The sequence below is a fragment of the Actinomadura craniellae genome (assembly GCF_003289645.1).
Lineage (GTDB): Bacteria > Actinomycetota > Actinomycetes > Streptosporangiales > Streptosporangiaceae > Actinomadura_D > Actinomadura_D craniellae.
This window is the reverse complement of record NZ_QLYX01000007.1, coordinates 1-228,623: the sequence shown is the minus strand read 5'-3', so window position 1 is coordinate 228,623 and position 228,623 is coordinate 1. Positions and strand designations below refer to the sequence as shown.

Below are 228,623 nucleotides of genomic sequence, written 5' to 3'. Positions count from 1 at the left end.
CACGCGCAGCCTGGTGGGCCTGCTCGACCGGCTGTCCCTGCCCCGGGTGTTCCTCCTCGGGCACTCGCATGGTGGTTTCGTGGCCCAGCACTTCGCGTTGCACCACCCGGACCGGCTCAGCGGTCTCGTCCTCTACGGGAGCGCCCCGGTGACGGGTCCGGAGCACGTGGCCGAGTCCGCCGCCAGGGTCGCGGAGTTCGCCCGCCGCAACGAGGCCCGGCCGGACCTTCCCAGGGTGCTCGCCGGGCTCCAGGCCTCCGGGACCGTCACCGGCGACGAGGAGATCACCGCGGCGCTGCGTGACCTCCTGCCGGCCTTCTTCGCGCGTTACTGGCAGCGCGAGGAGGAGTTCCGTGACCTGCGCGAGACGATGACCTGCACCTACATCTCGTCCGTCGACGAGGACCTGGCGCCCGACATCATCGACGACCGGGACGCTCTCCCGGCGCTCACCGTCCCCACCCTGGTCGTGGTCGGCCGCTACGACGTGCCCTGCGGGCCGCGCTGGGCGCGGGAACTCCACACCCTGATCCCCCGGTCCCGGCTGGTCGTGCTGGAGGACAGCGGGCACCTGGGGCACCTGGAAGAGCCCGAGGTGTTTTCCAGGGCCCTGCTCGACTTCGTCCGGTCCACATCCGCGTAACCCCTCCCCTGCCTGCCCGCACCCGGGGTGGGTGGGGTTGACGAAAGTCGGGGTGTGCGGGTGCCGTTCGCGCACCGCGCCGGTTCCGTTACGGCTCCTACGGTCAAGGCCACTGCGAAGGGAGCAACCTGATGATCGCCCTGCGGGGGTTGACGAAACGGTACGGGACGACGGTGGCGGTGGCGGATCTGTCACTGCGGGTGGAGCCCGGTCTGGTGACGGGTTTCCTGGGCCCCAACGGGGCGGGCAAGTCAACGACGATGCGGATGGTGGTGGGGCTGGACCGGCCCACGGCGGGCACCGCGCTGGTGGGCGGGCGCCCGTACGGGTCGCTGCGGCATCCGCTGCGGGAGGTGGGGGCGTTGCTGGACGCGAACGCGGTGCACCCGGGCCGGTCGGCTCGCCGGCATCTGCTGGCGATGGCGCGCAGCAACGGGATCGCGGCGTCCCGGGTGGAGGAGGTCCTGGCGGCGGTGGGGCTGGCGGAGGTGGCCGGCCGCCGGGCGGGGGCGTTCTCGCTGGGGATGGGGCAGCGGCTGGGTATCGCCGGGGCGCTGCTGGGTGACCCGGGGGTGCTGATGTTCGACGAGCCGGTGAACGGGCTGGACCCCGAGGGGGTGCGGTGGGTGCGTGAGCTGATGCGGTCGCTGGCCGCCGAGGGCCGCACGGTGTTCGTCTCCAGCCATCTGATGAGCGAGATGCAGCTGACCGCGGACCGGCTGGTGGTGATCGGGCGGGGCCGGTTGCTGGCCGACGCGCCGATCGAGGAGGTGCTCGGCGGCCCGCAGGAGCGGGTCCTGGTCCGGGGGCGGGACCTGCCGCGGATGCTGGCAACCCTCCCCCAAGGGGCGCGGGTGGTGGGCGAACCGCCCGGCGCGCTGGTGCTGTCAGGGGTCACCGCCCAGCAGGTGGGTGACGCGGCGCTGGCCGCGGGGGTGGCGGTGCATGAGCTGACACCGCAGCGGGCGTCACTGGAGCAGGCGTACATGGAACTGACGGCCGGTTCGGTCGAGTACACCTCCGGGAGGAAGTCATGACCGCCGTCACCGGGTCCGTCGCGGTGCGGGGCGGTGGGCTGCGCGGGGCGGCGGCTGCGGAGTGGACGAAGCTGTGGTCGGTGCGGTCGACGTGGTGGTGCCTGCTGGCCGGAGCCGTGCTGATGGCGGCGGCCGGCGCCCAGTTCGGGATCTACGCCGCCGACGTCAACACCGACCCGGCCGCCGACCCGGCTGACCGGACCGGTGTGGTGGGCGCGGGGGTGCTGGCGGCCCAGGCGGTCGAGGTGGGGCAGTTCGCGTTCGTGGCGCTGGCGATGCTGGTGGTGACCGCCGAGTACTCCTCGGGGATGATGCGGACGTCCCTGCTGTGGACGCCGCGGCGGTGGCGGTTGCTGGCGGCCAGGACCCTGGTGCTCGCCGGGGTGATCTTCGTCGCCGGGGTGGTGGCGGCGCTGGGGGCCGCTGCGGCGGCGTGGCCGCTGGCCGGGACGTGGGCGCGGGTTCGTCCCGGTGAGCTGGCCGGGGACGTGGCCGCGGTCGGGGTGTACCTGGCGCTGGTGGCGGTGATCACCATGGGGGTGGCGGTGGCGCTGCGCAGCGCGGCGGGCACCTTGACCCTGCTGTTCTCGGGGTTGACCGTGGTGCCGGCGATCCTGCGGGCCACCCGGGTGGGGCCGCTGGAGACGGTGTCGGAGTACCTGCCGGGTACCGCCGGCGCTGTCTTCATGCGGGGCCTGGAGGACCCCTACCCGCCGGTGGCCGGGCTGGTGATCCTTCTGGTGTGGGCGGCGGTGGTGTGGGCGGCCGGGCTGGCGGTCCTCAACCGCCGCGACGCCTGACCCTGCCGAAACAGTAAGCGGGGTGGCGGGAGGGAACCCCTCCCGCCACCCCGCTTGCGGTCGTCACGAGGTGCCGGTGAGGCCCGCCTCGTGGGCGACGATCGCGGCCTGGACCCGGTTACGGACCTGCAACCGGGTGAGGATGGCGCTGACATAGGCCTTCACGGTGCCCTCCACCACATGCAGCCGGGACGCGATCTCCGCGTTGGACAGGCCCTCCCCCACCAGCGCCAGCACCTGCCGCTCACGCGGGGACAGCGCGGCGGCCCGGTCCCGCGCCACCGCGGCGCGGGCCAACCGGTCACCGCTGAGCTGGGAGATCACCCGGTGCGCGACGCGCGGGGACAGGTAGGCGGCTCCGGCGGCGACCGCGTGCACCCCGGCCAGCAACTCCCGGGGATCACCGGCCTTGAGCAGGAACCCGGACGCGCCACCGGCCAACGCCCCGGCGATGTACTCGTCCTCGGAGAAGGTGGTAAGGACGATCACGGCGGTGTCGGGGGCGACCCTGCGGATCTCGGCGGTGGCGGCCAACCCGTCCAGGCGGGGCATGCGGATGTCGACCAGGGCGACGTCGGGCCGGTGCGCCAGAGCCAGTTCGATGGCCTGCCGGCCGTCGCCGGCCTCGGCGACGACCTCCAGGTCCGGATCGGCGGCAAGGATCGCACGGACCCCCGCGCGGATCATGGTCTCGTCGTCGGCGAGCAGAATCCGGATCACCGGTCAGTCCTCTCCGGACGTGGCCGAACGCGGCCACAGCGTGTCCTTGGCGACGAGCCGCCCGCCGGCGAAGCAAACCCGGTGGACGGCCCCCACCCCCAGCAGGTTGGCGTCGGAACGGTAGTAGCGGCAGGCCGCGCCGGTCGGGACGGGGGTGTCGTAGGTGGCCGGCCCACCCCACAGCTGGCGGGCCGGCAGCAGCCGCTCGGCCTCCGGCTGGGCCTGCCCCACCGTCAGCCGGGCGTAGTCGGCCGGGCTCAGCACCGAGGTGAGCGTGGCCTGGATGTAGTAGCCGACCATGACGGCGCCGAGCACCACCAGCAACACGGCCGGCGCGACGATCGCGGTGATCAGATCACGGCGCACCCGGCGGCGGGCACGCGCCAGCCGCACCGCGGACTCGGTTTCGGTGCCGGCCGGAGCGGGCCGCGGGGTGTGCGGCAGGCGGGCCCGGACGACGAAACCCCCACCGGGCTCGGGCCCGGCGGTCAAGGCACCGCCGGTGAGCCGGGCACGTTCCCGCAACCCGGCCAGACCGTGCCCGCCACCAGGCCCGCCGTCAGGCCCGCCCGCCGGCTCCCCACCCGGCCCGCCCGCCGTTCCTCCGGCAGGGGACGGGCGGGAAGCGGGCAGCGGGTTCGCGACCGCGACGACCGTCTCGCCCGGGCCATGGGTGATCTGCACGGTGACGAGGGTGCCGGGAGCGTGTTTGGTGGCGTTGGTCAACGCCTCCTGCACAATCCGGTACACCGCCCGCTCCACCACCGGCGGAACCCCGTCGCCGGCACCGGCGCAGTACGACTCCACCAGCATCCCCCACGCGCGGGCCCGGTCGATCAGGGCGGACACGCTCTCCCCTGCCGGCTCCAACGGGGCACCGGCGGTGTCCTCCCGCAGCACCCCGATGATCTGCTGGAGGCGTTCGGTGGCCGCGGTGGCCGCCGCCCGCACCTCCCCCGCCGCCGCCCGATGCCGCCCCGCCAGCTCCGAAGAGACCTCCAACGCCCCCGCCCGCAAAGCGATCAGGCTCAGCTCGTGCCCCAGCGAATCATGCATGTCCTGGGCGATGCGGGACCGCTCCCGCAGCCGCTCCCGCTCGGCCACGATCCGCTGCTCGCGCTCCAACCGCTCGGCCCGCTCCCACCCCGCCTGCGCCAGCTGCTGGTACTGCCGCCAGTACCGGCCCACCAGCCACGGCAGCACCCCCAGCAGCACCAGGTACACCGTGACGGGAAACCAGGTGGTGACATCGGTGCCGCGGGCGGTGTTGAGCACCGCCCCACCGGCGCACAACGCGATGAACCCCCACAGCACCGGGCGGGTGTCGTCGGTGCGGCGGCCGGTCAGGTACGCGGCGATCGGGATCCCGAACGCGAAGTTCCCACTCACCGCCGTCAACGCCGCCGTCAGCAGCAGGAACGGCAGCGGCCGGTCCCGGGCGGCGGCGATCGCCACCCCCACCGCCACCAGCCCCGCCAGCTGAGCCACCGCGGCCGCACCACCCGGCAGGCCCGCCAGCACCGGCAGTGCCAGTGCCGCCCACAGCAACGCGTCGAGCACCGCGGCCCGGCGGCCGTACCCCGCCCACCGGACCCCTCCGATCACCTTCACCCCGACGACGGTACAAGGCCGGCCAACAGCGCCAACACCAACGAAAGTCAGGCAAAACGAAAGTCAGGCAAAGGTCAGGGAAGGGGCTCAGGGAACACCCATCACCGCACCCAGTCGAACGTGCGCTCCACCGCCTGCCGCCACTGCGCGTACTCCCGCTCCCGCACGTCCGCGTCCATCCCCGGCGACCACCGGCCGCCCTCCAACCAGTGCTCCCGCAGATCCTCGGTCCCCGACCAGTACCCCACCGCCAGACCCGCCGCGTACGCCGCGCCCAGCGCCGTCGTCTCCGCCACCTGCGGCCGCACCACCTGCACCCCCAGCACGTCCGCCTGGATCTGCATCAGCAACTCGTTGGCGACCATCCCGCCGTCCACCTTCAGCTCCGACAGCGCCACCCCCGAATCGGCGTTCATCGCATCCACGATCTCCCGTGTCTGCCAGCACGTCGCCTCCAGCACCGCCCGCGCCAGATGCCCCCGGTGCACATACCGGGTCAACCCCACGATCACCCCGCGTGCGTCGCTGCGCCAGTACGGGGCGAACAACCCCGAAAACGCCGGCACGAAGTAACACCCGCCGTTATCGTCCACCGACGCCGCCAGCACCTCCACCTCACCGGCCGACTCGATCAACCCCAGGTTGTCGCGCAACCACTGCACCAGCGACCCCGTCACCGCAATCGACCCCTCCAGCGCGTACATCGCCGGAGCGTCACCGATGCGGTACCCCACCGTCGTCAACAACCCGTGCTCGGACGCCACCGGCTCCGCCCCGGTGTTGAGCAGCAGGAAACTTCCCGTCCCGTAGGTGTTCTTGGCGTCCCCCACCGCGAAACAGCACTGCCCGAACAGCGCCGCCTGCTGATCACCCAGCGCCGCCGCCACCGGAACGCCCTCCAACACCCCCCGCGCCGTCCCGTACACCTCCGCCGACGACCCGATCCGCGGCAGCATCGCCCGCGGCACCCCCATCGCCGCCAGCGTCTCCTCGTCCCACTCCAGGGAACGCACATCCATCAACATGGTGCGGCTGGCATTCGTCACATCCGTGACGTGCACCCCACCGTCCGGGCCGCCCGTCAGATTCCACACCAACCAGCTGTCGATCGTCCCGAACAGCACCTCCCCCGCCCGCGCGCGCTCCCGCAACCCCGGGATCTCATCCAGCAGCCACCGCGCCTTCGGCCCCGAAAAGTACGTCGCCAGCGGCAGCCCGCAACTGGCGCGGAACCGGTCCTGCCCGGCCTCCCCACCCAACTCCCGGCACAACGCGTCGGTCCGGGTGTCCTGCCACACGATCGCGTTGGCCACCGGCTCCCCGGTCGCCGCATCCCACAACACCGTCGTCTCACGCTGGTTGGTGATCCCCACCGCCACCAGATCCGACCGCTCCAACCCCCCCGACTCCAGCGCCCGCGCCACGACCGCCTGCACGCTCCGCCAGATCTCCAGCGCATCGTGCTCCACCCACCCCGGCCGCGGGAAGATCTGCCCGAACTCCTGCTGAGCGTCGGCCACCGGCCGCCCCGACCGATCGAAGATCATGCATCGGCTCGACGTGGTTCCCTGGTCGATCGCGGCGACGAACCTGCCCTGCTCGTTCACGGCGCTCCCTCTCAGATCCGGACGGACCCCCCGTGTATACGTGCCCAGGCACCTTCCCACCACCCCCGCACCGACACCGCCGCCACCGCGCCTGCGCGGCCGACCGCACCCCCAGCACCACACCCGACACCCGCATGATCATCACCGTGCTCAGGCCCGGCACCATCGCGATCAGGAACGCCGCTCCCACACAAGCGACCAGACTCTCCACCATCCGCTCATCCCGGGAACCCACCCCGCCGGACCGCGACCCGATGTCACAGCGGCCCGTCATCGGGCCCCGACGGGCCGCCAGGAGACCCCGAGGGAGAAGGCGACGGCGACCCCGACGGGGAAGGAGACGGCGACGAAGGCAACGGAGACGGCGACGGCGCGGGCGGCGGAGCCGACGGCGGCTGATACGTCTCCGAGGGGAACTCACTTGGCACCGGAACCGGCGCCGACACCTCCGGCTGACACGCGAACAACAGCAACAACAACAGCAGCAACACCCCCAGCATCGCCACCAACGTCACCACCGCCGCCACCAGACCCCGCTCCGGCCGCGCCACCGGTGCCACCACCGGAACCGGCGCCACCACCCCCACCGCAGGCTCCCGCGAGCCCAACCAATACGGCTGGAACCCCGGACCCCGCACCACCTCACGACCCATCCCCGGCGGCAACACCGCCTCCAAGAACCGCTCGGCCCCCACCCGATCCGGCTCGAACACCGTCGCCACCCACGGCGCCGGCCCCAACGGCTGCGCCGCCACCACCGGCGCCGGCCCACCAGGCACCGGCCGCTCCACCCCCGGCAACGCCCCCGACACCGCCGCCCGGAACCGATCACGCGCCGCGGCATCCTGCGCCGCCCCCCGCGTCAACACCGCCACACTCACCCGCCGGCCGGCCTCATCCACCCCCAGATACACGATCCCGGCGGGAGTCTCCGCCAACCGCGCAGACAACCGAAACGGTCCCAACTGCAACGGATCACCCGGCGGCAACGGCCTCGACATGCCCCCACCCTAGCCACCCTCACGATCACCCGTCCGAGCCCGTCGCCAACGGGTAGATCACATCGCATAGGGTCAGAAGCCAGAGGAACCAAAGGACAGCGAGGACGCACCCCATGACGGTGGCCGCCCAGGACGCCGAACAGGCGACAGAACTGCTCCAGCAGACTCTCACCGAAGTCAAAAAAGTCATCGTCGGCCAAGAACACATGGTCGAACGCATGATCGTCGCCCTGCTCGCCAAAGGTCACTGCCTCGTCGAAGGCGTCCCCGGCGTCGCCAAATCACTCGCCGTCGGCACCCTCGCCCAAGTCGTCGGCGGAACCTTCGCCCGCCTCCAATTCACCCCCGACCTCGTCCCCTCCGACATCGTCGGAACCCGCATCTACCACCCCTCCACCGAACAATTCGACGTCGAACTCGGCCCCGTCTTCGTCAACTTCATCCTCGCCGACGAAATCAACCGCGCCCCCGCCAAAGTCCAATCAGCCCTCCTGGAAGTCATGGCCGAACGCCAGGTCTCCCTCGCCGGCCGCACCTTCCCCCTCCCCCGACCCTTCGTCGTCATCGCCACCCAAAACCCCATCGAATCCGAAGGCGTCTACCCCCTCCCCGAAGCGCAACGCGACCGCTTCCTCATGAAAATCGACGTCCGCCACCCCGGCGCCCACGACGAACTCCGCATCCTCCAACGCATGAGCACCGACCCCCCCGAGGCCACCCAGATCCTCGACCCCGACGGCCTCACCACCCTCCAACACGCCGCCGCCAACGTCTCCGTCCACGAACTCGTCGCCGACTACATCGTCCGCCTCGTCATGGCCACCCGCGAACCCGACCAATACCGCCTCCCCGACCTGCGCAACGTCATCGACATCGGCGCCAGCCCCCGCGCCACCCTCGGCCTCGTCGCCGCCGCCCGCGCCCTCGCCCTCATCCACGGCCGCGACTTCGTCCTCCCCGACGACGTCCGCGCCGTCGCCCCCGACGTCATGGCCCACCGCCTCGTCCTCAGCTTCGACGCCCTCGCCGACGGCATCGACCCCACCGAAGTCATCACCCAAATCCTCACCGCCGTCCCACCACCCCGCGTCGTGTGGAACCACGGCCAGGCCACGCCCGTGTGAGGGCCCCATGAAACCCACACCAGCCGGGCCCCAACTCACCCAACTCGTCCCCGAACACAGCCTGCGCCGACTCGAACTCGCCATCACCCGCCGCCTCGACGGCCTCCTCAACGGCGAACACCTCGGCCTCCTGCCCGGACCCGGCACCGAACTCGCCGAAGCCCGCACCTACCAACCCGGCGAAGACGACGTCCGCCACATGGACTGGGCCGTCACCGCCCGCACCACCACCCCCCACGTCCGCGACCTCATCGCCGACCACGAACTCGAAACCTGGGCCCTGGTCGACCTCTCCCCCAGCATGGACTTCGGCACCACCACCCTGCGCAAACGCGACCTCGCCCTCGCCGCCCTCGCCGCCGTCGGCCACCTCACCATCAGACTCGGCGACCGCGTCGGCACCTACCTCCTCACCCCCCACGGCGTACGCCGCCGCCCCGCCCGCACCGGACGCGCCGCCATGCACGCCCACCTGCAAACCCTCCTCGACACCCCCACCACCGAACCCACCCCACAACCCATCACCCCCCTCGCCACCGCCCTCACCTCCCTCGCCCGCGGCCAGACCCGCCGCGGCCTCCGCGTCGTCATCTCCGACTTCCTCGACACCCCCACCACCGAACCCACCGACCGACCCGACTGGGAACGCCCCCTACGCCGCCTCACCGCCCGCCACCAAGTCCTCGCCATCGAAATCATCGACCCCCGCGAACTCGACCTCCCCGACATCGGCACCCTCGAAATGACCGACCCCGAAACCGGCGCCACCCACGAAATCCACCTCTCCCGCAAACTCCGCACCCGCTACGCCGCCGCCGCAACCGCCCAACGCGAACGCACCCGCGCAGCCCTCAACCGCACCGGCGCCCACCACCTCATCCTGCGCACCGACCGCGACTGGATCACCGACATCGCCCGCTTCGCCCTCAGCCGCCGCCGCGTCGCCGGCCGCTCCCGCACCACCACACCAGGAGCACGCCCATGACATTCCTGTCACCCGGCCGGCTCTGGCTGCTCCTGCTCATCCCCCTGGCCACCGCCGCCTACCTCCTCCTGCAACGCCGCCGCGGCAACTACACCGTCCGCTTCACCAACCTCGCCCTCCTCACCCAGGTCGCCCCCCGCCACCCCGGCTGGCGCCGCCACGTCGCCGCCGCGCTCTTCCTGGCCACCCTCACCGTCCTCGTCCTCGGCTTCGCCCAACCCGCCACCGCCGTCAAAACCCCCCGCGACCGCGCCACGATCATGCTCGCCATCGACGTCTCCCTGTCCATGCAAGCCACCGACGTCGCCCCCAATCGCTTCGAAGCCGCCAAAGCCGCCGCCAAGAAATTCATCCAGGACCTGCCCCGCCGCTTCAACGTCGGCGTCGTCGGATTCGCCGGCAACGCCAACGTCGTCGCCGCCCCCGGCACCGACCGCGCCACCGCCATCGCCGCCATCGACCAACTCGTCCTCGCCAAACGCACCGCCATCGGCGAAGCCGTCTTCACCTCACTCCAAGCCATCCGCTCCTTCGACGCCCAAGCCGGCCAAGACCCTCCACCCGCCCACATCGTGCTGCTCTCCGACGGAGACAACACCACCGGCCGATCCGTCACCGAAGCCATCGACGCCTCCCGCGCCGCCGACATCCCCGTCTCCACCATCGCCTTCGGCACCCCCTACGGCACCGTCGAAATCGACGGTGAAGTCACCCCCGTCGAAGTCAACAAACAAGCACTGCGCACCCTCGCCGAAAGCACCGACGGCCGCCCCTACGAAGCCGCCGACGAAGATCAGCTCTCCCAGGTCTACGCCAACATCGGCACCTCACTGGGCTGGTACATCGAACACCGCGACGTCTCCTACCGCTTCGTCGGCATCGCCCTCCTGCTCGCCCTCGCTGCCGGCAGCGCCTCCCTCGCCTGGTTCTCCCGCCTCCCCTGACACCCGCGGCTTGACCCTGACGCGACGTCAACGTGTCCAATGAAGCCATGCGCATCGGCGAACTCGCGGCACTGGCCGGGGTGACCACCCGGACCGTACGCCACTACCACCACCAGGGGCTCCTCCCCGAACCCCACCGCCTGGCCAACGGCTACCGCCACTACCAGCTCCGCGACGCCGTGACCCTCGCCCGCATCCGCCGACTCACCGAACTCGGCCTGGCCCTGGACGAAATCCGCGACGTCATCGCCGACGACCACGGCAGCGAACTACGCGAAGTCCTCCTCGAACTCGACGCCGACCTGGCCCGCCGGCAACAGGCCATCACCGCCCAACGCGACCAGCTCGCCACCCTCCTCGCCCGCACCCACCTCCACCTCGACTCCACCGCACCGCCCGACATCACCGAAATCCTCCACGCCCTCCCCACCACCGGCTCCACCTTCGCCGAAACCGACCGCGCACTACTCGCCATGCTCGGCAGCGCACCCGACCCCGCCCACAGAACCGCCCTCGCCGACCTGCTCCGCCCCCTCACCACCCCCGAAGCGCACGCCCGAGGCCACGCCCTCAACCTCCGGCTGGACGAACTCGCCGACGCCGACCCCACCGACCCCCGCATCCCCGCCCTCGCCCGTGACCTCGCCGACCACCTCCCCGACGACATGATCACCGTAATGATCACCAGCCTCGACGACCCCGACAACCACCACTGGCTCGACGAACTCACCCGAGAACTCCCCGCCGCCCAAGCCGAAACGTTCCGGCTCATGACCACACTGCTGAAGGAGCGGAAGTGACCCTGAGGGCCGAACACCACAGCGGAGCCGACCGCCGGGCCGCACTCCGGGCCACCTACCATCACCTGGTCCCCGAACCGGTACGACGCATCATGGGATTCGACGCCAAGGGAATGGTCAGCCTCGCCCTATGGGCAGCCCGACGCCGCCACGGCGTCCCCGCACAGGCCACGGCGATCCCCTACGCCAGCGCGCAGACCGCAACGATGCTGCTGTTCCTGTTCGCGATGATCATGGAACTGGTGGCCGTGGAAGTCCTCCTCCGGGCGTTCGGTGCCCCGACCGGCCTGCGCACCGCGATCCTGGTGATCGACGCCTACTCCATCTTGATCGTGCTCGCGGTCATCGCGGCCTGCATCACCCGCCCCCACGTGGTCTCCACCGAACAGGTGCGCATCCGCTACGGCGCGTTCTTCGACCTGCGCATCCCACGCGAGCAGATCAGCGACATCCGGCAGGCCCGCAACTTCAACGAGAACAACATGGTCAAGGTGGAAGACGACCGCCTGACCGTGGCCGTCGCCTCCCAGACCAACCTGACCCTCGAACTAACCGAACCGATCACCGCCGTACGCCCGCTCGGCCGCCGCGCCGAGGTCCGCACGATCCGCTTCTTCGCCGACGACCCCAAGGCCGTCTTCCACGCGCTGCGCTCCCACCAGGAACCCGCCCCCGGCTCCTGACCGCCCCGAACGCACCGGTCCGGGCGAAGATCCTGATACGGTCGGCCCCCGTGGGGGAGCACTACTTCGCGCCACGGCCCGACCTGCCCGGCCGACCGCGCACCGTCGACCTGGTCCTGCCCGACCTGCACCTGCGGCTGGAGACCGACCGGGGCATGTTCTCCCCCGAACGCATCGACCCCGGTACCCGCATCCTGCTGGAGACCGTCCCCGCCCCACCGCCGGCCGGGCATCTGCTCGACCTGGGCTGCGGGTACGGCCCGATCGCCCTGACCATGGCTGCGCGCTCGCCGCAGGCGAGTGTTCTCGGGGTGGATGTGAATGAGCGAGCGCTGGAGCGAGCCAGGGTCAATGCCATCACCGCAGGCCTTGACAATGTAAAGTTCAGTCTGCCGGGGGAGGTGGACCCCGGGCTGCGGTACGCGGCGATCTGGTCCAACCCGCCGATCCGCATCGGCAAGGCTCCCCTGCACGAGCTGCTGCGCACCTGGCTGGCCCGGCTCTCCCCCGGCGGCACCGCCCACCTCGTCGTGCAGCGCAACCTCGGCTCCGACTCGCTGCAGCGCTGGCTGATCGGTCAGGGGTGGCCCACCGAGCGCGTCGCCTCGCGCTCCGCCTACCGGGTGCTCGCCGTGACCGCCCGTCCCGAAGAAAGCGATTCCGCGTGACCTCCCAGAAAGCGACCGGCAACCCCGAGCGGCGGCAGCTGCGCCCCACCGACGTCAAGCGGCTCAACCGCGACTGGCGGCGGCGCACCCAGGGGCGGGTCGGGTTGCTCGTCGAGTCGGTCACCGCGCCGTTCAACATCGGCTCCATCCTGCGCAGCGCCGCCGTCTTCGGCGTCGAGCACCTGTGGCTGGCCGGCAACGCCACTCCCCCCTCCCACCCCGGCGTGCGCAAGACGGCCCTGGGCACCGAACGGCTGGTGCCCTGGGAGCACATCGGCACCCCCGCCGACGCCGTCGCCGCGGCCCGCCGGGACGGGTTCCGGATCATCGCGGTCGAGCTCACCGCCGACGCCGTACCGCTGCACGAGGCCCCGCTGGACGGGGATGTGTGCCTCGCCGTCGGCGGCGAGGACCACGGCTGCTCCCCCGCCCTGCTGGCCGCCGCCGACGCCGTCGCCTACATCCCGCAGATCGGCCGGGTGGGCTCGTTGAACGTCGCGGTGGCCACGGCGGTCGCTCTCGCGGAGGTCCGCCGCCGCGAGTGGGCTCAGGGGTGAACCCGCCCACCGCCTTTACGAAGTAAGGTTCATTCGGGGCATGGGCTCCGAGCGGGCATACTCGGCTTCGTGTCCCGCGCCTACACCTTCCTCGACCATCCCGGGCCCATCGCCTTCGCCCATCGCGGCGGCGCCCGCGACCGCCCCGAGAACTCCATGCCCGCCTTCCAGCACGCCGTCGACCTGGGCTACCGCTACCTGGAGACCGACGTGCATGCCACCGCGGACGGGGTCCTGGTGGCCTTCCACGACCGGACCCTGGACCGGGTGACCGACCGGCACGGCCCGATCTCCCGGCTCCCCTACGCCGAGGTGGCCGCCGCCCGCATCCACGGCATAGAACCCATCCCCCGGCTGGAGGACATCCTCGGCACCTGGCCGGACGTCCGGGTCAACATCGACATCAAGGACGCCCCCGCCATCGGCCCGCTGGCCGCCGCGCTGCACCGCACCCGCGCCTGGGGCCGGGTGTGCATCACCTCCTTCTCCACCCGCCGGCTGGCCCAGATGCGCGCCCGGCTGCCGCTGTTCACCGGCGAGGACGTGTGCACCGCGCTCGGCCCGCGCGGGGTGATGGCGCTGCGCGCCCGCTCCGCCGGCGGACCCGCCGGCGGACCCGCCGGCAAGCTCGTCCGGCTCGCCGCCACCGGGGTCGCCTGCGCCCAGGTCCCCTACGGGCTGGGGCGGGTGCCGTTCGTCACCCGCCCCTTCCTCGACCACGCCCACCGGCTCGGCCTGAAGGTGCACGCCTGGACCGTCAACGACCCCACCGAGATGGGACGCCTGCTGGACCTGGGCATCGACGGCATCATGACCGACGACCTGGAGGCCCTGCGCGACGTGATGGCCGCCCGCGGCCTGTGGCCCGACACCACCCGGCGTGACGAAACCCATCCCAATGGGGAGCGGGTTCCGTCACAGCGCCCTGGTCAGCGGTCCAGCCTCCGGTAGCGGCGCACCGACAGCGGCAAGAAGATCGCCACGATCACCACCGGCCAGGCGATCGCCAGTTCCACCGCGTGCTGCGCCGCCCACGACTCGCCGGGCCACCCGGGATTGCCGAACAGCTCGCGGCAGGCCCCCACCGTGGCCGACAGCGGGTTCCACTCGGCGAGCAGCCCCAGCCAGCCGGGCATCTGGGACGGCGACACGAACGTGTTGGCGATCATGGTGAGGGGGAACAGCGGCGCCCACGCGGCCGCGGCGGCCTCCGGTGTCACGATCAGCCCGAGGTAGATCCCCACCCAGATCAGGGCGAACCGCAGCAGCAACAGCAGCCCCATCGCGGCCAGCGCCTTGCCGAACCCGTGGTGCCAGCGCCACCCGACCGCCAGCCCGCAGCCGACCAGGATGACCAGTTCCAGCACGGAGTTGACCATGTCGGAGAAGCTGCGGCCGAGCACCACGCCCGACTGCGACATCGGCATGGAGCGGAACCGGTCGGTGACCCCCTGGGAAGCGTCGGTCGTCATGACCATCACCGTCGTGGCCAGGCCGAACATCACGGTCTGGCCGAACAGGCCCGGCATCAGGAACTCGCGGTAGTCGCCACCGCCGGCCACCACCATCGCGCTGCCGAACACGTAGCCGAACAGCATCACCATCATGATCGGCCACAGCAGTTGGTAGACGACCATCACCGGGTTGCGCACCCAGTGGATCAGGCCGCGCCGGGCGACGACCCAGCCGTCGGAGAGGGCCCAGCGCACCCGCTCCAACGGGGTCGTGGGCATCGCCGGGACCAGCAGTTCCGTCATGCCCGCACCTCCTGGCGACCCGCCGGGTCCGCCGGGTCGACAGCGGCGGCGTGGTGTCCGGTGAGATGCAGGAACACCTCGTCGAGGGTGGGGCGCCGCAGCGCCAGGTCCTCGACCTCGACCCCGGCCTCCGCCAGTTCCCGGGCGGCACCGGTGAGGGCGCCGATCCGGTCCCGTACCGGGGCGCTGATCCGGCGGGCGTCCGGATCTGTCTCGGGCTCGGCGCCGGTGACCTGGGCGATCACCCGCACGGCCTCGGCCAGCCCGGCGGCATCGCGCGTCACCACGTCGATCCGGTCCCCGCCGATCGCGGACTTGAGCTCCCCCGGGGTGCCCTCGGCGATCACCCGGCCGGAATCGATCACCGCGATCTGGTCGGCCAGCCGGTCGGCCTCCTCCAGGTACTGGGTGGTCAGCAGGACCGTGGTCCCGGCGGCGACCAGCGCCTGGACCGACTTCCAGACCTCGTTGCGGTTGCGCGGGTCCAGCCCGGTGGTGGGCTCGTCCAGGAACAGCACCTGGGGCGCCAGGATGAAACTCGCGGCCAGGTCGAGCCGGCGGCGCATCCCACCCGAGTAGTGCTTGGCCCGCTTGCCGGCCGCGTCGGACAGCCCGAACCGCTCCAGCAGCTCGTCCGCCCGGCGGCGGGCGGTCCGCGCGTCCAGGCGGTAGAGCCGCCCCCACATCTCCAGGTTCTCCCGGCCGGTGAGGATCTCGTCGACGGCCGGCTGCTGCCCGGCCAGGCCGATCCGGTAACGCACCTGGGCGGCCTGGCGCGCCACGTCGAATCCGGCGACCGTCGCCCGGCCCCCGTCCGCCCGCAGCAGCGTGCTGAAGATCCGGACCGCTGTGGTCTTCCCTGCTCCGTTGGGCCCCAGCAGCCCGCACACGGTCCCCGGGCGCACGGCCAGGTCGAACCCGTCGAGCGCGGTCGTGTCGCCATAGCGCTTGCACAGCCCCTCGGCCATGAGCGCATGCGTGGACGCTTCCAAGAAAACCCCCTCACTCTGTTTATGGAATAAACTTTGGCTAAGCTATACCCACGCCTAGGATGAGCGTCAAGCGGTATCCGTCGGCCGGTTACCAAAGAGCGGAGGACGATGGTGCCCACCGACTACGGCCGCGCGGGCCCCGAGCGCAGCGTGCGGCTGATGTGGGAGGACCGGGGGGGTGAGGGCTCCCCCACCCGGCGGCCCGGCCTCACCCTCGACCGGATCGTGCGGACCGCGATCGAGATCGCCGACGCCGACGGCCTGGCCGGGCTGTCGATGCGGGCGGTCGCCGAACGCCTCGGCTTCACCACGATGTCCCTGTACCGGCACGTGCCCGGCAAGGCCGAACTGCTGGACCTCATGCAGGAGGCGGTGCACGGCGAGATGATCCTGGCGGACGAGGAGGCCGGCGACGGCCGGTCCGCTCCCGACGGCTGGCGCGCGGCCCTGACCCGGTACGCCCACCGGGAGTGGGAGATGTACCAGCGGCACCCCTGGGCGCTGGAGATCGCGATCACCCGCCGGGTGCCCGGGCCGCACGCGATCACCCTGTTCGACTCCGCCCTGCGCGCGGTGTCGGAGACCGGCCTGACCCCCGGCCAGATGGTCGCCGTGGTGGAACTCGTCGGCGGCTATGTCGGCGGCGTGGCCCGGCGCGCGGCCCAGGCCCGGCTGATCGAGCGGCGCACCGGCGTCAGTGACGACCAGTGGTGGGCCGACCGCGCCTCGCTGTTCGAGCACTTCGGCGACGGGCGCTTCCCCACGCTCACGGCGATCTGGCAGGCCGGTGGCTTCGATGAGCCCGTGGCGGACCAGGACTGCGGCTCCGCGGGCTTCGAGTTCGGCCTCGATCGGGTGCTCGACGGGGTCGCGGCGCTCATCGAGACCCGCAGGCGTGATGAAAGTTGCGACATTTTCCCGCTGGCTGCCTACCTATGTGACGAAACATGGTCCGAGGGGGGCACCGCGGACGGGCCGGCCTGCACCGTCTGCGGCCGGCCCGTCGCCCGGGCGGGCACCGGCCGGCCCCGCGAGTACTGCTCCCGCGCCTGCCAGCAGCGCGCGTACCGCGCCCGGCGGGGCACCGAGGCGCCCACGGAGGAGCCCGACGCACCCGGCAAGGCGGTCGCGGGCACACCACCCAGATAGTTGATCATGGATGTTCGACGTTCGCCCTGGTGAAGCCGTTACAGCCGTGCCCTGCCGGACATCTCGGACAGAGAGGCCTCGCCACGGCCCGGCGGCCGCTCGCGGCGAAGCCGCGCGTCCGGTTCCCCCGGCCGGCACCGCCCCGACCAGGCGTCGAAAGGGGACACCATGAAGATCGAGAGCTCCGTGGCCGTGGTGACCGGCGGCAACCGCGGGCTCGGCCGCAACCTCGTCGTGCAACTGCTCGAGCGCGGCGCGAAGGTGTACGCCGCCGCCCGTGACCCCGGGACGATCGACGTGCCCGGCGCCGTGCCGCTGCAACTCGACGTCACCGACCCGGAATCGGTGGCGGGCGCCGCCCGGCTGGCGACCGACGCGACCCTGCTGATCAACAACGCGGGCGTCTCCACCCGCACACCGCTGATCGGCGGCGCGACCGACATGATCCGTCTGGAGATGGAGACCGGTTACTTCGGCACCCTCGACGTGACGCGCGCGTTCGCGCCGGTCATCGAGGCCAACGGCGGTGGCGCGATCCTCAACGTGCTGTCCGTGCTCTCGTGGCTGCACGTGCCCGAGTACGGGGCCTACTGCGCCACCAAGGCCGCGGCCTGGGCGATGACCGACGTGATCCGGCAGCAGTTGGGCGCCCGGGGCATCCGCGTGACCGCCCTGCACGTCGGCTACATGGACACCGACATGGCCTCCTACATCCCTCCGGAACGCAAAACCGACCCGGCGCTGGTCGCCGCGGCCGCGCTGGACGGCATCGCCGCCGGGCAGGCGGAGGTCCTCGCCGACGAGCTCAGCCGCATCGCCAAGCGGAACCTGTCCACGGCCTGAGGCGGGGCCGGGAAGGTCAGCGGCCGAACCCGGGCGGGCGGGGTGGGCCCGGCGGGCGGTGCTCGGCCGCGATGCGCAGCGGGCGCGGCTCGGTCTCCGCCGCGGGGACCGGCCGGCCGGCGCCGGCCTGGGTGAGGTCGATCCGCTCCGCCAGCAACCGTTCGAGCAGTTCCAGGTCCGCCGCGGAGACGATCGCGGCCATGGCCTTGCCGTGCCGGGTGAGCACCACGCGCTCCCCCTGGTAGGCGACCTGGTTCACCAGCTCCGCCAGATCCTTGCGGGCCTCGGTCACCGGAACGTTGCGCGTCACCCCATCATTGTAGCATTCTGTACATTATTCGAGTTTTGTACAGAATCGAGGTCGTATGTATTCCGCGATGTATCCCGGGACGCACCCCGAACACCTGCCGGCCCGCCCGGACGCCCGTCCCGCGCCTCCCGGCACCCACGCGCCCCGCCTCCGGGCCGAGGTCGACACCCTGCCCCGGCTCCAGCAGGACGCCCTCGACCAGCGGCTACTGGCCCAACGCATCGTCTTCCTCGGCGCGGAGATCGACGACGCCCTCGCCAACCGGATCTGCGGCCAACTCCTGCTGCTGTCGGCCCAGGACGGCCACCGCGACGTCACCCTCTACATCAACTCCCCCGGCGGGTCCGTCGACGCCGGAATGGCGATCTACGACGTCATGCAGTACCTGCCCAACGACGTCGCCACCGTCGCGCTCGGCCTGGCCGCCTCGATGGGCCAGTCGCTGCTGTGCGCCGGCACCCCCGGCAAGCGGTACGCGCTACGGCACGCCCGGGTGATGATGCACCAGCCCTCGGGCGGTATCGGCGGCACCGCCTCCGACATCAAGATCCAGATCGAGCAGGCGCTCTACCTCAAGCAGATCCTGGCCGAACGCACCGCCCAGCACACCGGGCAGCCGCTGGAACGGATCAAGGCAGACTCCGACCGCGACCGCTGGTTCACCGCCGAGGAGGCCCGCGACTACGGCCTCGTCGATCACGTCGTCGACAGCACCGACCGAGTCGGAGATACCTGACCCATCGTCGAAACTTCGGCCCCCCGCGTGGAAACGACAGGGTTGGATCCGTCCCCGGCCGGGAATCTTGTGACGGTATCCAGCGTTGGCGTTGACAAGACCGCAAGCCTGTGGGAGGCACGTGACGATGGCCGAGCGCGCACTTCGCGGCACCCGACTCGGAGCGACGAGCTACGAGAACGATCGCAATACTGATCTGGCTCCCCGACAGGAGATCGATTACACCTGTACGAAGGGCCACCGGTTCACCGTGACGCTCGCCGCCGAGGCCGAGGTGCCGATGACCTGGGAATGCCGCAACTGTGGCGTCACCGCCCTGCGGGTGGACGGCGAACTGCCCCAGCCCAAGAAGGGCAAGCCGCCGCGCACCCATTGGGACATGCTGATGGAGCGCCGCACGATCGAGGATCTGGAGGAGGTCCTGGCCGAGCGGCTGGCGATCCTACGCGCCCAGCGCCGCAAGACCGCATGACCCGCTGAACCCCGACCGACGAACTCCGGGGCCTGCACCGCACCCGCGGTGCGGGCCCCGCAACGTTCCTCAGAGGTTCCTCAGGGCCGGTCCTCCCGGATCACCTCGCCCCGGACCACCGGCCCCGGGGCATCGCCCGCCGCCGGCCCGACGTTCGGCCCGGCGTTCGGCCGCGGGCCGGGCCGGCTCACCGCGAGCCGCACCCGGCGCGCCGCGTACGCCACCAGCGCCCGGCGCACCAGCGGCCGGGTGAACGGCAGCACGAACAGGAACCCCAGGACGTCGGTGATGAACCCGGGGGTCAGCAGCAGGACCCCGCCGGTGAGCACCAGCGCGGCATCAGCGAGTTCCCGGTCGGGCATCTCACCCCGCCCGAAGGTGCGCTGCAACTCCCGCCAGGCACGGCGCCCCTCACGCCGCATGATCACCGCGCCCAGCAGGCTCTCGACCAGCAGCAGCCCCACGGTCGGCCAGGCCCCGATGACCGTACCGACCTGGATGATCACATAAATCTCGGCGACCGGCATCAGCAGGAACGCCAGGAACAGCACGAGCGGCAGCATGGCTCCATCTTCGTCCGCGGAAGGCGGTTTCCCACCGCCTCGCATGGCTCTCATCGGGCCAACGCGCCGGCCCCGCGGATCGTTTCCCTCCCCGGGCGATTCAGCGCTTGCGCAGGCGGTCGACCCGGCCCGCGACGCCCCACTGCGCGACCCGCAGGAACGCCTCGGCCATGACGTCGCGGCTCATCTTGCTCACGCCGTGGACCCGCTCCACGAAAGTGATCGGCACCTCCACCACCCGCAGCCCGTGCCGGACCGCGCGCAGCGCCAGGTCGATCTGGAAGCAGTACCCCCGCGAGTCGACCTCCTCCAGGCCGATCTTCTCCAGGGTGGTGGCACGGTAGGCGCGGTAGCCGGCGGTGGCGTCGTGCAGCGGGATGCCCAGCAGCACCCGGGCGTAGGTGTTGGCGCCACGCGAGAGCGCCTCGCGCGAGCGCGGCCAGTTGCGCACCTCGCCACCGGGTATCCAGCGGGCCCCGATCACCAGGTCGGCGTCGCGCAACGCCGTCAGCAGCCGGTGCAGCTCCTCCGGCTGGTGCGACCCGTCGGCGTCCATCTCGACCATGACGTCGTAGCCGCGGTCGAACGCCCACCGGAACCCGGCGATGTAGGCGGCGCCCAGGCCGTCCTTGGCGGTCCGGTGCAGCACGTCGACCTGGTCGTCGGCGGCGGCCAGCGCGTCGGCCAGGTCACCCGTGCCGTCGGGGCTGTTGTCGTCGACGACCAGGACGTCCACGGACGGCGCGGCAGCCCGTACCCGGCCGACGATCGCCTCGACGTTCTCCCGTTCGTTGTAGGTCGGAATGATCACAAGAACCCGGCCGATGTCGCCTGGGATCTCCATAGGGGTCAGGCCTCCTCGTCCTCTCGGCCGGTTCCACCGGCCCCTCGCCGCGCCGCCACCGCCACGGCCGCAAGGCCCAGCAGCGCCAGCACCCACTCTGGGAACGCGCCCACCCGGTCCGCAATCGTACGCGAGGTCCGCGCCTGCACGCGGGCCACCTGGATGTCCGGGACGAACTCACCGGACTTGTCGATCATCCGCCCGTCCGGGGCCACGATGGCGCTGATACCGCTGGTGGCCGCCACCAGGATCGTACGGCCGTGCTCGACCGCCCGCAGCCGGGACATCGCCAGCTGCTGCGCCGGCATCCCGGTGCGCCCGTAGGTGGCGTTGTTGGTCTGCACGACCAGCAGATCGGCCGAGGCGACGTCGCGCACGACGCCGTCGTAGGCCACCTCGAAGCAGATCACGTCGCCGGCCGTGACCGGGCCGAGCCGCAGCAGCCCGGGCCGGGCCCCCCGTGCGAAGTCACGCGGGATGCGCTCGAACCGGGTGATCAGCCTGGTCAGCGCATCGCGGAACGGCAGGTACTCACCGAACGGCACCGGATGCCGCTTGACGTAGTACTCGCCCGGGCCGGTGTGCGGGTCCCAGACGATCCCGCGGTTCTCCACGTGGTCGGGGTCGGCGGCGTCGACCACCGCGCCGACCAGGACCGGCACCCCGACGGCCCGGACGGCCCCGTCGATCAGCGCCCGGGCGGTCGGGTCGGTGTAGGGGTCCAGGTCGCTGGAGTTCTCCGGCCACACCACCAGTTCGGGCCGGGGGACGGCGCCGGCCCGGATCCGGGCGGCCAGCTCGTGGGTGCGGGCGACGTGGTTGTCCAGCACGGCCTGCCGCTGGCTGTTGAAGTCGAGCCCGAGCCGGGGCACGTTGCCCTGGATCACCGCCACGGTGACCGGCCGGCCGGCGGTGGGGACCGGGATCGCCAGCCCGGCCGCGGTGACGGCCGCCACCGCGGCGACCGCGAGACCGGCCGTCCGGGCCCCGCCGGGCGCGCGGGCACGCAGCACCGCCAGGGCGAGCAGCGCGCCGCACAGCGCGACCACGAAGGTCACCAGCGGGGCGCCGCCGAGCGCGGCGTAGGGGGTCAGCGGCGAGTCGGTCTGCGCGAACGCCAGCCGCGCCCAGGGGAACCCGCCGAACGGGACCCGGCCCCGGACCAGTTCCTGGGCCGTCCACAGCGCCGCGGTCCACACGGGCCAGGCCGGCAGCCGGGAGGCCAGCGCGATCCCGGCGCCCATCGGGGCGAAGTAGAGGGCCTGGACCAGGCTGAGCAGCACCCACGCGTCCGGGCCGATCTGCGCGATCCCGTGCAGGGACGGCAGGAAGAACGCCGCCCCGCACAGCAGGCCCAGCCAGGCCCCGGTCCGCGCGCGCGTCCCGTGCAGTGCGAGGGCGAGCAGCGCCACGCCCACGAGGGTCAGCGGCCACAGGTCCCAGGGCGGTAGCGCCGCGGACATCACCGGTCCCGCGGCGACCGCCGCGGCGGCGCGCGCCCGGCCGCCGCGCACCCACGCCGGGTACCGGGGCGTGGGGGGGTCGGGCCGTTCCCGGCCGGCCAGGGCCTGCTGCGTCACCGCCGCTCCCTCTCCATGGGCCATCGCGCGGCCCGGGGTGGCCGCCGCTGGCCGGAACGGTACCGTCCTCGCGCGGGCACGGCGACCCGGCGGTCGCGCGCCAGGGTGCCGGTGACGGTGGAGGGCCCGGACATCCGTCGGGCCGGAGTCGCCCCACAGGCGGTGGGGACGGGGCTCCGTTGTCTACTGGATGTCCGGGCCCTGCCCGGGTCCAACCCCCGACCGGCCAGGCCGCCGTCCGGGCGCACCGCCTCGAGGCGGGCCGTCCATAGTGATCGCGTGATCATCGTCGCCGCCGGGGGCTGCGGTGCCGCTCGCGCGCCCGGTGTCGCCGTCCGCGCCCCTGGCTTGAGGCGCGGCCGTGGGCGGTCTGCCGGAGAGTCCTCTGCTGGACTGGAGCAAACCTACCGAGTTCCGAAAGGTTGTCAACCCGCCTGAACCTTCCGGACATCTCCCCTATGACCGGTGTTCATGCAGCTCACCGCCATAATGGCCTCACCTTGCGTGGGGGCGTGCAGGTCAGGGCGAGGGCGTGGGTTCGCCGGAGGTTCGCTGGGGGACCACCACGGTCCCGGTGGCCGTGACGACCACCACCGGCTCCGCCAGCACCTCGGCGGCGGACGGGCCGAGATCCGGCCGGGCCCGGCACACCACCCGGGCCTCGAACGCCAGCGTCCGGCTGCGCCGCCCCACCTCGGCCACCGTCGCCGTCGCCTCCAGTACGTCGCCGGCGCGCACCGGGGCGTGGAACCGCACCTCCCGGTACCCGGCGAACAATCCCTCGTCGGCATCGGTGCGGACGCACACCTCGGTGGCGACGTCACCGAACAGCCCCAGCACGTAGGCGCCGTCCACCAGCGAGCCGCCGTAGTGGGCGTGGCCGTGCGGAACGTAGCGCCGGTGGGTGACGGCCAGCCCGACCCGCGGATCGGCGCTCACCGGCCGGCTCCGGGCAGCAGGGCGTGCACCAGGTAGGAGGCCACCTCGGCAGGGGTGGTGCCCCGGCCGAAGATCCGGTCCACCCCCAGATCGGCGGCGGTCACGGTGTCGAACCGCGGCCCGCCCACCACCAGCAGCGGGCGGCCCATCCCCGCCGCCACCGCGGTCGGGTACTCGGCGTGGAACGCCGCCGCCATCTGCTTGGCGTTGTGCAGGTGCGCGTTGCGCTGGGTCACCACCTGGGAGACCAGCACCGCGTCGGCGTTCTCGGCCTTGGCCCGCTCCACCAGCTCCGCCACCGCCACCTGGGCGCCCATGTTCACCACCCGCAGCTCCCGGTAGTACTCCAGGCCCTTCTCCCCCGCGAACCCCTTGACGTTGAGGATCGCGTCGATGCCGACGGTGTGCGCGTCGGTGCCGATGCAGGCGCCCACGACCACCAGCGGGCGGCCCAGCCCGGCGCGGATCACCTGGTTCGCCTCCGTCGCCGACAGCAGCGGGTACTCCCGCCCCTCGGGCGCCTCGATCGCGGCGTAGTCGATCAGGTGCCGGACCCGGCCGTAGACGATGAAGAAGGTGAAGTCGGGGCCCATCGGCTTGACGTGCACCACGCTGGCCGGGTCCAGGCCCATCTGCCCGGCCAGCGACAGCGCCGCGGCCTCGGCTCGGGCGCCGGCGGGCACCGGAAGGGTGAACGACACCTGCACCATGCCGTCCCCGGTGGTGTCCCCGTAGGGGCGGATCACCTGCCGGGTGTCGGCCTGCGCGGGAGGCGCGTACCGGGTGGGTTCGGCCGTGGTCATGCGGGCACCTCCGCCATGTCCCTGCTGCCGTGCGGGTCCTCGGTGTCGAGGATCTCGGTGGCGGGGTTGCAGTACCCGGGAGCCCGGGCGACCACCCCCGCCAGGCCCTTGCCGCCGTCCGGCGGGCGGCGGGTCACCCCGAAGGTGCCGTCGGCGATCGCCGGCAGCAGCCCGTCGGCCTCGACCCGCTCCAGCAACTCCACCGACTCGGCCAGCACCCGGCGGGCCCGCTCGGCGACGAACCCGCCGGGCCGGGGCACGAAGTCCTCGGCCAGCCGGCCGCATGCCGTGCGCACGTAGCGGACGTTCTCCAGGGCCAGGTCCCGGTCCGAGAGCCAGGGGGTGTGGATGCCCTCGGTCATCATCCCGATCAAGATGATCGACTGGTCGGTCATCACCCCGGCCAGGTGGAAGAAGGCGTCCAGCAGGTAGCCGGCGAAGATGTTGCCGGTCATGTGCTTGGTGGGCGGCATGTACTTCAGCGGCGCGGCCGGGAACAGCTCCCGCACCAGTTGGGCGTGTGCCAGCTCCAGCCGGAACGAGTCGGGCAGGGACGGGTCGATCTCGAAGGCGTGGCCCAGCCCGAGCTGGCCGTCGGCCAGGCCCGCCTCGTGGCCGAACCGCTCGTTGAGGAGCTGGCTGACGATCACGGTGTGCGCGGCGTCGACCGCGTCGGCCGTGGTCAGGTAGTTGTCCTCGCCGGTGTTGATCACGATCCCGGCGCGGGCGTGGATCTGCCGGGAGAACCGCTGGTCGATGAAGGTGCGCCGGGGGTTGATGTCGCGGAAGATGATCCCGTACATGCAGTCGTTGAGCATCATGTCGAGCCGTTCCAGCCCGGCCAGGACCGCGATCTCGGGCATGCACAGCCCGGAGGCGTAGTTGGTCAGCCGCACGTACCGGCCCAGCTCGCGGGAGGTGTCGTCCAGGGCGGCGCGCATCAGCCGGAAGTTCTCCTGGGTGGCGTACGTGCCGGCGTACCCCTCGCGGGTGGCGCCCTCGGGCACGTAGTCCAGCAGCGACTGCCCGGTCGAGCGGATCACCGCGATCACGTCGGCGCCCTCCCGGGCGGCGGCCTGCGCCTGCGGGATGTCCTCGTGGATGTCGCCGGTGGCGACGATGAGGTAGATCCACGGTTGCGGCGGGTCGCCGATCTCGCGCAGTAGCCGGTCGCGTTCGGCGCGGCGCCGGTCGATGCGGGCGATCCCGGCGCGGGCGGCCGCGCCGGCGGCGGCCCGGGCGGTGCCGGCGTCCGCCCCGGTGGGCAGCCGGAAGGAGACGCCGCCCCGGGCGACCTCCCGGGCCAGCGACTCCAGGTCACGGTGGCCGCCGGCGCGCAGCGCGTCCCACACCGGAAGCGCGACCCCGTGCTCCAGCCCGACCTGCGCGGCGACCGCGTCGGTGATCACGTTGGCCCACGGGGTGCCCCCGGCGTCCGCGCCGTGCAGGCCCGTCAGGCGCAGCAGCGCCCGCTCCACCGAGACGGTGGTGTGGGTGCGGGCCAGTTCGATGACCGGCTCGGCGGCGCGGGCGGCCAGTCTCCGGGCCCGGTCCACCAGCCGGGGGTCGAGCCCGAGCTTGTCCTCCCGCGCCGTGTCGCTCATGCCGAACCGGCCTCCAATCCGGGGATCTGGCCGTTGCGGAAGGCGTCCACGAACAGCCGGTGGTCGTCGCGGACGATCGCCGCGTAGTCCATGCCGAACCGCACCATCGCCTCGACGAACCCGCCCTCGTCGGGGCCGATCACCGCGGCGATCGCGTCCTCCACCTGGAAGGTCACCAGGCTGTGGTCGGAGTCGCTGTCGGACACGCAGTGGATCTTGGCGGTGGCGCGGCCGAGGTCGTCCAGCACGGGGAGCATCTCGGCGGGCTCGGACAGGCCCGACCAGTCGAGGTCCTCCTCGTAGGGGGACAGTTCCTGCACCACGTAGCCGACGCCGTCGATCTCGGTGTACCCCAGCCACGGGTCGGTGTTGGCCTGCAGGGCGCGCCGCGAGACCGCGGTGCGGTGGCCGTGGTGCAGGAAGTACTCGCGGATCCGGGGGTCGGGGACGACCCGGCTGGGGGCGGCCACGTTGCCCTGCTTGAGGGAGAGGATGACGTCGTTCTCCAGCGCCTGGCTGCGGCCCTCCACCAGGATGTTGTACGCCGCCAGCCCGGCCGAGCCGATGCCGAACCCGGAGGCGCCCACGATGTCCTTGACGGCGTAGGTGATGCTGCTGAAGCGCTTCTCCTGCGGGATCGTCGTCAGGTACTCCAGGTAGGCCGCCTCCACCCGGGCCCGCTCCTCGGGGCCGAGCCGGCGCACGCCCGGGCCGGACCTGAACCGCCGCTCGTGCTCCTCCACCAGGGTCTTGCCCGCCAGCAGGTCGATCCGGGTGGAGGCCAGCGCCTGGATGAGCACGTCGCGGGTGTGACCGTCGGTGGTGTCGAGGGTCAGCGCCCACTGCTGGTCGCCGGTGTTCTCGGCGAAGTAGCGCACCTGGTCGACGTAGGCGCGCACATACGTCTCGATCATGCGGCGGATGTCGGCGTCGGAGATCGCCTTGGTCCAGGCCAGCAACGCCACGCTGGCCACCAGACGCTTGATGTCCCAGGTGAAGTGGCCGACGTAGGCCTCGTCGAAGTCGTTGACGTCGAAGACGAACACGCCGTCGTCATTCATGTAGGTGCCGAAGTTCTGGGCGTGCAGGTCGCCCTGGATCCACACCCGGCCGGTGCGCTCGTCGGCCCAGGGGTCCTCGTCGTCGACGACGTCGGCGTAGAACAGGCAGGCGCTCCCCCGGTAGAACGCGAAGGGGTCGGAGGCCATCTTGCGGAACCGCCGCCGGAACTCGGCCGGGCTCGCCTTCATCAGTTCCTCGAAGGCGTCCACCAGGACCGCCACGATCTGGTCCTGACGGTCCTGTGGGTCGCGCTGGTGCAGCGACTCGATGATGCTGGACATCGGGGGCTCTCCTCGGTGATCGTCCGGTCGGCGGGGTCCGGGCTCATTGTCCCGGATCGCCTTCCAGCCGGGCGGCGAACAGATCACGAACTCCCGGCTCGGAACGCAGCAGGTCCAGCGCCATCTCCGCATGGCCGGGCACGTACCCGTTGCCGATCAGCATCGTGACGTCCGCGGCCAGCCCCTCGGCGCCCAGCGCGGCGGCCGGGAACGACGTCGCCATCGAGAAGAAGACCACCGTGCCGCCGGGCGCGGTGGCCAGGATCGCCCCGTGCTCGCACCCGGGGACGTCCACGCACACCACGGTCACGTCCGCCGGGCCGCCCGCGTCCGCCACGGCCGCGGAGACCGCGACCGGGTCGCGGGCGTCGGCCCGCACGACGGCGTCGGCCAGCCCGGAGCGCTCCAGCCGGGCGGCCTCGGCCGCGTCGGGCACCACGCCGAGCAGCCGGCGGGCGCCCGCCCGGCGGGCCGAGGCCAGGGCCAGGGACCCGCTCTTGCCGGCCGCGCCCAGCACCGCCACCACCGGGTCGCGGTACCCGCCGACGACCCGGCGGGTGAGGGCCGGGGCGCCGCACACGTCGAGCGCCGCCAGGGCCAGCGGCACCGGCAGGTCGGGCGGGAGCACCGCGGCCACCGAGCGGGCGAACAGGATGGCGTGGCCGTCGGCCGGGACCTGCTCGCCGCGGCCGTCCCAGCGGGCCAGGCCGTCGGTGATCTCCAGCGGGGTCAGGGTGAGGGAGACCAGGGTCGCGACCCGGTCGCCGGGCCGCAGCCCCAGCGGGGAGCGGGGACCCGCCGCCGCGACGGTCCCCACGAGCATGCCGCCCGAACCGGTGACCGGGTTGTGCATCTTCCCCCGGGTCCGGACGATCTCCAGCACCGCCGCGCGGATCGCCGCCGGATCGCCGCCGTGCTCGGTGTGCAACTGGCGGTAGGACGCCGCGTCCAGGTTGAGGCGCTCGATCCGGATCAGCACCTCGTCGGGCCACGGCCGGGGGTCGGTGTCGAGCCGGTCGGCCGCCTGTGGCAGCACGCCGGCAGGGGACAACACCCGGTGCAGCCCGACCGGCGAGCCCGTTCCGCCGGCGGCCCGCGCGCCGTCGCGGGGCTCGTCCACTCGTTTCCCACCCACGAGGTTGGCCATAAAATATCCTCAACGATCAAAGTTATAACGGAAGTCTTCCTGTTCACTTCGTTCTATGCAAGAGTCATTCTGTAGTCGATCGTGTGAGGGGTGGTCAGTGCCATGCTTCCTGAGGTTCCTGCGATCCCCGAAATGACCGGCGAGATGACCGGCCCGGCCCGGCAGCCCTATACCTACCGCCGGCGCCCGCTCGCCGAACCCGACTGGCAGCGGCTGCCCGGCTGGCGCGACGTCACCACCGCCGACTGGGAGTCCGCACAGTGGCAGCGCGCGCACTGCGTCAAGAACATCCGCCAGCTGCGCGCGGTGCTCGGCGACCTCGTCGACGAAACGTTCTACGCCGACCTGGAACGCGACCAGACCACCACAGCCACCATGTCCATGCTGGTCACCCCGCAGATGCTCAACACGATGGACACCTCCGGCGGCGAGGCGTTCCGCGCCGACCCGGTCCGCCGCTACATGATCCCGATCCACTCCGACCGGCGCACCGACTGGCCCTCACACCCGTACGCCGCCCGCGACTCCCTGCACGAAGCCGAGATGTGGGCCGTGGAGGGGCTGACCCACCGCTACCCGACCAAAGTCCTGGCCGAACTGCTGCCCACCTGCCCGCAGTACTGCGGGCACTGCACCCGCATGGACCTGGTCGGCACCTCCACGCCCGCGGTGGCCAAACACCGCTTCGGGCTGAAGCCGACCGATCGGCACGAGGCCATGCTCGACTACCTGCGCCGCACCCCCGGCGTCCGCGACGTCGTCGTCTCCGGCGGCGACGTCGCCAACCTGCCCTGGCCCCGGCTGGAGTCCTTCGTGGACCGCCTGCTCGACATCGACAGCGTCCGCGACATCCGGCTGGCCTCCAAGGCACTGATGGGCCTGCCCCAGCACTGGCTGCAGGACGAGGTGCGGGCGGGCATGGAACGCCTGGCCCGCAAGGCCCGCGCCCGCGGCGCACAGCTCGCCGTGCACACCCACGTCAACACCGCCCGGTCGGTGACGCCCCTGGTTGCCCGCGCCGCCACCGCGATGCTGGAGGCCGGTGTCCGCGACGTCCGCAACCAGGGCGTCCTGCTGCGCGGGGTCAACGACGACCCCGCCGACCTGCTCGACCTGTGCTTCGCCCTGCTCGACGAGGCCCAGATCATGCCCTACTACCTCTACCTGTGCGACATGATCCCCGCCAGCGAGCACTGGCGGCTGCCGCTGTGGGAGGCCCAGGACCTGCAGCACGCCATCATGGGCTACCTGCCCGGCTTCGCCACCCCGCGACTGGTGTGCGACGTCCCCTACGTCGGCAAGCGCTGGGTGCACCAGCCCGCCGACTACGACCGCGAGCGCGGGATCTCCTACTGGACCAAGAACTACCGCACCGGCCTGGAGACCGACGACGAGGACGCCCTCACCCGCCGGTACGCCTACTACGACCCGATCCACACCCTGCCCGCCGCGGGCCGCGACTGGTGGCGCGCCCGCGCCGCCGCCTGAGCGAGGGACGCGTAGCGACCGAGCGAGGTGGAAGCGGCGGCGAGCACCGCCCGACCGGACAAGCCGGGCTGACCTGGGGGGCATATGGGATTATGCCCGCATGTTCGTAGAGCGACAGGTCGAGCTGAGTTTCGGCCATGACAGCCGTGCCGCCGAGACGCATACCAACCTGTCGGCCGTACGCCGCGACGGAGACTGCCTCTGGGTGGCCGGCGACGAGACCGCCACGGTCGAACGGCTGACCGCCGCCACCGACGAGGAAGGCCGCGTCACCGGCTACGGCGACCAGCGCACCTTCGCGCTCGCCGACTACGTCGACCTGCCCGCCGGCCGCGACGAGGAGGCCGACATCGAGGGACTGGCCCGGCACGACGGCTGGCTGTGGGCGGTCGGCTCGCACAGCCTCAAGCGCCGCCGCATCAAGCCCGGCCACTCCAACGCCAAGGCGCGCCGGCGGCTGGCCACCGTGCTGCGCGAGGAGAACCGCTTCATCCTCGCCAGGCTGCCCCTGGCCGCCGGCTCCGACGGGCCGCCCGAGATCGTCGCCGCGGACGGCGAGCGCACCGCCGCGGTGCTGGGCGGGCGCGGCGACTCCCTCACCGACCTGCTCGCCGACGACCCCCACCTCGCCCCGTTCCTGGCGCTGCCCGGCAAGGACAACGGGGTGGACATCGAGGGCATCGCCGCGCACGGCGAGCGGCTCTACATCGGGCTGCGCGGCCCGGTGCTGCGCGGCTGGGCCGTCCTCATCGAGATCCACCCCGAGACCGACCCCGACGACCCGCACCGGCTGCGGCTGCGGCGCATCGACGGCGGGGAGCGCTACCGCACCCATTTCCTGGACCTGCGCGGCCTGGGCATCCGCGACCTGTGCCCGCACGGCGACGACCTGCTCGTCCTGGCCGGGCCGAGCATGTCGCTCAGCGGTCCCGTCCGCGTGCTGCGCTGGAAGGGCGCCTGCACGGTCGGCGCCGCCGACGTGGTGCACCGCGACGAGCTGCAGGTGCTCGGCGAACTGCCGCACGGCGACGGCGAGGACCACGCCGAGGGCATCGCGGTGCTCGACGAGGGCTCCGGCGCGGACCTGCGGGTGATGGTCGTCTACGACAGCCCCGCCGCTGATCGGTGCACTGCCGGGGGTGGGGTGCTGGCCGATGTGGTGTGCTGCACCGGCTGACGCCTTTACATTGTAGATCAAACACAACCTCGGGTAAGCGCTTGCTTTCGCCTTCTGCTTGGATGAGTCTCCGACCGAGCCGAAGGTGAGATGCCGATGATCGAGTGGTCCGACGAAGAGCTGATGATCCGGGACGCCGTCCGCGACTGGATCGACGCTGAGGTCCGCCCCCACCTCGACGCGCTCGACGCGGGCGAGATGCCCCCCTACGACCTGATCCGCAAGCTCTACTCCACCTTCGGCATGGACGAGATGGCCCGCTCGTCCTTCACCACCCGGCTCGCCAGAGAGCGGGCCGGCGAGAGCGACGCGGCGGCCGGTGAGCGGACCGGCGGCGGCAACCCCGCCATGACCATGCTGCCCATCATCGAGCTGTGCAAGGTCTCCCCCGGCCTGGTCACCGCGATGGGCGTCAGCCTCGGCCTGGCCGGCGGCACGATCATGAAGCGCGGCACCCCCGAGCAGAAGGAGCGCTGGGCGCTGGACCTGCTCACCCTGGAGAAGGTCGGCGCCTGGGCCATCACCGAACCGAACTCCGGCAGCGACGCCTTCGGCGGCATGCAGGCCACCGCCAAAAAGGTCGGGGACGACTACGTCATCAACGGCTCCAAGACCTTCATCACCAACGGCCCGTACGCGGACGTGATCGTGTTCTACTGCAAGCTCGACGACGGCCGGGACCCGCGCGACCGCGAGATCCTCACCTTCGTCCTCGACCGTGGCATGCCCGGCCTGGAGCAGAGCCGGCCGCTGCGCAAGATGGGCCTGCACTCCTCCCCCACCGGCGAGCTGTTCCTCAGCGACGTGCGGGCCGGCGCCGACCGGCTACTGGCCGGCGGCTCCGGCGGCGGCCGCGAGTCGGCCCGGCAGAACTTCGTCACCGAGCGGGCGGGCGTCGTCGCGATGGCGCTGGGCGTCATCGAGGAATGCCTGCGGCTGTCGGTCGACTACGCCAGGACCCGGGTGCTGTGGGACCGCCCGATCGGCGACTACCAGCTGATCCAGCTCAAGCTCGCCAAGATGGAGGTCGCCCGGCTGAACGTGCAGAACCTGGTCTTCCGGCACATCGAGATGCAGCGGGCCGGCCGCACCCCCACCCTCGCCGAGGCGTCCGCGATGAAGCTGTACGCCGCCCAGGCCGCCGCCGAGGTCGCCCAGGAGGCCGTGCAACTGTTCGGCGGCAACGGTTACATGTCCGAGTACCGGGTGGAGCAGCTGGCCCGCGACGCCAAGTCCTTCCAGATCTACGCCGGCACCGACGAGATCCAGGTCACCCACATCGCCCGCGATCTGCTGGCGCGCTGAACCCGAACTTTCCGGGAATGCCGGGCGTCTCACCCCCCGAGGGGCGCCCGGCTCCTCCACGCTGGACAGCGGCGAACGGGAACTGAATACTCACGACATGGACGGTCAGCCTTTTCCCCCGGTGAGAGCGTCCGACACCGAACGCGACAAAGTGCTCCGGGAGCTCAGCGATCGCGTCGCCGAGGGACGCATGTCCCACGAGACCTTCGAGCGCCGGGTCGACCAGGTGCTGCGCGCCCGCAGCAACGCCGAACTGGCCGACATCGTGCACGACCTGCCCTCGGGCAACCGGGTCGTCAACCGGCTCACCGGCCTGGTCACCTCGCTGTCGTCGATGACCGCCCGGCTGGAATCGGCGTGGCGGGCCCCCCGGCTGCCGCGGTTCGCGCTGCCACCGCCCGAACCGAAGAAGATCGTGGTCGGGCGGGCGCCCGGCTGCCACTTCATCCTCACCGACCCGACCGTCTCCCGGTTCCACGCCGAGATCTACCAGAGCGACGAGGGCGGCTGGATGGTCTCCGACCTGGGGTCCATGAACGGCACCCGGATCAACGGCTGGCGGCTGACCGGGCCCGCCCGGGTCCGCCCCGGCGACGAGATCGGCTTCGGCAACACCCGGTTCATCGCCGCCGCACCGGACCTGCGCGGCTGAGCCCACAGGCTCACAGCCGGGGCGGGCGCCCCTCGTAGGGAGTGCTGAGCACCACGGTGGTACGGGTCGCCACGTTGGCCGCGGCGCGGATCTTCTGCAGCAATTCCTCGAGCTCGCCCGGCGAGCTCACCCGCACCTTGAGGATGTAGCTCTCCTCCCCCGCCACCGAGTGACACGCCTCGATCTCCTCGAGATGGGCCAGCCGTTCGGGGGCGTCGTCGGGAGCGGCCGGGTCGATCGGTTTGATCGACACGAACGCGGTCAACGGCAGGCCGATCTCCTCGGCGTCCAGTTGGGCGGCGAACCCGCGCACCACACCACGCTTCTGCAGCCGCCGCACCCGCTGGTGCACCGCCGACACCGACAGCCCCGTTTCCTTCGCCAGGTCGGTGAAGCTCATCCGGCCGTCACGGGACAACAGCACGATGATCTGGCGATCCATCTCCTCCACGGAGCAAAACCTAGCGTGCTCGGGACGACCGTGGGGGCGCACCGGGCATACCGGTCGGTGGGGAACAGCTGCCCCGCACCACCAACTCCGCGGGCAGCACCACCGGCGGGGTCCGGCCCACCGTCGCGGGCCGCCGGCGCAGCACCTCGCACGCCCGGTAGCCCAGCTCCCGGGCGGGCCGGGACACCACGGTCAGCGGCGGGTCGCACAGCTCGGCCCAGGGCACGTCGTCGACCATCACGATCGACACGTCGGCCGGTACGCGCAGGTCGAACTCCCGGGCCACGAGCACCGCGGCCTCCCCCGGCACGTGCCCGGCCGCCAGCACCGCGGTGACGTCGGGGCGGCGCTGGAACAGGCCCGCCGCGGCGGCGTACGCGCTGTCGCGGCCCGACCGGGCCCGCACCACCAGGTCCTCGTCGAGCACCGCCCCCAACTCGGCCACGGTGTCGCGGAAGGCCCGTTCCCGCACCTCCACGGCGGTGCCCGGCGCGGGCCCGCCCAGGAAGGCCGGGCGCCGGTGACCCAGGCCGACCAGGTAGTCCACCGCGGCGCGCACCCCGGCCCGGTCGTCGCACAGCACCGCGGGCACCGCCGGCAGGTCGTCCAGGACCCGGCCGGCGAAGACCACCGGCAGCCCGACGGCGGAGGCGGCCCGCCAGCCGGCGGCGTCCCCGGACGGGACCGCAATGATCCCGTCGACGCGCTGCCCGGCGAACCGCTCCACGATCTCGGCCTCCCGGGCCGGGTCATCGTGGGAGACGTCCACGATCACGTGCTCGCCAAGCGTGCGGGCGCAGTCCAGCACGCCGGCGGTGAACTCCGCGCAGAACGGGTCGGTGACGTCGGGCAACACCAGCCCCAGGCTGCCGGTCCGCCGCAGTTTCAGGCCGCGGCCCAGCGCGCTGGGCCGGTAGTCGAGTTCCCGGGCGGCCGCCTGCACCCGTTCCCGGGTGGCCGGGCTGACCGAGCCCGTTCCCGACAGCACCCGCGACACCGTGGCAACCCCGACGCCCGCGGCGGCGGCGACGTCCTTGATGGTGGCCGCGCGGCGGTCCGGCGCCATCTCCACCCCCTCGTCCCCGGCCATCCTCCCACGCAGATCGCGATTGGAATCGTTTCCAAACCTACCGGACCACCCGCGTTTCCGGACTTGCTCCAACTCCGGGAACCCGCTTGAGCATGGCTTTTCCTTGGCCATCAATCTCCCTGGCCTTGACACCGCCCCTGCGGGTGGGAGACCTTGTTGGAAACGTATTCATCGGAGGGTGCAATGGCCGGAATCACGCTGCGGGACGTCGACAAGGTGTACACCGGCGGGGTCAAGGCCGTGGACGGGCTGAATCTGGAGATCCGGGAAGGCGAGTTCATGGTGCTGGTCGGCCCGTCCGGCTGCGGCAAGTCGACCGCGCTGCGGATGATCGCCGGCCTGGAGGAGATCAGCGCCGGCACCATCTCCATCGGCGACCGGGTGGTCAACGACCTGGCGCCCAAGGACCGCGACATCGCCATGGTCTTCCAGAACTACGCGCTCTACCCGCACATGACAGTCGAGCAGAACCTGTCCTTCGGCCTGCGGCTGCGCGGCACCGCCAAGGGCGAAATCCGGGAGCGGGTGCGCGAGGCGGCCCGGATGCTCGGCCTGGAACCGTACCTGCGGCGCAAGCCGGCCGCCCTGTCCGGCGGGCAGCGGCAGCGGGTGGCGATGGGCCGGGCGATCGTGCGCGAGCCGCAGGCGTTCCTGATGGACGAGCCGCTGTCCAACCTCGACGCCAAGCTGCGGGTGTCGATGCGCTCCTCGCTCAACCAGTTGCACGACCGGCTCCGCGTCACCACCGTGTACGTCACCCACGACCAGGTCGAGGCGATGACGCTGGGCGACCGGGTCTGCGTGCTGCGCGACGGCCGGTTGCAGCAGGTCGACACCCCGCAGCGGCTGTTCGACCACCCGGTGAACCTGTTCGTGGCCGGGTTCATCGGCTCGCCGTCGATGAACTTCGTCACCGCCGGGCTCGACCGCGGCGACGGCGGCGCGCGGGTGACCTTCGCCGGTTACGAGCTGCCGGTCCCCGACGCGCTGTTCACCGCCCGCCCCGGGCTCGAGGACCGGCTCGGCGGCGAGGTCGTCCTGGGGATCCGGCCGTCGGACTTCGAGGACGCCGCGCACGCCAAGCCCGACTGGCCGGTGCTCGGCGCCACCGCGAACGTCATCGAGGAGCTCGGCAGCGAGATCAATGTGATCTTCGGTATCGACGCCCCGCCGGTCGAGCACCACGACACCGCCGCCCTGGCCCAGGAGGCCGGGGACGAGGAGGACGTCGCCGCCCTACCGCTGTCCGACCACCGGACCCTGTGGACGGCCCGGGTCAACGCCCGCTCCGACGTCCGCCCCGGGCAGCCCATCGACCTGGCCGTCGACGCCCACGCCCTGCACTTCTTCGACCCCACCACCGGCCTGGCCATCGGCCACCCCGACGCCCCCGCCGCGGGTTCCACCGACCCGGCCCCGGCAACCAAGGTCCCCGCCTGAGCCGAGGGAGGGAGCCGAACGGTCCGCACGCGACCGAACGAGGCGAAGGCGGCACAAACACGGCCCGGGCGGTGGACACCGCCCGGGCCGCCGTTGTTCCGGGCCGTCACTTCACCGAGCCGGCGAGCACTCCCTGGACGAAGTGGCGCTGGAAGGCGAAGAACACCACGAGCGGAACGATCATCGACAGGAACGAACCCGGCGCGATGACGTCGATGTTGGAGCCGAACTGGCGGGTCTGCTGCTGGATCGCCATGGTGATCGGCTGCGACCCGCTGTCGGCGAAGATCAGCGCGATCAGCAGGTCGTTCCAGACCCACAGGAACTGGAAGATCGCCAGCGAGGCGATGGCCGGACCGCCCAGCGGGAAGATCACCCGCCGGAAGATCGTCCACTCGGTGCCGCCGTCCATCCGGGCCGCCTCCAGCAGGTCCCGGGGGATGCCCGCGAAGTAGTTGCGCAACAGGAAGATCGCGAACGGCAGCCCGTAGGCGACGTGGAACAGCACCACGCCCGGGATGGTGCCGTAGAGGCCGACCTTCCCGTACATGGTGGCGACCGGGATGAGCCCGACCTGGACGGGCACCACCAGCAGCCCCACCACCACCAGGAACAGCCAGTCGCGGCCGGGGAACTCCATCCAGGCGAAGGCGTAGGCCGCCAGCGCCGCGACGACCACGACCAGCACCGTGGCGGGCACCGTGATCAGTACCGTGTTGACGAACGAGTCGACCATGGTGGAGTCGCTCAGCATGTCGCCGTAGGCCTGCACGGTCAGTTCGGTCGGCTTGGTGAGCACCGTCCACCAGCCGCTGCCGGCGTTGTCGGCGCCGCTGCGCAGCGAGGCGAGGAACAGGCCGACGACGGGCACCAGCCAGAGCAGCGCGATCAGCACCAGCACGATCTGGACGGCGCCGCCGCCGGCCCGGTTGACGATCCGGGACGCCAGGCTCCGGCGCGGCGCGCCGGCCGCCCGCGGCCCGGCGGGTTCTGTGGCCGTGGCACTCATCGGATCACCCCTGCTCCCGCCGGAACCGGCGGATGTTGAACATCATCGCGGGCAGCACCAGCAGCAGCAGCACGACGGCGATCGCGCTACCCAGGCCCTGGTCGCCGCGCTCTCCGACGAAGGACCGCAGGTACATCTGGAGGGCGAGCACGTTGGCCTCCTCCTGGCTGGAGCCCGGTGCGATGATGTAGATGAGGTCGAAGATCTTCAGCACGTTGATGACCAGCGTCACCATCACCACCATCAGCACCGGGGCCAGCAGCGGCATGGTCACCCGCCGGAACACCTGCCACTCGGTGGCGCCGTCGACCCGGGCGGCCTCCAGGGCGTCGCGCGGGATCGCCGCCAGGCCGGCGCCGATCAGCACCATGGCGAACCCGGCCCACATCCACACGTAGGAGGCGATGATGGCGGGGGTGACCAGGCTGGGCCCCAGCCAGTTCACCCCGTTGTAGGGCTGGGCGAAGTTGCCGGCGGGCAACCGCACGGTGTAGGCGCCGTCCGCCAGCCCGGTGAAGGTGAAGGTGCCGTCGGCGGCCGTGGTGGCGGTGGCCGCGACCCGGCCGCCCGACACGGCCTCGACGGTGATCCCGCCGAGTCCCTTCTCGGTCGGGTCGATCTGGTTCGCCTTGGCCTGGGCTCCGGGGGTGAAGTCGGCCCAGACCGTGCCCGTCAGGGCGCCCGGGCGGGCCTGGGCGGACCGCGCCGGGGCCAGCTCACGCTGCCGCTGCGGGGTGATCGCCACGAGGGGCAGCGTCACCGTCTGGCCCGGCCGCGCCTGCTGCCGCGTCTCGTACGCCCCGGCCCGGGTGGCCAGCGGGCCGGTGTCGCGGGGTCGGGCGCCGGGGAACGGGGAGGGGTCCGCGAAGACGTCGTGGACGCCCACGACCACCGCGTTGAGCAGGCCGCGCTCGGGGGCCCGGTCGTACACCAGGGTGAAGATGACGCCGGCCGCGACCATCGAGATCGCCATCGGCATGAAGACGACCAGCCGGAAGGCGGTGGCCCAGCGGACCCGCTCGGTCAGCACCGCGAAGATCAACCCGAGCGAGGTGACCAGCGCGGGCGCCACCAGCACCCAGATCAGGTTGTTCTTGAGCGCGGTGAACGTCTGCGAGTCGGTGAACATCGCGACGTAGTTGTCCAGGCCGACGAAGGTGTCGCCGCCGGCGTCGAACAGGCTGCGCCAGATGGTGAAGAGGATCGGATAGGCCACCAACAGCCCCAGCAGCACCAGGGCCGGGGCCAGGAAACCCGACGGCAGCCAGCGCCCGGCCCCGGCCCGTCCGCGCTCGGCGGACGGGCCGGACCCGGTCTCGGCGGCGCCGGCGCCGGCGGGACCGGCCGTGCCGGTCTCCGTCAGCTCGGGACGCTCTGCCATGAAGATGCCCCTTCCGGCCTCGGTCGCCTAGTTCTTGAACGCCTTGGCGGCGTCCGCTTCCAGCGCGGCGGCCGCGGCGTCGACATCTCCGGGGTTCTTCAGGAAGTCCTGCAGGCGCTTCCACTCGCCGGACCCCTTGGTGCCGCCGAACGCGGCGGGCGCCAGGTCGGACATGTCGAACCGGAAGTCGTTGCCCGCGTCGATCACGGACTTGGCGATCTGCCGCTGGATGTCGTCGGGGTAGGAGGCCGGGTTGACGGCCTTGTTGGGCGAGGTGAACCCGCCGAGCTTGGCCCAGATGGTGGCGGCCTCGGCGGAGGCCAGGTACTTCACCAGTTCCTGCGCGCCCTTGTTCTCCTTGAGCACGACCGCGGCGTCACCGCCGCCGACCACCGGCGGCTTGGCGCCGACCGCGGGGAAGGGGAAGACCTTGGCGTCGGTGCCGACCTTGGCCTCGGTCTCACCGGTGATCACCCCGGCCACGAAGTCGCCCTCGTAGACCATGGCGGCCTTGGGGTCGGGGCCGAACACCGCGGTGACCGACTTGGGCATGTCCGCCTGCAGCGAGCCGTCGGCGCCGCCGGCGAGGTAGTTGGGCTTCCACAGCTCGGCGAGCCGGCGGAGCGCGTCCTTGACCGTCGGGTCGGTCCACTTGATCTCGTGCTTGGCGAGCTGGTTGTACTTCTCGCCGCCGGCCGAGGAGGCGTAGACGTTCTCGAACCAGTCGGTGAGGGTCCAGCCGTCACCGCCGGCGACCGACAGCGGGGTGGCGCCGGAGTCCGACAGGGTCCCGGCGGTCTTGACCAGGTCGGCCCAGGTGGTGGGCGGCTGCGTGATCCCGGCGTCCTCGAACGCCCGGGGCCGGTACCACATCAGCGACTTGTTGGCGGCCTTGAAGTAGACCCCGTACAGCTTGCCGTCGGAGGAGCCGAGGTCCTGCCAGATCTGGGCGTAGTTCTGCTGCATGAGCTGCTTGACGTCGTCGCCGAGCGGCTTGATCCAGCCCTTCTTGGCGAACTCCACCAGCACGCCCTGCTGGGGCAGCATCGCCACGTCCGGCGGGCCGCCGCCCTGGATCTTCGAGCCCAGGTAGGCCGCGACGTTGTCGCCGGTGGGGGTGTAGGTGACCGTGGCGCCGGTCTTCTTGGTGAACCCGGCGAGGACCTTCTTGAAGTTCTCCGCCTCGCCGCCGGTCCAGACCGCGGCCACCTCGAGCTTGACACCCTTGAGCGAGGTGCCGGTGGCGCCGTCGGAATCGCCGTCCTCGCCACCGCCGCAGGCGGTCAGGGCGAGGGCCAGGCCCGCCACCAGGGCGGTGCCCCGCAGGGGCAGACGTCTCATGCTGCGCATCGCTGTCCTTCCTCAGTGCCGGTCCGCCGACTCCCAGATCGACGCACCGGTCTCGGGGGCAAAGAAGTGCAGACGGCCGGTGTCGACGTGCACGGTCACCGGTTCGCCTTCCGTGACGCGGGTGCGCGGGCTGAACCGCGCGACCATGTTCGTCCGCTGTTGCTCCAGCGCGCCCAGGACGTCCGTGCCGGCGTCCCGGGCCAGTTCCTTGGTGTCGTCGGTGACGACCTGCGCCGCGTCCACCGCGAAGTGGACGAGCACGTCCGACCCCATCGCCTCGACGAGGTCGGCGGAGGAGCGCAGCAGCGCCGCGCCGTCGCTGCGGCCCTCCACCAGGTCGGCGTCCTCCATGTCCTCGGGCCGGACGCCGACGACGACGTCCCGGCCGAGGTAGGACCGCAGCGCGGGCCGCTCGTCGAGGATCCCGGCCGGCAGGTCCAGGGTCTGGCCGCCGACCTCCAGGCGCGGCGCGCCGGCGTCCGCCTCGCTCAGGGTGCCGTGCAGCAGGTTCATCGCGGGCGAGCCGATGAACCCGGCCACGAACAGGTTCGCGGGACGGTCGTAGAGCTCCTGGGGCGGCGCCACCTGCTGGAGCTCGCCCTTCTTCATCACCGCGACCCGGTCGCCCAGCGTCATCGCCTCGGTCTGGTCGTGGGTGACGTAGATCGTGGTGACGCCGAGGTCGCGCTGGATGCGCGCGATCTCGGCGCGCATCTGCACGCGCAGCTTGGCGTCGAGGTTGGACAGCGGCTCGTCCATCAGGAACGCCTGCGGCTCGCGCACGATCGCCCGGCCCATCGCCACCCGCTGCCGCTGCCCGCCGGACAGGTTGCGGGGCTTGCGGTCGAGGTGGTCGCTCAGCCCGAGGGTCTGTGCGGCGCGGTCGACCTTCTCCCTGATCTCCGGCTTGGGGATCTTGCGCAGGGAGAGCCCGAAACCGATGTTGTCGCGGACGGACAGATGCGGGTAAAGGGCATAGCTCTGGAAGACCATGGCGACGTCGCGGTCGCGGGAGGGCACCCGGTTGACCACCCGGTCGCCGATCCGGACCTCTCCCTCGGAGATGTCCTCGAGCCCGGCGACCATGCGCAGCGCGGTGGTCTTGCCGCAGCCGGACGGGCCGACCAGGACGAGGAACTCCCCGTGGGCGATATCAAGGTCGAGACCGCCCACGGCGCGGGTGCCGTCGGGGTAGACCTTCCCCACGTTGCTCAGGACGACCTGTGCCACGACGTCTCCTTCACGCTCTTCCGCAACCGCGGGGACATCCGAACGTAACTTCGGGGGAACACGCCTAACGGTCGTACCCCTCGTCACGGAATGACTGCAAGCGTCAGGTGATCAACCGATGCTTTGTGAAGAGATCGTTATTTCACGGTCAGGGCACCTTGTGAGCATCGACCGAAAAAGACCCGCGTCAGGGCGCACCCCCGTGACAACTCCGCGCATCGGGCTCCACATACGCGACAGGGGCCCCAAAACGGGACCCCTGTGGCGTTCGCGAGCGTTTCAGTCGATGACGACCAGCGCCCGGTCGACCGCGTTCATCGACTCGTGGCCGTCCTCGGTGCAGACGACGATGTCCTCGATCCGCGCCCCGTGCGCCCCCGGGTAGATGCCGGGCTCGACCGAGAAGGCCATGCCCGCGGCCAGCGGCTCGGTGTTGCCCGCGACAATGTAGGGCTCCTCGTGCGTTTCCAGGCCGATCCCGTGCCCGGTGCGGTGCACGAAGAACTCCCCGAAGCCCGCCGCAGCGATCAGGTCGCGGGCGGCGGCGTCCACGGACTCGGGCGTCACCCCGGGCCGCACCGCCGCGCAGGCCGCCCGCTGCGCCTCGCGCAGCACCTCGTAGTAGGCCAGGAAGTCCGCCGGCGGCGCGCCCACGCAGTAGGTGCGGGTCTCGTCGGAGCAGTAGCCGCTGGGCATGGCTCCGCCGATGTCGACCACCACCGGGTCACCCGGCTCGATCACCCGGTCGGACAGCTCGTGGTGCGGGCTGGCCGCGTTCGGCCCGGAGCCCACGATGACGAAGTCGACCGTGGCGTGCCCCTCGGCGAGGATGGCCTCGGCGATGTCCCGGCCGACCTCGCGTTCGGTCCGCCCCGGGCGCAGCAGCTCGGGCACCCGCCGGTGCACGCGGTCGATCGCGGCGCCGGCCTCACGCAGCGCGGCCACCTCGGCCGGGCTCTTGCGCATCCGCAACCCGCGCAGCACCTGACCGGCGGGCACCTGCTCGGCGCCCGGCAGGGCCGCGCGGAAGCGCAGCGCCATCACCGCCCACATCCGGTCGGCCACCGCCACCCGGTCCACCCCGGCGGGCAGCCGGGACGCGACCAGGGCGAACGGGTCGTCCGTCTCGTCCCAGGCGACCATCTCCATGTTCAGCCGCCCGGCCGGCGAGGCTTGCGCCGCGGCCAGCTCCAGCCGGGGCACCACCAGGAAGGGGTCACCGGCGGCGGGCACCACCAGGCAGGTCAGCCGCTCCAACTGGATGGCGTCGTAGCCGGTCACGTAACGCAGATCAGGCCCGGGCGTCAGGAGCAGCGCCCCCAGCCCCGCCGCCGCGGTGGCCTCCCGGACCCGGGCGACCCGCTCCGGGGGGTACAGCTCCGCCGTGCTTCCCGTCATACCTGCTGTCACATGCGCGTTCACGCCCGCCAATCTAGCCGCCGCCACCGACCGCGCGCACCTCGCCCGGAGCGGGTCGGAAGGTGGGACGATGGCCGCATGGGGTTGATGCTTCTGGACACGCCGTCGCTGTACTTCCGCGCCTTCTTCGGCGTGCCCGAGTCGGTCACCGCGCCTGACGGGACACCGGTGAACGCGGTGCGCGGGCTGATCGACATGATCGCCCGGCTGGTCACCGACCGGGGCCCGGACCGGCTGGTGTGCTGCATGGACGCCGACTGGCGGCCGCAGTTCCGGGTGGCTGCGCTGCCCTCCTACAAGGCGCACCGGGTCGCGGCGGACGGCGGCGACCAGGTCCCCGACACCCTCGGCCCGCAGTTGCCGCTCATCGACGCGGTCCTCGACGCCGCCGGCCTGGCCCGGCTGGGCGTGCCCGGCTACGAGGCCGACGACGTGATCGGGACGCTCACCGCCCGGGCCGGCGCCCCGGTCGACATCGTCACCGGCGACCGCGACCTGTTCCAGCTCGTCGACGACCGGGTGCCGGTGCATGTCCTCTACACCGCCCGTGGCGTGCGCAACCTGCAGGTGATGGGCGAGCAGGAGGTGGCCGCCAAGTACGGCATCCCCGGCCGCGGCTACGCCGACTACGCCACCCTGCGCGGCGACCCCAGCGACGGGCTGCCCGGGGTGCCGGGGGTGGGCGACAAGACCGCCGCCACGCTGATCACCCGGTTCGGCTCCGTCGAGGACGTCCTGGCGGCATTGGACGCGGGCCGCACGGACGGCTTCCCGCCGGGCAGCCGGGCCAAGCTGGCGGCGGCGCGCGAGTACCTGGCCGCTGCCGGAACCGTGGTGCGGGTCGTCACCGACATCACCGGACCGGCCCTCGACGACCTCGACGACCGGCTGCCGGCCACCCCGCGCGACCCCGCCGCGCTGTCGGCACTGGCCGAAAAGTGGGGCCTCGACGGCCCGGTGACCCGCCTGCGCTCCGCGCTGAGCCGAGGGAGCGAGCGGAGCGGTCCGTGAGGGACGAGCGGCCCGCGCAGCGAGTGAACGAGGCGAAGGCGGCGGTGAACACGCGCTGAGCCGAGGGAGCGAGCGGAGCGGTCCGTGAGGGACGAGCGGCTCATGCGGCGGGTGAGCATGATGGGCACCGACTGCGCGGCGCGACCTGACTCCTGATCGGACATCATGTGCCGTTGTGTGTGAGATGACATAGACAGCGCCCCGGTCACCGCCCAGCATGCGAGTAAGTGACGCACGTCGATCCGGATCGGCGTGGCACCGGCGCCGGTGCCCGGGGCACTGGGTTCACCGCCCTACTCCCCCCTTGCCGCGGGCGCCGGCTTCCCTCCGATCCGGACCGCCGCGCGAGGAGTCTCCCTCCGCACCGAGGGCTCAGGGGAAAGCGGATCATCCGTGACGGAAAGGAACCACCGGCCGCACGGCGGCTTCTGGCGCTCGCTCGGGCCCGCCGAACAGCAGGCCCTGCTCGGCATCTCCCGGCCCCGGACCTTCACGGCCCGGACGGCGCTGTGCCACCAGGGCGAGGCGTCCGACCACATCATCGTCATCCGGGACGGCTGGGCCAAGGTGACCGTCACCGGGGCGGACGGGTCCACCGTGGTGCTGGCCGTGCGGGGGCCCGGCGACCTGGTCGGTGAGATGGCGACGATCGGACATCGGCACCGCTCGGCCACCGTGACGGCGCTGAACACCATTCGTGCCCTGGTGGTGCCCTCCGCGCGGTTCAACGTGTTCCTTCGCGAGCACCCCGCCGCGCTGCAACTGGTCAGCAGCAATGTGGTGCGGCGGCTGGATGACGCCGACCGCCGGTTGCAGGAGCGGGCCTCCAGCAGCGGGGCGCAGCGGCTGGCGCGGCTGCTGTTCGACCTGTCGGAGCTGTCGGACTCCTATGCCCGGACGGGTGCGGGCGGCGGGATCGAGATCAGTCCTCCGCTGTCCCAGCAGGAGTTGGGCAGCTGGGTCGGCGCGTCCCGGGAGACCGTCGCCCGGGCGCTGCAGGACTGGCGGCGGCGCGGGCTGGTCCGGACCGGCTGGCGCCGGATCACCGTGCTCGACCGGCCCGGGTTGAGCGCTCTGGCCGACGGGCGGGTCGGCTCCTGACCACCGGCCCGCGCGGCCGGTGCGGGCGCGTCCGGGTCCGGTGCGGGGCCGGCCCGGACGCGCCGATCGCCGGTCGCGTCAGCGGCGGCGGCGCCAGTTCCGGCTGCCCGCGGTGGTGCCGGTGGCGGTGCCGAACCCGGCCAGGTGCAGGGCCAGGAACAGTAGCCCGAGCGTGACGAGCGTGGCGTAGTTGAACGCGTCCGACGAGATGTCGGCCAGGTCGAAGAGCAGCGCAAGGGCGAAGATGATCGCCGCTACGGTCGCGAGCATGGGAACCTCCGGAAAGGGTCAGGGGGTGGCTCCGGGGTCTCCCCCTAAGAGCGCATCCCCGGGATGTCCCTAAGATCGAAGGTCAAACGAAAAAGTACTCCGACCTGCGGCCTTTACATAGTAAATTGACGGTTGAACTGGATGAGGCCGCGGTCAGCTCACCGAGCTGTACGCCACCACACCGCGGCGCATCGCGTCCATCGCCTGGCGTGCGGTGCCCCTGATCCCGCTGCCGGCCGGGGCGGCGTCCGCCACCTGGCCAAGCAGGTCCAGCAGCTGCTTGACCGCCCGGACGAAGTCGCCCGCGGTCATGCCCGTCTCGCTGAGCACCGCGTCGAGCTGGTGCCCCCGGGCCCAGCGGAACGCCGACCACGCGAAGCCCAGATCCGGTTCGCGCAGGAACGACACCCGGTTGTCCTTCTCCACCGCGTCGAGCTCGCCCCACAGCCGGACCATCGCGGCCAGCGCCTGCTGCGCCTGGCCGCTGGGGGTCTTGGGCGGAGCGGCGTCATCGGGCTGCCGCGACTCGTACACCAACGCGGACACGCACGCCGCCAGCTCGGCCGGGTCGAGGTCCTCCCAGACGCCGGCGCGCAGGCTCTCCGCCGTCAGCAGGTCCAGCTCGTTGTAGATGCGGCCCAGCCGCCGCCCCTCGTCGGTGACGGTGTCGCCGGCCAGGTAGCCCAGCTGCTCCAGCACCCCGCAGACCCGGTCAAAGGTACGGGCGATCACCTGGGAGCGGCTCTCGACCCGGCGGCGCAGCCCCGCGGCCTCGCGCTCCAGCCGGAAGTACCGCTCGGCCCAGCGGGCGTGCTCCTCGCGATCGGCGCACCCGTGGCAGGGGTGCTCGCGCAGTTCCCGGCGCAGCCGGGCGATCTCGGCGTCCTCGGCCTGCGGCCCACCCCGGCCCCGGCCCGGCGGGCGGCCCTCCGGGTCGTCGCCGAGCTTGTTGCGGAGCGTGGCGGCCAGGTCGCGGCGGTGCTGCGGGGACCGGGAACTGAACGACTTGGGGATGCGGATCTTCTCGACGGGCTCCACGGGGGTCGGGAAGTCCAGCACCGACAGCCGCTTGACCTGCCGGTTGATCGTCAGTACCAGCGGTGCGGGCCCGTCGGAACGATGCGCCAGCCCGGGGTCGATCACCACGGCGGCGCCGGTGCGGCGCCCGCCCGGCACGACGATCACATCACCGGGGCGCAGCCGTTCCAGCGACCGGGCGGCCTCGGCCCGGCGCACCGAGGAGCGTTCCCGGGCCAGCTCGGCCTCCCGGTCCGACAGCCGCCGGCGCAACCCCGCGTACTCCATGAAGTCACCGAGATGGCAGGTGGCCGCCTCGGCATACCCCTCCAGCGCCTCCTCGCTCTTGCGGAGCTGGCGGGCCAGGCCGACCACCGCACGGTCGGCCTGGAACTGCGCGAACGACTCCTCCAGCAGGGTGCGGGCCCGTTCGGCGCCCACCGCACCCACCAGGTTGACCGCCATGTTGTAGGACGGCCGGAAGCTGGAGTTGAGCGGGTAGGTGCGGGTACCGGCCAGCCCGGCCACCGACCCCGGGTCCACGCCGGGCGCCCACAGCACCACGGCATGGCCCTCCACGTCGATGCCGCGCCGCCCGGCCCGCCCGGTCAGCTGGGTGTACTCCCCCGGGGTCAGGTCGGTGTGCGCCTCGCCGTTCCACTTGTCGAGCTTCTCGATCACCACGGTGCGCGCCGGCATGTTGATGCCGAGCGCCAGCGTCTCGGTGGCGAACACCGCTTTGATCAGCCCCCGGGTGAACAGCTCCTCCACCACCTCCTTGAAGGTGGGCAGCATCCCGGCGTGGTGGGCGGCGATGCCCCGCTCCAGCCCGGCCAGCCACTCGTCGTAGCCGAGCACGCGCAGGTCCTCGGCGGAGATGTCGGCGGTGCGCAGTTCGGCGTGCGCCCGGATCTCCTCGGCCTCCTCCCGGGAGGTCAGCCGCAGCCCCGCGTACAGGCACTGCATGACCGCCGCGTCACAGCCCGCCCGGCTGAAGATGAACGTGATGGCGGGCAGCAGCCCGGCCCGGTCGAGCCGCTCGATCACATCGGGGCGGGCGGGCGGCCGGAACCGGGCCGGCCGGGGGGCACGCCGCCGGCCGGTCCGCCGGCCCTGGTTGACCTTGGCGCGCCGCACCTCCTCCAGGGAGATCCGGCGCAGCTCGGGGTTGACCTTGGCGTGCTCGTCGTCGATGAACAGGTCGTACAGCCGGGTGCCGACCATCATGTGCTGCCACAGCGGCACCGGCCGGTGCTCGTCGACGATCACGGCGGTGTCGCCGCGGACCGCCTGCAGCCACTCACCGAACTCCTCGGCGTTGCTCACCGTCGCCGACAGCGCCACGATCTGGACCGAGTCCGGAACGTGGATGATCACCTCTTCCCAGACGGCGCCGCGGAACCGGTCGGCCAGGTAGTGGACCTCGTCCATCACCACGAACGCCAGACCCTCCAGGGTCGACGAACCGGCGTAGAGCATGTTGCGCAGCACCTCGGTCGTCATCACGACGATCGGGGCCTCCCCGTTGACGCTGTTGTCACCGGTGAGCAGCCCGACCTGGTCGGGCCCGTACCGGCGGACCAGGTCGGCGTACTTCTGGTTGGACAGCGCCTTGATCGGCGTGGTGTAGAAGCACTTGCTGCGGCCGGCCAGCGCCAGGTGGACGGCAAACTCCCCCACCACCGTCTTTCCGGACCCGGTCGGGGCGGCGACGAGGACGCCCTGGCCGTGCTCCAGCGCCTGGCATGCCTTGATCTGGAACGGGTCCAGGTCGAAGTCGTAGAGGCCCTTGAAGTCGATCAGGGCGGGCCCCTGGTCCCTGGTGCGCTGCCGGTGCGCGGCGTACCGCTCGGCGGGGGTGGTCATGGCACGAGCCTACGGTCGGCGGCGGGCGTTTCCGAATCAGTTCCGCCGCCTGTTCAGCGGGTACGGTCGCCCCGCTCCAGCTCGGCGTCGATCTGCTCCAGGTCCAGCGGGGCGGCCTCGTCGTCAGCCAGCTCGGCGTGCGGGTCGGGCCGGCGGGACCGGCGGCGGTCGTTGAAGATCGCCAGCAGCACCGAGGCCTCGAACAGCACCACGGTGGGCAGGGCCAGCGCCATCATGGTGAACGGGTCGGCGCTGGGGGTGGCCACCGCGGCGAACACGAAGATCCCGAAGATGCTCATCCGCTGGGACTTGCGGATCCGCTCGGAGGTGAGCACACCGGCCAGGTTGAGGATCACCACGAACAGCGGCAGTTCGAACGTCATCCCGAAGACCAGCAGCATGGCCAGCATGTAGCCGACGTAGTGGTCGACGGTGATCAGCGCCGCCACGTCATCGGGGGTGAACCCCAGGAACAGCGCCAGGCCCCGGTCGACGGTCACGTACGCCAGCGCGGCGCCGACCAGGAACAGCGGCACCGCCGCGCTCAGGAAGACATACGTCCAGCGCCGCTCCTTGCGGTACAGCCCCGGGGCGACGAACGCCCACAGCTGGTACAGCCAGACCGGCGAGGAGACGACCAGCCCGAGGATGAACGCGATCTTCAGCCGCAGGAAGAACGAGGAGAAGATCCCGTTCACCACCAGGCTGCACTGGCCCTTCTCCAGCGCCTGCGACTGGGGCAGGGCGCAGTAGGGCTCCTTGAGGAAGTCCCAGACGGGCTGGAAGACCAACCAGCCGATGATCGTGCCGATCAGCAGGCCGAGCATGGCCTTGATCAACCGGTTGCGCAGCTCACGGAGGTGCTCCATGAGCGGCATCCGGCCCTCGGAGTCGGTCTGCCGCTGTGTCCGCTTCATCGTCTGGGCTCGGACCTCGTGGGGGACTGGGGGTCAGGAGGAACGGCGGTTGGGGTCGGAGACCGGCACCCCCTGGATCGGCTCACCGGACGGCAGCTGACCCTGCTGGTAGGGCTGCGGCTGCTGCTGCGGAGCCTGCTGCTGCTGCGGGGCCTGGGCCTGGGCCTGGGAAGGCTGGGCCGGCTGGTCGTCATCGCTGTGCAGGCCCTTGGTCTCGGCCTTCAGGATGCGCGCCGACTTGCCCAGCGAGCGGGCCAGCTGCGGTAGCTTCGCCGAGCCGAACAGCAGCAGGACGACCAGCAGGACGATGAGCATCTCCGAGCCACCGATACTAGGCATGTCCACCCTCTTCAACAGGAATTATTCAGGTCGATCGTACGCCGCCCCGAGGACCTGTGTAGTCCTGGCCGTCCTGCAATGTCCGAAATTCACCCCGAAGGGCCCGTTGTTTCGGTTCCAGCCTCCGGCGGGTCCGCTCCAGTTCACGGCCCAGCCTCCCGACGGCGCGGAACAGCCTGACCGCGCAGAACGCCAGGACGGCAAGGCCGAGGAACCCCGCGGCCACCGCAACCTGAACCCACCACACACCCGCCACCGTAGCGAACGTCCCGCCCGTCCGGTAGCCGCCGTCCGGCGGTCAGCCGCCGTCCGGCGCCTCCTCGTACTGGGCGAGGGCGCGGGCGGCGTCCGCGCGGACGCGCTCGGCCAGCTCAGGCGGGCCGACCACCCGGCCCTGGTCGCCCAGCCGTAGCGCCAACCCCCGCACCCAACGGGTGTCGCGGGTGCGCAGCACCACCCGCAGCCGCCCCTCTCCCAGCTCCTCGATCTCGTCGCAGGGGTGGTAGTCGGGGACCCACCGCCCGGCGGGGGTGAGTTCCAGCGTCACCCGCACATCGCCCGGGCCGGGACGGAACAGGCCCGCGTCCACGTCGATCGGCTCGGCGTCCTCGGGCACCTCCGCGGGCAGGTCCAGGAGGGTCAACTGGATGATCCGGTCGACCCGGAACAGCCGCACCGCCTCGGCCCGGCGGCACCACCCCTCCAGGTAGGGCAGCCCGTCGACGAACAGCAGTCGCATCGGGTCGACGTCGCGTTCGGTGTTCTCGTCCCGGCCGGGCACGTAGTAGGTCAGGTGCACGCGCCGCCGTCGGGCCACCGCCTCCCGGACCCGGTTCACCGTGTCGCCGCGCGCGTCCAGGTGCACCGCCAGCTGGCTGCTCACCGCCACCGCCACCCCGCCGGCCGCGCTCTCCAGCTTGGCGATCACCCGGCTGAGCGCGTCGCGGTCCTCCAGGTCGGGAATGTCCGCCAGCATCCGCAGCGCCACCAGCAGCGCGCTGGCCTCGTCCACCTTCAGCCGCAGCGGGCGGGCGATCGACTCGGCCTCGGCGACGGTGATCTCGCCGCCCTCGTAGGACAGGTCGATCGGGCAGTACGGGTCGGGCGCCCGCAACTCCACGCACCACAGCAGGTTCAGGTCGTCGATGAGCTGCTTCTCGCTGATCCCGAAGTCCGCGGCCGCCTGGTCCAGCGCCACCGCGTCGCGGCTCACCACATACGGGACCAGGGCCAGCAGCCGGGCCAGCCGGTCGGTCGACGTCGTGCTCACGCCAGCACTCCCTTCAGCTGCCGGATCACGGCCTCGCGCAGGTCCGGCGGGTCCAGGACGACGACGTCGGCGGCGAACCTGGCCAGGTACGGGGCGAACCGGTCGACGTCACGGAACCGCAGGGTGCCCTCGTCCCAGCCGTCGCCGGCCGGCCGCACCCCGTGCGCCCACCGCCGCACCCCCTGGGCCGCGCCGGTGCGCAGCCGTACGGTCGCGGACCGTTCCTCGGCGGGCGGCTCGCCCCAGTCGAAGGCCAGCCCGCGCACGTCCACCCCGGGCGGCACCCGCACCTCGCCCGGCGGGCCCGCCGGCGTCACCTCGCCCTTGATCCGGCTGAGCCGGAACACCCGGGTCTCACCGCGGTCGCGGTCGTGGCCCACCACATACCACCGGCCACGCCGGCTGACCACGCCCCAGGGCTCCAGCCGGCGGCGCTGCGCGGCGGTCCGGCCGATCCCCTGGTAGTCGAAGGTCACCGCCCGGCCGTCGCGGACCGCCTGCCACAGCACCGGGAAGGCCGGCTCGTCGGTGTCGACCCGCGGTTCGATGCCCAGCCCCGCCGCGCCGTCGGTGTCGACGCCCGCCGCGCGCAGCTTCAGCAGCGCCCCCGACGCCGCCTCGGCCATGCTGGCCCGCTGCCACACCCGGGCGGCCAGGCCCAGTACCGCGGCCTCGTCCGGGGTCAGGTGCAGCTCGGGCAGCTCGTAAGCCTGCCGCGGAATCCGGTAGCCGACGTCCTCCTCGCCATCGGCGCCGACCTCCAAGGGAACGCCGAGCTCGCGCAACTCTTCCTTGTCGCGCTCGAACATCCGCTTGAACGCCTCGTCGCCGCCCGGGTACCCGGGGACGGCCTGGCGGATCTGCTCGGCCGTCAGGAAGCGCCGGGTGGCCAGCAGGCACACCACCAGATTCAGCAGGCGCTCGGTCTTGCGCCGCGACATCCCGACACCACCTCTCCTTCGAAGGGACGCTCCGACACCGATCACGACGCTACCGTTTCCGGTGTGATCCGATGGCGAAAAGGCACCGTGGCGGCCGTTCGACGCGAATGGCCCGGAGCGATCGAACTGGACACGGCCGTCGACGGCGAGGGCACCTGCCGGGCACTGGCCTACCCCGCCCTGGTCGGCCGCCCCGAACCCGGCGACACCGTTCTGCTGAACACCACCGCCCTGGCCATGGGTCTGGGCACCGGCGGCTACGCGATGGTCGTCGCGGTGCCCGACCGGCTGCCGCCCGACCCCACCGGCCCGGGCCACCTGGTCAAGGCCCGCTACACCCCGCTGCAGGCCACGGTACTCGGCGCGGACGAGCAGGACTCCCCGCACCACCCGGCCCTGGCGGACGCCGACTCGCTGACCGGCATGCCGGTCATCGTCGCCGACCTGCACTCGGCGCTGCCGCCGATCCTGGCCGGCCTGCTGGCGGCCCGGCCCGGCACCCGCGTGGTGTACGTGATGCCCGACGGCGGGGCGCTGCCGGCCTGGTTCTCCATGTCGATCGCCCAGTTGACGGCCGCGGGGGCGCTGGCCGCGACCGTGACCGTCGGGCAGGCGTTCGGCGGCGACCTGGAGACCGTCACGGTGCACACCGGCCTGCTGGCCGCCCGGCACGTCCTGGACGCCGAGGCAGTGATCCTCGCGCAAGGGCCGGGCAACCTGGGCACCGGCACCCGGTGGGGGTTCTCCGGCGTCGCGGCGGGCGAGGCGGTCAACGCGGCCGCGGTACTGTCGGGCCGCCCGGTGGCCTCGCTCCGGATCAGCGAGGGAGACCTGCGCGAACGGCACATCGGGGTGTCGCACCACAGCCTGACCGCCTACGGGCGGGTCGCACTGGCGCCCGCCGACGTGGTCGTACCCGAACTGACCGGGGAGTTCGGCGCCCGGGTGCGGGAGCAGGCGCGGCCGCTCGGCGAGCGGCACCGGCTGGTCTCCACGCCGGTGACGGGCCTGGCGGACACGTTGCAGACGGCCGAACGCGACTGGGGGGTGCGGCTGTCGACCATGGGCCGCCGGCTCGACCGGGACCTGGCCTACTTCCTGGCGGCGGCCGCCGCCGGCCGGCACGCCGCCGCGCTGCTGGGCTGACCCGGCGCCGGGTCAGTGCGCGCCCAGCACGTCCACCACGAAAACCAGCGTGTCGGTGCCCCGGATCCCCGCCTGGCCCAGCCCCTGGGCGCCGTACCCCCACCGGGGCGGCACCACGACCAGCGTCCGGCTGCCCACCCGCTGCCCCACCAGCGCCTGGTCCAGACCCCGGATCACCTGACCGGTGCCGATCACGCTCGCGTACGGCTGCCCGTTACGCCAGGAGGAGTCGAACACCGAACCGTCCCGCCACCGCACCCCGGTGTACTGGTACGCCAGCAGGCGCCCCTTCTCCACCGGCGCCCCGGCCCCCTGGACCAGGGTCCGCACCTGCAACGTCGCCGGGGGGCGGGCCCGCGGCACCGTCACCGACGGGGCCTGCCCGGGCGCGGCATCACCCACCCGGGGCAGCGCCGGATCGGCCAGCGGCTGGGCCCTGCCCTGCGCCGCCGCCGACCTGGGGTAGGTGGCCAGCACGTCCAGCACGTAGACCAGCGAATCGGTCGCGGTGATCTGCAGTTGTGCCGCGCCCTGCGCCCCATAGCCGTCCCGGGGCGGAATGACCGCCACCACCCGGCTGCCGACCTTCTTCCCGGCCAGCGCCTTCTCCAGGCCCGGCACCAGCTTCCCCGACGGGAACCCGCCCGGCTTCCCCCCGGCGTAACTGGAGGCGATCAGCTTGCTGGCGCCGCCGTCGTCCCACCGGTAGCCCGCGTAGTGGGCGATGACCAGGTCCCCCTTGCCCACCCGGGCGCCCTTGCCGCCGGACAGGGTCCGCACCGCCAGGTCGTCACCCGGCTTCTCACCCTTGGGGAACACCACGTCGGCGCGGGCACCGAACCCGCCCCGCACGGTGAGGTCCGGGTCGCCGCCACTGCAGGCGGCCAGCGAGAGCGGCAGGAGGAGGAGAACGGTGAGGCCGCGACGCATACGAGTCCTTCGGGGCGGAACGTGACCGGGCGCTCACCCTACCGCCCCGCCCGCCCCACGCGACCTACATCCCCGCGATCAACTTGTCGACGCGCTCGTCCACCGACCGGAACGGATCCTTGCACAGCACCGTCCGCTGCGCCTGGTCGTTCAGCTTCAGATGCACCCAGTCGACGGTGAAGTCGCGCCGCTTCTCCTGCGCCCGCCGGATGAACTCGCCCCGCAGCCTGGCCCGGGTCGTCTGCGGCGGCAGCGACTTCGCCTCGAAGATCGCCAGATCCCGGGTCACCCGCTCCACCGAACCGCGCTTCTCCAGCAGGTAGTACAGCCCCCGGTTGCGGTGGACATCGTGGTAGGCCAGGTCCAGCTGCGCCACCCGCGGCGACGACAGCGCCAGGTCGTACTTGCGCCGGTACCGCTCGATCAGCTGGTACTTCGTCACCCAGTCGATCTCACGGGCCACCAGGTCCAGATCGCCGCTCTCCACCGCCTGCAGGGTCCGCTCCCACAGGTCCAGCACCCGCATCACGACCTCGTCGCCGCCACGGCGGTCGATGAAGTCCTTGGCCCGGCCGAAGTACTCCTTCTGGATGTCCAGCGAGCTGGCCTCCCGGCCGTTGGCCAGCCGCACCTTACGGCGGCCGGTCATGTCATGGCTCACCTCGCGGATCGCCCGGATCGGGTTCTCCAACGTCAGGTCGCGCATCACCACGCCCGCCTCGATCATCCGCAGCACCAGGTCGGTCGCACCGACCTTGAGCAGCATCGTCGTCTCGCTCATGTTCGAGTCACCGACGATCACGTGCAGCCGCCGGAAGCGCTCGGCGTCCGCGTGCGGCTCGTCCCGGGTGTTGATGATCGGCCTGGAGCGGGTCGTCGCCGAGGAGACCCCCTCCCAGATGTGCTCGGCACGCTGCGACACGCAGTACACCGCGCCACGCGGGGTCTGCAGCACCTTGCCCGCCCCGCAAATAATCTGCCGGGTGACCAGGTACGGGATCAGCACGTCGGCCAGCCGGCCGAACTCTCCGTGCCGGCCCACCAGATAGTTCTCGTGGCACCCGTAGGAGTTGCCCGCAGAGTCGGTGTTGTTCTTGAACAGGTAGATGTCGCCGGCGATGCCCTCTTCGCGGAGCCGTCGCTCCGCGTCGACCAGCAACCCCTCCAGAATCCGCTCGCCCGCCTTGTCATGGGTCACCAGATCGATGACGCTGTCACACTCGGGCGTGGCGTACTCGGGGTGGCTGCCCACGTCCAGGTAGAGCCGCGCGCCGTTGCGCAGGAACACGTTGCTGCTTCGGCCCCATGACACCACCCGGCGGAACAGGTAGCGCGCCACCTCGTCAGGTGACAACCGCCGCTGCCCACGGAAGGTGCAGGTGACCCCGTACTCGTTCTCCAGCCCGAAGATGCGCCTGTCCACACCGTGAGCCTATGCGGCGGGGACCCCGGTCAACAGTCTCCGGCGTCCCTGGTTTCACAACGCTCGGTGCCTTTACGTTGTAGATCACAAACTGGACGGGAAAACGGCGGCCCCGCCCACGCGAAGACCGCCGCCCCCAACACCCGATCAGCCGGCCGAATCCCCCAGCAACTCCTCGATCCGCACCGCCGGCAACCGCCGGAACAACCGGTGCTCCCGATTACGGTCCAACACCGCCACCTCCAGCGCCTTCGCCTCCAGATGCCGGTCAGAATCCTGCGCCTCCAGCGACTGCACCGCCGCCCGCAACGCCGCCGACAGCGACATCCCCTCCTCGAACCGCGCCTTCAGCGCCTCCGCCACCGCATCGGCCTGACCACCCATCGCCACATAACCATGCTCGTCGGCCACCGACCCGTCGAACGTCAACCGGTAGATCTGGTCCGACGCCTCCGTGTCACCCACCTCCGCGACCACCAACTCCACCTCATACGGCTTGTTGGTCTCCGTGAAGATCGTGCCCAGCGTCTGCGCGTACAGGTTCGCCAAACCCCGCGCCGTCACATCACGACGGTCATACGTGTAACCATTCACATCCGCATACCGGACCCCGCCCAGCCGCAGATTCTCGAACTCGTTGTACTTCCCCACCGCCGCGAACGCGATCCGGTCATAGATCTCACTGATCTTGTGCAACGCCCGGGACGGATTGTCAGCCACGAACAAGATGCCGTCGTCGTACTGCAGCACGACCACGCTCCGACCCCGCGCGATGCCCTTACGCGCATAGTCGGCCTTGTCCTTCATCTGCTGTTCGGGCGAGACGTAGAACGGCATGGACACCGGTCGATCCCTCTCTATCGCAGCGGGGCGGTCGGACCGCCCGGTGAGTCAAAACGCCCGTCCACCACGGACTGCGCCACCGCACCGACCTCCTCGTCGGGCAACCGCCGGAACCCGTCCGCCGTCACCTCGGCAACCACCGGGAAAATTCGGCGGATCAAATCGGGACCGCCCGTCGCCGAATCGTCGTCGGCCGCGTCATACAAAGCCTGCACACACACCAGCGCAGCGTCCTCAGCCGACAGGCCCGGCCGCCACAACTTCTTCAACGCCCCCCGCGCGAACACCGAACCCGACCCGATCGAATGGAAGTCCCGCTCCTCGTACCGGCCCCCCGCAGCGTCATAGCTGAAGATCCGCCCGCCCGCGCGCTCCTCATCGAAACCCGCCAGCAACGGCACCACCACCAGCCCCTGCATCGCCATCCCCAGATTCCCGCGGATCAGCGCCGCCAGCCGGTTCGCCTTACCCTCCAGCGAAAGCGTCCGACCCTCCAACTTCTCGTAATGCTCCAACTCCACCTGGAACAGCCGGACGATCTCCAACCCGATCCCCGCCGTACCCGCGATCGCGACCGCGGACAACTCATCCGCCCGGAAGACCTTCTCCACATCGCGCTGCGCGATCACATTCCCCGCAGTGGCCCGACGATCACCCGCCATCACCACACCCTGCGGAAACGCCACCGCCACAATCGTCGTGCCATGCGGGATCTCCTCCCCCGCCGCGACCGCCGGCGGAGTACGGCGCCCAGGCAGCCGATCAGGCGAGTACGACCCCAGGAACTCCGCAAACGACGACACACCCGGGCTCGAGAACACCCCCGGCAGCCGACCGGACTGCGAATCGTGAGACGCCACGCGACTCCTTCCCTCCACGCCACGGCACCGGCCCCCCTGCGGACAACGACCGGCACGACCCTTCAGACCCTACTGTCACCAGTGCGCCCACCGCATGCCCGTGATCCGTTACGTCCTCCGCCCACGGCGAACCCCACACCCGAATCCCCCCGGTACGCTCCGCGCCCGACCACTACGATGACGCTGTGGTGTGGGAACCCCCTGGCCCAAGCGGCCCACAGAACCCCCCGCCGTGGCCGGGCGCCCCAACCCCCGACGGCGACCCCTTCACCCGGGCCGAACACGACACCCGCGCCGCCATCGCCGACCCCTGGTGGACCACCGCCCCACCCGCCCACCGCGCCCAAGCCCTCCAACCCCGGCTCCTCGCCCTCCCCGACCACTCCTGGTGGATGTACGGCGCCTGGGCCCGCTGGTACCGCCTACACCCCGCCGACACCCGCTGGTTCCCCTGCCCCCCACCCCACCCCACCACCACCCGACACGCCGCGCTCCCCCCCGGACCCGGCCTCCCCCCACCACCCGTCCCACCCCACCTGCTCCCCACCGGACCCGACTTCGCCATCGACTACGGCCCCCCGCTCGCCGTCGCCGGCAAAGCCGTCTCCGGCGCCCTCGCCTACCGGCTCCGCTCCGTCCTCACCCAAGCCGCCCTCGCCCCACCCGCCGACTACCCGCTCGGCTGGAACCACTTCCTGCACGGCACCCCCAGCACCATCGCCGCCACCTGGAACACCATGCTGTGGTGCGCCGCCGTCCCCGCCTTCGACCCCACCCTCGCCACCACCCTCCTCGAACTCTGGACACCCCACCTCGCCCGCCCCCCAGCCGACCAAGGCCGGCTCCGCTGGCTCCCACCCCCACCACTGCGCACCCTCATCGGGCTCTACACCGAACGACTCCGCGCCGGCCGCGACGACGCCGCCGGACAGATCATCCGCTGCATGGTCATGACCGCCCAGGCACTCCGCGACGACCCCCGCTTCCGCGTCCGCGCCGCCGCCCTACTGTCGATCATCGAACCCATCCAGACCGGCCCCGCCCTCGACCACCACGCCCTCGGCTACGGCGACCAAGCCGTCGAACGCGAATGGACCAGCCGCTGCCCACCCACCCTCGGCGCGGCCCTCTTCCCCGACACAGCCCCCGGCGAACGCCTCCAGCTCGCCTGCTACGACCTCGCCACCGCACTGACCCCCCTGTGCGGCCAACCCGAAGACGACGACGCCACCGAACCCCGGCACGCCGCCATCGCACTGCTCGCCGCCGACCTCGCCGGCTACCGGCCCGACCTCGCCCCGCCCATCGGCGACTGGCTCGACCCCGAACTACGCACCCTGCTCGGCGAGATCACCACCGACACCGCGCACCCCCTGCGCGCACTGTGGCCCGCCCACGGGCGACCCGCCGAACACCTCACCCCCGGCACCCCGCAGACCGCCCTGGAAATCCTCAGCGCCGCCGCCGCGGCCGACTTCGCCTGGGCCCGCCTCGGCGACGGCGTACCCGTCCCCGACGACGGCTTCCCCGTCCCCGACGCCTACGCCCACGCCCTCGACGAACTCCAGGCCACCACCCGGCCCCTCACCACCGAAACCCCGGCCCTCCCTGCCGCCGACCCCGGGCCGGACACACCCCACCCCGAAGCGCTCTCCAGCACCCCCGGAGCCTGATCACCGCCCGTGCGGGTACTCCGGCGCCAGCGCCACCTCGACGTTCCGCAGACCCACCGCCTCGACATCCCACGGGCAACCCGCACGCTCCGCCAGCTCCGCAGCCGCCCTCCGGCGCTCGCCGTCCAACGCCCGGAACAACGACCGGCACGTGGGCGCCATCGCACCCGGAGGTTCCGGCCAGGATCCGGCCGAGGCAGCGGATCGCGCACCCGGCCCCGCCAGGAAGCCATCCAGGTAATCCGCCGCGCGCAGCAGCGAGATCGCGTCGTCCTTGAACTGCCCCATGCCACTGTTGCATCCCAGACAGAGGACCCCTCGGACCGCGCCACTCTCGTGATCATGGTCGACGTGGCCACCAGGCTCGTTGGCGCAGATCGCGCACAGACCTCGTTGAGCGGCCAGCATCCGCTGCTCATCCCGCTCATCGATGCCGTACTTGGCGCGCAACTTGTAGTGCCGGGCGGAACTCAGCCGGTCAGCCCTCGCCCCCCGGACCCGGCTCCGCCCACGGTTTGCGAGACCGCCGATGGTCGGCGTTCCGAACTCGAGTTCCATGTGCTGGAAGTGGGTGAGCCTGCCATCCAGGTAACCGGCCGCCCGGCGCAGCCGCCACGCTTCGTCCTGGAACTGGCCGAGTCCCCCGTTGCAGCCGAAGCACAGCAGGCCGCGGACAAGTCCCGTCTGGTGGTCGTGATCGACGTGAAGCGCCGGTTCACGAAGGCAGATCACGCATATTCCACCTTGACGCCTGCTTATCTTGTCTACCTCTTCGACTGTGATCCCGTATCGATACTTGAAGAGATAATTTCGAACACTTCCATGTACACGATTCTTTATTTCTACTGTGACCTTATTATGGCAAGGCTTACAATAGGCTGTGAGACCCGACTTTTCTGCCCGGTTGCGACCGAACTCGGCGATCGACTTTATCTCACAGCACTTTGGGCAGTACTTGTGGCCGTGCGGGACCTCTAGGCGCTCTCGAACGACCCTTCCCTGAGCGGCCATTCTTTTGCGGTAACTCTGCTTCGACCTGATACCGAAACACGCCTTGCAGTACCTGGCGAAGCCATCGACCATCCGCTTATTACGGCCAAATTCAGACGTTGACTTTAACTCGCCGCAGTCAGGACACTTCTTTGTGCCCTTTGCTAACCCTTCTAGAAAATCGGACATACCGGGATCATTCACCGCCTTTCTGGACGTAGCTCCTCACGAATTCCTCTGCATTCTCTTCCAATACCTCGTCGATTTCGTCGAGGATTGCGTCGACGTCGTCGGTCAGTTTTTCGTTGCGTTCCTGGACGTCTTCGGCGGGGGCCGCCTGGGTCTCCTCGACCTCTTCGGTGCGCCGCCCGGTCTGCTTCTGTCCGCCCGTGTCCTTGGTGGCCATTCCCTACCTCCCGTGTCGTGCCGGTGTTCTCAACCCTATCTCCGATCACCGGGGATGAGCGGGTCTCTCAGCCGCCCGTTCCTGGTGTCGGATGCGGGGTCTGCCGGGGTTATCGCCGGTCTGTGATCAAACGAAACGGGCATAGCGGTCACATCTCTGCCGCGTCCGGTGGGGGTCAGCCCTCGCCGGTGAGGGTGGCGACCAGTTCGGCGGCGGTGCGGCAGCGGTCGAGCAGCGCTCCCACGTGCTGCTTGGTGCCGCGCAGCGGTTCGAGGGTGGGGACTCGTTGGAGGGATTCGCGGCCGGGGACGTCGAAGATGACGGAGTCCCAGGAGGCGGCGGCGACGGAGTCGGCGTACTGGCCCAGGCAGCGGCCGCGGAAGTAGGCGCGGGTGTCCTCGGGCGGGTTCTCGACGGCGGCCTCGACCTGGGCCTCGGTGGCGAGGCGTTCGATGCGGCCGCGGGCCACCAGCCGGTTGTAGAGGCCCTTGTCGGGTCGGATGTCGGTGTACTGGAGGTCGACGAGTTGCAGGCGGGGGTGGGACCAGTCGAGGCCGTCGCGGGTGCGGTAGCCCTCGAGGAGTTCGAGTTTGGCGACCCAGTCGAGTTCGCGGGAGAGCTGCATGGGGTCGTCGCCGAGGCGGTGGAGGACGGATTCCCACCGGTCGAGGACGTCGCGGGTGTGTTCGTCGACGTCGGAGCCGTAGCGGTCTTCGACGTATTTGCGGGCTTGTTCGAGGTACTCCATCTGGAGTTGGACGGCGGTCATCTTGCGGCCGTCGCGCAGGGTGAGGAGGTGTTTGCAGGTGGGGTCGTGGGAGACGGCGCGGAGTCCGGCGACGGGCATGTCGACGGAGAGGTCGGTGGTGAGGAAGGCGTCTTCGATCATGGCGAGCACGATGGCGGTGGTGCCGAGTTTGAGGTAGGTGGAGATCTCGCTCATGTTGGCGTCGCCGATGATGACGTGGAGTCGGCGGTATTTCTCGGGGTCGGCGTGGGGTTCGTCGCGGGTGTTGATGATGGGTCGTTTGAGGGTGGTTTCGAGGCCGACTTCGACTTCGAAGAAGTCGGCGCGCTGGCTGATCTGGAAGCCGTCGCCGCGGCCGTCGACGCCGATGCCGACGCGGCCGGCGCCGGTGACGACTTGGCGGGAGACGAAGAAGGGGGTGAGGTGCCGCACGATGTCCGAGAACGGGGTTTCGCGCTTCATGAGGTAGTTCTCGTGGCAGCCGTAGGAGGCGCCCTTGTTGTCGGTGTTGTTTTTGTAAAGCTGGATGGGGTGGGTGCCGGGGATCTGGGCGGCGCGTCGGACGGCGTCGGCCATGACGCGTTCACCGGCTTTGTCCCAGATGACGGCGTCGCGCGGGTTGGTGCACTCGGGGGCGGAGTACTCGGGGTGGGCGTGGTCGACGTAGAGCCGTGCCCCGTTGGTGAGGATGACGTTGGCGAGTCCGAGGTCTTCGTCGGTGAGTTGGCTGGCGTCGGCGACTTCGCGGGCCAGGTCGAAGCCGCGGGCGTCGCGGAGCGGGTTCTCCTCTTCGAAGTCCCAGCGGGCTCGCCGGGCCTTGGCGGCGGAGGCCGCGAGGTAGGCGTTCACCACCTGCGAGGAGGTGACCATCGCGTTGGCCCCTGGCTGGCCGGGCACGGAGATTCCGTACTCGGTCTCGATCCCCATCACGCGCCGAACACTCATGTGTCGAGCCTATCGGGGGCCGTGGGGTGGAGCCACGGGGGTGAAGGTCGGGTCATGACGGCCTCCTACCCGGGTGAGTGGGGGTTGGATCGTCAAGCCGGCGGCGCGGCGGCCAATCGGGTTGGCCGCCGCGCCGGTGGGCGGTGTTTTTAGGGTTGTTTTAGAGGTATTGCCCGGTGTTGGCCACCGTGTCGATGGACCGTCCGGCTTCGGTGCCGGTCTTGCCGGAGACGAGCGTGCGGATGTAGACGATCCGTTCGCCCTTCTTGCCGGAGATGCGGGCCCAGTCGTCGGGGTTGGTGGTGTTGGGCAGGTCCTCGTTCTCGCTGAACTCGTCGACGCAGGCGGCGAGGAGGTGGCTGATCCGCAGCCCCTTCTGGCCGGTGTCGAGGAACTGCTTGATGGCCATCTTCTTGGCCCGGTCGACGATGTTCTGGATCATCGCGCCGGAGTTGAAGTCCTTGAAGTAGAGGACTTCCTTGTCACCGTTGGCGTAGGTGACCTCCAGGAAGCGGTTCTCTTCGGTCTCGCTGTACATCCGTTCGACGACTCGTTGGATCATGGCTTCCACCGCGGCTTCGGAGGAGTTGCCGTGTTCCTTGACCTCGTCGGGGTGCAGGGGCAGCCCGGCAAGGATGTACTTGGAGAAGATGTCTCGGGCGGCTTCGGCGTCGGGCCGCTCGATCTTGATCTTGACGTCCAGCCGGCCGGGTCGCAGGATCGCCGGGTCGATCATGTCTTCGCGGTTGGACGCGCCGATCACGATGACGTTTTCGAGTCCTTCGACGCCGTCGATCTCCGAGAGGAGCTGCGGGACGATCGTGTTCTCGACGTCGGAGGAGACTCCGGAGCCGCGGGTGCGGAAGATGGAGTCCATCTCGTCGAAGAACACGATGACCGGGGTGCCGGCCGAGGCCTTCTCGCGGGCTCGTTGGAAGACCAGGCGGATGTGCCGCTCGGTCTCGCCGACGTACTTGTTGAGAAGTTCGGGGCCCTTGATGTTGAGGAAGAAGCTCTTGCCTTCCTGGCCGGTCTGCTCGGCGACCTTCTTGGCCAGCGAGTTGGCCACGGCCTTGGCGATGAGCGTCTTGCCGCAGCCGGGCGGGCCGTACAGCAGGACGCCCTTGGGCGGCCGGAGGTGGTGTTCGCGGAAGAGGTCGGCGTGCAGGTAGGGCAGTTCGACGGCGTCCCGGATCATTTCGATCTGGCTGCCGAGCCCGCCGATCTCCTCGTAGGAGATGTCGGGCACCTCTTCGAGGACGAGTTCTTCGACCTCGGCCTTGTGGATCTTCTCGTACGCGTAGCCGGAGCGCGATTCGAGCATCAGCGAGTCGCCGGGGCGCAGGGAGACGCCGCGTAGCGGTTCGGCGAGCTTGATGACGCGCTCTTCGTCGGCGTGCGCTATGACGAGGGCGCGTTCGCCGTCGGCGAAGACCTCCTTGAGCATGACGACTTCGCCCTGCTCTTCGAAGTCGAGGGCTTCGACGACGTTGAGCGCCTCGTTGAGCATGACCTCCTGGCCGCGCTGCAACTCGTCGATGTCGACGGCCGGGCTGACGTTGACCCGGAGTTTGCGTCCGCCGGTGAAGATATCGACCGTTCCATCGCCTCGTGCTTCGAGGAACACCCCGAAGCCGGACGGGGGTTGCGCGAGCCTGTCGACCTCCTCTTTCAGCGCGATGATCTGCTCTCGGGCCTCCTTGAGGGTCGTGACGAGACGTTCGTTCTGTCCCGTCACGGCGGCCAGATTGGCCTGTGCCTCATGGAGGCGCTCTTCCAGCACACGAACTTGGCGGGGGGATTCCGCGAGCTTCCGGCGCAGCACGGAGATCTCTTCTTCCAGGAAGGAGACCTGCGTTTGGAGGTCCTGGACCTCTTTGTCGTGCTGCGCCTTGCGCGCCCCAGCATCGTCACGAGCGGCCACGCCCCGTCACCTCCTCACAGAGAGTCGACAACTCAGACCCTACCTATCTGGCGGGCTTCCGTAACCTGCTCGTAGGTGGTCGTGTCTTGCCGGTGGGGCCGATGGGGTGTTCCCGCACCACCAGCAGGACAGCAGGACTTGCGGTTCAAACACGCTTCTGGCACAAGAAAACCTACTGTGGAACAGTGCTTCCGCAAATTTTACCGAAGCCTTGCGATTTGGAAAGCTTCGTGACAACCGACGATCGCGCTGGAATTCCCGTCACTCGGTGTAGTTTTGTGACCTTGAGCACGTTGTGTGGCGCGCTCAGTCGGCCTGTACTGCGTCGGTCTCCTCCGGGCGAGCGCCCTTGGCGGGCCGGCGGCGGCGCATCGGGGGAACCACCCCGTCGGCGAGCCGGCGGGCGGTCACCAGGAAGCCGGTGTGCCCGACCATCCGGTGATCGGGGCGGACGGCGAGGCCGTCGACGTGCCAGGACCGCAGCATCGTCTCGAAGGCGTACGGCTCGGCGAACGTCCCGTGTTCGCGCAGGCCCTCCACGACCCGGGACATCTGGGTGGTGGTGGCGATGTAGGCGCAGACGAGCCCGCCGGGCACCAGGGCCTTGGCGACGGCGTCCAGGCACTCCCAGGGGGCGAGCATGTCGAGGACGACCCGGTCGACGTCGGTCTCGGTGAGGGCGTGTTCGAGAGAGCCGACGGTGAGCCGCCAGGCGGGGTGCGGGCCGCCGAAGAAGGTCTCGACGTTGGTGCGGGCGACGTCGGCGAAGTCGGGCCGGCGCTCGTAGGAGGAGACCAGCCCGTGCTCGCCGACGGCGCGCAGCAGCCAGCAGGTGAGGGCGCCGGAGCCGGCGCCGGCCTCGACGACCCGGGCGCCGGGGAAGACGTCGGCCATGGTGATGATCTGCGCGGCGTCCTTGGGGTAGACGACGGCGGCGCCGCGCGGCATCCGCACGGCGTAGTCGTGCAGGAGGGGGCGGAAGGCCAGGTACTCGGTGCCGCCGGTGGAGCGCAGCACGATCCCTTCGGGACGGCCGATGATCTCGTCGTGGGCGATGGACCCCTTGTGGCTGTGGAAGAGCCGGCCGGACTGGAGGGTGATGGTGTTGCGGCGTCCCTTGGGGTCGGTGAGCTGAACCTGGTCACCTGCCCGGAAGGGGCCGTGCGGGATGCGGCCCGCGGTCGGGGTGGGAACGCCGGTGGAGGTGGGTTCGCTCATGCAGGGCAGGTTATCGGGGGTCGGCGGCGTCTCAGGCCCCGCTGAACTCCCGGTCGAGGTCGCCGAGGGACAGTACCCCGTAGATCCGGCCGTCGGGTTCGACGAGCAGGTACTCGGTGGCCTGGACCTGCTGGACGGCCTGGAGGAGGTCTTCGCCGGCGAGGTCGGCGTCCAGGGTGAGCCCGGGGGTCAGGCTCCGGGAGATCTCGCTGGTGAGCGTCCAGGGGCGGCGCTGTTCGGGGACGGCGTGGACGGCCTGCTCGCTGACCAGCGCGGTGGGGGTGCCGTCGTGGTCGGCGATGACGAGGGCGCCGGAGCCGTCGGCCTGGGCCCGGCGGATCGCCTCGGCGAGCGGGGTGTCGCCGGGGACGAGCGTCGCGCGGCGGGCGAGGCGGCGGGCGTTCAGCAGGGGGATCCGCTCGCGCAGCCGTTCGTTCTGGATGGCCGAGGAGGCCCCCACCCAGATGAAGGAGGCGATCAGGGCGGACCACAGCAGGGCGAGCCAGCCGTAGCCGCCGCCGGTGGTGCGCTGGGAGGCCAGGAGCGCGCCGCCGGCGAGGGTGAGCAGGGCAACTCCGCGCCCGACCCAGCCGGCGACGATCGTGCCGTCACGAGCCCGGCCGGTGATCTTCCAGACGGCGGCGCGGACGAGCCGGCCGCCGTCCAGGGGCAGGCCGGGCAGCAGGTTGAACAGGCCGACCAGGAGGTTGGCGATGGTGAGGGCGTCGACCAGGAGGCGGGCGACGGGGGGCAGCGGCACCAGCAGGTGGACCAGCAGCCCGATGGCGGCGAGGACGAGGTTGACCACGGGCCCGGCGAAGGCGATGAGGAAGTCGCGGCCGGGGGTGGGTGATTCGCGTTCGATGGCGGTGTCGCCGCCGAGGATGTGCAGGGTGACGGCGCGGACGGGCAGGCCCATGGCGCGGGCGGTGACGGCGTGGCTGAGCTCGTGGACGAACACCGAGGCGTAGAGCAGGACCGCGTAGGCGAAGGCGATCAGGTGGCTGAACGGGGCGGAGGCGACGTCGCGGACCTGGTACTCGAACAGCACGGTGATGAGGAAGGCGACCAGGAACCAGCTCGGCGACACGTACACCGGGATGCCGAAGGGGCGCCCCACCAGCAGGCCTGGACGTCGGTGTTCTCGGCCGGGGTCCGGCGTGCTGTCTGCCACGTCCTCGATGGTACGGGCCGGGCGGCGCGGCGGGTGGCCGGGGATCCGCGGTTTCGTCACAGGGGTGGCCTACCCTCGAGCGCATGACGACCACCGAGGAGATCGCGGGCACGGGTGACGGCGCTCCGGTGGTGATCGGTTCGCTGTCCCCGTCCCGGGCCGGCGACTTCATGACGTGCCCGCTGCTGTACCGGTTCCGGGTGATCGATCAGATCCCGGAGCGGCCGAGTGCGGCGGCGGTGCGGGGCACGCTGGTGCACGCGGTGCTGGAACGGCTCTACGACCTGCCCGCGGCCGAGCGGACGGCGCCGGCGGCGCTGGAGCTGCTCGATCCGCAGTGGGAGCGGCTGCTGGCGCGGGAGCCGGAGCTGGCGGGGTTGTTCGCCGACGACGAGGCGGGGGGCGCCGAGCGGGCCGAGTGGCTGGCCGAGGCGCGGCGGATGGTCGAGCGGTACTTCACCCTGGAGGACCCGCGGCGGCTGGAGCCCGCCGAGCGCGAGCTGTTCGTGGAGACGGTGCTGGGGTCGGGGCTGAAGCTGCGGGGCTACATCGACCGGGTGGACGTGGCGCCGGGCGGCGCGACGCGGATCGTCGACTACAAGACGGGCACGGCGCCGCGGGCCGACTTCGAGGCCCGGGCGCTGTTCCAGATGAAGTTCTACGCCCTGGTGGTGTGGCGGCTGCGCGGCGAGGTGCCCCGGCTGTTGCAACTGATGTACCTGGGCAACGGCGAGGTGCTGCGGTACGTGCCGGACGAGGCCGATCTGCTGGCGACGGAGCGGAAGGTCGAGGCGCTGTGGGCGGCGATCCAGCGGGCCATGCGGACGGATGAGTGGCGGGCCCGGCGCGGGCGGCTGTGCGACTGGTGCGACCACAGGGCACGGTGCCCGGAGTTCGGCGGCACGCCGCCGCCGCTGCCGGCGGCGCCCCCGGCCCGGGTGTCGCCGGCCGATGCCGAACCGGCCCCGGGGCCGGCCGTGGGGCGGTACTCCGACGACCTGTGAGCAGGGCGGCGCCTCATCCTTGCGGAGGATCCGGGATCCCCGCGCAGGAGGGCCCCGGGCGAGGTCGGACGTCCTAGTGTGAAAACGTGTCACCCCGCATCCGCAGCCTGTGTTCCGTGCTGCGCACCCGTCCCGAGCTGCGTGACGCCCTTGTCGCCGCGCTACTGCTGGCGGTCGGGCTGCCGCAGTACTTTCTGGACCGGGTACCGCCGGAGCTGGGGTACCACCCGCCCGATCTGCGGAGCGCGGCGCTGATCGTCGCGGTGACCGGCGCGGTGGCGGTGCGGCAGCGGCTGCCGATGACGGTGCTGGTGCTGGTGCTGGCCGGTGAGATGGCGCTGGCGGCGCTGGGGTACCCGCCGTCGGTGGCGGACGTGGTGGCGCTCCTGCTGGCGATCTACAGTGTGGCGGCGCACCGGGCGCTGGCACACAGCGCGCTCGGCGGGGTGCTGGCGGTGGTGGGGCTGAACGTGGTCCTGGCGATGCTGCCCGAGCCGCTCAGTCTGATCAACTATCTGACCAACATGACCCTGGTGGTCGGGGTGTGGTGGCTGGGGCGCAGCCTGCGGTTGCGGCGGGCGTACCTGACCGAGCTGGAGGACCGGACGTCCCGGCTGGAGCGGGCGCGCGGGTCGGATGCGCGGGCGGCGCGGGTGGAGGAGCGGTCGCGGATCGCCCGGGAGCTGCACGACGTGGTGGCTCACCATGTGAGCGTGATGACGGTGCAGGCGGGGGCGGCGCGGCGGATCCTGGACCGCAACCCGGAGGGGGCGCGGGAGGCGCTGGGCACCATCGAGGAGGTGGGCCGGACCGCGCTGAGCGAGATGCGCCGGATCGTGGGCGTGTTGCGCACCGATCGGGACGCCGAGGCGCAGGAGCCGCGGCTGGCGCCGCAGCCGGGCATGGGCGACGTCGGCGAGTTGGTCGATTCGGTGCGGGAGACCGGGCTGGCGGTGCAGCTGTGGGTGGAGGGTGAGAGCCGGGCGCTGTCGCCGGGGGTGGACCTGGCGGCATTCCGGCTGATCCAGGAGGCGCTGACCAATACGCTCAAGCACGCGGGTCCGCAGGCGCGGGCGTGGGTGCGGCTGCGGTACACCGACCGGGATCTGACCGTGGAGGTCGAGGACGATGGGCGTGGCGCGGCGACGTCCATCGGCGACAACGGCGACAATCCGGGCCATGGCCTGGTAGGGATGTACGAGCGCGTCGCCCTGTACGGCGGTGAGCTGCGGATCGGTCCGCGGATGGGTGGCGGGTTCGGGGTGCGTGCCCGGTTCCCGCTGGAGGCGTGATGAGCAGGCGTGGTGAGCAAGTCGTGGTGAGTAGTCGTGGTGAGTGAGGTCGGATGACGGTCCGGGTGCTGCTGGTCGATGATCAACCGTTGCTGCGGACGGGGTTCCGGCTGATCCTGGAGGCCGAGCCGGACATCGCGGTGGTGGGCGAGGCCGGAGACGGGGCGGTGGCGGTGGAGGCGACGCGCTCGCTGCTGCCGGACGTGGTGCTGATGGACATCCGGATGCCCGGGGTGGACGGTATCGAGGCGACCCGGCGGATCGTCCGGGAGGGCGCCGCGACGCATGACCCGCGGGTGCTGATCCTGACGACGTTCGACCTGGACGAGTACGTCATCGAGGCGGTGCGGGCGGGGGCCAGCGGTTTCCTGCTGAAGGACTCGCCGCCGGAGGACCTGGTGTCGGCGATCCGGATCGTGGCGGCCGGTGACGCGATCGTGGCGCCGAGCGTGACGCGGCGGCTGCTGGACAAGTTCGCCACCCGGCTGCCGGCGGTGCGGGACGCGGCTCCCCCGCCGGGCCTGGACACGCTGACGGAGCGGGAGCGCGAGGTGCTGAGCCACGTGGCCCGCGGGCTGTCCAACGCGGAGATCGCGGCCGAGCTGGTGGTCAGTGAGACGACGGTCAAGACGCACGTGGGGAACGTGCTGGCCAAGCTGGGGTTGCGCGACCGGGTGCAGGCGGTGGTGTACGCCTACGAGACGGGGATGAGCCGCCCGGGTCAGGGCTGACCCCCCTGAAAGGGCCAGGACCCCCCTACTTCCGAAGAATGAGGGGGCGCGGAGCGCTCATGCGCGAGGGGGAGAGTGACTCCCTTCCCTCGGCTCATCCGCTGGATGGAACAGGCCTTTAGATTTTCTTTACCGGACCGACGAGTTCTTCGGCTCGCCCGCCCTTGCCGTTTCTTCCATCCCCCAGGGAGTTTTCTCGTGACGAACACCGCCCCCATCACCGCCGAGGAACTGAATCGGCCCGGAGCGGCGGACCTCGCCGCCCGCGCCCAGGACGTCAGCAAGGTCTACGGCTCCGGTGACGCCCGGGTCGTCGCCCTCGACCACGTGTCGGTGGGCATCCCGCGCGGCCGGTTCACCGCGATCATGGGCCCGTCCGGGTCGGGCAAGTCCACGCTGATGCACTGCATGGCGGGGCTCGACTCGGTCAGCTCCGGCCAGGTCCTCATCGGCGACGTCGAGCTGACCCGGCTGGACGACAAGCGGCTGACCCGGCTGCGCCGCGACCGGATCGGCTTCGTCTTCCAGGCGTTCAATCTGGTCCCGACGCTGACGGCGCTGGAGAACATCACGCTGCCGATGGACATCGCCGGCCGCAAGCCCGACCGGGAGTGGCTCGACACCGTGATCGACACGGTGGGGCTGCGGGACCGGCTCCGGCACCGGCCCAGCGAGCTGTCGGGTGGTCAGCAGCAGCGGGTGGCGTGCGCCCGGGCGCTGGCCTCCCGCCCGGAGATCGTCTTCGCCGACGAGCCGACCGGCAACCTCGACTCGCGCTCCGGCGCGGAGGTGCTGGGTTTCCTGCGTTCCTCGGTGCGGGAGATGGGCCAGACCATCGTCATGGTGACCCACGACCCGGCCGCCGCCGCCTACTCGGACCTGGTGCTGTTCCTGTCGGACGGCCGGGTCGTCGACCAGATGGGCGACCCGACCGCGGAGAAGGTGCTGGAGCGGATGAAGGGTTTCGACCGGCCGGGGAGCGACGCGTGACCGCCCCGCCCCTCCCCCCGACCGGATCCCCGACCGGCCCCGCGGGCCGGCCGAACGAACTGAGGTGTCTCCCATGATGGCCAAGGTGACGCTGCGCAACCTCGCGGCGCACAAACTGCGGTTGGTGCTGACCGCAGTGTCGGTGGTGCTCGGCGTGGCGATGGTCGCCGGCACCTTCATCTTCACCGACACCATGTCCCGGCAGTTCGACGACCTGTTCAACAGCATCGGCAAGGGCGTCGCCGTGGACGTCCGCGGCAAGCAGATCGTGGACGGGATGGACGCGACCGGGGCACCGGTCCGGCCACCGGTTCCCGCGGCCGTCCTCGACCGGCTGCGCACCGTGGAGGGCGTCAAGAACCCGATCGGCAACGTCACCGGGTACGCCGCTCTCATCGGCAAGGACGGCAAGGCGGCCGCCACGGTCGGCCCGCCGCAGCTGGGCGTGAACTGGGTCGAGACCGGTGGCAGCAGCGACTTCAAGCTCATCTCGGGCCGGGCCCCGGCCGGGCCGGCCGAGGCCGCCGTGGACGAGTCGACTCTGGAGCGGGCCGGGTACAAGGTCGGCGACCAGGCGAAGATCCTGCTGCAGGGGCCGACGCATTCCGTGACGATCGTGGGGGTCATCGAGACGCCCAACCTGATGGGCGCCACGGTCACCGCCTTCGACACCGCGACGGCGCAGCGGCTGCTGCTCAAGCCCGGGTTCTTCTCCGACATCTCGATGGACACCACCGGGGTGTCGCAGGAGGTGCTGCGGGACCGGGTCGCCCAGGTACTGCCCGCCGGGATGGAGGCGATCACCGGTAAGCAGCTCGTCGAAGAGGGCAAGAGCGACATCGAGGGCTTCCTGACGTTCTTCCGGACCCTGCTGCTGGTGTTCGGCCTGATCGCAGTCTTCGTCGGCGCGTTCATCATCTTCAACACGTTCTCGATGCTGGTGGCCCAGCGCACCCGGGAGCTGGCCCTGCTGCGGGCCATCGGCGCCTCGCGCCGGCAGGTGACACGGGCGGTGCTCGGCGAGGCGTTCGCGGTCGGCGTGGTCGGCTCCACCCTCGGCCTGGCGGCGGGCTACGGGATCGCCACGCTGCTGAACGGCGCCATAAACACCAGCGACGAGGGCGGGCTGGTGTTCACCGCCACCCCGGTCATCTGGTCGTACGTGGTGGGCGTCACCATCACGGTGGTGGCGGCGTACTTCCCGGCGCGGCGGGCGGCCAAGACCCCGCCGGTCGCGGCGATGCGCGAGGAGGTGCGACCGGCGCAGCGCACCCTGCGGCTGCGGGTGATCATCGGCACCGTGATGACGGTGGGCGGCGCGGCGGCGGTGTTCGGCGGGCTGGCGAGCGGAACCCTGGAGCTGCTCGGCGTCGGCGCGTTCCTGGTCTTCCTCGGCGTGACGATGCTCGCCCCGGTGATCAGCCAGCCGGTGATCCGGCTGCTCGGTGCCGTGTTCCCCCGGCTGTTCGGCACGCCTGGCCGGCTCGCCCGGGAGAACGCGCTGCGCAACCCGCGGCGGACCGCCTCGACGGCCTCCGCGCTGATGATCGGGCTGGCCCTGGTCAGCGGGATCAACGTGGTGCAGGCGTCCGCGGTGTCCTCCATCGGCCAGTCGATCGACAAGCAGTTCGGCGCCGACTACATCCTCATGTCCGAGACCCAGATGCCGTTCAGCCCGGAGGCGTTCAAGGCCGTGAGCCAGGCGCCGGGTGTGGAGCGGGCGACCGCCCTGTACATGGGGCAGATCAACGTCGAGGGCAAGGCCCTGGGCGTGCAGTCCGGCGACACCGCGGGGCTGGTCGCGGGGGGCCGGATGCAGGTGGTCTCCGGATCGACCCAGCTCGGCAAGGACGGCATCCTCGTCTCCGAGGACGTCGCCAAGGCCAGGAAGTGGACGGTGGGCAGCCCCGTCGCCGCGCAGTTCGCCGACGGGGCGCGGCAGCAGCTGCGCGTCGCCGGGATCTACGCCAGGAACGACCTGCTCGGCGGGGCTCCCGTCCTGCCCCTGGAGACCTACCTGGCGCACACCGCCCAGCCGCTGGCCGTGCTCGGGCTCATCGACGTGGCGAACGCGGACACCGCCACCCGGCAGGGGGTGGAGCGGGCGCTGGCCCAGTTCCCGAACCTGCAGCTCCAGAACCAGGCGGAGCTGAAGGAGACGTTCCAGAAGCAGCTCGACCAGCTCGTGGTGCTCCTGACGATCCTGCTGGCCATGTCGATCATCATCGCGGTGATCGGGGTGGTCAACACCCTGGCGCTGTCGGTGATCGAGCGGACCCGGGAGATCGGGCTGCTGCGGGCGGTGGGCACCAGCCGCCGCCAGCTGCGCCGGATGATCCGGCTGGAGTCGGTGGTGATCGCCGTGTTCGGCACGCTGCTGGGCGTCGTGCTCGGTGTCGCGTTCGGTGCGGCCATCCAGAACGGGCTCGCCGACAGCGGGTTGCAGGTGCTGTCCATCCCGGTGCCGACGCTCGCCGTCTACGTCGTGCTCGGCGGGGTGGTCGGCGTGCTGGCCGCGCTGTGGCCCGCCTGGCGGGCCGGCCGGATGGACGTCCTGAAGGCCATCGCCACCGAGTGATACCCGGAGGGACGGCGACGGCCCCGCACCCAGGGTGGGTGCGGGGCCGTCCTTGTTATCTCGCCGTCTCCGCGGTCAGCGGTGCTTGCCGACGTGCCGCCGGCCGCCGGACGCCGCCACCGGGGCGGACGCCTCCTGCTCGGCGGCGGCCCGGGCGACCAGCTCGGTGGCGCCGGCCGGGGCGTTCTCCGGGAAGTGGCAGGCGGTCTGGTGGCCGGGGGCCAGCTCCACCAGCGGGGGCTCGATCCGCTTGCAGATGTCCTGGGCCTTCCAGCAGCGGGTGTGGAACCGGCACGCCGGCGGCGGGTCCAGCGGGCTGGGCACGTCGCCCTGCAGGCGGATCCGCTCGCGCCCCCTGCGGCCGGCCGGGTCCGGGATCGGCACCGCCGACAGCAACGCGTTGGTGTAGGGGTGCATCGGCGCCGCGTACAGGTCGTGGCCGTCGGAGATCTCCACGATCTTGCCCAGGTACATCACCGCGATCCGGTCGGAGATGTGCCGGACCACCGACAGGTCGTGGGCGATGACCACGTAGGTCAGGTCGAGCTCGTCCTGGAGGTCTTCCAGCAGGTTGACGACCTGGGCCTGGATGGACACGTCCAGTGCCGAGACCGGCTCGTCGGCGACGATCAGCCGGGGCTTGAGGGCCAGCGTGCGGGCGATCCCGATGCGCTGCCGCTGGCCGCCGGAGAACTCGTGCGGGTAGCGGTTGTAGTGCTCGGGGTTGAGGCCGACCAGTTCCAGCAGGTCCTGGACGGCCTTCTTGACGCCGCTCTCGGTCTGCAGCTTCTGCAGCCGGAACGGGGCGCCCACGATCGAGCCGACCGTCTGCCGCGGGTTCAGCGACGAGTACGGGTCCTGGAAGATCATCTGTAGGTCGCGGCGGAGCGGGCGCATCTTCTGCTGGGACAGCTTCGTGATGTCCTGTCCCTCGAACGTGATCCGGCCGAAGCTGGAGTCCAGCAACCGCATGATCATCCGGCCGGTGGTGGTCTTGCCGCAGCCCGACTCCCCCACCAGGCCCAGCGTCTCGCCCTTGTGCACGCTGAAGGAGACCCCGTCCACGGCCTTGACCGCCGCGACCTGGCGGCGCAGCAGCCCGGCCGTGACCGGGAAGTGCTTGCCCAGGTTCTCGACCTGCAGCAGCGGTTCCCCGCTCCGGTCGGGTCTCGTGGCCTTCTTCGTCGACACGGCCGGCGCCGCCGCCGCCTCGACCACCGATCCGGCCGGCACCGCGGCGCCCTCGACCGGGTCGCTCCCGGCCCCCGTCTGCGAGGTGCTCACAGTTCTTCGCCTTTCTTCGCGCCCGTGCCGGTCACAGCTTCGACCGGATCTCGGATTCCCAGATCTCCCTGCGCTGCTCCAGCGGCAGGTGGCAGGCGGCCCGGTGGCCCGGTTCGAGCTCCACCAGTTCCGGCCGCTCGCTCTCGCTCCTGCCGTCGTTCAGCCCGGCGTAGGCACAGCGCGGGCTGAAGGCGCAGCCCACCGGGACGTTGATCAGGCTGGGCGGCGAGCCCTTGATGGGCATCAGCCGCTCCGACCGCTCCCGGTCCAGCCGCGGCATCGAGCCGAGCAGGCCCCAGGTGTAGGGGTGCAGCGGCCGGTGGAAGGCCTCGTCAACAGTGGCCTGCTCCACGCAGCGGCCCGCGTACATCACCAGGACGTCGTCGGCCATCTCGGCCACCACGCCCAGATCGTGGGTGATCATGATGATCGCGGAGTTGAACTCCTCCTGCAGGTCCCGCAGCAGGTCGAGGATCTGGGCCTGGACGGTCACGTCCAGGGCGGTGGTCGGCTCGTCGGCGATCAGCAGTTCGGGGTCGCAGGACAGCGCCATGGCGATCATCGCGCGCTGGCGCATGCCGCCGGAGAACTGGTGCGGGTAGTCGTCGACCCTGCTGTCGGGCTTGGGGATGCCCACCCGGCCCAGCATGTCGATCGCGTGCTTGCGGGCGACCTTCTTGCTGACGTCGTTGTGCACCCGGTAGGCCTCGATGATCTGGTTGCCCACCGTGTAGAAGGGGTGCATCGCCGACAGCGGGTCCTGGAAGATCATCGCCATGTGCCGGCCGCGCAGCCGGCGGACCCGGTCGGGCTGCGCGCCCACCAGTTCCTGGCCGTCCAGCCAGATCTCGCCGGAGACCTTGGCGTTGCGCCGGTTGTGCAGGCCGAGAATGCCCAGGCTGGTCACGCTCTTACCGGAGCCGGACTCGCCGACGATGCCCAGGGTGCGGCCGCGCTCCAGCGCGAACGACAGCCCGTCCACGGACCTGACCAGCCCGTCGTCGGTCGGGAAGTGGATGCGCAGGTCGCGCACCTCCAGGAACGCCGTGGGCGGGGACGAGCCCGCTCCGACCGCCCCCTCGTCCAGCGTTCCCGTCGCCTTGTCCCCCATCAGCTGTGCCTCACCCTCGGGTCGACGACCCCGTACAGAATGTCCACGAGCAGGTTGGCCACCACGATGAACAGCGCCGCCGTCAGTGTGACACCGATGACCACGGGCAGGTCGCTCTGGTTGACCCCGTCGAGCGCGAGTTGGCCCAGTCCCTTGAGGGAGAAGGTGCGCTCGGTCAGGATCGCCCCGCCCAGCAGCAGTCCCAGGTCCAGGCCGAAGATAGTGAGGATCGGGGTCAGAGTGGCGCGCAGCGCGTGCTTGGTGATGACCGTGCGTTCCGACAGCCCCTTGGCGCGGGCCGTGCGGATGTAGTCCTCGTTCAGGGTCTCCAGCATGCCCGCCCGGGTCAGCCGCGCGTACAACGCCGCGTACAGGAAGGCCAGGGTGACCCAGGGCAGGATCAGCCCGCTGAACCACTTCGCCGGGTTCTCCGTCAGCGGGACGTAGTTCACCGCGGGTAGCAGCTCCCACTTGTAGACGATGAACGCCAGTGAGAGCAGCCCGGTGAAGAAGATCGGTAGGGACACGCCGGCCAGGGCGATCCCCATCGCCGCCCGGTCGAAGATCGTGCCGCGGCGCAGCGCCGACAGAACACCGATCGAGACACCGGCCAGCAGCCACAGCACGGCCGCCCCCAGCGCGATCGACAGGGTCACCGGGACCCGGTCGACGACCTGGTCCAGGACCGACTGGCTGGTGCGGAAGGAGTAGCCCAGGCAGGGCGCCGGGCAGTCGATCTCCTGGGTGCCGGTGTCGTAGGTGTCACCGGCGACCAGCGCCTTGACGAACCGCCCGTACTGGACCGGGACCGGGTCGTCCAGGCCGAACCGCTCCTTGATCTCCGCGAGCGCGGCCGGCGTGGGCGACTTGCCGGCGAACCGGGCCGCCAGGTCGTCGGAGGAGACCCCGGCCGCCTTGGGCACCAGGAAGAAGATGGCGAAGGTCACCGCGCTGACGACCAGCAGCAGGCCGACCGCGCCCAGCAGGCGGCGAACGATGAATGCGATCACGGTGTCCGGCGATGGGCGGCCGGCGGGGTGCTCCCCCGCCGGCCGCCCGCTGCCTTCACCTGCTTTCTGTCAGGTAGGGCGGCGGTACCCGGGTCAGCCGGTCACGCCGAGGTTGGCGTAGTCGTACATGCCGAAGCCGGCGTGGTAGTACACGTTGGTCAGCGTGGTCGGCCGGTAGAGCAGCGACTTGGCGTAGACGTTGGGGATGTAGGCCGCCTGCTCCCGCATCCGCTCGTCGATCTGGTTGTAGACCTTGTCGCGCTCGGCCGGGTCCTGCAGCTTCACGACGTCGTTCCACAGCTTGTTGACCTGCGTGTCGTTGAACTCCGAGGGGTTGGAGTTACCGCTGGAGACGATCGCCTTGCCGTCGGAGATCGGCTGCAGGTAGCCGTAGCCGGTCGGCCAGTCCGGCGCCCACCCGTAGGTGCCCAGGCCGATCTTGTCCTTCTTGACGAACGCCGGCGAACCGAACTGCTCACCGGTGTAGGTGCCCGACGGGTAGCCCTTGAGGGTGAGCTTGATGCCGACCCGGGCCAGCGCCTGCTCCATCGCCTCGGCGACGGCCTTCTCCTTCTCCCGGTCACTGCGGAAGACCATGGTGGTCGCGAAGCCGTTCGGCTGCCCGCAGGCGGCCAGCGCCTCCTTGGCCTTGGCCACGTCGCCCTTGTAGCCCACCTGGGCCTGGGTGTAGAAGTCCGTGCCCTTCTGCCGGCCCGCCACGTTCGGGGGCTGGATGGAGGTGGCGAGCTCGCCGCCGACCTCACCGCCGTAGGCGCGGTACAGGGCGTCCCGGTCGGTGGCGTAGACGATCGCCTTACGGCACTCGACGTTCGGGATGTTCTTGACGTTGATCGGGATGTACCAGTGGAAGCCGGCCAGCGGGTTGTCGGCGTTGGCCTTCAGCTTGGGGTCGGTGAGGAGCTTCTGCCGGGCCGCGGCCTGAACGCCGGACCCGGGCAGGTCCACGTGCAGGGTGCCGGCCAGCAGCCGGTTGTCGACCTCGTTGCCCTCAAGCCCCGCGGCGATCTCGATCCGGTCGGGGAGCTGCTTGCGGTTGGGGTCGGTCGCCGGGTCCCAGTTGGTGTTGCGGACCAGGACACCACCCTTCTTGGGCTGGTAGTCGCCCTCCCACTTGTAGGGGCCGCTGGAGAGCGGGTGCAGGGCGTACCGGGAACCGGTGTCCTTGGCCTGGGGCACGGGGGCCGTCTGGCCGCTGAAGGTGACCAGCTCGTTGAACTCCGCGAACGGGTCCTTCAGCTTGAAGATGACGGTGGAGTCGTCGGGGGTCTCGACGCCCTTGAAGTTGTCGAGGTTCTTGTCCTTGTAGGGGCCCTTGTAGTCGCCCGCGTTCAGGAGCGTGGCGAAGTAGGCCGGGCCCTTGCCCAGCACACCGCGGTCGTAGGTCCGGGCCACCGCGTACTTGATGTCGGCGGCCTTGATCGGGGTGCCGTCCTCGTACTTGAGGCCCGGCTTGAGCTTGTAGGTCCACGTGCGGTTGCCGTCGCTGGGCACGCCGGGGGCCTGGGCCAGGTCGGGCGACGACTTGGTGCTGTCGGCGCCCGGCTTGGAGGTGTACGTCATCAGCGTCCGCGAGTACAGACGGATGAAGTTGTTCCCGAAGGCGTAGTACGTGTTGCCCGGGTCGGTGGAGTCGAAGTCGTCGCTCATCCCCATCTTGAGGACGCCGCCCTTTTTCTCCGACGCGTTCACGATCCCGGTCGTGCCGGCATCGAACTTGGCGGTCGCGCCGTTGCCGTCGCCGCCGTCGCCGTCGTCGCCGCCGCCGCAGGCGGACAGCCCCAGGCTCAGGAGGACGGCACCGGCCGCGGCCGTTGCCAAGACCTTCGGACGTTTCATTGGATCCCTTTCACTGCTACCGGGGTTGTCTACCGGGGGTCTGTTCCGGATCATCGGGCTCGTGGGTCCAGGGCGTCGCGGAGCCCGTCACCGAACAGGTTGAAGGCCAGCACGGTGACGAAGATGGCGAGACCCGGGACGATCACGAAGTGGGGCGCAACGGAGTAAAGGCTGGTGGCCGACGTGAGCATCCCGCCCCACGAGGGCTTGGGCGGGTTGATGCCGACGCCGAGGAAGGACAGTGCCGCCTCGAAGAGGATGTTGGTGGGGATCAGGAGCGTGGCGTACACCAGGATCGGCGCGACCAGGTTCGGCAGGATCTCCCGGAAGATGATGTAGGAGTTGCGGGCGCCGAGGCTGCGCGCGGCGTCCACGAACTCTCGTTCGCGCAGCGACAGCGTCTGCCCGCGGATGATGCGCCCGATGTAGGGCCAGTTGAAGAAGCCGATGATGAACACCAGCACGGCCATCCGCAGGTTGTTGCCGTCCAGCGGGCCCCACTCGTTGGGGATGACGCCGACCAGGGCGATGGAGAACAGCAGCAGCGGGAAGGCCAGGAACACGTCCATGGTGCGGGCGATCAGGGTGTCGACCCAGCCGCCGAAGAAGCCGGCGATGACGCCCAGCACGGTGCCGATGACCACCGACACGAGGGTGGCCAGCAGGCCGACCAGCATCGAGACCCGGGCGCCGTGGAGCACCCGGCTGAAGAGGTCACGGCCGTTGATCGGTTCCACACCGAACAGGAAGTCGGTGCTCACCCCGCCGAACTTGCCGGTCGGCGTACCGATCGTGGGGTCCACCAGGTTCTGGTGGTACTCGTTCGGCGGGTGCCCGAACCAGCGCACCAGCGTCTCGGTGACGCCGGGCAGGGTGATGAAGATCAGCAGCAGCACGATGGCGCCGCCGGCCAGGGCGACCTTGTCGCGCCTGAGCCGCAGCCAGGCGATCTGACCCAGGGAGCGCCCCTGGATCGCCTTGCGCTCCACCCCCGTGAGGACGGCGTCCGGCTCCGCCTTGACGTCCGGCCCCGATACCTCGATCGGTGCGGTCACGCTCCGTACCTCCCTGCTCGGCCACACTGCCTGCGGGCACGCACGGGCCCGGCCAGCGAACGATCTTCCGCTGTTTCCGGCCCTTCATGCCGCGTTCGCTGGATCGAAAACACTCCAGCGATGAATGTCCATCGCGCGCATCCGTCCCGCCAGAGGCCGTACCGACTTGTGATGCCGTCGTCACCTATGACTTACGCGAACTTGACCTGCGCACGACAAATCGCCCAGATAGTACGTCCATCTATCTGTGGGACGGCAACTCGACGGCCTGCATGAAGGCAAGCTTTACCGTTCCGAGTCCGATCTGATATTCATCATCCGCTGATATGCCCTGATTCGCGGAGAATGTTGATCGACGTCTCCGGCCGCTGCCCTACCCCCGGTTGACCCCCGTCCGAACAACGGAAAACCCGGCCAGGTCAGGGTTCCCGGCCGGGTACGGCGATCCGCGTGGTCTCGCCGCGCGGTCAGCTGATGCCGCGGCGGCGTAGGATCTCCTCGATGTCGGCGAGATCCGGATCGACGGCGGGTGTCGCGGCGCGGTGCTCGACGGCCTTGCGGCCCCCACCGGCGGCCCGCTTCGGGCCCGGCGCCGGATCGACCGCGCCCCGGCGCAGCATCACCCCGGAGACCACGTAGAGGACGCCCGCCAGCGCGAGCACACCCACCCCCGCCCACTTGAGCGGGTTCAGCACCAGGTTGGCGGCGAACTCGGTGAACCCGGTGAAGTAGGCGCCCGCAGGCACCAGCGACCAGCCGGCTCCCCGCAGCGCCGATGCGGCGCCCCGCCGGCGGTAGGCGGCCCAGCTCACCGCCAGGCCCAGCACGGTCACTCCCATGCTGATCGTGAACAGAAGGACATCGCTCATGGCCCCAGCCTTTCCCTCGTGCGCGCCGGGCCCTTCCATCGTCACACGTCCGCCCGCGCCGTCCCCTCCTGCCCGCGGATGGTTCCCCCGGCCGTCGCCTCATCCCCTGGCGGTAGGCGTTCCCTAGGGCTCGGGAGCCACCGGCTCAGGGTCCGACGGCCACCAGCCCGCCCAGCCGGCGCAGATCGACCTCGTGCAGCGACCCCACCACCGTCCGGCCGGGCGCCGGCGGGATCGGCACCACGCTCGGCACTGCGACCGTCGGGCAGCCCGCCGCCTCCGCCGCGGCCAGCCCGCTCGGCGAGTCCTCCAGCGCCACGCACCGGCGCGGATCAGCTCCCAGCCGCCGGGCCGCGGTCAGGTACGGCTCCGGATGCGGTTTGGGGTTGCCGACCTCGTCACCGGCCAGGGTCACCGTGAAACTGTCGCGGCCGACGCCCGCCAGCACGTGGTCCATCACCGACCGGTGGGTCGAGGACACCAGCGCGCAGGGCAGCCCCGCCGCGCGGACCTCGGCCAGCAGTTCACCGGCGCCCGGCCGGAGCGGGACGTGCACGCGCAGCCGGGCGGACATGCCGGCCAGCAGCAGCTCGCCGACCGCACCGGGCGGGGCCACCGGCCCGGCGAGGTCCAGCATGTACGCCACCGTGCGCGCCAGCGAACCGCCGACCAGGTGCGCCTGGTGCTCCGGCCCCCACCCGCCGGGCCAGCGCGAACCTGGGCGGGCCGCCAGCCAGGCCATCGTCTCGGTCTCGGCCTCGAACCAGAGCCGTTCGGAGTCGATCAGGAGCCCGTCCATGTCGAACAGGACCGCCTGCAACCCCCCGGCAGGGCCCTCAGGTGTTGAAATACCGAGCCTCCGGGTGGTGCACGACGAGAGCGTCGGTGGCCTGCTCAGGATGCAGCTGGAACTCCTCCGAGAGGGTCACGCCGATCCGCTCCGGCTTCAGCAGCCGGACGATCTGGGCGCGCTGCTCCAGGTCCGGGCAGGCCGGGTAGCCGAAGGAGTAGCGGCAGCCCCGGAAGTCCACCTTGAGGATGCCCTCGAGGTCATCGGGGTCCTCCGCGCCGAAGCCGAGCTCGGCGCGGACCCGGGTGTGCCAGTACTCGGCCAGGGCCTCAGTGAGCTGGACCGACAGCCCGTGCAGCTCCAGGTAGTCGCGGTAGGCGTTGGCGGCGTACAGCTCGGCGGTGGCCTCGGCGATCCGCGACCCGACGGTGACGAGCTGGAAGCCGACCACGTCGGTCTCGCCCGACTCGCGGGAGCGGAAGAAGTCGGCCAGGCACAGGTGCCGGTCGCGGCGCTGCCGGGGGAAGGTGAACCGCTCGCGCTCCCCACCGTCGGCGTCCAGGACGACCAGGTCGTCGCCCTCGCTGACGGCCGGGAAGTAGCCGTACACCACGGCGGCCTCGATCAGACCCTCGGTCTGGACGCGGTCGAGCCACATCCGCAGCCGCGGGCGGCCCTCGGTCTCGACCAGTTCCTCGTAGGAGGGGCCGTCGCCGCCGCGGGTGGGCTTGAGGCCCCACTGGCCCATGAAGGTGGCCCGCTCGTCCAGGTAGGCGACGTAGTCGTTCATCGGGATGCCCTTGACCACCCGGTCGCCCCAGAACGGCGGGGTGGGCACCGCGTTGTCGGCGGCGACGTCGGAACGGGCCGGCATCTCCTCGGGCTCGGTGACCTGGAGGGCGGCGCCCTTCTTGACCCGCCGCTCGCGCAGCGGTGGCAGCTGGGCGCCCTTCTCGCCGCGCTTGACCGCCATGAAGGAGTCCATCAGGCGCAGCCCCTCGAAGGCGTCGCGCGCGTAGCGGACCTCGCCGTGGTAGAGGTCGGCGAGGTCCTGCTCGACGTAGGCGCGGGTCAGTGCCGCGCCGCCGAGCAGCACCGGCCATTCCTGCGCCAGCCCCCGGGAGTTGAGCTCCTCCAGGTTCTCCTTCATGATCACTGTCGACTTGACCAACAGGCCCGACATGCCGATGACGTCGGCGCGCTGCTCCTTGGCCGCGTCGAGGATCGCCGAGATGGGCTGCTTGATCCCGAGGTTGACGACCTCGTAGCCGTTGTTGGTCAGGATGATGTCGACGAGGTTCTTGCCGATGTCGTGGACGTCGCCCTTGACCGTGGCCAGCACGATGCGGCCCTTGCCGCCGTCCTCGGCCTTCTCCATGTGCGGTTCGAGGTAGGCGACCGCGCCCTTCATCACCTCGGCCGACTGCAGGACGAACGGCAGCTGCATCTGGCCGGAGCCGAACAGTTCACCGACCGTCTTCATGCCGTCGAGCAGCACGTCGTTGATGATCTCCAGGGCGGGGCGCTGGGCGAGCGCCTCGTCGAGGTCGGCCTCCAGGCCGTTGGCCTCACCGTCGATGATGCGGCGCTTGAGCCGCTCCCACAGCGGCAGGGAGGCCAGTTCCTCGGCCCGGGAGGCGCGCATCGCGGCGGCGTCGACGCCCTCGAACAGATCCATAAACCGCTGCAGCGGGTCGTAGCCGTCCCGCCTGCGGTCATAGACCATGTCGAGCGCGACCTGGCGCTGCTCGTCGGGGATCCGCGCCATCGGCAGGATCTTGGAGGCGTGCACGATCGCCGAGTCGAGGCCGGCGTCGACGCACTCGTTGAGGAACACCGAGTTCAGCACGATCCGGCCGGCCGGGTTCAGGCCGAACGACACGTTGGACAGGCCGAGCGTGGTCTGCACGCCCGGGTAGCGGCGCTTGAGCTCGCGGATGGCCTCGATGGTCTCCAGGCCGTCGCGCCGGGTCTCCTCCTGGCCGGTGGCGATCGGGAAGGTGAGGCAGTCGACGACGATGTCCTCGACGTGCATGCCCCAGTTGCCGGTCAGGTCCTCAATCGTCTCGGTGGCGATGCGGACCTTGTCGGCGGCGGTACGGGCCTGGCCCTCCTCGTCGATGCACATCACGACCACGGCGGCGCCGTGCTCGCGCACCGCGCGCATGGTCTTGTGGAAGCGCGAGTCGGGGCCCCGGCCGTCCTCGTAGTTGACCGAGTTGACCACGGCCCGGCCGCCGAGCATCTCCAGCCCGGCCCGCAGCACCTCGGACTCGGTGGAGTCGAGCACGATGGGCAGCGTGGAGGCGGTGGCGAACCGGAACGCCAGTTCCTTCATGTCGGCGACGCCGTCGCGCCCCACGTAGTCGATGCACAGGTCGATCATGTGGGCGCCGTCGCGGGCCTGGTCGCGGGCGATCCGCACGCAGTCGTCCCAGCGCTCCTCCAGCATGGCCTCACGGAACGCCTTGGAGCCGTTGGCGTTGGTGCGCTCGCCGATCGCCAGGTAGGAGGTGTCCTGCCGGAACGGGACGTGCTGGTAGAGGGAGGACGCGCCGGACTCCGGGCGCGGCCGGCGGTCGGCGGTCGGCCGGCCGCCGACCCGCTCCACCACCTGGCGCAGGTGCTCGGGGGTGGTGCCGCAGCAGCCGCCGACCAGGGAGAGCCCGAAGTTCCGGGTGAAGTCGTCGTGCGCAGTGGCAAGTTCCTCGGCGGTCAGCGGGTAGTAGGCGCCGTCGGAGGTCAGCTGGGGCAGCCCGGCGTTCGGCATGCACGACAGCCCGATCCGGGCGTGCCGGGCCAGGTAGCGCAGGTGCTCGCTCATCTCGGCGGGGCCGGTGGCGCAGTTGAGGCCGATCAGGTCCAGGTCGAGTGGCTCCAGCGCGGTCAGCGCCGCACCGATCTCGGAGCCCATCAGCATCGCGCCGTTCTGCTCGATCGTGACCTGGCCGATGAGCACGGTGTCGGTGCCGGCCGCGGCGATGGCGCGCTTGGCGCCGGCGATCGCGGCCTTGGCCTGCAGCAGGTCCTGGCAGGTCTCCACCAGGATCGCCTGCACGCCGCCGGTGATCAGGCCCGCGGCGTTGCGCTGGTAGGCGTCGCGGAGTTCGGCGTAGGGGACGTGGCCCAGGGTGGGGAGCTTGGTACCCGGACCCACCGAGCCGATCGCCCAGCGGGGGCGCTCGGGTGTGGAGTAGGCGTCGGCGACCTCCCGGGCCAGGCGCGCGCCCGCCTCCGAGAGCTCCTCGATCCGCTCGGTGATGTCGTACTCGCCGAGGTTGCCGAGGTTGGCGCCGAAGGTGTTGGTCTCGACGCAGTCGACGCCGACGTCGAAGTAGGCGGCGTGCACCTCGCGCACGATGTCGGGGCGGGTGACGTTGAGGATCTCGTTACAGCCCTCGTGTCCCTGGAAATCGTCCAGGGAAGGGTCCCTCTCCTGGAGCATGGTCCCCATCGCCCCGTCGGCCACGACGATGCGTTCCCTGAGGGCCTGGCGGAGAGACTGCGGGGTCGGACTGCTCATGCTGCCCCACTCTACTGGGATTCGCCCGGCGGTCCGGGGTTCCCGTTGGCCGCCCCCGGCCCGTGACGGGCCCGTGACGGATCGGCCGCGGAACGATAACGTGCCCGCCACAACCTACTAATCAGTAAGGAGCGGCCATGGGTTCGTATCGCACCATCCTCGTGGGCACCGACGGCTCCCCGTCCTCGTTCCGCGCCGTCGAGAAGGCCGCGCAGCTCGCCGCCGACGCCGACGCCACGCTGGTGCTCGCGTCGGCGTACCACCCCATCCCCGAGCGGGAGCGGCTCAGCGCCGGGGACAAGCTGGGCGACCTGGCCTACAAGATCCAGGGGTCGACCCCGGCCGACGACGCCCTGCGGGCGGCCCGGGAGCGGGCCGTGGCGGCGGGCGCCCGGAAGATCGACGAGGTCGCCGTGGAAGGCGACGCCGTCGACGTGCTGTCGGCCGTGGCGAAGGAGCGCTCCGCCGACCTGGTGGTGGTCGGCAACCGGGGTCTGAACAGCCTGGCCGGTCGCATTCTCGGCTCGGTTCCGGCGAACCTCTCGCACCGGTCCCCCTGTGACGTCCTCATCGTCCGCACCACGGACGGCCGCCGGTAACCGCTGCCCGCCCGTCCCGCCGTGCCGGGCTCCGGTGGGACGGTACGGCAGGTCGGTGGGGCGGGACGGTGGGGCGCGCGCCGCGCAACACGTAGTCTGGCGGGCATCCGATCGCGGGCCACTGCGCCGCCGGAAATACCGGGCCTTCGGATGACGCTGTAACCCACGTCGGAAGGAGGCAGCGAGTGGTCGAGCTCGAAAACGCGCCTGAGCTGGTCGATCCGGTCCTGGTCGCCGCCTTCGAAGGATGGAACGACGCAGGCGAGGCCGCCAGCGGAGTGGTGCGGCACCTGGAGTCGACCTGGGGCGCCCGGCCGATCGCCGAGCTCGATCCCGAGGATTACTACGACTTCCAGATGACCCGTCCGCTCGTGGACATGTCCGACGGCGAGAGCCGGGGCATCACCTGGCCGACGACCCGGATCTCGGTGGCCCGCCCGCCCGGCACGGAACGTGACATCGTGCTGGTGCAGGGGATCGAGCCCAACATGCGCTGGCGCGCGTTCTGCCGCGAGATCGTCGAGTTCTCCCAGCGGCTGCGCGTCGGGTCGGTGGTGCTGCTGGGAGCGTTGCTGGCCGACGTACCGCACACCCGTCCGGTGCCGGTGACCGCCTCCGCCACCGATATCGAGCTGATCGGGGGGCTCAACGTGGAGCCGGCCAAGTACGAGGGGCCCACCGGGGTCCTGGGCGTGCTCCAGGACGCCTACGGGGCGGTCGAGCTGGACACGGTGTCGCTCTGGGCGGCGGTGCCGCACTACGTCTCCCAGCCGCCCTCCCCCAAGGCCTCGCTCGCCCTGCTGCGCCGGGTGGAGGACCTGCTGGACGTCACCGTCCCGCTGGGCGACCTGCCGGAGGAGGCGCGCGCCTGGGAGAACGGCGTGAACGAGCTGGCCGAGCAGGACTCCGAGGTCGCCGACTACGTCCGCAGCCTGGAGGAGCAGCGGGAGGCGACCGAGCTGCCGGAGGCCAGCGGCGAGGCGATCGCCCACGAGTTCGAACGCTACCTGCGGCGACGCGATTCCAGCTGACCCGCGCCCCGCACGGCCGGTGTGGGCGGCCTGTCGGTAATTGTTGGCGATTTGCCAATAAGGCCTGGCGGAACCGCCCCCCGTGGGCGACCCTGGGGGAAACCGACCTTGAGGAGGTCCGGTGCCCCCGACCACCCCGCCCGCCGACCGCTCCGTACTCCGGCTCGTCGCGGCCGAGCCCGCCCTCGGCCTGGCCGCCGGCCGGGCGCTGATGCTCCAGGTCGCCGACCCCCGGGTCGCCCAGGGGGTCGCCGACCACAGCGACTTCCGCAAGCGCCCGCTGGCCCGGCTGATCGGCACGCTCGACTTCCTGATCATCGTGACGTTCGGCACCGAGCAGGAGGCCGAGCGCGTCGGCCACGCCGTGCGCCGGGTGCACGACCGGGTCACCGGGCCCGGCTACTCCGGCAACGACCCCGAACTCCAGGTCTGGGTCAACGCCACGCTGATCGACGCGGCGCTGTACGTCTACACCGAGGTGCTCGGGTCGCCGAGCGGCGACCTGGCCGACGAGTACGTCCGGCAGGCGGCCCTGGTCGCCGAGGTGCTCGGCTGCCCGCCGGACCAGCAGCCCGCCGACCTGGCCTCTTTCCGCCGCTACATGGACGAGAAAATCGCCGCGCTGGAGGTCTCCGACACCGGCCGCGAGGTGGCCCGGGCGGTGCTGTGGCCGCAGCGGCCCCGCTGGCTGCGGCCCGCCGGGGGCCTGAACCGGTTCCTGACCATCGGGCTGCTGCCGCCACGGCTGCGCGAGCAGTTCGACCTGCCGTGGAGCGCCCGCGACGAGCGGCTGCTGCGGCTGCTGCTGCGGACGGGCGCCACCGGCTACCGGCTGGTGCCCGGACCGGTCCGGCGCTCCCCGCGGCATCTGGCGTTGCACGGTGCGCGCCGCCGGATCGCCCGCCGGGCCCGCGCGCACGCCCCGGCCTGACCGGCCGCCCGGCGACCGTCCTCGGGGCTCAGAGGCCCACGCCGAGCAGGGCGTCCACCAGAGCCCGCACGCCGTCCGGCGCGGCGGGGTCGGACCCCGGCTCCGCCGCCCAGCGGTCGACGGCGGCCAGTGCCGCCGGGGCGTCGAGATCCTGGGCCAGGTGGCGGACGACCTCGTCGGCGATCGGGCCGGCAGGCGGCCCGGCGGGCCGGGCGACGGCGGCCCGCCAGCGGTGCAGCCGGGCGGCCGCCCGATCCAGTTCCGCCGGCTCCCACTCCCAGTCGGACCGGTAGTGGTGGGCGAGCAGGGCGAGGCGGATCGCCATCGGGTCGGCGCCCTCCCGGCGCAGCCGGGAGACGAAGACCAGGTTCCCCCGGGACTTCGACATCTTCTCGCCGTCCAGAGCGACCATGCCCGCGTGGACGTAGGCGTGGGCGTGCGGGCGCTCTCCGGTGGCGACCTGGGCGTGCGAGGCGCTCATCTCATGGTGCGGGAAGGCCAGGTCCGAGCCGCCGCCCTCGACGTCGAAGCCCATCCCCAGATGGCGCAGGGAGATCGCGGCGCACTCGACGTGCCAGCCCGGCCGGCCGCGGCCGAACGGCGCGTCCCAGCCGGGCTCCCCGGGCCGCTGGGCCCGCCAGAGCAGGGCGTCCAGGGGATCTTTCTTGCCGCGCCGGCCGGGGTCGCCGCCCCGCTCGGCGAACAGTTCCAGCATCTCGGCGTTGCCGAGCCCGCTGACCTGGCCGAAGTCGGGGTCGGAGCTGATCGGGAAGTAGACGTCGCCCTCGACGTCGTAGGCGGCTCCGCGGGAACGCAGCTGCTCGATCAGCTCGACGACCATGGGCAGCGCCTCGACCACCCCGACGTACTCGCCGGGCGGCAGGACCCGCAGTTCGGACATGTCCTCGCGGAACAGCGCGATCTCGCGGTCGGCCAGCGCCCGCCAGTCCTCGCCGGTCTGGTCGGCACGTTCCAGCAGGGGGTCGTCCACGTCGGTCACGTTCTGCACGTAGTGCACCTCGTGGCCGGCGGCCCGCCAGTAGCGGTTCACCAGGTCGAACGCGAGGTAAGTGGCCGCGTGGCCCAGGTGGGTGGCGTCGTAGGGGGTGATGCCGCAGACGTACATCCGTGCCGTGGGGCCCGGGTCGGTGCGCCGCACCGCACGGGTGCCGGTGTCGTACAGGTGCAGCGGAGGGAGCGGGGAGGGGGGAAGAACCGTGCCGAAGGGGCGGGGTACCTCGGGTGCGGGCCACGATCGCATGCTCTGAGCTTATCTGTGGGCTTCCGCCCCACCGACGGGGGAGTTCGCCCGTTTTGCCCTTCTTGTTTGGCACCTCGGTGCGGCTAGCCGAGCACGGTGCGCCACCCGGTGGGGTCGCCCGGGGTCGCGGTGAAGTCGTACCGCGCGCCCCCGCCTGAGAGGGCGACCAGGCTCACCGAACCGGTCCCCCACAACCGCCCGCCGGGGAACTCGCGGCGGAGCACCATCGCCCGGGGATCCTCCGCCGGCACCCCGTCGCCGTCGATCAGCGGCAGCCACGCTCCCCAGGCCGCGGCCGTGGCCCCTCCGCCGGCGACCGGCTCCGGGCGGGCCGCGGCGGACAGGCGGGGCCGGAAGTGGGCGATGCGGGCCGACATCTGCGCCACCGCCGTCTCCCCGGGCCCGCCGGAAAGCGCGCCCTCCGCACCCTCCAGGCCGCTGTTGACCACCAGGTGCAGCCCGGGGCCGAGGGGGCGCTCGCCGAGCCGGTGCCCGTCCCAGGTCCACAGCAGTGCCCCGCCGGGCTCGGTGCGGATCAGGTGGAACGGGTCGAACCGGTCGAGTTCGAGGGCGGCGGGGTCGCCTCCGGACGCCGCCAGCAGGGGCAGTTCGCCCCGCGAGAGCCGGCCCTGCTCGGGGGCCAGGGGGCCCTGGCCGTTCAGCACGCAGGCGGCGCGCGGCGCGGCCGGATCGACGGCGAGCCAGGTACCGCCGGCCAGCAGGTCACGGCCGCCGATCAAGTCGGGGCGGTCCGGCCAGTGCCGGTCCGGCGGCAGCCACGCGCGGTCCATGAACTCGTCGCGTACACCGACCAGCAACAGCGGAACGGGGGAATCATGGTCAACGCTGACCACTGCCGTGCACATCGCCCCATTGGAGCATTTCGGACAGCAGCGTCTTCGGCCGGGGTTCGGCTCAGAGCGGCGGCCAGGGGATGGCCGGCCAGTCCTCCGGCGGATAAGGATGCACCCGGTGCTTGAGCATGAGCTCGACCCGGCGCCGGGTGGCGTCGACCTCGGCCAGGGTGAGCAGCTCGGCCAGCCGGTCGGCCAGCAGGCCGCCCGCCAGCCCGGCCTCGACCGCGCGCAACGCAGTGATCGCCTCGTCGGTCAGCGTCTGGCCCCGCCACTGCCACAGCACGGTACGCAGCTTGTAGTCGACCGAGAAGCACACGCCGTGGTCGCAGCCGTAGACATGGCCGTCCCCCGGCGGCAGCAGGTGGCCGATCTTACGGTCGGCGTTGTTGATGACGGCGTCGAACACCGCCATCCGCCGGATCCTCGGGTCCTCCGAGCGTGACAGCGCCACCAGGTCGGTCTCGGCATCGGTCTCCACCCACAGCTGGACCATCCCGGGGCCGTACGGGCCGTCGCGGTGCACCGTGGGCGGCACGATGCTCCAGCCCATCGCCCGGGAGACCTCGTACGCGGCGACCTCGCGCTCGGCCAGCGTGCCGTCGGGGAAGTCCCACAGCGGACGCTCCCCCGCGACCGGCTTGTAGACGCACGCCGCCCGCAGCCCCTCCCCCTCGACCGAGCAGTAGAGCGTGGCATTGGAGGCCTGGACGAGCCGCCCCTCCACGGTGAGGGTGCCCCGCGACAGCAGCCGCTCGGCGGTCTCGGTGTCGGCGGGATCGACGGAGCCCGGGCCCGTGGAAGCCTGGTCCCGGAAGGACTGGGTCATGCTGTGATCCTCCCGGGTTCCGGGGAGCGCGATGGCATCCGACCTCCTGATCAGGCTCAGCCCAGGTGACCGTTCTGGCGTGGGCACACGTGGCCGGCGGCGTCGAGGGGCCGGCCGCACAGCGGGCAGGGCGGGCGCCCCGCCGCAACGACCTTCAGGGCGCGCTCGGCGAAGGCCCGGGCCCGGCCCGCCGAGAGGCTGACCCGCAGCACCGCCGCCGCCGGGTCGTCCTCGGCGGCCTCGTCCTCGCGGGCCTCGATGACGACCCGTTCGTCGGAGGGACTCCAGGCCAGCGCCATCGCGCCCACCCGGAACTCCTCCTCGACCGGCTGGTCGAGCGGTTCGTCGTCGCGGAGGTCGGCGGGCGCCGTCTCGGGCACCGGCCCGGCGCCCCGGCGCAACACCTCGTCCAGCAGTTCCTCAAGCCGCTCGGCCAGCAACGTGACCTGGAACTTCTCCAGGGCCACGCTGGTGAGCCGGGGCCCGGAGCGGGCCTGCAGGTAGAAGGAACGCTCGCCCGGCCGGCCGACCGTACCGGCGACGAACCGGTCTGGCATGTCGTAGGAGATGACCGGCATACGACGACCTTACGCGCCGCCGCCGACCGGCGCGTCACCGTCGTCCCCGGCGGGCGGCGCCACCAGGTCGGTCACGTCGCCGCCGGCGTCGTTGAGTCGGAGCAGGAACGGGCGCAGTTCGGTGTAGCTGATGACGGTCAGCGACGCCGGGCCCACGGTGATGCGCTGGAACTGGTCCAGGTGCAGCCCGAGCGCGTCGGCGACGATCGCCTTGATGATGTCGCCGTGACTGCACACCAGGTAGGCGGCGTCCGGGCCGATCCGGGCGTTCCACTCGCGGACCGCCGCCAGCGCCCGGTGCTGGGCCTCGGCCAGGGACTCGCCGCCGGGGAACGTCGCGGCGCTCGGATGCGCCTGCACCACCTTCCACAGCGGCTCCTTGACCAGTTCGTCGAGCCGGCGGCCGGTCCACTCGCCGTACCGCACCTCGCCGAACCGCTCGTCGGTCAGCGGTTCCGGCCCCGACGTGCGCGCCGCCGCGACGGCGCCCGCCGTCTCGGTGCAGCGTTCCAGCGGGCTGGACACGATCGCGCGCAACGGCACCCCGGCGATCCGCTCGGCCAGCGCGGCGGCCTGTGCCCGGCCTCGCTCGTCGAGGTGAACGTCGGGGGTCCAGCCCGCGAGCACCGGCCCGGTCAGGGGGGTGAGGCCGTGCCGCACCAGCAGAAGCGTCGTCACGGCTCGCACTCTACGAGATTTCGGCGATCACCCGGACCTTCACATCGCCGAGATCACGATCGCTGCCACGACGTCCACCTGCGCGGACCCCCCTCGAAAAGCGTGACGACCCCCGTGCGAAGCGTGGCCGGAGGCCGGTGGCCGGAACCCGCCGGACGGCCTGACCGTGCCGAAGTCCGGCCACACCGATAATCTCCGCGACATGAGACAGCGCCACCTCGGGCAGAGCGGGCTGCTGGTGTCACGGCTCGGCCTCGGCACCATGACATGGGGCCGGGACACCGGCGCCGAGGAGGCCGCCGCGCAGCTCACCGGATTCGTGGCGGCGGGCGGCACCCTGGTCGACACCGCCGACGTCTACAGCGACGGGGCCAGCGAGGAACTGCTCGGAGCGCTGCTGCGGGAGATCGTCCCCCGCGACGAGCTCGTCATCGCCACCAAGGCCGCGATCCGCCCGGACGGCCGCTACGACGCCTCCCGGCGGCACCTGCTGCACACGCTGGACGCCTCACTCGACCGGCTGGGCATCGACCACGTCGACCTGTGGCAGGTGCACGCCTACGACTCGGCGACGCCGCTGGAGGAAACGCTGTCGGCCGTCGACGAGGCCGTCGCCTCCGGCCGGGTCCGGTACGCGGGGGTCTCCAACTACGCCGGCTGGCAGCTCGCCAAGGCCGCGGCCTGGCAGCGGTCGTGGCCGGGCCGGACACCGATCGTGTCGGTGCAGACCGAGTACTCCCTGCTCCACCGCGACCTGGAACGGGAGATCGGCCCGGCCGCGCTGGACGCGGGGGCCGGCATCCTGCCGTACTCGCCGCTCGGCCGCGGGGTGCTGACCGGTAAGTACCGCACCGGCATCCCCGCCGACTCGCGGGCCGCCACACCGCATCTGGCCGACTTCGTCCGGCCCTACCTCGGCGAGGAGAGCCGGCGCATCGTCGAATCGGTGGCCACCGCCGCCGAGGGGCTGGGCGTCTCGCCGCTGGCGGTGGCCCTGTCCTGGGTGCGCGACCGGCCCGGGGTCGCCGCCCCGATCGTCGGCGCCCGCACCTCCGCCCAGCTTCTCGGCGCGCTCGAGGCCGAGAAGGTCGTCCTTCCCGAAGAGATCCGTGACGCGCTCGATGACGTTTCCGACATCTGACCCCACCCCCGACCTCGCCGAGCTGTTCGCCGGCGCCGGGGTGCCCGAGCCCTACCTGGCCCCGGCCGCCGCCCGGCTCGGCCCCGACGCGGCCCGGCTGCTGCGCGCCGACCCGTGGCGGCTGCTGCTCGTGCCCGGCGTCGGCCCGGAGCAAGCCGATCACTTCGCTCGCGGGCTGCTCGGCCCGGCCGCCGAACCCGCCGATCCGCGGCGCGGCCGGGCCCTGGCCGTGCACCTGCTCGTCCGGGCGGCCCGGCACGGGCACACCGCGCTGCCCGTGCCGGAACTGGCGGCGGCACTGGCACCGCTGAAGGTTACCGAGCCGCTCGCCGCGATCCGGGCCGCGCTGGACGAGGGGGAGGCGATGCACTTCCTGGAGGAGGTGGACTTCGACGCGCTGCCCGACGACATCGACGAGGCCCCGGACCCGGTGGAGCTGGTCGGCCTGGCCCGGTACGCGCTGGCCGAGGAGGCGGTGGCCGAGGGGGTGATGCGGCTGTCGATGACCGCCGAACCGCTGCCCGACGGTCCCACCGGACGGCTCGCGGAGGCGCTGGCGCACGGCGTGAGCGTGCTGCACGGCTCCCCCGGCGCGGTCGAGGCCGCCCTGCCGGAGCTGGTCGAGGCGGCACGGGCCGCCGGGGCGCGGGTGGCCGTCGCCACGGCCACCGGCCGGGCCGCGGCCGGGGCGGGTCCGGCCGCGGTCGCGCTGCACCGGCTGCTGGAGGCGACGGGGACGGGTGACGGCCTCGTCTGCGCGCGGGACGAGCAGCGGCCGGTGGAGGCGGACGTGGTGGTCGCCCTGGACGCCGGCTGGCTCGACGTCGAAACGGCGGCCGCCCTGGTCGAGGCGTGTGCCGACGGAACGCGCCTGATGCTGTGCGGCGACCCGGCGGGGCTGCCCCCGGCCGGCCCCGGGCGGGTGCTCGCCGACCTGGCCGAGTCGGGCACGGTACCGGTCACCGACCTCGGCGACGGCCCCGGCCGGTCCCCGCTGGACGCGCTCGTCGCCGGGGTGCGGCGCGGCGACCTGCCCCGGGTGGAGGCCCCCGACCGGGAGGTGGTGGTCGTGCCCGCCGCCGACGACGCGGAGGCCGCGCACCGGGCCGTGCAGCTCGTCGCCGACTCGATCCCGCGGGCGCTGGGCGTCCCGGCCGATGAGGTGCAGGTCCTCGGCACCGGAACGGCCGGCCCGGCGGGGACCGTCGCCCTGAACGCGGCGCTGAAGGAACGGCTGAACCCGGGGCCGGGCGCGCACGGCGGCTTCGACGTCGGTGACCGGGTGCTGGTGGCCGTGGCGCTGCCCGAGGTCCCCACGGGAGAGACGGGCCCGGTCACCGGTGCGGACGAGGACGGGCTGACGATCGAATTCCCCGGCGGACCCGTGCGGGTACCCACCGCACTGCTGGGCCGGCTGCGGCACGGCCGGGCCATGACGGTCGGGCAGGCGCACGGCACCCGGTGGCCGGCGGTCGTGGCGGTGGTGTCGGGTGAGGCCGCCGGCCGGCTGTCCGGGCCGCTGGCGGTCACCGCGTTCACCCGGGGCCGGCGGCACCTGTCGATCGTGCACGCCGCCGGCCCCGCGCTGGCCCGGGCGGTCCGGGAGAGCGCCGTTCCGGCCCGCCGGACCCGGCTGGTGGGGTTGCTGCGCGGCTGAGCCGGTCAGGGCCGGTTCAGGGGCGCCTCAGGCGCCCATGGCGTGCACCCCGCCGTCCACATGGACGATCTCGCCCGTGGTGGCGGGGAACCAGTCCGACAGGAGCATCGCGCAGGCCTTGGCGGTCGGCTCGGCGTCCTTGATGTCCCAGCCCAGCGGGGCGGTCCCGGGCCACATGTCGGTGAACTCCTCGAAGCCCGGGATGCTCTTGGCCGCCATCGTGGCCAGCGGCCCGGCGGCGACCAGGTTCACCCGGACGCCCTGCGGGCCGAGGTAGCGGGCCAGGTAGCGGGCGCACGACTCCAGCCCGGCCTTGGCCACGCCCATCCAGTCGTAGACCGGCCACGCCTTGGTCGCGTCGAAGTCCAGGCCGACGACCGAGCCGCCGCCCTTCATCAGCGGCAGGCAGGCCATGGTGAGCGACTTCAGCGAGTACGCCGACACGTGCACCGCCGTGGAGACGTCCTCCCACGAGGTGTTGAGGAAGTTGCCGCCCAGCGCGGTCTGCGGGGCGAAGCCGATCGCGTGCACCACGCCGTCGAGGCCGTCGACGTGCTCGCGAAGCAGGTCGGCCAGGCCGTCGAGGTGCTCGGTGTTCGTCACGTCGAGTTCGAGGACCGGCGGCGGGTCGTCCGGCCCGGACGGCAGGCGCTTGGCGTACCGCGCGGTCAGCGTCGGCCGGGGGTAGGCGGTCAGGACGACCTGCGCGCCTTGCTCCTGGGCGATGCGGGCCACGTGGAACCCGATCGAGGCGTCGGTGAGCACGCCGGTGACGAGGATCCGCTTGCCCTCGAGAAGTCCCATGTTCCTCAGTACCTCACGTCGGTGTGTTCGGTCGGTCGGGGTCGCTCAGTGGCCCATGCCCAGGCCACCGTCGACCGGGATGACCGCGCCGGTGATGTACGCGGCGTCGTCGCCGGCCAGGAACCGGACGACCTTGGCGATCTCCTCGGGGGCCGCCATCCGGCCCAGCGGGATCATGCTCGTGATCGCGGCCTGCCGTTGCTCGTCCAGCACGGCGGTCATGTCGGTCTCGACGAAGCCGGGCGCGACGACGTTCGCGGTGATGTTGCGCGAGCCCAGCTCGCGGGCCATGGAGCGGGCGAGGCCCACCAGGCCGGCCTTGGACGCGGCGTAGTTCGTCTGGCCGGCCGAGCCGAGCAGGCCGACCACCGAGGAGATGAGCACGATGCGGCCCCTGCGCATACGCATCATGCCCTTGACCGCGCGCTTGGAGACCCGGAAGGCCCCGGTCAGGTTGGTGTCGACGACGGAGCTGAAGGAGTCCTCGCTCATCAGGGCCAGGAGGGTGTCCTTGGTGACGCCGGCGTTGGCGACCACGACCTCGACCGGCCCCTGCTCGGCCTCGATCTTGCCGAACGCCGCGTCGACGTCCTCCCAGCTCGTCACGTCGCACTTGACGCCGAACAGCCCCTCGGGGGGCTCGCCGGAGCGGTAGGTGACGGCCACCGCGTCGCCCGCGGCGGCCAGTTCCCGAGCGATGGCCAGGCCGATCCCCCGGTTGCCCCCGGTCACTAGGACAGACCGACTCATACTCGACACCTCCGTCAACAACGTCACGACAGCGCCCGAGCGTAGCCGTCTACCTGCTGGTAGCGGCATGTGGCGTTCCCACAAGATCTATCGCCCCGGCTTGTCCCGCCCCCGGGCGCGCCACGACGCGACGGCCGAAGCAAGGCGCGAGCGAGGTAGGTTACCGAGGGTGCATGAGATCGATCCCGCATTCACCGCGCTGCCGCTGCGCGCGCTCGCCGACGCCGCGCTCGCCCGGGCCCGGGAACTGGGCGCCGAGCACGCCGACTTCCGCCTCGAACGCATCCGCAGCCAGACCCTGCGGCTGCACGACGCCGCCCTGCAGACCGCGCTGGACGCCGACGACCTCGGCCTGTCGGTCCGGGTGGTCAAGAACGGCACCTGGGGCTTCGCGGCCGGCATCGATCTGACCACCGGCGAGGCCGCCGCCGTCGCCGAGCGGGCCGTGGAGGTCGCCGAGGTCGCCGCCGCGGTGAACCGCGAGCCCATCGAGCTCGCCGCCGAGCCGTCGCACGGCGAGCGGACCTGGATCTCCGCCTACGAGATCGACCCCTTCGACGTGCCGACCGGCGAGAAGGTGGAACTGCTGGCCGAGTGGAGCCGGCGGCTGCTCGCCGACGCCCGGGTGGACCACGCCGACGCCGCCCTGCTCCAGGTCCGCGAGAACAAGTTCTACGCCGATGCCACGGGCACCGTCACCACCCAGCAGCGGGTCCGGGTGCACCCCGTGCTCGAGGCCGTCGGCATCGTCGACGGCGTCTTCGACACCATGCGGACCCTCGCCCCGCCCGTCGGGCGGGGCTACGAGTGGCTCACCGGCGGCCGGTGGGACTGGGACGGCGAACTGGCGGCGCTGCCCGAACTGCTGGCGGAGAAACTGGCCGCGCCCTCGGTGGAACCGGGCGCCTACGACGTGGTGATCGACCCGTCCAACCTGTGGCTGACCATCCACGAGTCGATCGGGCACGCCACCGAGCTGGACCGGGCGCTGGGCTACGAGGCGGCGTACGCGGGCACCTCGTTCGCCACCCCCGACCTGCTCGGCACGTTGCGGTACGGCTCCCCGGTGATGAACGTGACCGGCGACCGCACCGCCGAGCACGGGCTGGCCACCATCGGATACGACGACGAGGGCGTCCAGACACAGGCGTTCGACATCGTCACCGACGGGATGTTCACCGGTTACCAGCTCGACCGCCGGATCGCCCAGGTGACCGGGCGAGCCCGCTCCAACGGTTGCGCGTTCGCCGACTCCGCCATGAGCATGCCGCTGCAGCGGATGGCCAACGTGTCGCTGCGGCCCGCCCCCGGCGGGCCGTCCACCGAGGAACTGATCGCGGGCGTCGAACGGGGCGTCTACATCGTCGGCGACAAGAGCTGGTCGATCGACATGCAACGGCACAACTTCCAGTTCACCGGCCAGCGCTTCTTCCGGATCGAGAACGGCCGGCTGGCCGGGCAGCTTCGCGACGTCGCCTACCAGGCCGTCACGACCGACTTCTGGAACTCCATGGAGGCGGTGGGCGGCCCGCAGACCTACGTGCTGGGCGGGGCCTTCAACTGCGGCAAGGGCCAGCCGGGGCAGGTGGCCCCGGTGAGCCACGGCTGCCCGTCCGCGCTGTTCCGCGGTGTCAACATCCTCAACGCACTGAAGGAGGCCGGCCGATGAGCACCCCGCAGGAGGCCGTCGAGCGGGCGCTGGCCCTGTCCCGGGCCGACGACTGCGTCGTCATCGCCGAGGAGACCCACACCGCCAACCTGCGCTGGGCCGGCAACACGCTGACCACCAACGGGGTGACCCGCTCCCGGCGGCTGACGGTGATCGCGCTGCGCCGCGCGGGCGAGGGCATGGCCGCCGGCGCGGTCTCCCGGGCCGGAGTGGGCACCGACGGGATCGAGGACGTGGTCCGCGAGGCCGAGCGGATCGCCGCCGGCAACGAGCCCGCCGAGGACGCCGCCCCGCTGCTGCCGGCGTCCGGCCCGGCGGGCCGGGACTGGGACGGCCCGTCCGCCGAAACCGGGATCGGGGTCTTCTCCGGGTTCGCCCCGGCGCTGGGCGAGGCGTTCTCGGTCGCCGGGGCCGCCGGCGACCGGCTGTACGGTTTCGCCGAGCACGTGGTCACCTCCACCTACCTGGGCACCTCCAGCGGGCTGCGGCTGCGGCACGACCAGCCGACCGGGCGGGTGGAGCTCAACGCCAAGGGCGCCGGCGGCTCGGCGTGGGCCGGGGTCGGCACCCGTGACTTCAGCGACGTGGACGTGGCCGACCTGACCGCCGGGCTGCAGCAGCGACTCGGCTGGGGGCTGCGCCGGATCGACCTGCCGGCCGGCCGGTACGAGACCCTGCTGCCGCCCACCGCGGTGGCCGACCTGATGATCTACCTGTACTGGGCTGCGGGGGCGCGGGACGCCCATGACGGCCGCACGGTCTTCAGCGCGCCCGGCGGCACCCGGATCGGGGAGAAGCTGGCGGGCCTGCCGGTGCGGCTGTACAGCGATCCGGCCGCCCCGGGGCTGGAGTGCGCGCCGTTCGTCGTCGCGCACGCCTCCGGCCGCGACTCCTCGGTGTTCGACAACGGCATGCCGCTGGGAGTCACTGACTGGATCGCCGACGGGACGCTGGCCGCCCTCACCCAGACCCGGCATTCCGCCGCCCTGACCGGGCTGCCGCTCACGCCGGGCGTCGACAACCTGCTGATGTCCGCGCCCGGCGAGGACACCGACCTGGCGGAGATGATCGCCCGGACCGAGCGGGGCCTGCTGCTGACCTGCCTGTGGTACATCCGCGAGGTCGACCCGGCGAGCCTGCTGCTCACCGGGCTCACCCGGGACGGCGTCTACCTCGTGGAGAACGGCGAGGTGGTGGGGCAGGTCAACAACTTCCGGTTCAACGAGAGCCCGGTGGACATGCTGTCGCGGCTGGCCGAGGCGGGCGGCACCCGGCCGACCCTCCCGCGGGAGTGGGCCGACTACTTCACCCGGGCGGCCATGCCACCGCTGCGGATCGCCGACTTCAACATGTCCACCGTCAGCAACGCCTCGTGACTCGCCCGGCCGTCAACCCTCTTCCAGGCGGAAGCCGACCTTCAGCCCCACCTGGAAATGGGCCACCTCGCCGTCCACGATCTGTCCCCTGACCTCCGTCACCTCGAACCAGTCAAGATGGCGCAACGTCCCGGCCGCGCGCCGGATCCCGTTACGGATGGCTTGCTCGACGCCCTCCGGCGAGGTGCCCACGATCTCGGTGACGCGGTAGGTGCGGTCGGACATGGTGCCTCCTGTGTCGCTTCCGATCGTCCGGGGATTACGGTGGAGATGTGAAGGTCCTTCCCCGCCGCAAGGCGGAAGTCCACACGATCACCGATGCGCCGCTGCCCATGTCGCAGGACATCGACCATCGCCAACGCCGGTACCTGGTGTCGATGGGCATCCGTACGGTGTGCTTCGTCGGCGCGATCGTCGCCGCCGGGCGCGCACCGCTGTGGGTCGCCGCACTGCTGGTGGTGGCCGCCCTCGTGCTGCCGTACGTGAGCGTGGTCGTCGCCAACGGAGGGCGCGAGCCGCAGCCTCGGGCACCCTTCGACCCGGAGGAAAGGTCGGACCGCAAGGGCATTTCCGGCCCCCACTCAGAAATTGGGCCGTGACTTTCCTTGACTAACTCCGGGGGGTTTCGGTGTACGATTTGTACCGGCGCCCTGGTCCCCCGTCGGGGCGCCCGTGCCGGTGTTCCGGGCCCCCGTCGGAGCACCGAAGATGCGACGCCGGGTGGGTTGCCCCCGTATCCACCCGGCGTCGCTTTTCTCTTTCCCGGCCTGTTCCTGACCGGTGACCGCCCCGCCCGGCCGGATGGGAGACTGGACGGGTGACCGAGTCCGGACCCGCCGAGATCCGCTGTTCCGCCAAGGGGTGCGCCAACACTGCGGAATGGGCGCTGCGCTGGAACAACCCGAAGATCCACCCGCCGGAGCGGCGGAAGGTCTGGCTGGCCTGTTCCGGCCACCGCGAGTACCTTGCGAGCTTCCTCGGGCGGCGCGGGTTCCTGCGTGAGGTGGTCCCCTTCGCCGAAGCGTCGGACCCCTCCTAGACGGGGTCGGGGTCCGCCGCCCAGCCCTCCGCCAGTTCGGTGATGCGGGCGGCGGCGTCCCGGGCCGGTTCGCCCCGGCCGACCGCCAGGCCCAGCAGGTAGGCGGTGAGCGGCGCCGCCGGGCGGGCCACCCCGTGCGCCACGTCGCGCGCCAGGTCCAGCACCAGGTCGCGGTCGACGTCGGAGGCCTTGAGCCCCAGTTCCCGGCAGGCCACCTCGAGCCAGTCCTCCAGCACGATCATCCCTCCTCGCCGTGCGGGCCGCGGCCCGTGTTCCGCGGTGACCACCGTACGCCCTGCACGCCCTGCCAGCCGGCGGGCCCGCTCGACCGCCTCGGGGGTGTCACAGTCGAGCCACGGCGCCCGTTCCCCCGCCGGCGTCGCCAGCCGGACGGGGTCCAGCGGGCTGAGCAGGCCGTGCAGCGAGGCGCCCTGGTAGCCGGCCAGCGCCGCGCGCAGCACGTCGGTCCGCCAGCAGCCGGCCAGCCACTGTTCCCGGCCGCCGTCGTCGACGAGCACGGCCCCGGTGCCCGTCCGGGCCCGTCGGCGCAGCCCGGTCACCTCCGCAAAACCCAGGAACGGCAGGTCGGCGGCGAGCAGCACCGCCCAGGGCGCCCGCACCTCGGCGAGCCCGGCGCGCAGTGCGGGCACCGGCCCGGCACCCGGCGGGTCCTCGCGGACGGTCACCGCGTGCGGCAGTTCGGGTCGGGCGGGACCCACCACCACCAGCCGGCCGGCCCCGGCCGCAGCCGCGGCCACCCGGGCGATCAGCGACCGGCCGCCGACCGTCACACCGGGTTTGTCGGCCCCACCGAGCCGGCGGGCCCGGCCGCCGGCGAGGAGGACCGCGTCGAACTCCGGCTCCTGATCGTTCACGAGCCCTCCCCTACCCCGCCGGTCACCCGCCGATCGCCGACATGGGGCGGACCGGCTGCAGGAAACTCGGGTCGTCGATGCCGTGCCCGGCGCGCTTGCCGCGCACCGCGGCCCGCCAGCGGTCGGCCAGTTCCGCATCGGTGGCGCCGGCCCGCAGCGCGTCGCGCAGGTCCGATTCCTCGGTGGCGAACAGGCAGTTGCGCACCTGCCCGTCGGCGGTCAGCCGGACCCGGTCGCAGGCGGCGCAGAACGGCCGGGTCACCGACCCGATCACCCCGACCCGGTAGGGCCCGCCGTCCACCAGGAAGGTCTCGGCGGGCGCGCTGCCCCGGGCCGCGGGCTCGTCCGGGGTCAGTGCGAACTCGGCCGCCAGCATCGTCAGGATCTCGTCGGCGGTGACCATCGACTCGCGCCGCCAGCCGTGCTGGGCGTCCAGCGGCATCTGCTCGATGAACCGCAGCAGGTAGCCCCGCTCGCGGCAGTAGCGCAGCAGCGGCACCGCCTCGTGCTCGTTGACGCCGCGCATCAGCACCGCGTTGACCTTCACGGGGCGCAAGCCGGCCCGCTCGGCCGCCGCCAGCCCGGCGAGCACGTCGGGCAGCCGGTCGCGGTGGGCCAGCCGCCGGAACACCTCAGGGTCGAGGGTGTCCAGGGAGACGTTGACCCGGTCGAGGCCGGCCGCGCGCAGCGGTTCCGCCAGCCGGTCCAGCCCGATGCCGTTGGTGGTCAGCGAGAGCTGCGGCCGGGGGCTCAGCTCGGCCGTCCGGGCCACGATCCCGGGCAGGCCCCGGCGCAGCAGCGGCTCGCCGCCGGTGTACCTGACCTCGGTGACGCCCAGCCGCTCGACGCCCACCCGCACCAGCCGGACGACCTCGTCGTCGGTCAGCAGTTCGGGCTTGGGCAGCCAGTCGAGCCCTTCGGCGGGCATGCAGTAGGAGCAGCGCAGGTTGCACCGGTCGGTGAGCGAGACCCGCAGATCGGTCGCGGTCCGGCCGTAACTGTCGACCAGCACAGTGGTCCTCCAAAGACTGATCGTCTAGAAGACCAGACTATGCCGCTCCGCGCCTTTTGCGCCCCACCGGTACGCGTCGGCGGCGTCCCCCGGGTCCGGAGAACGCCGCCGACGACGATTCGTCAACCCTTGATGCAGATGAGCTGGCGCAGGTGAGCCTGCACTTCCACCAGGTCGGCCTGGGCCTCGATCACCGACTCGATGTCCTTGTACGCGCCGGGGATCTCGTCCAGGACACCGCCGTCCTTGCGGCACTCGACGCCCTTGGTCTGCTCGATCAGGTCCTCGACCGTGAAGGCCTTGCGCGCCTTGTTCCGGCTCATCCGGCGTCCCGCCCCGTGCGAGGCGGAGTCGTAGGCGGCCGGGTTGCCCAGGCCGCGCACGATGTAGGTGCCGGTCGCCATGGACCCGGGGATGATGCCCAGGTCGCCGGAGCCGGCCCGGATCGCGCCCTTGCGGGTGACCAGCAGGTCGACCCCGTCGTAGGTCTCCTCCGCCACGTAGTTGTGGTGGCAGGAGATCAGGTCCTCCCAGCGCACCTTGCGGCCGGTGAAGTACCGGGTCACCACGTGCTGGGCGAGGGCCAGCATGACGGCGCGGTTGCGCCGCGCGTACTCCTGCGCCCAGAACAGGTCCCGGCGGTACTCCGCCATCTTGCGGCTGCCGGTGAGGAAGACCGCGAGGTCGGGGTCGGGCAGGTCCTGGTTGTGCGGCAGCCTGCGCGCCGCCTCGATGTGGACCTGGGCGAGCTCGTTGCCGATCCCGCGCGAGCCGGAGTGCAGCACGATCCAGATCGCCCCGGTGTCGTCGGCGCACACCTCCAGGAAGTGGTTGCCGCCGCCGAGCGTGCCCATCTGCTGGCGGGCCTTGCCGAGCCGCCCGCGCACCGCGGGGACCAGGTCGTCGAAGCCCCTCCAGAAGTCGTACCAGCCGCGCTCGCGCAGGCCGGGCAGCGCCGAGGGGTCCACGGCCTGCTTGTGCGAGCCGCGACCGACCGGGATCGCCTTCTCCAGCTTGCCCCGCAGCGCGCCGAGGTCGTCGGGCATGTCCTCGACGGTGAGGCTGGACTTGACCGCGGTCATGCCGCAGCCGATGTCGACGCCCACCGCGGCCGGGGAGACCGCGTCGCGCATGGCGATCACGGAGCCGACGGTGGCCCCCTTGCCGTAGTGCACGTCGGGCATCACCGCGACGCCCTGCACCCACGGCAGGTCGGCGACGTTGCGCAACTGCTCCAGCGCGACGTCCTCGACGTCGGCGGGGTCGGTCCACATCCGGATGGGAACGCGACCGCCCCGCAGAGTCTGGTACGGCATCACCTGCTCCTCTCCGTTCGATGCGTGGTCAATCCCGAACCAGGATCTATAACGCCAGAAAGGATCTACCGGCTCAACTCATTTTCGCCGTCGTCCGCCGGCGGCGCCGGGGGTGTGCGCCGCTCGCCCCCGGACCGCCGGGTGAGCCCGCACCGGTCGAGATGCTCCAGCAGCGGGATGACCACCCGGCGGCTGGTGTCCAGGGCCCGGCGGGCGTCGCTCGCGCTGAACGGCTGGGGCAGGTCGCTCAGGATCCGGGCCGCGGCCCGGTCGGCGCCCGGGAGCAGGACGACCGAGTCGGACAGCCGGAGCACGGCCCCGGCCCGTACCGCGGCGGCCAGGACCTTGCCGGTCAGGCCGAGTTCGGCGAGCCGGTCGGCCTCGGGGGCCCGGAAGGGGCCGTCGGCGAGTTCGGCGCGCAGTCGCCCGACGGCGTCGGCCACCTGGGGCGGCAGGCCGGTCTCCACGGCCGGGCCGTGCACCCGCCCGTCCGCCAGCCGCAGCGGCGGCCGGACCAGCGCCGCCGCCAGCCGCCGGGTGGGCAGGCCCAGCCGCAGCCGGACGGCCTCCAGCGGCAGGCCGGGGGCCAGCGGGTGGGCGGCGGCGTGCCGGGAGACCTCGTCGGCCAGCCGCCGGTGCAGCGCCGCCCAGTGGCCGGGGTCGGCGACCCAGCCGGAGTCGGGGGACACGGCCTCGGCCGGCGGCTCGCAGCCCATCTCGGCCAGGTCGGTGCGGCGCAGCACCCCGTGCCGGCGCAGCAGCAGCCCGCCGCCCGGCTGATCGGGCCAGGCGGCCAGTTCGCGGGCCCGGGCCGCGCCCGCACCGCGCCGGACCAGGGTGGGCGGGCGCACGTCCAGCACGCTCGCCCCGGCCACGGCTCGCCGGCCGGGGTCGCGCAGCAACGCCCGGTCGCCGACGTGCAGGGGCAGCCGGGCGTTGATGGTGAGCCGCGCGGTGTCGGGACCCAGCGGGCGGAGCCGGACCGGCACCGCCGTGGACCCCAGGTGCATGATCATCTGACGGGGCAGCCGGCCGGAGGACTCGTTGAAGCCGATGCGCACGTCGATACAGGTGGTCAGGGCCCAGCTCCCGGGGGTGACCAGCGCCATGCCGCGCGCCACCTCGTCCCGGTCGACGCCGCGCAGGTTGAGCGCCACCCGGGCCACCCCGCTGACCTCGTCGGCCGGTTCCTTCAGCGCCTCGACGGCACGGACCCGGACGGTCTCACCGGCGGGGGTGAGCAGCAGCTCGTCACCGGCCCGGACGGTGCCCTCGGCCAACGTGCCGGTGACCACGGTGCCGCTGCCCCGGACGGTGAAGGCCCGGTCGATCCACAGCCGGACCGGCGCCGCCGGATCGGGGACGGGCAGCCGGGCCGCCAGCCGGTCCAGGGCGGAGATCAGGTCGTCGAGCCCGGTGTCCTCGCCCTGGCCGACGGCGACCGCCTCGGCGCCCCGCAGCCCGGTGCTCTCCAGCCGGGTGCGGGCCTGGCGCAGCGCGTGCGTGGGGTCGGCCAGGTCGGAGCGGGTGACCGCGAGCACCCCGTGCCGGACGCCCAGCGCGTCGATGGCCGCCAGATGCTCCTCCGACTGGGGCATCCAGCCCTCGTCCGCCGCGACCACCAGCAGGACGGCCGGCACCGGCCCGACCCCGGCGAGCATGTTGGTGACAAAGCGTTCGTGCCCGGGGACGTCGACCAGCGCGAGCCGCCGTCCTGACGGCAGGGTGGTCCAGGCGAACCCCAGGTCGATGGTCAGCCCGCGGCGGCGCTCCTCGGCCCAGCGGTCGGGCTCCATCCCGGTGAGCGCCCGGACCAGGGTGGATTTCCCGTGGTCGACGTGGCCCGCCGTAGCGACGACCTGCATCAGCGCCCTTTCCGGAGGTCGGGGGCGGCGTCGCGGGTCACCGCGAGCACCGCCTCCCGGAGGAGGTGGTCGTCGGCCGGGTCGACGGCGCGCAGGTCGAGCAGCAGCCGGCCGTGGTCGACGCGGCCCACGACGCCGTGTGCGCGCAGCGGCCCGGCGTGCTCGGCCGGCAGGGCCAGCGCCGCGCTGGGCAGCGTGACGCCCGGCGCTCCCCCGCCGCCGACGGTCGCGGCGGCGTCGACCACCGGAACGTCGACGCCGCGCGCGGTCAACTCCTTGGCGAGTTGTTCGGCGCGGTGCCGCAGCCCGTCGGCCCCGGCCCGCAGCGCCCGGGTCACCGGCGGTTCCGGGCCGCGCAGGGTGGCCTCCAGCGCGGCCAGCGCGGTCTTGTCCACCCGCAGCGCGCGGGCCAGCGGGTGCCTGCGCAGCCGGGTCACGATCTCTTCCTCGCCCAGCAGCAGGCCGGCCTGGGGGCCGCCCAGGAGCTTGTCCCCGCTGGCCGTGACGAGCGCGGCCCCGGCCGACAGGGTGGTGGCGGCGTCGGGTTCGTCGGGCAGCAGCGGTTCGGGGGCCAGCAGCCCGGAGCCGAGGTCGGCCACCACGGGCACTCCGAGCCCGGCCAGTTCCGCCACGCCGGCCTCGGCGGTGAACCCCTCGATCCGGAAGTTCGACGGGTGCACCTTGAGGACGAATCCCGTCTCGGGCCCGAGCGCCGCGGCGTAGTCGGCGCGGGTGGTCCGGTTGGTGGTGCCGACCTCGCGCAGCCGGGCCCCGGTGGAGACCAGCAGGTCGGGGATCCGGAAGCCGTCGCCGATCTCGACCATCTCGCCCCGGCTGATCACGATCTCGCGGCCGGCGGCGAGCGCGGTGGCGGCGAGGACCAGGGCCGCGGCGTTGTTGTTGACCACGTGCGCCGCCGCGGCGGGCGGGCAGGCGGCCAGGAGGGCCTGGACGGCGCCCCGGCCGCGCGGGCCGCGGGTTCCGGTGGCCAGGTCGTACTCGACGTCGGTGCAGCCCGCGGCGTCGGTCATGGCGGTGCGCGCGGCGGCTGACAGGGGCGCCCGGCCGAGGTTGGTGTGGAGCAGCACGCCGGTGGCGTTGATCACGGGGCGCAGGGTGGCGGCGCCGGCGGGCAGCGCGGCCACGGCCGCGTCGGCGACCCGCGCGGGTTCGATCTCACCCGCCCGGGCCCGCTGTTGCGCGTCGGCCACGGCCGACTTCACCATCGTCCGCCCGAGCCGGTCGATCGCCGCGGCCAGCCGCGGGTCGGCCAGCACGACGTCGGTGCGGGGCACGTGCCGCCGGATGTCCATCGACATCACCCTATGGAGGCCGGGCCCGTGAGGGAAAGCGCACCCCGGGGGGACATCACGATCATTCTCTGGGCAGGCCAGGTACCTGCATAGTACAAGTAAAGAAGTATTCTGCTGCGGCACTCTTCCCCAGGAGGTCCCCCCGTGGCATCCAGCACGACCGTGGCACGAGGAGGGCCGGCCCCGGCCGGCACCCCCCACTCCCGGGCGACCCTCCCGGCCCTCGGCGTCGCGGGCCTGGCCGTCGCCCTCCAGCAGACGCTGGTGATCCCCCTGCTGCCGGCGATGATGGTCGCGTTCGACGTCTCCGTCACGACGGTGACGTGGGTGTTCACCATCTCGCTGCTCGCCGGGGCGGTCGCCACCCCGCTGCTGTCGCGGTTCGGCGACATGTACGGCAAGAAGCGGATGATCCTCGTCGCGATGAGCCTGATGCTCGCCGGCTCGGTCATCTGCGCGCTGGCCGGCTCGATCGGCCCGCTGCTGGTCGGCCGCTTCCTGCAGGGCACCTCCGCGGCGATGATCCCGCTGGCCATCGGCATGATCCGGGACGGGTTCCCGCGGGAGCGGGTGACGACGGCCATCGGCATCGTCAGCGCGACCATGGGCATCGGCGGAGCGCTCGGCATGATCGTCACCGGTCTCATCGCCGACCGCACCACCAGCCACCGGCCCGCCTTCTGGATCGCGGCCGGGCTGGCCACCGCCGCGCTGGTGTTCATCGCGCTCACCGCACGGGACTCCGCGCCCTCCAGCGGCGGCCGGCCCGACGTGCCCGGAGCGCTGGTCCTGGGCGGCTGGCTGATCTGCCTGCTGCTCGCCATCAGCCAGGGCAACGCCTGGGGCTGGGGCTCGGCCCGCGTACTCGGCCTGTTCGCCACGGCGGCGGCGCTGTGCGCGCTCTGGGTGGCCGTCGAGCTACGGGTGCGCGAGCCGCTGGTGCGCCTGCGGCTGCTGGTCGGCCGCCAGTCGCTGTCGGCCAACGCCGCCTCGGCGCTGCTGGGCTTCTCGATGTTCGCGGCCTTCACCCTCGTCTCCACGTTCGTGCAGACCGACGAGGCGGCCACCGGCTACGGCCTGAGCGGGTCCGTGCTCGACGTGGGCCTGCTCAACCTGCCTAGCTGTGCCACCATGCTGGTGGCCTCCGCCCTGGCCGGCCGGATCTCGCTGCGCATCGGGGCCGCGTTCACCCTGGCCATCGGCTCGGCCGTCACGGCGCTGAGCAACGTGTGGCTGGTGGTCTCGAACGCGCACGCCACCGACTTCCTCGCCTTCAGCGCGCTGCAGGGCCTCGGGCTGGGAGTCGGATACGCGGCGCTCGGCACCCTCGCCGTCCAGCACGTGCCGATGGACCAGAGCGGCATCGCCAGCGGCATCAACTCGCTGGTGCGGACCTCGGGCGGCAGCGTGGCCGGAGCCGCCACGGCCGCGGTGCTCGCCTCCGACACCCTGGCCGGCTCCGGCCTGCCGACCCGGCACGCTTACATCGTGTGCTTCGCCCTGGTGGCCCTCGCGGCGGCGCTGGCCGCGGTCGTCGCCGCCGTACACGGCGTCCGGCACCGGCCGCCGCGCGGCACCCATCCGATCGAGGCGCTGGAGACCTCCTGATCCGTTCCGGAGGGCCGCGCGGGCCGGCCCGGCCCGCGCGGTCCCGGTGCGGTCCGGCCTACCGTGGCCTGGCGCCCGTCTTCGGCCAGAAGGACGCCACCAGGAGCACCCCGATGACGGCCAGGCCGATCTGGAACAGGAACTCCCAGAAGTTGAAGCCCTTGGTGGAGAGGTCGAGCATCCGGGCCAGGGCGCTGCCGATCAGGGCCGCCACGATGCCGACCAGGACGGTGAGCCACATCGGCATACTCTGCTTGCCCGGCACGATGAGCCGGCCGAGCGCGCCGATGATCGCTCCGAAGATGATCGCAGTGATGATCCCTCCGATGGTCATGGCGGCTCCTTTCCTTCTCCAGGCCTGCGCACGGATGCGGCGAGGCGGGTCACCTACCGCCTACCCCTGGTCAGGGGCCTGACACGGAAGGCGAGAACCGCAGGTCGGCGTGCCCGTGCGGGTCAGCGGACCACGAGGGGGCGGTCGCCGCGGGGAACGAGCTCGCCGATCACCGGAGCGCCCGGGACGTCCCCCGCCACCAGCAGCCCGCCCGAGGTCTGGGCGTCGGCCAGCAGCAGCCGGTCGGCCTCGCCGACCCGGCCGAAGTCGGTCTCCCGGCCGGCCCACGCCAGGTTGCGCCGGGTGCCGCCGGAGACGAACCCGTCCCGGACGGCCTCCCGGGCCCCGTCCAGGTACGGCACCGCCGCGGAGTCGACGACGGCGGTGACGCCGCTGGCGCGGGCCAGCTTGTACAGGTGCCCCAGCAGCCCGAATCCGGTGACGTCGGTCGCGCACCGGACCCCGCGCCCCAGCGCGATCCGGGAGGCCTCGGCGTTCAGCGTGGTCATCACCTCGACGGCCTGCGGGAAGGCCTCGCCGGTCGACTTGTGCCGGGTGTTGAGCACCCCGACGCCCAGCGGCTTGGTCAGCGACAGCGGCAGTCCGGGCCGGCCGGCGTCCAGCCGGAGCAGCCTGCCGGGGTCGGCGACGCCGGTGACCGCCAGCCCGTACTTGGGCTCCGCGTCGTCGACGCTGTGACCGCCCGCCAGGTGCGCACCGGCCAGGGCCACCATGTCGAGCCCACCGCGCAGCACCTCCCCGGCCAGTTCCAGCGGGAGCGTGTCGCGCGGCCAGCACAGCAGGTTCAGCGCCATCAGCGGCTCGCCGCCCACCGCGTAGACGTCGGACAGCGCGTTGACCGCGGCGATCCGGCCCCAGTCGTAGGCGTCGTCGACGACGGGCGTGAAGAAGTCGGTGGTGGAGACGATCGCCCGGCCGCCCTCGATCCGCAGCACGGCCGCGTCGTCGCCGTCGTCTGCGCCGATCAGCAGGTCGTCGCGGACGGCGGGCCCCAGCAGCCCGGACACGATGGACTCGAGCTCGCCCGGCGGGATCTTGCAGGCGCAGCCGCCGCCGCGAGCATAGGCGGTCAGCCGAACACCGGACCGGGTCACCAGCGCAACGTACCCACGCGGCGAGCCCGGCAACAAGGTACGACACCACAAAAACCCAGGACGCGCCTTGCTCGAACACCGTTCCGCATGATGTGATCCCCACTACGCAAGCAAGTACTTACATCAGCTCGGGGGCCGCAGGAAAGGGGCGCGATATGACAGAGGCCGGCATCGCTGCGGAGCGGGCGCAGTTCGAAGCACGGATCGCGGGCCAGACGCTGCCCGCCCGGCTGGCGGACACCGCTGAGCGGCATGCGGACCTGCCAGCGTACTCCGACCGTACCCCAGGCGGGACCTGGCGGACGCTCACCTGGGGTGAGACACGGCAGCGGGCGCTCGAACTGGCGGCCGGGTACGTCGCCCTGGGCCTGGAGCCGGGCGACGTGGTGGCCCTGATGATGCCGAACCGCTCCGAGCACGTGCTCGCCGACTACGGCGCGGTGCACGCCGGCGGCACCCCCAGCACGATCTACGCGACGCTGGCCCCGGACCAGGTGGCCTACGTGGTCGGCCACTGCGCGGCGAAGTTCGCCGTCCTGGAGGGCCGGGACCAGCTCGACCGCTGGGAGCCGGTGCTCGAACGACTGCCCGCCCTGCGCCGGATCATCGTGCTGGACCCGGCCGCCTGCCCGCCCGGTGACCTCTACCTGACCTGGGACGACTTCGTCGCGCTGGGCCGCGAGCGGCTGGCCGCGGACACCGCGGAGATCGACCGGCGGTGGCAGGCGGTCCGGCCCACGGACACGCTGACCGTCCTCTACACCTCCGGGACGACCGGCGACCCCAAGGGCGTGATCATCACGCACGCCATGGCGCTCTACGAGGCCGCGGTCTCCGAGGCCACCTCCGGGCTGCCCGAGCACAACGTGGGAGTGTCCTACCTGCCGTTCGCGCACATCGCCGACCGGGTGCTCAGCATGTACCTGCCGGTCGCCCGGGCCGCGCACGTCCACTTCTGCCCCGACCCCAAGGATCTGACCACCGTCCTGCGGGAGGTGCGGCCCAACGCCTTCTTCGGCGTGCCGCGCGTCTGGGAGAAGATCATGGCCGGTATCCAGGCGCTGCTGGGAGCCGAGCAGGACGAGGCCAAGAAGGCCGCGATCGCCCAGGCCATGGAGGCCGGCCGGCGCTACGTCGCCAGCCGCGAGTTCGGCAACACCACCTCGGCCGAGCTGTCGGCGGCCTTCCAGCAGGCCGACGCGGCCGTGCTGTCGACGATGCGCGGGCTGCTCGGCCTCGACCGGGTGGTGCACGCGATGAGCGCCTCCGCGCCGCTGCCGGAGGAGGTGCAGCGGTTCTTCGCCGGGCTGGGCATCGAGATCCTCGACGTGTACGGCATGACCGAGACCACCGGCGCGGTCACCGCCAACGTCTCCGACGCCTTCAAGCTCGGCACCGTCGGCCGCCCCTTCCCCGGGGTGGACCTGAAACTGGCCGAGGACGGCGAGATCCTGGTCAGGTCCGCCACCAACACCCCCGGCTACCTGGACCGGCCCGAGGCCACCGCCGAACTGCTCGACGAGGACGGCTGGGTGCGCACCGGCGACCTCGGGGTCCTCGACGAGGACGGCTTCCTGCGGCTGGTCGACCGCAAGAAGGAGATCATCATCACCGCGGGCGGCGAGAACATCGCCCCCTCGATGATCGAGAACTACCTCAAGGAGCACCCGCTCGTCGGGCAGGCCCTGGCCTACGGCGACCGGCGGCCCTACGTCGTCGCGCTGATCACGCTGGACGGCGAGGTCGCGCCGGTCTGGGCCGCCGCCCGCGGCCTCGAGACCACCGATCTGGCCGCCCTGGCCGAGCACCCACTCGTCCTGGAAGAGGTCGGCCGGGCCGTTGAGGACGCCAACCGGCGGCTGGCCCGCGTCCAGCAGGTCAAGAGCTGGCGGCTGCTGCCCGCCGAGTGGACCGCCGAGAGCGACGAGCTCACCCCGTCGCTGAAGCTCCGCCGCCGGGTGGTGCACACCAAGTACACCGACGTGATCGCCACCCTCTACGGCTCCTGACGACACGCCGCGCTCCCCGCCCGCCCTGGGCGGGGAGCCGCCCACCTGCGGCTAGGGTCGGTGCCGGAGGCGTGCGAGCGCCTGGTGGGCTTCCCGGTCTTCAAAACCGATGGACCCGAGGATCTCGGGTCGGCGGGTTCGATTCCCGTACGCCTCCGCCACCGCACCGCGGATCATGACGGTTCGAGTCGTCAGTGACTCACCGCAACGCACTTGTTCGGAGTAATTAACCGGCGATCGTGGGGTTTTGTCGGTGTAGATCCGATCTGTCGGGAAGACTGGCTCGCTGGGGGTGGCGGGCCGGGCCGCAGGCGTCCGGCGAAACGGTGCAGACGGCGAACGGCCCACGGCCGATCACCGCACGCACGGAGGACGGAGAAACCGGATGGCCATCAAGCTCGTGTCCCGTGCTGCCTGGGGTGCGCGATCAGCACGGAGCACCGCGACGTACCTGGCCTCCACGCGCGGGGTGAAGGTGCACTACACCGGGGACTCCATGGACCCGCGGATCGCCGCCGACCACGGGCGATGCGCGGCACGGGTGCGGGCGATCCAGAACGGCCACATGGACGGTAACGGGTGGGCCGACATCGGATATTCGATGGTGGTGTGCGCGCACGGGCACGTGTTCGTGGGGCGGGGAGCGCACCGGCTGCCGGCGGCCAACGGGCCGGGGCTGAACACCGGGCACTACGCGGTGTGCGGTCTGGTGGGCAACAAGGGGACGACCCAGCCCACGGACGCGATGCTGCACGGGATCCGGGACGCCATCGAGTACCTGCGTTCCCGGGGCGGCGCCGGCGGCGAGATCAAGGGCCACCGCGACGGTTACGCCACCGACTGCCCCGGCGGCCCGCTGTACGCCTGGGTCCGCAAGGGCGCGCCGCGCCCGGCCGCCGAACCGGAAAAAGAAGAAGAGGAAACCATGAAGACCGTCGTCGACCTCGGCATGCGCCAGCCGGTCACCGTTCCCGCCGGCGCCCGCGCGTCGATCCCGTTCGAGATCGAATGGCAGGACCCGGGGAAGATCCACCCGGACGCGTCGGGCGGCGTCCGGCATCCGAGCGTCCTCATCAAGGGCGCCGACGCCCCCTACGCCGTGTCGGTGGAGGTGATCCTGACCGAGCGGCCGGGGCCGGGCGTCGAGGTCACCGTGGCGTCGTACGGGCGGAGCACCGACGACTTCGAGCGGGACATCCGGGGCAAGGAACTGGCCACCGCGCGGGACGTCCTGCACTCCAACGTCCGGATGAGCGACAAGCACAAGTACCGGGTCGACCTGGTCAACAACTCCGGCGTCGACGTCACGGTGCGCGAGGCGTACATGCTCATCGCCCACTGACCGCCGCCGCGGTCCCGGCCGGAGCCGGGACCGCCGTCCCGGACGTCGCGGGTCAGCCCGCCATCGCGGCCCGTTCGTCGGGGACGCAGTGCGTCATCTGCAGGCCCGCGACGTCGCGGGGGCCGTTCTTACCCAGGGTGGCCAGCCGCTCGCGGTCCTCGTCGGTGAGGTTCTGGTCCGGCAGTGGCTCCAGGTGGACGACGTCCTCGGGGGCGATGCCCAGGCCGCCGCCGACGCGCAGGCCCAGGTCGTCCTCCACCATGAGGAAGTGCCAGACCATCCGCTCCTGGACCGGCCGGACGCACTGCGACAGCTGGGTGATGAGGTTCTTGACCAGGTCGTCCCGCTCCCAGTCGTGCATCAGCAGGTAGCGCTGGCCCGCCTGGGCGTAGTCGTTGGTGCGCGGCAGGCGCTTACGGGTGAGCCGCCCGCTGATCAGCGGGCCCTGCTCGTCGTGGCTCGGCTCCCTGGCCTCGCGCAGCCCGCCGGTGATCGAGGGTTCGTAGTTGACGTGCGGGCTCTGGCCCCCGTCGTCGACGTAGTAGGTCATCTCGCCGTCGCGCTGGTTGGTGCGCACCTCGGCGTTCCTGGCCTGGTTCACCGGAAGCTGCAGGTAGTTGGGGCCGACCCGGTGCCGCTGGGTGTCGCTGTAGGAGAACGTGCGTCCCACCAGCATCTTGTCGTCGGAGAAGTCCAGACCGTCCACCAGTACCCCGGTGCCGAAGGCGATCTGCTCGTTCTCGGCGAAGAAGTTGCGGACGTTGGAGTCGAGGACGATCCGGCCGACCGGCTTGGCGGGGAACTCGTTCTCCGGCCACACCTTGGTGTCGTCGAGCGGGTCGAAGTCCAGCTCCGGGTGCTCGTCGTCGGTCATCATCTGGACCAGCAGTTCCCACTCGGGGTAGTCGCTGCGGTCGATGGCGTCGCGCAGGTCCCGGGTGGCGTGGCCGAGGTCCCGGGCCTGCACCACGGCGGCGTCCTCCTCGGTCATGCTCCGCACGCCCTGCTTGGGCATCCAGTGGTACTTGACCAGGTGCGTCACCCCTTCCTCGTTGACCCACTTGTAGGTGTTGACGCCGAACCCCTGCATGTGCCGGTAGTCGGCGGGGATTCCGCGCGGGCTGAACAGGTTGACGAGCATGTGCATGCTCTCGGGGGTCTGCGACATGAAGTCGAAGATCCGGTTGGGCTCCTGCCGGAAGGTGACCGGGTCCGGCTTGAGGGCGTGGATCACGTCCGGGAACTTGATCGCGTCCCGGATGAAGAAGACCGCGAGGTTGTTGCCCACCAGGTCCCAGTTGCCGTCCTCGGTGTAGAACTTGATCGCGAAGCCGCGAGGGTCCCGGGCGGTCTCGGCGGAGTCGCGCCCCCCGATGACCGTGGAGAAGCGCAGCGCGACGTCGGTGCGCTTGCCGGGCTCCTGGAAGAGCCTGGCCCGGGTGTAGGTGGAGATGGGCTCGTCGCCCCACGTCCCGTAGGACTCGAAGAAGCCGTAGGACGTGGTGCCCCGGGCGTGCACCACCCGCTCCGGGACGCGCTCCCGGTCGAAGTGGCTGATCTTCTCCAGGAACTGGTAGTTCTCCAGCGTGGCGGGGCCGCGCGCCCCCACGGTGCGCTGGTTCTGGTTGTCGTGGACCGGATGGCCCTGGCGGTTGGTGAGCACCTCCCGGCCGTCCTGCGAGCCCCGCGCGGCGGGCGATGTGTCGGTCATGACCGTTCCTTCCTGCGGTGGTCCCGGCGCGCCGCGGTGTGCGCCGGGGTGCCCCCTACCCGCCGGCCGACCGGCTAAAGACGGCCTGCCGCGAGGCCCGCCGTACCGTCCGGAACGCCTGGTCGGACGGTCTTCCCGTGAGCCGTCGACCGCGGTGCCCCGTGGCGTCATCCGGGGCGGGACTCCTGCACCCGGGGGCGGGCCCGCTGCGGAACCACCGTGTACTTCGGGTCGCGGCCGGCGAGCACCCCGGCGTGGTAGACGCCGAAGCGGGTGCAGGCCGACCCGGCGAGCAGCGCCGCGCCGGCCGCCACGGCGGCGGCGCGGTGCCGTCCCGCCGCCAGTGCCGTTCCCGCGGCCCCCGCCACCGCCAGCAGCCGGGCCGCGCGCAGCAGCGTGCCGGCCCGGCCGATCCGGTAGGGCTCGGAGACCAGCCGGGGCTCCTCGCCGAATCCCTGGCCGCGTTCCAGGGACGCGGTGACCGCCAGCTCGGCCAGGGCGCCCAGCAGGGCCGCCCGCCGGGCCGGGCCCGCCGCCGCGACCGGCACCATGACCATGGCGGCTCCGCCGGCCGCCGCCAGCGCGCTGCCCGCGAACAGCGGCGGCAGGTGGCGGTGGGCGGCGTGCCAGGCCGGTACCGCGGTGTCGGCCAGCAGGACACCGGTGTAGGTGGCCACCAGCGGTCCGGTGACCGCCGAGACCGCCACCGCGGCCCGGCCCGCCCGCGGCGCCACGCCGGTGACGGTCGAGGCCGCCGCCGCGGTGGTCACCCCGCCGTGCGCGGCCAGGATCCACGAGCCCACGCTCATCGGCGAGCTGGGCTTGAAGACGCGCAGCATGTTGAGGAACCGCTCGGGCCGGCCCAGCTCGGCGACCAGCAGCCCGGCACCGCCCACGGCGGCCACGGCCGCGGTGAGGCGGCCCTGGCGGGCCAGCCGGGGCCGTCCCGTCGCCTCGGCGGCGGCGGCCATGGTGGAGGCGGCGCCCGACAGCCCGCCCAGGAACAGGTAGCCGGGCATGTGCGGCGACTTCCAGCGGGTGACCTTGAGTACCGGACGGCCGTAGTAGTCGGTGAACTGGACCGGGTCCACCTGCTCGGGCGCGTTCACCGGCCCCGCCCCCGGGCGCCGAGGAACGCCACGGCGACCCCGCCGGCCAGCCCGAGCGCCGCTCCCGCGGCCCAGCGCCACATGGCCGGCAGATCCCGGGTGGTGGCCACCGGGTCGGGCGGCAGCCCGTAGGTCTCCGGCTCGTCCAGCAGCAGGAAGAACGCGCCCGCCCCGCCGACGCCGTCCGCCGGGTCCTCGCCGTACAGCCGGGCCTCGGTGACGCCGTCGGAATGCAGCCGGGCCAGCCGCTGGTCGGCGCGCTCGCGCAGCTCGTCCAGGGGGCCGAACTGGATCGAGTCGGTGGGGCAGGCCTTGGCGCAGGCGGGCTCCAGGCCACCGCGCAGCCGGTCGTAGCACAGCGTGCACTTCCAGGCCCGCCCGTCGCCCTCACGGCGGTCGATGACGCCGTAGGGGCACGCCGAGACGCAGTAGGCGCACCCGTTGCAGACGTCCTGCTGGACGACCACGCTGGAGAACTCGGTGCGGAACAGCGCCCCGGTCGGGCACACGTCCAGGCAGGCGGCGTGGGTGCAGTGCTTGCACACGTCGGAGGCCATCAGCCAGTTCAGGCCGCCGGCGTCGTTCTGCTTCTCGACGAAGGCGACGTGCCGCCAGGTGCTCGCGCCGAGCGCCCCGGTGTTGTCGTAGGACATCCCGGTCAGTTCCAGGACCGACGCGTCCTCGGGCAGCGGCCCGTCGGCGGGCAGGCCGTTCCACTCCTTGCAGGCGACCTCGCAGGCCTTGCAGCCGATGCAGATCGAGGTGTCGGTGAAGAACCCGACCCGCTGCGGGGGGTCGGGGTAACCGGAGGATCGTGCCGGGTCGTAGGTCAAGGTTCGTCGTCCCCTTCGTTCTCCAGCCCCGCCGCCCGCCGGTGGCCGCGGACCAGGGCCGTCAGCGCGGGCCCGCGCGGCCGCCGGCCGGCGCGGACGTCGCAGGTGGCCGCCTTGCTCTCCTGGATGCCCACATTGGGGTCCAGGACGATCGGCAGCAGGTCGTTGACCGCGTCGCCGGTGACCGACCCCGCGTGCCCCCAGTGGTAGGGCAGCCCGACCTGGTGGACGGTCCGCCCCCGGATCCGCAGCGGTGCGATCCGCCGGGTCACCAGCACCCTGGCCTCGATGGCGGTGCGCGCAGTGATGATCGTCGCCCAGCCGCCGTTGACCAGCCCCCGCTCGGCGGCCAGCTCGGGCGAGACCTCGCAGAACAGCTCGGGCTGCAGCTCCGACAGGTAGGCCAGGGTGCGGCTCATGCCGCCCGCCGTGTGGTGCTCGGTGAGCCGGTAGGTGGTCACCGCGTACGGGTATACCTCGCCACCGACCGGATGGTAGCGGTTGCGGCGGCGCCGGAAGACCCGCCGCGCGGGGTTGCTCTGCTGCCCGTACAGCGGGTTGACGACCGGCGACTCCTGCGGCTCGTAGTGCGCCGGCAGCGGGCCGTCGACCAGCCCCTTGGGCACGTACAGCCAGCCCTTGCCGTCGGTCTGCATGATGAACGGGTCGTCGCCCGCCAGCGCGTGCTCGGCGGTGGCGCCGGGTTCCGGGCGGTGGCCGGGCGGCTTGGCCCGCTCGAAGTCGGGGACGTCGTGGCCGGTCCACTCCCCCTGGTCGCCCCGGTCGGGGTCCCACCAGACGTAACGCTTGCGTTCGCTCCACGGCCGGCCGTCCGGGTCGGCCGACGCCCGGTTGTAGAGGATGCGCCGGTTGGCGGGCCAGGCCCAGCCCCATTCGGGGGCCACCCACGACTGCTCGGTTCCCGGGCGGCGGCGGGCGGTCTGGTTGACCTCGCCGGCGAAGGCGCCGGTGTAGATCCAGCAGCCGGCGGCAGTGGAGCCATCGTCCTCCAGTTCGGTGAACGACGACAGCGCGGCACCGTCCGGGCCGACCCCGTTGATCTCGCGCAGCACCGCCGTGGCGGACGGCTCCTCGTGCTCGCCCTCGGTCGGGTAGTCCCAGGTCAGCTCCTGCAACGGCAGGTCGCGAGGGTCGTCGGAGCCGGCCAGCCGCGCCCGGATGCGGCGGCCCAGGTGGTAGAAGAACCACAGGTCGCTGCGGGCGTCGCCGGGCGGCTCGACCGCCTTGTGGTGCCACTGCAGCAGCCGCTGGGTGTTGGTGAAGGTGCCGTCCTTCTCGGTGTGCGCGGCGGCGGGCAGGAAGAACACCTCGGTGCCGATCTCCGGCGTGCTCAGCTCACCGGTCTCGATCTCCGGGCCCTCCTTCCAGAACGTGGCGCTCTCGATCAGGGTGAGGTCGCGCACCACCAGCCAGTCGAGGGCGGCCAGCCCGAGCCGCTGCATCTTGCCGCCGGCCGAGCCCACGGCCGGGTTCTCGCCGGTCAGGAAGTACCCCTTGACCTTGCCGTCGATCTGGTCCATGACCGTCCGGTAGGTGCCGTGGTCGCCGGTCAGCCGGGGCAGGTGGCCGAACCGGAAGTCGTTGTCGGCGGTGGCCGCGTCGCCCCACCAGGCCTTGAGCAGGCTGACCATGTACGACCGCTTGCGGCCCCAGAACCCGGTGTCGCCGGCCGCCCCCGCCAGGTAGGAGTCCAGGTCCTCGTGCTCGTGGGCGAACGGCATCGGCAGGTAGCCGGGCAGCAGGTTGTAGAGCGTCGGGATGTCGGTCGAGCCCTGGATCGAGGCGTGGCCGCGCAGTGCCAGGATCCCGCCGCCGGGCCGCCCGATGTTGCCGAGCAACAGTTGGAGGATGGCGGCGGTGCGGATGTACTGGACGCCGACGGTGTGCTGGGTCCAGCCGACGCTGTACACCCATGCCGTGGTGCGGTCGCGCCCCGAGCAGCGCACGACGGCGTCGGCGACCTCGGCGAACGCCTCGGGCGGGATGCCGCACAGCTCCTCGACCAGCTCCGGGGTGTAGCGGGCGAAGTGCCGCTTGAGCACCTGGTAGACGCAGCGCGGGTGCTGCAGCGTCTCGTCGCGTTCGGGCGCCGGGCCGGTCTGCGCGGGGGTCGCCTCGTACTGGGCCTCCGGACCGTGCTCGTGCCGGACGTCCTCCTCCTCGCGGGCGCCCGCCGCCGGTTCCGCGGCGACGCCCCGGTACGCCCAGCTCGCGGGGTCGTAGCTGCGGCTCTCCGGGTCGTAGCCGGAGAACAGCCCGTCCAGGTCCTCGGTGTCCCGGAAGTCGTCGCTCAGGATCGTGGCCGCGTTGGTGTAGGCGACCACGTACTCGCGGAAGTCATGGCCGCCCGCCAGCACGTGGTTGATCAGCGCGCCCAGGAAGACCACGTCGGAGCCCGCCCGGATCGGCAGGTGCCGGTCGGCCAGCGCGCTCGTGCGGGTGAACCGCGGGTCGATGTGGAACACCTTCGCGCCGCGCTGCCTGGCCTCGACCACCCACTGGAACCCGACCGGATGGCACTCGGCCATGTTGGAGCCCTGGATGACGATGCAGTCGGAGTTGACCAGGTCCTGCTGGAACGTCGTGGCGCCGCCACGGCCGTACGAGGTCCCCAGACCGGGGACGGTGGAGGAGTGTCAAATACGGGCCTGGTTCTCGATCTGGACGGCGCCGAGAGCGGTCCAGAGCTTCTTGATGAGGTAGTTCTCCTCGTTGTCGAGGGTGGCCCCGCCCAGCGCCGCGATGCCCATGCAGCGGTTGACGGCCTTGCCCTCGACGGTGTCCTGCCAGCTCTCCCGGCGGGCCGCGACCACCCGGTCGGCGATCATGTCCATCGCCCGGTCCAGCTCCAGCGGCTCCCATTCGGTGCCGTGCGGCCGCCGGTACAGGACCCTGGTCTGCCGGTGGGGACCGGTGACGAGTTGCTTGCTCGCGGAACCCTTGGGGCACAGCCGGCCGCGGGAGATCGGCGAGGCCGGGTCGCCCTCGATCTGGGTGACCTTCCCGTCGGCGACGAAGACCTGCTGCCCGCAGCCCACCGCGCAGTACGGGCAGACCGACGGGACCACCTTGTCGGCGCGCTCGGTGCGCGGCGCGAGGGCGTCGGTGCGCGCCGAGCGGGCGGCGGCGCCACGGCCCGTGCGGTCCGGGCCGGTGAGCTGCCGCAGCACCGGCCAGGGCAGGAAGGTCATAATCCTTGGCCCGATTCTCCCTGATCGTCGCGAACACGCCTCTTCTACCCCGACCGGTAGCCGATCATTCCTGCCGGGGAGTCCGCGGGGTAACGTCGGCGGCATGGGGCGGATCACCGTGCGCAGGCCGGTGCTCCGGCTGCGGGCCGGCCGGGCGCCGGACCGGCGGCCGGACGCCCTGGCCGTCGAGGAGCCACTGGAGATCCGGATCGGCGGGCGGCCGCTGACCGTGACCATGCGCACCCCGGGCGACGACTTCGACCTGGTCGCGGGCTTCCTGTCGGCCGAGGGCGCGATCGGCGGGCCCGCCGACCTCGCCGCCATGCGCCACTGCGCGGACGGCGGTGAGAACACCTACAACGTGGTCGACGTCCGGCTGGCCGAGGGCGTGCCCGAACCCGTGCCGGCCCGCGCCTTCCCCGTCACCAGCGCCTGCGGGGTGTGCGGGACGGAGAGCATCGAGGCGCTGCGGCGGCGCGCCCGCTTCGACGTGGGCGCCGACCCCGTACGGCTCGACCCGCGCACGGTGATCGGGCTGCCCGGCGCGTTGCGGGCGGCGCAGCGGGCGTTCGACCGCACCGGCGGGCTGCACGCCGCCGGGCTGTTCGACGGCACCGGCCGGGCGCTGGCGGTCCGCGAGGACGTGGGCCGGCACAACGCGGTGGACAAGGTCGTGGGCTGGGCGCTGCGCGAGGACCGGCTGCCGCTGGCCGGCACGGTGCTGATGGTGAGCGGACGGGCCTCGTTCGAACTGGTCCAGAAGGCCGTGCAGGCCGGTGTGCCCGTGCTCGCCGCGGTGTCGGCGCCCTCCTCCCTGGCCGCCGAACTGGCCGAGGCCGCGGGCCTCACCCTGATCGGGTTCCTGCGCGGCGACTCGATGAACGTGTACGCGGGCGCCCACCGCCTCCTGGCCTGAGCCGCCGCGCCCGGGTTGTCACCCGGCGATGAATTCCGTTTCTCCCGGTTGTGGGAAAGCCGCAAAGACGGTACCCGCGGTACCGGGCTTCACTACGGGGCTGACGGTCGCGCACGGAGGACCGGTCACCACCCGAGGAGAACGCGCTTGCGGGAAGGGAACGGCGATGGCGGCTCAGCAGGCCGGTGCGGCCCGGGCGTTCGACATCGATGAACGGCATCCCCCGATCAGGACCCGCCGGGTCTCGTTCGACTGGGAGAAGACCCCGCTGCACTGGATCCCGGGCGATCCCGTCGGAACCCACGTCGTCAACTCGTTCCACACCGTGCTGCCGGCCGGCGAGCGCTGGTTCGTCCAGTGCGTCAAGGACGCACTGCCCCAGGTCCTGGACGCCCGGCTGCGCGCGGAGATCCAGGGTTTCATCGGCCAGGAGATGGTGCACGCCCGCTCGCACCAGGGCGTGCTCGACGAGCTCCTGGACCGGCACGGCATCGACGTCAGGCCGATCACCCGGGCCGCGGACAGGGGCAACGAGGAGCGGCCTGCGGCGATGCTCGAACTGGCCTGCCGGGCGCCCCGCAAGTACCGGCGGCGGCTGCGGTTCGAGCTCGGGGCGGTGGCCGCGATCGAGCACTACACCGCGGTGCTGGGCCAGTGGATCCTGGACAACGACCGGCTGGACGCGGCGGGGGCCGACCCGACCATGCTCGACCTGCTGCGCTGGCACGGCGCCGAGGAGGTCGAGCACCGCTCGGTGGTGTTCGACGTCTACCGGCACCTCGGTGGCGGGTACCTGATGCGGGTGGCCGCCTGGGCGGTCTCGCTGGCGTTCCTGTACTACGCGCTGGTCGGCGGCAGCGTCTACCTGGTCCGCCGGGACCCGACGCTCGGCGGGCGGATGGCGCCGTGGCGGATCTACCGGGCCTACCGCCGGTCGGTGCGCGCGGGGCACATCCCGGGGATCTTCCGGCTGCTGGTCGTCGAGGCGCTGGTGTACCTGCGGCCCTGGCACCACCCCTCGCGGGTGTGCTCCACCCCGCAGGCCCTGGCGTACCTGACGCGCTCGCCGGCCGCGCTGGCCGCGGGTTACGACCCGTACTGACCGGCCGGGCCCGGCCGGCTTGCGGCGCCTTGACACTGGACCCGTCCGCGCGGTTGGTTGGCCGGATGTCCGAAGCGTCCAGCGAGGTGGCGGTGCGGCCCCGTCGGGTCCGCGGTGACGGCGTCGACCTGGCCGTCTTCGAGCAGGGCGACCCCGCCCGGCCCACCGTGCTGCTCGTCCACGGCTACCCCGACACCCACGCGGTCTGGGACGGTGTCGCCGGTCTGCTGGCCCGCGACCATCACGTGGTGCGCTACGACGTGCGGGGCGCGGGGGACTCCGCGCACCCGCCCGGCACCCGGGCCTACGCCTTCGAGCACCTGATGGCCGACCTGCGCGCGGTGCTCGACGCCGTGGCGGCGGGCCCGGTGCATCTGGCCGGGCACGACTGGGGCTCGATCCAGGCGTGGGAGGCGGTCTGCACCATGCCGGACCGGTTCGCCTCGTTCACCTCGATCTCGGGCCCCTGCCTGGACCACGTGGGGCGGCTGAACCGGCGCGACCCGCGGGTGGCCGCCGGGCAGCTCGTGCGGTCCTGGTACATCCCCCTCTTCCGGATCCCGGTCCTGCCCGAGGCGCTGTGGCGGGGCGGGCTGGCCCGCGCGTGCGCCCCGGTGCTGCGGCCGGGCCGGGGCCCCGCCCTGGCCCGGGACGCCGTCGCCGGTCTCGGCCTCTACCGGGCGAACATGGCCGACCGGCTGGGGGCGCCGCGCGAGCGCCGCACCGCGGTGCCCACCCAGGTGATCGTGCCGCTCCGGGACGCCTTCGTCTCGCCGCGCCTGGTCACCGGGTTGCGCGAGTGGGCCCCCGACCTGACGCTACGCCGGCTCGACGTCGGGCACTGGGCGCCGCGCACCCGTCCCGGTCCCATTGCCGGCTGGATCGCCGAGCACGCCGCCCGCGCCGGCCGGTAGCGCGGGTTCCGCCGCCCGGCCGGAGCCGTACAGCCGCTCGACCTCGGCCGGATCGGTGTGCAGCAGGCGCAGGAACACGTGCGCCAGCGGGCCGATCGCGACCGCGTACAGCGCCGTGCCGACGCCCACGGTGCCGCCGAGCAGCCACCCCACCGCGAGCACGCCGAGTTCGATCGCGGTGCGGACCACCCGGATCGAGTGGCCGCGCGCCGCCAGGCCGGTCATCAGGCCGTCCCGGGGGCCCGGCCCGTGGTTCGCCCCGATGTAGCAGCCGGTGGCGAACCCGCCCACCACGATCGCACCGATCAGGTAGCCCCAGCGGACGGCCGTCTCGTCCGGGACGGGCAGCAGGTGCAGGAACAGGTCGGCGAACACGCCCACCAGAACGACGTTGCTGATCGTGCCGAGCCCCGGCCGCTGCCGCAGCGGGATCCACAGCACCATGACCAGGGCGCCCATGATGATGATCCAGGCGCCGATGGACAGCCCGAACCGCAGCGCCAGGCCCTGGTGCAGGACGTCCCAGGGGTCGTTCCCCAGCCCGGAGGTGATCTGCAGGGCGATGCCCAGCCCGTACAAGGCCAATCCGGCATAGAGCTGAACCAGCCGGCGCACGACGAGAGCCATGGCCCGCTTGCGATGAGTCATATCCCCATCCTGGAGAGCATTGGCTTGATAAAGAAGGACCAATCGGAGAAAGTGGCTTTATGAACACCCAGTACGTCAGCGGTCTGCACCTCGCCCGCCTGCTGGCGGGCCCGCCGGACGAGCGGCCCTACTACGCGGCGCTGGCCCGGGAGATCCGGCGGCTGGTCCTCGACGGCCGGCTGCCCGCACGGGTCCGGCTGCCGGCCGAGCGCGATCTCGCCGCGGCGCTGGGGGTCAGCCGCACCACGGTGACCGCCGCCTACGACCGGCTGCGCGACCAGGGCTTCGTGGAGAGCCGGCAGGGCGCGGGCAGCTGGACCGCCCTGCCCTCCGGAACCGTGCCCCCCGGCGCGCGGTTCGGCATGTCGCACGCCTGGCCGGGGTCGGAGGTCATCGACCTGGGCTGCGCCGCCCCCAGCGCGCCCCGGATCTTCCCCGAAGCGGTCGCGGCGGCCGTCGCCCGGCTGCCGGAGTACGAGGCGGGGCCCGGCTACGAGCCCGCCGGGCTGGCCGTGCTGCGCGCGACCGTCGCCGCCCGCTACACCGAGCGCGGGCTGCCCACCCGGCCCGACCAGATCGTGATCACCAGCGGGGCACAGCAGGCCTGCACGCTGCTGTTCCAGGTCCTGGTGGAGTCCGGCGACGCCGTGCTGGCCGAGCGGCCGACCTACCCGCACGCGCTCGACGCCCTGCGGCGGCGCGGGGCGCGGGTGGTCCCGGTGGGCGTCGACGCCGGGTGGGACATCGAGCTGATCGGCAGCGGCCTGCGTCAGGCCGCAGCCCGGGTGGCCTACGTGATCCCCGACTTCCAGAACCCGACCGGGCGGCTGCTGGACGACGCCGGGCGCGCCGCGCTGGTGGCCGCCGCGCAGGACGCCGACGCCCTGCTCGTCGCCGACGAAACCTTCACCGAACTCCCGCTGGCCGGGAGCGTGCCCCGGCCGCTCGCGGTCCACGACCCGGCCCGGGTGATCTGCGTGGGCTCGGCGGCCAAGCTGCTGTGGGGCGGGCTGCGGATCGGCTGGATCCGGACCACCGCCCCGCTGGTCCGGCGGCTGGTCCTGGCCCGGGAGTCCTTCGACATCGCGAGCTCGGTGCTCGACCAGCTGATCACCGACGAGTTGCTGCACCGGATCGACGAGGTGCGCGCCGAGCGGGTCGAGTGGCTCACCCGCGGCCGGGACGCCCTGACCGCGGCCCTGGGCGAGCTGCTGCCCGACTGGACGTTCACCGCCCCGGCGGGCGGGATGTCCCTGTGGGTCCGGCTGCCCGCCCCGGTGGCCACCGACCTGGCGGCGGCGGCACTACGGCACGGAGTCCGGGTGATGCCGGGGCCGGTGTTCGGCACCGAGGGCGTGCTGGAGGACCGCCTCCGGCTGCCGTTCGTGCTGCCACCGGAGACACTGCGCACCGCGGTCGAACGGCTGGCCGCCGCCTACCGGGAGGTGGAGTCGGCGCCGGCGGCACGCCCGCTGCCCGCCTACGTGTAACGGTCGCCCGACGCCGGTGTCGGGCGTCCGCGGTCAGCCGTGCAGGTAACCGACCAGGTGTTCGCGTTCGGTCTCCAGCTCGTCGATCGCGCTCTTGACCACGTCGCCGATGCTGACGATGCCGGCCAGCCGGCCATCCGCCAGGATGGGCAGGTGCCGGATCCGGTGCTCGGTCATGGTGCGGCGCAAGCCGTCGACCTTGTCGTCGAGCCCACCGGTGCGGACCTCGACCGTCATGATCTCCGAGACGGGGCTGTCGAGCAGCCCGGCGCCCCGCTCGTGCAGCCGGCGCACCACGTCCCGCTCGGAGGCGATGCCGGCGATCACCGCGCCGTCCGGAGAGACGACGACGGCTCCGATGTTGTGCTCGGCCAGGGTGGCAAGCAGGTCGCGTACGGTCGAATCAGGCCGCACCGTCGCCACGGTGTTTCCCTTGTTCCGCAGTATGTCGCTTATCCGCATGGATCACGCTCCGATCCGGGGGAAGGGTGTCCTGCCAAAGTCGCACGTTTGCCCTGCCCGGAAAAGAGCTCGACCGTATCCGTTGTCCCAACCGAAGGCATAAAAAGCGTAGATCGGGAACACCGCACCGCATGTCATGCCGGCGGTGACCGCCGTAGGCGGGTACATCCACAGCGCCATCCGCCGGACCACGGCCACGCCCACGGACGCGACGTAGGATCGGCGACGAGCGGGGAGAGACATGCCAGGACGCATCGAGGACTACGCGCTGATCGGCGACCTGCAGAGCGCGGCGCTGGTCGGCTTCGACGGCTCCATCGACTGGCTGTGCTTTCCGCGCTTCGACTCCCCGGCGTTCTTCGCCGCCCTGCTCGGCGACGAGAGCAACGGCCGGTGGCAGATCCGCCCGCGGATCGGCGACCCCCGGGCCACCCGGCGCCGCTACCGCGGCGACACGCTGATCCTGGAGACCGAGTGGGAGACCTCCGCCGGCACCGTCCGGCTGGTGGACTTCATGCCGCACCGCGGCGAGGCGCCCGACGTGGTGCGGATCGTCGAGGGGCTGTCCGGTGAGGTCCCGATGTGCTTCGAACTGCGGGCGCGGTTCGACTACGGCAACGTCGTCCCCTGGATGAGCCGGTCCGACGGCCAGGTGGCCGGCATCGCCGGGCCCGAGTCGATCTGGCTGCGCGGCGGCGCCCCGATCGAGGGCCGCGACTTCGCGCACGTCTCCGAGTTCACCGTGCGGGCGGGCGAGCGGGTGCCGTTCGTGCTGACCTGGCACCCCTCCCACCTGCCCGAGCCCGACCCGGTCGACGCCATGGCGGCGCTGGAGGAGACCGAGCGGCTGTGGCACGACTGGATGCGGCCGTGCACCTACACCGGCCGGCACGGCGACGCCGTACGGCGCTCCCTGATCACGCTGAAGGCGCTCACCTACGCCCCCACCGGCGGCATCGTGGCCGCCCCCACCACCTCGCTGCCGGAGGAACTGGGCGGGCTACGCAACTGGGACTACCGCTACTGCTGGCTGCGCGACGCCACGATGACCCTGGAGGCGATGCTGCGCAGCGGGTACACCGACGAGGCCGAGGCGTGGCGGCAGTGGCTGGTGCGCGCGGTGGCCGGTGACCCCGAGGACGTCCAGATCATGTACGGGGTCGCCGGGGAGCGGCGGCTGCCCGAGTGGGAGGTGAGCTGGCTCTCCGGGTACGAGGGCTCCCGGCCGGTGCGGGTCGGCAACGCCGCCGCCGAGCAGCTCCAGCTCGACGTCCCCGGCGAGGTCATCGACTCCCTCTATCTGGCGCGCCGGGCCGGGCTGCGGCCCACCCCGCAGGTCTGGTCGATGTCCTACGCGCTGCTGCGGTTCGTCGAGCGGCACTGGGCCGAGCCCGACGAGGGGCTGTGGGAGGTCCGCGGCGGTTCCCGGCACTTCGTCCACTCCAAGGTGATGTGCTGGGTGGCCTTCGACCGGGCGATCCGCACGGTGCGGGAGTTCGACCTGCCCGGGCCCGTCGGCCACTGGGAGCGGATCCGCAACCGGATCCACCGCGAGGTGTGCGACCGGGGGTTCGACCCCGTCCGCGGCACGTTCACCCAGTCCTACGGGTCGCAGGAGCTCGACGCCGCGCTGCTGCTCATCCCGCAGGTCGGCTTCCTGCCGCCCACCGACCCCCGGGTGGTGGGCACCGTCGAGGCGGTCCAGCGGGAGCTGTGCCTCGACGGGCTCGTCCGCCGCTATCCCACCCACCAGAGCGTCACCCCCGACGGGCTGCCCGGTGAGGAGGGCGCGTTCCTGGCCTGCACCTTCTGGCTGGCCGATGGGCTGCGCATGATCGGGCGCCGGGACGAGGCCGAGGAGCTGTTCGAGCGGGTGCTGGCGCTGCGCAACGACGTCGGGCTGCTCGCCGAGCAGTACGACCTGCGGGCCGGGCGCCAGGTCGGCAACTTCCCGCAGGCGTTCAGCCACGTCCCCCTCATCCACACCGCCTACGACCTCGAAGGGCACCAGACCTGGGGGCGCCGGGGCTGACGGCTCAGGGAGTGTCCCAGGAGCCGGCCGCCAGCGCGGTGAGGGCCCGCTCGAACTCCCGGGGCAGCACCGTCGCGTCGCCGTCGACGCCGATCTCCAGCAGCTCCAGTTCGCCGCCCCGCCACCAGAACAGGTGCGGGCTGAGCGAGCCCGGCCCCTCCTCGTAGGCGTACCGCGCCTGGGTCTGCAGCTCGCGGGCGGCGAGGGCCGCCTCCCGCCGGGGCGTCCCGGCGTGCAGCGGGTACGCGACGACGAGGCTGCGGCTGGGGGCGATCACCAGCGCGCCGCCCGGGCCGAGGTTGAGGTACTCCCCCAGCCAGGCCAGGTGCGTCACCGCGTAGAAGGTCCAGCCGTGCAGGACCGCCACCGGCACGCCGCCGAGATCCTGCTCCTCGACCTGGAGCGGCCCGTCCGCCCGGACGTTCGCCCGGCCGAGGATGAACAGCGCGTCGCCCGAGACCGGCCAGTCCTCCATCTCGTCGACGGTGACGGTACGGACGGTGGTGGGGGTGTCGACCACCACGACCTCGATCAGCCCGGGCGCGAAGGGCCGGGCCGCGAGGATCCCGTTGTCGGCCTCGGCGGGGTAGATCCGGGTGCGCAGCAGGTGCTGCGCCAGCTCGAAGTCGCTCAGATCGAGGGGCTCCTCGATCGCGGTGACGATGGTGGTCACATGGTCGGCGACCAGGGCGGGCCAGTCGTCGCGCGGCACCATCCGGGCGAGCTGCCGCAGGTTGCGCATGCTCACGTGCAGCCGGGTGATGCCTTCCAGCAGCATGACGTCGCCGGGCACCCGCCGGCAGGTGTACCCCAGGCTCTCGGCCACCAGGACCACCAGCGAGTCCAGCGCGCCGTCGTCACCGCGGCTCATCCGGCACCGCCCGGGGTCAGCGTTCCGGCGCCGGCGTCGAGCTCGGCCGGGGCGCCCAGCTCCACGGTCGACTGGCGGGACCCGTGCCCGACCGGCAGCCCGGCCAGGACCGGTACGCCCAGCCCGCCCAGCCGGGCGGCGAGGACGGCGTCGAGCTCGGCCTGGTCGCCGCAGCCGGACCAGGTGCCCAGCGCCACCCCGGCCACCCCGTCGAACCAGCCGGCCTGGAGCAGTTGGACGAGCATCCGGTCGACCCGGTAGGGCGCCTCGCCGACGTCCTCCAGGACGGCGATGGCCCCGGTGGCCGGGGCCGGCGCGTAAGGAGTGCCGAGCAGGGCCGTCAGCAACGAGAGCGTGCCTCCGGTGAGCGGCCCCCGGGCTCGGCCGGAGCGGATCGCCCGGGTGCCGCGCAGTGGCCCCGAGCCGCCCAGGAGTGCGGCGGCCAGCGCCGCACGGGCCCGCTCGGGGTCGTCGGCGGCGAACGGGGTGGCGACCATGGGGCCGAACGAGGTCGTGACGCCCAGCCGCGTTCCGAAGGCCGCGTGCAGGGCGGTGATGTCGCTGGAACCGTGCAGGATCTTCGGCTCGGCCGCGGCGAGCGCCGCCCAGTCGAGGTGCGCGAGGACCCGGGTGGCGCCGTAGCCGCCCCGGGCGCAGACCACGGCGCGGATCTCCGGATCGCACCAGGCGGCCCGCAGGTCCGCCGCGCGGTCGGTGTCGGCCCCGGCCAGCCGGCCCTGGTCCGCCGGGACGTCGTCCAGGCCGGCCCGGTCGAAAACATGCTCCCCCAGGGCCACCTCGAATCCCAGGTCTCGAAGCAGCGTGCAGCCGGTCTCCAGCCGGTCCGGATCGACAGGGCCGCTGGGCGCGACCACCGCCACCCGGTCACCGGGTCTGGGACGGACCGGACGCGTCCCCCGTCCCGCCGGCTCGTCAGGACCACGCGGCCCCTCCCCGGCCGCGTGCCGAGCGCCCCCGCTCATCCACCCCTCCTCGTTAGCAACGGATAGAGCTTGTCAGGACTCCCCGTCCAACGGAAGACCTTGCCGCCCGCGACCCCGCCATGTGTGCTTTGCAACATGCGCATCGGTGACCCTGCTCGTGGCCCTGCTTGTAACTTGGCCGATGGCTCAGCGCGCTCCCCCGCCCGTCTTCTCGCACACCCTGCTCACCAGCCGGGGCAGAGCCTCGCCGATGGGCGTGCGCAGCACGGCGTCGGCCACCCGATCGTAGGGCGTCGGCTGGGCATTGATGATCACCAGCCGGGCGCCGTGCTCCACCGCCTCCAGGCACAGCCCCGCAGCGGGCTGCACGGTCAACGAAGTGCCCACGGCCAGGAACAGGTCGCACGAGCGGGCGGCGGCGATCGCGGCGGCGAGCACGTCGGGGTCGAGCGCCTGCCCGAACGAGATCGTCGCGGACTTCTGGATTCCGCCGCAGGAGACGCACGGCGGGTCCTCCTCGCCCGCGCCGACCCGGGCCAGCACCTCGGGCATGGGCGTGCGCAGCCCGCAGGACAGGCAGATCGCGTCGCGCATGGTGCCATGGATCTCGATCACCGCCGAAGGCGACGAGCCGGCGCTCTGGTGCAACCCGTCGATGTTCTGGGTGATGATCGCGCGCAGCCGGCCGGCCCGCTCCAGTTCCACCAACGCGGCATGGCCCCGGTTGGGCTCGGCGGCCCACCCCGGGTGGTCGAGACGGGCCCGCCAGGAGCGCCGCCGGACCTCCGGATCGGCCAGGTAGGAGTCGATGGACGACAGCGCGGCGGCGGCCGGATCCTTGGTCCAGACGCCCTGCGGGCCACGGAAGTCCGGAATGCCGCTGTCGGTGCTGATGCCCGCCCCGGTAAGGACCGTGACCGTCTCGGCCTGAGGCAGCCACCCGTTCAACGTCAGAGGCGCGTCCATGGGTTCAGGCTAGGCAATCCGCGCCTGTTTCGCCCGGACATATCCACTGCTTTTTGCTTGATAACCACCTGATCACCGGAGAGCGCCCCGGCCACCGGCACCCCGCGCCTGGTGCCACACTGGGGAGATCTATGAGTTCCAAGCCGCACATCCTGGTGATCAATGGCGCCAAGGTCCGCCGGCCGGTGTTCCTCCTGGGAGCCCCCCACTCCGGCACGGACCTGCTCGCCCGCCTCGTCAAACGGTCCGCCGGATTCCATCTGACGATGGGCCGTCCCGGACTGCTGCGGGTGACGTACGCCTTCGCCCGGCGCCCCTCGATCGCCACGGAGCGTGAGCGCGGGGCGGCCCGGGTGCTGCGCGACGCCTACGCCTCGGCCTGGCAGATCACCGCACGCGGCTGCGCCGAATGTCCCGCCGAGTGCCGGACGGCCGGCGGGCTGGAGCCGGTGCCCGGCGCCGACCCCGCCCCCTGCGCCGGACCCGACGAGACCGCCACCGGGGACCTGCGGTACGCCGACGCCTCCCCCGACCTGCTCTACAGCGCCGACGTGCTGCTGGACGCCTTCCCCGACGCCCAGTTGCTCCAGGTCATCCGCGACGGGCGGGACGTGGTCTCCGACATGCTGGCGGACGAACGCTGCCTGGCCTGGTTCAAGCCCGGGTTCGCCAACCTGGACGAGGTGTTCCCCAACCCCTTCTTCGGCGTCGAGGACCACACCGAGCGGAACCGCTGGCCGGCCGCGGGGCCGGCGGTCAAGTGCGCGCTGCGCTGGCGCGGATCGGTCCGGCTGAGCGCCCGGCTGCGCGCCCAGATCCCCGACGAGCAGCTGTACACGGTGCGCTACGAGGATCTGATCGCCCGGCCACGCCAGGTGATCGACGACGTGTCGGCCTACCTGGGGACGTCCCTGTCCAAAACCGCGCTGACCGGGCTGGTGCGGGCCGGTGGACCACAGCTCCGGGAGCGCCCGGTGGGCGCCTGGCGCAACCGTCTGACCCACCGGCAGGTCCGGCAGGTCGAGAAAGTCGCGGGGACGGAACTGCGCCGGCTGGGCTACGAGCTCAGCGGTTCCGGCTGAGCCGCCCCGCGCGCCGGGTCAGGAGCCGGCGCGCCGGCGGAACGTTCCCGTCATCGCCGTCATCTCCGGGCTCAGCCAGCCGATGGCGACGCCCGCCGCGCCGATTCCCAGGAACATCATCGTGTAGCGGCCCACCCCGCCCTTGACGGTCATACGCACGATCGTTCACCTCTCCCGCCGGAATCGTGTCCTCTCCACGATCACTGTGACGCCGGCGAGTGGCCGTCAGGTTGCCGCCGGAGCGCCACCAAGCAAAGCGCATCGGGCGGGCCCCCACCGCAAAACCGCGGATCTTCGGGCGAACCGGTCAGCGCCGGTCGGCCCCCAGCGGCTCGGCCGCCTGGCCGGGCCCGTCTCCGTTCGCGACGTTCATGGAGCCGCCGCGCCCGCGGCCGGCCTGGGGGGCGAACTGCGTCCGGTACAGCTCCGCGTACAGCCCGCCGGCCAGCAGCAGGTCCTCGTGCCGGCCGCGCTCCACGATCCGCCCGCCGGCCACCACCAGGATCTGGTCGGCCTCCCGGACGGTGGACAGCCGGTGCGCGATGATCAGCGAGGTCCGGCCGGCCAGCGCGGTCCGCAGCGCGTGCTGGACGGCCGCCTCGGACTCGGAGTCCAGGTGGGCCGTGGCCTCGTCCAGGACGACCACCGACGGCGCCTTGAGCAGCAGCCTGGCCAGCGCCAGCCGCTGCTTCTCGCCGCCGGACAGCCGGTAGCCGCGGTCGCCCACCACCGTGTCGAGACCGTCGGGCATGGCGTCCACCAGGTCCCCGATCTGGGCGGCCCGCAGCGCGGCGCGGATCTCCTCATCGGTGGCGTCGGGCCGGGCGTACAGCATGTTCGCCCGGATCGTGTCGTGGTAGAGGTGGGCGTCCTGGGTGACCACGCCGACCTCGTCCCGCAGCGACGCGAGCGTCACGTCCCGGACGTCCCGGCCGCCGATCCGGACCGTCCCCCCGGTGACGTCGTAGAGCCGCGAGACCAGGTGCGTAATGGTCGACTTTCCCGCACCGGAGGGCCCCACCAGAGCGACCATCTCGCCGGGGGCCACGGTGAAGTCCACCCCGTGCAGCACTTCGCGCGCCGGGGCGGTGTCGGTGCGCGCGATCGACTCCAGCGACGCCAGCGACACCTCCTCGGCGGCCGGGTAGCGGAACGTCACGTCGTCGAACTCGATCGCGGGCGCGCCGCCGGTCCCGCGCAGCCGCTCGGCGCCCGGCCGCTCGGCGACCATCGGCTTCAGGTCGAGGACCTCGAAGACCCGGTCGAAGCTCACCAGCGCGGTCATCACGTCCACCTGCACGTTGGACAGCGCCGTCAGCGGCCCGTACATCCGGGTGAGCAGGGCCGCCAGCGCCACCAGCGTGCCCAGTTCGAAGTTCCCGTTCACCACCAGCAGGCCGCCGACGCCGTAGACCATGGCGGTGGCCAGCGCGGCCACCAGGGTCAGCGCGGTGAAGAAGACCCGGCCGTACATGGCGGCCACCACGCCGATGTCGCGGACCCGGCCGGCCCGGTCGGAGAAGACCCGCGACTCCTCGTGCGGCCGCCCGTAGAGCTTGGCCAGCATCGCCCCGGCCACGTTGAACCGCTCGGTCATCAGCGAGCTCATCTCGGCGTCGAGCTGCATCTGCTCGCGGCTGACCCGCTGCAGCCGCTTGCCCACCCACTTGGCCGGGATGATGAAGATGGGCAGCAGCACCAGGGCGATGAGCGTGACCTGCCAGGACAGCCAGATCATCGCGACGAGCACCAGGATCAGGCTGATCACGTTGGAGACCACCGAGGACAGCGTGGTGGTGAGGGCACGCTGTGCCCCGATCACGTCGCTGTTCAACCGGCTGATGAGCGAGCCGGTCTGCGCCCGCATGAAGAACGCCACCGGCATCCGCTGCACGTGGTCGAAAACCTGGGTGCGCAGGTCGTAGATCAGCCCCTCGCCGATCCGGGCGGAGTACCAGCGCTGGAACAGCGACAGCACGGCCTCCACCAGCGCCAGGCCGGCCACGGCGAGCGCCAGCCAGACCACCACCCGGCCGCTGCCCGGCAGTACGCCCCGGTCGATGATCGCCTTGAGCAGCAGCGGGCCGGCGACGACGATGGCCGCGGCGAGCGCGTTCAGCCCGAGGAACAGCACCAGCTCGCGGACGTACGGGCGGGCGTAACCGGCGATCCGCCGAGCCGTCCCCGGCTTGAGCTTCTGCTGGGTGACGGAGCTGTCGCGGCGGAACGACGCCATCACCTGCCAGCCGTTGCCCGGCATGCCCGGCATCGCCACGGAGGCCTCCTCGCGCTCTCGAACCGCTCCATAACTGTAATCATGTAAGCGGGCGGGTTATTCCGCACGAGGAGGCCGGGTCACCGGCAGCGCACGGACCCGCTCACCCGCCGGCGCCGAACAGGGCCCGCAGCCGGTCCACCTGCTCGCGCCGCTCGGCCGCGATCTGCTGCTCCAGCGTGTTGCCGGGGGCCTCGCACAGCAGCCGTTTGGTGGCCACCGCGGCATCGGCGTTCACGGCCAGCAGCGCCGTGGTCAGCTCGGCCACCGCGGCGTCCAGCCGGTCGGCCGGCACGACCGTCTCGGCCAGCCCCAGCCGGGCCGCCTCCTCGGCGTGCACGGTCCGCGCGGTCAGGCAGATCTCGATGGCCCGCGGCAGGCCCACGATGTCGACCAGCGGCTTGGTGCCAGTGAGGTCGGGAACCAGCCCGAGGGCCGGCTCCTTCATACAGAACTTCGTGTCGTCGGCGATCACCCGCAGGTCGCAGGAGAGCGCGAGTTGGAAACCCGCCCCGATGGCATGCCCGTGCACGGCCGCGATCGACACGATCTCGGGCCGCCGCAGCCAGGTGTAGCCCTCCTGGAACTCCGCGATGGACCGCTCGGTCTCCGCCCGGTCTCCGCCGCGGCCGACCGTACCGCCGCCCTGGAACATGCTGAGGTCGATGCCGGCCGAAAAGCTCGGCCCGGCACCGCGCACGACCACCACGCGCACCTCGCCGGGCAGGGCGGCGCCGATCCTGGCCAGCCCTCGCCAGGTGGCGAAGGTCATGGCGTTACGCCGCTCCGCCCGGTCGAGCGTGATCGTCGCCACGGCACCGTCGACGTCCAGCCGCAACCCGCCCTCGGCGAGTTCCGCCGCGAGATCCCCTGCCACTTCCACCGCCATGACGCTCCTCCTCTGCTACGCAGGCGTCATCGCGGACCTGGGCGATATGCCCGGCCCGCCGCCGCGCCCGACCCTACCGAGCCGGCCGCGCCGACGAACCGGGCGGTGCTTCGCTCAGGCGGGGGCGGTCAGGACTTCTTGCCGCGGGTCGCTCCGCCGCGCCCGCGCAGGTTGACGCCGGACTCGGTGAGGATGCGGTGAATGAAGCCGTACGAACGTCCGGTGGCGGCAGCCAGCGCGCGGATGCTCTCGCCGTCGTCGTACCTCTTCTTGAGTTCCGCCGCCAGCTTGTCGCGCTCGGCACCGGTCACGCGGGTGCCCTTCTTGAGGGTCTCGGCCACGAGTACCTCCCGTAGTGATGTGGTGACCGCTGCGTTATCCCCGCCCATGATCAGTCATTCGCGCCGGATCGGCTACCCACTACACCAGAAAAGATCTGCTTCCTTGGCCGCCAGGTCACGCAAGTGCCACTAGATCGGCAAACTCGTCACTCCAGATGTCTTCAACACCATCCGGCAGCAAAATCACTCTTTCCGGTTGCAGCGCCTGCACCGCACCCTCATCGTGCGTCACCAGAACGATGGCTCCGGCGAAGGTCCGCAGGGCCGCCAGGATCTCCTCACGGCTGGCCGGGTCGAGGTTGTTGGTGGGCTCGTCCAGCAGCAGCACGTTGGCGCTGGAGACCACCAGCGCGGCCAGTGCCAGCCGGGTCTTCTCCCCGCCCGACAGCACGCCCGCGGGCTTGTCGACGTCGTCGCCGGAGAACAGGAACGAGCCGAGGATCTTGCGTACCTCGACCTCGGGCAGGTCGGGGGCCGCCGAGCGCATGTTCTCCAGCACGGTGCGGCCGACGTCGAGCGTCTCGTGCTCCTGGGCGTAGTAGCCCAACCGCAGTCCGTGTCCCGCCACGACCGCACCCGTGTCGGGCTTGTCGATGCCGCCCAGCAGGCGCAGGAGCGTCGTCTTCCCCGCGCCGTTCAGTCCCAAAACAACCACCCGGCTGCCCCGGTCGATCGCAAGGTCGACATCCGTGAAAATCTCCAAAGATCCGTACGATTTCGACAAACCCTCTGCGGTGAGCGGAGTACGGCCGCACGGCGCCGGGTCGGGGAACCGGATCTTGGCCACCCGGTCGGCCTGCCGGGCTCCCTCGGCACCGGCCAGCAGTTGCCTGGCCCGGCGGTCCATCTGCTGCGCGGCCTTCGCCTTGGTGGCCTTGGCGCGCATCTTGTCGGCCTGTGACAGCAGCGCGGCGGCCTGGCGCTGTGCGTTGGCGTGCTCCCGCTTGCGACGGCGCTCGTCGGTCTCACGCTGGCCCAGGTAGGTCTTCCAGCCGACGTTGTAGAGGTCGATGACGCACCGGTTGGCGTCCAGGTGGAAGACCCGGTTCACCACGGCGTCCAGCAGCTCCACATCGTGGCTGATCACCACCAGGCCGCCCTGGTGCGAGCGCAGGAAGTCGCGCAACCAGGTGATGGAGTCGGCGTCGAGGTGGTTGGTCGGCTCGTCCAGCAGCAGCGTGTCGGCCCTTGAGAACAGGATGCGGGCGAGTTCCACCCGGCGCCGCTGCCCGCCCGACAGGGTCGCCAGGGGCTGGCCCAGCACCCGGTCCGGCAGGCCCAGGCTGGAGGCGATCGACGCGGCCTCCGCCTCGGCCGCATAGCCGCCGAGGACGTGCAACCGGTCCTCCAGGGTGCCGTAGCGGCGCACCGCCCGGTCTCGCCGGTCACCGGTGGCGGTGGCCATCAGCTCCTCGGCGGCGCGCAGGTCGCGCATGACCTCGTCCAGCCCGCGGGCCGACAGGATGCGGTCGCGGGCCAGCACCTCCAGGTCCCCGGTCCGCGGGTCCTGCGGCAGGTAGCCGATGGTGCCCGAGCGGGTCACGGCACCGGCCGTCGGCTGGGCCTCACCGGCCAGCACCTTGGTCAGGGTGGTCTTGCCCGCCCCGTTACGGCCGACGAGGCCGACCCGGTCGCCGGGGTTGACCCGGAAGGCGGCTCCCTCGATCAGCAGCCGGGAACCGGCGCGCAGCTCTACGTCAGTGGCAATGATCACGGTGGCGGGCTCCACGGGAGGAGGGGTTCGTCGGTCCGGACAGGCGAGGCGCGTCGGGCGGGGCCGCCGCAGGGCGCTGTGGGCGCCTGTCAGTCCGGGAGCATGCGATCAGTGTACGGGCCCGCGGCGGGCGGGCCGGCATGCGTGGAGCGGGCGTACCCGGGCAGGACACCAAAAAGGGGACGACGGGGACGGGGAGAAGGGCCATGACCGAAGGCGGGGGACGGCTGCGTCTGGGAGCCGTGCGCGGACGGCCCAACTGGCCGAAGCTCACCGTGCCCGACCTGTCGCTCGGCCAGGAGTTCTACGGCGCGCTGTTCGGCTGGGAGTACGAGGAGCTCAAGATCCTGCACGATGTGCACCTGGGCGTACACGGGTCGTTCCTGAACCGCGGGCAGTGGGTGGCGAGCATCACCCAGCATCCCGAACCGGACGTCACCGAGGGCTGGTGGAACGTGTACTTCGCCGTCGAGGAGTGCGACCGGACCGTCGAGCGCACCGTCCGGGCGGGCGGCCTCGTCGCCGCGGAGCCGGCGGACCTGGCCGACCTGGGCCGGTCGGCGATCCTGGTCGACTCCGTCGGGGCGGAATTCGGGCTGTGGCAGGGCCGCACCCGCCTCGGCGTGCAGACCGGGGCCGGCCCGGGCACCGCCTCCTGGTTCGAGCTGCTCATCCACGACACCGCCGCCGCACGCGGGTTCTACACCTCCGTGTTCGGCTACGTCACCACGCCGCTGGAACTGCCGGCGGGCGCCCTCGACCTGGACTATTGGACGTTTCTCGACGGAGGGGTTCCCGTCGCCGGACTGCACCTCGTCCCGGACACCGTCCAGTCCCGCTGGACGATCTACTTCGAGGTCACCGACCTCGACGCCGCGATGCGCATCGCCGTCGAGCGCGACGGGGCGGTGGTGCGCGGGCCGTGGGACAGCCCGTACGGCCGGCTGGCCGTCCTGTCCGACCCGTTCGACGCGAACTTCTCGGTCGTCCAGCACCTGCACGGCATGCCGCCGCGCTAGCTCCGCTCCGCGGCGAGCCGCTGGCTGATCACGCTCTGCAGGCGGGTCAGGCCGGGCGCGCCGAGCGAGGAGATCTGCCCCTCCAGATCCCGCAGCATCGTGTCGGAGTCGGCGACCACCTCGGAGGACTGCAGGAGCACCGTCCCCTGCCCGGTGAAGTCGAACTGGTGCTCCTCGCCCGACGAGCCGCCGACGCCGAACAGCATGCGGGCGGCGCCGAGCACCCCCCGCATGTACGAGTGGTCGTAGTGGTGGCAGGGCGAGGGGCAGTCGGCCCAGCCCAGCAGCGCCTGCGGGTCCACCCGGATCGGCGGCTCGACGAAGTGCACCGGGCCGTTGGAGGCGGCCACGAACCGGCCCGTGCCGATCAGCGTGAGGAACCCGGGGATGATCGACTGCTTGAGCTCCAGACCGGGCTCGAAGGCCAGCAGGTTGGCCGCCCGGATGGTGAGGTTGCCCGCGTCGAGGTCGTAGGAGTTGACGTCGAAGGCCCGGTCGGCCAACAGCAGCTTGCCCTGCCCCTGGGCCACGATCCAGTCGTGCGCGTACAGCGGCGAGTGGAAGCTGGCCGCGACCAGCTGGTCCAGCGGGCCGGCCGACAGCGCCTCGAACCTGATCTGCCCGTAGTAGGCGATCATCTTGCCCTTCTGGGTGAACCACTGGCCGTTGAGGTCCACGCAGAAGGCGTAGGGGTTCACGTTGTCGTTGGCCGGAAGGGTCGCCGGGTTGAACGTCTGCATGCTCACGGCCTCAGATCTTCCTCTCGCTGGCCTGGACGTAGACGACGCCGCTGCCGCTCAGTTCGAGCTGGAAGGCCTCGCCGGAGCCCCGGCCCATCATGTCGCGCCAGCCCAGCGCGGTGCTCAGCTTGTTCTGCACCTGGCCGCGGTGCGCCACGTACGCCTGCGGATCGACGTGCACGGGGCGCTGCGGGCTGATCGGCAGCTCGATGACGCCGCCGTGTGACAGCAGGGCCACCGAGCCGTGTCCGCTGAGCGTGGAGGTGAACAGGCCCTGCCCGGTCACCTGGCCGCGGACCATCCCGCTCAGGCCGCCCTGCTCGCCCATGAACATCGTGCCGACCTGCAGGCTCGCGTCGTGGACGAGCAACCGGTCGGCCTCGACGAACAGCTGGTCGCCGGCGAGGTCGACGACGGAGACCTCCATGCCGCCGTGCCCGAACATGACGCTGCCCTGCCCGGTAACGCGCATCATCGGCGCGTGCTCGCCCGCCATGGCCCGGCCGAGGGCGCCGCCGATGCCCTGGCCCGCGGTCGCGGTGGGCTCGAAGGAGACCCGGCCGACATAGGCGAGCATGGCGCCGCGCTTGCTGAACACCTCGCTGCCGGGCCCGACCGGCACCTGGATCATCTTCTTGTTGATGGGGCTGTATCCCGGCATCAGATCTCCAACATCCCGCCGCGCTCGGCCGGCTGGACGTACACCAGCCCATGGCCCTGGTACCGGAACTGCACGCTCTCGCCGGAGCCCTGCCCCATGACCGTCCGCCAGTTGACGTCGGTCACGATGTCCTGCTGGAGCTGCCCGCGGTGGCCCACGTAGGCGTGCGGGTCGACGCACAGCGGCACGCCGGGCGTGACCTCCAGGGCGATGGCCGGCCCGTCGGAGAGGAGCGCAACCGTGCCGTACCCCTCCACCTTGGTGGTCGCCAGCCCCTGCCCGGTGCCCATGCCGCGCAGCCCGATGAACTGCACGCCGGTCTGCAACTGGCCGTCGAGGGCCAGCAGGCTGTCGGACTCCACGAAGAGGGTGTCGCCGGCCAACTGGACGAGGGTCACCTCGGTGGCCTCCTGGGCGAGGTAGACCGTGCCGTGCCCGGTGACCTCCATCAGGGTGATGCTCTCGCCGGCGACCCTGCGCCGGATCGCACCGCGCAACCCCTCGCCACCGGTCATGCCCTGGCGTTTGAAGGTCATCTGGCCCTCGTAGGCGACCATGGATCCGTTCAGCGCGCGGATGGTCTCGCCGGCCATATCGACCGCGAGCATCTTCGAGCCGTTCATCCGAAACTGAGCCACAAGCCGTCAAGATACTGGTCCGCGGGCTCGGTAGTCGATCAAACGGACATGAACGGCCCACAGCCGTGCTCCGTTGCCGCCGCCGCGGGTAAACGCCTGACCGTATTTCGCCGTACGGAGTGCATGGTAGTGATTCGGCGGGGCCTGATCGGACAAGATGGGGAGCATGTGGATCGCGCCGGAACGCCGCAGTGCCACGCGCTGGGCCGTACCCGCCCTCGCTCTCACCGCCGGCGTGGCCGCCGCGGTACTGCTGACCATGCGCGGCCAGGGCACCACCGGGCTGGTCTGCCTGGCCGTCCTCGCCGGGTACGCCCTGCACCTCGCCTTCCGGCGGACCGAAGGGGGCTCGTCGTACGGCGACTCCTTCGGCGGCGGCCGGTCACGCACCCAGGTGCGCGCCGCCGCGGTGGCCGGTGACGCGGTGATCGGGGCGCTGGTGGCGGCCGTCGTCGTCCAGGGGCTGCGCGGAGCCGAGATACTGCCGTACGCGTGGCCGCTCGGGGTGGCCGCGCTCGCTTACGTCCTGTCATCGGCCCTGTCACCGGACGGACCGTGATCCGGCGGCGACACCCCGCATGAGCTTGGCAAACTGTCTGTGAACTTGTCCTGACATCAATGGATTCGTCGAGGTCAGGGCGCGATGATGCCGTCGTGTCCGTCCTTGACGCCCTGCTCCCCGCGCAGGCGATGTTCCACCCGGTGGTCGACCTCGACACCGGGACGGTCGTGGCGGTCGAGACGCACTCGGGGCCCCCGGTCGACGGGGACGTACGGGTGCGCGTCGACCCGGCGGCCGAAGACGTGCGGCGGGCACTGGCCGCCGCCGAAGCCACCGCCGCCGCGAAAACACCACTTCCGCTGCAGATCACGTTGCGCGCCGAGACCGCGGCCCAAGGGCAGGACGTCCTCACCCGCCTGCATCACGGGCTGGTCGGGGTGGGCCGCCGGCCGGGCGAGGTCATCGTCTGCGTGACCGGCGGCTTCCCACCGGCGCTACGGCCCGCGGTCCGCGCCGCCCTGCACGGGCTGCGCGGTGCGGGCTACCTGGTCGGTTTCGCCGGGCTGGGCGCCGCGCACGCGCCCCTCGACCTGCTGATCGAGGGAACGCCGTACCTGGTGAAGCTCGACCCGGAACTCGCCCGCCGGGCCGCGACCGACCCACGCTGCTCGGCGCTGGTCGAGGCGCTGGTCGGGCTCACCCGGCGCATCGGCACCCACGTGCTCGCCCCCGGCCTCGCCACCGAGGAGCAGGTGCTCCACCTGCGCGGACTGGGCGTGCGACTGGTACAGGGACGGGCGCTGGCTCCGCCGGAATGGCGTCCGGGCATGCGGGTGACCGTACCCGTCGTCGCCGAGGCCGACGCCCCGCAGGCCCGGCGCGAGGACAACCTGGGCCCGCGGGTCACCGAATTCACGCTGCCGGCCGTCACGCTGCCGCTGCAGGCCACCGCCGACGACGTCCTCACCGTGTTCAACACCGAGACCGGCACCAGCAGCGTGGTGCTGGTCGACGACCACCAGCGGCCCCGGTACAGCGTCGACCGCACCCGGTTCCTGCTGCGCCTGTCGGGGGCGTACGGGCACGCGCTGCACGCGCACAAGCCCGCCGCGCGGCTGGCCGACCCGCCCCGGCTGGTGCCCAAGACGGTGCCGGCCATCGCGGCGCTGCGCGCCGCCGGGCGGGAGCACGAGCGCGTCTACGACGACCTGGTGGTGACCGACGAGATCGGGCGTTGCATCGGCGTCGTCCGGGTCGGCGACCTCATCCGCAGCCTGGCGCGCTGAGCCTCCCCGGGCCTCCCCGGGCCTCCCCGGACACCTCCCCCTCCCCGGGCCTTCTCCTGGTCTCCCTGCGCCTCCCAGGGCCTCAGGGCCGCGTCTCCCGCGGGCCGGTCGCGCCCAGTTCCCGCGCCAGGATGGCCGCCTGCACCCGGCTGCGCAGCCCCAGCTTGGCCAGGATGCGGCTGACATGGGTCTTCGCGGTGGTCTCGGCCATGTCCAGCCGGGCCGCGATCTCACCGTTGGACAGACCCTCGCCGAGGCAGGCGAACACCTGGCGCTCGCGGGGAGTGAGCTCCCCCGGATCCGGCGGCGGCCCGGCCGGCTCCCGCGGGCCGGCGGCGAACGCGTCGATCAGCCGCCGGGTCACCGCGGGCGCGATGATCCCCTCTCCGGCGGCCACCGTCCGCACCGCCTCGATCAGCCGGTCCGCGTCCACGTCCTTGAGCAGGAATCCCGCGGCTCCGGCCCGCAGCGCGCCGAACACGTACTCGTCGGTGTCGAACGTCGTCAGGACGAGCACGTCGGCGACGCCGGCGAGTTCACGGGTGGCGGAGATCCCGTCCAGCCGGGGCATCCGGACGTCCATCAGCACCACGTCGGGGCGCAGGTCCCGGGCCAGCGCGACCGCCTGGACGCCGTCGGCGGCCTCGCCGGCCACCTCGATCCCGGGTGCCGCCCCGAGGATGAGCACCAGCCCCGCCCGCACCGCGGACTGGTCGTCGGCCACCAGCACCCTGATCACAAGTCCTGTCCCTTCCCGCCGTCCCCGCCGGCCGCACCGTCCAGTGGCAGCCACGCCGTCACCCGCCAGATCCGCCCGTCCGGGCCGGCGGTGAAGTCGCCGCCGAGCAGGGTGGCCCGCTCCCGCATACCGATCAGCCCGCTGCCGGAGCCCGGCAGGCCGGAGCCACCCGCCCCGTCCGCCGCGAGCGGGCTGTGCACCTCGATCGCCACCCCGTCCGGCCGGTACTCCAGCGCCACCTCGGCCCGGCCGGGGCCGGCGTGCTTGAGCATGTTGGTCAGCGACTCCTGCACGATCCGGTAGGCCGCCAGCTCCACCGCGATCGGGAGTTCCAGCGGATCTCCGCGGGGCGCCAGCGTGACCGGCAGGTCGGGCCGGACGGCCTGCTCGACCAACCGGCCGAGGTCCGCCAGCCGGGGGGTCGCGGGATCGTCCGTGCCGCCCTCGCGGAGCAGGCCGATCATGCGGCGCATCTCGGTCAGTCCCTGCACGCTGTTCTCCCTGATCACGGCCAGGGAGCGCCGGACGTCGGCCGCGGCCAGATCCGGCAGCTTGAGCACCGCCGACGAGTGCAACGCCACGGCGCTGAGATGGTTGGCCACGACGTCGTGCAGTTCGCGGGCCATCCGGGCGCGCTCGGCGGTGATCGCGGCGAGGCGGTCGAGTTCGGCCAGCCGGGCCACCTGTTCGGCCCGCTGCCGTTCGGCCTCGGCCCGGTTCCGGTGCTCCCGGACCACCATGGCCGTCAGCACCGGCGTCACCCACAGGATCCCGGCCAGCGCGGCCGTGATGACGCCCGCCGCCAGGTCGCCCGCCAGCAGCGCGGCCCCGCCGAGCAGCAGTGCGCTCACCGACACCGTCACGCCCAGCAGCACCTCGGCCGCCCGCCGCGGGCCGTACAGGGCGGTGGCGTAGAGCGCGTCGGGGAAGATCACCAAGCTGGCGTAGTTCGGCCCCATGAACAGGTCGGCGAGGCCGGCGGGCACGGCGATCGCCAGGCCGAGCAGCGGGGCGGTCCGCCGGAAGAGCAGGGCCGCCGACAGCCCGAGCAGCGGCAGCGCCCGCCAGCCCCGGCCGGGGTCCCACTCGGAGTCCCAGATCGCGTACCCGCGCGACGCGAGCAGCGTCAGCGCGCCGGCCAGCGCGGCGCCGGCCAGCAGCGCGTCCTGGCGGGTGGTGAATCGCACGGCACCATCTCAGCACCTTCCCGGCGGATCCGGACCCGCCTGGAAGCGGACCCCGTACATCCATCGGAAGACCCGAGGGTTCATCACCTCCGCCGAGGAGAACCCGCTGGCGGCGCCCGAGGATGGACATATCGCATGACGGAAGGCCCGGACCGGGGAGGTGGGCGGGGATGCTGCTCGCGGTGATCGTCGGATGTGAGATCGGTTTCTGGGTGGTGCTGCTCGCCGGGCTGGCCGCCCGGTACCTGCTGCGCTGGCGCCGGACCAGCAACGTCCTGCTGGTCTGCGTTCCGCTGGTCGACCTCGTCCTGCTCGCCGCTTCGGTGATCGACCTGCGCGGCGGCACCACGGCCGGGTTCGCGCACGGGCTCGCCGCCGCTTACATCGGCTTCTCGGTGGCGTTCGGGCACAGCGTGATCACGTGGGCGGACGCCCGGTTCGCGCACCGCTTCGCGGGCGGGCCGGTGCCGCCCCGGCCGCCGAAGTACGGGATGGCCCGGGCCCGGTACGAGTGGCGGGAGTTCGGCAAGGCGGCGATCGCGTGGGCGGTGAGCTGCGCCCTGCTGCTCGGCGCGATCGCGATGGTCGGCGACGGCGACCGAACCGAGGCGCTGAACTGGTGGCTGGTCCGGCTGTCGGTGGTCCTGGGCATCTGGTCGCTGTGGCCGATCACCTACACGATCTGGCCGAAGCGGCCGAAGCGGCCGGAGCACGTCGAGTCCTGAAAGACCCGAGCATCGCCCGGCGGCGGGCCGCGCGGCCCGCCGCCGGGCGGAGCTCAGACGTTGAAGCCGAGGGCGCGCAGTTGCTCGCGCCCCTCCTCGCTGATCTTGTCGGGGCCCCACGGCGGCAGCCAGACCCAGTTGATCTTGACGTCCTTGACCAGCCCGTCCAGCGCGCTGTGCGCCTGGTCCTCGATCACGTCGGTGAGGGGGCAGGCCGCGCTGGTCAGCGTCATGTCGAGAGTGGCGATGCCATCGGTGGTGTCGACGCCGTAGACCAGGCCAAGGTCGACGACGTTGATGCCCAGTTCGGGGTCGACGACGTCCTTCAGCGCCTCCATGATCTCCTCGTCGGGGACCGTCGCGGCGCCGGTCTCGGGAGCCTGGTTGTCGGTCTCGCTCATCGGGGGTCAGCCTCCAGTGCTCGGGCGGTCGCGTCCTTCCACGCCATCCAGGCGAGCAGGGCGCACTTGATGCGGGCGGGATACTTGGAGACGCCGGCGAAGGCCACCGCGTCCTCCAGGAGGTCCTCGTCGGGCTCGGCCTGGCCGCGCGACTGCATCAGGGCCAGGAACTCGTCCCCGACGACCATGGCCTCCTTGACCGTCTTACCGATGATCAGGTCGGCCATCACCGAAGCGCTCGCCTGGCTGATCGAACAGCCCATCGAGTCGTAGGACACGTCCTGGACCAGCGTCTCGTCGCCGGAGCCGGCCAGATGCACCCGCAGCGTCACCTCGTCGCCGCAGGTCGGGTTGACGTGATGCACCTCGGCCTCGTACGGCTCCCGCAGCCCCTTGTGCTGGGGGTTGCGGTAGTGGTCCAGGATGACCTCCTGGTACATGGACTCGAGCTGCATGGGCCCTTCCTTCGACCGGGTTCTCTCACATCCGTGTTCCGTGCATAACCGGCGGCCGGCTCAGCCTGTTCCGAAGAACTTCTGGGCCTGCCGTACCCCGTCGGCCAGCGCGTCCACATCGGTGAGGTCGTTGTAGACGTAGAAGGACGCCCGGGTGGTCGCCGGAATGCCGTAACGGCGGCAGATCGGCCACGCGCAGTGGTGCCCCACCCGGACCGCCACGCCCAACTCGTCGAGCACCTGCCCCACGTCGTGCGGGTGGATCTCCTCGACCGTGAAGGCCACCGTGCCGCCGCGGGCCTCAATCGACTCCGGTCCGATGATCCGAACACCCGGGATCTCGCCCAGTTGCTCCAGGGCGTACCCGGTCAGCGCCTCCTCGTGCGCGTGTACCCGGTCCATCCCCAGCTCGGTCAGGTAGTCGCAGGCCGCGGCGAGGCCGACCGCCTGCGCGGTCACCGGCACCCCGGCCTCGAACCGCTGCGGCGGCGGCATGAAGGTGGAACCCTCCATCCGGACCACTTCGATCATCGACCCGCCGGTGATGAAGGGGGGCATGATCTCCAGCAGCTCCCGGCGGCCCCACAGCACGCCGATCCCGGACGGGCCGAGCATCTTGTGCCCGGAGAACACCAGGAAGTCGGCGCCCAGCGCGGCCACGTCGACCGGCTGGTGCGGCACGGACTGCGCCGCGTCCAGCAGGACGAGGGCGCCGACCTCGCGGGCCCGGGCGGCGACCAGTTCCACCGGCGGGACCGTTCCCAGCACGTTCGACTGGTGGGTCAGCGCGACCAGCCTGGTGCGCTCGTTGACCAGGGTGTCGAGCTCGGACAGGTCCAGGCGGCCGTCGTCGGTGAGCCCGAACCAGCGCAGCGTGGCGCCGGTGCGCTGGCAGAGCTGCTGCCAGGGCACCAGGTTGGCGTGGTGCTCCATCTCGGTGACGACGATCTCGTCGCCCGGCCCGACCCGGAACCGCTCGGCCTCGGGACCGGCCGTGGCCGCGTTGCTCATCGCGTACGCGACCAGGTTGATGCTCTCGGTCGCGTTCTTGGTGAAGACGATCTCGCCGGGGACCGCCCCGATGAACGTGGCGATGGTCGCGCGGGCGCCCTCGAACGCGTCGGTGGCCTCCTCCGCGAGCAGGTGCGCGCCCCGGTGCACCGCGGCGTTGTGCCGCTCGTAGAAGTTCCGCTCAGCGTCGAGCACCGGAACGGGCTTCTGCGAGGTCGCCCCGGAGTCGAGGTAGACCAGCGGGCGGCCGCCGCGGACCGTGCGCGCCAGCAGGGGGAAGTCCTTCTTGAGCTCCACGGGCAGTAGCGCTCCGCCCGGGGCCGGAACGGTTCCCGCGCTCATGCCGACACGCCCGCCTTCACGTACTTCTCGTAGCCCTCGTTCTCCAGTTCCTCGGCCAGTTCCGGGCCGCCGGCCGCGACGATGCGCCCGCCGGCGAAGACGTGCACGAAGTCGGGCTGCACGTACCGCAGGATCCGGGTGTAGTGCGTGATCAGCAGCACCCCGGTCTCGCCGCCGGAGAAGCGGTTGATGCCCTCGGAGACGACCTTGAGCGCGTCGACGTCGAGACCGGAGTCGGTCTCGTCCAGGACGGCGACCTTCGGCCGGAGCAGTTCGAGTTGGAGGATCTCGTGGCGCTTCTTCTCGCCGCCGGAGAAGCCCTCGTTCAGGCTGCGCTGCGCGAAGGCCGGGTCGATGGACAGGTCGTCCATGGCCCGCTTCATCTCCTTGGTGAACTCGCGCAGCTTCGGCGCCTCGCCGCGCACCGCGGTCACCGCCGAGCGCAGGAAGTTCGACACCGACACCCCCGGCACCTCGACCGGGTACTGCATCGCCAGGAACAGCCCGGCGCGGGCGCGCTCGTCGACGGACATCTCCAGCACGTCCTCGCCGTCCAGCGTGACCGAACCGGAGGTGATCTCGTACTTGGGGTGCCCGGCGACCGCGTAGGCGAGGGTGGACTTGCCGGAGCCGTTGGGCCCCATGATGGCGTGGATCTCCCCGGCCTTGACGGTCAGGTCGACGCCGCGCAGGATCTCCTTCGCCCCGTCGGAGCCGTCGCCGACGGAGACGTGGAGGTCGCGGATCTCAAGCGTGGCCATAGGTTCTCAGAGCTCTCTGTCGGTTCGTCGGAGGTCAGTCGGCGGCGGTGAGCGAGACGTGCACCTCGTCACCGACGACCTTCACGCGGTAGGTGGGGACCGGCCGGGTGGCCGGCGGGTTGGTGGGCTTGCCGGTCCGCAGGTCGAAACAGGACCCGTGCAGCCAGCACTCGATCGTGCCGTCGTAGACCTCGCCCTCGGACAGGGAGACCTCGGCGTGCGAGCAGGTGTCGTTCAGCGCGTAGATCTCCGCGCCGGTGCGCACCAGCGCCACGGGGACGTCGTCGATCTCGACCGCGAGCGCCCCGTCGGCGGGGATGTCGGTCACCGAGCAGACCTTCACGAAGCCGTTCTCGCTCATCGGTCCAGCTCCGCCTCGATCGCGGCGGCGACCTGCTCGCGCACCTCGGGTACCTCGATCCGCTCGATGAGCTGGCCGAGGAAGCCGCGGACCACCATGCGGCGGGCCTGGTCCCGGGGGATGCCGCGCGCCTGCAGGTAGAACAGGTGCTGGTCGTCGAGCCGGCCGCTGGCGCTGGCGTGCCCGGCGCCGGCGACCTCGCCGGTCAGGATCTCCAGGTTCGGCACCGAGTCGACCCGGGTGCCGTCGGTGAGCACCAGGTTGCGGTTGAGCTCGTAGGTGTCGGTGCCCTCGGCCTCGGCTCGGATGATCACGTCGCCGATCCAGACGGCGTGCGCGGCGTCGCCCTGGAGCGCGCCACGGTAGTCGACCCGGCTGCGGCAGTTCGGGACGGTGTGGTCCACGAGCAGCCGGTGCTCCAGGTGCTGCCCGGCGTCGGCGAAGTAGACCCCGTACAGCTCGGCGTCGCCGCCGGGCCCGTGGTACGACACCGACGGCGCGATCCGCACCACGTCGCCGCCGAGCGAGATCACGAAACCGGTGAACCGGGCGTCCTTGGCCAGCCGCGCGTGCTGGTGCGACAGGTGCACGGAGTCGTCGGCCCAGTCGTGCATGCTGATCACCGACAGGGCGGCGCCGTCCCCGACGACGAACTCGACGTTGTCGGCGTAGGTGGCCGAGCCCCGGTGGTCGAGGACCACGGTGGCCTTGGCCAGCGGCTCGACGATGACCGTGGTGTGCCCGAAGGCGGCGTGGCCGGCGTCCTCGCCGCGCAGCCGCACCACGGTGGGCGTCGTCGCGACCGTCTCCCGGGGCACCGTGATCACGGTGGCCTGGGTGAACGAGGCATAGGCCTGCGCGCTCACCCGGTCGGTCGGGACGTAGGCACGACCCACCCGCGGGTCGTCGCGGCCCACCCGCTCGACCTTGACGTCGGGCGCCGCCTCGACCTCGACCAGGACCGGGTCGGTCGCGTCGGCCGCGCTGCCTTCGGCGGCGGTGCCGTCGTGCAGCCCGCGCAGCCGGCGCAGCGGGGTGAACCGCCACTTCTCCTCGCGGCCCTTGGGCACCTCGAAGTCGGCGACGTCGTAGGACGCCTTCTCGTGCAGGGTCGAGAGAGGCCGCTCGGCGGACGCTGTCTCCAGGCCCATCAGCCCACCGCTCCTTCCATCTGCAGCTCGATCAGGCGGTTCAGCTCCAGCGCGTACTCCATGGGCAGTTCGCGGGCGATCGGCTCGACGAAGCCGCGCACGATCATCGCCATCGCCTCGTCCTCGGTGAGGCCGCGGCTCATCAGGTAGAACAGCTGGTTCTCCGAGACCTTGGAGACGGTGGCCTCGTGGCCCATCTCCACGTCGTCCTCGCGGACGTCGACGTAGGGGTAGGTGTCGGACCGGCTGATCTGGTCGACCAGCAGGGCGTCGCACTTGACCGTGGACTTGGCGTGCTCGGCGCCCTCCTGGACCTGGACCAGGCCCCGGTAGGAGGTGCGGCCGCCGCCGCGGGCCACCGACTTGGACACGATGGTGCTGGAGGTGTGCGGCGCGGCGTGGACCATCTTGGCGCCGGCGTCCTGGTGCTGGCCCTCGCCGGCGAAGGCGATCGACAGGGTCTCGCCCTTGGCGTGCTCGCCCAGCAGGTAGATGGCCGGGTACTTCATGGTGACCTTGGAGCCGATGTTGCCGTCGACCCACTCCATGGTCGCGCCCTCGTAGGCGACGGCGCGCTTGGTCACCAGGTTGTAGACGTTGTTGGACCAGTTCTGGATGGTCGTGTAGCGGCAGCGCGCGTTCTTCTTCACGATGATCTCGACCACCGCGGAGTGCAGCGAGTCGGACTTGTAGATCGGCGCGGTGCAGCCCTCGACGTAGTGCACGTAGGCGCCCTCGTCGACGATGATCAGGGTCCGCTCGAACTGGCCCATGTTCTCGGTGTTGATCCGGAAGTAGGCCTGCAGCGGGATCTCGACGTGCACGCCCGGCGGCACGTAGATGAACGACCCGCCCGACCACACGGCCGTGTTCAGCGCGGCGAACTTGTTGTCGCCGACCGGGATCACCGTGCCGAAGTACTCCTGGAACAGCTCCGGGTGCTCGCGCAGGCCGGTGTCGGTGTCGACGAAGATGACACCCTTCTCCTCAAGATCCTCACGGATCTTGTGGTAGACCACCTCGGACTCGTACTGGGCCGCGACCCCGGCGATCAGCCGCTGCTTCTCGGCCTCGGGGATGCCCAGCTTGTCGTAGGTGTTCTTGATGTCCTCCGGGAGGTCCTCCCAGGAGGCCGCCTGCTTCTCGGTGGAGCGGACGAAGTACTTGATGTTGTCGAAGTCGATGCCCGACAGGTCCGAGCCCCAGGTGGGCATCGGCTTGCGACCGAACAGGCGCAGGCCCTTCAGCCGGAGGTCGAGCATCCACTCCGGCTCGTCCTTCTTGCCCGAGATGTCGCGGACGACCTCGTCGGACAGGCCGCGGCGCGCCGCGGCTCCGGCCGCGTCCGAATCGGCCCAGCCGAACTTGTACTTGTCGAGTCCCGCCAGCTCGGGGTGGGCTTCGATAGTCATAGGGAGGTCCTCCCGGACTCCTCGTGATGTGTCTCTGTCACTTCAGGGGTGGCGCCCCGGCTCCCGGCGAGGGAGCGCGGGCTGACGTGCGTGGTGCAGACGCCGTCGCCGTGCGCGATGGTGGCCAGCCGCTGCACAGGGGTGCCCAGCAGCCGGCTGAACGCCTCGGTCTCGGCCTCGCACAGCTGCGGGAACTCCGCCGCGACGTGCGCGACCGGGCAGTGGTGCTGGCACAGCTGTTCGCCGCCGCCGGCCGGTGACCGGCCGGCCGAGGCGGCGTAGCCGTCGGCCGACAGCGCCTCCGCGAGCTTGCGGACCCGCTGGGGGGCGGGCGCCGCGTGCACCACGGGACGGTAGCGGCGCTCCAGGTCGCCGATCTGACGTCGCGCGAACCCGGCCACCGCCTCCTCCCCCACCGTCTCGGCGAGGTAACGCAGGGCGCTGGTCGCCAGGTCGTCGTAGGCGTGCACGAAGGCGCTGCGCCCGGCGTCGGTGATGGCGAACCACTTGGCCGGCCGGCCGCGCCCCCGGCGCGCCTGCGGGCGGGCCCGGCGGACCTCGATCATGCCCTCGGCGAGAAGCGCGTCCAGGTGCCGGCGGACCGCCGCCGGGGTGAGCCCGACCCGCTCGCCCAGCGCCGAGGCGGTGACGGGCCCGTGCTCCAGGATGAGCCGCGCTACCCTGGCCCGGGTGTCGCGCTCGCTGCCCGGGGAACGGGACGCCTGCTCACGGCCCTTGATCGGCGGCACGCCGACGGGCCGCGCGGGCGCGGCTGCGGCGGTCGAGATCTCGGGCACGTTTTTCACAACATCAGTGTGGCGTAATTCCTTCCCCGCAGACAAACCGATCACGGTGGCATCGCTCACCCAGGCAAGCCTTACCTAACCTGGACAAACGCGGTCTTGGCGGGCCTGGGCCGAGCCCGTCGCGGCCCGGACCTAAACTCGGTGGCATGACACCCCCTGGCAACGCCGCCGTGGAGCTGGACGGCCTGGTCAAACGGTACGGCTCGGTGGCCGCCGTGGACGGGTTGTCCCTGCGCGCCGAGCGCGGCGCCGTGACGGCGCTGCTCGGCCCCAACGGCGCGGGCAAGACCACCGCCGTCGAAATCTGCGAGGGGTACCGGCAGCCTGACGGCGGCACCGTCCGGGTGCTCGGGTTCGACCCGGTACGCGACGCGCGGCTGCTCCGGCCCCGGGTGGGGGTGATGCTCCAGTCCGGCGGGGTGCCCGCGCAGGCCCGTGCCGGAGAGTTCCTGCGGCTGATGGCCGCGCTGCACGCGAACCCGCTGCCACCCGCGGCGCTGCTGGCCCGCCTGGGGCTGACCGAACACGCCCGGACGCCCTGCCGGCGGCTGTCCGGCGGCCAGCGGCAGCGCCTCTCACTCGCCGCCGCCGTCGTCGGCCGGCCCGAGCTGGTCTTCCTCGACGAGCCCACCGCCGGGCTCGACCCGCAGGCCCGGCACGCCACCTGGGAGCTGGTGGCGGAGCTGCGGGCCTCGGGGGTCGCGGTGGTGCTCACCACGCACCACATGGAGGAGGCCGAACGGCTGGCCGACCACGTCGTCATCGTCGACCACGGCCGGGTGGTCGCGGCCGGATCCCCGACCGAGCTCACCGGGGCCGAGCGCCAGCTGCGCTTCCGGGCCCGGGCCGGGCTCGGCCTCGACGAGCTGCTGGCCGCCCTGCCGCTGGGCAGCGCCGCCAAGGAGTCCCCGGCCGGGCACTACCTCGTCGAGGGCGACGTGCAGCCCGAGTTCCTGGCCACCGTCACCACCTGGTGCGCCTCGCACGGGGTGCTGACCGAGGACCTGCGGATCGAGCGCCGCACGCTGGAGGACGTCTTCCTCGAACTGACCGGACGGGAGCTGCGTTCGTGACCGGATCGACAGAGCCGGCGGTGCTGGACCTCTCGCCGGCCCCCGGCGCCGCCCCGCCACTGCGGAAGATCACCGCGCAGACCGGCCACGAGCTGCGGGCACTGCTGCGCAACGGCGAGCAGCTGCTGCTCACCCTGATCATCCCGGTCCTGCTGCTGGTGCTGTTCGGCGCGACCTCCCTGCTCGACCTGGGCACCGACCGCCGGGTCGACTTCCTGGCCCCGGGCGTCCTGGCCCTGGCGGTGATGTCGACGGCCTTCACCGGGCAGGCCATCGGCACCGGTTTCGAGCGCCGGTACGGGGTGCTCAAGCGGCTGGGCGCCACCCCCCTGTCGCGCACCGGGCTGATCGCCGCCAAGACCCTCACCGTGCTGCTGGTGGAAGTGCTCCAGACGCTGGTGATCTGCGGGGTCGCGTTCGGGCTGGGCTGGCGGCCGCAGGGCGACCCGCTGAGCGTGGCGCTGCTCCTGCTGCTGGGCACGGCGGCCTTCAGCGGCCTCGGCCTGCTGATGGCCGGGACGCTGCGCGCGGAGGCCACCCTGGCCGCCGCCAACCTGGTCTACCTGCTGCTCCTCGCGCTGGGCGGGGTGGTGTTCCCGCTGGCAAGGTTCCCCGACGGGGTCCGGGCGGTGCTGGAACTGCTGCCGATCACGGCGCTGTCGGACGGGCTGCGGCAGGTCCTCCAGCACGGCGCCGCGCTTCCCGCCGGACCGCTGCTGGTGCTCGCGATCTGGGCCGTGGCCGGCTGCGCGCTGGCCGCCCGGTTCTTCCGATGGGAGTGACCGCCCGCGCGGAGGCTCCACGGGCGTACGGCCGGCTGTCCGGCTCTCTCGCCGGGCTCGCCCGGGCGCTCTCCCCCGCCGCCGTGCCGCCGCCCGCGCTGGTCCTGCTCGGCATCGTCTCGGTGCAGGTCGGAGCCGGGGTGGCCAAGCACCTGTTCGACCGGCTGCCGCCGAGCGCGGTCGTCCTGCTGCGGCTGCTCACCTCGGCGATCGTGCTGACGTTCCTGGCCCGCCGGGCGCTGCGCGCGGTGCTGCGCGACAGCACCCGCCGCGACCTGGCCGTCGCGGCGGGATTCGGGCTCACGCTCGCGCTGATGAACTTCTCGATCTACCAGTCGTTCGCCCGGATCCCGCTGGGCGTCGCGGTGACGATCGAGTTCCTGGGCCCGCTGCTGGTGGCGGTCCTGGCGTCGCGGCGGGCGCTCGACCTGGTGTGGGCCGGGCTGGCCGGTGCCGGGGTGCTGTTGCTCGCCCGGGGCGGCGACGGCGGCGTCGACCTCGTCGGTGTGGGGTTCGCGCTGCTGGCCGGCGTCGGGTGGGCCGGGTACATCCTGCTGGGCGCGGCCACCGGGCGCCGGTTCAGCGGGACGACCGGGCTGGCCCTGGCCAGCGTGGTGGGCACGCTGGCCATGCTCCCGGCGGGGACCGTCTCCGGCGGCGCCGCCCTGCTCGACCCGGAGCTGCTGGCGATCGGTGCGGCGGTGGGGCTGCTCTCCTCGGTCATCCCCTATTCGCTGGAGATGGAGGCGCTGCGCCGGATGCCGCCGCGGGTCTTCGGCATCCTGATGAGCCTGGAGCCGGCCGTGGCCGCCCTGGTCGGGCTGGTGGTGCTCGGCGAGATCCTGCACCTGCGCGAGTGGGTGGCCATCGGGCTGGTGATCGTCGCCTGCGCGGGCGCCACCCGGGAGCGGCGCTCCCCGCCGGTGGAGCCCGTCGGCGGGTGAGGACCTCGGTCCGGAACCGCCGCCCGCACGGCCCCGGCGGCCGGGAGTTCTCCGGCCGGGAAACGTCGGTGGCCGCTCGTAGACTCCCCCTATGGCACGGGCGAACGACGAGGCTGCGGCCCTTCTCCAGGAACTGGCGGACCTGCTGGCGATCACCGGGGGCGAGGCGTTCAAGATCCGCTCCTATGAGAAGGCCGCGCGGGCGGTCGCCGGGCATCCCGGCGACATCTCCGGGCTCGGGCTCGCCGATCTGAAAAAGATCCCCGGAGTGGGGCAGGCCATCGCCAAGAAGCTGGCCGACTACACCGAGAACGGCACCATCCGGCAGGTCGAGGAGCTGCGCGCGCGCATTCCCGCCGGAGTCCGGGCGCTGACCGCCATTCCCACGCTCGGGCCGCGCAAGGCCCTGACCCTCTATGAAGAGCTCGGGGTGTCCTCGGTGGCCGAATTGGCCGCGGCGATCGACGAGGGAAAGGTCCGCGGGCTGAAGGGGTTCGGCGAGAAGAGCGAGGAGAACCTGCGGCACGGCATCGAACTGCTGGAGCACGCCGCCGAACGGGTGTCGATCGACACCGCCATGGAGCTCGCCGAGGAGATCGTCGCCGAGCTGTCCCGGGTGCCCGGCTGCGGGCGGTGCGCGTACGCCGGGTCGCTGCGCCGGATGCGCGAGACGATCGGCGACGTCGACGTGCTGGCCACTGCGGCCGATCCCGCGGCCCTGATGGCCGCGTTCGTCGCGCTTCCCGCGGTCACCGAGGTGATCGCCGGCGGCGACAAGAAGACCTCCGTGCGCACCCGGCAGGGCCTGCAGGTCGATCTGCGGGTGGTCCCGGCCGAGTCGTGGGGCGCCGCGATGCAGTACTTCACCGGCAGCAAGGAGCACAACGTCCGCATCCGCGAGCGGGCAGTGCGGGCCGGGCTCAAGCTGTCGGAGTACGGCCTCTTCGACGCCGAATCCGGCGCGCTGATCGTCTCGGCCACCGAGGAGGAGGTCTACGCGCGGCTGGGGCTGCCGTGGATCCCGCCGCCGCTGCGCGAGGACGGCGGCGAGGTGCAGGCCGCCCTGGAGGGCGCGCTGCCCCGGCTGGTCACCGAGGATGACCTGCGCGGCGACCTGCACACCCACACCGACCTCACCGACGGGGTGGAGCCGCTGGCGACCATGGTCGCCGCCGCGGCGGCGCGCGGGCTGGAGTACTACGCGATCACCGACCACGCACCCGACCTGGTCATGCAGCGGATGACCGACGAGAAGGCGCTCGCCCAGCGGGCCGAACTGCGCGAGTTGCAGCGGGAGTATCCGGATCTGGTGCTGCTGCACGGCACCGAGCTCAACATCGGTCCCGACGGCGAGGTCGACTGGCCGGCGGAGTTCCTGGCCGGCTTCGACATCTGCGTCGCCTCGGTGCACTCCCACTTCACCCAGGACCGGGCGACGATGACGCGGCGGCTCGTCCGGGCCTGCGAGAACCCGCACGTCCACGTCATCGGCCACCCCACCGCCCGGTCGATCGGCCGGCGGGCGCCGGTCGACGCCGACTGGGACGAGGTGTTCGCGGCGTGCGCCCGTACCGGCACCGCACTGGAGATCGACTCCTTTCCCGACCGGCTGGACCTGCCCGCCGACCTGATCCGCCGGGCCCGGCGGTACGGGGTGCGCTTCTCCGTCGACAGCGACGCCCACGCCGTGGGCCACTTCCGCAACGTCCGCTACGGCGTGGGCACCGCGCAGCGCGGCTGGCTCACCCCCGACGAGGTGATCAACACCTGGCCGCTGGACCGGTTGCGGGATTTCCTGGGCCGGAAAGACTGAACTCATGCGACTCTGCTCACGGCGTCATCCGGGTTTGTCCGATTTCACTGCGGGGAGATGCCGGGCGGTACGGCCGAGGGTCGTGGGGATCCGTCCGTTCCCTCTGGTGGCGGAGCGCCCCTGACGCCCGCCCCGAGGTTCGGGATGCGCGGTCCGGCCGGAAGGAGCGAGCGTGACGGCGAGGCTGACCCTGGGACCGCTGCTGCGGTACGTCGACGAGACCAGCGCCACGATCTGGGTGGAGACCGACCGGCCATGCGAGGTCGAGGTCCTGGACACGAAGACCCCGACGTTCACCGTGCACGGCCATCACTACGCGCTGTGCGACGTCACCGGGCTGGAGCCCGGCTCCCGCACCCCCTACCAGGTGCGGCTCGACGGCGAGGTCGTCTGGCCCGAGCCCGGCTCGGAACTGCCGCCCAGCAAGATCCGTACCCTGCGTGGCGGCCGCCGGCTCGAACTGGCCTTCGGCTCGTGCCGGAGCAGCGTGGGCCACACCGCCACCGACAACCGCACCCACGGCGTCGACATGCTGCGGGCGTACGCGCTGCGGCTGGCCGGCGACCCGGAGGTGGCGGCCGCGGCGGACCAGACCCGGGAGGAGACCGGCTGGCCCGACCTGCTGCTCCTGCTCGGCGACCAGGTCTACGCCGACGAGACCTCGCCGGCCATGCGGGAGTTCATCGAGGCGCGCCGGGACACCGGCGAGCCTCCGGGCGACGAGATCGCCGACTTCGACGAGTACGCCGAGTTGTACCGGCTGGCCTGGAGCGACCCCGTCAACCGCTGGCTGCTGTCCACCGTCCCGGCACTGATGATCTTCGATGACCACGACATCCGGGACGACTGGAACACCTCACGCCCGTGGCGCGACAAGATGAACACCAAGCCCTGGTGGCGGCGGCGGATCACCAGCGGGCTCGGCGCCTACTGGATCTACCAGCACCTGGGCAACCTCTCCCCCGCCGAGCGGGCGGACGAACCGCTGCTGCGCGCGCTGCTCAAGCACGAGGGCGATGGCGGCGCACTGGTCGACGAATTCGCCCGGCGGGCCGACCGACACCCCGAGAGTTACCGGTGGAGCTATGCGCGGGAACTGGGCGACACCCGGCTGATCATGGTGGACTCCCGGTGCAGCCGGGTGCTCGACCCCGGTGGGCGCGCCGTCCTCGACGCCGACGAGTGGCGCTGGTTCGACGAGCGGATGCGCGGCGACGTCGACCATCTGCTGATCGGCACCTCGCTCCCCTACCTGCTCACCCCCGGCCTGCACGACCTGGAGGCGTGGAACGAGGCGGTGTGCGACGGCGCGTGGGGCGGCCTGGCGGCCCGGGCGGCCGAGGCGATCCGCCAGGCGGTCGACCTGGAGCACTGGGCCGCCTTCCAGAACTCCTTCACCGCGATGGCCGGCCTGGTCCGGGCCGTGGCCCGCGGGGAGCGCGGCCGGGCACCGGAGACCATCGTCTTCCTCTCCGGCGACGTGCACTACTCCTACCTGGCCCCGGCCCACGTCCCCGGCCAGAACGGCGGCAGCCGGATCTACCAGGCCGTCTGCTCGCCGGTCCGCAACCCGCTACCGCGGGCCGTCCGGTTGCTCAACGGCGCCGCCTCATTCGGCCTGGCCAAGGCGATCGGTGGCGGGCTGGCCCGGCTGGCCGGGGTGCGGCGCCCGCCGCTGCGCTGGAAGGTGAAGCACGGGCCGTGGTTCCCCAACGCCCTGGCCACCTTGAAGATCGACGGGATGTGGTCCGCGGTGCGCTGGGAGGCCGCCACCGGCGCGGTCGTCCGTGACGGCGCGCCACCCCGGATCAAGCAGATCACCGAGATCGAACTCGCCGGCCCGGTACGGGCTCAGGCAGGCTGACGGGCCGCGGCAGGAGTGTCCGGCCGCGCCGCGACCACGGGACGCTCGCGGGTGGCGAAGAGCACTCGCAGGGTCGCGATCCACAGCACCGCCGAGCCCAGCAGGTGCAGTACCACCAGCGCCTCCGGAACCCCAAGGAAGTACTGCACGTACCCGACGGCGCCCTGGGCCAGGATGACCGCCACCAGTTCCGTCGCGCGGCGGCGCAGCACGGCGGGCGCGCCGGTGCGGAACAGGATCACCAGGAGCGCCACGGCCAGCACCACGGTGACCCAGGCGAGCAGGCTGTGCACCCGGGTGACCGCCTCGATGGCGAAGCCGAAGCGGCGGGAGTCCGCGTCGCCGGAGTGCGGGCCGGTGCCGGTGACCACGGTCCCGGCGGCCAGCACGGCGGCGGCGGCGCCGGCCAGGGCGAAGGCCAGCCGCCGCGTCGCCGGGCCGACCAGCGGCCGGGCGGGCCCGTCGCCCTCACCGGCCCGCACCCACAGCGCCACGGCGAAGACGAGTAGGGCGGGCGAGATCAGGTAGTGCACGGCGACCGAGGCCGGGTGCAGCTTGGTCAGTACCACGATGCCGCCGATCACGGCCTGGGCGACGACGCTCAGCGGCTGGGCCGCCGCCAGCCGGACCAGGTCGCGGCGGCGCGGCGTCAGGCGCACCGCCGCGACGAAGACCGCGACGCCCACGGCGAGCACGAGGAACGTCAGCGTCCGGTTGCCGAACTCGATCGCCATGTGGATCGTGGAGTGCTCTCCGGAAGCCGTGGGGACCAGGCTGTCTCCGGTGCACTTGGGCCAGGTCGGGCAGCCCAGCCCCGACTTGGTCACCCGTACCGACCCGCCGGTGACGATGATGCCCGCGTTGGCGATCACGCCGAGCAACGCGAGCAGCCGCAGCGACGCGGGAGTGGGACGCCACACGGCGTCACGGAGCCTGGACAGCGGGTTCGGGGAGGGCACGGCTTCATCGTAAGGGCGCCGTGCCGCACCCCGTCCCCGACCCCCGCTAACGCGGCGGGAACAGGCCGGACGGCCCCTGCGGAGCCCACGGCGGGGCGGCCGGCGGAACGCGCAGGAAGGCCTGCCGGGCCGTCGCCATGAGGGCCAGCAGCGCGTCCCGGCGGTACGCGAACCAGGCCGGGTCGGCGACACCGCGCTCGGCCCGTTTGTGCACCAGGGCGAGTTCGGTGGCGGCGAGCTGGTAGTCGGTCATCGCCCGGGCCGCGCCCTTCCCGCCGACCCCCCGAGCCCACCGGCGGGCCTCCCGGCGGGCCGGGATGCGGCCCAGCATGTGCAGGTCCTGCGGGGTCACCAGCCCGGTGTGGGTGTATCCCGGCAGGTAGCGCCCGATCAGCGCGACCGTCCGCCGCCGCTCGAAGAAGACCAGGGCGACCAGCACGACGAGGATGCAGAAGTCGAGCAGGTAGACGATCAGCAGCCCGCCCCCGCCCAGGGTGGCCGCACCGTTCCAGAGGCCGTGCAGCACCATCGCGCCCAGCAGGCCCAGCACCGGGGCGATCACCCGGCCGCGCCGGTGGGTGGCCGCGTACGCGACGCCCAGGCCGATCATCGAGGTGAACAGCGGGTGGCTGAGCGGAGCGATCACGCCGCGCAGCACGAACACCGCCTGGAGCTGCTGGGCGCCGCCCTCCTCGTAGGCGCGCATGTAGTACGTGACGTTCTCCATCATGGCGAAGCCCAGGCCGACCATCGCCGCGTAGATGATGCCGTCGACGAACCCGTCGATCTCGTTGCGGCGGTACCACAGCAGGCCGAACAGCACGAGGCCCTTGAGCGTCTCCTCGATCAGCGGCGCGCCCAGCGTGGCGCTGACGGCGTGCCCCTCGTCCTCGCCGAAGATCGGCACGGTGACGTACAGCAACCCCGCGGTGTTGAGGATCAGGGCGCCCAGCACGGCCACCCCGGCCCCCCACATGAACGCGAAGGCCAGGTTGCGCGGCGGCTCGGGCTCCAGCCGGTCGAGGGCCAGCACCAGCGCGATGAGCAGCGGCACGGGGAGGATGGCCAGGACCACCCCGATCTCGAACCCGGCACCACCGAACACCGCGGTCAGGCCCAGCACCAGCAGGGCGCAGAGCGACGAGACGGTGAGCCCCGCGATCAACGCGATCGGGGGACGACCGGGAATCCGCCCCTCGAGTACCGCCTTGGGATCAAGGTCCGCCATGTCGCGAGCGTAGTCGATGCCCTACGAGATGCCCTACGCCTCGCCCCAGGGCTTCAGCGCAGCAGCGGGTCGACCGCCACGGCGGTGAACAGCAGCGCCAGGTAGACGTTCGACAGGTGGAAGAAGCGCATCGGGCGCAGCATGAGCCCACTCACCCCGGAGCGCGCCCGGTGCAGCAACCGGTGCCCCTCGGCCAGGAGCACCCCGCCCAGCACCAGGGCGGCCGCCCCGTACAGCGGCCCCATCCCGGCCACCGGCCACAGCAGCAGCGAGCAGAGCACGGTGGCCCAGGTGTAGGCCAGGCTCTCGGTGACCACCCGGCGCTCGGTGGCGACCACCGGCAGCATCGGGACCTTCGCCACCGCGTAGTCCTCGCGGTAGCGCATGGCCAGCGTCCAGGTGTGCGGCGGCGTCCACAGGAACACCACGCCGAACAGGACGAACGGGGTCCACGCCAGCTCTCCGGTGACGGCCGTCCAGCCGATCAGGACGGGCATGCAGCCCGCGATCCCGCCCCAGACCACGTTCTGCGACGTGCGGCGCTTGAGCAGCAGGGAGTAGACGAAGATGTAGAAGAGGATCGCGCCCGTCGACAGCGCGGCCGACAGGAGGTTCACCGTCAGCGCGAAGCCGACCGTGGACAGAACCGCCAGCGTGATCCCGAAGGTCAGCGCCTCCACCGGGGTGACCTGGGCACGGGCCAGCGGGCGGCGCCGGGTGCGCCGCATCTTGGCGTCGATGTCCCGGTCGATGTAACAGTTGATCGCGTTCGCTGCACCTGCCGACAGCGTGCCGAACAGCAGCGTGAGCAGCGAGGTGCCCAGCGGGGGCAACCCGCCCGCGGCGAGGAACATCACCGGCAGCGTGGTGATCAACAGCAGTTCGATGACGCGCGGCTTGGTGAGCGCGACATACGCGCGCAGCAGCGCGCCGAACGGCCGGTGTCCGGAGATGTCGCCGGTGGCCGGAGCGGGCGCCGGCGGCGCCTCCTGGGCGAGCTCGACGTCGAGCCTGTTACTGAGCACCGTCACGATCGGTCCAAGTCCAACTACGTGTATTGGGGGGCCTCGGGCGGCCCCGTCGGTGCCCCCATCGACACACTGGCCCGCGCCTGGCTGCTGAGATCCTGCCGCGGCCGGTGGTGTCAACCGCGTCCTCACTGTAATGCGCCCCTGTGCAGGGTCGTGCATCGGGTCGCCATCGGGGAGTCGCGGGCGGTCACGAAGACGCCGGGCGAGCCGCGGAGGGAGCCGGGGCTCCCCCACAGGTTCCCCCGCGCGGGGGGTTAGCGGACGCGGCCTTCGGGCAATGGTCGGCTACGCGGCCACGGACGGGCGTGCGCCGTTTCGGCCGGGCGCTCCGCACGCCGGTGGGCCCGCTTTCTTGGATAGGCTCGGCATGGACAAGGCCCGATCACCCTGGGGTGATGCATTCGAACCGCGAGGGACCGGCCTTGGCCACATCGGCCTGACAGAGACGCGGCTCGAATCGCCGTTCGAGCCGTGCGAATGAACTTTCGGTTCGAGAGGAGCCTGGCGTTCCGGTGACTGGGGACATCAGCACGTTCGAGTGGTCCGACCTGGACCGGCGGGCCGTGGACACGGTCCGCGCCCTTGCCATGGACGCGGTCGAGGAGGCGGGCTCGGGGCATCCGGGCACCGCGATGAGCCTCGCGCCGGCCGCCTACCTGCTCTTCCAGCGCTTCCTGCGGCATGATCCGACCGACCCCAACTGGCCGGGCCGCGACCGGTTCGTACTGTCGTGCGGGCACTCCAGCCTGACCCTCTACATCCAGCTGTACCTGTCGGGCTACGGGCTCACGCTGGACGACCTCAAGGCGCTGCGCAAGTGGGGCAGCCTCACCCCCGGGCACCCCGAGCACGGTCACACCTCGGGAGTGGAGACCACCACCGGGCCGCTCGGCCAGGGCATCGCCAACGCGGTCGGCATGGCGATGGCGGCCCGCCGCGAGCGCGGCCTGTTCGACCCCGACGCCGAGCCCGGCACCAGCCCCTTCGACCACGACATCTGGGTGTTCGCCTCCGACGGCGACGTCCAGGAGGGCATCAGCCACGAGGCCTCCGCGCTCGCCGCCCACCAGCGGCTGGGCAACCTGACGGTGCTGTGGGACGACAACCACATCTCGATCGAGGACGACACCGCGATCGCCTTCTCCGAGGACGTGCTGGCCCGGTACGCGGCCTACGGCTGGGACGTCCACTACGTCGACTGGACGGCCGACGGCGGCTACGCGGAGAACGTGGCCGCGCTGGCCGCGGCGCTGGAGGCGGCCCGGGCCGAGACCGCCCGGCCCTCGTTCATCGCGCTGCGCACCATCATCGGCTGGCCCGCCCCGAACAAGAAGAACACCGGCAAGATCCACGGCTCGGCGCTGGGTGCCGACGAGGTCGCCGCCACCAAGGAGGTGCTGGGCCTGGACCCGGCCCGCACCTTCGACGTCCCGGCCGACGTCCTGGCGCACTCGCGGGAGGTGGTCGAGCGGGGCCGTGCGCTGCACGCCGAGTGGGAGCGGCACTACCTGGCCTGGCGCGAGACCGACCCCGCCCGGGCCGCCGAGTTCGACCGGATCTCCGCGCGCCGGCTGCCCAACGGCTGGGCGAAGGCGCTGCCGGAGTTCCCGGCGGGCAAGGAGATCGCGACCCGGGCCGCGTCCGGCGAGGTGCTGACCGCGCTGGCCGGGGTGCTGCCGGAGCTGTGGGGCGGTTCGGCCGACCTGGCCGAGAGCAACAACACCACCATGAAGGGCGAGCCGTCCTTCATCCCCGAGGAGTTCCAGACCAAGGACTTCCCCGGCCACCGGTACGGCCGCACCCTGCACTTCGGGGTGCGCGAGCACGCGATGGGCGCGATCTGCAACGGCATCGCGCTGCACGGCGGCACCCGCCCGTACGGCGGCACCTTCCTGGTGTTCAGCGACTACATGCGGCCGGCCGTCCGGCTGGCGGCCCTGATGAAGCTGCCGGTGACCTACGTCTGGACGCACGACTCGATCGGCCTGGGCGAGGACGGCCCGACGCACCAGCCGGTCGAGCACCTGTGGGCGCTGCGCGCCATTCCCGGGCTCGACGTGGTCCGGCCGGCCGACGCGAGCGAGACCGTGGTGGCGTGGCGGACGGTCCTGGAGCACACCGACCGCCCGGCCGGGCTCTGCCTCACCCGGCAGAAGCTGCCGGTGCTCGACCGGTCCGCGCTGGGCTCGGCCGAGGGCGTGGCGCGGGGCGGGTACGTGCTGGCCGACGCGGCCAACGGGCAGCCCGCCGTGGTGATCATCGCCACCGGCAGCGAGGTCGCCACCGCGCTGGAGGCCCGCGCGGCGCTGGAGGCCGAAGGCACCGCCACCCGGGTCGTGTCCATGCCGTGCGTGGAGTGGTTCGAGGCGCAGGACGACGCGTACAAGCAGCAGGTGCTGCCGCCCGGGGTGCATGCCCGGGTGTCGGTGGAGGCCGGGATCGCGCTGGGCTGGCGCCGGTACGTCGGCGACCACGGCGAGTCGGTCAGCCTGGAGCACTTCGGCGCCTCGGCCGACTACAGGACCCTGTTCCAGCAGTTCGGCTTCACCCCCGACCGGGTCGTCGCCGCCGCCCACGCCAGCCTGATCAAGGCGGGCCTGGCCGGTCGCGGCGAGACGACCGGCAACTGACCTCTCGGCCCGGCGCCGGGAACGCCCGGCGCCGGGCCGGTGGACCGCAGACCCTAAGGAGAGACCGATGAGCGCGATTCTGAAAAAGCTCTCGGATGAGGGCGTATCGATCTGGCTCGACGACATCAGCCGGGAGCGGCTGCGGTCGGGCAACCTGACGGAACTGGTCCGTGACAAGCACGTCGTGGGGGTGACCTCCAACCCGACGATCTTCGCCAAGGCGCTCGGCCAGGGTTCCGCCTACGACGACCAGGTCCGGGACCTGGCGATCCGCGGCGTCGACGTCGAGGAGGCCGCCCGGGCCATCACCACCCACGACATCCGCTGGGCGTGCGACGTGCTGCGCCCGGTCCACGACCGCACCGGCGGCCTGGACGGGCGGGTGTCGATCGAGGTCGACCCGCGGCTGGCCCGCGAGACCGAAAAGACCGTGGCCGAGGCCCGCGCGCTGTGGTGGATGGTCGACCGCCCGAACCTCTACATCAAGATCCCGGCAACGGTCGAGGGGCTGCCCGCGATCAGCCAGGCGCTGTCCGAGGGCATCAGCGTGAACGTGACGCTGATCTTCTCGCTGCAGCGCTACGGCCAGGTCATCGACGCCTACTTCGAGGGCCTGGAGCGGGCCCGGGCCAACGGGCACGACCTGTCGAAGATCTCCTCGGTGGCCTCGTTCTTCGTCAGCCGCGTCGACACCGAGATCGACAAGCGGCTCGACAAGAGCGATGCTCCGGAGGCCGCGGACCTGCGGAGCAAGGCCGGGGTCGCCAACGCCCGGCTGGCGTACGCGCTGTTCGAGGAGAAGTCGGCCACCGACCGGTGGCGGGCGCTGGCCGACGCCGGCGCCCGTCCGCAGCGGCCGCTGTGGGCCTCGACCGGGGTGAAGGACCCCGCGCTGCCCGACACCCTCTACGTCGACGAACTGGTCGCGCCGGGCATCGTCAACACCATGCCCGAGGCCACCCTGGACGCCGTGGCCGACCACGGCCAGGTGCGCGGCGACACCGTGCGCGGCCGCTACGAGGACGCCTGGAACCACATGGCCGCGCTCAAGCGGGTCGGCGTCGACTACGACGACGTGGTGCGCGTGCTCGAGGAGGAGGGCGTCGAGAAGTTCGAGGCGTCCTGGGGCGAGCTGCTGGCCACGGTGGGCCGCGAGCTCGCGGACAAGGGGGGCGCCCAGTGACGTCGGTGGTCACCGCGGGCGGGGTCTCGGTGACCCTGCGCGGCGAGGTCGTCGCCGAGGCCGAGGCGGTCTCCGGCCGGCTGGTCAGCGACGGGGTGCCGGCCGCGCTGACGGCCAAGAACGCCCAGCTGTGGGGGCCGGACGCCACCGCGGAGGCGGCCAGACGGCTCGGCTGGCTCGACCTGCCCGAGTCGTCGCGGGCGCTGCTGCCCGACCTGGCCGCGCTGGTGGCCGAGACGCGCGCCGCCGGCCTCGACCGGGTGGTGCTCGCGGGGATGGGCGGCTCGTCGCTCGCCCCCGAGGTGATCACCCGGACCGCCGGGGTGGAGCTGACGGTCCTCGACACCACCGACCCGCAGCAGGTGCGGGCGGTGGTGTCGGACCGGCTGGAGCGGACCGTCCTGGTGGTGTCGAGCAAGAGCGGCGGCACCATCGAGACCGACAGCCACCGGCGGATCTTCGAGCAGGCCTTCCGGGACGCCGCGATCGACCCGGCCGGCCGCATCGTGGTGGTCACCGACCCCGGGTCGCCGCTGGAGGCCGCCGCCACCGAGGCCGGGTACCGGGTGTTCCTGGCCGACCCGGAGGTGGGCGGCCGGTACAGCGCGCTGAGCGCGTTCGGGCTGGTGCCCGCCGCGCTGGCCGGGGCCGACGTGGCGACACTGCTGGACGAGGCCGCGGCGCTGTCGCCCATGCTCGCCCAGCCCTACGACAACCCGGGGCTGACGCTGGGCGCGGCGCTCGGCGCGGCGGCGCTGGGCGGGCACGACAAGCTCGTCATCGCCGACGCCGGCTCGGGCATCGTGGGCTTCGGCGACTGGGCCGAGCAGCTCATCGCCGAGTCCACCGGCAAGGAGGGCAAGGGCATCCTGCCGGTGGTGGTCGAGGGGCCGGAAGCCCCCGGTTTCGAACCCGCCGACGATGTGCGCCGGGTGGTGCTCGGCGCCTCCCCCGGCGGCCCCGACGCGGCCGAGATGAGCGTGTCCGGGCCGCTGGGCGCGCAGTTCCTGCTCTGGGAGTACGCCACCGCGGTGGCGGGCCGGGTCCTCGGCATCAACCCGTTCGACCAGCCCAACGTCCAGGAGTCCAAGGACAACACCGCGGCGCTGCTGCGCGGCACCGAGGAGGGCGCGGAGCCCACGGTCGTCTCCGGCGAGCCGGTGCTGACCGTCGGCGCGGTCGAGGTGCACGGGCCCGCTGAGCTGCTGGGGGGCGCCGGTGATCTGACCGGCGCGCTGGAGGCCGTCCTCGCCGCGGTGCCCGACCGGGGGTACCTCGCGCTCCTGGCCTACCTGGACCGGTCGGCCGACGCGGACGTGGCGGGGCTGCGCCCGCTGCTGGCCGTCCGGGCGGGCCGGATCCGCAAGTCGCCCGTCCCGGTCACCTTCGGCTGGGGGCCGCGGTTCCTGCACTCCACCGGCCAGTACCACAAGGGCGGCCCGCAGAACGGGGTGTTCCTGCAGATCACCGGCGCGGTGGCCGAAGACGTCCCGGTGGCGGGCCGGCCGTACTCGCTCGGGCAGCTTCAGCTCGCCCAGGCGTTCGGTGACCTGCGGGCGCTGCGCTCGCGCGGCCGGCCGGCGGTGCGGCTGCATCTGCGCGACCGGGCCGCCGGGATCGCCGAACTGCTGGCGGCCCTGTCGTGACCCTGTCGTGACAGGGTCCCCGCCTCGGTAGTGCTCCGCCGCCGTGGCCGTTCCGGACCGCCGGAACGGCCACGGCACCCGGGAAAGCCGCCGGGAAATCCCGAAAGATCGGCAAGTGAGTCGCGCATGCGGCCCCCTCCTGAAACGATGCCGGGGAGGAGGACCCGGTGGCCGGATTCGACGTGCTGACGCGGGGTGACGCGCTCGACTCGGCGTTGCAGGCCCGCGATTACCTCATCACCTGCGGTGTGCCCGCAGCCCTGTCCGCCAAGGACCCCAGACTGTGGGGCCGGCGGTCGGTCGACCACGGCCGGCTGGGCTGGCTGGACCTGCCGTTCGCCTCGCGGGAACTACTCGAACGGCTCGACGGCGTGGTCGGCGAGCTGCGCTATTCCGGGCTCGACCACGTCGTGCTCATCGGCCTGGGCGCCGAGAGCCTGGCGGCCCAGGCGGTGGCCGCGGCGGCGGGCGAGCACGACCCGCTGACCATCCTCGACGGGGGCGACTCGGCGGCCCTGAACCTGGCGCTCGACCGGCTCGACCGCACCGTGATCGTCTTGTCCAGCAAGGTCGGTGTCTCGATCGAGGGCGACGCCTACCGGCGCATCTTCGTCGAGGCGTTCCGCAAGCACGGCCTGTCCGACCGCGAGATCGCCGGCCGGTTCCTGGTCATCACCGACCACGGCAGCCCGCTGGACGACTTCGCCCGCCGCTGCGGCTACCGGGTGGGGCTGACCGACCCCGACCTGCCCGGCCACTTCGGCGCGCTGTCGGCGTACGGGCTGGTGCCCGCGCTGCTCACCGGGGCGGACGTGGCCCCGCTGCTCGACCAGGCCGCCGCGGTGGCCCCCGCGCTGGCCAAGGAGGAGGACAACCCGGGTCTGCTGCTCGGCGCGGTGCTCGGCGGCTGCGCGCAGCAGTCACCGGCCGGGCCGGCCCGCGACAAGCTGGTGCTGCGCGACGCCTCCGGCGCCGCCGAGCTCACCGGCTGGATCTCCCAGCTGCTGGCCACCGGCACCGGCCGGCACGGCCGGGGCATCCTGCCGCTGGAACCGCCCGGGCATCCCGCGGGCGCGGAGTGCCCGGACGTGCACGCACTCGTGATCAACCCTCGGCAGCCCATGCCGGGCGATTCGGAGACCTCGCTGTGGGCCTCGCCCGGCGCGCAGTTCCTGGTCTGGGAGTACGCCACCACGGTGGCCGGCTGGCTGCTCGGGGTCAACCCGTTCGAGTCCGGTGCGGCGCTGGCCCAGGAGGCCGAGGACGACACGGCGGCCATGCTGCTGGCGGCCGAGAACGGGCCGCTGCCCACCGGGATCCCCACCTTCAGCGACGGCGACATCGACGTCTACGCCGATCCCGGCAGCTACGGCCTGGCCGGCCTGCCCGCCCCGCACTCGGCGCTGGAGCCGGTGCTCCGGCATCGGCGGGACCTGTCGGGAACCATCGACGCGCTGCTGCACAGCGTGCCGCCGACCGGGTACCTCTCGATCGTGACGTACCTGTCCGGCGACTTCTCCGGGCGCTACCTGGCACCGGGCCTGGCCCGGCGGGCGGGCCGTCCGGTGACGTACGGGCCCGGGCCGGGGCTGTTGCACGCGACCGGGTCGTTCCACAAGGACGGGCCGGGCACCGGCGCGTTCCTGGTGATCACCGGCGGGGTCCTCGCCGACCATCCGGTGCCCGGCCGGCCCTACTCCCTCGGCAAGCTCCAACTCGCCCGGGCACTGGCCGACCTGCGGTCGCTGCGCCGGCGCGGGCTGCCGGCGCTCTGGCTGCACCTGCGCGATCCGGTGGCGGGCGCCGCCCGGCTCATCGACCTGGTGCGGGAGCCGCGGTGAACGCCTTCACCCGGGTCTCCGCTGCGGAGGTCTCGATCACTGCCCGGCACCCGGTGCGGGAGGCCGCGGAGCGGGTGCTGGGACGGCTGTGGATCGACCAGGTGCCGGTCCGGCTCGCCTCCGAGGACCCCTCCCTGTGGGAGGGGATCCCCGAGGGGGCGTGCTGGCCCGGGCAGCCGGGTCCGGCCCGGGCGCTGCTCCCCCGGATCTCCGAGCTCACCACGCGGATTCGGGCGCGGGGGCTGACGGAGGTCGTCCTGCTGGGCTCCGCCGTGCCCGCCCTGGCCGCCGACGTCGTCGCCCGGTCCGAGCGCGCCCCGCTGGCCGTGCTGGACGCCCCCGACCCGGACCCGCTGTTCCGGTTGGGCATCGACCACGAGCGGCTGCTCCGCACGGTCATCGTGCTGACGGCCGACGACCCGGGCACCGACGCGCTGCGCCGCGTCTTCGTGCGGATGTTCCAGGGGCTCGGCCTGCCGCCGGAGGAGATCGCCGAACGGTTCGTGGTCGTGGCCGAGCCGGACGGCCCGCTGGCCGCGCTCGCGGCGGAGGCCGGTCATCCGCTGCTCACTGGCCCGGCCGGCCGGGTTTTCGGCGCGCTGTCCCCGCAGGCCCTGGTGCCCGCCGCGCTGGCCGGGGTGGACGTGGCGAAGCTGCTGGACCAGGCGGCCGCCGTGCTGCCCTCGCTGACCCGGCCGGAGAACAACCCGGGCCTGGTGCTGGGCGCGCTGCTGGGCGGCTGTGCCCGGGCGGGCCGCGACACCGTGGTCGTGGGCTCCTACCGCAGTCCCTACGAGGGGCTGGGCGACTGGATCGGCGCGCTGCTCACCGGGGCGACGGGTGGCGCGCTGCTGCCGCTCGTGCAGTCCGGCGGGGTGCCGGTGCCGGCCGGCGACGACCTGTTCCTGGTCGCGCTGGACGGGCGCCCCCGGCAGGATGACGCGACGGTGACGGGCCCGCTGGGCGCGCAACTGGTGGTCTGGGAGTACTCCGCCGCGGTGGCCGGCTACCTGCTGGGCGCCGACCCGCTGAACGCCCCGGTCACGGCGGACGGCGCCGATGCGCTGCTCACGGACGCCGCCGAGCCCCCGCCCGCCGTCCGGGTGCTGGGCCCCGTGGGCGACGCTGTCCAGGTGCGCAGCCGCGACCCGGCCTTCGCCGCGACCGAGGACCTGCCCGCGCTGTTCGATGCGCTGGTGGCGGCGGTCCCCCCGGGCGGTCATCTCGCCATCGGCGCCTACCTCGACCCCGATACGGCCTCGGGGCAGGGGCGGAGCATCCACCGGCTGGCGGCCGGGCTGGCCACCCGGTGCGGCCGTCCGGTGCCGGTGACCTGGCATTCCTGTTACCCGGCATTTCCGGATGATCGGTGCGATAAGGGCGTATATCTAATGTTGACGGGGGAAGTCATGCAGGATGTACCGGTTCCGGACCGGCCCCACCGGCTCAGCGGGCTGCGGTTCGCCCAGGCGACCGGTGCGGCCCGCGTGCTGGGCGAACGGGGTCGGCCGGTGGTCCACCTGCACATGCGAGACCGTCGGGCGGGACTCGCCCGACTACTGGAAGCCGCCCGAGGAGAGGCATGAGCTCGTCCGTCCACAATGTCGGGATGCCTGCGGGAACGGTCCACAACCCGTTGCGCGATCCGCGTGACAAGCGACTGCCCCAGATGGCCGGACCGGGGGTGCTGGTCCTGTTCGGCGTCACCGGAGACCTGTCCCGCAAGAAGCTGCTGCCGGCGATCTACGACCTGGCCAACCGGGGGCTGCTGCCGCCGGGCTTCTCCCTGGTCGGCTTCGCCCGGCGCGACTGGGAGGACCAGGACTTCCGCCGGCTGGCGTACGAGTCGGTGAAGGAGTTCGCCCGCACCCCGTTCCGCGAGGACGTCTGGCGGCACCTGTCGGAGGGCATGCACTTCGTTCCAGGCGAGTTCAGCGACCCGGGGGCGTTCGAGGCGCTGGCGATGGCGGTCAAGGAACTCGACCAGACCCGCGGCACCGGCGGCAACTACGCGTTCTACCTGTCCATTCCACCGAAGTTCTTCCCCCAGGTCATCGAGCAGCTGCAGCGCAGCGGGCTGGCCGAGCGGCGGGCGGGGTCCTGGCGGCGCGTGGTGATCGAGAAGCCGTTCGGGCACAACCTGGCCAGCGCCAGGGAGCTCAACGAGACCGTGCACCAGGTGTTCCCCGAGGAGTCGATCTTCCGGATCGACCACTACCTCGGCAAGGAGACCGTCCAGAACATCCTGGCCCTGCGGTTCGCCAACACCATGTTCGAGCCGCTGTGGAACCGCTCCTACGTGGACCACGTGCAGATCACCATGGGCGAGGACATCGGCATCGGCGGCCGGGCCGGGTACTACGACGGCATCGGCGCCGCCCGGGACGTGATCCAGAACCACCTGCTCCAACTGCTGGCGCTGACCGCGATGGAGGAGCCGACCTCGTTCAGCGCCGAGGCGGTCCGCGCGGAGAAGGCCAAGATCCTGTCGTCGGTGCGGCTGCCCGCGGACCTGGGCACGACCACCGCCCGCGGCCAGTACGCGGCCGGCTGGCAGGGCAGCAAACCGGTCCGCGGCTACCTGGAGGAGGAGGGCATCCCGCCCGACTCCCGGACCGAGACCTATGCCGCGATCAAGCTGGAGATCGAGTCGCGGCGCTGGGCCGGCGTCCCGTTCTACCTGCGCACCGGCAAGCGGCTCAGCCGCCGGGCCAGCGAGGTGGCGCTGATCTTCCAGCGGGCGCCGCACCTGCCGTTCTCGCACACCGACACCGAGGAGCTCGGCCAGAACGCCCTGGTCATCCGGGTGCAGCCGGACGAGGGCGTCACGGTGCGGTTCGGCTCGAAGGTGCCCAGCACGTCCATGGAAGTCCGTGACGTCAACATGGACTTCGCCTACGGCGAGTCGTTCACCGAGTCCTCGCCCGAGGCGTACGAGCGGCTGCTGCTCGACGTGCTCATCGGTGATCCACCGCTGTTCCCGCGGCAGGAGGAGGTCGAGCTCTCCTGGTCGATCTTGGATCCGATCGAGGAGTACTGGTCCGAGCACGGCAGGCCCGAACCGTACAAGTCCGGTGGCTACGGCCCCGCGTCCGCCGACGCGATGATGACCCGCGACGGCCGCGCCTGGCGGCGGATCTAGGGAGTGGCGAGAGATGAACATCGACCTGGCCGATACCAATACCAAGCGGATCCAGCAGATGCTCACGCAGACACGGCACCTGATGGGCGGCCCGGCCGTCGGCATGGTGCTGACGCTGATCATCGTGACCGACGAGTCCGCGCAGTACGACGCCGTCCGGGCCGCCACCGAGGTGGCCCGGGAGCATCCCTGCCGGGTGCTGACGGTGATCTCCCGTGACTCGCGCGGGAACTCCTCCCGGCTGGACGCGGAGATCCGGATGGGCGAGACCCCGGGCGAGACGGTGCTGCTGCGGATGTACGGGCCGCTGGCCGAGCACACCGACTCGGTGGTGATCCCGCTGCTGGTCCCGGACTCGCCGGTGGTGATCTGGTGGCCCGGCCAGCCGCCGGCGGCACCGGCCGAGGACCCGCTCGGCGCGCTCGCCCAGCGCCGGGTGACCGACTCCTACGCCTCCCGCGATCGGTTGGACGCCCTCGCCGTGCTGGCCGGCAACTACCGGCCCGGCGACACCGACTTCACCTGGACCCGGGTGACCCCGTGGCGGGCGCTGCTCGCCGCCGCCCTCGACCAGGACCACGCCCCCGTCACCGGAGGCGAGGTCTCGGCCGAGCCCGACAGCCCCGGCGCCGAGTTGCTCGCCGCCTGGCTGGCGGCGCGGCTGGAGGCCCCGATGGAGCGCACGATCTCCCAGGGCCCGGGCATCACCTGCGTGCGGCTGACGACCGAGGAGGGCGACATCACGCTGACGCGCCTCGACGGCCGGGTGGCGACCCTGACCCGGCCGGACCAGCCCGAGCACCAGGTGGCCCTGCACCGGCGGCCGATCGCTGAACTGCTGGCCGAGGAGCTGCGCCGGCTCGACCCCGACGAGGTCTACCACGAGGCGGTCGACAGGTTCGCCAAGGACCTGCGCACCACCGCGTCGCACGGCCCCGAGCCCTTGGAGGCGCGGTGAGCACCCCCGCCGTGCTGGTCCACCGGGACCAGACCGTGCTGGCCCGGGCGGTGGCGGCCCGGCTGATCACCCGGCTGGTGGACGTGCAGGCCGCCCGCCGCACCGCCTCGGTCGTGCTGACCGGCGGCGGGGTGGGCCTGGCGGTCCTCGCCGAGGTCGCCGCCACCGGGGCCCGCGACGCGGTGGACTGGCGTGCCCTGGACCTCTGGTGGGGCGACGAGCGGTTCCTGCCGACCGGCGACCCCGAGCGCAACGAGACCGGCGCGCGGGCCGCGCTGCTCGACCACGTGGACCTCGACCCGGCCCGGGTGCACCCGATGCCCGCCCCCGACGGACCCGACGGACCCGACCCCGAGGCGGCGGCCCGGCGGTACGAGGCGTGGCTGCGCGCCGCGGCCCGGCCGGAGGATCACGGCCCGGTGCCCTCCTTCGATGTGCTGATGCTCGGGCTGGGTCCGGACGCGCACGTGGCGTCGCTGTTCCCCGAGATGCCGGCGCTGTACGAGCGGGAGCGGCCGGTGGTGGCGGTGCACGGTGCCCCCAAGCCGCCGCCGACCCGGATCACGCTCACGCTGCCGGCCATCCACGCGGCCCGCGAGGTGTGGGTGATCGCGGCGGGCGAGTCCAAGGCCCAGGCGGTCCGGCTGGCGCTGTCGGAGGCGGGACCGGTCCAGGTGCCGGCCGCCGGGGCCCGGGGCCGGCAGCGCACGCTGTTCCTGCTCGACCGGGCGGCCGCGGCCCTGCTACCTGCCGGGCTGGAGCGGATCGCCTCGCCCTGAGGGCGGGTGAGCACCGTCACCTGCGGTCAGGCAGGTCGAAACCGCCCCCTCACGGTCGTGTAGCGGTCTCGTAACAGCGGTCGGCGACCGTGGGACGCGACACCATTCCGGGCTCGTCCCAGGGGGAACGTTCCATGCCGCTGATGCGCATCCGCACCGAGATCGAGGACCGGCCCGGCCGGCTCGCCGTGCTGACGGCCGCGCTGGCCGAGCAGGGCGCCAACATCCTCGATCTGTCCGTCCAGGTCGGTCCCGACGGGGTGGTGGACGAGTTCGTCGTCGACCTGCCCGCCGAGCGATCCGACGCGCTGATCCCGGCGGTGGAGGCGGCGGGCGGGGTCCGCAGCGCCGCCGTCCCCGCCCGTCCGCACGAGCTGATCGACGAGCCCACCCGGGTGCTGGCGCTGGCCGCCCGGCTGCGGGCGGAACCGCGGGCGCTGCCCCAGGTCCTGGCGGAGCTGCTGCGCGCCACCGAGGCGTCCTGGGTGGTGGGCCCGGCCGCGTCGGACCGGCCCGCGGACGTCCTCATCGTGCCGGTCGGGCACCTGCGCGCGGTCCGGCTGCACCGGCCCGCCCTGCCGTTCACGGTGACCGAGGCGGCCCGCGCGGACGCGCTGGTACGCGCGGTGCTGCCCGTCTCCGGAGCCGTCCCGACGTCGCGCCGGGTCCTGCTCAAGGACGGTACCGAGGTCGTCGTCCGGCCGATCGTCACCGCGGACGCCGAGGCAATCCGGGCCATGCACGACCGGTGCTCGCGGGAGAGCCGGCGGCTGCGCTACTTCAGCCCCAAGCCGGCCCCGCCCCGCCGGTCGCTCGAACGGTTCTGCGAGCCGGCGCACGGGTTGACGCTGGTCGCCGAGGGCCCCGACGGCTCGGTGCTCGCGCTGGCCCACCTGATCCACGTGCTCGATCCGGGGGTGGCCGAGCTGGGCTTCCTGGTCGAGGACGCCTGGCAGGGCCGGGGCCTGGGCCGGGCCCTCGCCGAGCTGCTGCTGGAGCCCGCCCGGGAGCGCGGGCTGGTCGAGCTGCGCGCGACCGTGCTCAGCGAGAACGCCCGGATGCGGCGGCTGCTCACCGCGCTGGGCGGCCGGGTCCGGCGCACCGGGGAGCCCGGCGTCCTGGAGATCAGACTCCGTCTCGACGGCCGGCCCACCGGGCCGGCGGGTGAGGCGGTGGCGCGGTCCCGCTGAGCGGGCCGCGGCCGGCGCCCTCCGGCGCGTGTCCCGGTGGATCGGGCCGAGGAGCCCGGCGGGAGACGCGGGCCGGAGGGCGGCGGCCGGCCTGGGAGGATGGCCGGGTGACCGGCATCTATGACGAGCCCCGGGCGTACGAACTGGCCTGTGCCTTCCGCGACGTGCCCGCGGAGGCGGACGCCCTGCTGAACTGGAGCGCCCGGCACCGGCCCGCCGGCCTGGCACCGGCCGGCTCGGTGCTGGAGCTGGCGGCGGGGCCCGCGGAACACGCCCGCGAGCTGGCCCGGCGAGGCCTGGCCGCCACGGCCCTCGACCTGAATCCCGCGATGTGCGCGTACGCCGCCGACCGGGCCGCCGCCGCGGGGGTCCGGCTCGACGTCGTCCAGGACGACATGACCGAGTTCGCGCTGGGCCGCCGGTTCGATCTGGTCATCACGATGCTCGACTCGACCGCGCACCTGATGACGCTGGACGCCTTCGTCGCGCACCTGCGGCGGGTGGCGGGGGCACTGGCCGCCGGTGGGCTGTACGTGCTGGAGATGAGCCATCCGGCCGACCGGCTGGGCGACGAGCCGCGCAGCGGCACCGCCTGGCGGGTGGAGCGCGACGGCACCGACGTCACCGTGCGCTGGGGTGAGCCCGGAGACCGGCTCGACCCGATCACCCAGGTCGTCGACGACCGGGTGACCATCACCGTCACCGAGGACGACACGACCCGGGTGGTCCGGGGAGTGGTGCCGTACCGCTTCTGGACGGCCACCGAACTGGTCGCGGCCGTCCGGCTGGCCGGCTCCCTGGAGATCGTCGCCCAGTACGGCGACTTCTCCGGCATCGGCGTCTCCGACCCGGAGGCGTGGCGCCTCATCACCGTCCTGCGGGCCGCCGCCCGCTGATCGCCGGGGTGCGTCACCCGGGTGGGTGCCCCACGCCCACGTTTGACGGAATTACGTATTTACGTAAACTCAAGGCATGTCCTCTGCTGCCGAAGACTCCGTGGCCGCGCGGCTGGCGGCCCTGGAGGCCCGGGTCGCCGCCCTGGAGGCCGCGCCGCCGGCCGTCCCGGCCGTGCCGGAGGCCGAAGTGTTCTGGGCACTGGAGGGGCTCAAGGAGCGGACCCCCACCCCGGGGGCGGTCCTGTTCACCGGGGCCGTCACCCTGCCCACCGGCGAGCGGGCCGAGTGGCAGCAGGGCCACGGCCTGGCGGAACTACTCGAGGACGACTGGAGCCAGGCCGCGTCCACCCTCACCGCCCTGGGACATCCGGTCCGGCTGCTGCTCCTGCGCGAGGTCCTGCACGGCACGGGCACGGCCGCCGAACTCGCCGAGCACGAACGGCTCGGCACCACCGGGCAGCTCTACCACCACCTGCGGCAGCTCGTCGCCGCCGGCTGGCTGCGCACCACCGCCCGGGGCCGGTACGCGGTGCCCACCGAACGAGTGGTCCCCCTGCTCGCCATGCTCGCCGCCGCCCGGCGGTGACCCGGACGTACGAAGGAGAGTCCGATGCATCGGTCGTTCCCCCGACTCGCCGCCCGTGTCCGTCTCCCGCTGCTCCTCGGCGGCATCGCGGTGTCCCTCACCGGCAAGTACGCGCTCGATCTGAGCTGGCTGCACCGGGGCGGCTACGTGATCTTCCTGGCCGGCCTGGCGCTGATGTTCGTCCGGCTGCGCACCGTGGGCCGCGAGCCGGTGGAGGTCTCCATCCCGGTGGCCGGGCGGTGGATCGCGGTCAACGGGCCCGGTGACCGGGTGCCCAGCCACGGCACCCACCTGTACGCCCAGACCTACGCGGTCGACCTGCTCCACTGGCCGGACGAGACGAAGGAGTGGCAGGCGGTGCACGCCTGGCCGATCGCCCGCCGGCCCGAGACGTACCCCTCGTTCGGGCAGCCGATCCACGCGCCCGCCGACGGGACCGTCGTCCGGGCGAGCGGACGGCAGCGGGACCACTGGAGCCGCGGTTCCTGGCTCGGGCTGCTCTACCTCTTCGTCATGGAAGGCGTCGTCCGCCCCCTCGGCGGAGCTCGCTGGGTGCTGGGCAACCACCTGGTACTGGATCTGGGCGATGGGGTGTACGCCGTCCTGGCACATCTACGGCGCGGCTCGTTGCTGGTGCGGGAGGGGGAACGGGTGCGCGCCGGGCAGCCGCTGGCCCAGTGCGGCAACTCGGGCAACTCCAGCGAGCCGCATCTGCACTTCCAGCTGATGGATCGCCCGACAATCTCGGTTGCCGCGGGGCTGCCGTTCCGGTTCGACCGCTTCGAGGCCGGCGGTGAGGTCCGCGGCGGCGTGCCCGTCCAGGCCGCGCCGTTCGTGGCGGCGCCCGCGGGGGCCGCGGAGCGCGGCTGAGCCCCGCCCGCGTTCCGGGGCCGCTAGGGTCGGGCTCGGCATCGGGTGATCGGAAGGGAGCGCGGGCATGTCGGGCACGAGCGTGCGGCCGGCGGTGCCCGTCCCATCGGCTCCCGCCGGCACCGGCCGGCTGGCCTGGCTGGACGCGCTGCGCGGGCTGGGCGCGCTGGCCGTGGCGTTCCACCACGCGACCTACCACTACCTGCCGGAGTTCCGCCGCCAGATGCTGGCCTGGTTCGATCCCGGCACCTACGGCGTCTTGGTGTTCTTCCTGGTCAGCGGCTATATCATTCCGGCCTCCCTGGAGCGGACCGGCTCGCTGCGCCGGTTCTGGCTCGGCCGGGTGTTCCGGATCTACCCGCTGCTGGGCGTCGCCCTGGGAGCGGCGGTCCTCCAGGCGCTCCTCAGCGTCTACGCGCTGCGCGGCGGGCTCGACCGCGCCGAACCGGTGACGGCCGTCCTGGCGCACCTCACCATGCTCCAGGACTTGACCGGCGTGCCCAACGCGATCAACGTGCTCTGGACGCTGTCCTACGAGATGGCCTTCTACCTGATGGTCGTCGCCGCCTTCGTCCTGGGCGTGCACCGCCGGTCGGCGTCGATCGCCGTGGGCCTGGCCGGGTTCGGGCTGGTCCTCGGCGGGCTGCTGCCGGCCGGTGCCGCGATCTCGCGCGGTGCCGGAACCCTGCCCGTCACGGTGGTCACGGCCCTGGTGGTGGCGGTCGCGATCGGGACCGCTCTGCACGGAGGGCGGCGGCTCGCGGCGGCCGCCGCGGTGGCGGGCGGCGCGCTGGCCGTCGTGCTCGTCGCCGGCAACGGCCGGATCGGCGCCTGGCAGGGCCTGGTGGTCCTGGCGGTGATGTTCACCGGCACCGTGGTCCACCGGGCCGAGCGCCGACAGATCCCCCGCCGCCGTGCCGCGGCGGCCGTGGCGGGGGTCCTGGGGTGCGCCGTGGCGGCCGGAGCCTGGCATCTGCGGGCCGAGAACGGTGCAGAGTCCATGGCGGCCCTGGCGGCCCAGCGCACCTGGGCCGGGGCGGTGGTACTGGCGGCGCTCACCTTCGGCGCCGGGCTGGCGCTGCGGCGGCGCCACCTGCCCGCGGCGCTGGTCCGGCTGGGGGTGATCAGCTATTCGGTCTACCTGCTGCACACGTTGCTGCTGGTGGTCGGCGACCGGCTGGTGGGCCGGGCCGAGACGGACCGGCCGCTGATGCTCGCCGCCTTCTTCGTCGTACTGCTCCCGCTGTGCTGGGCCACGCATCGCTGGATCGAGCTTCCCGGGCAGCGGCTGGGCCGCCGGCTCGCGGCCCGGTCGGGGAACTGACGGCCCGGCGGGCCAAAGCGGCCACGGAGCACGCGAAGGCAGGGCATTATGGCAGCCGATGCAATTGCATCGGAGCGGTCCACAACCGTTTCCGGCCCCCGCTGCGCCAACCGAGGACGAGCCGCATGACAGGCACACCTGGCACCATGGGCACCCCCGACCTGTTCCGGCCCGACCCCGCCCACCTCGCCGCGGCCCGGCCCGCCGAGCCGTGCGGCCTCGGGCACCGCGTTCCCGGGTATGCGGAGGGAACCGCGGCCTTCACCCTCACCCCACGGCCGGCCGCGGCCAAGACCGCCCGGAGCCTGCTCACCACGGCACTCGCCGACTGGGACCTGTCCGCGCTCACCTCGGACGTGAGCCTGGTGGTGTCCGAACTGGTGGCCAACGCCCTGCTGCACGGCGCGCCCGCCGTTGCGATGCGCTGGTCGATCGGCCTGCGGCTGGAGAACCGTGGCCGCTCGCTGCTGTGCGCGATCACCGACGCCAGCCCGCGGCCACCGGCGACCGGCCTGCCCGGGCTCACCTCCGTCAGCGGGCGCGGGCTCCAACTGGTGGCCGGATTCAGCGACCGCTGGGGCTGGAATCTCTGCCCGTGCGGCCAGGGCAAGGACGTCTGGGCCCGCTTCGCCCTCCCGGCCCCCACCACCTGACACCCACCCATGCTCCTTCAGCAGTGCGGGGCGGATGCGAAAGCCCGGCTCCTCGTGGAGCCGGGCCCTGCACGTGGCGGGCTGAGGGTCAGCCCTTGGTCGCGGCTTCCAGGGCGGCGCGGACCGCGGCCCGCTTGGCCCGCAGCCGGGCCAGGGCCTCGTCGAGGATGGCCTGGCCGTCCTCGTCGCTGCGCCGCTCCTTCACGTACGCGAGGTGCGTCTTGTAGGGCTCGGTCTTCGGGGGCGCGGGCGGGTTGTGCTTGTCCTGGCCCGCGGGGAAGCCGCAGCGCGGGCAGTCCCACTGGTCGGGGACCGCGACGTCGGTCGCGAAGCTCGGCCGCGTCTCGTGCCGGTTGGCGCAGTAGAAGGTGACCCACACACGGGGTGCCGCATCTCCGCGCTCGGCCTCTCCCATCGGGCCGGCACCGACCCGGCTGCCCCGAATGGCGTTGCCACTACCCACGGACTTACTCCTCGTTGCTCAGCCGCCGCCTGACCCCGGCGGCGCGACGATGAAAACTGCGACCCGGCCTGACCGGCTCAGCCGACGCCCTTGGACTTGAACAGCAGCCCCAGCACGATGATCGAGGTGAACCAGAGCACTCCGGTACCGATCGTCAGCCGGTCGAGGTTGCGTTCCACCACCGACGACCCGCCCAGGGACGACGACATCCCGCCGCCGAACATGTCGGAGAGCCCGCCGCCCTTGCCCTTGTGCAGCAGGACGAGCAGGACCATCAGCAGGCTGGTGGCGATCAGAACGACGGTCGTTGCAAGGATCACAGCAGTTCAACGCCTTCTCTGGGCCGCCCGCGGGCGCGGGGGCGTCGTGTGCAAGGACGGCGGATCAGGCCGCGTTTTACCCTTAGGAAAGAAGGGTACGACGAACTGTCCGCTGGTTCAGCAAGAATCCCCGTGTCAGGCGGGCAACTCGCGATAACGGCAGATCTTGACGAACTCGCCCGGGTCGAGGCTGGCACCCCCGACCAGGGCACCATCGACGTCAGGCTTCGCCATGATGCCGGCGATGTTGGCGCCCTTCACGGAACCTCCGTACAGGATACGCATCTCATCGGCCACCTCAGCGTCGTACAGTTCGGCGAGGCGGCCCCGGATCGCCCCGCAGACCTCCTGGGCGTCGTCGGGCGTGGCGACCTCGCCGGTACCGATCGCCCACACCGGCTCGTAGGCGATCACCACGGTGCGGGCCTGGTCGGCGGGGATCTTCTCCAGCCCGCCGTCGATCTGGGCCAGCGTGTGCGCGACGTGCTCGCCGGCCCGCCGCACGTCCAGCCCCTCCCCCACGCACAGGATGGGGGTGATCTCGTTCGCCAGCGCCGCCTTGGTCTTGGCGTTGACCAGCACGTCGTCCTCGTGGTGGTACTGGCGGCGCTCGGAGTGCCCGACGGTGACGTAAGAGCAGCCCAGCTTGGCGAGCATGCCCCCGGAGATCTCGCCGGTGTAGGCGCCGGCGGTGTGCGGCGAGACGTCCTGCGCGCCGTACCGGATCTGCAGGCTGTCGGCGTCGACCAGGGTCTGCACGGACCTGATCGAGGTGAACGGCGGCAGCACCGCCACGTCGACCGCGTCGTAGTCGGCCTCCTTGAGCGCGAACGCGAGCTTCTGCACCAGCGCGATCGCCTCAAGGTGGTGGGTGTTCATCTTCCAGTTACCGGCCATCAGCGGCTTGCGGGAAGTCTTGGGAGTTCCAGCCATGATCAGTCCTCCAGTGCCGACAGGCCGGGCAGCGTCTTGCCTTCGAGGTACTCCAGGCTCGCGCCGCCGCCGGTCGAGATGTGGGAAAACGCGTTCTCGTCGAAGCCGAGCAGCCGCACCGCCGCGGCGGAGTCGCCCCCGCCGACCACGGTGTAGGCGCCCGAGTCCAGCAGGCCCTGGGCGACCGCGCGGGTGCCGTGCGCGTAGGGCTCCATCTCGAACACGCCCATCGGGCCGTTCCAGAAGATCGTCTCGGCGTCGGCCAGCCGGCTCGCGAACAGCTTGCCCGACTCGGGCCCGATGTCGAGGCCGAGGCGGTCGGCGGGGATGCCGTCGGCCGGCACCACCTGGTGGTCGGCGTCGGCGGAGAACTCGGTGGCCGCCACGACGTCCACGGGGAGCACGAACTCGACCCCGGTCCCGGCGGCCCGCCGCAGGTACTCGCGGACGGTGTCGAGCTGGTCCTCCTCCAGCAGGCTCCGGCCCACCTCGTGGCCCTGGGCCTTGAGGAAGGTGAAGACCATGCCGCCACCGATCAGGATGCGGTCGGCCCGGCCGAGCAGGCTGTCGATGACGCCCAGCTTGTCGGACACCTTGGCGCCGCCCAGCACCACCGCGTACGGCCGCCGGACGTCGTCGGTGAGCCGGCGCAGCACCGCGAGCTCGGCGGCGATCAGGTACCCGGCCGCGTGCGGCAGCCGCTGCGGGACGTCGTAGACGCTGGCGTGCCGGCGGTGCACCGCGCCGAAGCCGTCGCCCACGTAGAGTTCGGCCAGCGCGGCAAGGCGGTCGGCGAAGGCGCCCCGCTCGGCGTCGTCCTTGCTGGTCTCCCCCGGCTCGAAGCGCAGGTTCTCCAGCAGTGCCACGTCGCCGTCGGCCAGCCCGGCCACGGTGGCCTGCGCGCTCTCGCCGACCACGTCGGCCGCCGCGCGCACCGGGGCACCCAGCAGTTCGCCGAGCCGTGCGGCCACGGGGGCCAGCGAGAACTCCGGCTTCACCTCGCCCTTGGGCCGGCCGAGGTGGGAGCAGACGACGACCCGGGCACCGCGCTCGCGGAGCGCGGTGAGGGTCGGCAGGGCGGCCCGGATCCGTCCGTCGTCGGTGATGGCGCCGTCGGACAGCGGAACGTTGAGGTCGGCGCGGACCAGTACCCGCCGGCCGCGTACGTCGAGATCGTCAAGGGTGCGCATCGAAGTCCTCCTGACAGACCGTCCGCCGTGACCCGGCGGGTCACGGCGGACGGGACGGCTGGGTCAGAGCTGGGCGCCGACGAGCTGCACGAGGTCAACGAGACGGTTGGAGTAGCCCCACTCGTTGTCGTACCAGCCCACGACCTTCACCTGGTTGCCGATGACCTTGGTCAGCCCGGAGTCGAAGATGCAGGAGGCCGGGTCGGTGACGATGTCGGCCGAGACGATGGGGTCCTCGGTGTAGCTCAGGATGCCGCGCAGCGGCCCCTCGGCGGCGGCCTTGATGGCCGCGTTGACCTCTTCGACGGTGGTCTCGCGGCCCACGTCGACGGTCAGGTCGGTGGCCGAACCGGTCGGGATCGGCACCCGCAGCGCGTAGCCGTCGAGCTTGCCCTTGAGCTCGGGCAGCACCAGGCCGATGGCCTTGGCCGCGCCGGTCGAGGTCGGCACGATGTTCAGCGCCGCCGCGCGGGCCCGGCGCAGGTCCTTGTGCGGGGCATCCTGCAGGTTCTGGTCCTGCGTGTAGGCGTGGATGGTCGTCATCAGGCCCTTTTCGATGACGAAGGTGTCGTGGAGCACCTTGGCCATCGGCGCCAGGCAGTTGGTCGTGCACGAGGCGTTGGAGATCACCGTGTGCGCGGCCGGGTCGTAGGCGTCCTGGTTGACGCCGAGGACGATGGTGACGTCCTCGTTCTTGGCGGGCGCCGAGATGATGACCTTCTTGGCGCCGTTGTCGGCGTGCACCTTGGCCTTGGTGGCATCGGTGAAGAAGCCGGTCGACTCGATGACCACGTCGACCCCGAGGTCACCCCACTTGAGGTTGGCGGGGTCGCGCTCGGCGAACGCCTTGATCGCGTGGCCGCCGACCACGATCTCGTCGGCGGTGGCCTTCACCTCGTCGCCGAGGCGGCCGAGAATGCTGTCGTACTTGAGCAGGTGGGCCAGCGTGGCGTTGTCGGTGAGGTCGTTGACCGCCACGACCTCGATGTCGGCTCCGCTGGCTCGAAGCGCGCGGAAGAAGTTACGGCCGATCCGGCCGAACCCGTTGATGCCTACCCGGATGGTCACCGAACCGCTCTCCTCGTACGTCGTCTGACAGCCTGACAGGGGTCTCCCCGTACCTGCGACCCTATCTAACCGATCTCGGGGCACCCGACACCGAGCAGGGGTGAAAGGACAGGTGAGTCCGTCCTCACCCTAACGGGGGAGGTCGGGGAGCATCAGTGGTCTAGACCAAGACTAGCGCTAGAGGTCTAGACCACTTCCTCCGGGGCGGCATTCCGGTTACGTCCTCAGCCGACCGGGATCGTGACCGGGGGCAGGTCGGGGGACGGTTCCCGCCACCGGTTCGACAGCAGGATGCTCAGGCTGAGCAGGTTCCAGGCCTGGCTGGGCCGGCGCGGCGGGACCTCGTGCAGCATCGGCTCGACCGCGCTCCGGTCGACGATCTCCCACAGCTGCGACGGTCCGTCCAGGATGTGCTCGCGCGCGGCCGCCGCGAACTCCGCACCGTACTTGCGCCGCCAGTTGAAACCGAAGGTCACCCCGGTGGCCGGCAGCGGGGCCCGGGCCCGCCAGGCCGCCCGTTCCCACCGGCTGCGCGGCCCGTCACTCTCGAACCGCCACCGCCGGGCGTCGAACGGGACGTCGGCCAGTTGCGGGGCCAGCCGCCGGATCAGCAGGTGGACCGGCTCCTCGGTGAGCCGCCACTCGACGGGCAGGGCCAGCGCCTCCCGGACCACCCGGGCGTCCAGGAAAGGATGGTGGTACGCCCACTTCATCAGGACCGCGGTGTGCGAACCGGCCAACCAGCGGCCGGTCCGGTAGAACATGTGCAGCTTGTCCAGCACGTCCAGGCCCTCAGTCCGAGAACGCTCCAGCCACCGCTCGTGGTCGGGCCGGGCCCGCTCGCGAGCCGCGGGGGTCATCAGATGATCCTGGGCGGCGAAGATGGTCTTCAGCCGCTTCTCCACTCCCGCCGGGCTCAGGTCGGCCGTGTCGGTGAGGAAGCCACCGCGCAGCCGCTCCCCGCCGGACCCGGAACTGCGCGGCTCCGGATCGTAGGGGGCGAAGGTGTGCACGTCCTCGTAGCCGGAGTTCATCCCCTCGCACATGCGGACCACGTCGAGGCAGCGCAGCACCGGGTGCGGCACGGTGATCGCGGCGTTCTCGTCCGGAACCGTGTAGTCGCAGGTCCACTCCGCGCCCAGCAGGTCGGCGACCCGCTTCGACAGCACCACGTCCGGGTGGTCGGCGAACCCGTGCGTCGCCCCCAGGAAGGGGATGTCCCGCGCGTACAGCGCCGCCGCGATCAACCGGCTGTCACGGCCGCCCGACAGCGCCAGCCGGACCGGACGGTCATAGCCGCGAAACGGCTCGCAGGCGGCGAGCAGCGCCTCGGCCAGCGGCTCGATCGCCCGGCGCGCCGCCCGGCGGCTCCGGGGCACCGGGCCGGGCTCCGGCAGCGGACGGGCCGTCACCCGGGCCGGACCACCGGTCCGAGCGGTGAACCCGCCCGCGTTCGGCACCGCCGACACCCCGCGGAAGGGCGTCCCGTCGGACACGTAGAAGCCGTGCCGGACCATGCACTGCAGGCCCAGCACGTCGTAGTCGGGCTCGGACCGCACCAGGCCGGTCTCGGCCGCCCGGGCCGCCAAATGCACCAGGATCGCGCGGGTGCCGGCGAACCGCAGGCCCCCGGCCTCGGCGTGGTACACGGGGCAGGCCCGGGTGATCGAGGTCAGTGCGGTGAAGCCGCCCGGGTCGGCCCGAAAGACCGAGAAGACCCCGCCCAGGGTGTCGACGACCGCGTCCGGATCGTCGGCGGTCAGCAACAGGTCCTCGTCGCGTTTGCGGTCGCCCAGGTACCCCGCGTATCCCAGTGCCCGGTCGCCGGTCTCCAGCAGCGGTTCCGGAAGCGCACCGCCGGCCGGCTCGTTCGACCAGGCCAGCAGGGCGACCCGGTGGCCCGAGGAGATCCACTCCTCCCGGCGCCACAACTCCGCCGGTACCGGGACCGCGTCGCCGATGGCCAGGCGGGCCGCCGCCAGCACGGCCGGCGGAATGCGGGTGCCGGGATCACCGACGGCGATGGCAAGGTAGGCGCGCACGGTTCTCCGTTCTCCAGAACTCAACCGACCGTTCAACCTCGCGGTCGATAGTGACCACCGGGTGAATCGGAGCCGACGTCGCGCCGAAGGTCAGGGGGCGAGCATGTCGGCCGTGAGGTTGGCCTCGGTGCCGGGAACGCCCTGGTCACCGGCGCGTTTGTCGGCCATGGCCAGCAGCCGCCGGATGCGGCCGGCGATGGCGTCCTTGGTGAGCGGCGGGTCGGCCAGCTGGCCCAGCTCCTCCAGCGACGCCTGCTTGTGCTCCAGCCGCAGCCGACCGGCGGCGACGAGGTGTTCGGGGGCGTCGTCCCCGAGGATCTCCAGCGCCCGCGCCACCCGGGCCCCCGCGGCCACCGCCGCGCGGGCGGACCGGCGCAGGTTGGCGTCGTCGAAGTTGGCCAGCCGGTTGGCGGTGGCACGCACCTCGCGGCGCATCCGCCGCTCCTCCCAGGCCAGCACGCTGTCGTGGGCACCCAGCCTGGTCAGCAGGGCGCTGATGGCGTCGCCGTCGCGGACCACCACCCGGTCAACACCCCGGACTTCCCGCGTCTTGGCGTGGATCTTCAACCGGCGGGCCGCGCCGACCAGCGCCAGGGCCGCCTCCGGTCCCGGGCAGGTCACCTCCATCGACATCGACCGGCCCGGCTCGGTGAGCGAGCCGTGGGCCAGGAACGCGCCGCGCCAGGCCGACTCGGCGTCGCAGGCGGCCCCCGCCACCACGTGCCGGGGCAGCCCCCGAACGGGGCGGCCGTTGTTGTCGATCAACCCGGTCTGGCGGGCCAGCGACTCACCCTCGCGGTACACCCGGACCACGTACCGGTTGCCCTTGCGCAATCCGCTGGGCGCGAGCACCACCACATCGGAGGTGTGCCCGAACACCTCGGCGATGTCCTTGCGCAGTCGCCGGGCCGCGACCCCGGTGTCGAGCTCCGCCTCGATCACGATACGGCCGCTGACCAGGTGAAGCCCGCCGGCGAACCGCAGCAGCGTCGACACCTCGGCCTTGCGACAGCACGGCTTCATGATGGACAGCCTGCTGAGCTCGTCCTTCACCACGCCGGTCATCGCCATAGATAGCACCCTCCCCGTTGCGACTGACTAGCCAGTCTCGCCCATCCGCGACCGGCCGGACGTCAGTCACGGAAGATCTGTACGAAGGCTTGGGCCAGACGAGCCGGATCATGACGTGGCGAACCGTCGGCCGCCGCGATGTCGGCGAGCACCAGCGAGCCGCCCAGCGACCGCACCGCCTTGTCCAGCGCGTCGGCGTCATCGACCACCCCACGGTCGGCCAGTACGACGTCGACCCGCAGGTCGGGCGCATGCGCCTGCATCACCTCCAGATGGGTGTGCGGGGAGAACCCGTCGGTCTCACCCGGCTGTGGCGCCAGGTTGAGCGCGACCACCCGCCGGGCGCGGGTCCGGGTCAGCGCCCGGGCCAGTTCGGGAACCTTCAGATGCGGGAGCACGCTGGTGAACCAGGAGCCCGGCCCGAACACCACCCAGTCGGCCTCCTCGATGGCGGCCAGCGCCTCCTCGCATGCGGGCGGGTCCGGGGGCACCAGCGACATGCTCAGCACCTTGCCGGGCGTCATCGCGCACGCCACCTGGCCCTGGACATGGGAGATCTGCTCCGGTCGCGCGGGGTCGGCGCCCTGCACCTCGGCGACGATGTCCAGCGGCACCGACGCCATCGGCAGCACCCGGCCCTGCGCGCCCAGCAGCCGCCCCACCCAGTCGAGCCCCGCCACGGTGGGATCGGGCGTGGTGCCCTCCAGCAGCTCCCACAGCGCCACGATCAGCAGGTTGCCGACCGCGTGGTCGTGCAGGTCGCCCTTGCTGCGGAACCGGTGCTGCGCCACCCGGCTCCAGGTCTGCCCCCAGTCGTCGTCGCCGCACAGCGCGGCCAGCGCCATCCGCAGATCACCGGGGGGAAGCACGCCCAGCTCACGGCGGAGCCGCCCGCTGGAGCCACCGTCGTCGGCGACCGTCACCACCGCCGTCAGGTCGCCGGTCACCCGGCGCAGCGCGGACAGTGACGCGTACAGGCCGTGACCGCCGCCCAGGGCGACCACCCGGGTCGGTGCGTCCCCGGGGGCGGGCGGCTCGGCGCGCTCTCTCATTCCCGGCCCAGATCGCGATGGGCGACCTGGACCTCCAGGCCCTCGTCCCGCAGCCGGGCGGCGAGTTGCTCCGACATCGCCACGCTGCGGTGCTTGCCCCCGGTGCAGCCCACGGCGAGCGTGACGTAGTGCTTGCCCTCCCGCTCGTAGCCCTCGACCAGCAACCGCAGCACCTCGGTGTAGGAGTCGAGGAACTCCTTGGCCCCGCGCCGGCCCAGCACGTAGTCGCGGACCGCCGGGTCGCGCCCGGTCTTGGGCCGCAGTTCGGGCACCCAGTGCGGGTTGGGCAGGAACCGGCAGTCGACGACCAGGTCGGCGTCCACCGGCAGGCCGTACTTGTAACCGAAGGACACCACGGTGGCCCGCAGGCTGGACTCGCCGCTGTCGTCGCCGAAGAAGCCGACGATCTTCGCCCGCAGCTCGTGCACGTTGAGGCCGCTGGTGTCGATCACCAGGTCGGCGCTCGCGCGCACCTCGCGGACCAGCTCGCGTTCCCGGGCGATGCCGTCGACCAGCCGGCCGTCGGCCTGCAGCGGGTGCGGGCGGCGGACGCTCTCGAAGCGCCGGACCAGCTCTTCGTCGCTGGCCTCCAGGAACACCACCCGGGGGTGCACGCCCCGGGTCTCCAGGTCCTTGATCGAGCTGTCCAGGTCGGTGGTGAAGGCGCGGCTGCGCACGTCGACCACCACGGCGATGCGCGGCACCGCGCCCTTCACCCGCCCGCCGAGATCGGCCATGGTGCCCAGCAGGCCGGGCGGCAGGTTGTCGACCACGAACCAGTCGAGGTCCTCCAGGGACTTGGCCGCGGTGCTGCGGCCGGCTCCCGACATACCAGTGACGATCACTATGTCCGGGATATGCGTGTCCGTGGTCATCCAGGCTTCTCCCCCTGTCCGTGCTCTCCCGATGACGGTTCTCCCCGCAGCGCGCCCAGGATCGACTCGGCCGTGCGCAGCCCGATTCCGGGGACCTCGGCGATCTGGTCGGGCGTCGCCTCCTTCAGCCGGCGCAGCGACCCGAAGTGCTGCAGCAGCGCCCGGCGGCGGGCCGGGCCCAGGCCCGGCACCGCGTCGAGTTCGCTGGCGGTCATGCCCTTGGAGCGGCGCTGCCGGTGGTACCGGATCGCGAAGTCGTGGGCCTCGTCACGCAGCCGCTGCAACAGGAAAAGGCCCTCGCTGCCGCGCGACAGGATCACCGGATCGTCGTCGCCCGGCAGCCAGACCTCTTCCATCCGCTTGGCGATGCCGCACACGTCGATGTCGTCGACGCCGAGCTCATCGAGTGCCCGCCTGGCCGCCGCCACCTGCGGCGCGCCGCCGTCGACCACCACCAGGTTGGGCGGGTAGGCGAACTTGCGCGGCCGGCCCGTCTCGGGGTCGATCGGGCGGTGCCCGCCCTCCTCGGCGTCCTCGAAGCCGTAGGCGGCCAGGACGTCACCGGCGGCGCCCTCCCGCCGCTCGGCTGCGACCGCCGGAGCGGCGTCGCGTTCGGCCAGGTGGCGGCGGAAGCGGCGGGTGATCACCTCGTGGATCGAGCGGACGTCGTCCTGCCCCTCGACGGTGCGGATCTTGAACCGCCGGTACTCGCTCTTGCGCGGCAGCCCATCCTCGAACACCACCATGGAGGCGACGACGTCGGTGCCCTGGAGGTTGGAGACGTCGTAGCACTCGATCCGCAGCGGCGCCTCGGCCAGGCCGAGCGCCTCTTGGATCTCCTGGAGCGCCAGGCTGCGGGCGGTCAGGTCACTGCTCCGCCGGGTCTTGTGCTGTTTGAGCGCCTCCCGGGCGTTGCGCTCAACGGTGTCCAGCAGCGCCTTCTTGTCGCCGCGCTGCGGTACCCGCAGCCGGACGGGCCCGCCGCGCCGCCCGCCCAGCAGGTCGGTCATCGCCGTGGCGTCCGCCGGCTCGGCCGGCACCAGCACCTCGCGCGGCATGCCGGCGTCGGCGCCCTCCTCGTAGAGCTGCATGAGGAAGCGCTCGACCAGTTCTCCGGCGGAAACGTCCTCGACCTTGTCGACCACCCAGCCCCGCTGGCCGCGGATCCGGCCGCCGCGCACGTAGAAGACCTGGAAGGCGGCCTGCAACGGGTCCTCGGCCAGCGCGATCACGTCGCAGTCGGTGTCGTCGCCGAGCACCACCGACTGCTTCTCCAGGGCCTGCTGCAGCGCCCGGACGTCGTCGCGCAGCCGGGCGGCCCGCTCGTACTCCTCCACCGCGGCGGCCGCGCGCATCTCGCGCTCCAACCGCTTGATGAAGCGGCCGGTGTTGCCCGCCATGAACTCGCAGAACTCCTCGGCCAGCAGGCGGTGCTCCTGCGGGGTGACCCGTCCCACGCACGGCGCGGAGCACTTGCCGATGTCGCCCAGCAGGCAGGGCCGGCCGATCCGGTGCTGGCGCTCGAAGGTACCGGGCTTGCAGGTGCGCACCGGGAAGACCCGCAGCAGCAGGTCGACGGTCTCGCGGATCGCCCAGGCGTGGGAGTAGGGCCCGAAGTAGCGGACGCCCTTGCGCTTGGCGCCCCGCATCACCATCACCCGGGGGAACTCCTCGTCCAGGGTGACCGCGAGGTAGGGATAGGACTTGTCGTCGCGGTAACGCACGTTGAAGCGCGGGTCGTACTCCTTGATCCAGGAGTACTCGAGCTGGAGCGCCTCGACCTCGGTGCCGACCACGGTCCAGTCGACCCGGGCGGCGGTCTGGAGCATGGTCTGGGTGCGCGGGTGCAGCCCGGCGAAGTCGGCGAAGTAGGAGTTCAGTCGGGAGCGCAGGTTCTTGGCCTTGCCCACGTAGATGACCCGGCCGCCCTCGTCGCGGAAGCGGTAGACGCCCGGCGACTCGGGGACGGACCCCGGTGCGGGGCGGTAGGTCGCCGGATCTGCCACATCCAAAGCCTAGTGGCCGGATACGACAGCCGCGGCCGACTGTGATCCTCCTTGCGTTCATTCCGTAAAGAACGGGATAAAGGGGTGAAGATCGGATCCGCAACCTGAGGAGGTCTCCGTCTCGTGTCCGCCGCGCTCTGGGCATGGATCATCTTCGCGGTCGCCGTCGTGGCGTCCGCCGGCCTGGTGGAGGGGGTGCGGCGGCTGGTGGCCGGGCGGCTGTCGGCCCGGCGACCCGGTGCCGCGGCGGCGGCACGCCGCTGCGCCCGCCCCGGCTTCGCCTGGGCGGTGACGGCCAGCGCGAACGCCGCCCTGCCGGGGCACTTCCTGAGCCCGGACGCCTACGAGGTCGTCCAGCAACTGCTGACGATCGCGCTCATCGGGACGACGACCTGGCTGCTCCTGCAGATCGCCTACGCGCTGACCGACCCGGCGCTGAACCGGCTGACCCAGGTGGAGGGCGAGCGCAACCGGCGCGCCCGCCGGGCCCGGACCCAGATGCTGCTGCTGCGCCGGGTCTCCTCGGCCGCGGTGGTCCTGCTGGCGATCGGCACCGCGCTGTTCACCTTCCCCGAGGTCCGCGCGCTGGGCGCCGGGGTACTGGCCTCCGCCGGGGTGGCAGGGCTGGTGGTCGGCCTGGCCGCCCAGCCGGTGCTGAGCAACGTCTTCGCCGGGCTGCAGCTCGCGTTCAGCGACGCCATCCGGCTGGACGACGTGGTGGTCATCGAGGACGAGTGGGGCCGGATCGAGGAGCTGACCCTGAGCTACGTGGTGGTGCGGACCTGGGACGAGCGCCGGCTGATCCTGCCCGTGTCGTACTTCGCCGACAAGCCGTTCGAGAACTGGACCCGGCACGGCAGCCGGGTGATCGGTTCCGTGCTGATCCATGTGGACTGGTCCGTACCGGTGGACGAGCTGCGCACCGAGCTGTACCGGACGCTGCGCGAGCACCCGCTGTGGGACCAGCGCGACTGGGTACTCCAGGTCACCGACGTGCTGCCCAACGGCCTGGTCCAGCTCCGCGCGCTGATGAGCGCCGCGGACTCCGCGAGCGCCTGGGATCTGCGCTGCGACGTCCGCGAGCGGCTCGTCACCCATATCCGGGAGCATCATCCGGAGGCGCTCCCCCGGCTGCGCGCCGAGGTCCCCACCGGGCTGGGCATGCCCGGCGAGGACCTCGCCGAACGTTCCTGACGGCCGGCACCGGCCGGCCACCGACTGCTTACGCCAGGCTGATCGAGTCGCCCTCGACCTTGATGTTCCTGGTGGCCAGGGTGCCGTTCCCCGACTGCGGCGGCGGCCCGGCCACCTTGCTGCCGTCGGTGATCTTGAACTTGCTGCCGTGGCAGGGGCAGATGATCTCGCTGCCGCGGATCTCGTCGACCGGGCACTTGCGGTGGGTGCACTCGGTGCTGAACGCCTTGAACTCGCCCTGGGTGGGCTGCGTGACCACGACCTTCTGCCCCTCGAAGATCTTTCCGCCGCCGACCGGGATCTCGCTGGTCTTGGCCAGGACCGTGCCCCCCGCGGCGGGAGCACCACCCGGGTCACCGGAGCCGGCGTCGTCGCCGCCCGCCTCGTCGGAGCCGCCGCACGCGGCCACCGCCCCGGCCACGCCGATCAGGCCGACTCCCGCCAGCACTCCGCGCCGGGTGCTCCCCCGCTGCTCCTGTTCCGCGCCGTCCACTTCCATCCCGGACTCCTGTCGCATGGGCTCTCGCTCTCCGTCCGTTCGGTCGCGGGTCCTCCGCCCCGCGCGCTGACACCCCTCACCACGAGTGGTCACGGCGAACGGTTCAACGTCCGCCGGCCGCCCTCGGGCTCCGGGAACCCGCTACCCGGAAAAACCGAGGTCAGCCGGACGGCGTCCGGTCAACCGCCCAGGATCTTGGCCAGGAACTGGCCGGTGTGGCTGGCGTCGACCCCGGCCACCTCCTCGGGCGTGCCGGCGGCGACCAGGGTGCCGCCCCGGGATCCGCCCTCGGGCCCCATGTCGATGATCCAGTCGGCCGTCTTGATCACATCGAGGTTGTGCTCAATGACGATCACCGTGTTGCCCTTCTCGACCAGCCCGTTGAGCACGCCGAGCAGCTTGCGGATGTCCTCGAAGTGCAGGCCGGTGGTGGGCTCGTCGAGCACGTAGATCGTCCGCCCGGTGGAGCGGCGCTGCAGTTCGGAGGCCAGCTTCACCCGCTGGGCCTCGCCGCCCGACAGCGTCGGCGCGGGCTGGCCGAGCCGCACGTAGCCGAGCCCGACGTCGTTGAGGGTGCGCAGATGCCGGTGGATCGCCGAGATCGGCTCGAAGAAGACGCTCGCCTCCTCGATCGGCATGTCGAGCACCTCGGCGATCGTCTTGCCCTTGTAGTGCACCTCGAGGGTCTCGCGGTTGTAGCGCGCCCCGTGGCAGACCTCGCACGGCACGTAGACGTCCGGCAGGAAGTTCATCTCGATCTTGATCGTGCCGTCGCCGGAACAGTTCTCGCACCGGCCGCCCTTGACGTTGAACGAGAACCGGCCCGGCTGGTACCCGCGCACCTTCGCCTCGGTGGTCTGCGCGAACAGCTTGCGGATGTGGTCGAAGACCCCGGTGTAGGTGGCCGGGTTGGAGCGCGGGGTGCGGCCGATCGGCGACTGGTCGACGTGCACCACCTTGTCGAGCCGGTCGACGCCGGTGATGCGCCGGTGCCGGCCGGGCACCGTGCGGGCGCCGTGCAGCTGCTTGGCCAGCGCGTTGTAGAGAATGTCGTTGACCAGCGTCGACTTGCCCGACCCGGAGACCCCGGTGACCGCGGTGAACACGCCCAGCGGGAACGCCACGTCGACGTCGCGCAGGTTGTTCTGCCGGGCGCCCTTGACGACGACCTCGTGCCCCTTCTGCGGCTTGCGCCGCACCTCGGGGACCCTGATCTGACGGCGGCCCGACAGGTAGGCGCCGGTCATCGAGCGGTCGGCGGCCAGCAGGTCCTCGACCGGCCCGGAGACGACGATCTCACCGCCGTGCTCGCCCGCCCCCGGCCCGATGTCGACGACCCAGTCGGCGGCCTGGATGGTGTCCTCGTCGTGCTCCACCACGATCAGGGTGTTGCCCATGTCACGCAGCCGGATCAGCGTCTCCAGCAACCGGTGGTTGTCGCGCTGGTGCAGGCCGATGGACGGCTCGTCGAGCACGTACAACACCCCGACCAGGCCGGAGCCGATCTGGGTGGCCAGCCGGATGCGCTGGGCCTCGCCGCCGGCCAGCGTGGCCGACGCCCGGTCGAGGGTGAGGTAGTCCAGCCCCACGTCGAGCAGGAACCCCAGCCGGGCGTTGATCTCCTTGAGCACCCGCTCGGCGATGTGCCGCTCGCGCTCGTCGAGCTCCATGGACAGCAGGTACTTGGCGCACTCGCCGATCGGCATCGCGGCGATCTCGGCGATCGACCGGCCGCCCATGGTCACCGCGAGCACCACCGGCTTGAGCCGCGCGCCCTGGCAGGTGGGGCACGGGACCTCGCGCATGTAGCCTTCGAGCTTCTCCCGCACGCCGTCGCTCTCGGACTCGGCGTACCGGCGCTGGATGTAGGGGATCACCCCCTCGTAGCTGGTGTAGTACGAGCGGGTGCGGCCGTACCGGTTGCGGTAGCTGACGTGCACCTGGGTCTCGTGACCGTTCAGGATCGCCTTGCGCGCCTTGACCGGCAACCGTTCGTAGGGGGTGTCGAGGGTGAAGCCCATGGCGTCGCCGAGCCCGCCGAGCAGGCGCTGGAAGTACTCGCTGACATGCCCGTTGGACCAGGGCTGGATCGCGCCCTCCGCGAGGGTCTTCTCCTCGTCGGGCACCAGCAGCTCGGGGTCGACCTCCATCCGGGTGCCCAGCCCGGTGCAGTCGGGGCAGGCCCCGTACGGGGAGTTGAAGGAGAACGAGCGCGGTTCGAGCTCCTCGAACGACAGGTCGTCGTAGGGGCAGTAGAGGTGCTCGGAGTACATCCGCTCGCGGTTCTCGTCGTCCTCGGGCAGGTCGACGAAGTCGAGCACGATCGTGCCGCCGGCCAGGCCGAGCGCGGTCTCCACCGAGTCGGACAGCCGGTGCCGGGAGGAGTCCTTGACGCTGAGCCGGTCAACGACCACCGCGATGTCGTGCTTCTCCTGCTTCTTCAGCCGGGGCGGCTCGTCGAGCCGGATGATCACACCGTCCACCCGGGCCCGGGAGAAGCCCTTGCTCTGCAGCTCGCGGAAGAGCTCGGCGTACTCGCCCTTGCGGCCGCGGATCACCGGGGCGAGCACCTGGAACCGGGTGCCCTCGGGCAGCTCCAGCACCCGGTCGACGATCTGCTGCGGGGTCTGCCGGCCGATCGCGCGACCGCACTCGGGGCAGTGCGGACGGCCGATCCGGGCGTACAGCAGCCGCAGGTAGTCGTAGACCTCGGTGATCGTGCCAACCGTCGAGCGGGGGTTCTTGGAGGTGGACTTCTGGTCGATGGACACCGCCGGGGACAGGCCCTCGATGAAGTCGACGTCGGGCTTGTCCATCTGGCCGAGGAACTGCCGGGCGTACGCCGACAGGGACTCGACGTAGCGACGCTGCCCCTCGGCGAAGATCGTGTCGAAGGCCAGGCTCGACTTCCCCGACCCCGACAGCCCGGTGAACACGACCAGGGCGTCCCTGGGCAGGTCGAGGGAGACGTCCTTCAGGTTGTGCTCGCGCGCGCCACGCACGATGAGACGGTCATGCACGGTGGTATCCGTTTTCCCTAGGCCTGGACGAAGAATCAGGCTAGCCGGGGCCATGACCGGATCGGACGGCATCGACCGCCACGCCCGGTACCCCCGTTCACATCCCCGAACCGTACACGTGTTCGAAGATCGGTCGCCACTCGAACGCGCCGGGCCGGGGCACCGCGGGCGGAGGGCCGCCTGATAGGGAAGGATGACGCGACCGACCATTCCACCGCGAGTTCGACGCGAGCGAGGGACAGCCATGAGTTACACCGGAGACGTCCAGGTAGGCGGCCCGCCCGCGGTCCGCGAAGTGCCCGGCCTCAAGATCACCAAGTTGGCCGTGGGTCCCTACGACAACAACGCCTACCTGCTGCGCTGCACCGCCACCGGCGACCAGTTGCTGATCGACGCCGCCAACGAGGCGTCCCGGCTGCTCGAACTCGTCGGCGACGGCCCGCTGAGCCGGATCGTCACCACCCACCGCCACCAGGACCACTGGGAGGCGCTGGGCGAGGTCGTGGCCGCGACCGGCGCGCCCGTCGTCGCGCACCCCCTCGACGCCGAGACCCTGCCCGTGCCGGTGACCGAGCCCGTCGAGCACGGCGACACGGTACGGGTCGGCGAGGTCACGCTGGAGGTCGTCCACCTGCGCGGCCACACCCCGGGATCGGTCGCCCTGCTCCACACCGCGGCACAGACCCCGCACCTGTTCACCGGCGACAGCCTCTTCCCCGGTGGGGTGGGCAACACCTGGGGCGACCCCCAGCTGTTCGCCAGCCTGCTGGCCGACGTGGAGGAGCGCGTCTTCGACCCGCTGCCCGACGAGACCTGGGTGTACCCCGGGCACGGCAAGGACACCACCCTGGGCAGGGAGCGCCCCCACCTGCCCGAATGGCGCACCCGCGGCTGGTGACCCGGAACTAGGGCCGGTCCGGGACGGGCCACACGTACGGCAGGAACGTCTGCACTGCTGCTCTCCTCACCACGGAAACCGGGGGCGCGCCGTCTTCGTTGCTCAGATGAGCAAGATCCCGTCGAACCTTTCAGCTCCCACCACCGGTCCTGTGCCGCGTGGATGATGAAAGCCCGGCAGTCTTCTACCGTACGAGGTGTCCCGCCATGCCGTCCGCCGTTGATCTGCGCTATCCGGCCGGGTCTCTGGTCCTCCTGGCGGGGTTGCCGGGTGCCGGGAAGAGCACCCTGCTACGCCGGCTGTACGGGCTGCGCGGCGACGAGACCCGGCCCGTCCCGGCGGGGGACGGCGTGCTGGTGATCGACTCGCGGCAGGCACGGAACTGGTGGGCGCGTTATCTCGGTCCGATCCCGCCCAGGCTGCACACTCCACTGATCTACACCACCCACGTGTGGCGCATCGCCCGGGCGCTGCTGACGGGGCACGCCGTGGTGGCGCATACCCGGGGCACCTGGCCGCACATACTGCGCGGCTTCCGCTGGCTCACCGGCCGGCTCGGCACCGGGGTGCACCTGATCCTGCTCGACGTGCCGCCGCGCGTCGCCCGGGAGGGGCAGTACTCCCGGGGGCGGGTGCTCACCGCCACCACCTTCGCCCGGCACTGCCGGCGGTGGGAGGGGCTGGTCGACCGCGCCCGGGAAGGAGGGCTTCCCGCGGCCAGCATCACCGTCCTCGACCGGGCGGCCGCCGACGACCTGGGCGGCATCCGCTTCGACGGGTAATCCCCCCAAAAGGCCCAATCTACGCCAAACACCGACAATCAATACATTAGCCCCATTTACCAGAAACCCGGCCCCAACCAGGCCGGATTCCCACCGCACCACCGGCCGAATTCGGCACCAGAACACGCCCGAAGCGAAGTGAGAATTCCCGCATCTGGTGCTCACATTCCGGCAATCCCGCTGCAACACGCTGCTCCTAGGGTCCCCACCCATCGAGCTCCGGCCCTGCCGGAGGTGACCGGGGGCGCACAGGACCCCTGCGATCGCGATCGGCGAGGGGCACGCATGAGCGCACAGTCCGGGCGAGACCGGTGAGCCTGCGGCATCGCGCGCCCGCGCGGCACGGGAAGACCTCCGATCCCGCACCGCGCAGGCGCTTCGCCCGGGTCCGGACGATCAGGGCGCGGATGGCCCTGATCCTCTCCGTCCCCACCGTGCTGCTGGCCGGGCTGTCCATCCTCGGGGTGGCGGACCAGACCCGGGTGACCCGGCAGGCGGACGCCGCCGTGGCCGGCGTCGAACTGGTGCTGGCCACCCAGGAACTGATCCACTCCCTGCAGCGCGAGCGCGGGCTGACGAGCGGCCTGCTGGGCGGCGAGACCGGCTACCGGGCCCAGGTGGACGCCCAGCGCCGCCGGTCCGACGAGAGCCGGGCCGCCCTGGACCGGCTGCTGGCCCGCGGCGGGAGCCCGGGCGCCGGCGCCGTGCGCGCCGCGCTGGGCCGGCTGGCCGAGCTGGGCACCACCCGCGGCTCGGTGGACGCCGGGCGGATCGCCCGGCCGGTCATGCTCGACTTCTACACCGCCGCGATCACCGCCCTGAACGACGCGGCCGCGGGCGGCGATCTCACGCAGCCCGATCCCGAACTGCGCCGGGGCCTGGCGGCCCTGTCGGTGCTGGGCCGGGCCAAGGAGGCCACCGCCCTGGAGCGCGGGCACCTGAACGGGGTGTTCGCCGTGGGCTCGTTCACCCAGGACGACTACCTGCGGTTCACCGAGGTCCGCGCCACCAAGCTGGACGCCTTCGCCCAGTTCTCCCGGACGGCGACGCCGCGCCGGGCGCTCGCACTGGAGTCGGCGCTGCGCACTCCCGCGGCCGTCACCGCCGCCGCCTACGAGCAGCGGGCACTGGGCGGGGCCCGGGGCGAGCGGCTGGGACTGAACCCGCCGACCTGGTGGGACGCGATGACCACCGTGGTCGACGACATGCGCACCGTCCAGCGGGGCATCGGAGACGACGTGCGGGCCCGGGCCGCGCAGATCGAGACGGGGGCGACACAGCGGCTGGCCGGGTACGCGGCCGCCGCGGTACTCACCCTGGTGGCCGCGCTGCTGGTGTGGCTCTCCACCTTCCGGTCGATCGTGCGCCCGCTGGGGGCGCTGGCCGGCGAGGCCCGCGACGCCGCCGAACGCCGGCTGCCGGCGGCGATGGAGCGCATCCAGGCCGCGGAGGACCCGGCGACGGTGGTGCCGGACTCGGTGCGCTCCGAGCTGGCCCGGCGCGACGACGAGTTCGCCGCGGTGACCGAGGCGCTGGACCACCTGCGGGAGACGGCCGTGCGGCTGGCCGTGGAGCAGGCGGTGATGCGCCGCAACACCGCCGAGTCGCTGGCCAACCTGGGCCGCCGCAACCAGAACCTCGTCCGCCGCCAGCTCGGCTTCATCACCGCCCTGGAGCGCGAGGAGACCGACCCCGACCAGCTGGCGGACCTGTTCGAGCTCGACCACCTGGCCACCCGCATGCGGCGCAACGCCGAGAGCCTGCTCGTGCTGGTCGGCGAGCACGGCCCCCGCCGCCGGTCCGGCCCGGTCGCGGTCGGCGACGTGCTGCGCTCGGCGTTCGCCGAGGTCGAGGACTACCGGCGGGTGGTCCTGCGCCGCGCCGACGACGCCCTGGTCCAGGGGTCGGCCGCGGCCGAGATCTCGCACCTGCTGGCCGAGCTCATCGAGAACGCGCTCGCGTTCTCCCCGCCCGAACTCGAAGTCGAGGTGCAGGCGCGCGGGACGGGCGCGGAGTACCACATCGCCATCGTCGACCAGGGCGTCGGGATGACGCCGGAGGCGATGGCCACCGCCAACGCCCGGCTGCGCGGCGAGCAGAACTTCCTGGTGACGCCCGCCCGGAACCTCGGCCACTACGTCGTCGGCGTGCTGGCGGCCCGGCTGGGCATCGAGGTCCGGCTGCACGACTCGCCGCTGAACGGCGTGACGGCCCGGGTGGCGCTGCCCGCGAACCTGCTGGCGGCCCCGCCGGCCAAGCCCGTCCCGGCAGGCTCCGCCGCGCACGCCGGGACCGGCCGCCGGGCCGCACCCGAGCCCGGCCACGCCACCGCGGCCGGGCGGGTCGCGGTGGCGTCGCCACCCGCCGACGACCTCGCCACCACCCGCAACGGGCTCGTCAAACGGCGGCCCGGTGACCGCGCGCTGCGCCGTCCCGCCCGGCCCGCCGGATCCCCTGCCCCGAACGGGGTGGAACGTTCACCGGGCGAGGTGCGGTCGATGCTCGACGACCTGCGCTCCGGTGTCCGCCGGGCGCAGCAGGACCGCCCCGGCGGCCCCCCGGCATACCCCACGGAATCGGATTGAGGAGGCCACGGTCCCGATGGGACAGGCGACTTCGGAGACCCAGAGCTTCAACTGGTTGCTGGCGAGCTTCGTGCGGGAGACCGACGGCGTCACCGACGCGGTCGCGGTCTCCTCCGACGGGCTGCTGATGGCGATGTCGGAAGGGCTGGACCGGGCGGGGGCCGAGCATCTGGCCGCGATCGTCTCCGGGATGACCAGCCTGGCCCACAGCGCCTCCCGCCAGTACGGCTTCGACGGGCTCAAGCTCGTCATGATCGAAATGCGGCGTGGCTTCCTGCTGGTATCGGCCGTCTCGGACGGAAGCTGCCTGGGGGTGGTCGCGACCGCCGACTGCGACCTCGGCCTGATCGGCCACGAGATCACGGTGCTGTGCGACCGGTTCGGGGCGCTGCTGACGCCCCAGCTGGTCGCCGAGCTGAAAACCCAGGTGCTGCGATGAGGAGACCCGCCGAGTGGGAGGACCCCGACGTCGACAGCATGGTCCGGCCGTTCATCGTGACCGGCGGCCGAACCCGTCCCGCGGACGCGCGGCTGCGCGTCGAGACACTGGTCACGGCCACCGCGGCGGCGCGTTCGGCCACGCTGAACTTCGAGCGGCGCCGCATCGTGGCGGCCGCCCAGCGACCGATCTCGGTGGCCGAGGTCTCCGTCCTGCTGAACGTCCCGCTCGGCGTGGTGCGGGTGCTCATCGCCGACCTGATCGCCGAACGGCTGCTGAGCGTCCACGAGCATCTGGGGTTCGAGGACCGACCGCCGGTGTCCCTGCTGGAAAGGATCCGCGACGGTGTCGCCGCACTCTGAAGCCGTGATCTCCGCGAAGATCGTCATCTCCGGCGGGTTCGGCGTCGGCAAGACGACCTTCGTCGGCGCCGTCTCGGAGATCGAACCGCTGACCACCGAGGCCGCCCTGACGGAGGTCTCGGCCGGCGTCGACGACACCACCGGGGTGGAGCTCAAGGGCACCACCACGGTGGCCTTCGACTTCGGCCGCGTCACCCTGGACACGGGGATCGTCCTCTACCTGTTCGGCACGCCCGGCCAGGAGCGCTTCGCCTTCCTGTGGGACGACCTGATCGAGGGGGCGCTGGGCGCCGTCGTGCTGATGGACACCCGGCGGATCGACCACGCCTACCCCGCGCTGGACTTCTTCGAGGAGGCGAACCTGCCACTGGCGGTCGGGATCAACCACTTCCCGGACTCCCGGCGGTTCGCGCTGGAGGAGATCCGGGAAGCGCTGGGCCTGCCCGCCCGGGTACCGCTGGTGCCCTGCGACGCGCGTGACCGCGAGTCGGTCAAGAAGGTCGTCCTGGCCCTGCTCGACAGCGTGATCGCCGCCGCGACCTGACGGTCAGCCGGGCCGCCGCGCCGTGTGGGCCGTATGGTGCAGGCGGACCAGGTCCTCGACCTCGGTGCGCAGCGCCAGGAACTCCGGGGTGCGCCGGACGGCCAGGTCGCGCTCGGCGGGCAGGTCCACGGGCAGGTCCGCGGCCACCCGGCCGGGGTCGCTGGCCAGCACCACGACCCGGCCGGCCAGGAAGACCGCCTCCTCGACGTCGTGGGTCACCATGACGACGGTCGTGCCCGTGTCCCGCCAGACCTGCCGCAGGAAGATCTGCATGTCCTCCTTGGTCTGCACGTCGAGCGCGCCGAACGGCTCGTCCAGCAGGAGGACGTGCGGCTCGCAGGCCAGCGCCCGGGCGATGGCCACCCGCTGCCGTTGGCCGCCGGACAGGCTGCCGGGCAGCGCGTCGGCGTAAGCCGTCAGCCCGACCTCCTCCAGGTACCAGCGCACCCGCCGCGCCCGCTCGGCACGGGAGATCCGCAGCAGTTCCAGCCCGAACGCGACGTTGGCCGCGACCGTGCGCCACGGGAACAGCTCGCCGGTCTGGCAGACCAGCCCCCGGTCCGGGCCCGGTCCGGTGACCGGACGGCCGTCCCAGGTGACGGTGCCGCCGGTCGGCTCCAGCAGGCCGGCGACCAGGTTGAGCAGCGTGGATTTGCCCGAGCCGCTGGCGCCCGCCACGCACACGAACTCGCCGGGCGCGACGCTCAGGTCGATGCCCTCCAGCACCCGCGCGCCGCCGGGGAAGGTCTTGCCGACCCCGGCCAGTTCCAGTCCGGCGCTCATGGCGTCCACCTGCCGATCCGGTCGCGTAGCAGCCGCAGCCCGACGTCCATCAGGATGCCGATCACCCCGATGACGATCAGCACCGCGAAGATGCGGTCGGTCTGCAGGAACCGCCCCGACCGCACGATCCGGTAGCCGAGGCCCGAGGTCGCGGCGAAGAGTTCGGCGATCACCACCAGGTTCCACGCCGCCGCCGAGTTGACCCGGGCCGCGTCGATGATGCCGGGCAGCGCGTACGGGAAGATCACCTTGCGGACCAGCACCCCGGGGGTCGCGCCCAGCGTCATGGACGCCTCCAGCAGCCGCTGGGGCACCCGCCGCACGGCCTCCGCGACCATCAGCGTGTTGAAGAACACCACACCGATGACCAGCACGGCGAGCTTCGAGGACTCCCCCAGCCCCAGCCAGATGATCAGCAGCGGGATGAACGCGCCCGCCGGCCAGTACCGCACCAGGCCGATGATCGGCTCCAGCGCGGCCAGCGCCCAGCGCCAGGTGCCCATCGCGAATCCCAGCGGCACCGAGATGAGCAGCGCCAGCCCGAATCCCAGCAGCACCCGGCGGACGCTGGCCGCCGTGTCGGTCCACAGCTCGCCGGAGCGGGCCATCTCCCACCAGGCGTCCCAGGTCGCCGCCGGGGTGGGCAGGAAGGTCGGGTCGACCCGGCCGGAGGTGCTGAGCGCCACCCAGACCGCCAGCGGCACCAGCAGGGACAGCGCCCGCAGCGTCCAGCGCGCGGCCGGCGAGATCTCCCGGCGCGGCGCCAGCCACCCCGCGCGGGCCCGCCGGGCCGGGTGGCGCGGCAGTTCCGGCCAGTCCGCACGGCCGCGGGTCTCCCGGGCCCGCGCGGCCGGCGGCAGCTCGTCCACGGTGCTCATCCCGCTCCACCGAGTTGTTTCACGAAGGTGGGGTCGAACAGGCCGGCCAGGTCGGGGGCCCGGTCCACGAGCTTGGTGCTGACGAGGAAGGCGCTGATCTTCTTGGCCTGGAAGTCCAGGTGGGCGTCGGTGGTACCGGAGGTGAAGGCCTTGAGGTTGTCCTCCAGGGTGAAGATCGTCGTGCCCGCGTCGTAGGCCTTGTAGTCGGCCGGGCTCACCCCGGCCCGCTTGGCCATGATCTGCACGGCGCGGTCAGGGTTGGCCTTGATCCAGGCCAGCGTGTCGAACCAGGTCTTGACGACGGCCTGCACCGCCTTCGGGTTCTTCTTCACCAGTTCGGTACGGGCCACCAGGTGGTCGGGGATCGCGCCGGGAAAGTCCTTGGAGGTGGCGATCGCCTTGCTGCCGGGCAGCTTGAGCGCGGTGTCGGTGAAGGGCGCGAACACGCCGACGGCGTCGACCCGCTTGGCCGCGAAGGCGGCCGCCGCCGCGTCGGTGAGCAGGGGCTTGAAGGTGATGTCCCGCTCGCTCAGCCCGGCCCGCTCCAGGGCGAGCAGCAGCAGGTAGTGGTCGACGGTGCCCTGCTCGGCGGCGACCGTCCTGCCCTTGAGGTCGGCGACGGTGGAGATGCCGGGACGGGCGATGATCTGGTCGTTGCCGGTGGAGTTGTCGTTGGTCAGCACGATGGTCTCGGCGGCCCCGCCGGCCACCGAGGAGATCGTGTCGTTGAGCGTCTGGCTGTTGAAGTCGAGCGACCCGTTGGCCAGGGCGGTCAGGCTGTCGGTGTAGCTGTCGAAGTACTTGAGTTCCACCTCGACGCCGTTCTTGGCGAACAGCCCCTGCTCCTGGGCGATCTGCCAGGGGAACCAGCCGGGCCAGGCGCTGAAGCCGAACACGATCTTGTCGCCGCCCGATGCCGACGTGGCGCCGCCCCCGCAGGCCGCCAGGCCCGGCACGAGGAGCACCAGGGCGAGGACGAGCCCGGTGAGGGACCTGGTGGACGTGGTGAGCTTGGTCATTGCGTTCCCCCCTTCAGGGGCAGGTGGCCGGAGCGGACGAGGCAGCCGAGGGTGTCGCAGATCACCCGGGTGGCGATCAGGGAGGTGATCTCCGCGTTGTCGTAGGGCGGCGAGCACTCGACGACCTCGATCCCGGCCAGCGGGGCGGAGTCGGCGATGATCTGGATGAACTTCAGCACCTCGCGGGGCAGGAAGCCGCCCGGCTCGGGCCAGCCGGTGCCGGGCACGAAGGCCGCGTCGAGACAGTCGACGTCGAAGCTCAGCCAGACCGCCTCGGCGTCCCGCCAGGCGACCTCCAGGGCACGCTCGGCGGCGGCCTCGATGCCCATCTCGACGCAGTCGGTGACGGTCATGATGGTGGTGCCGCGTTCCCTGCCGACCTTGACCCCGGGGCGGGGCGCCTGCCAGCCGCCGATGCCGATCTGGACGAGGTTGCTCGGCGGGACGTTCGGCAGGTCGGTGGCGTGGAACCAGGGGGTGGTGTGCATCCGCTCGTCGAGGTCGGTCTCCTGGGTGTCGACGTGCCGGTCGAAGTGGATGATTCCGAGGTTGCCCGACAGGTGCTCGGCCACCCCGCGCACCGTCGGGTAGCCGATGGAGTGGTCCCCACCGAGCACCACCGGGAAGGCGCCCGAGGCGTACACGTGGGAGACGGCCTTGCTGATCTGGTCGAAGGTCTTCTCGATGTTGCCCGGGATGGTGAACACGTCGCCCAGGTCGGCCATGGTGATCGACTCGCGCAGGTCGACCCCGAGTTCGAAGCTGTAGGGCCCGTACAGGGCGGAAATCTTACGGATGCCCTGCGGGCCGAACCGGGTGCCGGAGCGGTAGGTGGTGCCGCCGTCGAAGGGCGCGCCCAGCACTGCCACGTCGTACTCGCCGCACCGCCGGACGTCCTCTACATAGGGCGCCTTCAGGAAGGTGTTGATCCCGGCGAAGTGTGGCAGTTCGCCGCGGGAGAAGGTGGGGATGCGGCGGTCGACGATCGAGTCGGCGCCCGGCAGCCCGTACTCCAGGCCGCGGGCCACCTCCTCGTCCCACCGGGTGGTCGGGAGGTCCCTCTCGGCGGCGACGGCGTACCGGGCCTCGGGGCCGTAGTCGCCGTGCAGTTCCTCGGAGCGCAGTTCGGCGGGGGGTTTGCGGGGATGGAAGTGCAAGGGCCACCTCGAATGCCGGAGCCCGGATCCGCGGGGAAGCCAGGCTTCGCTGACCTCCCGGGCTTTTGTCCCGCCGTGGAACGGATGCCGTGCACCCGCCTCGCCTCTCGGACCAGACCCGGTCCACCCGTTCCGGGGGCCGGCGGAACCCTAGGCGCGCCTCACCGTGTGAGTCGGGCCCCACTCAAGACCTCGGCCGTGTCCCTGAGGGTTCGAAACTGTTTCCGCTGCGTTAATTGGCCGGCGACTTACCTCGCCAAAAGGCCAGATACTCCTGGCTCGAAAGAAAGGCTGGTCTACCGTTTCCGCCTGATTGACCGGTCGGTCAATCAGGGAATCTCTGTTGTCAGGACAAAGTGGTCCAACGGGAAATTCCTCCCTGGAGGTGGCGAATGGGTAAGTTCGCATGGCAGGACGGGGTCGCGTTCGTCGCGGGTCTCGTCGCTCTCCTCGCGCCCTCGCTGTGGGCCGACGACAAGGGCACACAGCCCCTCATGGTGCTCGGCGCCCTGCTCGCCCTCGCGGGGCTCTACGCGCTGCTCTCGGCGGCCGGGCCGTCGTCCTGGACCGGCACCGCCTTCGCGGTCCTCATCTTCGTCTCGCCGTGGGCCTTCGGCTTCTCCGGTGACGACGCCGCCGCCTGGACGGCATGGATCGCCGGCGGCGTCGCCGCTATCGTCGGCCTGTGGGAGGCCACCCGGACGAGCGGTTCGGAGGCCCCCGCCTGACCCAGGCTCAACCAATGCTCGATCGAGACCCCGCCGCGGTCTCCGGCGCCACCGGCCCGGGGACCGCGGCGGGGCATCTCGGCAACAGACGGGGGCGCACATGCCGGTGACGCAGAACGGCCCGGCCGACGCCAGGACACGCATCCTCGACGCGGCCGAGGCGCTGTTCGCCACCTCCGGCTACGACGCCACCTCCACCGCGCTCGTCGCCCGGCGGGCCGAGGTGCCCAAGGGCCTGATCTTCCACTACTTCCCGCAGAAGATCGAACTGCTGGTGGCACTGATCGAGGAGCGCGTCCTGATCGAGGTGATGCCCGAGGAGGCGGTGGAGGCCGTACCCGGCGATCCGGCGCGCACCCTGTCGCGGGTCGCCCGGCGGTTCCCGCTGCACGCCTCGCCGGCGATGCGCCGCATCCTGTTCCGGGAGGCCGACACCCACACCTCGGTGCGCGACCGGCTGGGCCGGCTCAACGGCGAGGTCTTCCGCCGTGCCCGGCGAGCCCTGGAACTCGCGCTGCCGGGCGCGCGGGGCGACGCGGCCCGGCTGGAAGTCGCCGCCGGCACCTTCGCGGCGGTGCTGCTCTACCAGGAGAACCTCTCCCAGCTCACCGGCGAGCGGCTGGACCCCGACGCCGTCGCCGACCTGATCGCCCGCGCCCTCGGCTGAACCGGCGAGCGCCCCCGGGGTTCAGGCGAGTTCCTCGATGAACTCCGTCAGCTGGACGAGGTTGCGGCATTCGTACATCGGGACGATCTCGTCGTAGGCCGCGGCGGCCGAGTCACCGGTGTTCCAGTCACGGCGTGGCTCGGGGTTGAGCCAGTAGGCGTGCCGGGCCGCCCCGACCAGCCGCCGCAACGTGGGCAGCGCCAGGTCGCCGTAGTTGGACCGGGCGTCGCCGAGGATCAGCAGGGACGTCTTCGGTGTGATCGCGTCGGCGTACCGCTCGTCGAAGACGTCGATCGCGTGCCCGTAGTTGCTGCGGCCGGTGATCCAGACGAGGTCGGCCTCCCGGGCCATCCGGGTCATCGCCTCGGACACGTCCACACCGGGCTCGAAGAAGCGGGTGATCTCGTCGGTGTTGTCGATGAACGCGAACGCCCGGACCCGGGTGAACTGCTCCCGCAGGGCGAAGGTGAGCAGCAGGGTGAAGTGCGCGAACGCCGACACCGACGAGCTGGCGTCGCACAGGATCACCAGTTCGGGCTTGTGCGGGCGGCGTGGCCGGTGGTGGGTCGTCAGCGGCACTCCCCCGGTCGACAGCGAGGCCCGGACGGTGCGCCGGAAGTCCAGCCTGCCGCGCCGTCCCGCGCGCCGCCGGGCCAGCCGGGTGGCCAGCCGGCGGGCCAGCGGGTGGACCTCGCGGCGCAGCGCGGCCAGGTCGGCCCGGCCGGCCCGGTTGAAGTCGAGCCGTTCCAGGGGCGGGCGCAACGCCAGCCGGGCGGTGCGTTCCAGCCCGCTGTCCTCGGCGATCCGCCGCCGCACCTCGGTGCCGACCATCTCCTCGAACCGCCCGATCCGGTCGCGGAAGGTGCGCCGGGCAACGCGCTCGGCCAGCCCGCCGCGTTCCTGCCCGGCGAGCACGGCGTTGAGCAGCTGGGCCATCAGCGTCTCCGGCGACAGCGCGCGCAGTACCCCGGAGGAGTACCACCCCCGCTGGTCGGGGGTCCGGCCGAGCTCGCCGACCGCCACCTGGACGAACCTCCGCGTCGCGCCCTCGTCGCCGGACAGCAGCAGGTCGAGCAGTTCCGCCCGCCGGGCCTGCACGGCGGGGTCGAGCGCGGCCGGCAGCGGCGGCCCCTGGGGGACGGGCCGGTCCGCCGGCTCCGGGGACTCCGCCGCGGCGGCGCCGTCGCCGAGCGCGGCGGGGAACCACAGATCGAACAGCGTGTCGAAGGAACGGCGGTGCGCGGGACGCTTGACCATCGCGGCGGCGTACGCGGCCCGCAACGACTCGCGCTCGGCCAGGTCGATCACCTGGAGGGCCCGCACGGCGTCGAGCCCCTCGGCGATCGAGACCGGCAGGCCGGCGTCCCGGAGCGCGGCAAGGAATCCGGTGTGCCGCTCGACCAGGCTCATCGGTCCGGCAGCCCGAGTTCCTTGACGGCCCGGGTCTGGTCGGAGACGTGTTTGAGGACGACGCCGAGTGTGCGGCCCACCGCGGCCTCGTCCAGCTCCGTCACGCCCAGCGCGAGCAGGGTGTGGGCCCAGTCGATGGTCTCGGCGATCGAGGGAGCCTTCTTGATCTCCAGGCCGCGGAGCGTTCCCACGGTGTCGACGATCCGCTCGGCCAGTGCGGCCTCGATGCCGGGCACCCGGGCGAGCACGATCTCCCGCTCCCGCTCCGGGGCCGGGTAATCCAGATGCAGGTAGAGGCAGCGCCGCTTGAGCGCCTCGGACAGCTCGCGGGCGGCGTTGGAGGTGAGCACCACGAACGGCCGGCGGACGGCGGTCACCGTGCCGAGCTCCGGGATCGTCACCTGGAAGTCCGACAGCACCTCCAGCAGCAGCCCCTCCACCTCGATGTCGGCCTTGTCGGTCTCGTCGATGAGCAGGACCGTGGGCTCGGCCCGCCGGATCGCCGCCAGCAGTGGCCGCTCCAGCAGGAACTCCTCGGTGAAGATGTCCGTCTGGAGGGAGTCCCACCCCTGCTCGCCGGTTCCGGCGGAGGCCGCCTGGATGCGCAGCAGCTGTTTCTTGTAGTTCCACTCGTACAGCGCCCGGGGCTCGTCCAGCCCCTCGTAGCACTGCAGGCGGACCAGTTCGGCGCCGGTCGCGGCCGCCACCGCCTTGGCCAGCTCGGTCTTGCCGACTCCGGCCGGCCCTTCGACCAGCAGCGGCTTGCCGAGCGCGTCGGCCAGGAAGACGGTCGTCGTGATGGCCTCGTCGGCGAGGTAGCCGGTCTCGGCCAGCCGCGCGCCCACGTCGGCGGGCGAGCCGAACAGTGCGCTCACCGGGCCGCCTTGGCGTAGACCTGGTTGGTCCCCTCGAACACCATTTTCTTTCCTCCCTCGGTCAGTCGAACGCTCCAGTACGTGGCGTCCTTGGGGTCGCCACCCTGCCAGGAGAGCCGGAACCGGTCCCCGCGGTCGGGGATCGCCTGGCCGTTCCACAGGGTCTGCCCCCGGGCCATCCAGGACCCCGTGCCGTCGGCCCGGAACACGAAGTAGTCCTTGGCCGCGGTGGCGCCGCGCCAGGTGCCCACCAGGCGAGCCACCTGCTGCGGGGCGACGCTCGGCAGCGGACCGACGGCGGACGTGGCCGCTCCGTGCCCTGAGGGTGACGGGTCGGCCGCCCCGGCACCGCCGTCGCACCCGGAGAGGATTAAGGCGCCGGCGACGGTCAGCAGGACGATCGGTCTCACGCGGGCCTCCGCTCGAGGAGAGGAATGCGGCATTTTACCGAGAGCTGTATCACTCCCCTGAAACCGCCTCATACCTTCGGCTGAAACGAACCTGGCTCCCCTGACCGACGACCCGCCGCCGGAAACGGCGTATAACCGAGCCATGACCACTTCCCGGCTCCCCGACGACGACCTGGCGGCGGCGCTGGCGGCCCGGCGAGAGCTCGGCCCCGACTACGACGACGCCTTCGCGGCCGCCCTGGCCGAACGCCTCGAACAGAAGATGGACGCCCGGCTGGGCGCCCACGTCCGGACCCGGGAGATCGCCGAGCGCGAGAACCGGAAGTTCGCCCTGACCATCGCCTGCGTCTCCCTGGGCACCGCGGTCCCGCTGACCGCCATCGCCGTCGGCGCCGCCGGGCTGCCCGGGCTGCTGATCGCCTGGATCGGCCTGGTGCTGATCAACGTCGCCTACGCGCTGCGCCGGCACTGAACCGGTAACCGACCCCGGCCCGGTCCGGGCCGGGGTCGCGCAGCCGGCTACCGGCCCGGCTCGGGGTCGCGGGGCAGACCCAGCATGCGCTCACCGATGATGTTGAGCTGCACCTCGGTCGTACCGCCGTAAATCGTCATCGCCCGACTGAACAGCATGAACCGCGCGTGCAGGGCGGTGGCGGCACCGGGCTCCTCCAGCACCGCGGCCGTGCCCTGCGCGGCCCACAGGTAGTCGGCGACGTTCTGGCTGTACTGCACGCCCAGCAGCTTGCGCACGCTCGCCTCGGCGCCCGGCTCCAGGCCCTGGAGCTGCTTGAGCGTGGTACGCAGGCCCAGCAGTTCGATGGACTGCCCGTCGCACAGCAGCTTGCCGAGCTCGGTGCGGGTCAGGTCGTCGACGTCCTTGCCCGCGAAGAAGGCGAGCAGTTCGTCGGTGCCCACGCCGAGGTTCCCGCCGGTGCCGCTGGACAGCGTCACCCGCTCGTTGCTGAGCGTGTTGCGGGCGACCTTCCAGCCGCCGTCGACCTCGCCCACCACACAGTCGTCCGGGACGAACACGCCATCGAGGAAGACCTCGTTGAACATGGCCTCGCCGGTCAGCTCACGCAACGGCCGCACGTCGACGCCGGGCGCCTTCATGTCGACCAGGAAGTAGGTGATGCCGTCATGCTTGGTCGGGCCGTCGCTGCTGGTCCGGGCCAGCGCGAAGCCCCACTGGGCGAACTGCGCCACCGAGGTCCAGATCTTCTGGCCGGTCAGCTTCCAGCCGCCCTCGACCCGCTCGGCCTTCATCGACAGGGACGCCAGGTCCGAGCCCGCGCCGGGCTCACTGAACAGCTGGCACCAGTAGATCTCGCCGCGCAGCGTCGGCCGCAGGAAGCGTTCCTTCTGCTCCTCGGTGCCGTAGGCGACCAGCGAGGGCACCAGCCAGGCGCCGATCGTCAGGGAGGGGCCCTTGACCTTGGCGGCCCGCAGTTCCTGCTGGATGACGATCTGCTCGATCGGGTTCGCCCCCCGGCCCCACGGCTGGGGGAAGTGCGGGGTGACCCAGCCCTCGTCGCCCATCTTGTGGAACCGCTCGCCCTGGTCGGTGATGGCGGCGAGCTCGGCGACCTCGGCACGGATCCGCTCGCGCAGCGGCTCGGTGTCCTCGTCCAGTTCCAGCCGCACCATGCGACGGCCCTCGCCGAGGGCCAGCCGGGCCACCGAGTCGGCCCACTCCTTGGCCGGGCCGAGCAGCGCCCGCAGCGTCAGGGCGCGGCGCAGGTAGACGCCCGACTGGTGCTCCCAGGTGAAGCCGATGCCGCCGAGGATCTGGATGCAGTCGCGCGCGCACTGCACCGCGGCCTCGCCGGCCACGACCGCGGCGACGCCGGTGGCGTAGGCGACGTCCGGGGCGTCGTCGTCCAGCGCCCGCGCCGCGTCCCAGACGGCGGCCCGGCCCTGCTCCAGCGCGATGAGCATCCGGGCGGCCTTGTGCTTGACGCCCTGGAACTGGCCGATGGGACGGCCGAACTGCTCGCGGACCTTGGCGTACTCGGCCGCGGTGGTGACGCACCAGTCGGCGACGCCGGTGGCCTCCGCGCCCAGCAGCAGCGCGGCCAGGTCGAGCACCCGGGGGCCTTCGAGACCGTCGAGCACCCGGTCGGCCGGCACCGTCAGCCCGTCGACCTCGACCCGGGCGCTGCGGCGGACCCGGTCGAGGCTGGGCAGCGGGGTGACGGTCGCGTCGGAGGCGTCGATGACGACCCACTCCTCGCCGGCGTCCGTGTTCACCGGCAGGACGATCACATCGGCCAGACTGGCCCCGAGCACCGGCTCCGCGGTACCGCTGACCACCAGCCCGGCTCCGTCGCGCCGGCCGGTCAGCCCGCCGGCCAGCGACAGGGCCGCGGTGCGGGACCCGTCGGCCAAGCCGGGCAGCAGTTCGCGGACCTTGGCGTTGCTGGAGGCGCCCAGCGCGGCGCTGGCGAGCACCGTGGGCAGGAACGGTCCCGGTGCGGCGGCACGGCCCAGTTCCTCCAGGACCACGGCCAGCTCAAGCAGCCCGTAACCCTGTCCGCCGTGCTCCTCGGCCACATGCAGACCGAGCAGCCCCTGCTCGGCCAGGCCTGCCCAGAACGGGGGCCGGGCCTCGTCATCCGCCTCCAGCGCGGCCCGTACGACCGTTGTCGTGATGTTGCGCTCTGCGAATCCACGCACCGATTCGGCGAGGGCTTCGTGCTCCTCGGTCAACCCGATGGCCATAGGTCACCTTCTCTCCTTATCGACGCCGATTCTAGAACCAGATTCAGGTTATGGGGAGCCGTGACCTCGATCACCGGGACCGCACCCGTACCTCATCTGTGCGCCCGAGATTGGGCCGGTGCACAGTCCGGGCTCAACCCCGGGCCGCGAGTTCAATGTAAAGGGCGGCGAGTTGGTCCACCGCATCGCCCTCGGTCGGCAGGGCGGCGGCCCGCCGCGCGGCGGCCTCACCCAGCCGCGCCGCGAGGTCCCGGTCGCCGAGGACCCGCTCGACCGCCGCGCGCAGCGCCTCCGGTGCGCCCGGCGGCACGAGCAGCCCGGCCTCCGGGCCCACCAGGTCGGGGACGCCCCCGACCTCCGTGGCCACCAGCGGACGGCCCGCCCGCAGCGCCTCCTGGACGACGAGCGGCTGCCCTTCCCACACGCTCGGCAGCACCACCACGTCCGCGGCGGCCATCAGGACGGGCACGTCCGCGCGCCGGCCCAGCAGCCGGACCGGCAACCCCTCGGCCGCGATCCGGTCCCGCAACTCCCCCTCCAACGGCCCGTCTCCGGCGAGCGCCACCAGCGGCGGCGGGGAGTGCCCGGCCCATCCCGCGGCGGCGTCGAGCAGCGTGGGCAGCCCCTTCTGCGCAGCGAGCCGGGCGACCGTCACCACCAGCGGGCGGTCCTCCGCGCCGAGCAGTTCCGCCCGCAGCCCGGCCCGGGCGGCCGCGTCCGGACGCTCCCGCGGCGGCGGGGCCGGCACCAGCGCGCGCCCCACCCGCCGGGCGCCCAGCGCCCGCATCCGCTCCTCCAGGTCGGGCGAGACCCCGAGCACCCGGTCGGCGCCGCGGGCCACCACCCGTTCCAGCGCCGCGTACACCGCGCCGGCGGCCCCGCCACCCGCCGGGGCGGCGTTGTGGAGGGTCACCACCAGCGGCGGGCCGCCCCGCGACAGCCGCAGCGGCCCCGGAGCCGTCCGGGCGCGCGCGGCCACGGCCAGCCCGCCCGTGCGCAGCCCGTGCGCGTGCACCACGTCGGCCCCCCGGACCAGGGAACGCAGCCGGACGACCGCCCGGGCGTCGCGCACCGGACGGGGCCGGTCCGCGAGGTCGACCACGGCGAACCGCGCCCCCACCGCGGTGAACCCGAACGACTCCTCGGTCGAGGCCGGCCCGCACACCAGCACCCGCGCGCCCCGGTCGACCAGACCGGCGGCGACCGAGCGCACGTGCCGGCCCACCCCTCCGGCGCTGGTGCCGAGCACCAGCGCCACCCGCAGCCCGTCGAGCCCCTCGCCCATGATCCCTCGTCTCCTCAGTCGGTGCCGCCGGACACCCGGCGGCCGAGGACGGCCCGCAGATCCCCGCCGTCCAGCGGGAACGCGACCGCCAGGAACACCGCTCCCGCGGCCAGGGCGGCCAGGGCGGCGGTCGCGACATTCATGATCTGGCCGCCGGTGCCGACGGCGGCCGCGACCGCATACCCCGCCAGGCCACCGACGGTACCCGCGACGACGCCCGTCCCGGCCGCCCGGGGCAGGCCGCGCACCGCCTCCGGCCCGCGGGCGCGCACGAGCACGACCAGCAGCAGCACCCCCGCCACGGTCATCCCCACGGTGTTGCCGAGCCCGAACGCCGCCACCACCCAGTCCTCGGGCAGCACCGCCACCAGCACCACGTCCGCCACCACCACGGCGAGCCATCCGGCCACCGTCGCGCCCGCCGCGGCCCGGTTCCGGTCGCAGGCGAACAGCGCCCGGCCCAGGTGGGCCACCAGCCCGTAACCGAGCAGGCCAGGAGCGAACGCCACGATCGCCCGGGCCAGCACCTCGGGCCGGTCCCCGGGAGCGCTGTCGAGGAAGTGGGCGGCGGGAACCGCCACGGCGGCCAGCACGGCGGCGCCCGCGCCCGAGGCCAGCAGCACCGCCCGGGTGGTGGCGGCGGCGGTCCGGTCGAACGCGGCGTGGTCACCCGCCGCCACCCGCGCCGACAGCACCGGGAACGCGCTCGTCGCGATCGGTACCGCGAGGATCGCCCACGGCAGCAGGAACACCGCCCAGGCGTAGTTGTAGTCGGTGAGCGCGCCGACCGTTCCCCGGCCCTTGAGCACCACCACCGCCAGCACCGCCAGTTGCTGCGCCGCCACCGTGGCGAGCCCGGCCACCGCCAGCCCGCGCGCCCGGCCCGCCACACCCGCGGGGAACCGCAGGGTGGGGCGCAGGCCCGGCCGCAGCGGCGCCACGGCGGCCACGGCCGTGACCACCAGTGCGGCGACGCCGAGGGTGGTGCCCACCGACAGCGTCAGCTCCGCGGCGGACGGCAGCCGGGCGAGGTCGTCGGGGTCGGCGGGGGCCAGCGGCACGTACGCCAGATACGCCGCGATCACCACCAGGCTCGACACCAGCGGGGCCAGCGCGGGAGCGGTGAAGCGCCGGTGCGCCTGGAGCACGCCGTAGAGCACCACCGCCAGGCCGTACAGCACGATCTGCGGGGCGAAGACCACCAGCATCCGGGCACCGACCGCGGCCATCTCGGCCGGGTCGCACCCGCCCTGATCGCCCTGGACCAGCAGGGACATCACCGGCCCGGCCAGCGCGGCGGCCAGCAGTGACAGCGGCAGCAGCAGCACGACCACCCAGGTGACCATCGCGGCGACCGTCCGGCGCACCACCTCGCGGTCACCGCGGTCCACCGGCCCGGCCAGCACCGGCACGACCAGGGTGGCCAGCGCCCCACCCGCGACGATCTCGAAGACGATGTTGGGCACCTGGTTGGCGGTGAAGTAGGCGTCGCTCAGGCACGACTTGCCGACGGCCTGGGAGAACACCACCGTCCGGCCGAATCCGGCGACCCGGGCCAGCACCGTCAGCGCGGCGATGAGCACGGCCGCCCCCGCCAGGCCGCCGGTCAGGCGAGCGGAACGTCCCGTCACGGTCTTTTCATAGCACTGTCACGCCCTCACCCTGACCGTGCCGCGGCAGGGCCATGACCGGCCGGTGGTGTCACGAGGCGGCGTCGGCCACCCGTGCCGGGCCGGCGGGGGCGTTCTGCGCCGGGGGCGTGTGCACCGGCCGGCGGCCCAGCATGTCCACCCAGTTCAGTGCCGGGGTGCGCTGGATCACCTTGGTGAAGCTGACGAACTCGCTGGCGGCGTTGAGCCCGACCAGCCCGGCGAGCACGGTGAGCCTGGCCGGTCGGCCGAGGCGGGTCGCGGCCAGGCCGAGCAGCGCGCCCAGCGCGTTGGCGCCCGCGTCGCCGAGCATCGCCCGCTCGCCCAGGTCCTCGGGCAGGAGGGCCAGCGCGGCACCCAGGGGGGCGGCCACCACGGCCGCCGACGACGTCGCCGCCAGCGGAACTCCGGTGATCACACCCACCTTGATCGCCCGGCCGGGGCGCAGGTCGAACAGGTTCATCAGGTTGGCGGCGCTCGCCACGATCGCGCCGTCCACCAGGGTGTCGAACGCCCGCCCGGCGCGGGTGGGCGCCGGAGAGCCCGCAATGGCGGCGGCGGCCAGCCCGGTCGCCCCGATACCGAGGATCTTCACCGCGCCGCTGGTCACCTCGCCCCGGGTGAGCGCGCTCAGATGCCCCTTGAAGCCGCGTGAGGAGGCCGATCCGGCCAGGTCGTCGTAGGCGCCCAGCGTCCCGGCACCGGCGCCGGCCAGCAGCGCGGCGGCGCGCATCCGGCCGGTCGGGGCGAGCAGCCCGGCCGCGGTGGCGCCGGCGACGAACGCCGGGCCCTCCAGCAGGGTCACCGGCTCGCCCCGGTGGTTGGTCCGGCCCCACAGTTCCGCCCCGGACCGGCCGGCCCCGCCGGGGGGGCGCCGGGTCAGTGCGGCGTAGGCGGCCCGGGCCGCAACGGCGCCGAGGACCCCGGCGGCGATCGCCCGCTTCGCCCCGCTCATCCCGCGCCTCCCGTGGTGGGCACCGGGGTGGGCAGATAACCGCCCGCTCCGGGCCCGATGCCGTACTGGCCCGTCTTGCCCTTGATCTGGCCCTCCAGCGCCAGGATGAGGGTGACCTGGCCCGAGGCGGCGTCCACGGTGTCGACCGTGGACACCTGGCCGGCGGCCGCGGCATCGCGCAGGGTGGCGATCAGGCCGCCCTCCCCGGCCGCGGTGAGGGGGCCGCCCAGGACACTCCCCCGGCCGGCCCGGTCGAGCTCGGTGGTCAGCGAGACGAGCGCCTTGTTGTCGATGTCAGCGCCCTTGCCTTGGTAGGGCGTCGATGGAGCGATCACGACGGCGAGTGTCGCATGCTGGCCGGGCTTCCCGCTGGTGGTCACATAACCTTGGTCTTTCAACGCGGCGAGGATCTCGCCGCCCGAGGCGTCCTCACGGCCCGCCCGGGCCGGCTGGTTGGTGACGATGGCCGAGGCCAGCACCGCTCCGGCCTTGTCATAGGCGGTGGCCTCCGCCGGGAAGGCCAGCTCGGCCGGCTTGACGGCGGCGGCGAGCTGGTCGAGCACCGCGGCCTGGTCGTCGTCGAGGAACTTCTTCTGGACGGTGACCCGGCCGGTGACCGTGGCGCCGGCGCTCTTGGCCAGCTCGGTGACCTGGTCCAGGTTCTGGTCGTTGGCCCCCGGCGTCTCGACGAAGACGACCGACTCGCCCTTCAGCCGGGCGGCCACCGCCTGCGCGGCCAGCGCCCGGGCGAACTGGTCTTCACCCTTGAGCCGGTCGCCCATCTCCTGCTGGCGGGCCCGCAGTTCGTCGTTGTTCCTGGCCAGCGAGCCGGCCTGGCTCTTGAGCTGGTCGAGTACCGGCGTGCGCAGCGTGGTCGCCCCCAGCACCAGCCCGACGGCCAGCGACAGGAAGATCGCGATGATGGAGACGAGGTGGTAGCGGAAATCGATCACGAGAAGAGTCCGGTCAGCCAGAAGAGGAACCCATGCCAGCGGTCGGCCAGCACGGGAATGAGGACGTCACCGGCCGGCGAGACCAGCACGGCGACAATGACGACGATGAAGGTGGCCAGCACCAGCAGCAGCAGCGACCACGTGGAGATGCGGCTGCGGTAGAGCCGCGAGACGCCCTTGGCGTCGACGAGTTTACTGCCCACCCGAAGCCGGGTGAGGAAGGTACTCGCCATGCCCGCCCGGCCCTTGTCGAGGAACTCGACCATGTTGGCGTGGGTGCCGACCGCAACGATGAGCGTGGCGCCCTTGTCGTCGGCGAGCAGCATCGCGATGTCCTCGCTGGTGGCGGTCGCGGGGAACACCACGGCCTCCTGCTCCAGCTCGTGCACCCGCTTGAGGCCGGGGGCCCGGCCATCCCGGTAGGCGTGCACCACCAGTTCGGCCCCGCAGGTCAGCGCCTCGTCCGAGACCGAGTCCATGTCGCCGACGATGAGGTCGGGCCGATAGCCCGCCTCGATCAGCGCGTCCGCCCCGCCGTCGACCCCGATCAGCACCGGCCGGTACTCGCGCAGGTACGGGCGGAGCGTGGCGATGTCCTCGCGGTAGTGGTAGCCGCGCACCACGATCAGCGCGTGCCGCCCCTCGATCGAGGTCGTGATCTCAGGCACGCCGACGCCGTCGATCAGCAGGTCGCGCTCGCGGCGCAGGTACTCCATCGTGTTGGCGGCGAACGCTTCGAGCTGGGTCGCCAGGCCGGCCTTGGCCTCGGTCATGGCCGCATCTATGGTCTCGGCGGTCTGTACCGTGCCCTTGGCGATCATCTCGTCGCCCCGGTACACGGCCTCGTCGAGCACTCGGACCACGTCGCCCTCGCCGAGCTTGGCGAAGATCTCGGGGCCGGTGTCGTCGACCAGCGGGATGCCGGCCTCAATCAGGATCTGCGGGCCCAGGTTCGGGTAGCGCCCGGAGATGCTGCGCGCGACGTTGACGACGGCGCCCACCTTGCAGGACACCAGCGCCTCGGCGCTGACCCGGTCGAGGTCGACATGGTCGATGACCGCGATCTCACCGGGCTGCAGCCGCTTGGTGAGCGTCTTGGTCCGGCGGTCGAGCCGTGCCGTCGCGCTGATCCCCGGCTGCCCGTCGCCGGTGGACCGGCCCAGCGCGAGCAGGCCGCGCCGCGGCAGCCGGAGGGGGAGGCGCCACGAGCGCGGCTCAGAGGTCGAAGACGGCTCGTTCATCACCGACCATCCTGCCAGAGGGCCCCGGATGGGGCGGGTAACGACGATCGTTCAGGCGTGTTCGCATGAACACGCCCCGTCACAATAGGTCACCGTTCCTGGGCGGCGAGACCGAGCAGTTCCTCCGCGTGGGCCCGGCCGAGCTCGGAGTCCTCCAGCCCGGCGAGCATCCGTGACAGTTCCCTGACCCGGCCGGTGCGGTCGAGCGCGGTGACGCCGCTGCGGGTCACGGTGCCGTCGTCGGACTTCTCCACCAGCAGATGCTGGTCGGCGAACGCCGCCACCTGGGGCAGGTGGGTCACGACGATCACCTGTGCGCTGCGTGCCAGCCGGGCCAGCCGCCGCCCGATCTCCACCGCGGCCTTGCCGCCCACTCCGGCGTCGACCTCGTCGAAGACGAAGGTCGGCACCGGGTCGGCACCGGCGAACACCACTTCGATCGCGAGCATCACCCGGGACAGCTCACCACCCGAGGCGCCCTTGTTCAGCGGGAGCGGCGGGGCGCCCGGGTGCGAGGCGAGCCGCAGCTCGACCTCGTCGACGCCGTGCGGGCCGAAGTCGCCCCCCTGGGTCACCGAGACGTGGATCCGGGCGTGCGGCATGGCCAGCGCGCCCAGTTCCTCGGTCACCGCGGCGGAGAAGCGCTCGGCGGCCTGCTGCCGGACCGTGGTCAGCTCCCCGGCCAGCTCGGTGAGCCGGGCCGTGACCTCGGCGTGCTCGGCGCGCAGCGCCTCGATGCGGTCGTCGTCGCCCTCCAGCTCGGTGAGCCGGGCCGCCGACCGTCGCGCCCACTCCAGCACCCCGTCGACGCTCTCGCCGTGCTTGCGGGTCAGCGCGGTCAGCGCGGCCCGCCGCTCCTGGACGGCGGCCAGCCGGGCTGGGTCGGCCTCGATCGACTCGGCGTAGGCGGCCAGTTCGGTGCCGATGTCGGAGACCAGGTAGCTCACCTCGGCCAGCCGGTCGGCCAGCCCGCCGAGCGTCGGGTCGTGCCCGGCCACCCCGTCGAGCGCGTGGCGGGCGGTGCCGATCAGGCCGGCGGCGTCCGCGGCGTCCGTCGTCACGGCGGCCGGGTCGCCCAGCAGCGCCTCGTGCGCCGTGGTCGCGGCGGCCCGCAGCGCATCGGCGTGGCCGAGGCGCTCCTCCTCGGCGGCCAGCTCGACGTCCTCGCCGGACTTGGGGTCGACCTGTTCGATCTCCTCCAGGCCGAAGCGCAGCAGTTCGGCCTCCTGGGCGCGCTCCCGGGCCCGGGTGGTCAGTTCCTCCAGCAGTGCCGTCACCTGGCGGTGCCGCTGGTAGGCCGCGGTGTACTCGCGCAGTGGCTTGGACAGCGCGTCGCCCGCGTACCGGTCGAGCGCGGCGCGCTGCCGGCCGGCCTGGAGCAGCCGCTGCTGGTCGGACTGGCCGTGCACCGCCACCAGCTCGTCGGCCAGGTTGATCAGTAGGCTCACCGGCACCGACCGACCGCCCAGATGCGCGCGGGACCGTCCCTCGGCCGACACCGACCGGGTGATGATCAGCGCTCCCTCGTCGAGCTCGCCGCCGGCCTCGGCGACCCGCTCGGCCACCCGGCCGCCCGCGTCGACCATCAGCCGTCCCTCGACGGTGGCGCGTTCGGCGCCCGGCCGCACCCGCTGGGGGTCGGCCCGGCCACCGAACAGCAGCCCCAGGCTGGTGACGACCATGGTCTTGCCCGCACCGGTCTCACCGGTCACGACGTTGAACCCGGGGGACAGATCGAGCACGGCCTCGTCGATGACCCCAAGGCCCTGGATCCGTACCTCCTCGACCATCGGCCGCACGAGCGTCACATCCCTCGGCTGTAGATAGGCCCCGCGGGGGTGATCCCCGCACGGGGGAGGTTACCGCTCCTGCGCGCGGGCATGACCCCGCCAGCCGCTGACCGGCAGGCCGAACTTCGTCACAAGGCGATCGGTGAACGGGGTCAGGTGCAGGCGGGCGAGCCGGACCGGCGAATCGCTCCGGCGCACCTCCACCCGGGCCCCGGGAGGCAGGCCGACGGTGCGCCGGCCGTCGCACCACAGGACCGCCCGCGGGGTGTCCGGCAGCACCTCGACGGCCACCACGGACTCGGGCGACACCATCAGCGCCCGGGCGAACAGGGCGTGCGCGCTGATCGGCACCACGAGCAGCGCCTCCACCTCGGGCCACACCACCGGACCGCCCGCGGAGAACGCGTACGCGGTGGATCCGGTCGGTGTGGCGCACACCACTCCGTCACAGCCCCACCGCGACAGCGGACGGCCGTCGATCTCGGCGACGACCTCGAGCATGCGCTCGCGCTCGGCCTTCTCGACGGTGGCCTCGTTGAGCGCCCAGGTACGCTCGACCACCATGCCGTTGCGGCGGACGGTCACGTCGATGGTCATCCGCTCCTCGACGTCGTACCGGCGGGTGACCACCCGGTCGACCGTCGCGGCGAGGTCCTCCCGCTCGGCCTCCGCCAGGAACCCCACATGCCCCAGGTTGACGCCGAGCAGTGGGGTGCCGACCGGGCGGGCCAGGTCGGCGGCGCGCAGCAGCGTGCCGTCCCCGCCCAGCACCATGACCGTCTCGGCGCCCTCGGCCGACTTGGGGTCGACCGGCACCACCTGCACCTCGGGACAGTTCAGGGCCTCGGCCTCGCCCTCCAGCGCCCGCACCGTGATGCCCGCCTCGGTCAGCCGGCGGATCACCAGATGGGCGCTACGGATCGCCTCCGTCCGGCCGGTGTGCGCGACGATCAGCACCGACCGCTCGCCGGCGCTCACCGGCCCACGCCGTTCCTGCTCATTGGGGCCCCTCCGCAACGGCCTCGGCCAGCTTCGCATCGTCCAGCGGCGGTGCTCCCGCACGCAGCCACAGAAAGTACTCCACGTTGCCCGACGGACCGGGCAGCGGGCTCGCGGTCACCCCGGCCACGCCGAGCCCCAGGGTCGCGGCGTGGCCGGCGACCTCGGCCACGGCGGCGGCCCGCAACTCCGGGTCGCGAACGACCCCGCCGGCCCCGACGTGCTCCCGGCCCACCTCGAACTGCGGCTTGACCATCAGCGCGTAGTCGGCGTGCGGGGCGGTGCACCGCCGGAGCGGCTCCAGCACCAGCCGCAGCGAAATGAACGACAGGTCGGCCACGACCAGGTCGGGAACCGGCTGCCCCACGTGTTCGGGGGTCAGCTCGCGGACGTTCAGCCGCTCGATCACGGTGACCCGCTCGTCGGTCCGCAACGACCAGGCGATCTGCCCGTATCCGACGTCGACGGCGACCACCCGGGCCGCGCCGGCGCGCAGCAGCACGTCGGTGAAGCCGCCGGTGGAGGCTCCGGCGTCGAGGCAGTGCCGGCCGCGCACCCGCAGGTCCGGGAAGGCGCGCAGTGCCCCGGCGAGCTTGTGCCCGCCGCGCGAGACGTACTCGGGGCCGTCGTCGGTGGAGGCCACCACGATCGGCGCGCCGGCCGCCACCTGGGTGGCCGGTTTGACCGCCGTCTGCCCGGCCACCTTGACCCGGCCGGCGGCGACCAGCTCACCGGCCTGCTCGCGGGAACGGGCCAACCCCCGACGCACCAGCTCGGCGTCCAGCCTGCGGCGGGTGCTCACGCCGGTTCCCCCTCCTGGTCCGCCGAGACGAGGACGTCCTGCAACCGCTGGTGCACGTCCTCGAAGATCTCGACGTGCTCGGCGACCGGGCGGCCGGCGAGCTCGTCCAGCCGGCCGAGCGCCGCGTCCACCCGCGCGTCACCGGAGGATTCGCGGCTCGCGGACCGGTCGGCGGGCGCATAGGCGCCGTCCCCGGACATCGGTTCCCCCTTCTGCAGCGCCGGACCGCGAGTCGCGTCCGGTTTGATAAGAACGCTACCGTCCAACGGGGACATCGTTGCCGACCGGAAGGGGAACGGCCTGACCATGGCGAACGAGTCTGAATGCCGGGCGGCCCTCGGCCGTATCGTCAAGCGGCTGATCGAGGTGGACCCGCAGGAGTTCGCGGCGCACGCCGTCGACCGGAGCATCAGCTGCCGGATCACGGATCTGGGGCTGGCGTTCGCGTCCCGGCTGCACTCCGGCGGGCTGGACCCGTTCGAGCCGACCGAGGACCCGGGGACGGCCCAGGTCCGGATCTCGGTGCGCAGTGACGACCTCGTCGCGCTGGCCGACGACGAGCTGCACGCGGCGCGGGCCTGGGCGACCGGCCGGCTGAAGATCGAGGCGAGCATTTTCGACCTGGTGCGGCTGCGCAAACTGCTGTGACCGGGGCGCCCGCGAGGACGCCCCGGTCACCGGGTCCCGATATCCGTCAGTGGCGGGCCTTCAGTGGGCGCGGCAGGCGCATGTCGCGCTCGGCCATCAGCTCGCGGAGCCGGTCAGGGTAGTCGGTGATGATGCCGTCCACCCCGTCGTCGATGAGCTTGGCCATCGTGGCCTTGTCGTTGATGGTCCAGGGGACCACCTTGAGGCCGAGCCGGTGGGCGTCCCGCACCATGGTGCGGGTGACGTAGGGCCGGTAGTCGGGCTGGTCGACCGTGCCGTTCTGCGGGAACCCGTGCACCGGTGAGAAGGCGTCCGCGCCGAAGGACTTGATCGCCTTCAGCGGGTCACCGCCGAAGTCGTCGATGTCGATCCCGCCGAGCCAGGGCGAGGCGCCGGGCTGCCCGGTCTGCAGGAAGTCGTAGTTGGTGAGCGCGATGAGGGGCAGCCGGGGCTCGACCCGCCGCATGCGCATCAGCGCGCCCCAGTCGAAGCTCTGGACGGTCACCTGGCGAAGCAGCCCGGCCCGGCGCACCTCGCGCGCGGTGACCTGGACGAACTGCTCCCGGGGTGCGGTCTCGTGCGGGGCGCCGGCCTCGACCTTGGTCTCGACGTTGAGCTTGACGCCGTACGCGCGGTACCGGTGGATCAGCGCGAAGACCTCGCTCAGCAGCGGCATCTTCGCCCCGGGCACGGTCCGCTGGGTGGGCAGCACCGCGAGGCTGCCGCAGTCCATGGTGCGGACCTGCTGCAGCGTCAGGGTGTTGATGTACTTGCCCACGTAGGGGAACTCGGGGTCCCCCGGCCGGGCGGGGGCGGTGTCCTTGCACTTGGCGGCGCTGATCCTGCGGTCGTGGGTGACCACGGCCCGGCCGTCCTCGGTGATCTGCACGTCGAGTTCGAGCGTGCTCACCCCCAGCTCCAGCGCGTTGGCGAACGCGGGCAGGGTGCTCTCGACGACCAGCCCCAGCCCGCCGCGGTGCGCCTGCAGGTCGAAGGCCTGCCGTTCCTTGCCGCCCGGTGTCGCCGCGGCGACACCGGGGACGGCCGCGACGGTGACGCCGGCCAGAAGGGCGGCCAGGGCCGCGCCACGCCATTTCCTCATCGGTTGAATGTCCCTTTCCTGGGCCTAGTGGGCGTTTTCGCCGCTCTACGCTCAGGGACCGGGACGACGGAGGGGAATGCGTCAGGTGAGGTCCAGGCGAACCCTCCGTGATCGCCGGGCGTCCGCTGTTCTCTCAGCCGAGGCCGAGGCCGAGGCGGGACAGGGCCGTCGTGACCGCGCCGGGGCGGACGGGCTCGTCGGACCGCCAGGCCACCGCGCACAGGGCACGCAGGCCGTCGTACGGGTCGCCTCGGCCGGTCAGTTCGATCTCGTCCCCGGCGGGCCCGGCCGTCCAGCCGCCGCAGGTGCGGGCTTCGCCGTCGCCGCCCACCGCGGGATGCGGCAGGAGCAGGCCGGTGAGGTCCGGTGACAGGTAGGTGGGGCGGTGCCGTGGCTCGGCGGTCAGCGCCCGGAGCGGGTCGGTCACCCCGGTGAAAACCAGCAGGCTGTCGGCGCCGCCGTTGTTGGCGCCCTCGATGTCGGTGTCGAGGCGGTCGCCCACCACCAGCGGCCGCCGCGCACCGGTGCGCAGGATCGACTCACGGTGCAGCGGCAGTTCGGGCTTGCCGGTCACGACGGGGTCGACGCCGGCGGCGGCACGGATCACCTGGAGCAGTGCGCCGTTGCCCGGCTTCGGCTGCCCGTCGCCGCCCGGGATGGTGAGGTCACCGTTGGAGCCGACGAACAGCGCGCCGTCCATGACGGCCCGCGCCCCCTCGGCGATCAGGCCGTAGGAGAGCATCGGGTCGTAGCCCTGGACCACCGCGAGCGGGTGCTCGGACGCGACCGACACCGGTCGCAGCCCCCGGGCACGCAGCGCGTGCCGCAGCCCCATCCCGCCCACCACCAGGACCTTCGCCCCGGTGGGCAGCCGTTCGGACAGCAGCCGGGCCGCCGCCTGGGCCGAGGTCACCACGTCCTCGGCCGCGGCGGGGACGCCGACCTCGGTGAGCAGCGCGGCGACGGCGCTCGGGGTCCGGGAGGCGTTGTTGGTGACGAAGGCCAGCCGCTGCCCGGCCGCCCGTGCCTTGGCCAGCGACTCGGCGGCGTGGGGGATCGGCCGGTGGCCGGTGTAGACGACGCCGTCGAGGTCGAGCAGCGCGACGTCGTAGGCCTCGCTCAGTGGACGGTCGGCCCCTCGCACGGTGACGTGCTCCCTTCGGATGGGCTCATGGTTGCGGTTCCTTCAGATCATGACGCGGCTCGCGGGCCCGGTCCTCCCCCGGACGAGGGAGCTGGGGGCGGATCGGCCGGAACTCACCGGCGGGCGTCGAGGGTGGCCCGGGCGTGCCGCAGCGCGTTCGCGTAGTGCTTGTTCTCGGGACGCATCGCCACGGCCAGCGCCAGGTGCTCGACCGCCGACTCGAAGTCGCCGAGCCGGCTGAGCGCCAGCCCCAGCCCGAACAGGGCGTAGTCCTCCGACGGGTTGTCCTCCACGATCCACCGGAAGCTGTCGGCGGCCTGGGAGTAGAGCCGGGCCCCGTACTGGGCCCGGGCCAGCGCCTCCCGGATGCTACGGGAGGACGGCTCGGCCTCGGCCGCACGCTCCAGCAGTTGGACCGCGGCGGCCGGGCTGCCCGCGGTCAGCAGGTCGAGCCCCCGGGTGTACCACTCGTACACCCCGCCGCTGGGCGCCGCCTCGCCGCGGACACGATCTTCACCTGGGGAATCCGCCGGGCCGTCAGATCCTTGAACCATGATGTGGACCTCCCCTACGACTCCGAACACTCCGCACGCCGGGCGGGGCCCGTCGCGCCCCCGCCCTCTAGCATGCCCCTGATGCACGATGATGCGTCCTCCGACCCTGATCCGGAGGAGTTCAGCAGCCGGATCTTCGGCGCGGGGCCGCCGGACCCGCGCGCCCGGGAGGCCGGGCTCGAACTGCTGCCCTTCCGGGGGGTCCGCTTCGTCCCCGAGGTGGTCGGCGACCTGGCGACCGTGACCGCCCCACCGTACGACCTGATCGACGACTCCGAGGCGGACGGGCTGCGGGCGTCCGACTCCCACAACATCGTCCGGTTGATCCTGCCCCACCGGACGCCGGGCGGCGCACCCGCGGACCCGTACCGGCAGGCGGACGCCGTCCTGCGCAGTTGGCTGACCGAAGGGGCGCTGACCGTCGACCCCGAACCCGCCCTGTACGTCTACGAGGTCCGCGGCGGCGACACGCTCCAGCGGGGACTGATCGGGGCCGTCGGGCTGCGCCCGGAGTCGGCCGGTGTGGTCCTGCCGCACGAGAACGTCTTCCCCGGGCCGGTCCGGGACCGGCTGGCCCTGATGTCGGCCACCCGGGCCAATCTGGAACCCATCTTCCTCCTCTATGACGGTGACGCCGGTGGGGTCGCCGACGGTGACGGCACCGCCGGGGCGGCGGCGCGGGTGGTGGAGGAGACCGCGGCGGGCGAGGACCCGGTCGTCGAAGTGACGGCCGGCGGGCTCGCCTACCGGCTCTGGCGGGTCGCCAACCCGGCCGAGCACGCCCGGGTCGCGGCGGACCTGCGCGGCCGCCGGGCGCTGATCGCCGACGGCCACCACCGCTACGCCACCTACCGGGCGCTCCAGGCCCGGCACCGGGCGGCCGGCGCCGGGGCGGGGCCCTGGGACCACGGGCTGGCGCTGCTGGTCGACTCGGCCCGCTACCCGGCACGGCTGGGCGCCATCCACCGGGTGCTGCCGGACCTGCCACCAGAGGAGGCGGTGGACCGCGCCAAGGAGGTCTTCCGCGTCACCGAGGCCCCGGCCGACCCGGACGCCGCCCGGCGAGCGCTCGCCGGCGCGACCGGCCCCGCCTTCCTCCTCGGCGGCGGGACCGGCCCGCGGTACCTGCTGACCGAACCCGACCCGGTCCGGCTGGAACAGGCCCTGCCGCCGGGGCGGTCGGCGCGGTGGCGGCGGCTGGACACCGCCGTCCTCGACCACCTGCTGATCAGCGGGGTCTGGGGCGTGGCCGAAAGCGAGCACACCGTGCACGTGGTGCACCACGACCCGGCCGCGGCCTTCGAACGGGCCCGCCGCACGGGCGGCACCGCGGTCATCCTCAACCCGCTGCGGACCGAGGACGTCCTCGCCGTGGCCGAAGGCGGCGAGCGCGTACCCCGCAAGTCGACCTCCTTCGGCCCCAAGCCCCGCACCGGCCTGGTCTTCCGGCTCTTCGACTGACGGAACGCCGTCACCCCGGCGGGAGCACTCAGAGTTCGGGAAGGTCGTCTCCCGCCGGTACGACGTCGAGAACATCCGCATCGTGGACATGGACCTCGATCCGGCTGGCCCGCACCCCGCCGGGACCGGTCCAGAACCGGCGGCGCAGCACGCCCCTCACCTCGATCAGGTCGCCCGCCCGCCAGGTGTCGGCGAAGCCGCCGACCCGCTCGTCGAACGACGCGCACGGGATCGTGTCGACGACCCGGCGCCCGGCCCCGGCGACGGGCCGATCGATGATCATTCGCCAGGTCACGACCTCGCCACCGCCGGGTAACGCCTTCCAGCTCGGCTCCCCGGCCAGCCTGCCGATCAGCGTCACCTGGTTGACATGCGGCTGCACCATGAACGGCCTCCCTCCGAGGCGCCGCTCCGCCCGGAACGGCGCCCTCCTTACGATGGAACGGCCGGTGCCCGGTCCGGTAGCCCGGGCCGCACTTGTGGACGACCGTACGGAAGGGCGGGCCATGAGCACGATCACGCCGCTGGGCGACGACGTCTACGAAATCGACACGCGGATGGCCGACCAGCCGGGCATCACCGCCGGATACCTGATCCTGGCGGACCGACCATGCCTGGTGGAGCCCGGCACCGCGGGATCCGCCCCGGTCGTCCGCGAGGCGTTGACCGAGCTCGGCGTGGGGCCCGAGGACCTGGCGACGGTCGTGGTGACCCACATCCATCTCGACCACGCCGGCGGGGTCGGCGACATGGCCGAGCTCTACCCCCGGGCCGACATCGTCGTCCACGAGCAGGGCGCCCGCCACCTGGCCGACCCGGCCCGGCTGATGCGCAGCGCCAGGATGGTCTACGGCGACCTCCTCGACACGTTGTTCGGCGAGCTCAAGCCCACCGACCCGGCCCGGATCCGGGCCGTCGAGGAGACCGGCGTGATCGACCTGGGCGGCGGGCGGCGGCTCCAGTCGCATTACTCTCCCGGCCACGCCCGGCACCACGTGGGCCTGCTCGACTCCCTGACCGGCGACCTGTACGTCGGCGACGCCGCCGGGATCTACATCCCGGAGACGGCCGACGTACGCCCCGCAACACCGCCACCCGACTTCGACCTCGACACCGCCGTGAACTCACTGCGCAAGTTCCGGGCGTTGCAGCCGCAACGCCTGCTCTTCGCGCACTACGGCCCGGTCACCGAAGTGATCGACACCCTGGAGCGCTCGGAGGAGGAACTACGGGTCTGGGTGGACGCCGTGCAGGAGGCCCGCGACCAGAAACTCGACCTCGACCACGCGGTGGCCATGGTCCGCGAACGGACCTACCACCGCTACCGCGTCACCGGGCCCGACGGCGACCCGGACACCGCGGCCCGGTACGAAATGCTGAGCGGGGTCGCCGCCAACGTGGCCGGCATCATGCACTCGCTCGACCGGCACGCCTGAACGGCTGTCAGCGCCGGAAGGGACCCGTCACCTCGTAGGTCACCCCGTCGGTGCCCGCGACGAACCCGCTGGCCCCCCGCTGGGAGGAGAAGTACAGCCGGGTGCCGTCCGGGGAGAAGGCGGGGCCGGTGATCTCCGACTCGTCGTGCCCGTTCAACCGGCTGAACGGGGCCACCGTCCCGTCGGGCGTGATCAGGTTGATCTCCATGTTCCCACCGTCCTCGGCCACGTACAGATCGCCCGAGGCGGCGCCGGTGACGTTGTCCACCCCGGTCAGCGGGGCCGCGCCGGCGGGCACCAGGTCGTCGTCGTAGGCGAGGCTGAGCATGCCCTGCTCCGCGTCGTAGGCCCACACCCGGTTGTCGCCCTTGGTGGTGAAGTAGCACACGCCCTCGGCGTAGTAGCAGCCCTCACCGCCCTGGAAGCGCAGCGCCCCCGACACCTGGTCGCGGGTGGGGGTGAGCCAAACCTCCGGGCTGGGCACCCGCCGCCATTCGACGGCGCCGGGCCCGGAGCCGACCATCACCTCCAGCACACCGGCCGACAGGTCGCCCCAGGTGTTCGGGCGGAACCGGTAGAAACACCCGTCGGACTCGTCCTCGGTGAGGTAGACCACCTTGCGGACCGGGTCGCAGGCCGCGGCCTCGTGGGTGAACCGGCCCATCGCGGGGCGCCGCTGGGCCGACCGGGCACCGTAGGGGTCGGTCTCGTACACCAGGCCCAGGTCGTACTCCTCGCAGGACAGCCAGGTACCCCACGGCGTCGCCCCGCCCGCGCAGTTGACCATGGTGTTGCCCAGGATGCGGTAGGCGCTCGTGATCTTCCCCGTCGCGTCGAACCGCACCGCGGACGCCCCGCCCACGATCGGGACCTCGGAGTTGCTGACATAGATCCACCCCGCGCCGTCGGGGAAGCATGCTCCCCCGTCAGGCGCGGGGTGCCAGGAATAGCGAGTGCCGGCCACCCGGCGCAGGGACCGCGCGACGACCCGCGACGTGAAACCCGCGGGCAGCTGGAGCCCGTTGGCGTCGGGCGCCCCCAGCGGGCCGTACGGCCCCGCTCCGGGCTGCGCGGGGGCGGCGAACGCCTGCTGCCAGAGCCCGCCCGCGAAGGCCGCGGTTCCTCCTCCGACGACGGTGGCGCGCAGCAGAGTTCGGCGGTTCAGTTCGGACGGCATGGCGGCACTCCCGGGGTCGCTTGCACTCACGGCGGAGTCGATCACCGGTGGATGCACCGGCCGCGCCCGATCGACCATGGACTCGTGAATATCGGATGAATCATCCGATCAAGTCAAGCGTGCGGCCCTTCGTCCGTTTTCTCCGCGGCGTCCTCGGCTCCGTCCTCAGCTCCGTCCTCGGCCGGAGGCGGCCCGGCCTCCTTGAACTCCACCGCCGGAACGCCACCGGCCGGTGGCCTCTCTTCCCGGAGCTCCCCGGTCACGTCACCGAACGGCACGGCCGGCGCAGACTCCGTGCCCGGCTCCCCTGCTCGGCCCTCCTCCACCGGCGGAGGCTGCACAGGATCTGCCTCATCTCCGTGCGGCTCGGCCTCGGCGGCCGAAGACGGGGGCCCGGGGACTTCCGATGCGCCGGCGGCCTCGTCCGTCATCTCGAACGGGCCGTCCGCCTCCTCGACATCAATGATCTCCAGACCCTCGAGCTCGGCGTAACGCTCGGCGGCGTCGGTCTCGCCGTCGCGGTCGGCCGCGGCCGCCCGGGCGAACCAGTCCACCGCCTCGTCCGCCCGGCCCGCCTCGGTCAGGGCGTCCGCGTACGCGTAGAACAACCGGGCCGACCAGGGACGCAACCGCCGGTCCCGCAACTCGGGAAGCTGCAAAGTGACCACGGCGGCGTCGTACTGGCCGAGGTCCCGGCGCGCACCGGACTCCACGATGCGCAACTCGACACGCTCAGCCTGGTCGAGCCGCTCCACCCCGGGAGAACGGGCCAGATCGAGCGCCCGCTCGGGACGACCGAGACCCCGCTCGCAGTCCGCCATGACCGGCAGGTAGGCGTCGTCCTGGCCGCGCAGCCGGCGAGCGGCCCGCAGCTCGGCGAGAGCGTCCGCCCACTCACCGGCGTGGTAGGCCGCCAGCCCGCTCGCCTCACGGACCACCCCCACCCGGGAGCCCAGCCGCCGGGCCGCCCTGGCGTGCGCCAGCGCCGCCGCCGGATCCTCGTCGAGCAGCTGGCCCGCCATCACCAGGTGCCGGGCCACTCGTACCGCGAGATCCTTGGGCAGGGTGCGCAGCTCGCCCCGGGCCTCGGCGTCCAGTTCCTCCCCGGTGACGTCCTCGGGCAGCGGCGGGTCGTTGTGCTGCGGCCGCTGCTGCTCATCACCGAAATCACGACCCGTCGGGCGATCACGCCGAGGTCCGCGCGGCTCGTCCTCCCGCCGTGGCCGGCGCGGCCCCGCGTCACGGCCGCCGGGCGGACGTCCTTCAGAGCGGCGGTCACGCCGTGGCCCGCCCGGGCGCTCCGCACCGGAGAAACCCCTCGTGCCCTCGCCGCCGAACTCCTCCCGGCCGGCGCCGGGACGTCGGTACTCCCGATCATCCCGGCCTCCTGCACGCGAATCGCGCGGCCTGTCCCCTCGTTCCGGCCGGGGACCCGCGGGCCGCCCGTACCGCGAGCCGCCACGCTCGTCGCGGCGGCCCTCGTACCCTTGACCGCCCCGCTCGCGTTGCGGACGTTCACCGCGGAAACCACCGCGTCCCTCCCGGGGAGAACCGTCACGTTCCCCGCCCGGACGCTCGTAGCGCGACCCACCACGTCCCTCGCGAGGGCCCTCAGGGCGCTCGTACCGCCGTTCACCGCCACGGCCGCCGGGACGCCCGCCCCCTGAGCGCTCAGGGCGTTCATAGCGTCCTCCGCCGCCGCGCCCGTCACGGGGCCCGGGGCCCCGGCCGCCCCGCTCCTCTCGCGGGCCGCCGGAACGCGGGTACCCACGGCCGCCGTCACGCTCCGAACGGAAGCCGCCGCCTCCCTCGCCCGATGAACGGCCGAAGCGCGAGCCCTCCCGATCCGCACGGGGACCGGTGGAACGCGGGTACTGGCCCCCGCCGCCGCGTCCCGTGCCCGAATCCCCGTCCCGCCGGCCGCGAGGGCCCCCGGGGCGCTCGTACCGCGACCCGCCACGCTCATCACGAGGCCCGCCCCGCGGGTACCCCTGTCCGCCCCGGTCCGTACGCTCGCCGCCAGGCCCCTCTCGGCGGAACCCGCGCTGCTCCCTGCGGTCATCGCGCGAGCCTCCCCCGCGCGAGTACCCCGAATCGCCGAAACGGCCCTCTCGGGGGCCGCCAGGACGGCGACGACCGGCGCCCCCCTCCCCGGACCCGCCCGATCCTTCGCCACGAGAACCGCCCGGCCGCCCGAACCCCCCGCCACCAGACTCCCGCCGATCCCGGCCCGGCCCGCCACGCCGATCCTCATCACCACGACCACCGCCGAACGACTGCCGCCCGCCCCGGCCACCAGGCCCGAACCGACCTCGGCCTTCGTCACGGCCGCCTTCTGCGCGAGAGCGCGGACCCTCCGAACGCGGCGCGCGCCGACCGTCACGCCCGCCCCGAGCGTCCGGCCTGCCACGGCCCGCGCCGTCGTTCCCTCCTCGCCGCTCACGGCCCTCGTCGCCGCGACCGTCCTCTTCCGCGCTCATCACACCTGCAAAGTCGTCGTATCGGCTGGGACCAGCCCAGCCTATTTGGCAAATTCAGCACATGCGACAAAGGCCGCCCGGATCGGGCGGCCTTTGCCTTGGGTATGTGTCCGGCGGTGTCCTACTCTCCCACACGGTCGCCCGTGCAGTACCATCGGCGCTGGAGGGCTTAACTTCCGGGTTCGGAATGGGACCGGGTGTTTCCCCTCCGCCAAAACCACCGAACGCCTCTCCACCAACCCTCTGGGGTATGAGCACCAGGGGTGGTGAGCTTGTGTTCGGGGACCTTGCGGTCACCTTCATTCAATTGTGGACGCGGGTCGCCTCCAGCCCCCCCTTTTCTTCGCTCTCTCCAGTGAAGGAAAGACCAAAGGGGGGTGGGGGCGGGTTCCCGGTTGTTGGTCGGGAACCGCACAGGGACGCGAGATCATCTCAACGACCGCTGAAGGTCGTTGGTGTTGGTCACCGTTGAGGTGTGGTGTTCAAGTCGCTCGGCCGATTAGTACCGGT

Annotated in this window: 209 protein-coding genes, 1 tRNA gene, 1 rRNA gene and 1 riboswitch (1 of these 212 running past the window's edge); of the genes, 84 read left to right on the top strand and 127 right to left on the bottom strand. The window is 72.3% G+C overall.

All coding sequences use genetic code 11. The features are described 5' to 3' along the window. The 3 genes from DPM19_RS17265 to DPM19_RS17255 all read left to right on the top strand — a co-directional run. A protein-coding gene (locus DPM19_RS17265) for an alpha/beta fold hydrolase (RefSeq protein WP_111868941.1) crosses the window boundary here: on the top strand, window positions 1-643 show its 3' portion. It extends 254 nt beyond the left edge of the window; the window shows 643 of its 897 coding nt (coding positions 255-897); its start codon lies beyond the left edge, outside the window; the stop codon is at window positions 641-643. Window positions 644-774: 131 nt separating this feature from the next. Then, window positions 775-1,680 carry an ABC transporter ATP-binding protein gene (locus DPM19_RS17260; protein ID WP_111868939.1) on the top strand — a complete coding sequence of 302 codons (906 nt, stop codon included), beginning with the start codon at window positions 775-777 and terminating at the stop codon, window positions 1,678-1,680. Continuing rightward, window positions 1,677-2,480, top strand: coding sequence for an ABC transporter permease (locus tag DPM19_RS17255; protein ID WP_111868936.1), 804 nt, complete (start codon window positions 1,677-1,679; stop codon window positions 2,478-2,480). The genes DPM19_RS17260 and DPM19_RS17255 overlap by 4 nt, the downstream gene beginning before the upstream one ends. Before the next feature lie 63 nt (window positions 2,481-2,543). On the opposite strand, the gene DPM19_RS17250 is transcribed toward DPM19_RS17255, so the two are convergent. From DPM19_RS17250 to DPM19_RS17235, 4 genes are all read right to left on the bottom strand, one after another. Beyond that, window positions 2,544-3,200, bottom strand: coding sequence for a response regulator transcription factor (locus DPM19_RS17250; RefSeq protein WP_111868933.1), 657 nt, complete (start codon window positions 3,198-3,200; stop codon window positions 2,544-2,546). A gap of 3 nt (window positions 3,201-3,203) precedes the next feature. Beyond that, window positions 3,204-4,811: a sensor histidine kinase gene (locus tag DPM19_RS17245; RefSeq protein WP_111868921.1), complete on the bottom strand. Its 1,608-nt coding sequence runs from the start codon at window positions 4,809-4,811 to the stop codon at window positions 3,204-3,206. Between the two features lie 101 nt (window positions 4,812-4,912). Next, window positions 4,913-6,418: a glycerol kinase GlpK gene (glpK, locus tag DPM19_RS17240; RefSeq protein WP_111868919.1), complete on the bottom strand. Its 1,506-nt coding sequence runs from the start codon at window positions 6,416-6,418 to the stop codon at window positions 4,913-4,915. A gap of 257 nt (window positions 6,419-6,675) precedes the next feature. Next, window positions 6,676-7,419, bottom strand: a complete 744-nt coding sequence (locus DPM19_RS17235; RefSeq protein WP_111868916.1) for a hypothetical protein — start codon at window positions 7,417-7,419, stop codon at window positions 6,676-6,678. Window positions 7,420-7,532: 113 nt separating this feature from the next. Here DPM19_RS17235 and DPM19_RS17230 point away from each other — a divergent pair, with 113 nt between their 5' ends. The 8 genes from DPM19_RS17230 (at window position 7,533) to DPM19_RS17195 (ending at window position 14,131) form a co-directional block, all read left to right on the top strand. Beyond that, a complete protein-coding gene (locus tag DPM19_RS17230; protein WP_111868914.1) occupies window positions 7,533-8,543 on the top strand; it encodes an AAA family ATPase in 1,011 nt (336 codons plus the stop codon). A gap of 7 nt (window positions 8,544-8,550) precedes the next feature. Continuing rightward, a complete protein-coding gene (locus DPM19_RS17225) occupies window positions 8,551-9,528 on the top strand; it encodes a DUF58 domain-containing protein (RefSeq protein WP_111868911.1) in 978 nt (325 codons plus the stop codon). Beyond that, window positions 9,525-10,472 (top strand): VWA domain-containing protein, encoded by a 948-nt coding sequence (locus DPM19_RS17220; protein ID WP_111868908.1) that lies wholly within the window; start codon window positions 9,525-9,527, stop codon window positions 10,470-10,472. The genes DPM19_RS17225 and DPM19_RS17220 overlap by 4 nt, the downstream gene beginning before the upstream one ends. 47 nt (window positions 10,473-10,519) lie before the next feature. Beyond that, window positions 10,520-11,272 (top strand): MerR family transcriptional regulator, encoded by a 753-nt coding sequence (locus tag DPM19_RS17215; RefSeq protein WP_111868905.1) that lies wholly within the window; start codon window positions 10,520-10,522, stop codon window positions 11,270-11,272. After that, entirely contained in the window at window positions 11,269-11,955 is a 687-nt protein-coding gene (locus DPM19_RS17210) for a hypothetical protein (RefSeq protein WP_199485137.1), read from the top strand. Before DPM19_RS17215 ends, DPM19_RS17210 begins: the two co-directional genes overlap by 4 nt. A gap of 50 nt (window positions 11,956-12,005) precedes the next feature. Next, window positions 12,006-12,623, top strand: coding sequence for a class I SAM-dependent methyltransferase (locus DPM19_RS17205; protein WP_111868902.1), 618 nt, complete (start codon window positions 12,006-12,008; stop codon window positions 12,621-12,623). Then, window positions 12,620-13,180, top strand: a complete 561-nt coding sequence (locus DPM19_RS17200; protein ID WP_111868900.1) for a TrmH family RNA methyltransferase — start codon at window positions 12,620-12,622, stop codon at window positions 13,178-13,180. The genes DPM19_RS17205 and DPM19_RS17200 overlap by 4 nt, the downstream gene beginning before the upstream one ends. Window positions 13,181-13,249: 69 nt before the next feature. Then, window positions 13,250-14,131, top strand: a complete 882-nt coding sequence (locus DPM19_RS17195) for a glycerophosphodiester phosphodiesterase (protein ID WP_111868897.1) — start codon at window positions 13,250-13,252, stop codon at window positions 14,129-14,131. Here DPM19_RS17195 and DPM19_RS17190 read toward each other — a convergent pair. Both DPM19_RS17190 and DPM19_RS17185 read right to left on the bottom strand, forming a co-directional pair. Next, a complete protein-coding gene (locus tag DPM19_RS17190; RefSeq protein ID WP_111868895.1) occupies window positions 14,110-14,937 on the bottom strand; it encodes an ABC transporter permease in 828 nt (275 codons plus the stop codon). The two genes, DPM19_RS17195 and DPM19_RS17190, sit on opposite strands and share 22 nt — an antisense overlap. Next, window positions 14,934-15,929 carry an ATP-binding cassette domain-containing protein gene (locus DPM19_RS17185; protein WP_233510227.1) on the bottom strand — a complete coding sequence of 332 codons (996 nt, stop codon included), beginning with the start codon at window positions 15,927-15,929 and terminating at the stop codon, window positions 14,934-14,936. Before DPM19_RS17185 ends, DPM19_RS17190 begins: the two co-directional genes overlap by 4 nt. A gap of 108 nt (window positions 15,930-16,037) precedes the next feature. On the opposite strand from DPM19_RS17185, the gene DPM19_RS17180 reads away from it, so the two are divergent. Beyond that, window positions 16,038-17,078: a TetR/AcrR family transcriptional regulator gene (locus DPM19_RS17180; protein WP_111868885.1), complete on the top strand. Its 1,041-nt coding sequence runs from the start codon at window positions 16,038-16,040 to the stop codon at window positions 17,076-17,078. A 168-nt stretch (window positions 17,079-17,246) separates the two neighbouring features. Then, window positions 17,247-17,921 carry an SDR family oxidoreductase gene (locus tag DPM19_RS17175; protein ID WP_111868882.1) on the top strand — a complete coding sequence of 225 codons (675 nt, stop codon included), beginning with the start codon at window positions 17,247-17,249 and terminating at the stop codon, window positions 17,919-17,921. A 16-nt stretch (window positions 17,922-17,937) separates the two neighbouring features. Here the strand turns inward: DPM19_RS17175 and DPM19_RS17170 are convergent, their stop codons facing one another. Then, complete coding sequence (locus tag DPM19_RS17170; RefSeq protein ID WP_111868879.1) at window positions 17,938-18,231, bottom strand: type II toxin-antitoxin system Phd/YefM family antitoxin; 294 nt, start codon at window positions 18,229-18,231, stop codon at window positions 17,938-17,940. A gap of 67 nt (window positions 18,232-18,298) precedes the next feature. On the opposite strand from DPM19_RS17170, the gene DPM19_RS17165 reads away from it, so the two are divergent. Beyond that, window positions 18,299-18,967: a ClpP family protease gene (locus DPM19_RS17165; protein WP_111869090.1), complete on the top strand. Its 669-nt coding sequence runs from the start codon at window positions 18,299-18,301 to the stop codon at window positions 18,965-18,967. Between the two features lie 127 nt (window positions 18,968-19,094). Continuing rightward, complete coding sequence (locus tag DPM19_RS17160) at window positions 19,095-19,439, top strand: RNA polymerase-binding protein RbpA (protein ID WP_111868876.1); 345 nt, start codon at window positions 19,095-19,097, stop codon at window positions 19,437-19,439. A gap of 80 nt (window positions 19,440-19,519) precedes the next feature. Here DPM19_RS17160 and DPM19_RS17155 read toward each other — a convergent pair whose 3' ends face one another. The 8 genes from DPM19_RS17155 to kdd form a co-directional block, all read right to left on the bottom strand. Then, window positions 19,520-20,002, bottom strand: coding sequence for an FxsA family protein (locus tag DPM19_RS17155; protein WP_111868873.1), 483 nt, complete (start codon window positions 20,000-20,002; stop codon window positions 19,520-19,522). 100 nt (window positions 20,003-20,102) lie between these two features. Beyond that, on the bottom strand, window positions 20,103-20,846 hold the full coding sequence (locus tag DPM19_RS17150; protein WP_111868871.1) for a polyprenol monophosphomannose synthase: 744 nt from the start codon (window positions 20,844-20,846) through the stop codon (window positions 20,103-20,105). A 5-nt stretch (window positions 20,847-20,851) separates the two neighbouring features. Beyond that, the gene (gene lnt / locus DPM19_RS17145) at window positions 20,852-22,426 is read right to left on the bottom strand and encodes an apolipoprotein N-acyltransferase (RefSeq protein WP_233510226.1); all 1,575 of its coding nucleotides are present in this window, start codon (window positions 22,424-22,426) and stop codon (window positions 20,852-20,854) included. A gap of 519 nt (window positions 22,427-22,945) precedes the next feature. After that, entirely contained in the window at window positions 22,946-23,365 is a 420-nt protein-coding gene (gene kal / locus DPM19_RS17140) for a 3-aminobutyryl-CoA ammonia lyase (RefSeq protein WP_111868866.1), read from the bottom strand. Next, entirely contained in the window at window positions 23,362-24,168 is an 807-nt protein-coding gene (kamE, locus tag DPM19_RS17135; RefSeq protein ID WP_111868863.1) for a lysine 5,6-aminomutase subunit beta, read from the bottom strand. Before kamE ends, kal begins: the two co-directional genes overlap by 4 nt. Next, the gene (gene kamD, locus DPM19_RS17130; protein ID WP_111868861.1) at window positions 24,165-25,772 is read right to left on the bottom strand and encodes a lysine 5,6-aminomutase subunit alpha; all 1,608 of its coding nucleotides are present in this window, start codon (window positions 25,770-25,772) and stop codon (window positions 24,165-24,167) included. The genes kamE and kamD overlap by 4 nt, the downstream gene beginning before the upstream one ends. Beyond that, complete coding sequence (locus tag DPM19_RS17125) at window positions 25,769-27,115, bottom strand: DUF2252 domain-containing protein (protein WP_111868858.1); 1,347 nt, start codon at window positions 27,113-27,115, stop codon at window positions 25,769-25,771. Before DPM19_RS17125 ends, kamD begins: the two co-directional genes overlap by 4 nt. 43 nt (window positions 27,116-27,158) lie before the next feature. Further along, entirely contained in the window at window positions 27,159-28,262 is a 1,104-nt protein-coding gene (gene kdd, locus DPM19_RS17120) for an L-erythro-3,5-diaminohexanoate dehydrogenase (protein ID WP_233510225.1), read from the bottom strand. A 132-nt stretch (window positions 28,263-28,394) separates the two neighbouring features. Between kdd and DPM19_RS17115 the strand changes: the two genes are divergently transcribed. The 4 genes from DPM19_RS17115 to DPM19_RS17100 all read left to right on the top strand — a co-directional run bounded on the left by DPM19_RS17115 (window position 28,395) and on the right by DPM19_RS17100 (window position 32,884). Beyond that, on the top strand, window positions 28,395-29,750 hold the full coding sequence (locus DPM19_RS17115; RefSeq protein WP_199485136.1) for a KamA family radical SAM protein: 1,356 nt from the start codon (window positions 28,395-28,397) through the stop codon (window positions 29,748-29,750). Between the two features lie 100 nt (window positions 29,751-29,850). Continuing rightward, entirely contained in the window at window positions 29,851-30,927 is a 1,077-nt protein-coding gene (locus tag DPM19_RS17110) for a DUF3616 domain-containing protein (protein WP_111868852.1), read from the top strand. A 96-nt stretch (window positions 30,928-31,023) separates the two neighbouring features. Continuing rightward, window positions 31,024-32,232, top strand: a complete 1,209-nt coding sequence (locus tag DPM19_RS17105) for an acyl-CoA dehydrogenase family protein (protein WP_111869088.1) — start codon at window positions 31,024-31,026, stop codon at window positions 32,230-32,232. Between the two features lie 121 nt (window positions 32,233-32,353). Further along, window positions 32,354-32,884 carry a DUF1707 and FHA domain-containing protein gene (locus tag DPM19_RS17100; protein WP_325050252.1) on the top strand — a complete coding sequence of 177 codons (531 nt, stop codon included), beginning with the start codon at window positions 32,354-32,356 and terminating at the stop codon, window positions 32,882-32,884. Between the two features lie 10 nt (window positions 32,885-32,894). Here DPM19_RS17100 and DPM19_RS17095 read toward each other — a convergent pair whose 3' ends face one another. Beyond that, window positions 32,895-33,326: an Lrp/AsnC family transcriptional regulator gene (locus DPM19_RS17095; protein WP_111868846.1), complete on the bottom strand. Its 432-nt coding sequence runs from the start codon at window positions 33,324-33,326 to the stop codon at window positions 32,895-32,897. 19 nt (window positions 33,327-33,345) lie between these two features. Then, on the bottom strand, window positions 33,346-34,425 hold the full coding sequence (locus tag DPM19_RS17090) for a LacI family DNA-binding transcriptional regulator (RefSeq protein ID WP_233510224.1): 1,080 nt from the start codon (window positions 34,423-34,425) through the stop codon (window positions 33,346-33,348). Window positions 34,426-34,608: 183 nt separating this feature from the next. Between DPM19_RS17090 and DPM19_RS17085 the strand changes: the two genes are divergently transcribed. Then, on the top strand, window positions 34,609-35,865 hold the full coding sequence (locus DPM19_RS17085) for an ABC transporter ATP-binding protein (protein ID WP_111868844.1): 1,257 nt from the start codon (window positions 34,609-34,611) through the stop codon (window positions 35,863-35,865). Between the two features lie 106 nt (window positions 35,866-35,971). Here the strand turns inward: DPM19_RS17085 and DPM19_RS17080 are convergent, their stop codons facing one another. From DPM19_RS17080 to DPM19_RS17060, 5 genes are all read right to left on the bottom strand, one after another. Beyond that, window positions 35,972-36,874, bottom strand: coding sequence for a carbohydrate ABC transporter permease (locus DPM19_RS17080; RefSeq protein WP_111868841.1), 903 nt, complete (start codon window positions 36,872-36,874; stop codon window positions 35,972-35,974). Window positions 36,875-36,878: 4 nt separating this feature from the next. Beyond that, window positions 36,879-38,255, bottom strand: coding sequence for a carbohydrate ABC transporter permease (locus tag DPM19_RS17075; protein WP_111868838.1), 1,377 nt, complete (start codon window positions 38,253-38,255; stop codon window positions 36,879-36,881). Between the two features lie 27 nt (window positions 38,256-38,282). Next, entirely contained in the window at window positions 38,283-39,596 is a 1,314-nt protein-coding gene (locus DPM19_RS17070) for an ABC transporter substrate-binding protein (RefSeq protein ID WP_233510223.1), read from the bottom strand. Window positions 39,597-39,617: 21 nt separating this feature from the next. Then, a complete protein-coding gene (locus DPM19_RS17065; RefSeq protein ID WP_111868833.1) occupies window positions 39,618-40,835 on the bottom strand; it encodes an ABC transporter ATP-binding protein in 1,218 nt (405 codons plus the stop codon). 279 nt (window positions 40,836-41,114) lie between these two features. Then, window positions 41,115-42,233, bottom strand: coding sequence for a M24 family metallopeptidase (locus DPM19_RS17060; RefSeq protein WP_111868831.1), 1,119 nt, complete (start codon window positions 42,231-42,233; stop codon window positions 41,115-41,117). 99 nt (window positions 42,234-42,332) lie between these two features. Here DPM19_RS17060 and DPM19_RS17055 point away from each other — a divergent pair, with 99 nt between their 5' ends. Both DPM19_RS17055 and DPM19_RS17050 read left to right on the top strand, forming a co-directional pair. Then, complete coding sequence (locus DPM19_RS17055) at window positions 42,333-43,265, top strand: 5'-3' exonuclease (RefSeq protein ID WP_111868828.1); 933 nt, start codon at window positions 42,333-42,335, stop codon at window positions 43,263-43,265. Between the two features lie 393 nt (window positions 43,266-43,658). After that, entirely contained in the window at window positions 43,659-44,366 is a 708-nt protein-coding gene (locus DPM19_RS17050; protein ID WP_111868826.1) for a Crp/Fnr family transcriptional regulator, read from the top strand. Window positions 44,367-44,444: 78 nt separating this feature from the next. Here DPM19_RS17050 and DPM19_RS17045 read toward each other — a convergent pair whose 3' ends face one another. The 6 genes from DPM19_RS17045 to DPM19_RS17015 all read right to left on the bottom strand — a co-directional run bounded on the left by DPM19_RS17045 (window position 44,445) and on the right by DPM19_RS17015 (window position 50,986). Then, window positions 44,445-44,636, bottom strand: a complete 192-nt coding sequence (locus tag DPM19_RS17045; RefSeq protein WP_111868823.1) for a hypothetical protein — start codon at window positions 44,634-44,636, stop codon at window positions 44,445-44,447. Window positions 44,637-44,789: 153 nt separating this feature from the next. Next, window positions 44,790-47,519 (bottom strand): DEAD/DEAH box helicase, encoded by a 2,730-nt coding sequence (locus DPM19_RS17040; RefSeq protein ID WP_111868820.1) that lies wholly within the window; start codon window positions 47,517-47,519, stop codon window positions 44,790-44,792. Window positions 47,520-47,572: 53 nt separating this feature from the next. Then, window positions 47,573-48,436: a twin-arginine translocase subunit TatC gene (tatC, locus tag DPM19_RS17035; protein ID WP_111868817.1), complete on the bottom strand. Its 864-nt coding sequence runs from the start codon at window positions 48,434-48,436 to the stop codon at window positions 47,573-47,575. Window positions 48,437-48,469: 33 nt separating this feature from the next. Beyond that, window positions 48,470-48,775 carry a Sec-independent protein translocase subunit TatA gene (tatA, locus tag DPM19_RS17030; RefSeq protein ID WP_111869086.1) on the bottom strand — a complete coding sequence of 102 codons (306 nt, stop codon included), beginning with the start codon at window positions 48,773-48,775 and terminating at the stop codon, window positions 48,470-48,472. Window positions 48,776-49,073: 298 nt separating this feature from the next. Next, the gene (locus DPM19_RS17020) at window positions 49,074-50,045 is read right to left on the bottom strand and encodes a helix-turn-helix transcriptional regulator (RefSeq protein WP_111868812.1); all 972 of its coding nucleotides are present in this window, start codon (window positions 50,043-50,045) and stop codon (window positions 49,074-49,076) included. Then, window positions 50,042-50,986, bottom strand: coding sequence for a helix-turn-helix transcriptional regulator (locus DPM19_RS17015; RefSeq protein ID WP_111868809.1), 945 nt, complete (start codon window positions 50,984-50,986; stop codon window positions 50,042-50,044). The genes DPM19_RS17020 and DPM19_RS17015 overlap by 4 nt, the downstream gene beginning before the upstream one ends. Window positions 50,987-51,049: 63 nt before the next feature. Between DPM19_RS17015 and DPM19_RS17010 the strand changes: the two genes are divergently transcribed. Beyond that, window positions 51,050-52,132 (top strand): DUF3866 family protein, encoded by a 1,083-nt coding sequence (locus tag DPM19_RS17010; RefSeq protein ID WP_199485134.1) that lies wholly within the window; start codon window positions 51,050-51,052, stop codon window positions 52,130-52,132. Between the two features lie 12 nt (window positions 52,133-52,144). Here DPM19_RS17010 and DPM19_RS17005 read toward each other — a convergent pair whose 3' ends face one another. The 4 genes from DPM19_RS17005 to prcB form a co-directional block, all read right to left on the bottom strand. Next, window positions 52,145-53,062, bottom strand: a complete 918-nt coding sequence (locus DPM19_RS17005) for an FKBP-type peptidyl-prolyl cis-trans isomerase (RefSeq protein ID WP_111868806.1) — start codon at window positions 53,060-53,062, stop codon at window positions 52,145-52,147. A gap of 64 nt (window positions 53,063-53,126) precedes the next feature. After that, entirely contained in the window at window positions 53,127-54,485 is a 1,359-nt protein-coding gene (pafA, locus tag DPM19_RS17000; protein WP_111868804.1) for a Pup--protein ligase, read from the bottom strand. Between the two features lie 147 nt (window positions 54,486-54,632). Continuing rightward, the gene (prcA, locus tag DPM19_RS16995; RefSeq protein ID WP_111869084.1) at window positions 54,633-55,322 is read right to left on the bottom strand and encodes a proteasome subunit alpha; all 690 of its coding nucleotides are present in this window, start codon (window positions 55,320-55,322) and stop codon (window positions 54,633-54,635) included. Between the two features lie 20 nt (window positions 55,323-55,342). After that, a complete protein-coding gene (prcB, locus tag DPM19_RS16990; protein ID WP_111868802.1) occupies window positions 55,343-56,188 on the bottom strand; it encodes a proteasome subunit beta in 846 nt (281 codons plus the stop codon). 185 nt (window positions 56,189-56,373) lie between these two features. On the opposite strand from prcB, the gene DPM19_RS16985 reads away from it, so the two are divergent. Beyond that, the gene (locus DPM19_RS16985) at window positions 56,374-57,861 is read left to right on the top strand and encodes a hypothetical protein (RefSeq protein ID WP_111868799.1); all 1,488 of its coding nucleotides are present in this window, start codon (window positions 56,374-56,376) and stop codon (window positions 57,859-57,861) included. On the opposite strand, the gene DPM19_RS16980 is transcribed toward DPM19_RS16985, so the two are convergent. The 6 genes from DPM19_RS16980 to DPM19_RS16955 form a co-directional block, all read right to left on the bottom strand. Further along, window positions 57,862-58,872, bottom strand: a complete 1,011-nt coding sequence (locus DPM19_RS16980; protein WP_233510283.1) for an endonuclease VII domain-containing protein — start codon at window positions 58,870-58,872, stop codon at window positions 57,862-57,864. A gap of 175 nt (window positions 58,873-59,047) precedes the next feature. Next, the gene (locus DPM19_RS16975; protein ID WP_111868793.1) at window positions 59,048-59,257 is read right to left on the bottom strand and encodes a ubiquitin-like protein Pup; all 210 of its coding nucleotides are present in this window, start codon (window positions 59,255-59,257) and stop codon (window positions 59,048-59,050) included. A 175-nt stretch (window positions 59,258-59,432) separates the two neighbouring features. Continuing rightward, on the bottom strand, window positions 59,433-60,950 hold the full coding sequence (dop, locus tag DPM19_RS16970) for a depupylase/deamidase Dop (protein ID WP_111868791.1): 1,518 nt from the start codon (window positions 60,948-60,950) through the stop codon (window positions 59,433-59,435). Window positions 60,951-61,110: 160 nt separating this feature from the next. Next, window positions 61,111-62,874, bottom strand: coding sequence for a proteasome ATPase (gene arc / locus DPM19_RS16965; protein ID WP_111868788.1), 1,764 nt, complete (start codon window positions 62,872-62,874; stop codon window positions 61,111-61,113). Between the two features lie 306 nt (window positions 62,875-63,180). After that, on the bottom strand, window positions 63,181-64,092 hold the full coding sequence (locus DPM19_RS16960; RefSeq protein WP_111868786.1) for a tRNA (adenine-N1)-methyltransferase: 912 nt from the start codon (window positions 64,090-64,092) through the stop codon (window positions 63,181-63,183). 31 nt (window positions 64,093-64,123) lie between these two features. Beyond that, window positions 64,124-65,266, bottom strand: coding sequence for a site-2 protease family protein (locus DPM19_RS16955; protein ID WP_233510222.1), 1,143 nt, complete (start codon window positions 65,264-65,266; stop codon window positions 64,124-64,126). An 83-nt stretch (window positions 65,267-65,349) separates the two neighbouring features. Between DPM19_RS16955 and DPM19_RS16950 the strand changes: the two genes are divergently transcribed. The 5 genes from DPM19_RS16950 (at window position 65,350) to DPM19_RS16930 (ending at window position 71,861) form a co-directional block, all read left to right on the top strand. Next, the gene (locus DPM19_RS16950) at window positions 65,350-66,270 is read left to right on the top strand and encodes a RecB family exonuclease (protein WP_111868783.1); all 921 of its coding nucleotides are present in this window, start codon (window positions 65,350-65,352) and stop codon (window positions 66,268-66,270) included. Between the two features lie 86 nt (window positions 66,271-66,356). After that, window positions 66,357-67,562 carry a sensor histidine kinase gene (locus DPM19_RS36780; protein ID WP_111868780.1) on the top strand — a complete coding sequence of 402 codons (1,206 nt, stop codon included), beginning with the start codon at window positions 66,357-66,359 and terminating at the stop codon, window positions 67,560-67,562. Window positions 67,563-67,615: 53 nt separating this feature from the next. Beyond that, window positions 67,616-68,293 carry a response regulator gene (locus DPM19_RS16940; protein ID WP_111868777.1) on the top strand — a complete coding sequence of 226 codons (678 nt, stop codon included), beginning with the start codon at window positions 67,616-67,618 and terminating at the stop codon, window positions 68,291-68,293. Window positions 68,294-68,491: 198 nt separating this feature from the next. Continuing rightward, a complete protein-coding gene (locus tag DPM19_RS16935) occupies window positions 68,492-69,283 on the top strand; it encodes an ABC transporter ATP-binding protein (protein ID WP_233510221.1) in 792 nt (263 codons plus the stop codon). A gap of 73 nt (window positions 69,284-69,356) precedes the next feature. Further along, complete coding sequence (locus tag DPM19_RS16930; RefSeq protein ID WP_233510220.1) at window positions 69,357-71,861, top strand: ABC transporter permease; 2,505 nt, start codon at window positions 69,357-69,359, stop codon at window positions 71,859-71,861. Between the two features lie 75 nt (window positions 71,862-71,936). Here the strand turns inward: DPM19_RS16930 and DPM19_RS16925 are convergent, their stop codons facing one another. The 8 genes from DPM19_RS16925 to metH form a co-directional block, all read right to left on the bottom strand. Then, window positions 71,937-73,052 (bottom strand): ABC transporter ATP-binding protein, encoded by a 1,116-nt coding sequence (locus DPM19_RS16925; RefSeq protein WP_199485148.1) that lies wholly within the window; start codon window positions 73,050-73,052, stop codon window positions 71,937-71,939. Between the two features lie 124 nt (window positions 73,053-73,176). Continuing rightward, window positions 73,177-74,256, bottom strand: coding sequence for an ABC transporter ATP-binding protein (locus DPM19_RS16920; RefSeq protein ID WP_111868772.1), 1,080 nt, complete (start codon window positions 74,254-74,256; stop codon window positions 73,177-73,179). Further along, a complete protein-coding gene (locus DPM19_RS16915; protein ID WP_111868769.1) occupies window positions 74,256-75,266 on the bottom strand; it encodes an ABC transporter permease in 1,011 nt (336 codons plus the stop codon). The genes DPM19_RS16920 and DPM19_RS16915 overlap by 1 nt, the downstream gene beginning before the upstream one ends. A gap of 93 nt (window positions 75,267-75,359) precedes the next feature. Next, a complete protein-coding gene (locus DPM19_RS16910; RefSeq protein ID WP_111868767.1) occupies window positions 75,360-77,123 on the bottom strand; it encodes an ABC transporter substrate-binding protein in 1,764 nt (587 codons plus the stop codon). Window positions 77,124-77,173: 50 nt separating this feature from the next. After that, the gene (locus DPM19_RS16905; RefSeq protein ID WP_111868765.1) at window positions 77,174-78,178 is read right to left on the bottom strand and encodes an ABC transporter permease; all 1,005 of its coding nucleotides are present in this window, start codon (window positions 78,176-78,178) and stop codon (window positions 77,174-77,176) included. Between the two features lie 467 nt (window positions 78,179-78,645). After that, window positions 78,646-79,047 (bottom strand): hypothetical protein, encoded by a 402-nt coding sequence (locus DPM19_RS35285; protein ID WP_158566805.1) that lies wholly within the window; start codon window positions 79,045-79,047, stop codon window positions 78,646-78,648. Between the two features lie 145 nt (window positions 79,048-79,192). Then, the gene (locus DPM19_RS16900) at window positions 79,193-79,867 is read right to left on the bottom strand and encodes an HAD family hydrolase (protein WP_199485132.1); all 675 of its coding nucleotides are present in this window, start codon (window positions 79,865-79,867) and stop codon (window positions 79,193-79,195) included. 16 nt (window positions 79,868-79,883) lie between these two features. Beyond that, window positions 79,884-83,360 (bottom strand): methionine synthase, encoded by a 3,477-nt coding sequence (gene metH / locus DPM19_RS16895; protein ID WP_111868762.1) that lies wholly within the window; start codon window positions 83,358-83,360, stop codon window positions 79,884-79,886. A 137-nt stretch (window positions 83,361-83,497) separates the two neighbouring features. Here metH and DPM19_RS16890 point away from each other — a divergent pair, with 137 nt between their 5' ends. From DPM19_RS16890 to DPM19_RS16880, 3 genes are all read left to right on the top strand, one after another. Next, complete coding sequence (locus DPM19_RS16890; protein ID WP_111868759.1) at window positions 83,498-83,959, top strand: universal stress protein; 462 nt, start codon at window positions 83,498-83,500, stop codon at window positions 83,957-83,959. Window positions 83,960-84,144: 185 nt separating this feature from the next. Beyond that, a complete protein-coding gene (locus DPM19_RS16885; RefSeq protein WP_111868757.1) occupies window positions 84,145-84,990 on the top strand; it encodes a PAC2 family protein in 846 nt (281 codons plus the stop codon). Window positions 84,991-85,111: 121 nt separating this feature from the next. Beyond that, window positions 85,112-85,921, top strand: a complete 810-nt coding sequence (locus tag DPM19_RS16880; protein WP_233510219.1) for an oxygenase MpaB family protein — start codon at window positions 85,112-85,114, stop codon at window positions 85,919-85,921. Window positions 85,922-85,949: 28 nt separating this feature from the next. Here DPM19_RS16880 and mshC read toward each other — a convergent pair whose 3' ends face one another. The 5 genes from mshC to DPM19_RS16855 form a co-directional block, all read right to left on the bottom strand. After that, window positions 85,950-87,182 carry a cysteine--1-D-myo-inosityl 2-amino-2-deoxy-alpha-D-glucopyranoside ligase gene (mshC, locus tag DPM19_RS16875; RefSeq protein ID WP_111868755.1) on the bottom strand — a complete coding sequence of 411 codons (1,233 nt, stop codon included), beginning with the start codon at window positions 87,180-87,182 and terminating at the stop codon, window positions 85,950-85,952. Between the two features lie 83 nt (window positions 87,183-87,265). After that, window positions 87,266-88,048: an NRDE family protein gene (locus DPM19_RS16870; RefSeq protein WP_111868753.1), complete on the bottom strand. Its 783-nt coding sequence runs from the start codon at window positions 88,046-88,048 to the stop codon at window positions 87,266-87,268. Between the two features lie 49 nt (window positions 88,049-88,097). After that, a complete protein-coding gene (locus DPM19_RS16865) occupies window positions 88,098-88,865 on the bottom strand; it encodes an SCO1664 family protein (protein WP_111868751.1) in 768 nt (255 codons plus the stop codon). Between the two features lie 56 nt (window positions 88,866-88,921). Beyond that, window positions 88,922-89,443 (bottom strand): DUF3090 family protein, encoded by a 522-nt coding sequence (locus tag DPM19_RS16860; RefSeq protein ID WP_111868749.1) that lies wholly within the window; start codon window positions 89,441-89,443, stop codon window positions 88,922-88,924. 9 nt (window positions 89,444-89,452) lie between these two features. After that, window positions 89,453-90,121, bottom strand: coding sequence for a histidine phosphatase family protein (locus DPM19_RS16855; RefSeq protein WP_111868747.1), 669 nt, complete (start codon window positions 90,119-90,121; stop codon window positions 89,453-89,455). Between the two features lie 202 nt (window positions 90,122-90,323). On the opposite strand from DPM19_RS16855, the gene DPM19_RS16850 reads away from it, so the two are divergent. Then, complete coding sequence (locus tag DPM19_RS16850) at window positions 90,324-91,262, top strand: aldo/keto reductase (protein ID WP_111868745.1); 939 nt, start codon at window positions 90,324-90,326, stop codon at window positions 91,260-91,262. Next, a complete protein-coding gene (locus tag DPM19_RS16845) occupies window positions 91,243-92,919 on the top strand; it encodes a helix-hairpin-helix domain-containing protein (RefSeq protein WP_111868743.1) in 1,677 nt (558 codons plus the stop codon). The genes DPM19_RS16850 and DPM19_RS16845 overlap by 20 nt, the downstream gene beginning before the upstream one ends. A gap of 27 nt (window positions 92,920-92,946) precedes the next feature. On the opposite strand, the gene fabI is transcribed toward DPM19_RS16845, so the two are convergent. Both fabI and DPM19_RS16835 read right to left on the bottom strand, forming a co-directional pair. Then, complete coding sequence (gene fabI, locus DPM19_RS16840; RefSeq protein ID WP_111868741.1) at window positions 92,947-93,723, bottom strand: enoyl-ACP reductase FabI; 777 nt, start codon at window positions 93,721-93,723, stop codon at window positions 92,947-92,949. 45 nt (window positions 93,724-93,768) lie between these two features. After that, the gene (locus DPM19_RS16835; protein ID WP_111868739.1) at window positions 93,769-94,473 is read right to left on the bottom strand and encodes a beta-ketoacyl-ACP reductase; all 705 of its coding nucleotides are present in this window, start codon (window positions 94,471-94,473) and stop codon (window positions 93,769-93,771) included. Between the two features lie 169 nt (window positions 94,474-94,642). Here DPM19_RS16835 and DPM19_RS16830 point away from each other — a divergent pair, with 169 nt between their 5' ends. Together DPM19_RS16830 and DPM19_RS16825 are read left to right on the top strand one after the other, a co-directional pair. Then, a complete protein-coding gene (locus DPM19_RS16830; protein ID WP_199485131.1) occupies window positions 94,643-96,142 on the top strand; it encodes a TldD/PmbA family protein in 1,500 nt (499 codons plus the stop codon). Then, the gene (locus DPM19_RS16825) at window positions 96,139-97,518 is read left to right on the top strand and encodes a metallopeptidase TldD-related protein (protein ID WP_111868735.1); all 1,380 of its coding nucleotides are present in this window, start codon (window positions 96,139-96,141) and stop codon (window positions 97,516-97,518) included. Before DPM19_RS16830 ends, DPM19_RS16825 begins: the two co-directional genes overlap by 4 nt. Window positions 97,519-97,530: 12 nt before the next feature. Here the strand turns inward: DPM19_RS16825 and DPM19_RS16820 are convergent, their stop codons facing one another. After that, complete coding sequence (locus DPM19_RS16820) at window positions 97,531-97,743, bottom strand: dodecin (protein ID WP_111868733.1); 213 nt, start codon at window positions 97,741-97,743, stop codon at window positions 97,531-97,533. A gap of 47 nt (window positions 97,744-97,790) precedes the next feature. Here DPM19_RS16820 and DPM19_RS16815 point away from each other — a divergent pair, with 47 nt between their 5' ends. Both DPM19_RS16815 and DPM19_RS16810 read left to right on the top strand, forming a co-directional pair. Then, window positions 97,791-98,117, top strand: a complete 327-nt coding sequence (locus DPM19_RS16815; RefSeq protein WP_111868730.1) for a DUF3099 domain-containing protein — start codon at window positions 97,791-97,793, stop codon at window positions 98,115-98,117. Between the two features lie 218 nt (window positions 98,118-98,335). Further along, window positions 98,336-98,557: a hypothetical protein gene (locus DPM19_RS16810; RefSeq protein ID WP_111868727.1), complete on the top strand. Its 222-nt coding sequence runs from the start codon at window positions 98,336-98,338 to the stop codon at window positions 98,555-98,557. On the opposite strand, the gene DPM19_RS36960 is transcribed toward DPM19_RS16810, so the two are convergent. The 5 genes from DPM19_RS36960 to selA all read right to left on the bottom strand — a co-directional run bounded on the left by DPM19_RS36960 (window position 98,554) and on the right by selA (window position 104,938). Next, window positions 98,554-99,432 carry a DUF6457 domain-containing protein gene (locus DPM19_RS36960; protein WP_325050250.1) on the bottom strand — a complete coding sequence of 293 codons (879 nt, stop codon included), beginning with the start codon at window positions 99,430-99,432 and terminating at the stop codon, window positions 98,554-98,556. The genes DPM19_RS16810 and DPM19_RS36960 overlap by 4 nt on opposite strands. 22 nt (window positions 99,433-99,454) lie before the next feature. Further along, a complete protein-coding gene (gene moaA / locus DPM19_RS16800; protein ID WP_111868723.1) occupies window positions 99,455-100,444 on the bottom strand; it encodes a GTP 3',8-cyclase MoaA in 990 nt (329 codons plus the stop codon). A gap of 122 nt (window positions 100,445-100,566) precedes the next feature. Continuing rightward, window positions 100,567-101,760, bottom strand: a complete 1,194-nt coding sequence (locus tag DPM19_RS16795) for an RtcB family protein (RefSeq protein WP_111868721.1) — start codon at window positions 101,758-101,760, stop codon at window positions 100,567-100,569. Between the two features lie 65 nt (window positions 101,761-101,825). Then, window positions 101,826-103,625 carry a selenocysteine-specific translation elongation factor gene (gene selB, locus DPM19_RS16790; protein WP_111868718.1) on the bottom strand — a complete coding sequence of 600 codons (1,800 nt, stop codon included), beginning with the start codon at window positions 103,623-103,625 and terminating at the stop codon, window positions 101,826-101,828. Next, window positions 103,625-104,938: an L-seryl-tRNA(Sec) selenium transferase gene (gene selA, locus DPM19_RS16785; protein ID WP_111868716.1), complete on the bottom strand. Its 1,314-nt coding sequence runs from the start codon at window positions 104,936-104,938 to the stop codon at window positions 103,625-103,627. Before selA ends, selB begins: the two co-directional genes overlap by 1 nt. Window positions 104,939-105,082: 144 nt before the next feature. On the opposite strand from selA, the gene DPM19_RS16780 reads away from it, so the two are divergent. Then, window positions 105,083-106,546, top strand: coding sequence for an MFS transporter (locus DPM19_RS16780; protein ID WP_111868713.1), 1,464 nt, complete (start codon window positions 105,083-105,085; stop codon window positions 106,544-106,546). 58 nt (window positions 106,547-106,604) lie between these two features. Here DPM19_RS16780 and DPM19_RS16775 read toward each other — a convergent pair whose 3' ends face one another. Then, window positions 106,605-106,880, bottom strand: a complete 276-nt coding sequence (locus DPM19_RS16775) for a GlsB/YeaQ/YmgE family stress response membrane protein (protein ID WP_111868711.1) — start codon at window positions 106,878-106,880, stop codon at window positions 106,605-106,607. Between the two features lie 122 nt (window positions 106,881-107,002). Next, window positions 107,003-107,995 carry a selenide, water dikinase SelD gene (selD, locus tag DPM19_RS16770; RefSeq protein WP_233510218.1) on the bottom strand — a complete coding sequence of 331 codons (993 nt, stop codon included), beginning with the start codon at window positions 107,993-107,995 and terminating at the stop codon, window positions 107,003-107,005. 155 nt (window positions 107,996-108,150) lie between these two features. On the opposite strand from selD, the gene DPM19_RS16765 reads away from it, so the two are divergent. The 3 genes from DPM19_RS16765 (at window position 108,151) to DPM19_RS35755 (ending at window position 111,346) form a co-directional block, all read left to right on the top strand. Further along, window positions 108,151-110,004, top strand: a complete 1,854-nt coding sequence (locus tag DPM19_RS16765) for an AMP-dependent synthetase/ligase (RefSeq protein ID WP_111868708.1) — start codon at window positions 108,151-108,153, stop codon at window positions 110,002-110,004. A 65-nt stretch (window positions 110,005-110,069) separates the two neighbouring features. After that, window positions 110,070-110,165: transfer RNA gene (locus DPM19_RS16760), tRNA-Sec, on the top strand. 224 nt (window positions 110,166-110,389) lie between these two features. Continuing rightward, entirely contained in the window at window positions 110,390-111,346 is a 957-nt protein-coding gene (locus DPM19_RS35755) for a peptidoglycan recognition protein family protein (RefSeq protein WP_199485130.1), read from the top strand. A 52-nt stretch (window positions 111,347-111,398) separates the two neighbouring features. Here DPM19_RS35755 and DPM19_RS16750 read toward each other — a convergent pair whose 3' ends face one another. The 4 genes from DPM19_RS16750 to fdh form a co-directional block, all read right to left on the bottom strand. Continuing rightward, window positions 111,399-113,057 (bottom strand): catalase, encoded by a 1,659-nt coding sequence (locus DPM19_RS16750; RefSeq protein ID WP_111868705.1) that lies wholly within the window; start codon window positions 113,055-113,057, stop codon window positions 111,399-111,401. Window positions 113,058-113,224: 167 nt separating this feature from the next. Next, complete coding sequence (gene nrfD, locus DPM19_RS16745) at window positions 113,225-114,166, bottom strand: NrfD/PsrC family molybdoenzyme membrane anchor subunit (protein ID WP_233510217.1); 942 nt, start codon at window positions 114,164-114,166, stop codon at window positions 113,225-113,227. Further along, a complete protein-coding gene (locus DPM19_RS16740; RefSeq protein ID WP_111868702.1) occupies window positions 114,163-114,999 on the bottom strand; it encodes a 4Fe-4S dicluster domain-containing protein in 837 nt (278 codons plus the stop codon). Before DPM19_RS16740 ends, nrfD begins: the two co-directional genes overlap by 4 nt. Continuing rightward, window positions 114,996-118,211, bottom strand: coding sequence for a formate dehydrogenase (fdh, locus tag DPM19_RS16735; protein ID WP_233510216.1), 3,216 nt, complete (start codon window positions 118,209-118,211; stop codon window positions 114,996-114,998). Before fdh ends, DPM19_RS16740 begins: the two co-directional genes overlap by 4 nt. Window positions 118,212-118,314: 103 nt before the next feature. On the opposite strand from fdh, the gene fdhD reads away from it, so the two are divergent. The 3 genes from fdhD to DPM19_RS16715 all read left to right on the top strand — a co-directional run bounded on the left by fdhD (window position 118,315) and on the right by DPM19_RS16715 (window position 121,143). Then, the gene (fdhD, locus tag DPM19_RS16725; RefSeq protein WP_199485129.1) at window positions 118,315-119,127 is read left to right on the top strand and encodes a formate dehydrogenase accessory sulfurtransferase FdhD; all 813 of its coding nucleotides are present in this window, start codon (window positions 118,315-118,317) and stop codon (window positions 119,125-119,127) included. Window positions 119,128-119,293: 166 nt separating this feature from the next. Further along, entirely contained in the window at window positions 119,294-120,229 is a 936-nt protein-coding gene (locus tag DPM19_RS16720) for a metal-dependent hydrolase (protein ID WP_111868694.1), read from the top strand. Window positions 120,230-120,294: 65 nt separating this feature from the next. Continuing rightward, the gene (locus DPM19_RS16715) at window positions 120,295-121,143 is read left to right on the top strand and encodes an alpha/beta fold hydrolase (protein WP_111868691.1); all 849 of its coding nucleotides are present in this window, start codon (window positions 120,295-120,297) and stop codon (window positions 121,141-121,143) included. Here DPM19_RS16715 and yczE read toward each other — a convergent pair. Further along, on the bottom strand, window positions 121,048-121,791 hold the full coding sequence (gene yczE, locus DPM19_RS16710; RefSeq protein ID WP_325050249.1) for a membrane protein YczE: 744 nt from the start codon (window positions 121,789-121,791) through the stop codon (window positions 121,048-121,050). The two genes, DPM19_RS16715 and yczE, sit on opposite strands and share 96 nt — an antisense overlap. A 59-nt stretch (window positions 121,792-121,850) precedes the next feature. Between yczE and yczR the strand changes: the two genes are divergently transcribed. Continuing rightward, window positions 121,851-123,281 (top strand): MocR-like transcription factor YczR, encoded by a 1,431-nt coding sequence (gene yczR / locus DPM19_RS16705; RefSeq protein ID WP_111868688.1) that lies wholly within the window; start codon window positions 121,851-121,853, stop codon window positions 123,279-123,281. Between the two features lie 33 nt (window positions 123,282-123,314). Here the strand turns inward: yczR and DPM19_RS16700 are convergent, their stop codons facing one another. Then, complete coding sequence (locus DPM19_RS16700) at window positions 123,315-123,743, bottom strand: CBS domain-containing protein (protein ID WP_111868685.1); 429 nt, start codon at window positions 123,741-123,743, stop codon at window positions 123,315-123,317. 241 nt (window positions 123,744-123,984) lie between these two features. Here DPM19_RS16700 and DPM19_RS16695 point away from each other — a divergent pair, with 241 nt between their 5' ends. Continuing rightward, a complete protein-coding gene (locus DPM19_RS16695; RefSeq protein WP_111868682.1) occupies window positions 123,985-125,775 on the top strand; it encodes a glycoside hydrolase family 15 protein in 1,791 nt (596 codons plus the stop codon). 4 nt (window positions 125,776-125,779) lie between these two features. Here the strand turns inward: DPM19_RS16695 and DPM19_RS16690 are convergent, their stop codons facing one another. The 3 genes from DPM19_RS16690 to DPM19_RS16680 form a co-directional block, all read right to left on the bottom strand. Continuing rightward, window positions 125,780-126,646, bottom strand: a complete 867-nt coding sequence (locus tag DPM19_RS16690) for a hypothetical protein (RefSeq protein ID WP_111868679.1) — start codon at window positions 126,644-126,646, stop codon at window positions 125,780-125,782. Next, window positions 126,643-127,629 (bottom strand): S66 peptidase family protein, encoded by a 987-nt coding sequence (locus tag DPM19_RS16685; protein ID WP_111868677.1) that lies wholly within the window; start codon window positions 127,627-127,629, stop codon window positions 126,643-126,645. The genes DPM19_RS16690 and DPM19_RS16685 overlap by 4 nt, the downstream gene beginning before the upstream one ends. A gap of 147 nt (window positions 127,630-127,776) precedes the next feature. Then, window positions 127,777-128,556, bottom strand: coding sequence for an SIR2 family NAD-dependent protein deacylase (locus DPM19_RS16680; protein WP_111868674.1), 780 nt, complete (start codon window positions 128,554-128,556; stop codon window positions 127,777-127,779). Window positions 128,557-128,687: 131 nt separating this feature from the next. Between DPM19_RS16680 and DPM19_RS16675 the strand changes: the two genes are divergently transcribed. Continuing rightward, window positions 128,688-129,638, top strand: a complete 951-nt coding sequence (locus DPM19_RS16675) for a sulfotransferase family protein (protein WP_111868671.1) — start codon at window positions 128,688-128,690, stop codon at window positions 129,636-129,638. 18 nt (window positions 129,639-129,656) lie between these two features. Here the strand turns inward: DPM19_RS16675 and DPM19_RS35280 are convergent, their stop codons facing one another. From DPM19_RS35280 to DPM19_RS16655, 5 genes are all read right to left on the bottom strand, one after another. Beyond that, window positions 129,657-129,797: a hypothetical protein gene (locus DPM19_RS35280; protein WP_158566804.1), complete on the bottom strand. Its 141-nt coding sequence runs from the start codon at window positions 129,795-129,797 to the stop codon at window positions 129,657-129,659. 148 nt (window positions 129,798-129,945) lie between these two features. Then, a complete protein-coding gene (locus tag DPM19_RS16670; RefSeq protein WP_407642549.1) occupies window positions 129,946-131,907 on the bottom strand; it encodes an ABC transporter ATP-binding protein in 1,962 nt (653 codons plus the stop codon). A gap of 109 nt (window positions 131,908-132,016) precedes the next feature. Next, on the bottom strand, window positions 132,017-132,802 hold the full coding sequence (locus DPM19_RS16665; protein WP_111868668.1) for an enoyl-CoA hydratase/isomerase family protein: 786 nt from the start codon (window positions 132,800-132,802) through the stop codon (window positions 132,017-132,019). Window positions 132,803-132,930: 128 nt separating this feature from the next. Then, the gene (locus tag DPM19_RS16660; protein ID WP_111868665.1) at window positions 132,931-133,143 is read right to left on the bottom strand and encodes a helix-turn-helix domain-containing protein; all 213 of its coding nucleotides are present in this window, start codon (window positions 133,141-133,143) and stop codon (window positions 132,931-132,933) included. Window positions 133,144-133,258: 115 nt separating this feature from the next. Further along, on the bottom strand, window positions 133,259-134,857 hold the full coding sequence (locus DPM19_RS16655; protein WP_111869074.1) for an ABC-F family ATP-binding cassette domain-containing protein: 1,599 nt from the start codon (window positions 134,855-134,857) through the stop codon (window positions 133,259-133,261). Window positions 134,858-135,063: 206 nt separating this feature from the next. Here DPM19_RS16655 and DPM19_RS16650 point away from each other — a divergent pair, with 206 nt between their 5' ends. After that, complete coding sequence (locus DPM19_RS16650) at window positions 135,064-135,876, top strand: VOC family protein (RefSeq protein ID WP_111868662.1); 813 nt, start codon at window positions 135,064-135,066, stop codon at window positions 135,874-135,876. Here DPM19_RS16650 and DPM19_RS16645 read toward each other — a convergent pair. From DPM19_RS16645 to DPM19_RS16635, 3 genes are read right to left on the bottom strand one after another with little or no spacing between them, the layout of a single operon-like run. Beyond that, window positions 135,873-136,616, bottom strand: coding sequence for an AIM24 family protein (locus DPM19_RS16645; RefSeq protein ID WP_111869073.1), 744 nt, complete (start codon window positions 136,614-136,616; stop codon window positions 135,873-135,875). The two genes, DPM19_RS16650 and DPM19_RS16645, sit on opposite strands and share 4 nt — an antisense overlap. 10 nt (window positions 136,617-136,626) lie before the next feature. Continuing rightward, a complete protein-coding gene (locus DPM19_RS16640; RefSeq protein ID WP_111868660.1) occupies window positions 136,627-137,277 on the bottom strand; it encodes an AIM24 family protein in 651 nt (216 codons plus the stop codon). Further along, window positions 137,277-137,915, bottom strand: coding sequence for an AIM24 family protein (locus tag DPM19_RS16635; protein ID WP_233510214.1), 639 nt, complete (start codon window positions 137,913-137,915; stop codon window positions 137,277-137,279). Before DPM19_RS16635 ends, DPM19_RS16640 begins: the two co-directional genes overlap by 1 nt. Before the next feature lie 166 nt (window positions 137,916-138,081). Between DPM19_RS16635 and DPM19_RS16630 the strand changes: the two genes are divergently transcribed. Together DPM19_RS16630 and DPM19_RS16625 are read left to right on the top strand one after the other, a co-directional pair. Further along, a complete protein-coding gene (locus DPM19_RS16630; RefSeq protein ID WP_111868654.1) occupies window positions 138,082-138,474 on the top strand; it encodes an ABC transporter permease in 393 nt (130 codons plus the stop codon). 95 nt (window positions 138,475-138,569) lie between these two features. Next, entirely contained in the window at window positions 138,570-139,703 is a 1,134-nt protein-coding gene (locus DPM19_RS16625) for an EAL domain-containing protein (protein WP_233510213.1), read from the top strand. 82 nt (window positions 139,704-139,785) lie between these two features. Here the strand turns inward: DPM19_RS16625 and DPM19_RS16620 are convergent, their stop codons facing one another. Both DPM19_RS16620 and DPM19_RS16615 read right to left on the bottom strand, forming a co-directional pair. Next, window positions 139,786-140,442 carry a response regulator gene (locus DPM19_RS16620; protein ID WP_111868651.1) on the bottom strand — a complete coding sequence of 219 codons (657 nt, stop codon included), beginning with the start codon at window positions 140,440-140,442 and terminating at the stop codon, window positions 139,786-139,788. Then, a complete protein-coding gene (locus DPM19_RS16615; RefSeq protein WP_111868649.1) occupies window positions 140,439-141,629 on the bottom strand; it encodes a sensor histidine kinase in 1,191 nt (396 codons plus the stop codon). Before DPM19_RS16615 ends, DPM19_RS16620 begins: the two co-directional genes overlap by 4 nt. Window positions 141,630-141,799: 170 nt before the next feature. On the opposite strand from DPM19_RS16615, the gene DPM19_RS16610 reads away from it, so the two are divergent. After that, window positions 141,800-142,354: a hypothetical protein gene (locus tag DPM19_RS16610; protein ID WP_111868647.1), complete on the top strand. Its 555-nt coding sequence runs from the start codon at window positions 141,800-141,802 to the stop codon at window positions 142,352-142,354. A 53-nt stretch (window positions 142,355-142,407) separates the two neighbouring features. On the opposite strand, the gene DPM19_RS16605 is transcribed toward DPM19_RS16610, so the two are convergent. From DPM19_RS16605 to DPM19_RS16570, 8 genes are read right to left on the bottom strand one after another with little or no spacing between them, the layout of a single operon-like run. Continuing rightward, window positions 142,408-142,755, bottom strand: a complete 348-nt coding sequence (locus tag DPM19_RS16605) for a metal-sulfur cluster assembly factor (RefSeq protein ID WP_111868645.1) — start codon at window positions 142,753-142,755, stop codon at window positions 142,408-142,410. Further along, window positions 142,752-143,210 (bottom strand): Fe-S cluster assembly sulfur transfer protein SufU, encoded by a 459-nt coding sequence (gene sufU / locus DPM19_RS16600; protein ID WP_111868642.1) that lies wholly within the window; start codon window positions 143,208-143,210, stop codon window positions 142,752-142,754. The genes DPM19_RS16605 and sufU overlap by 4 nt, the downstream gene beginning before the upstream one ends. 60 nt (window positions 143,211-143,270) lie before the next feature. Continuing rightward, window positions 143,271-144,563, bottom strand: a complete 1,293-nt coding sequence (locus DPM19_RS16595) for a cysteine desulfurase (protein ID WP_111868640.1) — start codon at window positions 144,561-144,563, stop codon at window positions 143,271-143,273. Next, on the bottom strand, window positions 144,560-145,324 hold the full coding sequence (sufC, locus tag DPM19_RS16590) for a Fe-S cluster assembly ATPase SufC (RefSeq protein ID WP_111868638.1): 765 nt from the start codon (window positions 145,322-145,324) through the stop codon (window positions 144,560-144,562). Before sufC ends, DPM19_RS16595 begins: the two co-directional genes overlap by 4 nt. Window positions 145,325-145,358: 34 nt before the next feature. Further along, window positions 145,359-145,685, bottom strand: coding sequence for a non-heme iron oxygenase ferredoxin subunit (locus DPM19_RS16585; protein ID WP_111868635.1), 327 nt, complete (start codon window positions 145,683-145,685; stop codon window positions 145,359-145,361). Next, a complete protein-coding gene (gene sufD / locus DPM19_RS16580) occupies window positions 145,682-146,836 on the bottom strand; it encodes a Fe-S cluster assembly protein SufD (RefSeq protein ID WP_111868632.1) in 1,155 nt (384 codons plus the stop codon). The genes DPM19_RS16585 and sufD overlap by 4 nt, the downstream gene beginning before the upstream one ends. Continuing rightward, window positions 146,836-148,248 carry a Fe-S cluster assembly protein SufB gene (gene sufB / locus DPM19_RS16575; RefSeq protein WP_111868630.1) on the bottom strand — a complete coding sequence of 471 codons (1,413 nt, stop codon included), beginning with the start codon at window positions 148,246-148,248 and terminating at the stop codon, window positions 146,836-146,838. Before sufB ends, sufD begins: the two co-directional genes overlap by 1 nt. Further along, window positions 148,245-148,997: a helix-turn-helix transcriptional regulator gene (locus DPM19_RS16570; protein WP_111869071.1), complete on the bottom strand. Its 753-nt coding sequence runs from the start codon at window positions 148,995-148,997 to the stop codon at window positions 148,245-148,247. The genes sufB and DPM19_RS16570 overlap by 4 nt, the downstream gene beginning before the upstream one ends. A gap of 203 nt (window positions 148,998-149,200) precedes the next feature. Here DPM19_RS16570 and DPM19_RS16565 point away from each other — a divergent pair, with 203 nt between their 5' ends. The 5 genes from DPM19_RS16565 to DPM19_RS16545 all read left to right on the top strand — a co-directional run bounded on the left by DPM19_RS16565 (window position 149,201) and on the right by DPM19_RS16545 (window position 155,530). Further along, window positions 149,201-150,127 carry an ABC transporter ATP-binding protein gene (locus DPM19_RS16565; RefSeq protein WP_111868627.1) on the top strand — a complete coding sequence of 309 codons (927 nt, stop codon included), beginning with the start codon at window positions 149,201-149,203 and terminating at the stop codon, window positions 150,125-150,127. Then, a complete protein-coding gene (locus DPM19_RS16560; protein WP_111868615.1) occupies window positions 150,124-150,909 on the top strand; it encodes an ABC transporter permease in 786 nt (261 codons plus the stop codon). The genes DPM19_RS16565 and DPM19_RS16560 overlap by 4 nt, the downstream gene beginning before the upstream one ends. Next, complete coding sequence (locus tag DPM19_RS16555; RefSeq protein WP_111868613.1) at window positions 150,900-151,853, top strand: EamA family transporter; 954 nt, start codon at window positions 150,900-150,902, stop codon at window positions 151,851-151,853. Before DPM19_RS16560 ends, DPM19_RS16555 begins: the two co-directional genes overlap by 10 nt. A 91-nt stretch (window positions 151,854-151,944) precedes the next feature. Further along, the gene (gene polX / locus DPM19_RS16550; protein ID WP_111868611.1) at window positions 151,945-153,666 is read left to right on the top strand and encodes a DNA polymerase/3'-5' exonuclease PolX; all 1,722 of its coding nucleotides are present in this window, start codon (window positions 151,945-151,947) and stop codon (window positions 153,664-153,666) included. 172 nt (window positions 153,667-153,838) lie between these two features. After that, window positions 153,839-155,530, top strand: coding sequence for an alkaline phosphatase D family protein (locus tag DPM19_RS16545; protein WP_111868609.1), 1,692 nt, complete (start codon window positions 153,839-153,841; stop codon window positions 155,528-155,530). Here DPM19_RS16545 and DPM19_RS16540 read toward each other — a convergent pair. Genes DPM19_RS16540 through DPM19_RS16530 form a run of 3 tightly spaced genes read right to left on the bottom strand, consistent with a single transcriptional unit; the run spans window position 155,518 to window position 158,748 of the window. After that, window positions 155,518-156,489 (bottom strand): COX15/CtaA family protein, encoded by a 972-nt coding sequence (locus tag DPM19_RS16540; RefSeq protein ID WP_111868606.1) that lies wholly within the window; start codon window positions 156,487-156,489, stop codon window positions 155,518-155,520. The genes DPM19_RS16545 and DPM19_RS16540 overlap by 13 nt on opposite strands. A gap of 46 nt (window positions 156,490-156,535) precedes the next feature. Beyond that, window positions 156,536-157,717, bottom strand: a complete 1,182-nt coding sequence (locus DPM19_RS16535; RefSeq protein ID WP_111868603.1) for a PrsW family intramembrane metalloprotease — start codon at window positions 157,715-157,717, stop codon at window positions 156,536-156,538. A 53-nt stretch (window positions 157,718-157,770) separates the two neighbouring features. Next, on the bottom strand, window positions 157,771-158,748 hold the full coding sequence (locus DPM19_RS16530) for a heme o synthase (RefSeq protein WP_111868601.1): 978 nt from the start codon (window positions 158,746-158,748) through the stop codon (window positions 157,771-157,773). 587 nt (window positions 158,749-159,335) lie between these two features. Between DPM19_RS16530 and tkt the strand changes: the two genes are divergently transcribed. The 14 genes from tkt (at window position 159,336) to DPM19_RS16460 (ending at window position 176,446) form a co-directional block, all read left to right on the top strand. Next, on the top strand, window positions 159,336-161,378 hold the full coding sequence (tkt, locus tag DPM19_RS16525; RefSeq protein ID WP_233510249.1) for a transketolase: 2,043 nt from the start codon (window positions 159,336-159,338) through the stop codon (window positions 161,376-161,378). A gap of 67 nt (window positions 161,379-161,445) precedes the next feature. Next, window positions 161,446-162,561, top strand: coding sequence for a transaldolase (tal, locus tag DPM19_RS16520; RefSeq protein ID WP_111868596.1), 1,116 nt, complete (start codon window positions 161,446-161,448; stop codon window positions 162,559-162,561). After that, window positions 162,558-164,207, top strand: a complete 1,650-nt coding sequence (locus tag DPM19_RS16515) for a glucose-6-phosphate isomerase (RefSeq protein ID WP_111868593.1) — start codon at window positions 162,558-162,560, stop codon at window positions 164,205-164,207. The genes tal and DPM19_RS16515 overlap by 4 nt, the downstream gene beginning before the upstream one ends. Before the next feature lie 167 nt (window positions 164,208-164,374). Continuing rightward, the gene (locus DPM19_RS16510; protein ID WP_111868591.1) at window positions 164,375-166,048 is read left to right on the top strand and encodes a phosphoheptose isomerase; all 1,674 of its coding nucleotides are present in this window, start codon (window positions 164,375-164,377) and stop codon (window positions 166,046-166,048) included. After that, window positions 166,045-167,634: a glucose-6-phosphate isomerase gene (locus DPM19_RS16505; RefSeq protein WP_111868588.1), complete on the top strand. Its 1,590-nt coding sequence runs from the start codon at window positions 166,045-166,047 to the stop codon at window positions 167,632-167,634. Before DPM19_RS16510 ends, DPM19_RS16505 begins: the two co-directional genes overlap by 4 nt. Window positions 167,635-167,657: 23 nt before the next feature. Beyond that, entirely contained in the window at window positions 167,658-169,190 is a 1,533-nt protein-coding gene (gene zwf / locus DPM19_RS16500) for a glucose-6-phosphate dehydrogenase (protein ID WP_111868585.1), read from the top strand. 13 nt (window positions 169,191-169,203) lie between these two features. Next, window positions 169,204-170,148 (top strand): glucose-6-phosphate dehydrogenase assembly protein OpcA, encoded by a 945-nt coding sequence (locus DPM19_RS16495; RefSeq protein WP_111868583.1) that lies wholly within the window; start codon window positions 169,204-169,206, stop codon window positions 170,146-170,148. After that, window positions 170,145-170,927 (top strand): 6-phosphogluconolactonase, encoded by a 783-nt coding sequence (gene pgl, locus DPM19_RS16490; protein WP_111868580.1) that lies wholly within the window; start codon window positions 170,145-170,147, stop codon window positions 170,925-170,927. The genes DPM19_RS16495 and pgl overlap by 4 nt, the downstream gene beginning before the upstream one ends. A 134-nt stretch (window positions 170,928-171,061) precedes the next feature. After that, entirely contained in the window at window positions 171,062-172,117 is a 1,056-nt protein-coding gene (locus DPM19_RS16485) for a GNAT family N-acetyltransferase (RefSeq protein WP_111868577.1), read from the top strand. Between the two features lie 107 nt (window positions 172,118-172,224). Next, on the top strand, window positions 172,225-173,013 hold the full coding sequence (locus tag DPM19_RS16480; RefSeq protein WP_111868574.1) for a class I SAM-dependent methyltransferase: 789 nt from the start codon (window positions 172,225-172,227) through the stop codon (window positions 173,011-173,013). A gap of 76 nt (window positions 173,014-173,089) precedes the next feature. Then, window positions 173,090-173,599, top strand: a complete 510-nt coding sequence (locus tag DPM19_RS16475) for a helix-turn-helix domain-containing protein (protein ID WP_111868572.1) — start codon at window positions 173,090-173,092, stop codon at window positions 173,597-173,599. 24 nt (window positions 173,600-173,623) lie between these two features. After that, window positions 173,624-174,469: a murein hydrolase activator EnvC family protein gene (locus DPM19_RS16470; RefSeq protein WP_111868569.1), complete on the top strand. Its 846-nt coding sequence runs from the start codon at window positions 173,624-173,626 to the stop codon at window positions 174,467-174,469. A 67-nt stretch (window positions 174,470-174,536) separates the two neighbouring features. Further along, complete coding sequence (locus DPM19_RS16465) at window positions 174,537-175,793, top strand: acyltransferase family protein (protein ID WP_111868567.1); 1,257 nt, start codon at window positions 174,537-174,539, stop codon at window positions 175,791-175,793. 125 nt (window positions 175,794-175,918) lie between these two features. After that, window positions 175,919-176,446, top strand: a complete 528-nt coding sequence (locus DPM19_RS16460; protein WP_199485127.1) for an ATP-binding protein — start codon at window positions 175,919-175,921, stop codon at window positions 176,444-176,446. An 88-nt stretch (window positions 176,447-176,534) separates the two neighbouring features. Here the strand turns inward: DPM19_RS16460 and DPM19_RS16455 are convergent, their stop codons facing one another. The 10 genes from DPM19_RS16455 to uvrC form a co-directional block, all read right to left on the bottom strand. Next, the gene (locus tag DPM19_RS16455; protein ID WP_111868562.1) at window positions 176,535-176,909 is read right to left on the bottom strand and encodes an RNA polymerase-binding protein RbpA; all 375 of its coding nucleotides are present in this window, start codon (window positions 176,907-176,909) and stop codon (window positions 176,535-176,537) included. 77 nt (window positions 176,910-176,986) lie between these two features. After that, on the bottom strand, window positions 176,987-177,229 hold the full coding sequence (gene secG, locus DPM19_RS16450; RefSeq protein ID WP_111868559.1) for a preprotein translocase subunit SecG: 243 nt from the start codon (window positions 177,227-177,229) through the stop codon (window positions 176,987-176,989). Between the two features lie 135 nt (window positions 177,230-177,364). Beyond that, on the bottom strand, window positions 177,365-178,162 hold the full coding sequence (gene tpiA / locus DPM19_RS16445; protein ID WP_111868557.1) for a triose-phosphate isomerase: 798 nt from the start codon (window positions 178,160-178,162) through the stop codon (window positions 177,365-177,367). 2 nt (window positions 178,163-178,164) lie between these two features. Next, window positions 178,165-179,352 carry a phosphoglycerate kinase gene (locus DPM19_RS16440; protein ID WP_111868554.1) on the bottom strand — a complete coding sequence of 396 codons (1,188 nt, stop codon included), beginning with the start codon at window positions 179,350-179,352 and terminating at the stop codon, window positions 178,165-178,167. 63 nt (window positions 179,353-179,415) lie between these two features. Then, window positions 179,416-180,420, bottom strand: coding sequence for a type I glyceraldehyde-3-phosphate dehydrogenase (gene gap, locus DPM19_RS16435; RefSeq protein ID WP_111868551.1), 1,005 nt, complete (start codon window positions 180,418-180,420; stop codon window positions 179,416-179,418). A gap of 224 nt (window positions 180,421-180,644) precedes the next feature. Continuing rightward, a complete protein-coding gene (locus DPM19_RS16430) occupies window positions 180,645-182,462 on the bottom strand; it encodes an asparagine synthase-related protein (RefSeq protein WP_111868548.1) in 1,818 nt (605 codons plus the stop codon). 90 nt (window positions 182,463-182,552) lie between these two features. Next, window positions 182,553-183,533, bottom strand: coding sequence for a DNA-binding protein WhiA (gene whiA / locus DPM19_RS16425; RefSeq protein ID WP_111868545.1), 981 nt, complete (start codon window positions 183,531-183,533; stop codon window positions 182,553-182,555). Between the two features lie 62 nt (window positions 183,534-183,595). Further along, window positions 183,596-184,585 (bottom strand): gluconeogenesis factor YvcK family protein, encoded by a 990-nt coding sequence (locus tag DPM19_RS16420; protein ID WP_199485126.1) that lies wholly within the window; start codon window positions 184,583-184,585, stop codon window positions 183,596-183,598. Beyond that, window positions 184,582-185,460 (bottom strand): RNase adapter RapZ, encoded by an 879-nt coding sequence (gene rapZ / locus DPM19_RS16415; protein WP_111868543.1) that lies wholly within the window; start codon window positions 185,458-185,460, stop codon window positions 184,582-184,584. Before rapZ ends, DPM19_RS16420 begins: the two co-directional genes overlap by 4 nt. Further along, the gene (gene uvrC / locus DPM19_RS16410; RefSeq protein WP_111868542.1) at window positions 185,457-187,466 is read right to left on the bottom strand and encodes an excinuclease ABC subunit UvrC; all 2,010 of its coding nucleotides are present in this window, start codon (window positions 187,464-187,466) and stop codon (window positions 185,457-185,459) included. The genes rapZ and uvrC overlap by 4 nt, the downstream gene beginning before the upstream one ends. Before the next feature lie 123 nt (window positions 187,467-187,589). Between uvrC and DPM19_RS35750 the strand changes: the two genes are divergently transcribed. After that, window positions 187,590-188,660: a mechanosensitive ion channel family protein gene (locus DPM19_RS35750; protein ID WP_199485125.1), complete on the top strand. Its 1,071-nt coding sequence runs from the start codon at window positions 187,590-187,592 to the stop codon at window positions 188,658-188,660. Between the two features lie 28 nt (window positions 188,661-188,688). Here the strand turns inward: DPM19_RS35750 and DPM19_RS16400 are convergent, their stop codons facing one another. Both DPM19_RS16400 and uvrA read right to left on the bottom strand, forming a co-directional pair. Beyond that, complete coding sequence (locus DPM19_RS16400; protein WP_199485124.1) at window positions 188,689-189,159, bottom strand: Rieske (2Fe-2S) protein; 471 nt, start codon at window positions 189,157-189,159, stop codon at window positions 188,689-188,691. Window positions 189,160-189,338: 179 nt separating this feature from the next. Next, window positions 189,339-192,179 carry an excinuclease ABC subunit UvrA gene (uvrA, locus tag DPM19_RS16395; RefSeq protein WP_111868539.1) on the bottom strand — a complete coding sequence of 947 codons (2,841 nt, stop codon included), beginning with the start codon at window positions 192,177-192,179 and terminating at the stop codon, window positions 189,339-189,341. A gap of 244 nt (window positions 192,180-192,423) precedes the next feature. Between uvrA and DPM19_RS16390 the strand changes: the two genes are divergently transcribed. The 6 genes from DPM19_RS16390 (at window position 192,424) to DPM19_RS16365 (ending at window position 197,789) form a co-directional block, all read left to right on the top strand. Then, window positions 192,424-193,077 carry an MBL fold metallo-hydrolase gene (locus DPM19_RS16390; protein ID WP_111868537.1) on the top strand — a complete coding sequence of 218 codons (654 nt, stop codon included), beginning with the start codon at window positions 192,424-192,426 and terminating at the stop codon, window positions 193,075-193,077. Window positions 193,078-193,283: 206 nt separating this feature from the next. Beyond that, entirely contained in the window at window positions 193,284-193,859 is a 576-nt protein-coding gene (locus DPM19_RS16385) for an AAA family ATPase (RefSeq protein ID WP_111868535.1), read from the top strand. A 311-nt stretch (window positions 193,860-194,170) separates the two neighbouring features. Next, a complete protein-coding gene (locus DPM19_RS16380; RefSeq protein WP_146778895.1) occupies window positions 194,171-196,444 on the top strand; it encodes a sensor histidine kinase in 2,274 nt (757 codons plus the stop codon). A gap of 16 nt (window positions 196,445-196,460) precedes the next feature. Continuing rightward, window positions 196,461-196,883 carry a roadblock/LC7 domain-containing protein gene (locus DPM19_RS16375; RefSeq protein WP_111868531.1) on the top strand — a complete coding sequence of 141 codons (423 nt, stop codon included), beginning with the start codon at window positions 196,461-196,463 and terminating at the stop codon, window positions 196,881-196,883. Continuing rightward, entirely contained in the window at window positions 196,880-197,245 is a 366-nt protein-coding gene (locus tag DPM19_RS16370; protein WP_111868528.1) for a DUF742 domain-containing protein, read from the top strand. The genes DPM19_RS16375 and DPM19_RS16370 overlap by 4 nt, the downstream gene beginning before the upstream one ends. A gap of 4 nt (window positions 197,246-197,249) precedes the next feature. Beyond that, a complete protein-coding gene (locus DPM19_RS16365) occupies window positions 197,250-197,789 on the top strand; it encodes a GTP-binding protein (protein WP_199485123.1) in 540 nt (179 codons plus the stop codon). 3 nt (window positions 197,790-197,792) lie between these two features. Here DPM19_RS16365 and DPM19_RS16360 read toward each other — a convergent pair whose 3' ends face one another. Genes DPM19_RS16360 through DPM19_RS16345 form a run of 4 tightly spaced genes read right to left on the bottom strand, consistent with a single transcriptional unit; the run spans window position 197,793 to window position 201,626 of the window. Beyond that, window positions 197,793-198,572 (bottom strand): ABC transporter ATP-binding protein, encoded by a 780-nt coding sequence (locus tag DPM19_RS16360; protein WP_111869068.1) that lies wholly within the window; start codon window positions 198,570-198,572, stop codon window positions 197,793-197,795. Beyond that, window positions 198,569-199,450, bottom strand: coding sequence for an ABC transporter permease (locus DPM19_RS16355; RefSeq protein WP_111868523.1), 882 nt, complete (start codon window positions 199,448-199,450; stop codon window positions 198,569-198,571). The genes DPM19_RS16360 and DPM19_RS16355 overlap by 4 nt, the downstream gene beginning before the upstream one ends. Next, window positions 199,447-200,469: an ABC transporter substrate-binding protein gene (locus tag DPM19_RS16350; RefSeq protein ID WP_111868520.1), complete on the bottom strand. Its 1,023-nt coding sequence runs from the start codon at window positions 200,467-200,469 to the stop codon at window positions 199,447-199,449. Before DPM19_RS16350 ends, DPM19_RS16355 begins: the two co-directional genes overlap by 4 nt. Beyond that, the gene (locus DPM19_RS16345) at window positions 200,466-201,626 is read right to left on the bottom strand and encodes an agmatinase family protein (protein WP_199485122.1); all 1,161 of its coding nucleotides are present in this window, start codon (window positions 201,624-201,626) and stop codon (window positions 200,466-200,468) included. Before DPM19_RS16345 ends, DPM19_RS16350 begins: the two co-directional genes overlap by 4 nt. A gap of 52 nt (window positions 201,627-201,678) precedes the next feature. Then, window positions 201,679-201,791, bottom strand: a riboswitch (guanidine-I (ykkC/yxkD leader). Window positions 201,792-202,018: 227 nt separating this feature from the next. Between DPM19_RS16345 and DPM19_RS16340 the strand changes: the two genes are divergently transcribed. After that, window positions 202,019-202,354 carry an SPW repeat protein gene (locus tag DPM19_RS16340; protein WP_111868518.1) on the top strand — a complete coding sequence of 112 codons (336 nt, stop codon included), beginning with the start codon at window positions 202,019-202,021 and terminating at the stop codon, window positions 202,352-202,354. A gap of 100 nt (window positions 202,355-202,454) precedes the next feature. Further along, window positions 202,455-203,021 carry a TetR/AcrR family transcriptional regulator gene (locus DPM19_RS16335; protein ID WP_111868515.1) on the top strand — a complete coding sequence of 189 codons (567 nt, stop codon included), beginning with the start codon at window positions 202,455-202,457 and terminating at the stop codon, window positions 203,019-203,021. 21 nt (window positions 203,022-203,042) lie between these two features. On the opposite strand, the gene DPM19_RS16330 is transcribed toward DPM19_RS16335, so the two are convergent. From DPM19_RS16330 to DPM19_RS16320, 3 genes are read right to left on the bottom strand one after another with little or no spacing between them, the layout of a single operon-like run. Continuing rightward, entirely contained in the window at window positions 203,043-204,431 is a 1,389-nt protein-coding gene (locus tag DPM19_RS16330) for a vWA domain-containing protein (protein WP_111868513.1), read from the bottom strand. Then, window positions 204,428-205,306, bottom strand: coding sequence for an AAA family ATPase (locus DPM19_RS16325; protein ID WP_111868510.1), 879 nt, complete (start codon window positions 205,304-205,306; stop codon window positions 204,428-204,430). Before DPM19_RS16325 ends, DPM19_RS16330 begins: the two co-directional genes overlap by 4 nt. Then, a complete protein-coding gene (locus DPM19_RS16320) occupies window positions 205,303-205,716 on the bottom strand; it encodes a hypothetical protein (protein ID WP_111868508.1) in 414 nt (137 codons plus the stop codon). The genes DPM19_RS16325 and DPM19_RS16320 overlap by 4 nt, the downstream gene beginning before the upstream one ends. 142 nt (window positions 205,717-205,858) lie before the next feature. Between DPM19_RS16320 and DPM19_RS16315 the strand changes: the two genes are divergently transcribed. Next, window positions 205,859-206,188: a hypothetical protein gene (locus DPM19_RS16315; RefSeq protein ID WP_111868506.1), complete on the top strand. Its 330-nt coding sequence runs from the start codon at window positions 205,859-205,861 to the stop codon at window positions 206,186-206,188. A gap of 47 nt (window positions 206,189-206,235) precedes the next feature. On the opposite strand, the gene DPM19_RS16310 is transcribed toward DPM19_RS16315, so the two are convergent. The 10 genes from DPM19_RS16310 to DPM19_RS16265 form a co-directional block, all read right to left on the bottom strand. Beyond that, window positions 206,236-208,437, bottom strand: coding sequence for an acyl-CoA dehydrogenase (locus DPM19_RS16310; protein ID WP_111868503.1), 2,202 nt, complete (start codon window positions 208,435-208,437; stop codon window positions 206,236-206,238). A gap of 133 nt (window positions 208,438-208,570) precedes the next feature. Then, a complete protein-coding gene (locus tag DPM19_RS16305; protein WP_199485121.1) occupies window positions 208,571-209,722 on the bottom strand; it encodes a glycosyltransferase family 4 protein in 1,152 nt (383 codons plus the stop codon). 14 nt (window positions 209,723-209,736) lie between these two features. Beyond that, entirely contained in the window at window positions 209,737-211,353 is a 1,617-nt protein-coding gene (gene murJ, locus DPM19_RS16300; RefSeq protein WP_111868500.1) for a murein biosynthesis integral membrane protein MurJ, read from the bottom strand. Between the two features lie 70 nt (window positions 211,354-211,423). After that, window positions 211,424-212,326, bottom strand: a complete 903-nt coding sequence (locus DPM19_RS16295; RefSeq protein ID WP_111868498.1) for a hypothetical protein — start codon at window positions 212,324-212,326, stop codon at window positions 211,424-211,426. Then, on the bottom strand, window positions 212,323-213,279 hold the full coding sequence (locus DPM19_RS16290) for a copper transporter (protein ID WP_111868496.1): 957 nt from the start codon (window positions 213,277-213,279) through the stop codon (window positions 212,323-212,325). The genes DPM19_RS16295 and DPM19_RS16290 overlap by 4 nt, the downstream gene beginning before the upstream one ends. Beyond that, window positions 213,276-214,520 (bottom strand): putative cytokinetic ring protein SteA, encoded by a 1,245-nt coding sequence (gene steA, locus DPM19_RS16285; protein WP_111868493.1) that lies wholly within the window; start codon window positions 214,518-214,520, stop codon window positions 213,276-213,278. The genes DPM19_RS16290 and steA overlap by 4 nt, the downstream gene beginning before the upstream one ends. A gap of 89 nt (window positions 214,521-214,609) precedes the next feature. Next, the gene (gene recN, locus DPM19_RS16280) at window positions 214,610-216,310 is read right to left on the bottom strand and encodes a DNA repair protein RecN (RefSeq protein WP_111869065.1); all 1,701 of its coding nucleotides are present in this window, start codon (window positions 216,308-216,310) and stop codon (window positions 214,610-214,612) included. A gap of 69 nt (window positions 216,311-216,379) precedes the next feature. Continuing rightward, window positions 216,380-217,288, bottom strand: a complete 909-nt coding sequence (locus tag DPM19_RS16275) for an NAD kinase (protein WP_233510212.1) — start codon at window positions 217,286-217,288, stop codon at window positions 216,380-216,382. A gap of 19 nt (window positions 217,289-217,307) precedes the next feature. Next, on the bottom strand, window positions 217,308-218,111 hold the full coding sequence (locus tag DPM19_RS16270) for a TlyA family RNA methyltransferase (RefSeq protein ID WP_111868488.1): 804 nt from the start codon (window positions 218,109-218,111) through the stop codon (window positions 217,308-217,310). Continuing rightward, window positions 218,108-218,311, bottom strand: coding sequence for a hypothetical protein (locus DPM19_RS16265; RefSeq protein WP_111868486.1), 204 nt, complete (start codon window positions 218,309-218,311; stop codon window positions 218,108-218,110). The genes DPM19_RS16270 and DPM19_RS16265 overlap by 4 nt, the downstream gene beginning before the upstream one ends. A 106-nt stretch (window positions 218,312-218,417) precedes the next feature. On the opposite strand from DPM19_RS16265, the gene DPM19_RS16260 reads away from it, so the two are divergent. Then, on the top strand, window positions 218,418-218,759 hold the full coding sequence (locus DPM19_RS16260) for an SCP2 sterol-binding domain-containing protein (protein WP_111868483.1): 342 nt from the start codon (window positions 218,418-218,420) through the stop codon (window positions 218,757-218,759). A 46-nt stretch (window positions 218,760-218,805) separates the two neighbouring features. On the opposite strand, the gene DPM19_RS16255 is transcribed toward DPM19_RS16260, so the two are convergent. The 3 genes from DPM19_RS16255 to DPM19_RS16245 all read right to left on the bottom strand — a co-directional run bounded on the left by DPM19_RS16255 (window position 218,806) and on the right by DPM19_RS16245 (window position 221,559). Next, window positions 218,806-219,861 (bottom strand): glycerophosphodiester phosphodiesterase family protein, encoded by a 1,056-nt coding sequence (locus DPM19_RS16255; protein WP_111868480.1) that lies wholly within the window; start codon window positions 219,859-219,861, stop codon window positions 218,806-218,808. Window positions 219,862-219,994: 133 nt separating this feature from the next. Then, window positions 219,995-221,005 (bottom strand): HAD-IIA family hydrolase, encoded by a 1,011-nt coding sequence (locus DPM19_RS16250; protein WP_111868478.1) that lies wholly within the window; start codon window positions 221,003-221,005, stop codon window positions 219,995-219,997. Between the two features lie 113 nt (window positions 221,006-221,118). Beyond that, window positions 221,119-221,559, bottom strand: a complete 441-nt coding sequence (locus DPM19_RS16245; RefSeq protein WP_111868476.1) for a tetratricopeptide repeat protein — start codon at window positions 221,557-221,559, stop codon at window positions 221,119-221,121. An 81-nt stretch (window positions 221,560-221,640) separates the two neighbouring features. Here DPM19_RS16245 and DPM19_RS16240 point away from each other — a divergent pair, with 81 nt between their 5' ends. After that, entirely contained in the window at window positions 221,641-223,020 is a 1,380-nt protein-coding gene (locus DPM19_RS16240; RefSeq protein ID WP_233510211.1) for a DUF1015 family protein, read from the top strand. A gap of 28 nt (window positions 223,021-223,048) precedes the next feature. Here the strand turns inward: DPM19_RS16240 and DPM19_RS16235 are convergent, their stop codons facing one another. Next, complete coding sequence (locus DPM19_RS16235; RefSeq protein WP_158566803.1) at window positions 223,049-223,405, bottom strand: single-stranded DNA-binding protein; 357 nt, start codon at window positions 223,403-223,405, stop codon at window positions 223,049-223,051. Window positions 223,406-223,526: 121 nt separating this feature from the next. Between DPM19_RS16235 and DPM19_RS16230 the strand changes: the two genes are divergently transcribed. Further along, window positions 223,527-224,456: an MBL fold metallo-hydrolase gene (locus DPM19_RS16230; RefSeq protein ID WP_111868468.1), complete on the top strand. Its 930-nt coding sequence runs from the start codon at window positions 223,527-223,529 to the stop codon at window positions 224,454-224,456. Window positions 224,457-224,463: 7 nt separating this feature from the next. Here the strand turns inward: DPM19_RS16230 and DPM19_RS16225 are convergent, their stop codons facing one another. From DPM19_RS16225 to rrf, 3 genes are all read right to left on the bottom strand, one after another. Next, window positions 224,464-225,633, bottom strand: coding sequence for an alkaline phosphatase PhoX (locus tag DPM19_RS16225; protein WP_199485120.1), 1,170 nt, complete (start codon window positions 225,631-225,633; stop codon window positions 224,464-224,466). A 113-nt stretch (window positions 225,634-225,746) separates the two neighbouring features. Then, the gene (locus tag DPM19_RS16220) at window positions 225,747-226,673 is read right to left on the bottom strand and encodes an ICP22 family protein (RefSeq protein ID WP_233510210.1); all 927 of its coding nucleotides are present in this window, start codon (window positions 226,671-226,673) and stop codon (window positions 225,747-225,749) included. Window positions 226,674-228,221: 1,548 nt separating this feature from the next. Beyond that, a 5S ribosomal RNA gene (rrf, locus tag DPM19_RS16215) occupies window positions 228,222-228,338 on the bottom strand. Window positions 228,339-228,623: the final 285 nt, after the last annotated feature.

Excerpts from the sequence above, each read along its gene's own strand:
- DPM19_RS16690 (WP_111868679.1), bottom strand. The coding sequence starts at position 126,646 with ATGAGCCGCGGTGACGACGGCGCGCTGGACTCGCTGGTGGTCCTGGTG.
- DPM19_RS16495 (WP_111868583.1), top strand. The coding sequence starts at position 169,204 with ATGAACATCGACCTGGCCGATACCAATACCAAGCGGATCCAGCAGATG.
- DPM19_RS16910 (WP_111868767.1), bottom strand. The coding sequence starts at position 77,123 with ATGAAACGTCCGAAGGTCTTGGCAACGGCCGCGGCCGGTGCCGTCCTC.
- DPM19_RS16460 (WP_199485127.1), top strand. The coding sequence starts at position 175,919 with ATGACAGGCACACCTGGCACCATGGGCACCCCCGACCTGTTCCGGCCC.
- DPM19_RS16870 (WP_111868753.1), bottom strand. The coding sequence starts at position 88,048 with ATGTGCACGGCAGTGGTCAGCGTTGACCATGATTCCCCCGTTCCGCTG.
- tal (WP_111868596.1), top strand. The coding sequence starts at position 161,446 with ATGAGCGCGATTCTGAAAAAGCTCTCGGATGAGGGCGTATCGATCTGG.
- DPM19_RS16245 (WP_111868476.1), bottom strand. The coding sequence starts at position 221,559 with ATGGTTCAAGGATCTGACGGCCCGGCGGATTCCCCAGGTGAAGATCGT.
- DPM19_RS16335 (WP_111868515.1), top strand. The coding sequence starts at position 202,455 with ATGCCGGTGACGCAGAACGGCCCGGCCGACGCCAGGACACGCATCCTC.
- DPM19_RS16920 (WP_111868772.1), bottom strand. The coding sequence starts at position 74,256 with ATGGGGGACAAGGCGACGGGAACGCTGGACGAGGGGGCGGTCGGAGCG.
- DPM19_RS16940 (WP_111868777.1), top strand. The coding sequence starts at position 67,616 with ATGACGGTCCGGGTGCTGCTGGTCGATGATCAACCGTTGCTGCGGACG.
- kamE (WP_111868863.1), bottom strand. The coding sequence starts at position 24,168 with ATGACCACGGCCGAACCCACCCGGTACGCGCCTCCCGCGCAGGCCGAC.
- DPM19_RS16715 (WP_111868691.1), top strand. The coding sequence starts at position 120,295 with ATGTCCGAAGCGTCCAGCGAGGTGGCGGTGCGGCCCCGTCGGGTCCGC.
- rapZ (WP_111868543.1), bottom strand. The coding sequence starts at position 185,460 with ATGACCACGGACACGCATATCCCGGACATAGTGATCGTCACTGGTATG.
- DPM19_RS16950 (WP_111868783.1), top strand. The coding sequence starts at position 65,350 with ATGACGACCACCGAGGAGATCGCGGGCACGGGTGACGGCGCTCCGGTG.
- DPM19_RS16850 (WP_111868745.1), top strand. The coding sequence starts at position 90,324 with ATGAGACAGCGCCACCTCGGGCAGAGCGGGCTGCTGGTGTCACGGCTC.
- DPM19_RS17045 (WP_111868823.1), bottom strand. The coding sequence starts at position 44,636 with ATGCTCGCGACCGTAGCGGCGATCATCTTCGCCCTTGCGCTGCTCTTC.
- DPM19_RS16765 (WP_111868708.1), top strand. The coding sequence starts at position 108,151 with ATGACAGAGGCCGGCATCGCTGCGGAGCGGGCGCAGTTCGAAGCACGG.
- DPM19_RS16225 (WP_199485120.1), bottom strand. The coding sequence starts at position 225,633 with ATGCCGTCCGAACTGAACCGCCGAACTCTGCTGCGCGCCACCGTCGTC.
- DPM19_RS16465 (WP_111868567.1), top strand. The coding sequence starts at position 174,537 with ATGTCGGGCACGAGCGTGCGGCCGGCGGTGCCCGTCCCATCGGCTCCC.
- DPM19_RS16675 (WP_111868671.1), top strand. The coding sequence starts at position 128,688 with ATGAGTTCCAAGCCGCACATCCTGGTGATCAATGGCGCCAAGGTCCGC.
- DPM19_RS17220 (WP_111868908.1), top strand. The coding sequence starts at position 9,525 with ATGACATTCCTGTCACCCGGCCGGCTCTGGCTGCTCCTGCTCATCCCC.
- DPM19_RS16605 (WP_111868645.1), bottom strand. The coding sequence starts at position 142,755 with ATGAGCGAGACCGACAACCAGGCTCCCGAGACCGGCGCCGCGACGGTC.
- DPM19_RS17110 (WP_111868852.1), top strand. The coding sequence starts at position 29,851 with ATGTTCGTAGAGCGACAGGTCGAGCTGAGTTTCGGCCATGACAGCCGT.
- DPM19_RS16385 (WP_111868535.1), top strand. The coding sequence starts at position 193,284 with ATGCCGTCCGCCGTTGATCTGCGCTATCCGGCCGGGTCTCTGGTCCTC.
- zwf (WP_111868585.1), top strand. The coding sequence starts at position 167,658 with ATGCCTGCGGGAACGGTCCACAACCCGTTGCGCGATCCGCGTGACAAG.
- DPM19_RS16400 (WP_199485124.1), bottom strand. The coding sequence starts at position 189,159 with ATGGAAGTGGACGGCGCGGAACAGGAGCAGCGGGGGAGCACCCGGCGC.
- sufC (WP_111868638.1), bottom strand. The coding sequence starts at position 145,324 with ATGGCCACGCTTGAGATCCGCGACCTCCACGTCTCCGTCGGCGACGGC.
- sufD (WP_111868632.1), bottom strand. The coding sequence starts at position 146,836 with ATGGGCCTGGAGACAGCGTCCGCCGAGCGGCCTCTCTCGACCCTGCAC.
- DPM19_RS16315 (WP_111868506.1), top strand. The coding sequence starts at position 205,859 with ATGACCACTTCCCGGCTCCCCGACGACGACCTGGCGGCGGCGCTGGCG.
- DPM19_RS16420 (WP_199485126.1), bottom strand. The coding sequence starts at position 184,585 with ATGAGAGAGCGCGCCGAGCCGCCCGCCCCCGGGGACGCACCGACCCGG.
- polX (WP_111868611.1), top strand. The coding sequence starts at position 151,945 with ATGGCACGGGCGAACGACGAGGCTGCGGCCCTTCTCCAGGAACTGGCG.
- DPM19_RS16305 (WP_199485121.1), bottom strand. The coding sequence starts at position 209,722 with ATGGGCGAGGGGCTCGACGGGCTGCGGGTGGCGCTGGTGCTCGGCACC.
- mshC (WP_111868755.1), bottom strand. The coding sequence starts at position 87,182 with ATGCGATCGTGGCCCGCACCCGAGGTACCCCGCCCCTTCGGCACGGTT.
- DPM19_RS16470 (WP_111868569.1), top strand. The coding sequence starts at position 173,624 with ATGCATCGGTCGTTCCCCCGACTCGCCGCCCGTGTCCGTCTCCCGCTG.
- kamD (WP_111868861.1), bottom strand. The coding sequence starts at position 25,772 with ATGAGCGACACGGCGCGGGAGGACAAGCTCGGGCTCGACCCCCGGCTG.
- DPM19_RS16330 (WP_111868513.1), bottom strand. The coding sequence starts at position 204,431 with ATGAGCCTGGTCGAGCGGCACACCGGATTCCTTGCCGCGCTCCGGGAC.
- fdhD (WP_199485129.1), top strand. The coding sequence starts at position 118,315 with ATGGGGCGGATCACCGTGCGCAGGCCGGTGCTCCGGCTGCGGGCCGGC.
- metH (WP_111868762.1), bottom strand. The coding sequence starts at position 83,360 with ATGAGCAGTCCGACCCCGCAGTCTCTCCGCCAGGCCCTCAGGGAACGC.
- DPM19_RS16665 (WP_111868668.1), bottom strand. The coding sequence starts at position 132,802 with ATGGCGGTGGAAGTGGCAGGGGATCTCGCGGCGGAACTCGCCGAGGGC.
- DPM19_RS16230 (WP_111868468.1), top strand. The coding sequence starts at position 223,527 with ATGAGCACGATCACGCCGCTGGGCGACGACGTCTACGAAATCGACACG.
- tkt (WP_233510249.1), top strand. The coding sequence starts at position 159,336 with ATGGACGCGGTCGAGGAGGCGGGCTCGGGGCATCCGGGCACCGCGATG.
- DPM19_RS17125 (WP_111868858.1), bottom strand. The coding sequence starts at position 27,115 with ATGTCCAGCATCATCGAGTCGCTGCACCAGCGCGACCCACAGGACCGT.
- DPM19_RS16645 (WP_111869073.1), bottom strand. The coding sequence starts at position 136,616 with ATGCAGACGTTCAACCCGGCGACCCTTCCGGCCAACGACAACGTGAAC.
- DPM19_RS17015 (WP_111868809.1), bottom strand. The coding sequence starts at position 50,986 with ATGTCGCGGCGCAAGACCGAGCGCCTGCTGAATCTGGTGGTGTGCCTG.
- DPM19_RS17085 (WP_111868844.1), top strand. The coding sequence starts at position 34,609 with ATGGCCGGAATCACGCTGCGGGACGTCGACAAGGTGTACACCGGCGGG.
- DPM19_RS16795 (WP_111868721.1), bottom strand. The coding sequence starts at position 101,760 with ATGCCGTACCAGACTCTGCGGGGCGGTCGCGTTCCCATCCGGATGTGG.
- DPM19_RS35755 (WP_199485130.1), top strand. The coding sequence starts at position 110,390 with ATGGCCATCAAGCTCGTGTCCCGTGCTGCCTGGGGTGCGCGATCAGCA.
- DPM19_RS16670 (WP_407642549.1), bottom strand. The coding sequence starts at position 131,907 with ATGCCGGGCATGCCGGGCAACGGCTGGCAGGTGATGGCGTCGTTCCGC.
- DPM19_RS16370 (WP_111868528.1), top strand. The coding sequence starts at position 196,880 with ATGAGGAGACCCGCCGAGTGGGAGGACCCCGACGTCGACAGCATGGTC.
- selA (WP_111868716.1), bottom strand. The coding sequence starts at position 104,938 with ATGGACATCCGGCGGCACGTGCCCCGCACCGACGTCGTGCTGGCCGAC.
- selB (WP_111868718.1), bottom strand. The coding sequence starts at position 103,625 with ATGCAGGTCGTCGCTACGGCGGGCCACGTCGACCACGGGAAATCCACC.
- DPM19_RS16340 (WP_111868518.1), top strand. The coding sequence starts at position 202,019 with ATGGGTAAGTTCGCATGGCAGGACGGGGTCGCGTTCGTCGCGGGTCTC.
- DPM19_RS16750 (WP_111868705.1), bottom strand. The coding sequence starts at position 113,057 with ATGACCGACACATCGCCCGCCGCGCGGGGCTCGCAGGACGGCCGGGAG.
- DPM19_RS16695 (WP_111868682.1), top strand. The coding sequence starts at position 123,985 with ATGCCAGGACGCATCGAGGACTACGCGCTGATCGGCGACCTGCAGAGC.
- DPM19_RS17230 (WP_111868914.1), top strand. The coding sequence starts at position 7,533 with ATGACGGTGGCCGCCCAGGACGCCGAACAGGCGACAGAACTGCTCCAG.
- DPM19_RS16375 (WP_111868531.1), top strand. The coding sequence starts at position 196,461 with ATGGGACAGGCGACTTCGGAGACCCAGAGCTTCAACTGGTTGCTGGCG.
- DPM19_RS16820 (WP_111868733.1), bottom strand. The coding sequence starts at position 97,743 with ATGTCCGACCGCACCTACCGCGTCACCGAGATCGTGGGCACCTCGCCG.
- DPM19_RS16440 (WP_111868554.1), bottom strand. The coding sequence starts at position 179,352 with ATGCGCACCCTTGACGATCTCGACGTACGCGGCCGGCGGGTACTGGTC.
- DPM19_RS17225 (WP_111868911.1), top strand. The coding sequence starts at position 8,551 with ATGAAACCCACACCAGCCGGGCCCCAACTCACCCAACTCGTCCCCGAA.
- sufB (WP_111868630.1), bottom strand. The coding sequence starts at position 148,248 with ATGACTATCGAAGCCCACCCCGAGCTGGCGGGACTCGACAAGTACAAG.
- DPM19_RS17260 (WP_111868939.1), top strand. The coding sequence starts at position 775 with ATGATCGCCCTGCGGGGGTTGACGAAACGGTACGGGACGACGGTGGCG.
- DPM19_RS16775 (WP_111868711.1), bottom strand. The coding sequence starts at position 106,880 with ATGACCATCGGAGGGATCATCACTGCGATCATCTTCGGAGCGATCATC.
- sufU (WP_111868642.1), bottom strand. The coding sequence starts at position 143,210 with ATGCAGCTCGAGTCCATGTACCAGGAGGTCATCCTGGACCACTACCGC.
- DPM19_RS16610 (WP_111868647.1), top strand. The coding sequence starts at position 141,800 with ATGCTGCTCGCGGTGATCGTCGGATGTGAGATCGGTTTCTGGGTGGTG.
- tatA (WP_111869086.1), bottom strand. The coding sequence starts at position 48,775 with ATGCCTAGTATCGGTGGCTCGGAGATGCTCATCGTCCTGCTGGTCGTC.
- DPM19_RS16685 (WP_111868677.1), bottom strand. The coding sequence starts at position 127,629 with ATGAGCGGGGGCGCTCGGCACGCGGCCGGGGAGGGGCCGCGTGGTCCT.
- prcA (WP_111869084.1), bottom strand. The coding sequence starts at position 55,322 with ATGCCGTTCTACGTCTCGCCCGAACAGCAGATGAAGGACAAGGCCGAC.
- yczE (WP_325050249.1), bottom strand. The coding sequence starts at position 121,791 with ATGACTCATCGCAAGCGGGCCATGGCTCTCGTCGTGCGCCGGCTGGTT.
- whiA (WP_111868545.1), bottom strand. The coding sequence starts at position 183,533 with ATGGCGATGACCGGCGTGGTGAAGGACGAGCTCAGCAGGCTGTCCATC.
- DPM19_RS16975 (WP_111868793.1), bottom strand. The coding sequence starts at position 59,257 with ATGGCCACCAAGGACACGGGCGGACAGAAGCAGACCGGGCGGCGCACC.
- DPM19_RS16355 (WP_111868523.1), bottom strand. The coding sequence starts at position 199,450 with ATGAGCACCGTGGACGAGCTGCCGCCGGCCGCGCGGGCCCGGGAGACC.
- DPM19_RS16825 (WP_111868735.1), top strand. The coding sequence starts at position 96,139 with ATGAGCACCCCGCAGGAGGCCGTCGAGCGGGCGCTGGCCCTGTCCCGG.
- DPM19_RS16555 (WP_111868613.1), top strand. The coding sequence starts at position 150,900 with ATGGGAGTGACCGCCCGCGCGGAGGCTCCACGGGCGTACGGCCGGCTG.
- DPM19_RS16485 (WP_111868577.1), top strand. The coding sequence starts at position 171,062 with ATGCCGCTGATGCGCATCCGCACCGAGATCGAGGACCGGCCCGGCCGG.
- DPM19_RS16930 (WP_233510220.1), top strand. The coding sequence starts at position 69,357 with ATGATGGCCAAGGTGACGCTGCGCAACCTCGCGGCGCACAAACTGCGG.
- DPM19_RS17255 (WP_111868936.1), top strand. The coding sequence starts at position 1,677 with ATGACCGCCGTCACCGGGTCCGTCGCGGTGCGGGGCGGTGGGCTGCGC.
- steA (WP_111868493.1), bottom strand. The coding sequence starts at position 214,520 with ATGAACGAGCCGTCTTCGACCTCTGAGCCGCGCTCGTGGCGCCTCCCC.
- DPM19_RS17070 (WP_233510223.1), bottom strand. The coding sequence starts at position 39,596 with ATGAGACGTCTGCCCCTGCGGGGCACCGCCCTGGTGGCGGGCCTGGCC.
- DPM19_RS17215 (WP_111868905.1), top strand. The coding sequence starts at position 10,520 with ATGCGCATCGGCGAACTCGCGGCACTGGCCGGGGTGACCACCCGGACC.
- DPM19_RS16865 (WP_111868751.1), bottom strand. The coding sequence starts at position 88,865 with ATGACCCAGTCCTTCCGGGACCAGGCTTCCACGGGCCCGGGCTCCGTC.
- yczR (WP_111868688.1), top strand. The coding sequence starts at position 121,851 with ATGAACACCCAGTACGTCAGCGGTCTGCACCTCGCCCGCCTGCTGGCG.
- DPM19_RS16255 (WP_111868480.1), bottom strand. The coding sequence starts at position 219,861 with ATGAGGAAATGGCGTGGCGCGGCCCTGGCCGCCCTTCTGGCCGGCGTC.
- DPM19_RS16890 (WP_111868759.1), top strand. The coding sequence starts at position 83,498 with ATGGGTTCGTATCGCACCATCCTCGTGGGCACCGACGGCTCCCCGTCC.
- DPM19_RS17105 (WP_111869088.1), top strand. The coding sequence starts at position 31,024 with ATGATCGAGTGGTCCGACGAAGAGCTGATGATCCGGGACGCCGTCCGC.
- DPM19_RS16835 (WP_111868739.1), bottom strand. The coding sequence starts at position 94,473 with ATGAGTCGGTCTGTCCTAGTGACCGGGGGCAACCGGGGGATCGGCCTG.
- DPM19_RS16235 (WP_158566803.1), bottom strand. The coding sequence starts at position 223,405 with ATGGTGCAGCCGCATGTCAACCAGGTGACGCTGATCGGCAGGCTGGCC.
- DPM19_RS17175 (WP_111868882.1), top strand. The coding sequence starts at position 17,247 with ATGAAGATCGAGAGCTCCGTGGCCGTGGTGACCGGCGGCAACCGCGGG.
- fabI (WP_111868741.1), bottom strand. The coding sequence starts at position 93,723 with ATGGGACTTCTCGAGGGCAAGCGGATCCTCGTCACCGGCGTGCTCACC.
- DPM19_RS16640 (WP_111868660.1), bottom strand. The coding sequence starts at position 137,277 with ATGCCGGGATACAGCCCCATCAACAAGAAGATGATCCAGGTGCCGGTC.
- DPM19_RS17180 (WP_111868885.1), top strand. The coding sequence starts at position 16,038 with ATGGTGCCCACCGACTACGGCCGCGCGGGCCCCGAGCGCAGCGTGCGG.
- DPM19_RS16565 (WP_111868627.1), top strand. The coding sequence starts at position 149,201 with ATGACACCCCCTGGCAACGCCGCCGTGGAGCTGGACGGCCTGGTCAAA.
- DPM19_RS17160 (WP_111868876.1), top strand. The coding sequence starts at position 19,095 with ATGGCCGAGCGCGCACTTCGCGGCACCCGACTCGGAGCGACGAGCTAC.
- DPM19_RS16475 (WP_111868572.1), top strand. The coding sequence starts at position 173,090 with ATGTCCTCTGCTGCCGAAGACTCCGTGGCCGCGCGGCTGGCGGCCCTG.
- DPM19_RS17060 (WP_111868831.1), bottom strand. The coding sequence starts at position 42,233 with ATGACGGGAAGCACGGCGGAGCTGTACCCCCCGGAGCGGGTCGCCCGG.
- DPM19_RS17040 (WP_111868820.1), bottom strand. The coding sequence starts at position 47,519 with ATGACCACCCCCGCCGAGCGGTACGCCGCGCACCGGCAGCGCACCAGG.
- dop (WP_111868791.1), bottom strand. The coding sequence starts at position 60,950 with ATGAGTGTTCGGCGCGTGATGGGGATCGAGACCGAGTACGGAATCTCC.
- DPM19_RS17090 (WP_233510224.1), bottom strand. The coding sequence starts at position 34,425 with ATGGCCGGGGACGAGGGGGTGGAGATGGCGCCGGACCGCCGCGCGGCC.
- DPM19_RS16585 (WP_111868635.1), bottom strand. The coding sequence starts at position 145,685 with ATGAGCGAGAACGGCTTCGTGAAGGTCTGCTCGGTGACCGACATCCCC.
- DPM19_RS16720 (WP_111868694.1), top strand. The coding sequence starts at position 119,294 with ATGGCGGCTCAGCAGGCCGGTGCGGCCCGGGCGTTCGACATCGATGAA.
- tpiA (WP_111868557.1), bottom strand. The coding sequence starts at position 178,162 with ATGGCTGGAACTCCCAAGACTTCCCGCAAGCCGCTGATGGCCGGTAAC.
- DPM19_RS17150 (WP_111868871.1), bottom strand. The coding sequence starts at position 20,846 with ATGGAGATCCCAGGCGACATCGGCCGGGTTCTTGTGATCATTCCGACC.
- DPM19_RS17055 (WP_111868828.1), top strand. The coding sequence starts at position 42,333 with ATGGGGTTGATGCTTCTGGACACGCCGTCGCTGTACTTCCGCGCCTTC.
- DPM19_RS16295 (WP_111868498.1), bottom strand. The coding sequence starts at position 212,326 with ATGAGCGGGGCGAAGCGGGCGATCGCCGCCGGGGTCCTCGGCGCCGTT.
- DPM19_RS17075 (WP_111868838.1), bottom strand. The coding sequence starts at position 38,255 with ATGGCAGAGCGTCCCGAGCTGACGGAGACCGGCACGGCCGGTCCCGCC.
- DPM19_RS35285 (WP_158566805.1), bottom strand. The coding sequence starts at position 79,047 with ATGAGCGATGTCCTTCTGTTCACGATCAGCATGGGAGTGACCGTGCTG.
- DPM19_RS16350 (WP_111868520.1), bottom strand. The coding sequence starts at position 200,469 with ATGACCAAGCTCACCACGTCCACCAGGTCCCTCACCGGGCTCGTCCTC.
- DPM19_RS16595 (WP_111868640.1), bottom strand. The coding sequence starts at position 144,563 with ATGAGCGCGGGAACCGTTCCGGCCCCGGGCGGAGCGCTACTGCCCGTG.
- tatC (WP_111868817.1), bottom strand. The coding sequence starts at position 48,436 with ATGAAGCGGACACAGCGGCAGACCGACTCCGAGGGCCGGATGCCGCTC.
- DPM19_RS17005 (WP_111868806.1), bottom strand. The coding sequence starts at position 53,062 with ATGCGTCGCGGCCTCACCGTTCTCCTCCTCCTGCCGCTCTCGCTGGCC.
- DPM19_RS17165 (WP_111869090.1), top strand. The coding sequence starts at position 18,299 with ATGTATCCCGGGACGCACCCCGAACACCTGCCGGCCCGCCCGGACGCC.
- DPM19_RS16980 (WP_233510283.1), bottom strand. The coding sequence starts at position 58,872 with ATGGCCGCTCAGGGAAGGGTCGTTCGAGAGCGCCTAGAGGTCCCGCAC.
- DPM19_RS16240 (WP_233510211.1), top strand. The coding sequence starts at position 221,641 with ATGCACGATGATGCGTCCTCCGACCCTGATCCGGAGGAGTTCAGCAGC.
- DPM19_RS16360 (WP_111869068.1), bottom strand. The coding sequence starts at position 198,572 with ATGAGCGCCGGACTGGAACTGGCCGGGGTCGGCAAGACCTTCCCCGGC.
- DPM19_RS16535 (WP_111868603.1), bottom strand. The coding sequence starts at position 157,717 with ATGGCGGACCTTGATCCCAAGGCGGTACTCGAGGGGCGGATTCCCGGT.
- DPM19_RS16650 (WP_111868662.1), top strand. The coding sequence starts at position 135,064 with ATGACCGAAGGCGGGGGACGGCTGCGTCTGGGAGCCGTGCGCGGACGG.
- DPM19_RS16680 (WP_111868674.1), bottom strand. The coding sequence starts at position 128,556 with ATGGACGCGCCTCTGACGTTGAACGGGTGGCTGCCTCAGGCCGAGACG.
- DPM19_RS17155 (WP_111868873.1), bottom strand. The coding sequence starts at position 20,002 with ATGCTGCCGCTCGTGCTGTTCCTGGCGTTCCTGCTGATGCCGGTCGCC.
- DPM19_RS16390 (WP_111868537.1), top strand. The coding sequence starts at position 192,424 with ATGAGTTACACCGGAGACGTCCAGGTAGGCGGCCCGCCCGCGGTCCGC.
- DPM19_RS16960 (WP_111868786.1), bottom strand. The coding sequence starts at position 64,092 with ATGAGCGAACCCACCTCCACCGGCGTTCCCACCCCGACCGCGGGCCGC.
- DPM19_RS17115 (WP_199485136.1), top strand. The coding sequence starts at position 28,395 with ATGACCGGCGAGATGACCGGCCCGGCCCGGCAGCCCTATACCTACCGC.
- DPM19_RS16845 (WP_111868743.1), top strand. The coding sequence starts at position 91,243 with ATGACGTTTCCGACATCTGACCCCACCCCCGACCTCGCCGAGCTGTTC.
- DPM19_RS16310 (WP_111868503.1), bottom strand. The coding sequence starts at position 208,437 with ATGGCCATCGGGTTGACCGAGGAGCACGAAGCCCTCGCCGAATCGGTG.
- DPM19_RS17190 (WP_111868895.1), bottom strand. The coding sequence starts at position 14,937 with ATGACGGAACTGCTGGTCCCGGCGATGCCCACGACCCCGTTGGAGCGG.
- DPM19_RS16265 (WP_111868486.1), bottom strand. The coding sequence starts at position 218,311 with ATGTCCGGGGACGGCGCCTATGCGCCCGCCGACCGGTCCGCGAGCCGC.
- DPM19_RS17095 (WP_111868846.1), bottom strand. The coding sequence starts at position 33,326 with ATGGATCGCCAGATCATCGTGCTGTTGTCCCGTGACGGCCGGATGAGC.
- DPM19_RS16630 (WP_111868654.1), top strand. The coding sequence starts at position 138,082 with ATGTGGATCGCGCCGGAACGCCGCAGTGCCACGCGCTGGGCCGTACCC.
- recN (WP_111869065.1), bottom strand. The coding sequence starts at position 216,310 with ATGGTCGAGGAGGTACGGATCCAGGGCCTTGGGGTCATCGACGAGGCC.
- DPM19_RS16860 (WP_111868749.1), bottom strand. The coding sequence starts at position 89,443 with ATGCCGGTCATCTCCTACGACATGCCAGACCGGTTCGTCGCCGGTACG.
- DPM19_RS17235 (WP_111868916.1), bottom strand. The coding sequence starts at position 7,419 with ATGTCGAGGCCGTTGCCGCCGGGTGATCCGTTGCAGTTGGGACCGTTT.
- DPM19_RS16700 (WP_111868685.1), bottom strand. The coding sequence starts at position 123,743 with ATGCGGATAAGCGACATACTGCGGAACAAGGGAAACACCGTGGCGACG.
- DPM19_RS16260 (WP_111868483.1), top strand. The coding sequence starts at position 218,418 with ATGGCGAACGAGTCTGAATGCCGGGCGGCCCTCGGCCGTATCGTCAAG.
- DPM19_RS17080 (WP_111868841.1), bottom strand. The coding sequence starts at position 36,874 with ATGAGTGCCACGGCCACAGAACCCGCCGGGCCGCGGGCGGCCGGCGCG.
- kdd (WP_233510225.1), bottom strand. The coding sequence starts at position 28,262 with ATGGCCAACCTCGTGGGTGGGAAACGAGTGGACGAGCCCCGCGACGGC.